Here is a 230,686-nt window from a genome sequence, read left to right on the forward strand (position 1 = left end):
CGTAATAACCGCTGCTGGTCACGATCCGCGTGGAGCAGATTCTACCGACGAGTTTGATCGTCAATTACAAAAAACTGTCAATGCAATTATTCAGCTCAATGCAGATGTTTTGGGGCTGGTTGAAGTGGAAAATGAATTTGATAACGTAAACGATGGCTCAACCGCTATTGAGGCCTTAGTCAATGCTATTAACTCACAAGTAGGTAAAACCACCTATGACTACGTTTACCCTGGTAAAACATTTGTTGGTGGTGATGCGATTGCAGTCGGCTTTATATATAAGCCCTCTGTGGTTGCACTGGCCACAAACTCAGAGGCTGCGATCCTAGATGATACCGTTGCTGCTACACTACCAATATTCAATGGCCGCGATTTCGAATCTAACCCACTGTTTAACGGCCCTGGTACAAACCGCTCGTCGCTTGCGGTAAGTTTTACGCACTTGGAAAGCAATGATACATTCACTATTGTTGCAAACCATTTTAAATCTAAAGGTTCATCCGACCTTGAAGACACGGCGAGTGATAACTACGACCAGGGCAACGGTGCCGGATTCTGGAACCAACGTCGGCTGGAAGCTGCTCAGGCTGTAACGGCTTGGGTCGATACCTATCCCACTGGAATTTCCGATGACGACATTATCATTCTTGGAGATCTCAATGCGTATGCTCAGGAAGAGCCGGTGCAATATCTATTAAGCCAGGGTTTCAATAATGTGGAGAATGAAAACACCTACTCCTATGTGTTCGATGGTCAGACCGGCACGCTCGATTACATCCTGTTAAGCGATAGCCTTTTTGATAAATTCAACGAGGCAAGTGTTTGGCATATTAACGCCGACGAGGCCGATGCCCTGGATTACAATCTGGATTATGGGCGTGATGCCAGTTACTTTTTAGCTGAAACTTCGACTCGAAATTCCGATCACGATCCTGTTTTGGTTGGGCTTTCGCTGGAGCTTAAGGTCAGCACGGCTATGGAGTTATTCCAATGGTTTAAGGCCAAGGTTAAAAATGGTGATATTGAAGGAAGTGCTCGATATCGATGGCATAAATGGAATCAAATCCGAATGATGGAGAACATTCTATATGCTGCCACGATTAACCGTGGTACCGATGGAAAATCTAAGCGCGATCACCGTTTTAAGAGCCACGCTGCTCGCAGAAGCTGTAGTCTGCTGTCAATGGCCAACAAATTTTCCGATGGAAAGTTACGACCAAGGGATTTGGTTCAAGGGACGTCTGTTGACGTATTCAACCATAAAATAGCGTTTGTTATGGCTGAACAACATTGCGCACAGCCTAACACTCACTAGCAACAGCGTCGTTAGGGTGCATAAAGCCCCCTAACGACGGCTTTTACACTAATCCCACTTCAATGCGCCGCCAGCCTGATACTCTGTAACACGCGTTTCAAAAAAGTTCTTTTCTTTGCGTAAATTGGCCTGCTCATCCAGCCAGGTTAAGGTGTTACCTGCACCTGGAAAGGGCTCTGCATGATTCAGCTGCTTCGCGCGACGATTGGCAATAAAACGGAACTGTTCTATATGTTCTTCGGCGCTATATCCTAATATTGGGTCGCGAAGAATGTAGTGTGCATATTCTGTTTCACAAGCTTCCGCTTCCAGCCACATATCCTTGATCGCTTTAGGATCCAGCTTCATATCATTTTCAAAAATAATTTGTTTTACTGTGCGAATACCAAAAGCACTGTGCATAACCTCATCTCGCATAATGTACTGCAACTGCTCCGAAGTGCCAGACATGAGCCCGCGACGCTGCAAGGAAAATATTGGACTGAAACCATTATAAAACCAGCAACCCTCGAATACGCCAGCAAAGAACATATAAGACATAACGAAATTTTCCAATTCATCCTTATCGTTTAAGTCTATATCGGGCCTTAACACGGAGTTAATTTTAGTGTTCGCCATTTGTATCTTATTGTTAATGGCTGGAACAACACGGTAGCGGTTATAAATCTCTCCCTGATCCAAGCCAATTGTTTCGATGCAGTGTTGGTAGGTCCAAGTATGAAGCGCCTCTTCATAGACCTGACGAGCCTGGTAAATCTGCAATTCTGGCGCGGTCATTTTCTCCATTACCGCTAAGCCCACGTTACGCATCGCCAAGATGTCTGACGTGGTTAGATAGGAGAGAACATTCTCATAAACATGTTTTTCTTCTTGTGTTAGCCGATGATGATAGTCATGTACGTCCTTAGACATATTGATATCTAACGGCGTCCAGTGGTTTTTATTGGCATTGAGGAAAAAATTCCATGCCCACGGATACTTAAAAGGTGCTAACTGATTAATGTCCGTTAAACCATTGATCACTCGTTTATCTTCAGCGGCGACTGGTTTCATAGTGTCTAACGAAGAGGTGGAATGCTGTGGTATTTCAGATTCCCCTACTTGTTCAATAGAGTCCAGAGCGTGTTCGTTTGTAATTGACGTTACAGTTTTTTCATTTGTAAACGTGTCTAATGGGTTATCCCAATTTAACATAGCTTTTCTCCCCTAGTTCTATTGGCAGGCTTCGCAATCTGGATCCAGAATCGAACAAGATTTTTCCGTGTTTTCGACGAAAGCATTATCGACTTGCGTGGTAGATTTTTCCATATGTGTGGCGCCAATGGAACGCAGGTAGTAGGTCGTTTTTAATCCACGCACCCAAGCAAGTTTGTATAGCTGATCTAACTTTTTACCGGAGGGTTCTGCCATGTACAAATTTAGACTCTGCGCCTGATCTATCCATTTTTGTCTGCGTGCTGCAGCTTCAATAAGCCAGCGCGTATCAAGTTCAAATGCCGATGAATAAAGCAATTTAATCGCTTCGGGTATACGGTCGATATGTGCCAATGATCCATCGTAGTATTTCAGATCATTTACCATGACCTCGTCCCACAAATCATGTTGCTTTAAGGTTTTTACCAGGTATGGGTTTACCACAACAAATTCGCCGGACAAGTTAGATTTCACATACATATTTTGGTATGTGGGTTCGATTGACTGGGTAACGCCGCAAACATTAGAAATAGTAGCCGTGGGGGCAATAGCTAAACAATTACTGTTGCGCATCCCCTGCTCTTGTATTGTCTTGCGTAGGCTTCCCCAGTCCAGAGTGCTGCTTTGGTCACATTGAATATAGCTGCCGCGCTGCTCGATAAGGCGTTGATTGGAATCTAATGGTAGAACACCCTGGCTCCATAAAGACCCTTGAAAACTTGAATAACTGCCGCGCTCTTTAGCTAGGTTCGACGAGGCCTGAATAGCGTAATAGCTAACCGCTTCCATGGATTGATCTGCAAACTCTACAGCTTCCAGCGCTCCGTATGGTAGATTAAGCATATACAGTGCATCCTGAAAGCCCATAATACCCAAGCCTACTGGGCGATGCTGTAGGTTGGAGTTCCGCGCTTGCGGCACGCTGTAGTAATTGTAATCAACTACATTGTCCAACATCCGAATTGCGGTGTTGATTGTGCGTTGTAGCTTTTCCCGATTTAAGCCGTTTTCATCAATATGAGCAGCCAGATTGACTGACCCCAAATTACAGACCGCAATTTCATTGTCATTGGTATGCAACGTTATTTCGGTACACAAATTCGAGCTGTGCACAGTACCCACATGCTGATTGGTATAGCGGATATTGCACGGGTCTTTGAAGGTAATCCAGGGGTGTCCTGTTTCAAACAACATACCGAGCATCTTGCGCCACAAGTCTAAGGCCTTCACCGTTTTGTACATGCGCAGTTCACCGCGCCCTGCTTTGGCCTCGTATTGGATATAAGCATCTTCAAACGCCTGCCCATAGAGTTCATGCAGATCGGGTGCTTCTTCGGGTGAAAGTAAAGTCCATTCACCCTCTTCTGCTACCCGTTTCATAAATAAATCTGGCACCCAATTCGCGGTGTTCATATCGTGGGTTCGACGACGCTCATCACCGGTATTTTTGCGTAGCTCTAAAAACTCTTCTATGTCGATATGCCAGGTTTCAAGGTAGGCACACATTGCCCCTTTTCGCTTGCCACCTTGGTTAACAGCAACGGCAGTATCATTGGCAACTTTTAAAAAGGGTACAACGCCCTGCGATTCCCCGTTAGTGCCTTTAATATGCGCACCAAGGCCACGTACACGTGTCCAGTCGTTACCTAAACCGCCAGCAAATTTCGATAACAGAGCGTTATCCTTAAGCGATGAATATATACCGTCCAGATCATCCGGCACTGTGGTCAGGTAACAGGACGACAATTGTGGTCGCAACGTACCGGAATTAAACAGCGTGGGTGTCGAACTCATAAAATCAAATGACGACAATAGCGTATAAAATTCAATGCAGCGCTGCTCTCGATTGATTTCATTTATCGCAAGCCCCATGGCTACGCGCATAAAAAAAGCCTGAGGTAATTCCAAGCGCTGTTGGTTGCTATGAATAAAGTACCGGTCGTAAAGTGTTTGCAGGCCTAAATAGGTGAATTGTAAATCTCGCTCTGGCAATAAAGCTGCCGATAATTTGTCTAGATCGAAACGTGCTAGCTCGGAGTCGAGTAACTCAAGATCAACTGCACGTTTAATGTAAGCCTTAAAGTAGTCGCCATATAAATTCGACATTTCTGACTGAGTCGCTTCATGTTTCCGATCAAAGACAAAACTCAAAGCCTCGCGACGACAGTTGTCCAACAGCAAGCGTGCCGATACCTGGGAGTAATTTGGCTCCTGATCGATCAGGCTACGAGCGCTCATAACCAGTGCCGCATACAGATCCTCTTCTTTCATACCATCGTAAACAGCATTCAAGGTGATCCGCATCACCTTGTGCGCGTCGATATCCTCTAGCCCGCTGACAGCCTCATCAATTACGTTCTGCAGGCGTGTCTGATTCAATGGTTGTCGACTGCCGTCATTCAATACAATGCTAATCGTGGCTGACGACGACGTATCGTCGGTTTGTTTCGACGCCCGCTGCTGAGCGTGCTGATCCCGGTATAGCACGTAGGCACGCGCGACTTTTTGTTCGCCATTGCGCATTAGCCCGAGTTCAACTTGGTCCTGAATGTCTTCAATATGTACCGTTCCGGCTTCAGGAAGGCGACGAAACAAGGCTTTGATCACTTGGTCAGTGATTTGGTCGACCTTTTCGTGTATTCGGCTAGATGCGGCCGCGGTGCTTCCCTCGACAGCGAGGAAAGCCTTGGTGACGGCCACCATAATCTTACTGCGGTCAAATACTGTGAGTTTGCCATTGCGGCGAATAACGCGATATTCGCTGTGCGTGGGTGCGTTATCTATGGCGGTGTGGGTGGAATGGCTGAGATGGTCTTCAGTGACGATTGGGTCGTTTTGCATGCTTTGTTCCTGGCCCGGATGCCAGGGAATGAAAGCGCAAAATACCGACGACTTTCAAACCCGGGCCTTTACGCGAGACGCTGGTTAATAAGAAAGGTAATCGGACTTAAGCGGTCTGTAATATTCAGCCTGCTATCACCGTTGCGCGACAGTTCCGGATTCTCACCGGATTCCCCTATACTCAACCCTTAGCCACTATATGTGGTGGCCATAAATTGATGTGGCACAAGTTATAGTAATTAAGGCTGTTTGGCAAGTAGCGTTTTTAAGTGAATTGTGGTGCGTATTTATTTTACGTCATCAAAATTTATAGAACGTTAAATACTTGCAAACGTTTTACCTTGTCTTGGTCGCTCCCCTTAAAAAGTCAGAAGTATTAAGGCGATTTGTGCACTCATAACGACCGACCTGAAGCTCAGGACTGATGCCGCGCCAGATCGCTCCCGAACCTTGGAATATTGGTTTTCGGCGTCGCCTGGAAAAGGTCATACCAAAGGGGAAAAGGTAGGTATTTCCGCTGAAAAATACTTCGACTCCCAAGCTTCGGAGGCACAAAACAATATTTTTGGAGTTTGATTCACTTTTCCGTATTTTAAACAACCTTGTTGAATCGGTCGGTTTCGCACATTCAAAATCAATATTGGTGAGCATGCGGTTTACATAAGAGATGCTCGGCTTCATAAAATTGGCCAGCTGAATTCTCGTATGTTTCTATTTCTATCGTCTATAGACCTATTTTAACCAAGAGGCGATTTGAGATTGAGTAGGCACTGAACCACTATGAATTACTATTCCATCAATTACCACGGCAGGAGTACTCATAACGCCGTAAGACATGATGACTTCAGGACTTGTTTCTTTGGATACGTTGACGTCGCAATTTTCTTCTGTCGCAATTTCTCTAATTAGCTCGGCGGTTTTTACGCACTTGGTGCACCCGCTGCCGAGAACTTTAATGTTCTTCATAGTTATTTCCTCAGAAAATAGGGCTAATAAAGTTAAACACCCAACCAACAACAGTAAAAGCTGTTAGCAGTATGGCGAATAAAATACATAGAAGTTTCCACTGCATGACTTGCTTGAGCAAAATAAACTCGGGAAAGCTGGCCGCCACCGTACTCATGCAAAATGCCAAAGTCGTCCCCACTGGCAAGCCATTAATGATAAGGCTTTCCATGACAGGAATAACGCCGGTAGCATTCGAATACAGCGGAATCCCGAGAAGTACTGCGGCAGGGACAGACCACCACTGGCCATCACCGAGGCGGTTTTCGATCCAGCTATCCGGTACAAACCCATGTAAGACGGCCCCGAGACCCACACCGACAATAACCCACTTCCAAACGCGGGAAAAAATTTCTAGCGTTTCGGACTTGGCGAATGCGTGACGCTCTTTAAATTTTATTGGGGACTTAGCAAAAGTGATTATATCTTGATTGTATTGCGTTTTTCTACCGCGCTCCAAGGCCTTTGCTGCAAACGATTGAAGCCATCTCTCGGCACGAATCACATCAAGGAAAATACCACCGACAATCCCGACGAATACACCGACTAAAACGTAAAGAAAAGTGAACTTCCATCCAAGTAAGCTCACCAATAGCAGCACCGCAACCTCGTTGACCAATGGGGAGGTCAACAGGAAAGCCATGGTAATCCCGACAGGGATACCCGCAGAAGTAAAGCCTAAAAAAACCGGAATACTGGAACAGGAACAAAACGGTGTAATGGCACCAAAACCGGACCCGAGAAAATACCCAACGCCCTTATGCTTACTCGCCAAAAAATCTCTGACTCTTTCCACATCTAAAGACACGCGTAGTAAGGCAATAGTGTAGATCATGACCACCAGCAGCACGTAAATTTTACTGACATCTTCTATAAAAAAGTGTGTGGCGTCGGCAAGTTTACTTTGCGGATCGAAACTCAGAGCACCGTAGGTTATCCAGTCAGCAAGCTTTGTGAAAATGGTAAACATCAATATTCCTTAAACCAATTATGCATATTGATTCAGACTGATAGATGGCGAATACCAGCAGTTTAAACTTAACATTCACAACAGGGGAAAGCATCGAGCGCAACGACCTACTTTGATACGCGGTATCACATATACGAATAGCTTGTAATCTTTAAAATAAAATCCCATACACGTATTAGAGGTCCGGCCGGCAAAAAGGTTGAATTTAGCCACTTCGTACCTAACCTGATGATTTATATGAAAATATTGGTCATCTTCTCATGGAAGAATTGTGCGAATTTCACGCATCAATTTCTTTGTTTTAAGGTATTATGGGGCTCCCTTGCTCTAGTGCTAATTGGTCGCCAACGTTAAGCTTTTTCTCTTCTAGTAACCGATTCATCATACCTGTCTTAAATGAGACTTCCGCTTCTAGCTTGCCTATAGACACTGATGCCTCTGCCTTCCAGGTCTGTAGTTCTTCATTCAGTATTTTAAGCTTGTCGAGTTCCGCTGATTGGCCTTTCAATTCAGATACTTGTGCTTTAAGTGAATCTGCTTCCTCCGCTTTAGATTCCAATCGCGCTATTAATCTGCGCTGTTCAGATTCTAGGATTGAAGTATCTTTTTGCGTAGCGCTGAGTTCAGCCGCAAAGCGTCCGTTATCCTTATTTAACTGTGTAATATCGGTTTGTTTAACTGAAAGAGTTTGATTGAGTGTCCGAATTTCAGCTTGAAGCTGCTGATTATGCTGCTCATGCTTCCGTTGATCCTGATCGCGCTGATCTTTTACCGACGTTCGATAATGCTCCATGGATTCTCGGTTATGACAATGTTTTTCTTCCAACGACTCGATCTGGGTCTGCCTTTCAGCTAGTAGCGCCTGAAGTTTTTCTTCCGTTTGACTGGCTTGGGTTACTTTTGCTTTTAAAGCTTCTTCGGCGACCTTGCTCGCGGCTAACTCAGCGAGCGCGTTTTGTAGGCGAGACTCCTTTTCTTCAAGCGTTTTTTTATCGGCGGCTAACGTGTCCTCAAGCTCTTTAGTGCGGGTCATGAGCGACTGCACTTGATTCTGATGCCTGACGTGGTTCTCGTCTATAACCGCTTGCGCTTCCTGTTTTAGTGTGGAAGCCAGGCGGCCAACAAGCTCTTTTATCGGCTGGCTGAGCAGCGCCTCGTCATCCGGTCGACCCGACGCCTCCTCTTCAATCTCGCGTAGATAGCGATGGATGGTTGACTTGGAGCCGGTGTTGCCCAGCTCCACGCGAATTGCATCAATGGACGGGTTTTCGCCTCGACTGATTAGGGTTTCGCGCGCTTTGGATACTAATGCTTTGTTAACGCCGCCTCTTGCCATAGTTTACCTCTCGATATTTCGTACTGTATTACATACCATGTATATACATACTATATTAAACGCTATCCATAAAAACAGGTATATTTGTCCAAAAACCAGTACGAAATAAGGGCTTACGGGTTGCTTAGTCACTTCGCGTCATTGATTGAACTACAGTCTTAATCAAGCTGCACCCATACTTTCCGAGTTAAAAGCACGACAAAAACCGATAGCCAATCGGTTTTTGTCGTGCTACCTTACCGTCCGTATAAATTCAGCGTAATTGATATTATGAACCTTGGCGAACTCGAAAAATTAGTGCTTCAGCACATCTGGGATACTGGCGAAGTGGATGCGAAGCAAGTATTCGCACATTTTGAGAAATCTCGCGGCGGTACGTTAAATACGATCCAAAGTACCCTAGATCGCCTGTTCAAAAAAGGTTTGTTAAGTCGAGAAAAGCATGGGCACGCTTACCTATACAAAGCCGCAATAAATCGCAACGCCTTTATAGGACAATTAATCAATGATATCGCCAGTGATTTTGGTTCGACAAAAGACAGTCCTTTGCTCGCCGCCTTCTCCTCTCTATCTTCAGATCTTGACAATGAACAACTGGATGAACTCGAGCGACTGATAGAAGAAAAGCGTGCGACTTCTCGGACTGGTGGCGCAAAATGATTTTGGGCTATTTGGGGCTGAGCCTGAATATATTGTCAATTGTTTTTGTCAGTCTCTGCGCGTCGCTGATCTTTATCAGCATGACCTTATTCTTCACCCCGAATTCACTAAACCGTTTTCAGGCTAATGCTAGGATCAGTATTTTATGGTGCATTGGCATTCTGCCCTGGATTATCAGTTTATTTAGTGTTGCGTTACTCGTGCTCCCTGAATTAACGTCGAGTAGCGACACATGGCTAGCCACTGTCCTACATTGGCACCACATTTACCAATTTGAAATTCTTAGCTGGCATGGCGCATCGTTATGTGTGTTTTGTGTTATTTTTTTTAGTGTGTGTTTAGCGAAGTTAGCCAAAGCCATGAAGGCCAACAAGCAACTAAATCAGCTCGATTTCTTTATACAAAACGTTAATTCTGAGCAGAGCCTGACGGTTATCGAATCAGAAGAATCTCGAGCGTTCACCTCGGGACTTTTTAGTCCTAGGTCATACATCACAAGTGGGCTTAGCGATCAGCTGACCACACTAGAAGCAACCGTTGTTGCAGAGCATGAGTTAGCACACGCGAGGGCGCACGATCCACTGAGGAAATATGGCTTTTCACTATTGGCGGCTTTTTTTCCGACGTTTATTGCACAACAACTGAATAGTGATTTTTCACTCGCCTTGGAGCAGGCCGCAGACGAATCTGTGTTGTCTACGGTTAACGATGAAACGGTAATAGCTAAAACCTTGCTCAAAGTTTCCAAGTTAAGCCATAAAAACATAGGCACAGCAATGCCGACGCCGAATTGCCATTTCTCTACTCATCCGCTGACTTTGCGCATTGAGTCTCTTCTTAACGATAACAAAGGTCAGTCATTTCCGGTCTTATTAGTTTTATCGTTTTCAGTAATGGCAACTCTAGTCAGCACCTTGTCTGTTGATCTATTTCATCATGCACTTGAACGGCTGTTTAGCCACTAAATTATCTATTTTAACTTTACGCTTTTAAAGGAGCGCTAATGCGATTGCCTATCCCCTTTAGCACAACTAAAAAACCGACCTGCAATCGGTTTTTTAGTTGTTTACTTAAGCTTGCCGGCCTCTCCGGAGCCGTAATTTATTTCGGTCTGTCAGCATCCCTTATGGCAGCTGAAACTCCTCGGAACGAATTGACGCTCCGGCAAACGGTAGAACTTAGTTTGCAAAGCCACCCAATACTTGCGTCTTATCAATACCGCGTAAAGAGTGCCAATGCGCAGGCCCAACAAGCCGCTATTGGTGAAAAGCCGGAAATCAATCTAACGCTTGAAGATGCGCTCGGTACCGGCGAACAAACGGGACTCGACAATGCGCAATCAACACTCAGCATCAGTTGGGTTTTACAGGGTGGCCTGCTTGATCAGCGCGTCAAGTCTGCCCAGTCCAAGGCTGACGTACTGGAAATTGAACGTGACATTCAACGCTACGATGTTGCAGCGCAAACGGCACATGCGTTTTTAACGGTGCTGGCCTATCAGGAAAGATTAGTTGTGGCTAAAAATGCACAGCAACACGCCATTCAAATACTCAGAGAAATACAAAAACGGGTGGATGCTGGGCGCTCTCCGTCTGCTGATAAGTTGCAAGCTGAGGTTAATTTGGAGCGACGTGAACTTGAGGTAGAAGATATTCAGCATGAATTAACGTCGGCTAAAAAGGTACTGGCATCGCAATGGGGAAGCGCTAGTGTCGATTTTCTTAGGGTTAACGGAGCGCTAACGCTAAACGAACAAGTCATCAACTATGACACCTTGGAGAGCGGGATAAATAATAACCCTCAAGTGCGATATTTTTTAACGCAACAACGGGTTATCGACACTGAAATCACCTTGGTGCGTGAAGAGGTAAAAAATCGTTGGCGATTTAATACCGGGGTCCGACGATACGAGGCGACAGAAGATTACGGTTTAATATTTGGCGTATCCCTGCCGCTGGGTAAATCCACACGCAACCGGCATCAAATTTCGGCACTTAGCGCAGAGCAAGCTCGTTACATCGCTGATGCTCGCGCTAAAGAGATTCAATTGTCTACCCAGCTGTATGTGCTTTACGAAGAGCTTCAGCACAGCTATCACCTCAACAACGCACTTACACAGAAAATATTGCCGCGCCTGGAGCGAGCGCTTGTTGAAACACAAAAAGCCTACTCGCTGGGAAAATACAGCTACAGAGAGTGGTATGCCCTACAAAACGAAGTCTTGGATACAAGAATGGAATTGATCGACGTACGCTTAAAAGCGCACAACAATTTGACGGAAATTGAGCGTTTAACTGGGCTGAATTTAATGGGGCTGAACTTAATGGGAACGTCATCTGCAAAAGAATTTGAAAACAACGGGGATAACCAATGATTAACTCTCTTCTACGCCCTTTTATGCCTCTGCGCTCCTTTATAATTGCGCTTATTACTTTAGCTTTTCTTGGGTATACCTCTTTCAGCTTGGCCGTTGAAACAGAAGTTAAAGAAGCCGAACCTGAAAAAGGCGAGCACCGTGGTCGTTTGTTAAAAGATGGAAACTTTGTACTGGAACTCGCTATTTTTGAAACAGGTGTGCCGCCGGAATTTCGTGTGTGGGTTATGAATGATGGGCAGCCCGTCAAGCCGGAAGATGTTTCGCTGGTGGTAACGCTCACTCGCTTAGGTAACGTGGTTGATACGATCAACTTCAAACCACAAGCCGATTTTTTGCGCGGCGATATGGAAATTTATGAACCGCACTCGTTTGTAGTAACAATTAAAGCAGACCACCAAAGCAAGAAGCATCAATGGCAATACGATAACTTTGAAGGTCGAACACGTATTGAGCCCGCTGTAGCTGAGGCGATGGAGATACAAACCGAAATAGCCGGTGAAGCCACGCTGGTTGAAACCATCGAATCGTTCGGCAAGCTAGTCCCGCAACCCGACGCCGAGCGAAAAATTAGCGCGCGCTTTGAGGGTGAAATAACAAAAGTACATGCGCGCTTAGGGCAAACGGTAAAGGCTGGAGATAAGCTCATCACCATCAACAGCAATGAGAGCTTAAAAAGTTTCACCATTAACTCGCCCATTAATGGCGTCATCACCAGCAAAGCAGCCAATCCTGGCGAACAAAGTAGCAGTCGCACCTTGATGTCAATTGTTGATACTTCAAAGCTCACGGCGGAGCTATCGGTATTCCCAACTGATCGAAAACGCGTTGCTGTAGGCGCCGAAGTCACCCTGCATGTTAATGGACAAGAGGCTGCATTGACCGGGCGTGTGAACGCAATTGATGCGCAACTAAAGGCAAATCAAGCCAGTACCGTACGTGTAGAAATCGACAATGAAAATAATACGCTATCAGCGGGTCAATTTATTACCGGTGATATTGAAGTCGCGCGCTTTAGCGTACCACTAGCCGTTAAACGGATTGGCTTACAGGCCTTCAGAGACTTTACTGTGGTATACGCAAAAGTGGGTGACGAATATGAAGTGCGCATGCTAGAGCTTGGGCGTGAAGTGGGGGAATGGGTGGAGGTATTGGGGGGATTAAACACCAGCACCGAATACGTGACGGAAAACAGTTTTATTATCAAAGCCGATATTGAAAAGTCCGGCGCTTCTCACGACCACTAAGGCTTACCTGCTTAAGGAAATATCATGCTTGAATATTTGATTCAATTTGCTATCCAGCGTCGGGCCTTAATTATGGTGGCCGTGCTGGCCATCAGTGGTTTGGGCATTTGGAATTTTACCAAATTACCCATTGATGCTGTTCCCGATATCACCAACGTGCAGGTGATGATCAACACAGAGGCTCCCGGCTATACACCACAAGAGATTGAGCAACGGGTGACGTTTCCCATTGAAACCGCAATGGCAGGCTTGCCCAACCTGCAATACACACGCTCGGTTTCTCGTTATGGGCTTTCACAAGTCACCATTATTTTTAGTGATGACACCGACATTTACTTTGCTCGGCAGTTGGTGAATGAGCGCCTATCCAGCGCACGATCCAATCTTCCTCGCTTGCTGGAACCGGAATTAGGCCCTATCGCCACTGGCTTGGGTGAAATCTTTATGTTTACGGTGGACGCCGAAACCGGTGCAGTCAATAAAGATGGTTCACTGGTAACGCCCACGGATTTGCGTTCTGTACACGACTGGATAATTCGACCTCAATTGCTACGCGTACCAGGTGTGGTCGAAGTGAATCCTATCGGCGGTTACAAGCGCGAAATTCTAGTGGCTTTTGAACCTGAAAAGCTACTGGCGTTCGAGTTGACCCAACAGGATGTCATTCAGGCGATTCAAAATAACAATCAAAATCGTGGTGTTGGCTTTGTTGAACACAACGGCGCGCAATGGTTGTTACGTGTTCCGGGGCAAAAAGAAACGCTCAACGACATCGGAAATATTGTGATTCGCAGCAATCAAGGTGTACCGCTGCGCATTAAAGACATTGCCAATATTGAAGAGGGGAAAGAATTACGCAGCGGCGCAGCCACGCAAAACGGTCGCGAAGTGGTGATGAGCACCGTATTTATGTTGGTCGGTGAAAACAGTCGCACAGTGGCCAAAGCCGTGGCAGAAAAACTGGATGAAATTAAACAGGGCTTGCCAGAAGGCGTTACTGCAACGGCCGTTTATGATCGCACCACGCTGGTCGATAAAACCTTAAAAACGGTTCAAACCAATTTACTTGAAGGCGCATTGCTCGTCATCGTCATATTATTCTTTTTACTGGGCAATGTGCGCGCTGCCTTATTGACTGCAGCAGTCATTCCGATCGCTATGTTAATGACAGTGACAGGTATGGTGCATGCCGGTGTCAGTGCCAATTTAATGAGTCTGGGCGCCCTGGATTTTGGTTTGCTCGTAGATGGGGCCATCATCATTGTAGAAAATTGTTTGCGACGCCTCAGTCATGCGTCTTCTCCCGGCAAAACCTTGGACACAAAAGAACGCTTTGACATTGTTTTTCATGCAACACGCGAAGTGATTCGTCCCGCGTTATTCGGGGTATTTATTATCACAGCCGTTTACTTGCCGATTTTTGCGCTGACGGGTGTGGAAGGAAAAATGTTCCACCCCATGGCCTTGACCGTCGTGATCGCATTACTTTGCTCGATTGTATTGTCGATTACTTTTGTTCCGGCCTGTGTCGCATTATTGTTCAAAAAACCTGTCACAGAAAAAGACAGTGGCATTATTAAAGTATCGCGTTCTGTTTATGAGCCATTACTGAACATAGCGTTAAAGGCGCGCTGGATGGTAGTGGCGACGGCACTTGTATTGGTGGTGGGTTCGGCTTGGCTGGCTACGCGCTTGGGCAGCGAGTTTGTGCCCAATTTGGATGAGGGCGATATTGCGATGCACGCGCTTCGCATTCCTGGCACTTCGCTCAGCCAATCCATAGCGCTGCAAAAAACCTTAGAAGCTAACATTACAGATCTGCCAGAAGTTGCGCATATTTTTTCAAAAATTGGTACGCCTGACATTGCCACCGATCCCATGCCTCCCAGCGTAGCTGATACATTTATTATGCTTAAACCACGCAGTGAATGGCCTGACCAGAATAAAACCAAAACTCAAGTTGTGGACGATTTAGCCGCATTGGTGGAACCTATTCCCGGCAACCGATACGAGTTTTTACAGCCCATTCAGATGCGATTTAATGAGTTGCTATCAGGTGTCCGTGCAGAGTTGGCCATCAAAATATTCGGGGATAATTTTGAGCAGTTAGACAAGTTGGGTAACGATATTCAAAAAGCTATTTCCAGTGTAGAAGGTATTGCCGATGTGCAAATGGAGAAAACTACCGGCTTACCGATTATGACCGTGCTGCCCAAAATCGATGTGTTGGCGCAGTACGGCTTAGCCGTGAGTGAATTGCAGGACCAGCTGGCCATTGCATTGGGTGGTGAAGTCGCAGGCCAATTTTATCAAGGCGACCGACGCACGGATATTGTAGTGCGTTTACCGGAAGCGCGTCGAACGGATATGGATCGCTTAAAGTACCTACCCATTCAGCTATCTAACGACAGCGCTGTTCCCTTACAGGAATTAGCAACAATGGAGCTTGTGGAAGGCTTTAATCAAATCAATCGTGAAAATGGCAAGCGCCGTGTCTTTGTTACTGCCAATGTGCGCGGGCGTGATTTGGGTTCTTTTGTGGCAGACATTCAAGCAAAGATTAAAGACTCCGTAGACATTCCAGTGGGCTATTGGGTGGAGTACGGTGGTACCTACCAAAAGCTGCAATCGGCTTCAAAGCGTTTAACATTGGTGGTGCCGATCACGCTAATCATGATTGTAGGCTTGTTATTTCTCGCTCTGGGATCATTCAAAGATGCCCTCATTATTTTTACCGGTGTGCCACTTGCACTCACCGGCGGCGTTCTGTTTTTGGTGATGCGTGATATCCCGTTTTCTATTTCCGCAGCGGTTGGCTTTATTGCTTTGTCGGGTATCGCTATTTTAAACGGCTTGGTGATGGTGTCGTTTATTCGTGAATTAATCCACGACGGTTTAAGTGTTGAAAAAGCCATTATTGAAGGTGCGTTGACGCGGCTACGCCCCGTATTAACAACTGCACTGGTGGCGTCCTTAGGCTTTGTTCCTATGGCGTTAAATACCGGTATAGGTTCAGAAGTACAGCGCCCTCTTGCTACGGTGGTTATTGGCGGAATTATTTCGTCAACGTTGCTAACGCTGTTTGTGTTACCGGTGCTTTATCGCTTAGTGCACAGAGATAAGCAACTACTCAACCACGCCTAGACGAGTAAGACATCTTTAAGTTTATATAACAAATTTTGAGGATATTATGATACGACTATTAACGATGGGTTTGCTGTGCTTCATCAGTTTCAATGCTATATCGCACGGCATGTCAGCTGAAGATCAGGCCAGAATATTAAATGCGGGATACTTGGAATATATGCACCTGGGCGCCACGCATATGTTGTCTGGCTACGACCACTTGTTGTTTTTATTTGGGGTGATGTTTTTCTTAACCCGCTTTCGCGATATTTTAAAGTTTATTACGGCGTTTACAGTCGGTCATTCGATTACTTTGGTATTTGCAACGTTTTGGGGAATAACCGCGAATTACTATTTGATTGATGCCGTTATTGCGTTGACCGTGTGTTACAAAGCGTTCGACAACTTGGACGGATTCAAAAAATACTTCCAAACGTCATCGCCCAATTTAACATGGATGGTGTTTATATTCGGTTTGATCCATGGTTTTGGTTTATCTACTCGATTGCAACAATTGCCTTTGGGTGATCACAGTCTGGTATTAAAAATCCTTTCATTTAATGTTGGTGTTGAAGTGGGGAAAATTATCGCCCTGTGTGTGATGCTGGTCATTTTAATTGCATGGCGAAAGACTGCGTCATTTCAACGCTTCAGCAAGGCTGCCAACATCGCGTTAATGCTGGCGGGCGGTTTATTATTGCTGATGCAATTACATGGCTATCAACACACGGCATACCCCGATGATTTTCCACTAAATCAGGATGACCACCACCACACTCACCAAGATATGCAGCGAGAATCCTCACCTTTATCAAACTACCCCAAGAAGTTTGACCTCAATCAGAACAGTTTCCCAGAGAGTGTTCCCGAACAGCAAAAAGAGCAGCCAGACGAGCATTCACATGATGGCGAACATTATCACTCCCATTAACACCGTCACCAAAAATTAGCGAAAGGAAAACCCTATGAAAATTCTATCTACCGCTTTAATGGTACTGACATTACTTACATCTCAATCATTGTTCGCGCATAGCGACCACGCCCATGGCCCTATTTCAGAATCCGCTGCACAGTCGCTAGCGCTTGATGTTGCCACCAATTTATCCTCCCGTGATGCAGGACTCGGCTTCGGTCAGCTTCCCAAAACTTGGACATCGGTACCGACCAAGAATGTTGCCATTACTAAAAAAGGCCCAGGTTATTACATTGTCTCGGTTCTGAATGAAAGCGAAAAGAAGACACTCTACATTCTGATGTCCGACGGCGGTGAAGTATTTGACGCAAACTTTACCGGGGAATTTGAAGGGGTTAAGTAGTGATCCGATTGCCCACTGGCGTGCTGTACGCAATCAGTGCGGCTTTTTTGTTTGGCGTCAGCACGCCATTTGCCAAGCTGTTATTGGAGCACATGTCCCCCGTAATGCTGGGTGGTGTGCTGTACTTAGGCAGCGGCATAGGTTTGCTTGTCATTCGGCTACACAGGGACAAACGTTGGGTCTCCCCAGGTTTGCCAAAGAGTGAATGGCCTTGGCTGATCGGTGCAATCGTGTTTGGTGGTTGTTTGGGGCCGGTATTGCTAATGCTAGGGCTTTCGCAAACCAGTGGTTCATCAGCCTCTCTTTTGTTGAATGTGGAGGCGGTTCTTACGGCCGTTATCGCCTGGATCATTTTTAAAGAAAACGCCGATCGCCGAATTGTCATCGGTATGATAGCGATTGTCCTCGGTGGCGTTATCGTATCGTGGTCTTCAGCAGCTATGGAGGGGACGAATGGCACATGGCAAGGGCCGATTTATATTGTCGGCGCATGCTTATGCTGGGCCATCGATAATAATCTTACGCGAAAGGTTTCTGCATCCGATGCACTGTTTGTTGCGGGCAGTAAAGGATTTGCCGCTGGTTTCGTCAACTGTAGCATCGCGTTATCACTGGGCTTTCAGATACCGGCATTCTCAACATTATTTACGGGAGCTTTACTCGGATTTTTGGGTTACGGTCTTAGTCTCGTACTGTTTGTGCTTTCATTGCGGCATCTGGGGACGGCAAGAACAGGCGCTTATTTTTCAACGGCGCCGTTTCTTGGTGCGGCGGTATCCATTGAGCTGCTCAACGAACCAACTTCGCTACTGTTTTGGTTGGCTGCAATCTGCATGGCCGTGGGAGTATGGTTACATTTAACGGAAAATCACGATCATACGCATACGCACGAACCGCTTGAACACAGCCACCCACATCGGCACGACGGTCATCACGAGCATGAACATGAGTTTGGTTGGGATGGAGCTGAACCGCACATACATAAGCACCAGCATGCTCCAGTGACCCATAAACACCCGCATTATCCCGATATCCATCATCGACATGAGCATTGAAATCCATTATGAAGCGAGACGGACGCTATGAACAAAATTGACCAGTATATTCATGCCGCTACGCGAGAAAATACGCGCAAAAGCTATCGTGCTGCGATTGAACATTTTGAGGTTTCGTGGGGTGGTTTTCTTCCAGCGACTGCGGATAGTGTTGTCTCCTACCTTGCCCACTATGCGCCAACGCTGGCTTAAAGCAACGACTCGCCGCAATCGCGGCCTGGCACAATGATCAGGGTTTTCCTGATCCCACTAAATATCCTCATGTTATAAAAGTACTTAAATGCATTGCAGAGCTTCACCCGCTAATTGAAAAACAAGCAAAGCCCCTACAAGTTGAACAACTTAAAATTCTCGTTAACAGAATCGAATGTGAGTGTGCTTCGGATGCTTGCACAGCGGCTAAACGCTTGAAGCTGACTCGTGACAAGGCACTCATTCTTGTGGGTTTTTGGCGGGCATTTCGCAGTGATGAATTGACGTGCATGACGATCGAAAATGTGCAAGCGTCTTACGCAAAGGGTCTTGATATCTTCCTGCTGAGAAGCAAAACAGATAGAACTTATCAAGGGCGGCATTACAAAGTCCCGGCCTTGAGTCCGTTGTGTCCAGTATCTGCTTTTTTCGAATGGATAAATTTGTCTGGGTTAACGTCAGGACCCGTGTTTCCAGGGATTAACCAGTGGGGCACGATTGCCCCCAAAGCCGTACACCCAACAAGCGTGATCACCATCATCAAAAACTACTGTATTGACGCAGACTTCGACAATGCACATGCATTTAGCAGCCATTCTCTTCGGCCGGGGGTTGCCATCTGGGCGAATGCAAATCAATGGGATACCAAAACATTAATGGCCTACGTGGGCTGGAAAGACGTCAAGTCTGCCATGCGTTATATCGATGCTGCAGGACCCGTTTATTGACGAACGGTTGACTCAAGAGACTCCTGTGGCGAACCTAAAAGCCAGTACCGACAATAATGCGACAGGTAAGTGATCATTTCCCATGGGAGCTATCTACCAAACAGCGTATCCACGTGTCAAAACAGATATATCTGCAGACGAGTTGGGAGAAGTCTACACACCAACAGACGAAGAGATAGCATTCTCAATTCGTAATACCAAACGATCGAGTGCTTCATTTCTCGGATTGCTGGTTCAACTGAAAATGACGCAACGACTCGGACAATTTGTTGCACTACGTGATATTCCACACGTTATCATCACGCATATCAGAACACATAGTCGCTCTAGAACGACCATTAAGGAGCTCCAGGCCTACTTTGTGTCCGGCGCGAAAGATCGCCATGTAAAGCTCATCCGCCAGCATTTGGGAATCACACTTTATGACATCACAAAAACCAATCTACTTGTAAAAGCCTGGGCCCTGGAAGCCGCCACCACCAAAGAAGCGCTACCAGATATCATCAATGTAACTCTTGAATATTTAGTCAAGGAACGTTTTGAGTTTCCGGGGTTTTCCGTAATTGAGCGAATCTGCGAAACGGCTAGAGTTGAAGCCAACACCGGTTATTATGAGCGACTGTGTGGCTACATTACAAAAGAAAATCAACACCATATTTCGGATTTACTCCAATCCAGCAGCGGCGTAAATGGCTTTGGATGGAGTACATTAAAAAATGAACCCAAGCGTCCAACGCCTCGCAACATTCATGCATATATCCACTATTTGGAATGGTTAACCTCGCTGCAAACTCTCTTACCAACAGATTTAGGCTTACCTCCTGTAAAGCATCAACAATTCATTAACGAAGCTAAGGCCTTAGACTACGCTGAACTCATGCAGCTTAAGGCCAATAAGCGCCTTGCCATGGTGATCGTTTTGATTCGCCACCAATACGCACACACTCTCTATAATGCAGCAGACATTTCGATAAAAATACTGCAAAATCTCGACCGAGCGGCGCAGAAGCTATTAGAACAATATCTCGCCGACCATCAAAAAAAAACAGACCATTTAGTTTCTGTTCTGACGGGTACCGTGAAAGTCTATTTGAATAATCCCGATTCCGTTGCAGCCTATGATCCGATTTTAGGAAAAAATAGCACTCAATTATTAGACCTGTGTGAGCAATATATGGCCTACGCGGGAAATAATTATTTGCCCTTTATCGTTCAACTTTACAAAAAACAGCGTGCAGCTCTATTCCGTACGATTGAAATACTCAACTTGGCGTCCGCCACGGCGGATAAAGATGTACTTAACGCTTTCCAGTTCATTTTAAAGCACAAAAAACGCCGAACCGATTTTTTGTCAATACAAACCGACCCCAACGACCCAGCATCTAAAAACGAGCTCAATATTCGTTGGATTCGCGATAAATGGTGGAAATTAGTTACGGGTAAAGCAACCAAGTCGGCACAGGTGACTGAGGTGAATAATATCTCTTTCGAGTTGTGCGTGTTTGAGCGTATTGCGGAAGAGTTGGGTACTGGCGATTTATTTATTCCCTACAGCGAAACTTTTGATGATTATCGAGAGCAGTTAATCAGTTGGGAGGAATATGAAACCCAATTGCCTACCTACTGTAACGAAGTGGGGTTGGTTGTCGGAGATGTTGAGTTTACACGCACCCTAAAAAAGAATATGGCAGCAGTGTGTTACAAAGCGGATAATCTTTTCCCTGGCGATGAATGGGTCCGGATTGAAAAAGGGAATTTAGTCATTGGAAAGCCAAGATCGGAAAAACCGTCACCAGAAATTGAAGCGATCGGCACGTTACTGCATGAAAGGCTCGAAAAAATCAATCTTCTCGACGTCATTATCTATGTTGAAAAATGGCTCAATCTCAACAAACATTTTGGCCCCTTGTCGGGCTTAGAATCTCGCATCAGCGACCCGGTTGACCGTATTTTGTTACGGAACCAACATCGGTCCAACCGAAACTGTACGCTCCGTTCAAGGCGTCACTCGGAAACAGGTGGCTTGACTAAACCTAAAAAGGACGACCGAAGCACGCTTGGACAAAGCCATAGCCAAGATCAATAACGAGTACAAAAAATACCGCTTAATCGAATGCTGGGGATCAGGTAACACCGTCTCGGCGGATGGTAAGCTTTGGGATCTTTACGAAGACAATTTACTGTCTGAATACCATATTCGTTACGGTAGTTATGGGGGGATCGCGTATTACCATGTCTCTGACACCTACATCGCCTTGTTCAGTCGTTTTATTCCTTGCGGAGTATATGAGGCCATCTATATTTTGGATGGATTGCTCAATGACGAATCCGACTTCAATCCAGATACGGTACATGGCGATACACAAGCGCAATCCACGCCGGTGTTTGGTTTGGCTCATTTACTCGGTATTAAGCTGATGCCGCGCATCCGCAACATCAAAATCTCAATTTTTACAAACCGGATCGTGCCATGACATTGAAGAACATCCATTCGCTCTTTAATGATCCCATTAAATGGGATCTCATCGAAAAACATTATGCCGACATGATGAGAACAGCGATGTCAGTTAAGGCGGGGGAAATTACAGCATCGACCATTTTACGGAGATTTGGAACGAAGAATCGGAAAAATAAACTCTACTTTGCGTTTAGAGAACTCGGGCGGGTAGTACGAACAATGTTTTTACTTGAATATATCACCGACATAGATCTGCGAAAGACAATTCAAGCGGCTACCTGTAAAAGTGAAGAGTTCAACGAGTTCGCTCGGTGGCTATTCTTTGCAAACGGAGGAAAAATAGGTGTCAATCTAAAACATGAACAAAGCAAAATTGTGAAATACAATCACCTGCTAGCCAATTTTGCCATTCTTTACAACGTAAACGCCATGACTGAAGTGTTTAACCAGCTGAAGGCGGAAGGGCATAACATCACCCGGCGCACATGGCCGCATTCTCACCGTATCATACCGAGCACCTGGGAAGATTGGGTAGTTTTGAGTTAGATTTGACTAAACCAGTCAAGCCAATGAGTTTTGAACTCTTTACCGAATAGTTACTTTGATTTCAAATGGCTACGATCGAAGTGGCTAAATTCAACCTTTTTACCGGCCGGACCTCTATTACCTCTTTGCATTAGAGCGAGTATCAACCTATTCATCAATAAGCGAATTCGCCCAAGCATCAAGAAAAATAACGGCCAGTGCGTGATTGTGCCACCATCGTTACTAGCAGCGGGGTTGATATTCGTATCCACTTAAGTAACAGAAAAAGTGCTTCCATTTAGCGGAAAGTTAGCTACTAGAGGCTCAGCTTGATTTTCAACGATGCTTACAGTTGAGCAATGTAAGTTGCGATCAACCTCAAGAGGGTTCTGACGCCACTAAAAATGGCATCGACAACAGGGTGCGATGGAGAGCAAGACATCAATTTCGTGGTTGCCCGGCGGCGGGGCAATAGCAAGAGAAAGGAGCCTACCAGCGCCCTACCGCTTAAACTTCACAAACTCTTTTCTTTTAGTTGGTGAATGGTATCTCGCAACTGTGCGGCCTTTTCAAATTCGAGATTCTTGGCCGCCTCGAACATTTCTTTTTCCAAATCCTGAACGTGGTGCCACAAGTCCTTGCCTTCCGGTACCTCCAGAGCATAACGCCCGCGTTTATCGGCGACTTTTTTACGGCTGCCCGGTTTTGATCCCGGTGCTCTTGCGCCTTCCATTATATCCGCAATCGATTTTACAATTCCCTTTGGAGTAATGCCGTGTTTTAGATTATGCGCCATTTGTTTTTCGCGACGGCGGGTGGTTTCATCTATCGCCCGCTGCATGGAGCCAGTAATTTTGTCCGCATAGAGAATTGCTTTACCTTTAACGTTTCTCGCTGCTCGACCAATGGTTTGAATAAGTGATCGGTCCGAGCGTAGGAAACCTTCTTTATCTGCATCGAAAATCGCAACCAGCGACACTTCCGGCATATCGAGCCCTTCACGTAACAGGTTGATCCCCACTAGCACATCGAATTCGCCGAGCCGTAAATCGCGAATGATCTCGACCCGCTCGACAGTTTCAATATCAGAATGTAAATAACGTATTCGAACGCCGTGTTCCATCATAAACTCAGTCAGGTCTTCGGCCATTCGTTTTGTTAGCACTGTAATTAAAATACGTTCGTTGTTTTTTACCCGCTGATGTATTTCCGATAAGCAATCATCTACCTGTGTGCTGGCGGGGCGGATTTCCAGCTCCGGATCCAGCAGGCCCGTGGGTCGCACGACCTGCTCTACCACCTGCCCCTGATGTTCCTTTTCGTAATTTCCCGGAGTAGCCGAGACAAAAACCATTTGCGGGGCGAGATTTTCCCATTCATCGAATCGCATCGGTCGATTATCTAAAGCTGAAGGTAAGCGAAATCCGTATTCAACAAGCGTTTCCTTGCGGGAACGGTCGCCTTTGTACATGCCCCCAATTTGGGGAACGGTTACGTGGGACTCATCAATCACCAGCAAGGCTTCCTTTGGCAGGTAATCGAATAGTGTAGGTGGTGGCAGGCCGGCTGCGCGACCGGATAGGTAGCGAGAATAGTTTTCAATGCCGGTGCAGTATCCCAGTTCGCGCATCATCTCCATATCGTATTTGGTGCGCTGTTCCAATCGTTGAGCCTCGACCAGTTTATCCATTTCTCGAAATTGGTCTAATCGCTCTTTCAGTTCTTCTTCAATATAATCGACCGCATTAAGCACGGTTTGTCTAGGTGTGACGTAGTGGCTTTTGGGGTAGATCGTTGCACGCGGAATTTTTGAAAGGATTTCACCCGTAAGGGGATCGAAAACGGAAAGCTGTTCAACTTCGTCGTCGAACAGCTCCACTCGAACGGCTTCCGCCTCGGAGTCGGCAGGAAAAATATCGATAACCTCGCCCCGAACTCGGTATGTCGCGCGCTGAAAGTCAATATCGTTCCGCGTGTATTGCAGCTCCGCCAAGCGGCGTAAAAGCTTTCGCTGGTCAATTTTATCGCCCTGCACTAAGTGCAGCATCATTTTCAGATAGGATTCAGGATCGCCCAAGCCGTAAATGGCGGAAACGGTGGCCACAATTATGGCGTCTTTACGTTCCATAAGCGCCTTGGTTGCGGAAAGGCGCATTTGCTCAATATGTTCGTTTACAGAGGCGTCTTTATCGATAAACGTATCTGAAGATGGTACATAGGCTTCTGGCTGATAATAGTCGTAGTAGGAAACGAAATACTCAACGGCGTTGTCTGGAAAAAACTCTTTAAATTCGCCGTAAAGCTGTGCAGCCAACGTTTTGTTGTGGGCCATAACCAATGTAGGCCTCTGCACTTTCTCTACCAGATTAGCGATCGTAAAAGTCTTGCCAGAACCCGTTACACCGAGCAGGGTTTGGTGTGCCAAGCCAGCTTCTATACCTTTATATAGGCTCGCAATTGCCTTCGGTTGATCACCGGCAGGTTTGTAGCGGCTATGCACTTTGAACGGCTTGGGCATATCAGGCTTCTATTTTCCAGCAGCAATGTATTTTTGCGTTGGCCGCAAAATCTGGGTCCAGTGTTTGCGTGGTAATATCGGTAACCTTGAATTGAGAAAGCAACTCATTATCCAGTTTAAAGCTGCGCAGATTCGTCGAAAAATACAGCGTTCCGGCGGGTTTCAATAAGTCCATGCATCGGTTTATCAAATTCACATGGTCTTTTTGGATATCCAGCACATCTTCCATACGTTTTGAATTGGAGAAACTTGGTGGGTCAAGCATAATCACATCAAAGCCCTGGCGGCACTGTTTCAACCAATCAAAGCAGTTGGCTCGTATCAACTGATGGCTGCTGGGATTGATAGTGTTTAGTGCAAAATTACGCTTAGCCCAATCTAGATATGTATTGGACATATCAACACTCACCGAGCTGACCGCACCAGCTTTTGCCGCATGAACCGTCGCGCTTGCCGTATAACAGAAGAGGTTTAAAAAACTTTTACCTTTTATTTGTTTTGCTATTTGCTTGCGCAACGGCCGATGATCCAAAAACACACCCGTATCCAAGTAATCCTTAAGATTGACTTCCAGTATACAATCGCCCTCTTGTATTCGGCTCGTTTCAGCACTGTTTTGTTTGTTTAACTTTTCATATTGCTCTTTACCACGATTACGCTTGCGTACTTTGACAATAATATTGTCTTCATCTAATTCAAAAACAACCGCACAAGCATGAACCAAATCGTCGAACCGTTCTTTTGCTTTCTTCTCATCAATAGTTTTCGGTGCAGCGTATTCCTGAACATGTAACTGAAGCGGGCCATTAACTAACTCGTACACATCTATTGCTGCAGAATATTCGGGCATATCCGCATCGTAGACGCGGTAGCAATGAATGCTCTCTTGCTTGATCCATTTATTCAGTTTTTTTCGGTTTTTACGCAGGCGATTCGCAAACATTTGCGCACCTGAACTTAGTGGTCTCTCTTTCAGAGGTAGGTGAACCGCCTGGTTTGCGGAAATATTTTTTGCGCCTGAGGACGATCCCACCCGAAATTTATCCTCTTCCCTTTCGACACTTCCGGTCGCCGTTAAGTCATACAGTAACAATTCACTGGCTATGGTGCCGTTATACAGCTGGTACTTTTTCTTTGGTCTCAATCGCATTTCTCGGGCGAGTTCTCTGTTACCGGTAAAAACGCCCAACTGCCACCCAGGGAATTCCCGTTTACACGTTTGCGCTAGCGTTAGATAGGTTTCCCGCAGAGCCTCGGTTTCGCCCAAGCGCTCACCGTATGGGGGGTTGCAGATAATTAGGCCATTGTTGATTTCACGGTGGGTGGGTATTTTAAATTCCCCAACGTCTTTCGTTGTTACCCGAATGAACTCGTCGAACCCCGCCACTACGATGTTTTTACGTGTTGAGCCGAGAACTCTGGGGTTAATATCGTAGCCGCGAATCTCTGGCAATGTTCGTTCACATGCTGTTTTATGTATGAGTTCAGCGTCGTCAATTAGCCCCTGCCATACGTCTTCGTTATGCTGTTTCCATTTTTCGAAGCCAAAGCCAATCACTCGTGGAGTAAACTCCTCATCAAAAGACGCGTAGGTTTGTTCTTTATGCAGACCCTTTGAAAAACGCGCCCGCAACAATCCGGGAGCCATTTTTGTGGCCATCATCGCAGCTTCCAACAAAAAGGTGCCAGAACCGCACATCGGATCGAGCAGAGCTCCGCCCTTTTCTGCAATCTCTTCCCAACCAGCTCGCTTAAGAATGGCTGCTGCTAGGTTTTCCTTAAGTGGTGCACCGCCCTGCCCGACGCGATAGCCACGTCTATGTAAGCTATCTCCACTTAAATCCAGGCTTAAATGCACGACATCTCTCGCAAGTCTGGCGTTTATACGGATGTCTGGAGACGTTTTATTAACATCAGGGCGCGTACCACTTAACTCTCGAATCCTGTCTACCACACCATCTTTGACGGTTTGCGCGCCAAATTGCGTATGTCGTATCGCGTCATTTGTACCGAGGAAATCAACGATTAAACTTCCATTTTCCGGAAGATGGTCTTCCCACGGAAGCCCCTTTACCAGCGCATGTAAATCATCTGCGGATGCAACTGGCCCTTTGGCCAAGGGCAATAGAACTTTATTAGCTAAGCGCGACCATAAACATACTTTATAGGCATGACGGATATCGCCACTAAAATAGACACCTGCAACAGTTTCTCTTAAATTACTTGAGCCTAGCTCTTCAAGCTCTTGTTTTAAAAGGTTTTCTAACCCTTTAGGGCAGCTGGAAAAATAATTTTCTTGCATTAAATTTTATGCTCTCAGGAGATATCAGGCGTTCTGCCTATGAATTTTAATTCGTTCACTTTTGTAGTGTCCTTTGGGACACTGTTAGTCCGCTTCGCCGTAAAGGGCGATATATAGGGCTCCAACGCGCCCAACAGTTAAATTGTAAATGGATTTACTCTAGTTAGTACGGAAATAACCGTTATTCATAGAAGAATCAGCATAACCAAAAAAACCAGTGAGGTACTTCCTGTATGAGACGTCAAAAACGAACCAACTCTGAGCGTGCTTTCTCTCGCGGCTACATGGCCGGAACTGCCGGCAGATCAAGGAGCCTATGTCCCCATGTCGCGGGTGAAGCCAGACAGGTATGGCTAACGGGTTGGCGTGAGGGACGGGAAGACCATTGGAATGGTTTCAACACTCTGGCGCAAGTCCAGAAGCTCCAAAATTACTAGCTGGCGACTGCACGAACGCTACCCAGCTTATAGAACCGCTGCCGCATTCTCCCAAATGCAACACCGCATTCATATACTTACAAGCGGCGGCACTAAAGGTACATTTGTTAAGAGGTAAACAAAAGTCTACAACGGACACCACACGCAAAACGTGTGACGCTTTACTGATGGATCAGCTCCTCCGCTCGGCTATGCCGATGCACCTAGGCTCCGTAAACAGGAGCTTTAAGAGGCCGTTAGCGCTGCTATGGCGCTTGCGGCTTCAGCTACGAGTTCTGGCCCCTGATAAATAAACCCTGTATATAATTGAACAAGGCTCGCACCAGCTTCTATTTTTTCCACAGCATCTTCGCTACTCATAATGCCACCAACTCCAATGATGGGTATGGCTCCTTGTAAATGATCTGCCAGTACTTTGATCGCGTGGGTAGATTTATCCTTGACGGGACGACCACTCAAACCGCCCGCTTCGTTCTTGTATTCGGAGCTTTCAAGACCGTCGCGCGAGATGGTGGTATTGGTAGCAACTACCGCTTCATAGTTGTTGGCAAGCAACTGATCAGCAACGGCTTTTAGCTCATCATCGGTCATATCCGGGGCGATTTTTACGGCAATAGGTGTTTTCTTACCCGTTTTTGCCATCAACTCTGCCTGCTTCGCTTTAATGCCCTTCAACAGCTTTTCGAGGTTTTCCCCAAATTGTAGGTTGCGCAACCCGGGAGTATTTGGAGATGAAATATTGATTGTGATGTAATCGGCACATTCGTATACCGCATCCATACACTTTTCATAATCGGATAGCGCGTTTTCCTCGGGCGTTAGTTTGTTTTTACCGATATTAATCCCCAGAACACCGTTGTAGCGCCTTTTTTTCACTTTGCTAACAAGGTTTTGCACACCTTTATTGTTGAAACCCATGCGGTTTATCACCGCCTCTTGCTCAACCAGGCGGAACAGTCTGGGTTTTGGATTGCCAGGCTGAGCCAACGGCGTAACCGTACCAACTTCAATAAAGCCAAAACCAAGGTGACCGAAGGCGTTGAAATACTCTCCATCCTTATCCATTCCAGCGGCCAGACCAACGGCATTGGGAAACCTGATGCCCATCACCTCCACTGGTGCGCTCACCATTTTTTTAACAAAAGGTTGTAATAAATGAAGGCGCTCTGCTGCACCAAGCCAGTCGAGAGATAACTCGTGAGCGACTTCCGGGTTGAGGGAGAACAGGAGTTTTTTAGCGATGGAGTACATGGCAGACCTTTGGTCAAAGTAACTAGCTGCAGCGGCATTAGGGTAGAAACGCCGCTCTTAAAAAAGGAACGGCGCAAGGATACAGAAATGGGGCTAAAAGGTCGACAAATGGGCTAGCGGCAGATCATAAACCCCTACATTATTCGACTTTTTCGATGCGGGTAAAACGGTTTTGCCCATCGAAATAGATCGCGAAATGACCATCGATCCCAGTGCGGGTTACAAAGGGCCGCAAAATATTGGCTGGGAAGCGAATCCTGCGCCCATCTAATGCACGGGCATAAACCGATTTGGCAACACCTGCATAGAGTTTTTGATACTCTTCCGCCGAAATACGCAGTGACAGATATACAGCAACTTCAGACATGCGCGCGCTACTGTACATGCCCGGCAGCATAGTGGTCCGTTGCAATGACCAGATCGAGCAACTCTCTTAGGGCGACAGCAAACATCGCGTAGTCTGTGCCGGGAGAACTTTGCACCTCGGTAATCATCTGCTTCCAGCGCAGGATTAAAGGTTCATTTGAACTACACCAGTTCTCGATAATCTGATCGATAGTGCACACATCTGTTCGCATATTAACCAGAGTAATTGTCAGTTGCCTCAATTGGGCTTCTAAATCGTCGAGGTAGGATTCTCGCGCAAGCGCTTGCCAGTAAGTTTCCACGTTTACGTCCGAAAGTTGCGATGCAAACCAGTTGAGATCAAGCTTGTCGAGCAACTCGAAAAAGACTTCTGTTACCAGTTCGGTATCGGCATTCGCCTGTCTTGCCGATTCAATCACGCCCAGGCCGGAAAACAGGTTATCGGCCATGGCCAATTTAAGCGACCAGTCTTCCGGTACATTCAGCTCTTCAAATAAGCGAGAGCGCGCCAGCCATTCTTCCCGAGCGGAACCCTCAACGGCATTGGCCGTTGCCTTATAGACAACACTTAGACCCTCTTTAAAGTAAGGCACATCCACTTTAGGATTGAGATTTAGCCGCCGATTGCGTAAGAACCAGCGCGTTCCCCTGCGCACCCGGCGGATCATATTGGCGAGCAGCTCCGCCTGTAACGGCGCGGCTACTTTGTGGTCCAGGCTTCGGATGTACTTCTGGAAGGCCTCAAATTCAAACACGTCCCGCGATACAATATAGGCCCGTGCGATCTCGGCACTCGTTGCACCTGTGGCTTCAAGTAATCGGTGACCAACGGTGATACCGAGGTTATTGATAAGGTCGTTGGCGACTTGGGTGCCAACAATTTCACGCCTTAACGGGTGCTTGTAGAGAGGCTTTTTAAATTGCTTCACTATATCCAGCGGAAAGGCGGTTTCTATAGCTAAGGCGATATAGGGGTCATCGGCAATGTTGGAATGAATCAGCTCATCTTTCATCATTACTTTTGCATAGGAGATCAGAACCGATAACTCTGGACGCGTAAGATTTTTCCCGTGTGCCTGACGCTCGACTAACTGTTCATCCGTTGGCAAAAACTCCAACGCCCTATTCAGCCTTCCTGTTGATTCTAAAAACGCCATAAAACGCCGGTATTCGTTGGCGCGCCCTGTTGCTTGGAACTGCGCAATGCTAATAGCCTGCGCCTGACGATAATTATTCTGCAATACCAGATCGGACACCTGCTCCGTCATTTTCACCAATAATTTATTGCGTTGTTTTTCGGTTAAATCTCCGTTAGCAACCTGCTCATCTAGCAGAATTTTGATATTCACCTCGTGGTCTGAGCAATCCACTCCCGCCGCATTGTCGATAAAATCAGTATTACAGGCGCCGCCCATCAGGCAATATTCAATGCGCCCGAGCTGGGTCATGCCCAGATTACCGCCTTCCCCAAACACCTTGCAGCGCAACTGCGAGCCATTGACCCGTAGACTGTCATTCGCTTTGTCGCCTACATCCGCGTGGGTTTCACTTTCGGATTTAACGTAAGTACCAATACCGCCATTCCAAATTAAGTCGACAGGGGTTTTAAGAAGCTGATGCATTAGCTCTGTTGGAGTAAGTTTTTGATCGACGATATCAAATGCTTGCTGAATTTCTGGGGTTAACGTTATATATTTCGCGGAACGTTCGAACACACCACCGCCCTTTGAAATTAGAGTTGTATCGTAGTCGGCCCAAGATGTACGGGGAGTATCAAATAATCGCTTGCGCTCTATAAAGCTTTTGTCCGCGTCTGGTGTTGGGTCAATAAAAATATGCTGGTGGTTAAAGGCCGCTTGAAGGCAAATGTGTTCCGATAGCAGCATACCATTACCAAACACATCGCCCGCCATATCACCAATACCAATAACATTGAAATTTTCTTTCTGAATATCGACACCGTTTTCACGAAAGTGTCGCTGTACCGACACCCAGGCGCCTTTGGCCGTAATACCCATACCCTTGTGATCGTATCCCTGGCTACCTCCGGAGGCAAAGGCATCGCCTAACCAATGCTTGTACTCAATGGATATTTCGTTAGCGATATCAGAAAAGGTCGCCGTACCTTTGTCGGCGGCAACCACCAAATACGGATCATCTTCGTCGTGGCGAACAACGCTTTCTGGCGGTACCACAGTACCGTCGACAAGATTATCGGTAATATCCAACAATCCGCGAATAAACGTTTTATAACATGCTATGCCTTCGGCAAAAATAGCATCTCTTCCACCACTCTGTGGTGGTTGCTTGGAAACAAAGCCACCTTTCGCGCCATTGGGAACAATAACCGCATTTTTCACCTGCTGCGCTTTTACTAGCCCCAAGACTTCGGTTCTATAATCCTGCAAACGGTCGGACCAACGCAAACCACCTCGAGCAACTTTCCCTCCTCGTAGGTGAACGCCTTCTACACGGGGAGAATAAACGTATATTTCGTACAAGGGACGGGGCTCGGGAATACCTGCAATATTTCGAGGGCTGAATTTAAATGCGATGTAGGGTTTTTCTTTGCCACCGACAGTTTGGTAATAGTTTGTCCGCAACGTACCTTCCATTAATTCTACGTAGCGACGCAGTACGCGATCTTCATTGAGGTTTGCGACATTATCCAAAGCCTCTAGGACCTTTTCTTTTAACCTATGGCAGCGATCGGTATTTTTTGAATCCCGATTTAAGCGAGGATCAAACATCGATTTAAAGATCGCGATAATATTACGGGTAATTTCAGTGTGGTTGGCGAGCGTTTCAGCGATAAAGGACTGGTCGGCATTAAAACCAATTTGTTTCATGTAGCCCGCGTAAGCACGTAACAAAGCCACTTCGCGCCAATTTAAGCGTGCCCCCAGCACGAGTCGGTTAAAAGCATCACTTTCCGTCTGGTTTCGCCAAACCGAAGCAAAGGCCTGCTCAAACAGTGTTTTTACGGAGTGGACATCCAGGGTGACCGGTATACCGAGGCTCAGCTGAAAATCGTGTAACCATACAGAACCGCCACTCTTGCGAAATATCTGGTAGGGATGTTCGCCCATAACTCTTAAACCAAGATTTTCCAAAATGGGAATAATATCTGATAGCACTAGTGGTTCATTAAGGTGTAGCACTCGAAAGCGCATACTCTTTTCGTCAACGCCGATGGGTTGATAAAAGTTCATTGCAATTGAATTTTCTTCGTTCAACTCCTGCAGTAGCTTTATATCCAGTACGGCGTAGCGAGCATCAAAGTGCTCTTGATAGCTTGGCGTAAAGCCGTTTTTATAATTGTTGTAAAAACTCGTGCCACTATTTTCTCCGAAGGACTCAATAAGGGATGTGCGCAAGTTGTCGGCCCAGTTTCGGGTAACATCAACAATCCGTTCTTCCAATGCCCTTGCGTCGAACCCTTTTTGGGTTGTTTCGCTTACACGGAAAATAAATTGAGCCCTGACCAGCGTTGATTCAGAAAAGAAAGTATTAAAATCAAAATCCTGAGAGCTAAAGGTTTCTGCGAGGATATCCTGAATTTTTTGTCGAACCATACTGCTGTACAGGTCACGTGGAACAAATACATTGCACGTTATAAAATTACCAAAAGGATCTTGTCGAGCAATCAATTTCACCAAATGACGTTCGTTGATAGCCACAATGGACATAATATTGTTGAACAGAGTATCCGTGTCCGTTAGTACCAATTCGGCGCGTGGGTAGCTCTCAATTGCCCGGTACAGACTTTTACCATCGTGACTACTGGGATCCAAACCGGAACGCCTGACGATTTCACTGGCTTTGTTCCTAAGGATAGGAATATCAAAAGGGCTAAGATTGAAGACTTCGTAGGTGAACAGGCCCAGAAAACGCACTTCGCCGGTGGTTTCACCCATTACATTGTATTTCTTAAACACAACGTAATCGGGATAGGTCGATCGGTGCACACTGCTGTGGGTTGAGGCTTTAGAGAAACAGATGGGGTCATCATTGTTGTAGAAGGCCCTCATCCCCTCACTAAAATCTTTTTTATCTACAATAGTGTTCTCGATCTTTACGCGGCTGAAGATACCTAGTCTAACATCAGCGTTTTCGCGTAACGCCGTACTCCCTTCGTGCTCTATTAGGTCGTAATCCCTAAAACCTAAAAACGCAAAATGTTTGTGTTTAAGCCATTCTGCAAATAATTGAATCTCGTGCTCTTCGGGTTTATGGGTTTTTAGGTTGTCGTATACGCTATCGAGATGCTGTAGAATTTTTTCATGGTCTTCAACGACGACCGATACATCCTGCAGAGCATTGAGCAAATCTTTCTTGAGCGACTTCAACTCCGAATCGCTCGGCTGAAGGCTTATCTCGATATACATAAGCGCTTCTCGGCTGCCATTCGTTGCTGAGGCTCCTCCACTGAGAGAGGTTTTGACGCCTCCGGCTTTCCTTTCTATGTTTAATACCGTGCTTTTAACAACATAGATGGGAACCTCCCGGCGATTAAGGGCAATACGAACGGAATCGACTAAAAAAGGCATATCCTTCTGTTGTATAAAAATTACACTGCGGCCGCACTGCCAGCCGTGCTCATCTAGAGAGGGATTAAATACACTGATATTTGGTGCACCGAGCGGTTCACGTTTTAAATAAAGGAACAAGCCAAAGCACAGACCGTATAGATCGCTAAAATGACGACCCACCCACTCATCTAGAGGGAAACGTTGCAGGTAAATTTCTACAAACTGAAAGAAGTCATCGCCGCCTTTAGCGGGTCTATTATCTCTTATCCATTTCTGGAATTGCTGAACAAATATTGTGCGGTTGTCCAAGCTAGACTGACTGATATCCACAAGTGTACCCTCAATGTTTTGAATCTATTCCAATGGTGATGGAACCTGGCGCGGTATTTCGCGGTCATATGCATCCTTGAGACCGCTAGCGGCATAAAAAGTGGGATCTTTTTGCAAGCACTTGAATCAGTAATATTTGCCCGCATACTTAACCCTCGTAACTATTAAGGTATAGTTTTAAAATCCTTTAATATCAATTGGTTCAGTAACTTTTCTAATAAATTGGTGTACCTGAAAATGAGCACGAAAGACGCTGTACAAGCCCTGCGCAAATGGCTGGATAGCCAGATTATTGGACAACCACACTTAAATGATCGTTTATTGATCGCGTTAATTGCCGATGGCCACCTTCTGGTGGAAGGTGCACCCGGCCTAGCCAAGACTAAAGCGATCAAAACCCTTGCTGAAGGTATTGAGGGCGACTTCCATCGGGTGCAGTTTACACCCGATCTATTGCCTTCTGATGTAACGGGAACCGATATTTATCGCCCAGAGCAAGGTACGTTTGAGTTCCAAGCCGGGCCGATTTTTCACAACCTGGTATTGGCAGATGAAATCAACCGAGCTCCAGCCAAGGTGCAATCTGCGCTGCTGGAGGCCATGGCTGAAAGACAGATCAGCGTGGGAAAATCCACCTATAAGCTGCCAGAACTCTTTTTGGTGATGGCGACTCAAAACCCCATTGAACAGGAAGGTACCTACCCCCTACCGGAAGCCCAGCTTGATCGTTTCCTGATGCACGTCGAGGTCGATTTCCCCGATGCTGTCGCGGAAAAAAGTATCCTTCATCTAAGCCGTGCTGAAGCCAGCCGATCAAAACCCAGAGCCACCATGACGGAGCCGGTTAGCCAGCAGAGCCTCTTTGCCGTGCGGGAAGAAGCATTAAGTATTCATATGGCCGATGCGGTTGAGGACTATATGATTCAGCTTACGGATGCCACACGCAACCCCGGCAACTATGGAGATGATCTTCAACGCTGGCTGGACTATGGCGTAAGCCCTCGCGCCACTATTAGCCTCGACCGCTGCGCACGCGCCCATGCTTGGTTGAATGATAAGGACTATGTCAGCCCGGAAGATGTTCGCGCTGTTCTACACGATGTCTTTCGACACCGATTAATTCTTAGCTTTGAAGCCGAGGCGAACGGCCAAACACCCGACAATATCATTGATGAATTAATCGCTCGCGTTCCCGTTGTATAGGCATGATCCAGATGTCCTTAAATAAGCTCGACAAGACCGAGGCTTCGGCTGGCGCCTATATCAGCGTTGAGCAACTGATAAAGCTACGCTATCTTGCGCGCGACTTAACACTCACCACGCGCAAGAAGAGTACGGCCATTATTGATGGCAAGAGCAAAACTAACTTTCGCGGTCGCGGAATGGAGTTTGCCGAAGTAAGGCCCTATCAAGCAGGCGATGATATTCGCAATATTGATTGGAGGGTCACAGCCAGAACCCTGCAGACCTATACAAAACTGTTTCAGGAAGAACGCGAGCGGCCGGTGTTTATCGTGGTAGACCAGCGCTCGCCTATGTTTTTCGGCAGTCGCACGGTGTTTAAATCTGTAGCTGCAGCTCAACTAGCCTCCGTTATTGGTTGGATTGCGCTGCAGAATAACGATCGTATAGGCGCCTTGATTTTTGGCGACAAGGAGCAATACGACCTCAGGGCAAAACGAGGTAAACACGCGGCTCTGGCGCTGGTTAATCAGCTCCAATATTTCAATCACCAGCTTAACAGCCCTGTTGCCCAGCCTGACGCAAGCTCTTCCATGGAGGAGATACTCAGCGACCTTAGGCGCGTAGCGAAACCGGGTAGCGCTGTGTTTGTACTCAGCGATTTTCACGATTTTAATGAGCGATGCGTGGAACCACTATCCATGCTCAGTCGACATACTGATGTCAGCCTGATGAAGCTGTTTGATCCACTTGAAAAGCAATTACCCTCCAGTCACGAACTTACCATGTCCAACAACCAGCAAAAGCTCACCATTCAGCCGGGAATGAACGGTTTTTTACTCGCGTTTCAGCAGTCTTTTCTCAAGACACAGCAACAAATACAGCAACATTGTATTACTGCGGGTGCGCAGCTATTAAATCTCGATATCGGTACCGATATGGCCAACCATGTACGTGATGTTTTTAGCAGTAACCACAAAAAGCGTGCGAGGAATCGCGCATGAATCTCAATCATTGGTTGGCTCAAACGCCCTTACCTCAACCCGTACAAAGCCCCGAAGTCACAGCTTTACTTGAACAGCTGCGCGGTCTTGCCCTGCCGAGTGAAATTGGCCTTTGGCCACCGGCCATTGGCTGGTGGCTGCTAGCGGGCGCGATCGTTGCCATTGTTGCCTCCACAGTTATAGGGCTTCTTCGTTGGCAGAGAAATAGGGTCTATCGGCTCGAAGCGCTAAAAGAACTTAAGCACATACAAAAGAATGAAGAACCACATCAACTGGCGATTCAAGCTGCCGCGCTGCTAAAACAAACATTTCTGACGGCCTATCCACAATTGCAGAAAGCTTGTGCGGGACTGTACGGTTCCCCGTGGTTAGCGCAATTGAAGGCCAACTGCGATATTACAAAATTACCCCTCGAGCAACAGCAAGCACTTACAGCGCTTAGTGGCGAAATAAAATATCAACCGCAATCGAAGCTGGATAAGAAAAATATTATCGCTGTTTGTAAATACTGGATTAAAAATCACCCGCATAAAGCCGTTAACGTTATGCCAACGGAGGCTGTCTAATATGTACCAGTTCTCCTGGCCTTGGGTGTTCGTTCTACTACCTCTGCCACTATTGGTTTATTTTATTTTCTCCCCCGTAAAACGGCAGCAATCCGCATTGCGTGTTCCCTTTTTTACCCGTGTAAATACACTTTATAGCGACACTGCCAGTAAATTAAAAAAACGCTCCAGACTACAGCAACTGCTTTTCGTCATTTGCTGGGTGTTGCTCGTTACCGCGACGGCGAGGCCCCAATGGATCGGTGACCCGGTCACGCTGCCAACCAGTGGTAGAGACTTATTGGTGGCTGTGGATATTTCCGGCAGTATGGAAACGGCGGATATGGTCGTAAACGACCAACAAATCCCCCGTATTGGCGTAGTAAAATATGTTGTTACTGATTTCATCGATCGCAGAGAGAGCGATCGCTTAGGACTAATTCTTTTTGGTACCCAAGCTTACCTGCAAGCTCCTCTGACCTTTGATCGTCCGACCGTGAGTAAATTACTCGATGAAGCTCAACTAGGTTTTGCGGGTGAAAAAACAGCGATTGGCGATGCGATAGGTCTCGCCATTAAGCGGCTAAAGGAAAGACCCGACTCACAGCGGATACTTGTACTTCTAACCGATGGCGCGAATACCGCCGGAGAAGTGTCGCCCAGGCAGGCAGCAGACCTGGCTAAACAAGCCGGCGTAAAAATCTATACCGTAGGTGTTGGTGCCAACCAAATGGTAAAGCGTATGGGGTTGTTCGGTGGGATGTCTAGAATCGTAAACCCTTCAAGCGAGCTAGATGAAGATACGCTTACTTATATTGCTGATACCACCGGAGGCAAATATTTTCGCGCCCACGATCCTCAGGAGTTACAACAAATATACTACCTACTGGATCAGCTGGAGCCTATCGAGCAGGAAGGTGAAACACTCCGCCCTACACGATCACTTTTTCATTGGCCTCTCGCCGTATCTTTACTGCTAAGCATGATGATTGCGTTCTTTCGCGTACTATCCATGTTAGGTTCTAAAACTAACTCAGGAGTGGAGTCCACATGAATGAGTTATTAAACAATTTTCATTTTTTGCGTCCAGAATGGCTGCTTCTAATATTGCCAGCTTTACTATTGGTTGTATTTTTAATGCGTGGTCATTCGCGATCAAGGCAATGGCAAACACTGGTATCTGCACATCTTCTACCCTACCTTATGGACGGAAAATCGGTTAAAGCCAGCCGTTATCCTCTTATTGCACTCCTATTATTGTGGAGCCTACTTGCATTCGCGCTCGCGGGGCCAACCTGGACAAAACTCCAACAGCCTCTGCACAGACAAACATCTGCATTGGTTATTGCGTGGGATCTATCGCCGTCGATGCTGGCGCAAGATGTCACGCCTTCTCGCCTAGTGCGCTCTCGCTTAAAACTCATCGATTTACTGCGACAGAGAAAAGAGGGATTAACGGCGTTAATTGTGTATAGCGGTGAAGCCCACGTTGTTACACCTCTTACAGACGATACAGACACCATTATTTCACTGCTCTCGGGCTTAGATCCGACCATTATGCCGTCGCAGGGCAGCAATATAGAAATGGCCTTTGAACAGGCCTACCAGTTATTTAAAGATGGTGGTATTGCCAAAGGTGATATTCTGATATTTACCGACGGTATAGCGCCTTCGGCGCAGACAACTCTGCAACAGCTACACGACGACAAACCTCATTCAATAGCCATTTGGGGAATTGGCACACAGGAAGGCGCACCAATACCACTCGCCAATGGTGGCTTTGCCTACAGCAGCAACGGCGATATGGTCATTGCCCACCTGAACGACAAAGACTTGAGTGATACGGCTGTGAAACTAGGCGGACTTTATATACCTTTCACACAAACAGAATTCGACCTACAAACCCTGGCAAACTTTGTTTTTTCACGTGATGAAGATACCCGTAAAAACGTTAACCGAATGTTCGATCAGTGGGAAGAACGCGGCCCTTATTTACTGCTAATTCTTTTGCCATTCGCTGCTCTAGCGTTTCGTCGAGGTTGGTTACTGAGCGGTTTTGGGGTGGTGTTATTTCTATCCCCTATTCCCAAGGCTGAAGCCTTTGAGTGGCAGGACCTGTGGCAAACGCTGGATCAGCAGGCAAAAAAACTCTTAGCCGAGACGCCAGAAGACGCAGCTAAGCGTTTTAATAACCCCGAATGGAAGGCCGTTGCCAATTACAATGCCGGTAATTATCAGGAAGCACTAGCCGGCTTTTCAGGCGAAAACAATCGCAACCTTTACAACAGTGCCAATGCCTTAACGCAATTGGGTGACTATGAGGAAGCTATTAAGCAATATAAGCAGGCACTGCAACAAACACCTGCCGATGAGAGTATTCAGCATAACCTCGCTATCGCAGAGAAGTTGAAAAAGCTTCAGGAACAATCAGAACAACAGTCTGATCAAAACAAGGACGAAAACTCGGAGAATAGCGGCGAGCAAAACCAGCAGCAAAACGCTGGCGATTCTAAGGAAAACCCGCAATCGCAGCAACAGGACAATCAACAGCAGAGCCAGAATCAGCAGAAAAATAGCGATTCAGACAAAAACCAAAACAACAGTCAGCAAACTAACGAAGAACAGAAAGGCAACGAGCAACAGCAGACTGAAAACCAGCAGCAAGAATTGTCCGAACAACAAAAACAGGCATTAGAGCAGACCTACGGCGATAAAGAACAGGAAAAGGATAACGCCAAGCAAGATAAAAGTAGTACTACTGAGCAGCAGAAAAAGCATCCATTGGAGCAACAGGAAAATAAAACAGAGGAGGATGGATCAGCAGATGATCAACCCCACAATAGCAGCATTATTCCGCCGACAGCAGAACAACAAGAAAAGCAAGAAGCCCAGCAATCATTGGAACAATGGTTAAGAAAAGTACCTGATGACCCCAGCGGCTTGTTGCGCAATAAATTTCGTTACGAATACGGGCAACGCAGGCGCTCTATTCGCGATAATCAATGGAAATTGCCGGAAGGCGAACAAAACGAAGAACGCTGGTAAAAAATCGAGATCAAATATGCAACACAGCAACTTTTACAAAATATTATCTTTGTTCATTATTAGCATATTGCTGTTTGGCAGTGGGAATATCTATGCACAAACACTAACCTCCAAAGTTGATCGAAACACGATTTCTGTTGATGAAACACTTACACTTACCGTTCGCTACAACGGCAATACCAATGGCCAACCCGATTTCAGCTTGCTGAGTAGCGCGTTTGAAATACTCAACCAAAGCCAAAGCAATCAGATCCGCAACATTAACGGTAACGTAGAGTCATTTACCGAGTGGACAATGGTTATTATTCCCAGAGAAGAAGGCCGCCTCATTATTCCTTCATTTAAATTCGACGGAAAATTTAGTGAAGCCATTGAGATTCATGTAACCCAGAGCACTCCCGTTCCAGCAGGCATGAAGGATGTCGTATTTATTGAAACGCTGGTCGACACCGAAAGCAGCTACGTCCAACAGCAAATAAAATTAACGTATCGGTTTTACTACTCAGTGAATGTCGACAACCTCGAACAAGCGCCCCTGAAATTGGATGACGCAATCATAGCGCCGCTTCAAAATTCCAGCTACACCAAAAACTTTAATAACGTTCTCTACCGTGTAGCGGAATATAATTATGCGCTCTTCCCTCAGGCCAGCGGCACTTTGCAGATCCCCTCGCTACGATGGACGGCTAAATTAAGCCAATCGCGCAATCGAAATATTTGGAATCAAGGCACTGGTCGCTACGAGCTTAAGCGCTTGAAAACCGATGCAAAGACAATCGAGGTAAAACCTGTTCCCGCCGCGTTTCCCGCAGGGGCGACATGGCTGCCCTCTTCCGGTATCACACTGACAGAACATTGGAATACCGACCCAGCTAATTTCAAAGTTGGTGAGCCTATGACCCGCAAGTTAGCGATTCAGGCTCAAGGGCTTACCTCGTCTCAACTACCAAGCATTATCAGCGAACCACAAAACAGCCATATTAAATTTTATGGAGACAAGCCAGAACTCCTCGATAGTGACAAGGCTGACGGAATAAAATCTGAACGTATCGAAACCGTTGCGGTTGTGGTTTCGCAAAGTGGTGAAGTCACCATTCCCTCTGTACGCATACCCTGGTGGGATACAGTATCTGACAATCTAAAATATGCGGAAATTCCAGAGCACACTTTCTACGCTGAAGGCAATGCCAGGGTGGAAGAAAATTTAAGTGTGAGGCAAGAAGCGTTGGGAACTCCAATACAAGCATCTGCCGAACTTCAGCAGGCATCATCCACCACAACCGAGAGCCCTTTCTGGCGATGGATTGCGATACTGGCAGGCTTTTCTACGTTAGTGTTTGCCGGACTTTGGCTAAGCACTCAAAGACGTATAGCCAAGCTTCAACAACAACTAAAGCCACAGGGAAAAGATTCAAATTTGCGCTCAAACCTGCAGGAAAAGCAGGCCTGGAATCAGTTTGAAAAAATGTGTGTAGATAATAATTTGGCCAATGTACGCAGCGCGGTAATTTCCTGGGCAAGAACCTATTGGCCCAATGCGGGTATTCATGCACTAGGTGATATTGCACGTAACACCGATGATTTAAATGTTAAGAGCCAATTATCTGCGTTGGATCATGCGCTATTTTCCAGCCAGGCCAATTCACAATGGAATTCAAATGTATTGTTGGCGGCGCTGAAAGAGTGGAAAAAACAACAAGCAGGTGATTTAAAGAAAGGGAATAGTAGTTTAAAGCCGTTATACAAAAGCAGTTAATTGATAGGTCGGATCAGTCCGACCTATCAATTAGTGGTAACAATAGATAGGTTTGGTTACGAACACCTACTTTCGAACACCTTCAATCGAAAGTAATAGCTCGACCTTTGCAGACGCAGGCCCCAGATTTTTTGCCATATCCAGTCCAAAATCCTTTGGTGTGATCGTCGCGCGCCCTTCAAAACCCTGTCGATAACCTCCCCAGGGATCTTTACCACCACCAATATGTTCGATGTCGATAGTGATTGCTTTGGTAACACCCAGTAACGTTAAATCGCCAGTAAGTATAGCCTTACCTTCTTCCGTCACTTTATACGAAGTACTTTTAAAGCTGGCGGAGCCGTATTGCTTGCTGTTTAAGAATTTGGGCGCTGCCAAATGGGTTTCACGCTCCGCATGGTTGGTATTCAGACTAGTCACATCGACGGTTACAGCAATTCGACTATTTTCGGGGGCTTTTTCGTCGTAGCTAAATTCCCCAGAGAATTTATCGAAGCGTCCATAGAGCCAGCTGTAGCCCAAGTGCTTTACCCGAAACTGGATAAACGCATGCGCACCTTTAGTATCGATGACGTAATCGTCAGCTACTGCTAATGGCGCAACAACGCCCAAGCTCAGACAAAGACATAAAAATGTTATTAATTGTTTCTTCATACGTAATCTCCTGGTTTTTCGTTTGTGTTTTATCGTCCTAATATTCGTACAAGAGTACGATCCTTATCGAAAATATGGTGTTTAAATGCAGCAAGTGCATGCAATCCGGCGATCCACATAATGGAGAATGCCGTTACTTCGTGTACTTCTTCAGCCAGATGCTCTAAACCTTCTATACCACTCACAATAGCCGGTATTGAAATAAAACCCAGAACATCGAGAGCTTGACCTTTTGCGGTAGTTATTAAGTAGCCGCTTACAAACATAATCAAGATGGCTAAATAGAAAAAAGCGTGGATCAGCTTGGACGACAATTTCTCCCAGTTTTTATGGCTTTCAAGTGTGCCGGGGACTCCACCATAACTGCGCCAAAACAATCGGAAAAGAGTAAGTATTACAAGTACGAAACCGATACTTTTATGAATAGCCGGCGCGGTTTGATACCATGAATCGTAATAATCCAATCGACTCATCCACAAGCCCATTAAAAATAGCCCAATTATAGTTATTGCGCTCAGCCAATGTATTGTCACGTGCAACCAGCCATAACGCTCTTTCGTGTTATTTAGAGACATCTTCGACTCCTTGGTTAAAGGCTTTTGGATACCACTTCAAATACATCCTTGGACAAGTTCGTTTCATTTTGAATTCGTTCAAGCGCTTTCTTCATTAAAGCTTGTCGCTGATCATCAAATTTTTTCCAGCGTGTAAGCGGCGTAAGTAAGCGAGAAGCGATTTGTGGATTCTTCGTATCTAATATTAGTATTTGTTCAGTAAGAAACTCATAGCCATCACCGGATCTATCATGAAAACCGATGATGTTACGACCACAAAAACCACCGACTAGTGCTCGGAGTTTATTGGGGTTACTAGCATCAAATACTTCATGTTCCAGCAGTTGCTTAACCCTGTTCAGGCTACCGGGATTGGGATCGCTAGCCTGAACCCCAAACCAACGATTGATTACCAGCGTTTCGCTCTCCCATTTCCGATAAAATTCATCCAAACAATCTGCCTGAATCGTTTTGGCTGCAGAGCTAGTGCTGTGCACGATTTCCGTCAGCGCTGCTAACTCATCAGTCATATTATCGGCAGTAACAAACTGCTTGTAACATAGATCTATGGCATCTTGTTTACCGCTGGAGACAAGGTAGCTCAACACAGTGTTTTTGAGCTTACGCTGCGCAATACTGGCCGCATCGACTTTAAATGGCTGAGGGCTTGCCAGCACCTTATAAATGTCAAGATAGTCCTGGTATAACAGGGTCGCAAGCTTGCGTTTTACTCGCACGCGGGCATGGTGTGTCGATTCAATATCTACAATACTCTGAGTCTCGGCAAGATACTCCTCGCTGGGTAGCGTCATGGCGTAAGCGAGCATTTGCAGATCCTGCTCCGAAGCTCCTTGGGCAGCATCCTTCGCTTGTAAAACCAATTGTCGTTGCGCCACCAGAAGGGCTTCGTTAACGCTAGGCGCGGGCTCATTGCCCAACGCAATCATAACGTCTTTTATTACACGGACAGCAATTTGCTGGCTGGCATCCCAACGACAGAAGCCATCGGAATCTTTGGCTACCAAGCGCTGCAAGTCCTCGAGGCTGTAATCAAATGTGACCTTTACCGGTGCAGAGAAATTTCTGAATAACGATGGAACCGGCGCCTCCATGACATCATTAAAAACAAACGACTGCTTTGCTTCGGTAATCTCCAATACGAAAGTATCGCCAACCGAGGGATTTTTGTCGTCGCTTAATAAGCAGTTGAGTGGCCCGTCTTTACCAACCAGGCCTATAGCCATTGGAATATGGAAAGGAAACTTCTGTTCAGATTCAGGCGTTGGTGGGCAACTTTGACTGATATCCAATCTATAGGTTTTTGCTTCCGCGTCGTAAAGGCCCTTTATTTTTAATCTCGGTGTTCCCGCTTGACTATACCAGCGTTTGAATTGCGTAAAGTCACGCCCCGACACATCAGCCATCGCCTGCACAAATTCATCGATGGTGACTGCGCAGCCATCGTGACGATCAAAATATAAATCACTACCTTTTCTGAATAACTCGGAGCCCAGCAGACTATGAATCATCCGTACAACTTCAGCGCCTTTTTCGTAAACTGTTAAGGTGTAAAAATTTGATATCTCGATAAACGATGAAGGCTGTACCGGGTGTGCCATGGGGCCTGCATCTTCTGCAAACTGATGGGTACGAAGCAAATTAACATCTTCGACACGTTTTACCGTTCTTGAACCCATATCTGCAGAAAACTCGGCATCCCGAAATACCGTAAACCCTTCCTTCAAGCTCAGCTGGAACCAGTCGCGGCAGGTTACACGATTCCCTGACCAGTTATGGAAATATTCGTGGGCAACAATGCCTTCAACCGATTGAAAACTTTCGTCGGTGGTTGTTTCAGGGCTGGCAAGTACACAGCTACTGTTAAAAATGTTCAGGCCTTTATTTTCCATTGCCCCCATATTGAAATCGTCTACCGCTACGATCATAAACAGTTCCAGGTCGTATTCTCGCCCGTAAACTTTCTCATCCCACTTCATGGCTTTTTTAAGGGATATCATGGCATGGTCGCATTTAGCTTTGTCTTTTTCCTCGACAAAAATTCTAAGTAGAACGTCCCTGCCTGACTGTGTGATAAATGTTTCATCTATATTGACCAAGTCGCCCGCGACAAGGGCAAATAAATAGCAGGGTTTTTTATGTGGATCGTGCCAGCTTACCCAATGGCGGCCTCCATCAATGGAGCCTTCAGAAATTTTATTGCCGTTTGAGAGCAAAACTGGATAGCGTACCTTATCGGCTTTCACCGTTGTCTGAAATTCGCTCATTACATCGGGACGGTCGAGGTAATAGGTGATTTTTCTAAACCCTTCTGCTTCACATTGCGTGCAAAACATTTTTTTAGACTTATACAAACCTTCGAGAGATGTATTATCCTGCGGCTTAATACGAGTCACGCATTCCAATACAAAAATGTTCGGTACATGTCTAATCGTAAGTTGTTCATCCGTTATCGAATAGTTACCTTCTACAACAGCCTTACCCTCAATTTTCAGTGAAAGTAACTCAAGATCCTGACCATCCAAAACCAAGGGAGCATCACTGCCTGCCGTTGCTTTTTCGATAGTTAACCGGGACGTGACATCGGCGTAGTCTTCGTATAGATCGAAGGTTAAATCTGTTTTTATGATGTTGTACGCGGGAGCGATGTAATCCTTCAAATAAATTGTATTCGGCTGTGCATCTTTCACCTTACATCTCCTCGCTTATTGCCATTTAAGGGTATTTGTTTCGTTATTCGATTTGGTGCTGTCACAGGACTTTTTTTTCGGTGGTACATAGCCTGTTCGCTCAATCTCTGCGACATACCGACCTTCATAAGTGATGATGGCCTGCATGCAGGTTTCTATTTGCTCCGTTGACAATTTTCGTCCATCTGGCCACTTGCCAACTTCTATTGCGCTGCGAAAACGCCGGTAAATTTCCGGCGTCATTGTTTTCAATATTTCTTCTGCTTTCATTTTTTATCTCGCCTAGCTTGGCTGTATTTTTTTGCGGTAAATAAACACCTCAATAGCGGCGACAACTATACCTAGAATTAATCCGCCCAGGTGAGCGCCATTCGCAACCTGACCGGAAATAAACTGATCGATAATCCCTAGAAAACCGAGAGCCAACCAACTCAACATAAAGATATATACACCCGAAGGCATTTTGACCAGAGGGCTTGAGTGAAACCACCCCCAAACCAGTAGATAGCCCAAAAAGGCGTAAACCACGCCCGAAAGCCCGCCAAAGAGGTTTCCAGAGGCCATGTAAAACTGCACATAATTCGCACCAACAGCCGTTACTAAAAAAATAGTTAAATAACTTCGTTTACCGGCAAAAACTTCTATGCGTCTACCCAACTCCCATATCCAAAGCCCGTTAAACAAAATATGTAGTAAATCAAAGTGCAAAAAAGTGGGTGACAGAATACGCCAAATTTCTCCTTTCGCTGCTGCAGTTTGCAGTGGCAGAAATAGCAGTTTTGATACAAGCGACGCGTTGTAAAACTGCGCGATTAACAAGTAACCAAAAAAACCTAGAGTGATAGTTGCCAGCGTAAGCGGAAAAAGCTTCAGGCTTTGTTTAACGTTTACCCCCCCTGAAGGCACCGCTGCTGCTGTTTTTTGCCCTTTTGGGGGCTCTTCTCCCCTTTCTACCAATTTAAAATAATCCGTTACAAACTGAGCCTGTGTGGAATCTGCCAACCAAAGAATCTGCTGTCCGGCTTGCTCGGTAATGCGGTGCTTAACCTGATGCGACAATAAAAACTGGTTCAGGTGTTGTAGCTGCGTGTTTGCTGGAAATTCAGCTATTTTGGTCCAATTCATAATGTGAATATACTGATGCGAGTGAATTGTGGATGCTTAGGGTGTATCGGTATTGCGTAAATCCTGAGTGACATTTATCCAGACAAATTTGGATTTATCCAATTGAGTTTCGCCATCGTAGCGATAACATGCCAAACGGCCATACTTGACGGCGCTGTAATCTAGGCAAGCGAGATTTTTCTTCACGGGTTCCGGTTCGCCCTGTAGCCAATAGTGCCCGACGAAAACGGGTTTTTCGGTTTCACTATAAGACAACAGTGAACGCTTTTGTTCAGTATTGAGGGGCAGAGAGCCAATATCGGCTGGTAGTGGATCCGGTTGAAAGGCGACATCTTGAAAGGTTTCTGGAGAATCTGCCCAGAATTTCGTACGAAACGCCTTGCGCTCCAAACCATCTCGTCCGGTAATGTGCCTGCCTTCCGGAAGAGTCAGATCTGTTCCCCTTGTTAGACGATCTAGAAATCTTTGAGGAAAGCTCCCCTTTATGGCTGATTCTTCTACGAACAGCCTTGATATGACGTTATTTTCTGGGTATTTACACCGAAACTCAGCGATAAACTCCCCGTCCCAACAGGCGTGAACGGCGCGAAAAGTATCGAACTCAATAAAGACTGGCAAGGTGTGAAACCAATCGAGGAACATACGCCACTCTTCTGGATAGCCTGCAAATTGATTTAGCGTTTCGGCTATCAACCAGTTGTGACGTTTATTGTGCTCGCGAACATAGGTTTTGCCACTGCCCTCCGGTGCCGGTGTGGTGTAAGCCAGGGCATTATATTCGTGATTGCCCAACAGACATTGGGCGGCGCCTGCATCCACCATCGCTTTTACAATATGCAGGGACTCTCGTATTCGCGGCCCCCTATCGACAATATCGCCGAGGAAAATTGCTTTGCGTGTTGCGTGCGCATAGACCGGCCAGTGACCCGTCGACGCCGTATCGATATAGCCCAGTTCCTGCAGCAATCGCTCGAGTGTAGACCCGCAGCCGTGAACGTCGCCAATAATATCAAAGCCTTGATGTACCATCGTAATTACCGAGAAACAGTTAGATCAGGGATTCCCCGTATGGCTAGCCCACCCCAATTTTGAGCGACAAGTTTCGTAAAAATTATGCCCCTCTGGGTGAATCAAGCTTAAGCTTTTTTCGGATTTAGTAATGATGACCTCATCACCCGGCTGCGACATAGTCTGGCTCTGGCCGTCGCAGGTTACTAACGGGTTCAGATTGTTATCTTCCGAGACTATCAACCGGACTATACTGCTCCCGCGAACGACAATCGGACGACTACTTAGCGTATGGGGGTATAGTGGAACCAGCGCCATGGCATCCAGGTTCGGGTGCATAATTGGGCCACCGCCACTGAGCGCATAGGCTGTTGAGCCTGTGGGCGAGGAAATAATCAGGCCGTCCGACCGCTGTCGGTATACGAACTCGTCGTCTATATACAGTTCGAACTCAATCATACGAATAAATTTGCCCGGGTGTATGACTACATCGTTCAAGGCAAGACCACTGGACAGCTCGGTATCGTCGCGCAACAGCCGACAATCAAGTAGAAACCGCTCTTCCTTTAAATACTTCCCATCAAGAACTTCGCCAACTTTATATTCGATCTCTTCAGGAGAGATATCCGTAAGAAATCCAAGCCTGCCACGATTGATTCCTAATATGTGAACGTTATGCCCGGCAAAAGCTCGGGCTGCCGAGAGCAAACTCCCATCGCCCCCGACAACAATAATAAGGTCACATCGTAGCGCCAACTCGTTTCGGCTTGCTATCTCATACCCGCCATCGGGCAATACTGACGAGGTTTCGTCATCTAACAATATTTCAACCTGCTGTTTGCTTAGAAAGGAAACAAGTCGGCTGATAGAATATTGCGTACTGGTACTGGCGAGACGGCCGATTAGGCCAATCGTTTTAAATGCAGTCATAATCATTAAGATCTGTTTAGGTAATGCGAATTCTATATGACCAATGTCAAAGTCTCCATCAATCCCTGTACTGAACTCGCAATTCCATTGAAATCGGGCGCTCACCCCTGGTTACAGCTTAAATCTTCTTATCTAAGGGATATTGCCTGGGTCATATTCAGTCCAAACCTGATAGGAACGACCCTTGGCGCTTATACTGACGCAGGAAAAACCCTTTGGGGATCAGCAGAAAGTCGGCTAGGTATTGCACAAACACTTAAAGAGCTGGATTCAGATCAGACCTACCATACCTATGAACCGCGTCCACGAATGCGATTGGGGCATTACTTTGAAAGCCTGTTACGCGACCTGCTAGTTTTGCCTGAGTTTCAAAAAGCAAGTCACACAAAATATCTAGCCAGCAATATACAGGTGGTAGAGGGTAAAACAACGGTCGGGGAAATTGATTTTTTGGTGGGCCACCCACCCCAACATACCTTACATATAGAAGCTGCGGTGAAATTTTACCTGCTTCCCCGAGATTGCCCCAACGCAGATAACCCTCTTAGCTGGGTCGGGCCGAACACAAGGGATAGATTAGGGCTAAAGCTCGCTCACCTAGAGCAAAAACAATTAGCCCTATTGGAAAAACAGCCTCGTGCACGTCAGTTGGCTTCAGTATATTCAGAGAGCGGTAGCGACAAGAAAATCGAATCCGCTTTCTATGTAAAAGGCATGCTGTTTATTCACTGGTCAAGCCCGGTTCAGCGCCCCAAAAGGGCCAATCGAAACCTGTTAATGGGGCACTGGCTACACCAGAAAGATTACATTACGCTTACTGAACATTTACGAAGAGAAGCGCAAAACCACTTTTTGATACCACTAAACAAAAACGATTGGATGTCCTCGTACTATTGGAACAGCGCAACGCTCAACGGCCAAGCAACAATAGCTGAACCCAGCCATAACACAGTCCCCAAAATGTTCAGCCATTTTTTTCAACAGCTTAATGGTGAATGGTGCGAAGGCAGAATACTGGTGGTACCCGATCACTGGCCAGAGAGCAATGCCCCATCGCGAATAATATAGGCGGGATCGGCAACCAAATTGTCTGCCAGTTTCTGTCCATTTACACCACCTTTTAAGGCCATAACATTGTATCCCTGCTTTCCTAACAGATAGGCGGCAGCACGGCTTCTTCTACCTGTATCACAATAAAATACGTAGGGTTTTTCGGGGTAAAGCAATCGTTTTTTTAAGCTCAGTAGATTAAGCGGAATATTACCCGAAAGCGCCATATGCCCAAAGGCGTACTCCTCGTCGGTGCGAACATCAATCAAGGTGGGCTGCTCTACCATATCTGCAAGTTCAGCTTCAGTAACTTCGTCGACAACGGCATCCTTCAGAAGCAACATAAAATCATTTTTTTCCAGTCGCATTAATACACCGTCAGTTTTCATTACAACGTTCGCATTGCGAACCTGCTCATAGACCAAGGCATCTTCACCGAAACAGCGACCGGTACAGATATCAGCAATTTTTACGATTGTTTTTTTTGCTTCGTCAAAATGAGTAACAACGGCATCCCCCTCCTTTATAAAATAGCAACAATCGCCGATTTCACCCTGCCGAACAATAACCTCATCAGCATCGACAACCATCGGAGTTAAGCGAGAAAAAATTTGTTCGACATTTACGGGGGGAACTTTAAAAAAGAGGTTAGAATTGAGAACGGTGTAGATCCACTCAGAGTCTTCATCGAGATCCCGCTGCAGCGAAATCTCAGACATTAAATACTGTGCTATCTGACACCAGCTTAGTGTCCTATCAAGTTGATCACTATCAATACGTAACAAAGTAGTATCGCACAACGCAGTGGCGCGACAGGAGCGAGGCTGTATTTGCGCTAACGAAAATTGCTGCTCACCAGCACGAACAATTTCAACATGACCCGATGGATACGTTAATTCAACCTCGCCATAAAGCATATATACATGCTGATTATCGATGGTGCCCTGCTCGAAAACCACATCACGGGCAAAAACTGTCTGCACCTCTGCCCGCTTAAACAAATCTTCGAGAAAACCCGGTTTCATTGACTTAAGAGGAGAAAGACTTTGCGCGATTTGAAGGAGATCCTGATTCGTACTTTTAGATGATTGCTTGGTTGCGCTCTGAACTATACCCATTATCAACTCACTATGTCCTTTTAAATCTAAACGCTAACGGTTTAGCTATTGATACCCCGTTTACCCTGCAATCCGCCCGTATGAATCGCAATAATCCTGGCACCCTCTGGCCATGCACCCTGATTGACCATCGACGTAATGCCATACAGCATCTTAGCAGTGTATACCGGATCCAATAAAACCTGTGTTTGCGCTTCAAAATATTGAACAAATGCCGCTAGACTTGCCGGATATTGCCCAAAACCACCACAGTGATATTCGCTATTGATTTGCCACTCAATTTTTCGTGGAGATGAGACTCCAAGAAAACGTTCCAACCCCTCATTGACATGATTCTCGAGCCAGCTCTGCGCACCTTTCAAAGCACTATACCCTAGAACTTTCGATACGGAGCTACCTTTAATCCCCTGTATTACACCAGTGATAGTCGAACCTGTACCACAAGCCAGCGCAATCGTATGGGCGTCACCCACCCTATTCTTAAGGGTATCCCCTATTGCAATACAGCCCTTAGTGCCCAATTCGCCACCACCACCTTCTGGCACCCAAAAAACCGGGCCAAGAATAGTGCCAAGCTGGTCCATCCACTCCTGCTCGTAACGACGCTTGTAATCTGCTCGAGAAACGAAGTGAAGCCGCATGCCCATAGCAGTCAAATCGTGTAATGTCGCGTTAACCACCGAGCTTGGCTCACCGCGGATCACCCCAATGGTTGGTATCCCAAGTTGCCGCCCGAGCGCCGCCAGCGCGTGAAGATGATTAGAATAAGCTCCGCCAAAGCTAGCAATAGATTTTCCCTCCCCAACCTCAGCGTACGCTTCTAAATGATAGTACAGCTTGAATAGCTTATTCCCGCTTAACACCGGATCAATCATATCCAGACGTAGCAGGCTCAACTGAGGCCCGCCAGCAAGCGTAGCGAAAGTCTCCAACTCCTGTAATGGCGCTGTGTTCGCGATAGCTTCCGGTGTGATTGTTAGGAATTGATCCAGATTTTTAGCCGCTGACAACCTTGAGACTTTTGGCACCTTTGATCTCTTTGTGCTCTTTGCAACGATCCTGATCGCCGCTGTGAAAATCGGCCGGATTACTGACCCGGGAAACATTCTCCCCGCAGATACCGCCATCGGAACCCAATGCCGTACAAACCGGCGCTTGATAGTGCTCCAACCAAGCTTTGTAGTGCGCTTCTTGCACTCCACATTGGCCGGCGGCATATGCTACTGGATTAGCCATGTAGTCTGCAATGTCGCTTAAAGGGATGGTGATATGGCCGGCGCCAGGCTGGTAGGTAACAAAGCTTACCCCTTGCGACACCATCTTACTCAACAACTCATCGTGAGAGCTACCCACCAAGCCCTGATTGTCCTTGCGTAAACGAGCCACTTCATCTCTCAGCTGGCTTTCCTGCTCGTTACGGTACATCAGTTCGACCTCCCGCATCTGCAGCATTTCCTTTAACTCTGTTGTTGCCGCCTCTAGTTTTGCATCTAACTCCGTAGCATAGTTTTCTCGCAGTGCCTGAGCATATTCAGACTCCTGCCCTTCTGCTTTTTCGAGCTTGTGCTCAAAATATTCACGTAAACCCTCTATTTTCTGCGCCTGGCCTTCAATTGTGTCTTTTAGCGCCCGGTTCCGCTCCTTTTCCTCTTCAATCGAACGGCTCTTATCTGCGATTAAACTTCGATACTCTTCTATTCTATTGCTGTGCTCTAACTTTAAAGCGGTGAGAGACCGTTCATTATCCTTCGATATCGTCGCCGACCTAAGGCGCTGATCCTTGAGAATCTGCGCCATCTGGTCCCGAAACTCCTTTGCATACTCATTTCGAAGTTCATGTGAAGTGTGCTTTTCCAGTCCACCTGCGCCACGATGTACAGGCTCAGGTGCTTCCTCTGGATTATCCCGAAATTGAATAGAGAGCTTATTGCGCTTGACCGCTTTAGTCAGCATCTGCAATTGATTGCGAGAGGAGCGCATATCAGGATCCCATAGTGCATCCTGAAAGTAGCGTATTGGGCACTGGCTGGCGCACACTAGCCGAATCGGCCCAGCCCCGAGATCTGGACCACGCAATGCGTTGGATACCAGTTGATCCAGTGGAATATTCCAGCTATCGACAACCTTTCCCTTTGGCGTAAATCCGATAGTAAAGAAGATCGTAGTGCGAATACGAAAGCGTGAATCAATCTCCAAAAAAACGGCTTTTGCCGTGCGCTCGGCCCATTCGACCGCAGGCACGTAGCCGTCGAGAATTGCCTCAAACTCGGAGTAGTGCATTTCCTTGCTTGGAAGGCCATCATTCTCAAAAAAGAATATTGCTTGAGCTAACTCATCATGGTCGAAGATCACGTTGACTGGCACCGTCAAATTGCTGATATCTACTTATTATTGACCAGCAAAAGCCATTGCGTTGTGAACTGCCCTTCAGAAATCAGATAGAGGCGCCAGAAATCGGACTCTCGGCCCTTTTCTATGGCGTATTTTCTATAAGAGGATTTAAATTGAATTGACTGCGTGCGAGGTATAAAACGGATAGTTGGGAAAAGAGGCGTTCTTAGAAGGTTTCACATTCGTCCAAATCGTCTTCTTCATGTATTTCCATATCCTGCCCATCGGCATCCCAATCTTCATATACCCCCTGCTCGTTGGAGCAAAGTAGATCTTCTAAATAATCGTTCATTACTATTCCTATCAATTTTTTGTTGTTTTCTGGTGTACAGAAATATAACACCGCCTATATGACAGGGATTTTACAGAAAGGTTTGATTTTAATTATTTTAGCGTGGGTTTTGTTGTTTTCGGCTAAAAAACCAGAAGGAAGCTGTGTGTACCCTGAAACAACAATCAACCAGATGCGTTTATAGCAAATACAAAAAAGCCCCACCCTTTTAAGAGCGGGGCTTTTTTGTATTTGGCGACCCGGAAGGGACTTGAACCCTCGACCTCCGGCGTGACAGGCCGGCATTCTAACCAACTGAACTACCGGGCCGCGGTATCTCAAACAGAATATGGTGGGTGGTACAGGGGTCGAACCTGTGACCTACGGCTTGTAAGGCCGTCGCTCTCCCAACTGAGCTAACCACCCGCTTTTGAGTGTAAAACTCAGACTACCCTGTTGCGAGAGGGGCGCATTCTACCGTTTTCCTTACGCTTGTCAAATAGTTACGGCCTTTTTTTCATTTCTCCGTCATAATCGTTTTTACAGTTAAAACCGGAACCCGGAGTGTTTCTCAAATACTCATGTTTAATCTTGAGTCAAATGACCTAATTATGTTTTTCTTGCGACGACCAAACAAACTTCCAACCGTTCTATCTACGCTATTTTTACCCCTAGCTCTCCCCGCCTGCGCGAACCCAACGGGCACATTATTGGGCAGTAATAACTCTGGTTTCTTAAGTCTAGCATTCATCGCCTTATGCGTAGCAATAGCCCTGCAGATTGTTCTAATATTTCGCATTCGCAACCAAACCAAGATCAACAACGGAACCCCGAGTAATGCAGAGCCGGAGAATGCCAAACATCAGTTATTCAGAGAGATCGTTCGCCACGAAGCAACGGAAGAATTGCTACGAGAAACCCAGGAATATATGAATTGCATGATTAACTCCATGCCTGCCGTACTAATTGGTATTACTCCTGACGGTTATATTACCCACTGGAATGACTCTGCCGCCAAGGTTGCCAAGCTTACGGCAGAGGAAGCTGTAGGCTCCCATATTGAGCAAGCATTTCCTGAACTGCCCGTATCAATGGAAGTCGTCGGTGAAACTATCCGCAGCGGCATCCCCTATAACAGCGACAATATTAAAGATGGCGTGGGCTCTCAGGCTACGTTCACCAGCCTGACCATTTACCCGTTAATGTCCACAGAAATGTCGGGCGCGGTAATATTGGCAGAAGACGTAACACCGCGCGTACGAATGGAGAATCTTCTGATCCAGAACGAGAAGATGATGAGCCTTGGCGAACTGGCCGCAGGTGTGGCTCATGAAATTAACAACCCCCTCGCTGGCATCTTGAGCAACACTCAGAATATACAACGCAGGATATCACTGGATCTTCCTGCGAACCGCGATCAGGCTCGGAAATTGGATTTAAACCTTGAGCAAACCTATGCTTACCTGGATAAACGAAGTATTCCGCAGTTCTTAGAAAATATACGTGAAGCCGGTGAAAGAGCGGCTAACATTGTGAAAAGCCTGCTGGAGTTCTCTCGCGGCAACGATATAAAACATCAGCACATTGAGCTGAAGACACTTATAAACCACACTTTGGACCTCGCTACTAATACTTTCGAGGTTCAGTTGCACTCTGGATCTGGACTTCCCAGCATAAAAACAGAGCTAATTGATGAGAGTGTAAAGGCATACTGTTCACCCACTGAAATTCAGCAAGTGCTTTTAAACCTGTTGAGGAACGCGGTCCAAGCATTACAGAGCAACCCAAAAGAACATGCCTGCCCACCCGAAATTTGTATTTCTCTTTCTCAAACCAAAAGTCACGCAGTAATAAGGGTTTCCGATAACGGCCCGGGAATTCCGGAGGAAATACAAATGCACATATTTGAGCCTTTCTACACGACCAAGGAGTTAGGGCAAGGAACCGGCCTAGGTTTAAGTGTGAGCTATTTTATTATTAAAGAGCACCATGAGGGCTCAATTGAAGTTGAAAGCGAACAGGGCAAAGGCACCAGTTTTATTATTAAGCTACCCCGCAGCGAGAGTTAACCTGTGCTATAGCATCCTGTAGGAACCATTTAGGTATGCGAGGGATTTCACCTCTCCCTCAGTCACACGTGTGCGCAAAACATCCCCGATAAAAATATTGTGTGTGCCGTAGGCATGGGTAGCTTGTTTGCGACAGAAAAATACAGCCTGAGCGTCCGCAAGAAAAGAAAGACCGGTCTCTTCATCCAGGGCCCAATCTCCTAATTCAAAGCGAGTGCAACCTTTTTCTGGCGTAGCGCAAATGGTTGATATTTGCTCATGTTTCGGCCCAAGCACATTCACGCAGAAGGCCCCACTTTCAATCATGGCCTGATCCAATCGCGCCTGGCGGTTAACACATACCAGTAGCGATGGTGGCTCAGCAGAGACGGAAGTTACGGATGACGCTGTCATTGCAGACCTTTCTCCGTCCCCATTGTTTGCAGTGATAACGCAAACCCCGGAAACCAAACGACGCATTCCATCGAGCATGCTTGATGATGTGGATGTGTGATTATGGGACATACAAGCAAAAGCCTCTTGGTTACAGGTATAATTCACGCTAAATGGTATGCTTTGCCACTGCTACCCATAGTATGAAGGGCAAAAGACTGCTGAGTTTACATTCCGGTTATTGAGGGAGCAATTGTTTCCATCGAAACTCCGTATAATCAGCTGCTAAAAATACAAACACTATCGCCACAAGAAAGTTATTTATGTCTAGAAAAGTAAGCCAGCTTTGGGATATTGACCTTATTCGCAAGCATGATCTGTCCGGCCCACGATACACCTCCTACCCCACCGCTCCACAGTTTAAAACTGGCTTTAATGAGCCTGACTGGGCAATGGCCGCAAAAAATAGCAACCTATCCCAGGCACCACTTTCACTGTATTTTCATATTCCGTTTTGCGACACCGTCTGCTATTACTGCGCCTGCAATAAAATCATCACCGCCAATCACAAACTTGCCGAACCCTACCTGCAAGCCCTGCTAAAAGAAATTCAGCTGCAGGCCGATCACATTGATCAAAGTAGATCCGTCGACCAACTTCACTGGGGCGGAGGCACTCCGACTTACCTGACCGATGAGCAAATGGGCACGCTGATGTCTGCTATTGCAGACAATTTTATGCTTCGCACCGACGATAGTGGCGAATACGCCATTGAGATCCACCCCAAAGGGGTGACCCCCCAGCGTTTGGCTCACATCCGCAAGCTTGGCTTTAACCGGCTCAGCATGGGAGTGCAGGACTTCGATCCCGATGTACAGAAAGCCGTAAACCGTTTTAATAGCTTTGAGGAAGTTGCTGCTCTTATGCTCACGGCGAAGCAATTGAAGTTTAAATCGACAAGCATCGATTTGATCTATGGCCTACCTTTGCAATCGGTCGAATCGTTTACGCAGTCGCTCAAAAAAGTAATTGATATCCACCCTGACCGTATCTCTATTTTCAACTATGCGCATATGCCCGAGCTGTTCAAAACCCAGAAGCGAATAGACGCAAGTCAGCTACCTGAACCACAGGAAAAACTACAAATTTTGCACAACAGCATCGAACAGCTTTTAAACGCGGGCTATATCTATGTTGGTATGGACCATTTTGCGCTTCCGGAAGATGAGCTGGCAAAAGCACAGCTGGAGAAAAAGCTGCATCGCAACTTCCAAGGCTACTCGACTCACGGAAACTGTGAGTTGTTCTCCTTTGGCGTATCCGCAATTGCAACCTTCGGCAGCACCTATATTCAGAATCACAAAACAATAGATACATACTATTCTGCGCTCGAAGAAAACAAACTCCCCATCCACAAAGGCATAGAGCTTTCTCTGGATGATAAAATCCGACAAACGGTTATTTCCGAGCTCATCTGCCATTTTGAGCTGTCTTTCATAGAAATCGAGCAACGCTATAACCTTTCTTTTAAAGAATACTTTGCTGATGAACTAAAAACCCTCATCCCACTTGCCAACGACGGCCTTATTGATGTTTACGACGACAGATTGCTCGTCAAGGATACCGGCCGACTACTGATACGTCGCGTCTGTATGACCTTCGATGCCTACCTCCAGGCGAAGCTAAAAACCGAAAACTCAGGGCCCAAGTACTCCCGCATCATATAAATTCCGAGTATTAACTGTTCTATAGAGCGGGCTATTTATGAGATTTTAAAATGCTGCAGGACAGCATAATATTGACGTAGATCAATATTTGAGCAGCAAATGCGAGTAAGGTGGAATAACGAAATACGGTTTAATTAATAAACCGTACGCATACAACGACATAGGAGGTTTTGTTACCGCGCAAATGGTTTTGCGTAATTCAGATTTACCAGCGTAGAGAAGTCGCCATGACGTTTTATAAGCATCTAGAACAGTACACCCAAGCATGCCGAGACATTAACAAACAGAACGCGATGAAAAGAAAGTGTCAAAGCTGTCGAACAGAGGGAGATTGCTGGCTTTTTTGTACAGAGTGCGTCAAAGATTCTCAAAAAAGCAAATACTGCAGTGTCACTCTTAAAGCAGCGAGTTAGCGGGCTTAAGAGAGTCTAAGCTGGGTTGCAAGGCGTCCCACTCTATATGGGCGCTCCGACAAATGCTCGAATGTTCATTCGGGCATCCAGTAGTTATCACACTTTGTAATACTTGCATGCCTAACAGCGTTTTATTAACTTTAGCGTGGAATTTGTTCGAGTGGTTACCGTATCGGCAAAAGAAAAAAAGAATGGGGTGACTGACGGGGTTCGAACCCGCGACCACTGGAATCACAATCCAGGGCTCTACCAACTGAGCTACAGTCACCATTTAAAGCATGCTTGAAACTGGCGCGCCCGGCAGGATTCGAACCTGCGACCGTCCGCTTAGAAGGCGGATGCTCTATCCAACTGAGCTACGGGCGCGTATCTATCTTGCCGTCAATAAAACTGACAGTGCTTGCAAACGGTACGATTATCTACCGGCTTAGAATATATTCAACAATATCAGTAAAAAACGCCAATTTGACATAGGCTCGATTTGGTCGGAGTGGAGGGATTCGAACCCCCGACATTCTGCTCCCAAAGCAGACGCGCTACCAGGCTGCGCTACACTCCGACTACAGAGGGCTATATAGCCGTGTTTCGAGAGGCGTGCATAATACAGAGGAGCATCATGTCCGTCAACGCCCAAGTTGATGGTTTTTAAAGATTTTTTCATGCTCCAATTTACAGAGTGCTTGGTGCTTAGCCCCAGCTATGGGAAAATGCCCGCCCACGGAGATAGCCTGTCGAGTTTCGACCTAGTAAAGCTCACTTCTGTTGAACCAAACCAAGGAAACACCCCATGCCCGCACTGCTCCTAGATGGCAAAGCACTTGCACAAAAAACAGAATCCGAATTAGCTGAGCGTGTTAAGGCTCTCAAGCAAACAACCAGCAGTGCGCCGATACTAGCGACCATTCTTGTCGGCGACGATCCGGCATCCGCTACATACGTGCGAATGAAAGGAAATGCGTGCAGCCGAGTCGGTATGGACTCGCTAAAAGTCGAACTGCCCTCCTCCACCACGACTGAGCAGCTGCTTGCCAAAATCGAAGAGCTTAATACCAATCCAGATGTTCACGGAATCTTGTTGCAGCATCCCGTTCCGGAGCAAATTGATGAGCGTGCGTGCTTTGATGCCATACAACTAAACAAGGACGTCGATGGCGTTACCTGCTTGGGGTTTGGCCGCATGGCAATGGGAGAGGATGCCTATGGCTGCGCAACGCCTAAAGGTATTATGCGCTTGCTGGAGGCCTATGAGATACCACTAGAAGGCCGTCATGCAGTTGTTGTAGGGCGCAGCCCCATTTTGGGTAAGCCCATGGCGTTGATGCTGCTAAACGCAAATGCCACGGTCACTATATGCCATTCGAGAACTCAGAACCTGCAGGACCATATTAAACAGGCCGATATTGTTGTTGGCGCAGTGGGTATTCCTGAATTTATCAAAGCAGAATGGATCAAAGATGGCGCCGTTGTCGTCGACGCGGGCTATCACCCTGGAGGTGTTGGCGATATCGAACTGGCACCGCTACAGGAGCGCGCTAGCGCCATTACGCCGGTACCCGGCGGCGTCGGCCCAATGACCATAAATACGCTTATCTATCAAACCGTAGACTCAGGCGAGAAATCCATGAGTTAATCGGCGTTACTATGCGCCTGGATAAATTTATTGCGACAAACTCCCAGTACAGCAGAGCAGATATCGCAAAGCTGGTTAAAGCTGGCAGGGTGAGCATCAATAACGTCCCTGCCAGCAAAACAGCTCAGGCAATACGAGTAGATATTGACCACATTATCGCTGACGGACACTTGATCAAGCCCTTGTCCGAACGCTATTTAATGGTTAACAAACCTGCGGGGTATGTTTGTGCCAATACCGATAACCTGCATCCAACGGTTATTGATTTAATACAGCAGCATTTTTTGAAAGAGACAGGGTATAACAAACTTGAGAAACTTCAAATTGTTGGTCGATTGGACATCGACACTACCGGACTTGTTTTGGTAACAACTGATGGAGATTGGAATCACCGCGTTACCGCCCCTAGCAAAAAGTGTTTTAAGCGCTACCTAGTTGAAACCGAAGCCCCTATAAGCGCTGAACTTGTCGATTTATTCAGCGTAGGGCTATCTCTGAAAAATGAGAGTAAAAAAACCAAGCCAGCCATTTTGAGTATTGTAGACAGCCATCAGGCATACCTCGATATCCAGGAAGGTAAATACCACCAAGTTAAACGCATGTTCGCGGCCTGTGGCAATCGCGTCACGCAATTACACAGGGTTTCCATTGGCAATGTTTTTCTGGATAAGAATTTGAAATTGGGCCGCTGTCGAGAGTTAACCTTAGACGAGATCCAACATTTTCAAGGCTAAGCAAATTTTGAAGAAATCAGACCCAGCGCAAATTTATTCCCTGATGCAGCAAGTTCGCCCAGCGGCCCCGGCGCGGGTATTGTGGATTGCAGACGAAAATATGCCGCTCGAGACGGTGCAGGCCCTCAGTGCATTTGAATCTCTCACGCTGATAACTAACCGGTATGATTTAGCTGAAATCGCCAAACAAGCGCTAACAGGAAAAGATGCATCCGTTCACTACTCGGATTTTGATTTTGCCGAACCGGAAATAGCCAACACCCGGTACCACACTATTTTCTATCGAATATCCAAAGAACGCCCTATTGTCCACTGGATTTTAAACCACAGTGTGCAATTGCTAGTGTCTGGGGGACAATTAATACTCGCGGGGCAAAAAAATGATGGGATTAAAGGCTATGTGAACAAGTGCAACAAAAATCTCGGGTTGTCGGGCAGCAGCAAGAAATATGGCAACAGCTACCTTTCCGAACTACTGTACTCATACCGATCAGGCGAAAATACTCCAGAGCTTCTCGATCACAAAAACTATGCCAGCACACGAAAAATTGGTGAAGTATTTGATATGGATTTGTACAGTAAGCCTGGCATCTATGGCTGGGAAAAAATCGACGAGGGAAGCCGGCTACTAACGGAGCAATTTTACGGCTGGACACAGCTCAATCAGGATAGGGATAAACTGCCACATTGCACAGCAATAGACCTAGGGTGTGGCTACGGCTATCTCTCTCTAGCTTTACATGCGTACGGCATAGCGAATATCACGGCGACAGATAACAACGCAGCAGCAATAGCGCTAACATACTATAACCTCAAACAAGCCGGCGCTGAAAATTTCAACGTAATAGCGGCCAATTGCGGTGATAGAATCGTTACAAAGGCCGATATTATTTTATGTAACCCACCGTTTCATCAAGGTTTTGGCGTAGACGAAAAGTTGACGCGAAGCTTTGTTCAGGCTGCTTTACGCCTACTTAAACCCTCTGGGACTGCATTTTTTGTGGTAAATGCCTTTATCCCGCTAGAAAAAATTGCAGGGCGTGTTTTTCAAACGTGCAACCAGCTAACCAATAATGGCAAATTTAAAGTACTGGAACTGTCAAATCGCAAAGGCTAGCGTTTGCGAAGATCTTCGTATCCACCCTCATTAACAACATTGCTGTAACCCATTTTATTCAAAATATCTTTAGCTACACCAGAACGCCTCCCGGTTCTACAATAGACACGAATATCAGCCGATTTTTCTTCTGTAATGGCTGCAATTTTCTCATGAATTATGTCATAGGGAATATTGATGGAATCCTTATAGAAGCCAGCTGTATACTCTTCTGCAGTACGCACATCAATCCAAATAGTGTTATCAGTTGTTTCAGCCATTACAGAACTCCACATTAAAAGTATTACTAAGAAAAAAGACCCTAATTTCATCACTTTCCCCCAATATAAGCTATCGAATTTCATGTATTTTAAAGTCCAGAATTCGATCACAATATTTCCCCGATAAAGCCCCTGAAACGTGTAGAGCAGACATTAATTGTCTTTTCAGTGGCCGTGGACACGCTTCAGAACGCATATAAACAGCGATGGCATTATGATAACCCGGACGTGTTAATGCAAATACACGGCTAAACAATTTTCGAATTTTGGCGTCTTTAGTTGCTACATTTTGCTTGAACGATGACAGTGATTCGTAATTCATTACTAACATACCGTTACTCTTCAGCAACGAGGCTAAGTGGCCCAACCACTCGGCGTCAGCAACAATCGCTCTTACCGGCTCGAAAGACTCTCCTTTTACATTGTCTCCCACAAACAAATCATCGACAATATAGTCGAACTGCATTTGCTTGCATCTTGCTTCACCTACCCAGGCCTTTGCGCACATTTTTTCGAGCCGGACGTTGGCTTGGTTAACCCCAAAATGGTGCTTAGCTATGGATAGATGTATCGGGTCGACATCAATCCCAACAATAGTTTCAGGTCGAAAGAAATGATTAAGCTGGTTTATAATAGTACCGCCTCCAACCCCCAGGACTGCACAATTTAAGTCTTTATGATGTTGGTTTCCAGGCATTAAAAACGCAGGTATCACCAGCAAGTCCCACAAGCTACCAGACAGTGGCGCATTCGGGTTCCACTGGCTGTGAAAAATCCCGTTCGTGTAAAGCCTGATACTTTCCCCTGCGTTACGCACTTGATAATCACGCGCTTTTAATTTTTTTCGCCAAACCAGCCCCATAACTATCTTGCCTTTTAGTGATTGCAAAAACGATATTGAAGATCATAACGGCCCGATAAAATACTCTTTCGGGTACTCTCCTCCAGCCAGTTAGAGACTAACTCGATACTACAAGCTCCCGACCGAATTACGCTGTGACTGGCTCTCGCATTAACGAGCACAACAGGATTTCCCTGTCGTTCCATATTCTGACTTAACGTATAGGCCCAGCTCGAGGGCGTTACAGGATCGTAGATGCCTGACACTATCATCGTGGGTACGCCCGCAACGTAATTCGGCTGAAAACTTGTTCCAGCGGTAAACCTATCGCCCTTACAAATATCGAATTGTTGCAATAAAGCGAGGTACTCACCCCACTGAGGAAATTGTTCGACAGCACGCTCATAAGCCTCATCCAATTCCCGTTCATTATCGGTACACTCAGTCGCGTAGAACACCAGACTGCTAAATGCAGGGTCAAAGTTCATATTAACAAAGGTTTCTATCAGCGATGAATAAGGTTGTTCGTGTAACTCTTTATCGCTATCTATTGCAACAAAAGCCTGTAAAGCCTCATAAAACCTTTCCAGAAGATTTTCATCGTACAAAGTAAAAAACATAATCGCCTGTAAACGATGTTTGTTCAGGTAAAACCCAATTTCCTGAAAATCAAAGACCGGGTTTGAGTTTAGTTCAGGGTAGTCAAAGTTTTTGCTGTGCCAGTTATCGACAACTGTATAAAGCTTTGATTCTTCAATATTAACCTGGTCAAATGCTTCACTCTGCTGGATCTTTTCTATCAACGCATTGGCGTTATACCAATAATCGATAAACGCCCCACTCTGATCGCTATTTAATCGCTGCCAATGCTGTTGGTGTAAAGCCAACGCATTATCCAACAAACTCGCCCACTCGCTCTGGCGCCCGCGATCCAAGGGGTAGGGAGAGTCGAGCAGTTGCGTCTGTATTTTATTTTTATAACGTTCTGATTTTGCGGCGGCTTCTGACGCGACTAAGGCAACGCGCGAACCGTAAGATACCCCCCAAAGATGCCACCGCTCATAACCCAAAGCCTCCAATAGTAAGAGTACATCGTCGGCCTGCCGCACCGTTCCAAATAACGCTAAGGCTGAGCCTTTAACCTTTAGTTTCGATTTTAGCCAATCATCAAACTGTCCTAGGCATTGATCCAACAGACTGTGCCCAAGCTTTAATTCTTCTTGGTAGCTTAAATTGAGGGCTAATAGCTTGATGGACTCCAACTCGTATTCATCGCAAAACCAGTAAGGCTTACTGCCCGGCACACCACGCGGTGTATAAACAATAAAGTCTGCCGTGATTCCACTTTCGCTATACCAGTCCAGCCAGTATCCAAGATTCGAGGACTCCGTTTGCATTCCATCACCGGGCCCTCCGGGTATATAAACCAAGACCTCTTCACTTTGATATTGAGTTTTCGAAAAAACGGCCACGGGGAGCTGGAATCCTGCGCGGTTATCCGTGTTAAACCAATAGCAGGCTACGTCTGGACCCGAGGCTTTTGCGGTCGAGGTTATGCCGCAATTTCGCTTGGCTAGAGGGTGCTGGGGAACGAGTTGACCTTCCTCTTTCTGGCAGCCGGTTAAAACGCCGAAAGAGCAGCTTAACAGTAGTAATACCCGCAAGCAGTTTTGCCCCAATTTCACGCTCAGAGAACCCTGGGCCAGGGCAGCAACGCAAGGGGATGGTGCTCCGCTAGCGTTGTATTAATGATAGCTTCAGTGAAGAATTGCCCTGTTTTTGGGGGGCAATAAAACGCGTAATGCTCACCACCCAAAACAAAAGAAATACCATAGGCATGGAGATAGCAACGATCAGAGTCCCCGCCGCGGTAGCGCTCATCGCCAAGAATGGGCGCCCCCAGAGACTTCATGGCAACGCGTATTTGGTGGGTTTTACCGGTATGAGGCTTTAACAGGAACAACCTTCTTCCATTGCCAAGACCATAACTAAAAAACTGGGTAACCGCGGGATTTTCTTTACTCTTACTTAGCTTCCAATCACCCCGCCTTGCGGGCTTCATATCGCCGCTTACCAACCCTTGCTTCTTTTTGGGCTTTTTATCTGTCAGGGCAATATAGTATTTTTCAATTTTTCTTCTCTCGAACAGCTGTGACAGCTCCGAATTGGCCTTCTCCCCCTTTGCTACCAACACAACACCAGAGGTAACCGTATCAAGACGATGGCACGGAAACAATGTAGTATCACCCCTCTGCTTTCGAAGCTCAGCGGTGAAGTTACACTGGTGGGAAGAGTTTGCGGCAGTAGCATGAATACTGTAGCCCTCAGGCTTGTAAGCAACAAGAAACCTCTCATGCTCACTTAATATCGTTAACTCGTCGGGACAATCATTCGTATCTTGATGGTTCAATAGAATCACACGCTATTCAAATGGGTTCGGTCGTCGATGCTGGCGGAGCTGTAGGTTCAATATTACCACTCCACTCATCCTCAATCAGTTCGCCAAGCTTTTCCATTTCCCCGGCGAAGTGTTCTACCATATCGGCCCACTTCTCGCTGATATCTTGGCTTTTATTCTCGATAATATCTTCCAGGGATTGATCCCTAAGTTGTTGATTTTCCAGCTCAAGAGCTAGGATTTGCTGCTCTAAAGCCTGTGCATGCACCTCCATTCTAACCAGCTCCTTGTGCAGATTTTCACTGGCACGCAGGCCCTCGCCGCGCTGCCAGTAGCTGAATCCCGCCGCTGCAACTGCGATACAGCAAATGAGTACCAACCCTTTGTTCATGCTCTTTGTTCCTTACTATCTGTAAAGTCTAACGATTAACGATGATCTCTCTCAGTGACGACTAGCATACAGCTAGTTATAATCTTCGGCCAAACACTACATAGAAGCTATCGCTCAATGAAACACCTGATCCCTCTACTCGTTCTGTTCCTATCCCTACCCGGCTACGCAGTAGACAGCGACATAGCTGACAAGGTTCTCGCCAATAGCCATTCAGGCCCAAAACTCCGGCCTCTCAACTGGTTAAACCAGAATTTTATGGATAAGCAGCGAAAATCTATCAATGCGTTAACCGCCACGCATTTCGGAAAACAACTACAAGGCGATAGTCGTGACATTTTACTGCTACAACGGCTCGTCAATGAACAGGTCATAGAAACCAAGGATACCTTGCTACTTCAAGCCTTGGGCGTTGTCCTAGGGGATGTTCTTGTAACAGAGCAAGAAAGCTTTCAATGGGTCGTATTCGAGGATGATATTGGAGCCACACAAGCCGTATGTGTGAATGATTCCACTCACTGTATTTTCCCCATAACCATGCTATCGCGCCGGATGGAAGTAGGATTAAAACCCGATGTACACAAAATTTTTAATTCGGCTATAGCGGAAATGTACCCGTACCTCCCCAAAGTGCCCTATTCAGCAAATTGATTGTACTACTGAAATATCAGGCGTTTTTACCCTTTAGCTGCGCGACGACGATATCTATGTGTAGTGGTAGCCGCCATCAATCACGAGCGTCTTAAACTGCTAATATTTTTGTATTGTTTTCGTCATAAAACGGGCCTAGAATCAACTTGAGAAGTGAGAGAAGCGCCCGGTTTTGGGTTTATTCAATTCGGTAATTTGGATTGTCTTTGCTGTAACCTACATCATAAGGAAGCGGCGTATTCGCTCTAATGTTAACCAATATTGATACTACATCCGCGCGCTATTTTCAGACACACCAGCTAAACAGACATCTCCTTTATAAGCATCACCCGCAAGTTTGTTGAGGCTTTTTAGGTTCGAGCCTGTGGTTAATTTGTAGCACAGAGAAAGGTTAAAGCAAAGACAATGTCAGACAAACTAAATGGAACCGTTAAGTGGTTCAACGAGAGTAAAGGTTATGGTTTTATCTCCCGCGAAGGAGGAGCCGATCTTTTCGTACACTTCAGTAATATTACGGGCGCCGGCTTTAAAACATTAAAAGAAGGTCAAACCGTTACCTTTATTGAAGGACAGGGCCAGAAAGGACCGCAAGCAGAAAGCGTCGAACCTGCTTAAAGTACAAGTTGACCTATACAGCTGCTACCTGTTTTTAAATAGACAAGTAATCGGCAAGCCCTTATTACTACCCCGGCGGTGCGATAAGCCACAGCATACTGCTGCATATATTTTTGTGCGCGGCAATTGCGTTTTACTGATAAAAACAACAGTGCTCAACGGCTTGCTAACGACTGCAGTGCGTTATGTTATTGTCCACCAGCGATTAATATTTTATCCATTAAGCCTGTTGGCATTACCACTCTTAAAACAGCCATAAGGTACGTTGGTAAGGTAACTCTATAGCGTTTTTTTGGGTTTTTAGACTCAAGAGCATGTATCAATTTTGAAAATACTGCATCCGGCCCCAGGGTAAACGGTACTGCCGCCCCGTCCCTGCGCAATCTCGCCTGCGCTGCCTCGTATTTTTCTGCATGTCGGCTTGCTTGGATATCGACATTATCCTCAAGCGCTTTTAACGCGTTCTGCCGAAAACGGGAAAGAATTGGTCCAGGCTCTATTATAGAAATTTTTACCGGGCTGCTCTTCAATTCTAATCGTAACGTATCGGTTAATCCCTCCAGTGCAAACTTACTGGCGTTATAGGCTCCACGAAAAGGCATGGCAACGAACCCCAAAACAGAACTGTTCTGGATTATTCGCGCGTCCTCCATTTTCAACATCGAAGGTAGAAGTCTTATCGTTAACTCATGTGTTCCAAACAAATTCACTTCAAACTGCTTTCGCAATGAATCTCTTGTTAAATCTTCTACCGCTCCAGGCTGGCCATAGGCCGCGTTATTAAATAACGCGTAAACCTGACCATCCGCAATTGTTAAAATTTTCTTTACCGCAAATTGAATCGATTCCGATTCAGCCAGATCCAACAAAACAACATGATCAACCCCCTCAAGCTGTAGCGGTTGAACATCAGCTTTGTTGCGAACCGTTGCAATTACTTTGTAGCCAAGAGTAACCAAGCGTTTCGCCGCATAGCGGCCAATACCAGAAGAGCACCCCGTCACCACAACCGTTTTTCGCACACCTCAATCCTTATGTTCTAACGTTAGAAAATAGCTGGCCCACTCACTGATACGCTCTACTGCCAATTGACTCCTCTGGAAACTGGTTTTTTGCGCATAAATTTGGTAGTCAGCCCCTGACAATTCATTAAAGTAATGATAAATGCTACTTGCGTATCCACTGTTCTCTGCGAGCCAACGACCATACGGAAACTCTTTTATTCCGGTAATCTGAGTAGTCTTTGGCAGAGTTTCAGCGCCACTCTGAACAAATAGCCCAGCCCCAGCATCCCAATAATTGTGTAGAGATTGCTTGCATTTCGATTTACCCTTGTCCATACATTGATTATTACCACCCCTATCATGATTACAGCTATCGTCAACGCTAGTAATAGTATGGAGTGGTTGATGTAAATCCGACAGTAAATGAACAGCAAAACTTAATAAAAGCGCCTGCTCTGAAGGTGTTTTGGAGTCGCGCATAGCATCCTCCAAAACTGGGAGTATTTTCAGTAACATTCCATCGTTTTGTCTCGCACAATTCGGGAAAAATTCTGCAGATTCCTGATGATAAAAAACATTGTGATAATGCCAGTTGGCCGTTATTTGATTTTCATATTGTTCAAAAGCGGCCGGTATTCTGCCACCAGATGATTGGAAAAGTTTATTTAGAGGTTCGCCTTTGACAGTATCGAACCAGTAACCCAGAAAACAAATCTCATGATGCCTAACACATTGATCCCCGCCGTTTCGAAGGTGGCCTTTTGTGCCGTAATGCTTATATAAAAGAGCTGCTCGCTTCTGATAGAGTTCTGCAGTATTTTTAGGTAACGATTCATATACTTTAAGCGCAATCACGGAATGCCCCTTTACATTCCAAGCATGTAAATTGGAAGCACCGAAAATCACAGCGAATGTCAAAATGAAATGCATCCAATATCGAAAGCGATATTTTGACATCAGGTTTTACGCGACGTCTTAATTAGATCGTAGGCAGTTTGAATTTCCTGGGTTCTCTCTGTAGCTACTTTAACCATATCTTCAGGAACGCCTCGCCCAGTCAGTTTGTCTGGATGATACTCGCTCATGAGCTTGCGGTAAGCGCGTTTTATTTCAGTATCCGAGGATTCTGCCCTTACGCCTAACGCTTCATACGCTCGTGCAATATCATCAGGCCTACTGCTCCCAACTTCAGAGTAGGACTGTTGCCCTCTCCCCTGACCTCCCTGATAAAAGTAACGTTGGGCTTTGACCATTCCGACTAAATGGTTAAACGCGAAGCGGGAGTAACCCAAATCACTGGCAACCTGAGCCAGTATGCGCTCCTCAGCCTCGTGGAAATGGCCGTCGGCAAAAGCCAGGGTAATAAGGTATACAAGAAGGATCTGCTTTAAATCGCCAGCATTACTGCACTGTCGATTAAACTCATCTATAGTGTCATCGACGGAAAAATCGTTATGGGTACCCTGCTTAAATAATTGTATGGCTTTATTGCGCGTATCAGCTGACAGGTTCATTTTAGTCATTAACTGTTCTGTACCCGCAATTTCGTCTTCGGAGACCCGACCATCAGCCTTAGCTATATAACCCAACAATGGAAATACCGCCTGAAAAAAAGCATGCTCGATTTCGGCTCTTCGTTGAGGATTATACTGACTCTGCAGCTTCAGGCGTCCACGATCGAAAATATGGCCAACGAAAACACCAATAATAGCGCCCCAGGGCCCTAGAGTCATGAGCCCGATCAGCCCTGCTAACACTTTACCTATCATCTGTTACCCTTCAGTCATAAGATTGAGACAGCATTATACCGACAAAAAGTGAGGCCAGAAGTAGAAAATGAGCCTCGACGAGGCAACGCTCAACGCCATAGGTCTACAATTGATTGAATCCCACCATATTGCCGCGAAGCAGGGTCTCAAGTTTATTTCCACACCCGGAGGCGACATCAATCAGAGCTATAGCGTTATTTCAAGCCAACAAAGCTATTTTTTAAAAATCAGCAGTAACGTTAAGCGAAATTTCTTTTCTTCGGAATTTGACGGACTTTCACTTCTGGCATCTATCGAACGTATTAGGTGCCCAAAGCCAATTGCCCTCGGTGAACTTAAAGACCGACAATATCTATTGCTTGAATGCATTCCAATTAACGCAAGTGGAAACCAATATAAACTTGGTAACGCCATTGCCGAGCTTCACCAACAAAGTACGACTAGGGCTGACTATGGTCTAGATTACAAAAATTATATTGGCAGTACACCACAGAAAAACACACATCACGGCGACTGGCTTGGGTTTTGGCTAAACTGTAGATTGGAGCCTCAGCTTAAGCTGGCATATCAAAATGGTTTCAGGGATGCTCTAATTAATAAAGAGAAACCGCTATATCAGTCGATTGAACGTCTCCTGCAAAACCACAACCCGCCACCCTGCCTTTTACATGGCGATCTTTGGCATGGCAATTCTGGCTTTGATACCGAAGGGAGGCCGGTAATATTCGACCCTGCCTGCTACTACGGCGACAGGGAAACAGACATTGCCATGACAGAGTTATTCGGCGGTTTTAATAGCGATTTTTACCGGGGGTACAACGAAACATACCCCCTCAACAAACATTACAGCAAAAGAAAAACGCTGTACAACCTGTACCACAGTTTTAACCATTTAAATCTATTTGGAGCGCATTACCTGAACGGCTGCTTGAATAAAATCAATCGTCTAGTGGCTTACAGTCCTTCAGAATGAAAAACGTAAAAACAGACCCTTTACCCAACTCACTAGAAACTGACACTTCGCCGCCATGCATCTTGATAAATTTATGGGTCAAATACAGACCCAGACCTGTTCCTCGCGCTGCGCCGAGAGGATCATCAAACGGCCTGATTTTTTCAAATAATTTTTTTTGATCATATTCGGAAATACCTATTCCGTTATCAGAAATTTCGAACTTTACACAATCTGGGCTGCGCTCATCCTCTATTACTCGTAAGCTAACGGAGCCATGAGACGTCAATTTGACGGAATTCGAGATAAAATTCGTCAACACTTGTATTATTTTATTCTTATCACAATGAAGAACCAAACTTTTGGGGTATGGATGAATGTAAAAATCAATTCTTTTTTCATCCGTAAACAAACGAACTTCAGAGCCAACCTCTTTGAAAATATCTTCAAGCGTACACCGACTAATATGCAGGCGTGCTGCACCGACCTCTATTGAAGCAATATCAAGAATATCATCGACCAACTCAAGCAAATAATTTCCATTGCTATTAATTCTGCTCAACGCTTCCAATAAAAATTCGTTCCCTCCTCTATCAATTTTTTTGAGCAATCTGTGGCTAAAACCAATAATGGAATTAAGTGGTGTTCTCAACTCGTGAGACATTTTTGCCAGAAACTCGGTTTTTGCCTGACTAGCTCTTTGCGCCTCATCACGAGCTGCTTCTAGCTGTTTGGAGCGCAAATTAAACCAGTAGGCCAAAAGCCCCAACTCATCATTTCTTTTATAGTTGAGTGAAAGTGCAGACTGATTTTGGCTTTCTGCGGCAGCCGTCAATTGATCAACCATCGAGTGTATTGGAGTTAACACGTTTAACCTCAGGCCGAAATAGGCAAGAACACCAAAAAACAAAGTAGCTATCGCAATATAGAATATCAATTCTTTGCTAATGGTATCCGCTAGCGCTGAATAGGCTGACGTTCTAAATACGGTAATGACCTTCCAGTTTGTCGCGGGCATTTGATAAACAATTACAGAAGCCCTTTCAGCGAGAATGCTATCCCGCTTAACATCAAGGCGCCCTACCTCTTCGGGATATCGCATTTCGGAGGGGTTAAATGTTAGTAAGTGAGCGGTAATCCTGCTCGCCTCTCTATGATTGATTTGATAGCTGCTCTGCTCAATCATGTTGACATTAAAGCTATAATCCGCTACATCTTCAGTCAATTTGTGCATCAGCTGCCGTTCAATATTTTCCAATTTTTCCGCGTATACAGAGAAGCTTGGTTGAATGTCGGCCAAATCATTCGCGTAGATAAAATCTGACGTAACTCTATCACCCACCATCCTTTTTGTTATCACTCTATCGGGATAGGGGTAAGCTATAAATTTATTATTCCTATCGACAACAAATGCATAGGCATCCACGCCATCTGCCAGCTGATCCAAAATTTGCGATACCCGATCAAGCTTGAGATCGATCGTTGCGACACCTACAAACACGCCCTTTTCAAACATCGGTGCAGTACAGGTAACCATAGCCTGAAGAGAGTATGGATCAGTATAGGATTTAGACCAATAAACCTCGCCAGGCTTGAGCAATCGCGCAGGCACGTACCATTCTTCACTGTGGTATCCCATACCATCAGGATCGTTATAGTTGTTGTAATACTTTAGCTGTCCTTCGGAATTTCGGGCCCAGAAAAAACTTCTGCGGTTCACTCCTTGTTTAAAAACATTCGGTTCAGGCCAAACACCTCCACCTGCAATAATGGAGTTTTCACCTACCTGGTTTAGTATGGCCGGAAGACTGGCATGGAAGATCGATTCATCCTTGGGCAGCGACACACCTGCAACAGCAAGGCTTTTAGCAATACCAGCAATCTGACTTAACTCCTGCTCCATTGCCAGCGTGATATTTTGACCAAGCTGTATCTGTGAACGCTGACCTAACCCTTCCAGTAATGGCTTTCCTTTAAACCATATAACGGAAGAACTGACGCACAGAATCAGCGAAATTAGCGCGACCAACCCAATGATTAGCTGGCCGGACAGGCGCAAACCAAAGGTTTTGCGTGGACTAGAAGTTTTCTTTAGATCACTGGGGGTTTGGCTACGCATTTTTCGTCGGTTTTTTCAGTAGGTCTATTTTCGGAGTTTTATCTACCGTTGAAAGTGGCCATTTCTACGCCTATACAGAGCATAGACCAGGATGGAGACAGGGGGTTGCTTATGTTGAGTTTTCGCGCGTCGAGCGAGCACGTTGTTGAACAACGATCAACGGTGCCGGCACGGTATTAGAACTGGGCTCAAGATGCTCATTTATTCGCTATAAACTCCGCTTTGCCGCCCATATTTGCCTAGCACTGACGGCCTCACTTAGTTTTTCGACAAGCTGCTGACCCGTGACATCAATATCATTATTTACAACTAATCCATGTACTGCTTTAAAAGCTGGTAGGCGGATTTTATGTCGATAAAGATATCTGCCTTACCCCCCCTATCGGGGTGATGGGTTTGCGCCAAGACTCTGTAGCGTGCCTGAATATCTTTCTTACTAGCCGTATTATCTAAACCCAGCAGTAAAAGAGCTTCTTCGAAGCCGTCGCGGGCACCATATTTTTTCCAGAATTGAGCAAGCTGGCTCGCCACAGTGTCTGGCGTCGCGTCGATAAAATTCTGCAGGTTAAGATAATAATCGGCCAGGGCCGACGAGCTATCCAGATCAGTGGACACGCTATCGCAGGAACGCCCCTCAGAGATGTATTGATAAACGGTCAAACCATTGGGCGTAATCGCAACAAGGGGGGCTTCGGCACAAGCTGCTCGATAACAGTAGGCGCTATGGCGAAAGATAAAATGCTGTTGAAATAGAGCGAGAACGGGATCGCTGGACCAAGCATAGAGGCTCGCCTTTTTTATAAGCTGAACACACTCATATTCACTAATACTGCATTGTCGTGAACCGCCATTCAACGCTTCTCGCTCTTTTTCCTGTACTTGGGTTATGACAACGTCTAACGCTCTATCCAACACCTCTTGCGACGGCAGCTCGCCCTTAGCAACCATTAAAGCTTTTCCTTCAAAAGTACTTTTAGCTCTGCCAGCTCATGTCGAATACTTATCAATTCTTCGTTGTCCCGGTTAAGGCCTTCCTCAACGATAGACTGATGCTCTTTTTCCATCACATTAACAACAATACCAATTACCATATTCAGAAAGGCAAACGCGGTAAAAAATATAAATGATAAAAAATAGATCCAGCTTAACGAATAAACCTCCATTGTCTCGTACATAACATCAGTCCAATCCTCAAATGTCATTACACGAAAGAGCGTAAGCATGCTAATGGAAACATCGCCCCATAACGTTGAATTAATCTCTTCAAAAAATGTACTGCCAATGGCTGCGTATATATAGTAAATAATAAACATTAACAGCATCACATACGCAAGTTGAGGTAAGGCTTTTAGCAGACTGGTGATCAGCATGCGCAACTCAGGCACAACAGACACCATACGAAGCACACGAAAGATACGAATAAGACGACCAATAATGGCCATATCTGAATTTTCGATTGGAATAACGCTGACAAGTACAATTATCGTATCGAAAATATTCCAACCGCTGTAAAAAAAGCGAGATTTATTTTCTTCCGCAAAAAAGCGTATGGTGAGCTCAACAATAAATATAAGCGTAACAAGCCAATCAAGTAGTATTACAACTTTTTCAGCAGTGGGAGGCACATCGTACGTTTTCGCGCCAACGATCAGCGCAGAAAACACAATAATCCCAATAATAAAAGTTTCGAATAAACGGTTGGATTTTATTCGCTGAAAACGCGCATTTAGTGTAGAAGCATGCATACAGGTAAAAAACTCACATCTCTGTTATTCGGTCAAACAGTCACGGGCAAACAGCTGGGCGTCTTTTTCCGTCCACTCTTTGTTCGGCTTAATCATCATCTCTTCGCACCACTCCTCGGTCATTTTTTTTTCAGCACAACCGCATAGCAGGAAAGTTGTAACCACGAAACCATATAGTAGCTTTTTGCTCATATTGTCACCTAGACTTTCCGCCACGTTGTTCCTTCGTGTGAATCTTCCAATAAAATGCCTTTTGCTTTCACCTCCTCACGAATTTCGTCGGCACGAGCATATTGCTTATCGATCTTAGCCTGCTGCCGATCAGTAATAGCCTTTTCAATCCAGTCGGTATCTTCATCGGCATTTCCACGAAACCACGTGTCTGCATCTTCCTGCAAAACTCCCATAAGATCTGCCAGGGCCAACATCATACCTTTCGCGTCTTGGGCATCCCGTGAGTTACCCTCGGCCTTGTTAATTTTCTTGGCCAGTTGGTGTAGCTCGCTAATCGCTAATGGTGTATTCAAATCATCCATCAATGCCGCAAAACCCGGATTTTGTTCGAGCGTGGATTGATCGAGCTGAGTTTCGCTATCGACTTTCAGCAGAGCTCCGTACAGCGAATCCAAGCTGGATTTTGATTGTTCCAACAACTCAAAAGAAAAATCCAACTCCGAGCGATACTGGGCAGAGAGTAGTGCGAAACGAATAACCTCACCGCTATACCTCTCCAATAACTCCCTAACGGTGCGGAAATTGCCCAAAGATTTAGACATTTTCTCACCGTCGATATTGATATAGCCATTGTGCATCCAGTACTTTACATACTGCTCTCCATCGTGAGCGCACTGGCTTTGGGCAAGTTCATTTTCATGGTGGGGAAATATAAGATCACGACCACCGCCATGAATATCAATGGTGTTCCCAAGATGCTTCTCAATCATAGCTGAACACTCCAGGTGCCAGCCTGGCCGCCCTCTCCCCCAGGGACTTTCCCAACCAGGCTCGCTGTCGACGCTTGGCTTCCACAACACAAAATCACCACCGTATTTTTTATACGGGGCGACTTCTACACGCGCACCATCCAACATATCATCCAGGGAGCGGTTAGAGAGTTTTCCGTAATCACTCATGGATCGAACATCAAATAACACATGCCCCTCGGCGGCATAGGCGTGACCTTTGTCGACCAGCGCCTGAATTAAGGCTTTCATTTGATCGAGATGTTCAGTTGCATAGGGAACGATTGTGGGGGGCAAGGCATTGAGTTGCGCCATATCACAATCATATTCTGCCGCATATCGGCTCGCCAACTGGCTAATAGGCTCACCATTTTCTGCGGCTGCTTTCATTATTTTGTCGTCAATGTCGGTAATGTTTCGCGCGTAAATGACATCATCGTACAAATAGCGCAAAACCCGAAAAAGCGTATCAAAAACCACAACCGGCCGTGCATTCCCAATGTGGACTAGGTTGTAAACAGTGGGCCCACACACATACATTTTCACCTGGTTAGCGACAATAGGCTCAAATACTTCTTTAGCTCGCTTGGCAGTGTTATAAATTCTTAAGCTCATTTTTTATTCGATCTTATCTTCGTTATTTATTTGTCAGCAATTTTTGCCCAGCTATCACGTAAACTGATAGTGCGGTTAAAAACAAGAGATTCCGATTTTGAATCACGACAGAAGTATCCCTCCCTCTCAAACTGGTAACCTTTGCCAACCCGTGCATCTAACAAGCCTTTCTCGCCTTTACAATTATCCAAAACGGTTAGGCTGTCTGGATTCAAACTATCAAGAAAATCTTTGTTGCCAGCGCCTGGAGCAGCGTCGGTAAATAAGCGGTCGTAAAGGTTTACGGTAAATTCTGTATGGTCGTGTACAGCAACCCACTGGATCACGCCTTTAGGTTTAATGCCATCTTCCGGATTCTGGCCAAGGGTATTTTCAATAATCCGCGCATGCACTTCGATAATATCGCCAGCATCATTTTTAATTGCTTTATCAGCTTCAATAACATAAGCGTTGCGTAAACGGACACGTTTGCCAATAACCAAACGCTTGTATTTTTTATTGCTTTCTTCGCGAAAATCTTCAACGTCAATGTAAACCTCATGCCCGAAAGGTAATGCACGTGAAGGTAAATCATCTCTGTTGGGATGGCCTGGGGCCGTCAGAGTTTCAGTTTTGCCTGCTTCATAGTTGGTTAACACCACTTTTAAAGGCCGCAATACGCACATCGCTCGCGGAGCATTTTTATCCAGATCATCACGAATTGCGTGCTCCAGCATGGCCACATCCACAACACCATCGGATTTGGTTACACCGATCATATCGCAAAACTTGCGAAGGGATGTTGCCGTGTAACCGCGGCGCCGGTAACCCGCTATCGTAGGCATACGGGGATCATCCCAGCCGTTCACATGATTTTCATCTACTAGACGCTTTAAAATGCGCTTGGACATCACCGTATAGCTCAAATTCAAACGACCGAATTCATACTGCCGTGGTTTTGCTGGTAGCGGCAGGTTTTCGATAAACCATTCATATAGCGGGCGGTGATCTGCAAATTCCAGCGTGCAAATAGAGTGCGTAACGCCTTCGATGGCATCTTCCTGGCCGTGGGCGAAATCGTACATGGGGTAAATGCACCACTTGTCGCCGGTCTGATGGTGCGTTTGTTTGCGAATTCGATAGAGGATGGGGTCGCGCATATTCATATTGCCGTGACTCATATCAATCTTTGCGCGCAACGCTTTGGTACCCTCATCGAACTCACCGTTCTTCATGCGTTCCAGTAAGTCCAGGCTTTCTTCAGCACTACGTTCACGGAATGGAGAATTTTTCCCAGCCTCGGTGAGGGTTCCCCGGTGCTTTCTCGCTTCATCCGGGGTCAAATCGCACACATAAGCCTTGCCCTCTTTGATTAGATGCTGAGCCCAGCCATAGAGGGTATCGAAATAACTTGAAGCGTAGCGAACATCACCCGCCCACTGGAAACCCAGCCAACGCACATCCTCCTTGATGGCTTCAACGTATTCCATCTCTTCTTTTTCGGGATTGGTGTCGTCGAAACGCAGGTTGCATTCACCACCAAAGGTCTCTGCCAGGCCAAAATTTAAGCATATGGATTTTGCGTGACCAATATGTAAATAACCATTAGGTTCTGGAGGGAAACGGGTGATCACTTTCTGGTGCACCCCGTCCGCCAAATCTTTCTTAATGATCTGTTCCAGAAAATTCAGGGGTTTTTCGTCAAGGCTCATAGATGGGCAACTCTTCTACAGTTAGAAAACAAACAGCCGGATGGCTATTTTTCAACACGGCAAAAGCGCGTATTATAGCCGCCTTCAAGCCCCCTGAGCAGGCTCATTTTGCAGCTTTTCAATTTTCTTCATGCCCCGCACGACCTAAGGACATACAAATGATTAGATTACACACAAATTACGGCGATATTGATTTGGAGCTAGATTTCGATAATGCCCCCAAAAGCGCTGCCAACTTCCAGCAATATGTGGAAGACGGCTTCTACGACGGCACCATTTTCCACCGAGTGATTAACGGTTTTATGGTACAAGGTGGTGGGTTTACACCCGATATGAGCCAGAAAGACACCCGTGCACAGATCGAAAATGAAGCAGATAACGGCTTGAAAAACGACAACGGCACCATTGCTATGGCGCGCACCTCGGATCCACATAGTGCCAGCTCGCAGTTCTTTATCAACATTAAGGATAACGACTTCCTCAACCATAAAAGCAAAGATATGCAAGGCTGGGGCTATTGCGTATTCGGTAAAATTGTCGCTGGTATGGAAGCGGTGGACAAAATCAAAGCTGTTGCAACCGGGTCGGCCCACGGCCACCAGGATGTTCCTGTAGAGCCTGTTATTCTCGAATCGGCCAAAGTTATCGAAGAATAGCCCCTATGACAGATTACTTTATCTCAGACCTACACCTAGAAGCTTCCCGCGCGCCTGTCGCGGAGGCTTTCTTTCGTTTTGTCGAGCAAACGGTAATACCCGAGGCGCCGTCCAACAAGCTGTATATTCTTGGAGACTTTTTTGATGCCTGGGTCGGTGATGACGACGATAATCCGCTCGCGCTTAACGTGCAGCAAAAACTACTGAGCTACACCCAAGCTGGCCTATCATTGTATTTTCAGCATGGTAATCGTGACTTCCTTGTTGGTGCGCAATTCGCCCAGGCTACAGGCGCACAACTATTGCCAGAGGAACACGTTATTCAGCTGGCGGATCGATCCGCCCTGTTAATGCATGGTGACAGTCTTTGTATCGACGACGAGGCTTACATGCAATTTCGTGCTCAGGTGCGAAACCCTGCGTGGCAACAACAGATATTACAACTTCCTCTTGAACAGCGAAGACTTATGGCACAGCAGCTCAGAGCACAAAGCCAATCGATGAACGCTATGAAAGCAGAAGATATTATGGACGTAAATGCTGAAGAAGTTACAGCAGCTCTGTTACGCCACGATGTCATTACACTTATCCACGGACACACCCATCGACCCGCCGTTCACGACATTGACGTGAACGGCAACAAAGCACAGCGTTTGGTTTTGGGCGATTGGGGTGAAAATGCTTGGTTTATTAAAGCAGATTCGGAAGGTTTGACGTTACATCACTTTGCCATTTAAACGCTGCGGGCCTGAGCCCGCAGCGTTATATTTCAGCTCCTATCAATGATACTTGCGCCAACAATAATGATTTAGGGGTCAACCCTTATGTTGCTTTATCCGGCTGCATTTTTAAGCTTTTAACTCCCCACAGCGCTAGTCGCTGCCTGAGTTACAACCTATCTTTTTTGAGCCACCCCTGCTCTTGCAGGTGAGCCCCAAGATTTGAGTGCCCGACATGCGCGTGACAACTGACACAGGTGAGTTCTTCTTGTTCGGCAAAGTACTTACGATGAGGAAGAAATGAGCTCCGGTTTTCATTAGAGCTTTGCTCTAAATATTTATGACAATTCAAGCAGCCAGAGTCATACACATAAGTTCCTCGATTTTCTCGTTTAGCATGCCAATCAATATCGTATGGGTCTTTAACTAAACCGATGGCGGGATCGACAATTCCATGGACACCTTTTACCCAAAGGTAGCTGAAGGAATTGTCATGGGATATATGGCAATCGCTACAGGTGGCACGCCAACCAACTCTATTGTTGCCACCGTGTAAATCTTCACGATAAGAGGTGCCAGCAGCTTTGTGGGAGTGACAACCGGTACAGAATTCGTAGTCTCCTGTAGCGTTAATGCCCGTATCGACAACCGCCCAACTCAATGTAATAAAAAAGCTAATCGCTGCCGTAGCAGCACCAATTTTAAAGAGGTTTGCTCGGGTAAACATATATCACCCTTAAATTGAATTATGATTATTATGAATAGAGGCGTGATGTGTAAAAGTAGAAGAATGAGGCTAGCACCAATTTATAGGCATTATCTAGACACAAATCAAATATGGCTTTTGCCTTAGGTGACCGCAAAGGACTTGTCGGGTTGAACGTTAATCCAGTTGAATTCCAGAGTATTCCAACTGGTCTACATTAGAAAATCTAGCGGGTACTCGTATGGTAAAACAGCTTCCCTTTCCATATTCACTTCGGACGGTGACCGCAGCCCCCAATAGGCGCGAGAGGCTAGCAACAATCGACAAACCTAGCCCCGTACCCTGACCAACCTCAAACCGCGTACTATCCTCAAACTGCTCAAAACGCCTAAACAATTTCTCCTGGTCTTCCGTCGTAATCCCTCTTCCCGTATCAGACACTTTTATGGCAAAATTCAAGTCGCCATAGCCGGGTTCCAGCTCCACTTTTACACTACCAGAATCGGTATACTTTATTGCATTGGATAGCAGATTTAGTAAAATTTGTTGCATTCTCACAGGATCTGTTTTCACATACGCATTAGCTACTGGATCAAATCCTATTTCAAGACCCTTTTCCTCCGCAGCAGTACTTATCTGCCCCACACACTCCCCACACAAATCACTTAAATTAACCGCGGAAACTTTTAACTCCAACTTGTTCGCCTCTATCTTACTCAAATCCAAGACATCGTTAATCATCGCCAACAAATGGCGACCATTTCGCTCTATAGCGTGGAGAGCCTGAATATGCCGTGGTGCCGATCCATCACTATGCTTTATTAACCGGACAGTAAAACCGATAATTGAATTCAGAGGTGTACGTAACTCATGGGACATATTCGCTAAAAATTCCGTTTTTATCGATAGCGCTTTCTCTGCCCTAATTTTTTGAATACTCAACTCTTCGTTTAGCATTTTTTGCTCGCGAACCATTCGCTCAGTTTCCACCAGCAGGCGGTTAGTTTGTTCGTTTTTGGATTTAAATACATCAGCAGACGACGCCAACATACCAATTTCGTCTCGTCTATGACGCTCAGGAATAAGACCAACCTTGTTACCTTCCGAAAGTTCAAAAAACACTTTCGTTATACGCTCTATTGGCGTAGTAATTCGCCAATAAAATAATACGGAGACTAAGCCAGCCATCAGTATCCCGAGCGCAGACAAAAAATTACTCCACGCATTTTGCCGGGCCATACTTTTACTTGTTTCAGAACGTCTAAGGTTCGAATCGGTCAAAAAGGCATCGTCCAGCGTTTTCGCATGAAACAGTATTTCATTGGCTGACCCTGTCATTACAACATTGATAAGGTACACATAGTGCCTCGAAATCGAGACCAACCTTAAAAAGTTCTTCTCGTATAGATTTAAGTCGCTGGAAAACCCACCCACGAACTCATGATTATTCACCAACTTATCCAGCCCATTCTGAGTCAATATAATACGTTTTTTATAGATATCTATATAAGCATGATCGTAAGATTCCAAGTAGGAAAGCGAAGCTGTATGGGCAAAAAGAAGGTCATTTTTCACCTTCAACAAGCTGTTGGCGTTGCGATTACTGAGAACATAATTTTCAATTTCAAAAAAAATCTGTGATTCAAGATGCTTATTTATCAACTCTGACCTCTGGTTGCGCAAACCCACAACAACATCAAAATTCTGTTTAAACTCAGACAGGTGACCCTGCATTCTAACAATCGTTTCCGATAAGTTCTCAGCCGTTGAAATCGTTTTCAGATTCTTTAACCTTCCGTCTACGGCGGCATAAAATCCATTGACTTTATTGACAGCATTTTTACTTGCCGTTTCTTTGAAAATAAATACATTCCGCTGCAGATCAACAACGTCACGCTCTACTTCGCTGAGCAAATCGGAAATAGCCTCTGCCTTTATGATCTCATCGAGAGCATTGTCGAACAGTTGATGTGACAGAGAAAAGAAATAGGTAAACCCAACGAGTGGCAAAACCAATAGGCTAAAGGCCACCAGTATTTGAGTTTTTATCGAGTGAAAGCTGAACTTTACCATGAGATCAGTGTTACCAATGGGCGCTTACATGCTAATAAATTCATACCATTTTTGAAGACTGTAATCATAAGTGGGCATTACCGTGTTCCAAACAGCAACGTTACTAAACCGCTTTAAGTAGGATCCTCCTGTCCTCGCTTGGCCAGAACGCACAGAAACATTACCATCGGTACCCTTTAGATTTTTTTCTGCATTTTTCCCCATGTACCAATAGTCCCACTCCTCCGCTGAAAGCAGAGGTCACGATCGTTCAGGATTGGAAATATAGTATCCCTGACGAGCAATAAAAGCCCCAGGCCAACCGGATAACCACCAGTTCATATAATCGTACGCGGCATCTTTTGTGCGTCCGCTTATAGCTGAAGATAGGCACATTACGCCGTGCCAACCCCGGTACCCTTCCCTAGGTGCCGCGTAGACAACAGGAACATTCAAACCGTTAAGCGCCGCAACAGCCGGTGAAAACATGCTTTCGATGACCACTCTTCCGCTTTTCATAAAAGCCACAGATTCCGGAACAGAGTTCCAAAAACCACTGAAATGACCTCGCTGCTTTTTCCGTTCTAATATTGCGAATAGCTGATCAATCTCATCGCGGGTCATGGAGCCAATATCCTTAAAGCTCATCAAACCTAAAGATTGAGCTGCCAGCGCCATATCAAAAATACCAATAGTGGGCGCATTTACGACGGCCACCTTACCCCTGTATTTGTCATCCAGCAGCCAGCCCCAACTTTCTGTTTCATAAGGAATACCGGGTGAAATGGCATCGGTGTTGTAACCAAATGAATCGACGTTGTGTACGTAAGGGAGAAAACTAATATGGCTACCAGGATCAGCGCCTAAACGGCCATCGGCCTGCACGTTGATAATTTTGTAAGGTGCATCTCCAGCACCTATTTTTGCGTCAACGGTTAATTTTCCTGTTTTGGTCAGAGGATTTACTTCATTCCAATGGACTATACGGGACTTATCAATAGCCTGAATGGAGCCGGACTGCCAAAGAATATTGATACTGTTTGACCACTGTTCGTAAAGATCAAACGATTGGGGAAACAGCGATGCCTTTTGCAGTACTGCGGCACTACCCTTGGCTTCGTACTCAATATTGATGCCCAAGTCAGCCATTGCCATACTGCGAAGCTCTTCCTGCAGGGTAACGTGGGTCCCTAATACACGCAGAGTGACATTCTTTTTTGCGTAGGCAAAAGGTGCTTTAACGCTAGTAGAAATCGCACCAACAGCTCCAAGTGACGCCTTGAAAAACTTTCTGCGCGTGACTTTATCGCGCCCCTTTTCGATCGTCACCGAATTCGCCAAAACAAACCACCCTTATTTGGAAGCGCTTTTGCCTCGTGCTATAGCAGCGTTAATAACTTGAGTCTAGCTGGGCTTGTGCTACCCGACCACTTTACCGGGACGCTATTTGACCGGGAACACCACTATGAAAACGAAAGCATTCATCTTCCGAGTTAACAAGCTCCCGATCCAATTCCAAAAAAACCTGTATACGACTTGATATATCCACACCGTTCGAAGCTTTTTGCGCCAACCCCAAATAGTCTTCAAAGTGACGAGCTTCTGATTTTAACAACGACAGGTAAAACCGTTGTAATTCCTCATCCAAATAAGGCGCGAGCTTTGCGAAACGTTCACAAGAACGCGCCTCAATAATACCGCCGACAATTAGAGTATCGATTAGCTTGGCGGGCTCATGGGTACGGATGGGCTTGCGTAACTCCGCCGCATAGCGCGACGCGGGCTCCTGCGTATAAACAATGCCGCGTTTCTCTATAATGGCGATAACTTGCTCAAAATGCCTTAATTCTTCCCTGGCGAGGCGAGACATCTTATGCAGAAGCTCAAAATTGTCGACGTACCGATAAATCAGATTCAGCGCTGTACTGGCTGCCTTTTTTTCACAGTTAGCATGATCGATTAAGAGCAGCTCAGGATGTTCAAGTGCCGCCACAATCCATTCATCGGGTGTTGGGCAAAGTAAAAAATCGGTAATTGCTTGCATCATAGGATTACAAAAGTAAGCACAGCTCTATTTGAGATAAGCATGTAATGAAGACTATTCTACTTGCCCAGACAAGGGCCTTTGCAGACGGTTTAATGCTAACGAACCAGCTCTACAACACCAAATACATTGGCATCGATCCAACCACGATTCCTATCGCCATTAACCGCTACGATATCTTCTGAACCAACAAAATGTTCTCGTGATTTCCCACCATCATTATCGCAGTAAGCGAGCATAAAACCGAGTTTTTTCCCGGCTTTTAGTCGCACCGGCTTAGCTGTTTTATCGCCATCAACAAAGGAATCATCAAAAACCTTTATCGCTACTTCCCACACTGTTTTGCCACCATAGCGTTTCCATTGGCTCTGTAAGTGATCGTTGTAAAGGTGCGGTGCCTTATCCGGCCCCGAATCCACCACCTGATTATCCAGCGCAATGTGGTAGGCAAACGCACTGTGGTTAAACTGATGGTCACCGCCAGAAGCATCCTCATCAATAAATATTTCCAGAGCTTCATCGTCCCAAAAATGTGTTAGGGGGTCAGCATAGACATCGGACATTACATCATCAACAATTTCAGCGAGCAGGTAAAGCCGGCTGTTATCCCAAACAATCTTCATGCGCCCGCTAAAGTCTTCCTCCGATAACGCGCCGCCAATAAGCACATGGTTCACATGTTTCCATTCAGCCTTTTGCCAAAAGCTTTCATCGGCGACACCGTCGATAACCGGTGCTTGAGCGGTAAACGGCGCCCTATAATAACTTTTGTTCTCGACGGTGTCGGCAGCATTCACCGAAACTACCATCGACAGGCTACACGTGATAAAAACCCAAAACACTACTTTTTTCATGGCTAAATCCTTATTATTAAACCGTGGAAGACGGCGCGGAAAATATAATCACTTACGAAAATAAATACCAGTCATAGAGACTATAACCCCGCGCTTATAGGGGCCATAAATTTTGCAACTACCGAAATTGGGTTAAATTGCGGTAGAATTCGCACCCCGGTATTTATGGGCCGTTTTTTGCCTATGACGCTATGTATCGCCTTAAAGGGTCATACCGTATAAAAAACGCGACAATGTGGCGCCGAACACTTTAAGAAATGCCACACCCCAAACCGTAATTCATCGATATTGGTTATCGATAGCCTCGTACACAGAGATCCTGTAGTACAGAGTAACTTACTATTAAAAAAGAGGACAATGACTGTGCTTGAAGCCTACCGTGAACATTTTGCCGAACGTGAAGCTCTTGGGATCCCCCCAAAACCGTTAAACGCAGAGCAGGTATCTGAATTGATACAACTGCTGAAAAACCCACCTACAGGCGAAGACGCTGTTCTGCTCGATCTGCTAAGTACTCGCGTTCCTCCCGGCGTGGATGAAGCCGCTTACGTTAAAGCCGGTTTCCTGTCTGCCGTTGCCATGGGTGAAGAAAGCTGCGGCCTTATCGACAAACCTGCGGCAATAAAGCTTCTGGGTAATATGCACGGTGGTTACAATATTGAAACCCTCGTGACCCTCCTTGATGACAATGTTCTCGGAGAGCTTGTTGCCACGGAACTCAAGCACACTCTACTGATGTTCGATGCTTTCCACGATGTGGAAGACAAGGCCAAGGCAGGGAACGCAAACGCCAAAGCCGTTATACAGAGCTGGGCAGACGCCGAATGGTTCACTAACCGCAATGCGGTTGCGGAATCTATTAAGGTAGCCGTATTTAAAGTTACCGGTGAAACCAACACTGACGACCTATCCCCAGCTCAGGACGCTTGGTCCCGCCCGGATATCCCTCTTCACGCTTTGGCCATGTACAAAATGGCTCGCGACGGTATAGAGCCCGCAGAGCCCGGCGCGAAAGGTCCGTTGGCGCAAATAGAGGAAGTAAAATCCAAAGGCGTTCAAGTTGCCTTTGTTGGTGATGTTGTAGGCACGGGTTCATCCCGTAAATCTGCCACCAACTCCGTACTTTGGTACTTTGGTGACGATATTTCAGGTGTACCCAACAAGCGCGGCGGCGGCATCTGTATTGGTAGCAAAGTTGCGCCCATCTTCTACAACACAATGGAAGATGCCGGGGCACTGGTATTTGAAGCTCCGGTCGATGACCTGGGTATGGGGGATATTATCGAGATCCGTCCTTACGACGGAAAAATCTTGAACGAAACTGGCGACGTCATTTCAGAGTTTGAATTGAAATCAGACGTATTACTCGATGAAGTACAAGCCGGTGGCCGTATCAACTTAATTATTGGTCGCGGGTTAACGACCAAAGCGCGCGAGTCCCTGGGCCTGCCAACCTCAGAGCTGTTCCGCATACCATCCTCCCCCGAAGATACGGGCAAAGGCTTCACGCTGGCGCAAAAAATGGTTGGTCGCGCCTGCGGTCTGGCCGAAGGTGAAGGCGTTCGTCCCGGCACCTACTGTGAACCACGTATGACAACCGTAGGCTCCCAGGATACCACTGGCCCCATGACACGCGACGAGCTAAAAGATCTCGCTTGCCTCGGTTTTTCTGCCGATCTTACTATGCAATCGTTCTGTCATACCGCTGCCTACCCCAAGCCCGTTGATATCGATACCCAGCATACCCTGCCCGATTTCATAGTGAACCGTGGTGGCGTCTCCCTGCGCCCCGGCGACGGTATCATCCACAGCTGGCTGAACCGTATGCTACTGCCCGACACCGTCGGCACCGGCGGCGACTCCCATACCCGCTTCCCGATGGGTATTTCCTTCCCCGCAGGCTCAGGGCTGGTGGCCTTCGCGGCTGCTACCGGCGTTATGCCGCTGGATATGCCCGAATCGATATTGGTTCGATTCAAAGGTGATATGCAGCCCGGTATCACCTTGCGTGACCTGGTTCATGCTATTCCCTACTATGCCATACAGCAGGGTTTGCTGACCGTAGAAAAGAAAGGTAAGAAAAACATTTTCTCTGGCCGAATTCTGGAGATTGAAGGTTTGAGCGACCTGACGGTTGAGCAGGCCTTCGAACTTTCCGATGCATCCGCAGAGCGCTCGGCTGCAGGCTGCACCATCAAACTGCCCGAAGACTCCATCGCGCAGTACCTGCGTTCCAATATCGTATTGCTGCGATGGATGATAAGCGAAGGCTACGGCGATAAGCGCACACTGGAGCGTCGCGCCAGTAAAATGGAAGAATGGGTAGCGAACCCCAGCTTAATGACCGCCGATGCCGATGCCGAATACGCCTCTGTAATTGAAATCGACTTGGCAGACATTAAAGAGCCCATCGTTTGCGCCCCTAACGATCCAGATGATGCGCGCCTGCTTTCAAGCGTGGCTGGCGATAATGTAGACGAAGTTTTCATCGGCTCCTGCATGACCAACATCGGCCACTTTCGCGCAGCAGGCAAACTGTTTGAGCAAACTCCTGGCGTATTGAAAACCCGCTTCTGGATGTCGCCCCCCACCAAAATGGATCAGCACGTACTGATGGAAGAAGGTTATTACAATATCTTCGGTGCTAAGGGCGTACGTATGGAAATGCCTGGCTGTTCACTGTGTATGGGTAACCAGGCTCGCGTAGCGGATAATGCCACGGTGCTGTCCACTTCTACTCGCAACTTCCCCAATCGCTTGGGTGCTGGTGCGAACGTTTACCTCACTTCAGCGGAGCTCGCAGCCGTTGGCGGCATTTTAGGTAAATTACCAACGCCGGAAGAGTATTTGGAATATGCCAGCAAAGTGGACTCGATGTCTGCCGATATCTATCGATATATGAACTTCGATCAGGTTTCAGCATTCGTTAAAGGTGCTGAAGACGGCAAACGTATCGCTGCAGTAGAGATTGAAGAAGTTAAAGTGTAGTTGGCGAAAAGGCGATTAAAACCCCGCTATAGCGGGGTTTTTTTTTACAAAAAAACGCCTTTCCAAACGTTTGCTGATGAAAATCAAAATGAATTCTCTATTTTGAGCTAAAAATAATAGATGATTCAGAGGAAACGAATATGAGTATGATCCCCGAAGACGACGTTGGCGTTTTAGAAGTTTTAATGAAGCGCCTCAACACGCAACGCTTGCCGCATGCGCTGGCATTAGAAAAGAAAGTAGACGAAGGGGAGGTTCTCAACGATTTCGATATAGAATTTCTACTAGAGGTCTTAAAGGATGTAAGGCGGGTCAAACCCATCTATGACCGCCACCCCGACTACCAACCCATTCTGACCAAGCTCATGAGCTTGTACACACACATCATCAACCGCGCTGCCGAGAACGAGTCTCAGCTTGCGCATAAAAACTAGAGGAATTCTTTTCTGTGTTGCACTTCTTACCAGAGCTACGATCATTAACGGCGAAGTGCACCTCAGTACAATAAATAATTTTAGACTCGCGCAGAACGCACATGGACTTAAACAGAGATTCCCTAGAAAAACATCTCCAGTGCAGCGAAACCCGCAATACCGGATAGTGGAGACGCTTCGGTTCCTTCGAACTCTTCACTGAACAAATTATCTACAGCCAGTTTGGCGATAAAGCTATCACCAAGTTGCAAACTGGTCGATACGCTTAAACGCTCTTCCTGGCTCTTTTCAAAACAAGCCGTTTCACATAGCGCATAAGCATTGCTCAACGCCCACTCCAGAGTCATCCCCTTTAAAGGAAGCGCATGTTCAACAGCAACCCTGTAATGGCTTTCAGCGTACGCAGTAAGTAACTGATCCAGGTCGGCAATATTACTTTTGGCGCGTTCAGTAACATAGCTAGCGTTAATTGAAACGTGCTTACCGACTGCTGCGGCGCCTTCTATAGAAAATGATTGGACTCGATAATCGCCCTCACTCTGTTTGTATCCAGCGCTCATCTCCGAATTTACAACAATCGCGCGATTCCCTTCTGTACTGAGCAAAGCAGCTTTAATGGCGGTGCGACCTTTGCTGTAGCTCAGCTCCGTACGGTAAACAGCCCGGTCATCGTGCTTTAACGAGCTAAACTCATCTCCACTCAGTCCGTTAAAATTCAGGGTAGCCATATCAATCAGATCAGGGCGGTAACGCCCTTTGTTGTAACTTGTGAGCCAGTTGATCTCTGCGCCCCGCAACTCACCTAAGAGCTTTTCAAGCTGAAAGTTATAGGTCAGCACGTCAAGTGCAAAATCATCGCCGCTAACACCAATATCTGCTAGGTACGCGATCCCAGCAACGAGATGGCCCTTAACGCCCATTTGCGTTGCAACGTCCAGAATTGAGTAGCTACTTTGGGTAACATCTTCAGATACTGTATAACGAACAGTCTCGGTATGCAGATACACCTCTGTTGAAGACAAGGATAGCTTACTAACCATCTCCAATCGCTCAGCTCTGGCATCAAAAATAGGAACATGAAGTGAGTTTCGAGCAGACGTTTGCTCGCGAACGACCACTGCAATCACCGGCGTATTGAACTCTTCGTAAATATTCTCCTGCCCATCATCGTACGCTGTCGCAACGGACGTTCCAGGAAGCCAGCTGGCAGCAAACGCTAACGTAGTTACGAACAAAGCGAGCACCGATTTTCGGTGGTATGCACTAAAACCTAACAGTGAAGTCATTCAGAAAGGGTCTAAACCTGGGATTAATTGGGTAATAGGAAGCTATATGAGAAACAATAGCGATAAAATCTCTGCACTTGGACAACTGATACATATGGTAACACCTTGAGTAACATCAAACAAAGCGTTATTTTTAGTAAGAATTTAAATGATATGTTTTAATTTCCGATAGCTATATAAAAATCAAATCGGTTGTTTTTTACTCGGAGGATGTATGGAAGATAAAGAGGAAGAAAACACTTCTACGGGGCGGCAAGCAGCCCTCCCCGTTAAGCGCACTAGGCTTTTAGCAGCAGTTGAAAAACTCTCTGCGTTGCCGCGTAGTATTGAAATTGGGTATGAAAATACTTATTTATTCGCTATGGACTCCGCTTATTTACCCGTAGTTACGGTGCGCTGAAGGCCTCGCTTACATTTTCAACAAGCCGCTACGCGACTTGGGAGATGGGCAGCTCCTGCTCTTGCGTCTCGGAGGTGACAACAAAGCGTGCAATAGAGAGCGGCAATGGACTGGACAGCATCTGCACGCAGACTTCCATGTGTTTGCTACGGTTTAAGCAATGCACCTGGCAAAAACTACCGATAAGTTTTTCCAAATGATCTCCAATATCCAGCTGTGTGTCGCTGGGAAAGTGGAAAACCAGCGCCTGACCACAGCCTATATCCACTGCAGCCAACTGTGTAAAACGATTCAATAACACTACTCGCCCTTCAATCATAATTTTATACTCCAACGAATCCATGTGCGGTTACCAACATTTGTGCCTCCGCAATCTGGTGCGCATTATAGATGACCCATTTCACAAGCTATGCCGGAAAAATCACAGCGTGGTTGTAGGATATTGTCCGGAAAATACGTGGGTTAAAAGCCGGTCATTCGGCCGCCGGTTCAGGGCTTTCCAACGTCCCAGCTCTGCCGGCCTCGAGAAACGCTGCCGCCACCACAAGTAAACACCCTACCCATTCGATAAGTGATAAGCGTTCACCAGCCAAAATTAGCGCGGATATAACCGCTACAACAAGCTCAACAATGATAATGATTGAAGACTTCCCCGACTCCATTCGCGTTACCGCCCACTGGGACCCCAGGTTGGCGAAAAGAAGCCAGCAGAAGGTATACAAGAAAATCCAGCCCCAGCTGGCCGGAGCTAGATCCGAAGGCAAGGCTTGAACGCCAAATAGTATCAGCATTGCCGAAAGGAAGGCGCAGCCGTAAAACATGGCCGTTAGCTTAGGGGCCAACGGAAGGCTCTGCACACCGCGAAACACCATGTTATTCGCAGCAAAGAACAAACCAGAAAGCAGTGCAAAAATATCATTCCACGAGGGTGGACGAGCAAAAATTTCGAATGCACCAAGAATCAGAACTGCACCTGTCAGGGCACAAAAAACGCCCAACCATCGCACAGCGTCGGGCTGCTCCCCCAAAAAGAATTTACCGCCAAGTACCCCCCATACGGGAAGGAGGTAAAACAGTACCATTACACGGATAACATCACCGTAAATGAGCGCGTAGGTAAAGAATAGAATCGCACTTCCGCCGAACAGCGCAATGGCGAGCAACGATGTAAAATATTCCTTTATATAGTGTTTTAATTTAGAAAAGGGAGAAAACACCAGCGCTAAGGCGCCTTGAGAGATCAGTAACAAAGGGATTCCGTCCACTCCCTGCTGATGAATGAACTTCAGCGGCAACCAGGACAGGCCCCATAGAACAGAGGCCAAAACCAAGACAATGACCGGCAGAAATAGGCGAAATGGCATAAAGCATCCTCTAGAACTCACCCATTTCTGCGAGAGTAGATCAACATTAGCGAGTCAGTAATTATTCAGTGTAAACGGGACTTTTGATCAGCGAAAGCTTCTTAAAGTATTGGCGATCGACGGCCACAACGGAGTCGTACCCCTGCCAGTGGAAGGATTTGACCGTTACGGCGCTCAGTTTATAAGAATCGTACCCCAAATAAAGGTAGCCACTATCCTTTGATACGGTATTAATGCTCAAGTTTTTTTACAATAATATTTTTTTAACGCCGTTAGACAATAGAATAGAAATCCGATTTAGCTAGTCTCCTGGCTCATTATCGGTGCGGCCATGACTTTCGCTAGCCTGGCGACGTAAGTCGATACGCTATTCGCTAAGGGCATCCTGTTTATCGCCACGCTCGAAAAAATCTTCTATCGCTTGCCGTTCCCACATTGCATCCTGGTAACCCAACTCCATCAACTCATTGCAATACTCATGAGAAAACAGGAGGTAACTCGCCGCTGCTGACCCCCCGCCCCTGGCAGTAGCTCCGGTAGTGCGAAGAAAAAAGCGAAGACTCGAGGGCATATTGCGAACGCGCCGCCCGGCAATTTTATCCAGCGCTTTGGAGGGAGAAATAATGAGCGTATCAACAGGCCTTAACTGATCAGTTTTATCGCAGCGTTTATCATCAAGTAGGGATAACAATTGGTTAACACGTTCCAGTTGCTCTATATCACCCTCCAGCGCATCGATAAACGCACTGTTAAACATCTGCCCAACAATTTGCGCCATTGAAGGAGAGTGTTTCGGGCGAGGCTTATATTTATGGCCGCCCTCTCCCCAATGAGCTGGATTCCGATTTCCGCTGACACCGATAACAAAAACCCGATCCGCGCCCAGATGTAAAGCTGGGCTAATGGGCGCTATCTGACGCATTGCTCCGTCGCCAAAATATTCACGATCTAAAGGAACCGTCGGGAAAACGGTGGGAATTGCGGAAGATGCTAATAAATGGTCAACCGTTATCTCGCGGGGAGTACCCACCCGCCGGTAACGTCGCCATCCGCCTAGTGCAGGGTTCCCCTGAAAAAAACTAACGGATTCACCTGTACTATATCCAAGCGCAGTAATGCATAAGGCCTCCAACCGACCTTTAGCAATATTATGAGCGATATTATCAAACGGGATAATATCAGTGAGAAAATCGCGCAGCGGTGAGTTATCCAACAAAGCCAGGGGCTGCTTTCGCCCAACACCTTCATTAAATAGGGAGCTTCCAATTTTTAACGCACTGAGGATCAGTGGCCACCAGCCGGATTTAAAAACATTCTCTATTTCAAGATATTTCCAAGTATTAGCAAGGTCATATGCCGATTGTCTAAACTCGCCCGGATGAGCCGCCAGCGCCGTGGCATTAATAGCGCCAGCAGAGGTGCCGCAGATAATGGGGAACGGGTTATGAAGATTGGGCAGAATGTCTGCCAATGCCGTTAAGACACCCACCTGATAGGATGCACGGGCTCCACCACCGGATAAAATAAGAGCATTGGTCGACATAAGCTAAGTTTTTCATACGGGCTTAACTATCAGTGTAGCTCCTTCATAACCCGTTATCTCAACCAAAGCCCCCATTTCCAGATCCTCGTCACAAGATACGGTCCACAAGGCGTCGTGAATCTGTACCTTACCTGTCCCCGCCTGAACAGCTCGCACCAAAGCCGTTTTACTTCCAACCAATCGCGCCATTTTATTATTTAACAATGGATCTTCCGATTGAGTATTGTTCGGACGAACAAATTTCCAGTAAACATAGGTAATAATTACAGCCAAGACGCCGAATACTACAAACTGGATCTGCCAGGTAAGAGTCACCAGAGCAGATATTGCCGCCGTGATCAGGGCTGCGATACCAACCGAAAGTAAAAACCCTCCCGCTCCAAGCAATTCCAAACCAAGTAACAACAGCCCTGCAGCCAACCAAAACCAAGGGCCGATATATTCATTAAATGAAACCATTTAGCAAGGCCCTATTATTTTTTTACGCTGTCGAGAAGTTCTTTGATACCACTGATCGAGCCAATAACACTGCTCGCTTCCAGGGGCATTAATACAATTTTACTGTTATCAGCCGAGGCGACCCGCCCCAGAGCATCAACATATTTTTGTGCAATAAAATAATTAATCGCCTGGGGATTGCCTTTTGAGATTGCCTCACTTACATCCTGCGTGGCCTTCGCTTCAGCTTTCGCTTCACGTTCACGCGCCTCGGCTTCTAAAAATGCCGCTTCCCGCTTACCTTCTGCACTTAATATCTGAGCGCGCTTATCACCCTCGGCAACTTTAATGGCGGATTCTCGCTCACCTTCTGCCCGTAGAATCTGGGCACGTTTTTCACGCTCGGCCTTCATCTGATTAGCCATTGCGTCAACCAAGTCGCGAGGTGGCGTAATATCTTTGATCTCAATACGGGTAACTTTAATCCCCCAGGGATTCGTGGCTTCATCCACCTTAATTAAGAGTGCGGTATTAATTGCGTCCCGATTGGACAACATGGCATCCAATTCCATAGAGCCAACCACAGCACGAATATTCGTCATAACCAGGTTTTGCATTGCGCGTTCAAGATTGTTAACCTCGTATGACGCCTTTATTGAATCGATAATCTGGAAGAAACAGACCGCATCGGTTGTAACCATAGCGTTATCAGCACTGATCACTTCCTGCGGTTCGACATCAAGAACCTGCTCCATCACAATTTGTTTCTTACCTACCGCATCGACAAATGGAACAATAAGATTAAAACCAGGTTTTAACACACGAGTAAATCGCCCCCACCGTTCAACGGTCCATTCTTCACCTTGCGGCACGCTCTTCCAGCCCTTATAAATAATAATAGCCACAACAGCGATAAAAATTACCGCAACCGAACTAACATCAACCATTTTTCACTCCCGCTAAATATTTTATAATTAAATTCTGGTGTCGCTAAAATTAATCTCTTAGCTCCTTGCGCAAAATTTTCCCCACATTTGATTTTGGTAGCGAATCACGAAACTCTATTATTTTAGGGATCTTATAACGCGTAAGATTTTTACGACAATAGTTGTAAACCATTTCCTCAGTAACATTATCATTCGATGCGACCACAAAAAGCTTTACCATCTCACCACATTTTGGATCGGGTAAACCAATAGCCGCTGCCTCTATAATGCCGGGCATTTGGCAAATGGTCTCTTCAATATCATTCGGGTACACATTAAAACCGGACACAAGAATCATATCTTTTTTTCGATCGACAATGCGTACCCAACCATCCGCGTTTATCTCGGCAATATCCCCTGTTTTCAGCCAGCCGTCAGAATCCAATACATTTTTCGTTTCCGCTTCATTTTGCCAGTAGCCCTGCATAACTTGAGGGCCGCGTATACACAGCTCACCGGCCTCATCGACGACAGTGTTACCCTCATCATCAATTAACTTCAGTTCCGTTTCCGCGAGCGCGACGCCAGTATACCCTGCTCGCATATCATCCAGTAAATTACTGCAAACTACCGGCGACGTTTCTGTTAAACCGTAACCCTCACACACCTTGCACGCTGTTATATTTTCCCAGGCCTTTGCGGCGTCCTCGGTTAAGGCCATGCCGCCGGAGGCCGTTGCTTTCAAACGAGAAAAATCAACCGACTTAAATGGCTCATAACGACACAAAGCCGTAAATAGTGTGTTAATACCAGCAAATACTGTTATTTGGAAAGGTTTTATAGCCTTCACCAAGGCTTCCATATCTCGCGGGTTGGGAATTAATAGATTATGCTCGCCAAAAGAAAAGGCCGCCAACGCATGAACATTAAGCGCATAGATATGGTAGAGCGGTAAGCAGGCTACAAAAATTTCGTCACCTTCATCAAACGCCTGGGGTATCTGTGTAACTAATTGCCATACATTGTCGGCCATATTTTTATGACTGAGCATGGCACCCTTTGACACTCCCGTTGTACCTCCGGTGTACTGAAGAATCATTAGCGTATCGGGGGTAATGTCTGGTTTGGGAAAAGGCTTTGCCTTCGATCTCAGCGTCGTACGCAACGAAATTTGATGATCAAACTTAAATGGAGCAACCATTTTCTTGACATATTTAACAACCGTGTTAATTAGCCAACGTTTGGGTGCTGGATGCAAATCAGCAATATTTGTTACGATTACCGTTTCAACATCGGTTTGACGAATAATACTCGCTGCATTGTGCGCAATATTTGACAGCACAACCAAAGCCTTCGCACCACTATCACGTAGCTGGTACCGTGTTTCCCGCGGTGTATATAAGGGATTGGTATTAACGACGACCAACCCAGCACGCATGGCGCCATATAAAACCACGGGAAACTGGAGGATATTGGGAAGTTGGATGGCAATTCTATCGCCTGCCTGAAGACCTAAATCATTGCGCAAATAGCTAGCGAACCGCTCACTTAGAGCATCAATCTCGCTATAGCTAAGAGTATGCCCCAAACAACTGTAGGCGGGTTTATCAGGGTAGCGTCTAAACGAATGTTCAAGAATTTCTAGTGTATTTTTATATCTTGGTGTCAAAACAGGCTCCGAAAGTCTTTTATTCTGGGTATTGTTGGGCAGTAAGCAACGGCCTGCCGTGGCCTAAAAATAACCAGAAAACATCAAATTGCCAAGAAAAAATTTATTCGTTGGCAAATTATTAAAACTCGTCCTCTTCAAGCGACATAAGGTTACCAGCGCCAGACTTGATTGTAACAACCAGCGTACGGGTCCTCGGCAGCAAGCGCTCAAAGTAAAATCGTGCGGTTTTTACTTTTGAATCATAAAAAGCCTGTTCTTCGCTACCTGTTATCGACAGTGCTTCCTCCGCTGCGCGAGCCCAAAAATATGCCAGTGTGATATAACCGGAATACATAAGGTAGTCCACCGCTGCAGCACCTACCTCTTCTGGATCGCTCATTGCCGCCATTCCCACATGCATTGTCAGTTCGCCCCACTCTTTATTTAACTCGGCAAGAGGCTGAACAAACTCAGCCATAACGTCATTATTTTCGTTTGCCTGACAGTATTTGTGAATAATCTTCGTAAAACGCTTAAGCAACTCGCCCTCGCTCATCAGCACTTTTCGGCCTAGTAAATCGAGCGCTTGAATCCCGGTAGTGCCTTCGTAAAGCATCGCAATACGCGCGTCTCGAACGTTTTGCTCGACGCCCCACTCACGGATATATCCGTGTCCACCAAAACACTGCATGGCGAGGTTAGCCGATTCAAATCCGGTTTCGGTAAGAAAGGCCTTCGCTATTGGCGTTAATAACGCCAGCAAGTCTTCAGCCTCCGACTTTTGATCGCCCTCGGTATGCTGTTCAATGTCTACCAACTGGGAGGCATAGTAAATAAGCATACGTCCACCCTCTGCAAAAGCTTTCTGCGTCAGCAGCATACGGCGAACATCGGGATGAACAATAATAGGGTCGGCCGGCCCATCGGGGTTTTTCGCACCTGAAAGCGCGCGCATCTGCAACCGTTCACGGGTATAGACTAGTGATTTCTGATACCCCAATTCTGCGTGGGCCAACCCCTGTGTTGCTGTTCCCAAACGAGCAGTGTTCATAAACGTAAACATGCAGTTAAGGCCTCGGTTGGGAGGTCCAACCAAAAAGCCTTTGGCAGAGTCGAAGTTGAGTACGCAGGTCGCATTGCCATGAATCCCCATCTTATGTTCCAAAGAACCACAGCTTACCTGGTTGCGCTCACCAATATTGCCCTCACTATCGGGCAGGTATTTCGGAACAACGAACAGGGAAATGCCTTTGGTTCCCGCAGGGGCATTGGGAAGTCGGGCTAAAACAATATGAATGATATTTTCGGCTAGATCATGCTCACCAGCGGAAATAAATATTTTGGAACCGGTAATTGAATAGCTTCCATCCGACAAAGATTCGGCCTTGGTCTTTAACAAACCGAGATCGGTACCGCAGTGAGCCTCTGTCAAACACATGGTTCCGGTCCAGACGCCCTCAACAAGCTTTGTAAGATAGGCTTGTTTTTGCTCCTCGGTTCCGTGTAGCTCAAGTGTTTTCATGGCCCCATGAGACAAGCCCTGATACATGGACCAAGACCAGTTTGCTGTGCCGGTGAGTTCGTTTAGGACAGTTCCCAACGATTCGGGCAGCCCCTGACCACCGTGCTCAACTGAATGGCACATGGAGGGCCACCCCGCTTCAACAAATTGGGTGTAGGCTGCTTTAAAACCTACCGGCGTAACCACTTCGCCGTCGACCCATTTACAGCCCTGCTCATCACCAATAGCGTTGAGAGGCGCAATCACCTTTTCACAAAATTTGGCGCCTTCCTCAAGTACTGCGTTTACCAATTCTGGAGAACTTTCCTCTCCACTAGGTAGTTTGGCGCAATGAGCCTCGTAACCCAACAACTCATACAAAACGAACTGAATATCTCGCAATGGGGCTTTGTAGTCAGACATTCCTATCTCCTCTTGTGGTCTCAATCCCTGATATACAGTTTAGCTGTATTGGCAAATAGGTACATCACCGTTTGTGCTAACAATCGACTTCTTATAGCTGGATACACGAACACAAACGATGCAATTGCGAAAACGATCTAATTCTCTATCAAATAGCTAACCCTTTACAGCCTGCGGGGGAAAACGTGCGAATAAATCTTTCAGTAAACGCGCCACGCGAGCTTTGCGCTCTTCCGGCGTTGGATTTTTCCGGATTTTGCCTTCAGTCGAGCCACGCCATATAACATCGTCAGTTTTAGCATCAAGAATATCGACAATAATACTGCCCTGCTGGAAATAGGTGTTCTTCACTTCCGGGGTTTCAAGACCGTAGTGATAGCCATAACCGCCACGGAACATACCAAATGTTGCATTAAAGGTATCAACCTTCATACGTTCTTCTACCACAAGGAAAAAGCGCACTAAAAAGTCGGCCTGCTCTTTTTCCGCCAAAGTGTAGCGCTTTGCTAATTCAGCCGTCATTAACTGTTCAACCCGTTCAATTTCCAACTCGGAAACCTTGGGGTTTTCATATACTGATGTGTCTACGTCTAGCATTGCATAACGACGTAAATTGGAAAAATCGTAACCTTCGCGATAATCAACAGAAGATGGCTGGTTGGCGCAGCCAGAAATAAGGACGATCAGTGATAATAAACCTGAGAACTTCTTCAATAACGACATTACAGGTTCCTCTTTATTGTTTTAATGATTGGGTTTAAATAACGCTTCTCTCTAATGAGACACTAGCTTCCTTGTAGAGTTTTGATCTAACCGGGCTCTATACGCACCAGGCGTTTGTCCTGTCCATTTTTTAAACGACCTAAAAAATGCACTGGGCTCATCGAAACCCAATTTGTCTGCGATATCAGAACTGGATAATTCCTGACACGAAAGATAATAAATTGCAGCCTCCATTCGACAATCATCTTTCAGTTTTTGATAAGACGCCCCCTCTTTTGCCAACTGCCTGCGCAGGGTGGTCACAGACATGTTCAATTGGCTTGCAAGGTGTTCCGCAGACGGTATCGCCCGGCTTACATCGCGCTTTAAAATATTACGCACACGTTGCGCAAAGTTAAGCATTGATGGATCTTCGGTCACCAGGTGATAAGGCGCCGTGCTCAAAAATGCCATAACCGAATCACTATCCTGAACGAGCGGATACTCCAAACACTCTACGGAAAACGCAAAGCCATTCCGACTACAGTTATGAACAATATTGGCCCCGTGTACATAAGCCAATGGTTTTTCTACGTGCTCTTGAGAAAACGAAAGCTGGATAGAATTCAGGCGAATGCTTTTACCGGTTAACCATTCTGCAAATTTATGCCAAACAATAATAGAGGTTAGAATGGAGGATGGGTCAGCATTATTGATTAGCGAGTCAAACTCTCCCTGGGAGGAAGAGTGAACAGGCGCCATATAAACAATCGCTTCATTATTAATTCTTTCCAGGCGGATGCGAGTTTTCATCCCCCGGCAAATTTCAGCAAATTCACCTGCCCGTATAACCACCTGCTGTAAATTCATACAACTGAGCAACGTCAGACACATCATGCGAAAAGATCCCAAAGGGACTTTTTCGCCAACAAACATACCAAACCACTCATTTTCCGTTACACGCATCACCGCCTGATAAAGCAGGCTATAACAGCGACCGGTAATTTCGTCGTTTTGAGTGAGATCACTCCAGGTACATTGAGCAATTTCCAGTATTTCGTTTTTATCACACCCCGAGGCTTCGGCCTGCTCAAGCAGACGTATCGCATATTCGCTGGGAACCATAGGGGTCAACGTGTTCATTGTTCGGGATCTTTTTCTCTTGGTTTAAAGTGATCGTCATCGTCTCGATTATTCCACCAGCGTAACAACAATGCCAGCGGTGCGGTAATCAGCATTATTACAACAATTCCGGCCAGGCTAAACCACAGCGCAGTCAGCACTTTTTCAACGGGGTAACCAAAGCGAACCACCATCATCCAAACCGCTGCAGCACCCGCAAACAGGGTCACTAACAGATTAAACCGCTTATTAACTTTAAATCGTACTTTCAATTTTTACCTACTCAATCACTCAGCGAGTGCAATTATAAAAATGTATTTTCCTGCATCCACTCACAACTGACCTGCTGTATTCCAGCGCCAGGCACGTGGCAATCGGATCTGCTCTCCCAGGTAAAGGTATGAACACCGGTAAGCTCGGTTTCAAGGTGAACAACTGCAGATACCCAATACATTCGGTTAAGCAAGGATTCAAATTTTTCCATCCACTGCGCCCACTCGTACTCAATCGCCTTGTAAGAGGCACCAAAGTGCATAACTTCGGTTTGATAGCGCTCGCTGGATTGCTCAACTCGAGGAATGGCAAACATTTCCTGGCAAAGATGAGGCCATTCGTCTGCCCTGGGCAATGAGAGCATAGCCGCGCGATTTACGCTGCGTCTTTCTGCATTCTCATTAAAATGAATAGCATCTTTAATGCAACCGTACACTATCGATTCCTGATCCATAACGTTTAACCTTATTGTTAGAACGGCCACCACCAGGAGGAATCCAGGCGATCCTCACATTTTGCCAATTGTGATTGGTAGCGTCTTGCGCGTGTATCAACTTTGTTGGCAACGGCCACCAGCCATTTTTTCGATTTGTATGTGCGACGACTATAGCCACCGTGACCTTCGTGATAGGCAAGGTACAGGTTTTTAGTGTCACTCGCCGCAACTCTAGATTTCTTAACACTGATACTGTTATACCAAGCGACAAAATCGATAGCGTCGTCAAACTCATCTCTATCAGCACCCCAGTGACCGGTTTTGTCTTTATACCAATCCCAGGTTTCATCCTTAGCCTGGGAATAGCCATAGGCGCTACTTTTACGCGGACCAGGAATAAAACCCAGTATTTTCTTTCTTGGCGGCTTTGCTTTAGGTACAAACCGGCTCTCTTGATGCATTATCGCCATATTGGTTGATATCGGAATCCCCCAACGTTTGGAGGCTTTTTTGGCATCTTTATACCAGCCATCTTTCTCATCAAATATATGGCAGATATTATCCTGATGTTTGGGCGGCGAGGACGCACAAGCAGAGAGAACGCCGATCATCAAGAACACAACAACTGTTTTCCCCGAACGTAACAACATACTACAAAGACTCCATAAAACTCAGAAATGTGGCTTCATCCATAATTTCAATATTTAATTTTTCGGCCTTTGCCCGCTTTGCACCCGCACCGGGGCCGGCAACGACACAATGCGTTTTAGCTGAAACACTACCTGCCACTTTGGCGCCCTTTGCCAACAGCAGCTCTTTTGCGTGATCTCGAGTCATCGTTTCTAGGCTGCCGGTAAGCACATAGGTTTTACCCGCAAGCGGCAGATCCTGTTGTTCAACCGGATCAATTTCCTGCCAATGAACACCCGCAGTTTTTAAAGCCTCAACCGCCTTTAAATTGTTGTCCTGTTGAAAAAAATCATGCACAAAATGCGCGACCACCGGGCCGACATCATCCACCTCCATCAATGCCTCTATTTCCGCTTGCACCAACTTCTCCAGCGAGCCGAAGTATTGGGCAAGGTTTCTTGCCGTCGCCTGCCCAACCTCGCGAATACCCAGTGAAAACAGAAAGCGTGACAAGGTAGTTTCACGGCTAACATCTAAGGCTCTAAGCAGGTTTTCCGCCGACTTAAGCCCCATACGCTCAAGTCCGGCAATTTGTTCACAACTTAAGGTAAACAAATCCGCGACTTGGTGGATCAAACCTTCATCCACCAGCTGCTCAACCAGCTTGTCGCCCAGCCCATCGATATCCATCGCCTGGCGACTGGCAAAGTGTTTAATAGCTTCTTTTCGCTGAGCCTCGCAAACCAGACCGCCACTGCACCGCGCAACGGCTTCCCCCTCCAGAGTCTCAACCAAAGAGCCACATACCGGACAGTGTTCCGGAAAGCTGATCTCACGCCGATTTTCGCCATTCTTACCCGGCACCACGGCCACAACTTTAGGAATAACATCGCCAGCTCTGCGAACAATCACCGAATCGCCAATTCTTACACCTAAACGCTGTATTTCATCGCGGTTGTGCAGCGTTGCATTCGAGACGGTTACTCCGCCGACAAACACCGGTTCCAGACGGGCAACTGGCGTAATAGCCCCCGTGCGCCCCACCTGAAACTCAACATCATTCAAGCGGGTAATTTCTTCCTGAGCGGGGAATTTGTGGGCGATAGCCCAGCGCGGCGCACGGGAAACAAAACCCAACCGCCGCTGCAGAGGGATGCTATTGACCTTAAAGACGATACCATCGATATCGTAGGCCAACCCTGCCCGCCTTTGCTCAAGCTGAGCATAGTAATTGAGACACCCCTGCACACCATCCACCACGCTCAGCTCTTCACTGACGACAAATCCCCAGCCCTGTAACTGCAGAAGTATCTGCGCATGGGCACCCTTAAGCTCACCTTCAACATAGCCAACGTTGTAGGCGCACATAACTAACGGTCGACGGGCAGTAACGGTAGAGTCCAGCTGGCGTAAACTACCGGCAGCGGCATTACGTGGGTTTACGAAGATTTTTTCCCCGCGCGCGATAGCCCGCTGGTTAAGCTGCTCAAAACCCCGCTTGGGCATAAATATTTCGCCGCGAACCTCAAGCACCGCAGGATAATCGTCGCCCTGTAAACGCAGAGGTATGGAACCGATAGTACGCACGTTCTGGGTAATATTTTCACCCGTTGTGCCATCACCACGGGTTGCCCCGCGCTCCAACACACCGTCGCGATAAAGCAGGCTAACGGCAATACCATCAAACTTCGGTTCACAGCTGTATTCGAGCTCATCTGCTTGCTTTAACCTTTCTTTTAAACGCTTATCGAACGCCTGCATATCCTCTGCGCTGAAGGCATTATCCAACGACAACATCGGCATTTCATGGAGAACCGTCTCGAATTCCGTTAAAGGCAAAGCGCCAACCCTTTGAGTCGGCGAGGATTCGGTTAATAGTGGGGGAAATGCCTGCTCCAGGCTTTTGAGTTCCTGAAAGAGCCTGTCGTATTCCGCATCGGGTATCTCCGGCTGATCTAGGAGGTAATACTGTTTGTTGTGATAATTGAGTTGATTTGTTAATTCGTGACAGCGTGCGACAACGTCGGCAGGTGGCTGCTGATCTTGGTTACTCATGAAAATCTCTCTGCCGAATAGATCAAGCTCTCGCTAACCGTTGCTTTCGCTCGTATTCCACTACGCGCTGACGGTCATATTCGATGGTTTGTTGGGTCATCACACTGCGATTTTTATCTTTAAGCTCACCGTTTAGCGCTAGCGCGAGAGCCTTCGCGGTAGCCGCCATATCGTCGTAAGCGCGAATACTCAGACCTTCCGGGAGCTCCCCATCTTCATCGGTAATCTCCAGCGGCAAACTTAAGAACAAGCTAACACCGGGAGTCTCGAACTCTTTCATTTTGGCGAGATTAAACGTACCGGGCACAACCATATTGGCAAGACTATAGAGCACGGGACCATCGCCATCATCATTAATATGCCGGTGAAAAATGTCCATCGCACCCAACCTCATGCCATCCTCCATTAGGGCAGACAATAATGCCTCACCCTCAAAGCGCATACCTGACCGAGCCATCACATTAATAATCAGCACTTCATCGGGCTGCTGGAAACTCGGCTCGTCCGGCGCAGTTTTGCGGGGTTCCTTCTTCGCTTCTTTTTTTACCTGCGCGGCTTTGCGGGTTTCGTTCTTCGGTTCTTCTCTTACCGGCACGGGTTCGGGATCTCGAACCTCTTGCGCGGGGACATCATCATCCAGAGACTCCAGATCGCCCAGTACCGGCTCGTTTACACGCTCCAGTTCCTCCTCCATTACAACACCCTCAGGCGCCTCTTCTGCGACAGAATCCATCAGCATGGGGACATGCTCGTCCAGATTTAGCGTTACCTGCTCGGGGATACGATTGGGCGCTCCCACGGTGATTTTTTTAGAAAGGTAGGTTTGCTTGAGGTTCTGATTAACCGATGTCGCGTGCTCGGGATCCCGATACTCGGCAACCCGCGCACCACCAGAGGGGAACTCGCTGGAACTGACAGCCGTTTCTACTCTGCTATCAGCCTTTTCGGCATTTTTTGACAGCTGCAGGCTCGCACGCCGCGATTGCCGCATTCTGCGAAAACCGTCCAACAGTATACCTACAATTAGCAAAACGATTATAACCGTTAACCAATCTCGCATGCCTTATCTCTTCCCCCTAAAAATCTTTATATAACAGTTTGTTACGGAACTTATCTCAAAAAAATTAAACTGCAGCCAGCTCCGCTGCTTGCTCTACATCTACGGTCACCATGCGCGATACCCCAGGTTCATGCATGGTGACACCCATTAGTTGATGCGCCATTTCCATAGCGATCTTGTTGTGGGTAATGTAAATAAACTGCACCTGCCCAGACATCTCCTCGACCATACGTGCGTAACGGCCAACATTGGCATCATCCAAGGGTGCATCCACCTCATCCAGCATACAGAAAGGAGCCGGGTTCAAACGGAAAATGGAGAACACCAGCGCAATTGCCGTTAATGCTTTTTCTCCACCCGACAACAGATGAATGGTACTGTTTTTCTTACCCGGCGGACGAGCCATAATGGCAATACCAGTGTCGAGCATATCCTCGCCCGTGAGCTCCAGGTAGGCGTGACCGCCACCAAACACTTTCGGAAAGAGTTCCTGCAAGCCTGTATTGATCTGATCGAAGGTCTCTTTAAAGCGCGTGCGCGTTTCCCTATCGATCTTCTTAATGGCATTTTCCAGTGTTTCCAGCGCTTCGTTCAGATCCTCGTTCTGAGCATCCAGGTAGTTCTTGCGCTCGGACTCGATCTTGTACTCGTCAATGGCCGCCAAGTTAATGGGGCCAAGGCGCGCAATCCGGTTGCCCATTTTAGTTAAGGCCTCTTCCAGCTCTGACTCAGAATCGTCTTCGTCCAACAGCGTCAGAACGGTTTCCAGGTCGAACTCGTGCTCAACAAGCTGCTGCTTCAAGCCTTCGGCCTGAACATCCAGCGTTTGAGCATCTAGACGCGCCGTTTCGAGACTGGTGCGAATACCCGATATGGTTGATTCGATTTGATGTCGCTGTTTTTCGACTTCACGCAAAGCCGCTTCCACTGTTTCTACAATACGGCGCGTTTCTGTCAGCTCTTGCTCAACCGAAACACGTTTTTCTAACAGAGCCTCCAGTTCGAGCTTCTGTTCTTCTACTGGTTCCCGGTTTTCTTCCAACGCGGTTCGCAGCGTTTCCCTACGCTCCTGCATGCGCCCCATTTGATCCTGCAGGCGCTGGATACCCTGCTTGATGGCATCAACCTGCGTCTTCAGTGACTGATGACGCATAGCAAGCTCATGGGAGCGATCTTTATCATGTCTAGCCTTCTGGCGTGCCTGATCGAGCTTACTGCGAATATCATCCCGACGATGAAGCAGCTGCTCACGCTCTGAGGTATCCGTCTCCATCGCGGTAATCGCTTTATGTAACAGCGTTCGGGCATCCACTAAATTCTGTGATTCCGCATCCATCTGGCTTTTAGCGTCGGCAATATCGCGGCTGGTACGTTCACGTCCTTCCGTCACCTTCTCAATTTTTGCCTTACCTGAGCCTAGCTGAGACCGTAAATCGCTATACTTGCGAGATAAGTCATCGGCCTCCCGGCGAACATTATCGCGCTCACGCTCGCTATCACTGTGACGCAGTTTGGTCTTTTCCAGATCTTCATTAAGCTGTTCGATGCGCTCCTCAAGCGATTCAAGTTGAATACCGAGGTTTTCCAGCTCCTGCTGGCGTGCAATTACGCCGGAGCTGGCATCATCGTCCTTTACAATCTTCAGCCAGTTGGCTCCCAACCAGAGTCCATCCTGCGTAACAATTGACTCCCCTGCTTTCAAGGATTCTCTCTGGCTAAGCGCTTCGGCAAGCGTGTCGGCAACCAGCACGCCTTGCAACAGTGAAGAGAGATCGATGGAGGATGATATCTTTCCCAGCAGAGATGCTGAGGGGCCAGCAGCGCCGGCACCCACCGTTTCAAACAGTGTAATTTCGCCGGTATCGAAAGCACCCAAAGCGTCGCTTAGCTGCTGCAGAGACTGCTCAACGCAGACAGCCTGCAAAGAATTCCCCAGCACGACTTCAGCCGCTTTTTCCCAGCCCGCCGCAACTTCCAGCTTTTCGGCCAAGCGAGGGTATTCGGACATGCCCTGTGTATCCAGCCATTCACTGACAGCGCCGGAGTTCTGTCCCAGTGCGGCTTGCTGCAGAGCTTCCAAAGACGCGTGTCGACCACGGGAAGATTGCAGTTCAGTGCGCAGTTGGTCGCGATCTTCAGTTAGGCGGTACTGCTGCTCACGGCTTTCGTTCACCACCTCTGTCAGCTGTTCAACCTGCTCTTTTTTCTCTTCAACCGTTAGCTCCAGGGTTGCCATCTCCTCCTGAAGCATTTCAATATCTTCTTGAGCATCGCCAACAACCAGGGCATCGCGTTCGCGCTCCAGCTTATCCATACGCTCCAACAGCCGGGTCTGAACCTGTTCCAGATATTTAATGCGCGATTGCTGCACCTCAGCCTGCTGTCTTGGCTCTGCCGCACGTTGGTTAAACTGATCCCAATCCTGTTGCCACAAATGCATGGCCTCTTCGATCTCCACCAGCACAGAACCCGATTCTTCTTCAGAGCCTTGAACCAGATCCAGCTCGGGCACAATTTCCAGCAGCTCGGCTTCCCAGCCTTCGGCCTTCGCTTTGTCCACAGCCAAATGTTCTTCCGCTTCACTGCAATCACGCTCGGTTTGCTCAATATCGATCCGCAGCTGTCGCTCACGTTCCTCTGCGTGCTGTATGGTCTGCTCTACGCGGCTGATATCCGAACCAATAGAATAATAGCGGCCCTGCACCTCATTAAAGGTATCGCTCTTTTCAGTGTACTCGGTGCGGTACTTTTCTATCTCGGAATCCTGGCGTACCTGCTCAGTTACCTGAGCTTCAACTTTCAGCTCTAACTCTCTGATTTCTTTATGTTTATGATCTGACTTTAAATGTAATACCTGATAGCGAAGCGCTTGAAGCTTTGCTTTAAGTTCACGCTCTTCCTTTTTGAATTCTGTATACTTTTCCGCAGCCTGGGACTGACGCTCCAGGCGTGATAGCTGCCGCTCCAACTCTTCGCGAATATCCGTCAATCGCTCGAGATTTTCCTGTGTTCTGCGCATGCGATTTTCAGTATCGCGACGACGTTCTTTGTATTTCGAAATGCCCGCAGCTTCTTCCACATAGACACGCAGCTCCTCCGGCTTGGCTTCGATTAAACGAGAAATCATGCCCTGCTCGATAATGGCGTAACTACGCGGTCCCAATCCGGTGCCGAGGAAAATATCGGTAATATCGCGGCGGCGACATTTGCTGCCGTTCAAATAGTAAAAGTTCTGGCTTTCTCGGGTGACTTTTCGCTTGATAGAAATCTCAGAGAAACCGGCATACTCGCCGACAACGGAACCATCACTGTTATCGAACACCAGTTCGATCGATGCCTGGCCAACGGGCTTTCGACCTCCAGAGCCGTTAAAAATAACGTCTGTCATGGATTCACCGCGAAGGTTTTTCGCTGACGACTCCCCCATCACCCAACGAACAGCATCGATAATGTTAGATTTACCGCAACCGTTTGGCCCAACAACCGCACAGAGGTTGCTGGGAAAGTTAACCGTGGTTGGATCGACAAAGGATTTAAATCCCGCCAGCTTGATACATTTCAACCGCATAAAAAGTGAACACCAATTTTGAGTGTTTGCGCCAAACTTAGCCCTAATTTGGGCGTTTACGCAAGATAGGAAAAACAGCCGATTCTACACAGATAGACCCGGCGAAGCATTAGCGTTGTTACGGAATTTGCTCGACAATCTTCAATGTAACAGTTTCTGATTGTTCGGCCACGATTACGGGCCCTTCCGACACTTGCCAATCACCCGATTGAGGAATAGCACTGCCAGAACCTGTAATACGAGCGACTAATTCCACCTGAGGAAAACTGCTTAAATTCATACCGTCGGTCATTGCGGAGCTATTATCCAATTCAATTCGAATGGGCAAATCCGACACTTTTAACTTGCGAATAGCAATGGGCATTTTGGGCCCCTGCCAGGCACGGGCATAGACAAACACATGGTCATCTGGGTTTGCGTTTACCACCGTTGCGTCGTAGCTCACCGACACCTTAATAGTCGAACCCTCTACCACATTTTTCTTTTTCTTCTTCGATGCTGCCGTACTGCCAGATTTTTCCAGTGCCGCTTGTGCACGAGCAATACCACCAGACAACGCGACAGAAGACGGCGATTTGGGATCGAGTTGAGAGACCGCGAGGCTCCAGTGCTCAATCGCAGTTTGGTAAGCCCCCGACTGGTAAGCCTCAATACCGGCCAAGCCCAGAGCAGTGGGCATACGCGGATTAAGCTGCAAAGCCATCTGGGTGTTTTCGCTCACCTCGGGCGTAATGGTATTTCCCGCCCGTAAAAATAATGCCTGAGCCAACTCTGCCATTACCTGAGCGGCATTGGGCTCAATCTCCAGAACTCTTCGATACGCACGTACAGCCTCATCGTGATCCCCCAACTCCGAAGCAACAGAAGCCAATAGGTGCCAATTGTGACTGTTGCCAGGCTTGCTTTGCAGACGATTCTGCAAACTCTCGATAAGCGTTTCACTCAACTGATTACGCTCTGCCATATCTACTGTTTGGGCGCGCTCTTTTGCGAGCTGATAAATATCCCAATCAGGCTTTGCGCCAACAGCGCCATAAATACCTAAAGCTACGAGCGGCAACAGCAATGCCAGCGCCATAACGGGCAAACGGCTTTTAAAATTGGAAACAATCGGCTTTTCAGAGCGCGCCGCACTACTATCGCTCTCTTCGATCATGGTTTTTTCAAGATCGCGCTTCAACAGATTCAGATCAACCGACTCAATTTCGCCACGCGAGTGGGTTTCTTCTAGTTCGCGCAGGTGATCGTGATAAACATCCTCACTGACCTGTCCCTGCGCATCGGTAAGCAGCTCTCGCTTCTTTTCCCTGCGAATAAATATAGTTGGCCAAACAACAAAACCCATGGCCAGCAGGCTTAAAGCCAGAAAACCTTGCCAAAATGCGATTTCCACTCAATATCCCCTAAAGTAAATTCCCGTCAGCTGGACGTATTATCTTTTTCATTTTCCAGCGTATCGCCTGCTGGCGCCTCAGCCTCTTCATTGTCATCTGTGTCGCAACCCGCCCTGCGGCGCCGAACCAAAATTGTTGCAAACACTAATACGCCGACGCCAAGCATAATGACCGGCGCCCACCATAATACCAGGGTGTTTTTTTGCACTGGGGGACGATAGAGAACAAAATCGCCGTAGCGATTGACCATATAGTCTTTTATTTCGGATTCAGTCTGACCCGCGCGAATCATGCGAGCCACTTCGTTGCGCAAATCAATGGCTATTGCAGAATTGGAATCGGAGAGGTTTTGGTTTTGGCATTTGGGACAACGCAACTCCTGCACCAGAACCTGATACCGCCCCCGTTGCGGCTCGGAATCGAATTCGTAAGCATCAATAGCAACTTGCGAGCTAACGGCAGCAAGACTCACCAAGCCAAACAGAAGCGCAGTTGAAATGCACGTCAAACGAGCAGCGGAGAATGATATTTTCGCCAAGGCATTCGCCCCCCTAATTATTAGCTCAGCATTATAGCAGCGAGGCTCCAAACAGATACAGGCGCGCTACGAAATTGTCTCGAATTGCTCACAACTCCATCAATCCTGTTGATAACTTCGAAGAGAAGGGTTAAACGCTCAACTTTCACACAAGTGATTGAAAAAAAACAACAATTAATCTGTAACAAAGGTATTGACCGCACATTAAGAATCATTACAATAGCCGCTCCTTTCGGGGGTGGTTAGCTCAGTTGGGAGAGCGACGGCCTTACAAGCCGTAGGTCACAGGTTCGACCCCTGTACCACCCACCACTTGACCAGTGGTATTAACGAAGGATTCGCGGCCCGGTAGTTCAGTTGGTTAGAATGCCGGCCTGTCACGCCGGAGGTCGAGGGTTCAAGTCCCTTCCGGGTCGCCAAATACAAAAAAGCCCTGCTCGTAAGAGTGGGGCTTTTTTGTATTTGCATTTCAAAGAAATTTTACTGAATCAAATGTGGACGGTCACCGACCGCCCAGAAAGAGTATGGGAACCGGAAGGCGCAGTCTCGCCCCTCCGGATTACTCATAGCAAGCCTTCTACCATCCACACTCCCTGCCTTTATTTTGCTCTTCCAGCCACTCTTGCACCGGAGCAAAATAATCCACAATTGCAGAAGCATCCAGTTCGCGTTGCCCAGTTAAAGCTTCCATCGCATCCTGCCAGGGACGGCTGCTTCCCATCTCCATCATCGCTTTGAGTTTTTCACCTGCGGCTTTGTTGCCATAAATCGAACAACGGTGCAGTGGGCCTTCGTAACCTGCTGTCTCGCAAAGCGCACGATGGAATTGGAACTGTTGGATAAACGCCAGGAAATAGCGAGTGTAGGGTGTGTTTCCTGGGATATGGTATTTCGCACCGGGGTCGAAGTTATCTTCTGTGCGCCCTTCTGGAGCAACAATACCCTGGTAGTCTTCGCGCAGCTTCCACCAGCCCTTATTGTAATCTTCCGGCGCTAGCTCACCGTTGAAGACCTGCCAGCGCCACTTATCCACGATCAAACCAAAGGGCAAAAACGCTATTTTATCGAGCGCCTGAGACACGAGGTAGCTCAGATCTTCACTCTCGGGCGGCTCTTTATCCAGCAGGCCGATATCAACGAGGTAGCTTGGCGTAATAGAAAGCGCAACCGTATCGCCAAGAGCCTCGTGGAATCCGTCGTTGGCACTGCCGCGAAACAGAAGCGGTTGCTCTTTATAGGCTCGCTGATAGTAATTGTGGCCCAGCTCGTGGTGAATGGTTTGAAAGTCTTCTGCATCTTTTTGAATACACATTTTAATACGCAGGTCGTCCTTGTCATCCAGATCCCAGGCGCTCGCGTGACACACCACCTCACGATCCTGAGGTTTCAAAAACAGAGATCGTTCCCAGAAGGTTTCCGGCAGAGGAGCAAAGCCAAGGGATGAAAAGAAGCTTTCACCTACTTTGACCATATCCAGCTCAGACATGCCGCTTTCTTCGATCAATTGAGTGAGATTGTAACTGGATTCACCGCCGTCGGGCTTCACCTTGTTATACACATTGCCCCAGGTTTGTGCCCACATATTGCCTAACAAATGCGCGGGGATTTTGCCCGTTTTAGGCGCAACATCGTCGCCATAGGCCTCGTTCAGCTCAGCGCGAACATGGCAGTGGAGAGCGTCATACAGCGGTTTGACCTTTTGCCATTGGCGGTCGACATCTACCGAAAATTCATCCGGAGACATATCATAGTTGGAACGCCACATAACCGAGAGATTATCAAAGCCGAGGTCCTGCGCACCTTGATTGGCGATCTCGACCTGACGCTGATACAGGCTGCGCATAGGTGGTGAGACCTTTCGCCAACCCAGCCACATTTCCTTCATTAACGCTGGGTCTTCGCCGGCAGAGAGAATTTTTCCCATATCCAACAAGTTAAAGCACTCGCCAGACTGACGGCAATACTTACCTTCGCCATACATCGCCTGCATTTTCGAACCGATCTCGGAAAGTTCGGTAGCCAGATCCTCATCATTTGGAGAGGGAAAAGACAAGCCCGCACGCAGTGCATCCAGCTTACGCCGGGTAACAGGATCGAGCTGGGCCGTATCCCAGTTCTTCACCTTCATCGCATATTGTACAGTTTGCAGCGTAAACTCCTTAAAGGCGCGCGCCTCCACGTACTGGCTATCACTATTAATATAGGTAGCGCCCAACCAAGCAGCGTGATTAGCGAACAAACTGGCATCGGCCATCGCCTTTTCGGCGTTATCCAAAAACGTCTCGGCACTCGCCTGATCGTAAACGATTTGCTCAGCCACAGGCTCGGATACTTTTTGCTCGCAAGCGGTAATAACGAATGGAAAAATAGCTGCCACGATTAGCGGTTTAAACAATATTCTCACAGGAGGACCTCATAGATGGGCTTAGCTTCTAAGTATACGAACTCTTAACACCTCTAGGAATTGCGAAAAGTGCCATCTCTTCTATTCTTTTGGAACAATTGGAAATATTTCTACCGCTTTACTCGTTTCGGTGCACAAAATAGATGTCTAGTATCTACAGACGAACCAATTCCTATAAAAAGTTTTCACTTGAGGTTGAATCAAGCCCCCGTAGGCATGTCCAAGAATAATCTGGCTTAAGAGGCTTATCATGAAACACTACTACATATGGTTGGCAGCGTGGCTGATGAGCTACTCGTCAATGGCTATGCCCGCCCCTCTCAACCAACAACTCAAGGCGTATACACAACCATCGGGAGAAAAAGTCTATTTGACCCGTGTTGGCAATAAAGAACTGAATTGGTTTGAAACGAGGAAGGGCAGCATAGTTGTACTCAATCCAACCTCGGGCGCTTATGAATACGCGACGCTTATAGAGGTAAACGGCACAAAAAAACTTAGCGCCTCACAAATTGCAGTCGGAAAAAAAATAAATAATAGCGACTTTAAGATCATGAACCGTAAAGATCTTCCCCCTATCATTAAGCTAAAACTAAAAACCAAAAAAACCAGCCAACAATGACCGGTTTTTTTGGTTACCTATTAGATCTAATTAGTAGCCCCCTTCTCTCCACGTGCCTATAGCAGGCACTCTAGAGAGCTTAACTTTACCCACCGTACCATCCCGGCTGTTAGCTATTACCCGTATATGTAAACCATAATGAGGAATCACTCGCCCTGCATCCGGAATCTCTGGAGACAGATAGCTTAAATGGTCGCTAAAAAAGGGCTTGGGCCTGTTGAAAAAATCAAACATCGATATCTCCCCCGCCTCTGGATCATCAAGTAGCAACCAAAGAAAGCTCGCAGGCTTAAGGCTGAAAGCAGCATCATGAATCTGATACCGCGTGGAGGCCACGTAGCCATCGCTCCAAACAAGAGTGCGCTGATCGGCATCTACAACACCGACATACCCATCACCAGGGTGAACACCAACCCAGTTATCACTAAAGTAATCATCGACATACCACAACAACAACCCTTCATTACTCGACATATACTGGTCTGCAACTGGGATATATTTTAATCCTTCATCAATGCCCTTGTGTGTACGCCACTCCATCAGATAATAATGCGTACTTAGAACATAGCCCATATCACGCGTGAAACCGCTTAAGCCAATATCAGAGAGGTCACTTTCCGCATCAGCAATTAACGTACTGCCGCCATCGGTAACAATGGAGATATCGTCCAGATACAACCCCGGATTACTCACATAGGCATCGGTTATATAATAAACTTCAAGGGATACAACCTCACCAACATACGCCGTAAGATCAAATACCGCATCAATCCAACCGTCACTTTTCCCCGTAATACCATTGCCAAAATTCTGTCCAAAGGGATCAAAGTCCGTTGTAATATTTCCCGGAATAGCGACGCCATTTACGGCAACATAGGCGTAATCCCAATCCTCTTCAATATCAATATTTGCCTTAAATTCCAGCGCTGCCGTTGTAGCTGTAGTTAAATCAACCTCTGTAACAAGGTAGTTATAAAGATCGTCGCCACTACCGCTAAAGTAAACCCATTCACCACTTGCAGGCTCAACGACAACCGTCTTTTTATCGGGCAGGTCTACGCGGACAACGTCGTTATTGGTTCCCTTGGTAGCGGCCTGATCAAGCAGCAAGCGCTCACCTCTAAAATTGAGGTCGTCTATATGCAGACGCGCACCGGTAAGCCAATTGCCACCCATGGTATCTTGAAGAAATTCTTTCGACCAGGCGCTAAATCCTGTCGGCTGAGTACCTGCAACTTTTCCCGTCCATGAGCCACTTGCCATCAAAGACCAATATGAGACAGGCTCACCCCTGCCGCTGTACATCGTATCGTATTCATCCGGCAGGCCAAGATCGTGGCCGTATTCATGACAAATAACCCCCGGTGCAGCATCGATGGGCTGAATGGTGTAATCGTAAGCAGCCATAACGCCGCCCCAATAGGTAATATCGGTTGCGGTATCATCCAAAGTTAAGATGTCATCGAGGTTCCAACGGTGCGACCAAATTGCATCTTCCAGCAACGCGCCGCCACCCGCCTCTTCTCCAATAGCAGAATGAATAATCTGTACGTGATCGACAAGTCCGTCCGGCTCCCAGTAATCGCCATCGCCATCAAGATCGTAGCGGTCCTCAATATCGAAATCAGCCAAATTCACATCAGGGTCTGCCTGCGCGGCCAAAAGCGCTTCAATAACCAGCTCCCTTGGAGCCATATCATTTTCGCTATAAGGATCATTTGCGCCGTAGTAAGCAGCATTTTTACTGGCCATATACCAACCGGCAACGGCCCCTGTTACACCGTAACTTCCACCGGACTGCGATTTATAGTAGCCCTGCATGGTAATTAAAGTTTCACCATTTGGTCCGCTAAAGCCATCCTCATTAAACAGCAACGATTCATAGTGAGCTTTAGTATAATTTTCGTAATACATATCCGTATCCTCAGGCAGAACGCTGTTATGAGGATAATCTGGAAATTCAATAAGAACCGTTAGTAATTTTGCTTGGTTAACACCACCTTCATAAATTTCGTCTTCAACGGAATCCGGCCGAGAAGAGCCACCCCGAAAATGTTTTTTAGCCTGGTAACCCTTACCAAAATTGGCGCTACCAAAATGCTTTTGAGGTACCGTAGAGTTAAACTGAGCGGATTCCGACAAATTCTGAACTGCATCCATTGCAGCTGTCTGGCGCTGCTTTAACATGGCATAGAGTGCCGTTTCGGCTTCACTCCTTGAAGCGTAAGAGGATATCTTTCCCGACTTTTTCAGCATCTCGATAAGACGCTCTTCATTGGCTATTGCCAAATCGAATGGTGCACCGGAAAGATGCGAGCTGCGAGCCCCCATTGCACTTAGCGGTAAAAGTAATAATGCTGACAACAGATAGTGTAAAAATCGGTCCATATCAAAAATCCCTTGAATTAAAAGCAACAAACCAGGGGAAATAGTAGACAGCATATTTCAATATGTCGATCACACAAAAGTAGGGAGATTGCTAAAACGTCATACCCAAAACGATCAACTTAACTGCCCTAAAACGCCATGATTGTTTATGCGTCAAAAATTGTCGTCTCATACACCATCCCATTTTCCAAAAATAATTTATGCGCACGTGTTTAAGTATATTTATACAAGAACGTTCGGAATTATTTTCGGCATGGCATGATCATTTGGTGGCGCACTGGAAAGGTGCTTTCGCTACCGACTAAAAAATAAAACAGGGAGTTAACTCTGCATTGTCAATGCTGTCGATCGACGAACCATATTACGATAGGCGCCAATTAGGTATTTAATATACCATCACAAACAGAAAACACGGCGCCTACAACCTTCGTAGGCACACCAATAGGAATCGAAAGTTAATTTTCCTCGCCTTTTAATATTGCTCATTGCCACGCTAGAGAATGGCAATACAGATGCGGGCGGGGTGAAACGACATATGAATTCTTACGAGAGCCGCGGGAACTAGTGATAAACACTTACCGGGCGTTTCTGGAAAATTTGAATTTGCACAAAACGGCGCGAACTTTCTATTTCACACTGAAATTTAAAAACTCACTACTCATTCACAGTATATTTTTGTTTTAGCTACGATTCTAAGTTAATTTACGGCCTTACAATAATAACGCTGGTGGTCGGCACCGCAATCCCTCAGATGGCGCAGTGAACATTAATGATCTCGAAAATACTTGAGTGGAAAGCACCCGTTCCCATCACCTCACTATGCTCGCCTTAACCCTATTTTTTCTAGGATTGGGCAGGCAATCGCCGTTTCTGCCAACGGAACAAAAACGCTGTAATGTCTGTAAATTGAGATGTCTGTTTTTTGTTGGACGTATGTTTGAGTCATAAGACTTAAGCACTTTCTCGACGTTCGGTTGTGGTTTTAATCGAGCCTCACATGTTAGCTAACGACTAACGAACACCTAACCATTTCTTAAGAGAGGCATTTTATGTTGATGATTAATAAGGCACTTCAGCGTGTTGCCACGCTGCTGTGTACGGGTTTCGTTGCGGTATTTACTTCCGTAGCATCCGCCGCACAGTGCGAATACTTAGTGACCAATGAATGGAATGGAGGCTTTACAGGCGCCGTTCGAATTACCAATAACGAATCTTCCGCATTAACAACGTGGGAACTTTCCTGGGAGTACGGCGACGGTTCCGCTATTACCAATAGCTGGAATGTCAGCCTTTCTGGCAACAACCCCTACACTGCAACACCCCTAGGCTGGAACGCTAACATTGCACCTGGCGGAATCGTGGAGTTCGGTTTCCAGGGGAGCAAAGGTGCTGATTCGGCTTCGACGCCAACTCTCCTTGGGGATATCTGTGGAGGCACCAGCAGCAGCTCTAGTTCAAGTTCAAGTTCAAGTTCAAGTTCAAGTTCAAGTTCAAGTTCAAGTTCAAGTTCAAGTTCAAGTTCAAATTCAAGTTCAAGTTCAAGTAGCAGCTCTAGCTTGAGTAGTTCCAGCAGCAGTTCAAGTAATGGAGGCGCCTGTGTTATTCAGTGTGACTGGTACGGTGAAACTCATCCTTTGTGTGAAAACCAAACTTCAGGCTGGGGTTGGGAAAACAACCAAAGCTGTATCGGCTCAACAACCTGTGAAAGCCAGTCGGGCAACGGTGGTATTGTCGAGACGTGTACGAATTCGTCCAGCTCAAGTTCCTCCAGTAGCAGCTCTTCCAGCAGCTCAAATTCTAGTTCATCGAGCAGCTCTTCAAGCTCCGCTGGAATCCCTGTCGGCTCGATCCTCGTCTACGCCGTAAACGCCGGAGGAGCTGCCTTGACGATTGGCGACGTTGCCTACAATGCAGACAACTTCTACTCTGGTGGAACAGCCAATCCCACGACTAATGCGATTGACGGAACAACGGCAGACGCCCTTTACCAAAGCGAGCGTTACGGCACGGTCACATACGAGATCCCAGTTACTAACGCCACCTACACCGTAGAATTACACTTTGCTGAACTGTATCAAACGGCCTCCGACAGCCGTTACTTCAGTGTATCGGTGGAAGGGCAACCGGTACTTACCGATAAAGACCTATACGCCGATGTCGGCCCCCAAACAGCTTTCGATGTTATTGTGCCAAGTGTGAATGTGGCTGACGAAAAGCTAACAATAGAACTTACGGCTAGTCTCGATAATGCAACAATCAGTGGCCTTGCCATTTACTCCAATGATGGTGGCGTATTTGTCCAGCCGTCCGAACCTGACGGTTGCGATCTACCTAGCAATTTGAGCTGGACCTCCACCGACGCAATCATCCAACCAAAAAACGGTGCTTCGAATGTGAAGGATCCGTCTATCGTTTACTACGATAACAAGTATCACGTATTCGCTACCGCTTACACATCTGGCTCCTATCGATCCATCTATCTCAATTTCTCTGATTTTAGCCAGGCATCTTCAGCAACTCACACGAGCTTTTCTCCTGGCGGCAGCTCAACTGTCGCACCTCAGGTATTCTTTTTCTCGCCGCAAAACAAGTGGTACATCGTTACCCAGTGGAATGCCAAGTACACAACAACAACCAACATTAATGACCCCAGTAGCTGGACAGCTCCCCAAGCATTTTGGCCTAGCACTAGCGGCGGCCATGCGGGTGCGCTTGATTATTGGGTCATATGTGATGATGCCAACTGTTACATGTACTTCTTTAAAGATGACGGCGTCATGTACTACGTTAAAACCTCGGTCGGCAACTTCCCGAACTTTGATATTAACCAAGTTCAAACAGCTAACATCTCGGGCAGTGGCGGACAAAGTATCGTCTTCGAGGCAGGAAATGTGTACAAGGTTAAAGGTACCGATAAATATCTTCTGATGGTTGAAGGCTGGGGTACCTCCGAAAGTCGACGCTTGTATCGAGCCTGGACCTCCACCAGTTTAGATGGGCCTTGGGAAGCCTATAAAACATCGGAAAGTGATCCATTTGCAGGTCTCAACAACGTCACCTTCCCGAATGGCCAATGGTCACAACAGATCAGCCATGGCGAACTGGTACGGGCCGGCTACGACGAGAAAATGGAGCTTGATGCCTGTAATATGAAATTTTTGTATCAGGGAGTGGATTTGAGTGGCCACAGCGGCTCATACGATGAAAGGCCCTATAAGCTTGGGCTACTGGAAGCTAATTAATTCCGGCTATACCTGTCTAGCCCATGAATACGTCCTCACCACCTAGCGGGGACTTATTCATGGGCAAGGCTAAAATTCAACCCCAGACCTATACAGCGGTAAAGTATTCCCTTGGCGCCCGTCCCCTTCCGGCCCATTCCAACTCCGGTCGGCAGCCTCAAACTTGCGCTAAATATGCGTGTGGATTCACCCATAATATGGCGCTATTGCCAAGTTATGGTAAAAAAAGTCCACTGCCAAATTATGGTAAAACGAGGCTTTATGCGTTAAAAAGCCCAGCAATATAGAGTTGCTGGGCTTTTTTATTGTCCAAACTATAGCCCCAGCATGCTCAGCTTAGCTTCATGTCTTCGATCATCTTGTGCGTAAATCGTCAATCACGCCCATATTGATTTATATCAGCGCGAGGGGAATAAAGACATGACTGGCAGCAAACGTCCATGCGAGACGCGTACTGTAACTCCGAATTTCTGGCAACGAACATTGATTAAATCCGAAATCATAGACCCCAAAACCGAGTTTTATTTACTGTTAAGCATCTTAAATATGTCGAGGGCTTTTGAACAAGTATGATACAAATAAGGCTCCAAGATACAAAACCTTTCAAGCATAGCCTCTAATCTCGTAATGGCGTCTTCACTGATTGGCAGATACGCCAATTCTGTGCACCATTGCCCTATATATTCTGCCCAACCATCTTTATCCTCAAAGGCTGCTCCCGCCACAACACCTATTGCCAGATAGTTTTCGGGCTCAGAATCCACATCAATATAGTCCCGATATAGTCGGCTTAAGATCGTCACCGATACAGCAAGCTTTTTACTTCTGGACATACAGGCAACCTGAGCCAGTCCGTTTAACACCTGGTAGACAGAATCCTTGTCGTTAACCGCTGCCAACTTGTGCTGTGCGCTTTCGAGTAGCGAAACTACACGCTCCAAATATTCGTCATCAATTTTCCAGAAGGGAGCTGAATTCATCAAAACCCGGTAGGACTCAAATGACGCTTCGCCGTTGATATGCTTAGCAAGCAAATTTGAGATTTCATCCGGCACAACCGCTGGTGCAGAGTTACCTTCCAATGGCCCAGGCAAGAACGAGTGCATATTCAATCGCGAACCAGGCGTAAGCTCCTTTTGAAGATATTCAACCGCCTCACACTTATCGGGCTCTTGACACGCGACATTTACCCGCCCATACAGTTCATTAATAAATTGCTCTGCGGTTAAGTAAGTCGGCAGCCACCTTGGCTCTTCTATTAAATCGATAAAGCTTTGGCAGAAAAAGTAAAGCCCCCTTTGCTGAGAAGCCCACTGCTCAACTTTGTCAAAAGCAACGCCCTCTTCCAGCGCCACTTTAACAATTAAGGCTGACTGGGCGAATGAAGCAAGGCGCCTGTAGAATGGTGGCATTCCTTTGAATATCTTCAATCGCGCCAGTTCGCCATCAACAAAAACTGCCATTGAGCAAAACAGGCGTAGGTTATTTAACGTTTTGGCAGAAGATATGCGTTCAAACAGCTTTTTAATAATCGCGGCTGATGAATCCTTGAATTTCAGTATGCCTACTTCGAGGCATGATATTAAAAGTATTGGGTGGCAGGTTTCGATTGCCCGGTTTGCTATTGACTGATACGAAGCCTCGTCAACAAGGCCATTGGAAACGACTGCTGATATAGACTTGTGAATGCACATCAAAAAATCGTTCTCAGTCACTCCACTTTCTATTCTGCTGTCAAAATACTGTTTTAGCTCGACCTTACAATACTCATCAATATTGTTACTCCCGCAATATTTCCCCACAAGCCTTTCGTAATAGCGAATATCACTTGAAACTAGCGTGGAAACTTTATTTGATGGGCCCTGAAACTCCTGCCTTAACAGAGCCTCAATGTGACTTGGCGAGCAATCCAAATCAAGCAACAAATCTGATACGTCATTATCACTGATTATTGATGCCGAAAGCACTGCCCCCAAACGTTCCAGCTCCTCTTTGGAAAGCGATCTACCCTTCGCTTCTGCCTCAAATAGGCTTAACCGCCTGTCCGCATCAGAACAAAGCGGCCAAAAACTATCATTAAGTATCTGCAAATCACCCTTGGTTAAGGAAAAGGCTGGACGTTCACCCGGATGATGGAGTAGAGACCAAGGATTGCCATTAATATCCTCCAGAAAAAATTCTTCCTCGATATTTTCAAAAGCACTGCGAATAGCCTTAAAGAGAGCACTTCTGGAAAAGGCTATATCTTTATCACCAAAACTGACTGTGGCATCTGTCGCAAGAGCCAGCTCTTCCAACAACTTAGAATCAGATAATAGTTCAGCCCTTACCAGGCTGGGGAATAAATTGATAACATGGGAGGCCATAAAAGCACGCATAGAATCAGAGTTAGCCATCCAACTCTTCCTCCAATGTCGAATGTTGAGAAATGCTTTTAACCTGCTGTTTCATCGAATCAACCACATTCTTAAAACTCCATGGATCGATATCCCTCAGCGGCCCCAGAACAAACTCATCTAACCATGCTTTGTAGCCATCCTTTTGCTCATCAGATAAAGACTCCGGTGCAATCAACATGGAATTCACCTTTAAAACCTCACCCAAATAGGCCATCCCTCCATCGCCCCTTATTTGGTGGGTCTGAGCCCACTCCCGATAGCCCATCAGCTCATAAAGCCAGCAAGATCTGACACGGCTTAGTTCGAGTGGAATATCTGCCGACCACTGAGCCCTTATGGCTTGTGCAATCGTTTTCGTTGTTTCGTGTAGCCACTGCGCATCTCGCGGGAGCTGAACTAGACCACTAATCCTGATCAAAAGCAGATTTTCTCTTATCAGTTTTAGCTGTTTAGTTGGCTTAAACTCACCATTTACCATAACCGAGTGATTTAGGTGATATTCAAGCTCTTCAGCAGAAATGCCAACAAACTCAAACCCAAACTCCCGAAGCGATGTTCTGGCATCAAGCTTCTGTTCTTGAGAAATAAGTCCTTTGTGGTGTAGCGTATCGATAAAGTCTAGTGATGTAAAAATTGGTACCGTTCTTCCATCAAATGTAATATTTCGATGCCTGTTCATAAATCGATCATCTATCAAAGCTGCATCGCATACTTTCAGCGTCTCAAAAAGTTCTTCTGTTGGCCTGGCATAATTATTCTTAGAGGCAACAGCCACTTGGTTTTTATTTAACGGCATTTCAGCAAGAATCACTTTCCCAGATGTAAGCCCATTAGAAAACAGCTTCCTTATATTTTCTATTTTCGAATCTGCCAGCTCGATGGTTGAATCGTAGTTTATCAGCGACCTATACCTATCCCGCTCCCCTTTAAAGACATACACTTCGAACCCGGCCTCGCTGAGCTTGTCGAGCATTTCAACGGTCATTAAATAGGTAATTGACAGTGAATCGAGAAATAATATTGCACCACTTGCTACTTCAAGATCGGTAGGCCACTCTTTCTCGTGTTGGCGCAGGTAATTTAAGGCTTTACCACACTGAGCTTCCGTTATTACTGCCAGACCTTCGAGTTTTTTAATTAATTGTGTGCATGAAATCACACTGTGGTTAAATGAAGAAAGGTCAACTTCCACCTCCCTGAAGGAGCCACCGACCTTATACACAGGGCAGGAACAGACTACCAATGCCTGCGATTCATTTGTAGGATTCGCGTGTGCCTCCTCAAGCATACAAGCAAGCTCATCACCTACATCCAGCGCCAGCCCAGGGTTGTTGATTGTTTTTGGATGAAAAACTGAAATTCTGCCGTCAGATACCAGCCGCTCAAAATATTTTGCCTTTTCGATCTGGCTCGGCTGGTGAAAAGCAACTTTTTGCTTTTCTTCAAACAACCAGCGCATGAACGAGTGAGGGATAACAATTCTCTTGAAGCAATCAAACAAATGATGTAGTTGCCCTATATCCTCCATAACCAGCGCACTGGAGGCATCGATGGCAATCGTCTCACTATCAGTAATCTGATCCGACCTAGCACCATGAAATATCGGGACTAAATTTTTCCGCCGTATATCTTTCGCGCTTTTGTTTTCCTGGGGCTGAACCAGATAAAAGTCAGACATCGTCCTGTTCAATAGCTCCGCCACTGTATAAACAGGCGCATCACCATCAATATAGGCTTTATAAACCTTCTCATTTTTCTCCCTGGCTTCAGACATCATCTCGTTTAAGTCTTCTAATGAAGCCCTATGCAATGGGCCATCGTCATTGGAGAGAACCATCGCTTTATTGAGCCACTCAGATGTTTTTTGATTGTCCTCCCAGCCCATCGTGGTCGCCGTAAAGTACGATGCCGCTAACACTTGAGGATCTTCAGTATATTTACCAGTACAAAACTCTACTATTTGCCTCGCTCGACCTGGGGAAACGGCCTTAGCTAACTGGGCGGCCTGTAAAAGATCATCGGCCTTCAACTCCTCCCGGCTATTCCAGCTATCCTCCACAAAAACGCTAAGGGATTCCCAGTCACCACCGAATATAGACAAATTGATTTCAAGCGTTTTAAGGTCAAGTAGTTGTGATTTAGATTGCCTCAACAGTGCAATCTGTTCATGGGCACCACTTAGGTCCCCCTTTCTAAATAGAGACCAAGCCCAGTGAGCCTGCAATCCCTCGCTTCTCTTAACGAGATCCTTCTTATCTGACAGAAATTGATGAAGCTCAGAAAATTTTCCAAGCGAAGAGGCGGCATTACAGACTCTGATAGCATCCGATTCCTGGCCAGTGCGATCAAATAGTTCCCGGCAATATGAGTAATATCTATCTCCAAGGTTTTCTCTTTCCAGTAAATTAACCAAATGAGAAAGGTCATTTGTAGCTTTACTTTGTTGATATTGGTTTATGGCTAATGCAACTGGATCTTTACCCTTAGCTGACTCAATGATATTTTTCAGACTCCTTACTTCAGCTTCAGGTGCCCCCGAACCCTCTATCTTTTGCAGGAGCTGTTCTGCATCATCCACCAGCCCAGACCGCGCCAATGCCTCTATTTCAAGCATGCCAACAGCAACGGGATTAACGGCTTTTTTCATTTGATGTCTGTGGCTGGCAATATATTCCACCACTGCCGGGAATGACTTTTTTGTGTGTGCCAATACAAACCTGGCTAAACCAAGAATTGGATCATTACCATGGCTTAGCGCTGTCCGCCTATCAACCTCATTTTCAATAGACTCATAATCAATATCAATTCCAAACGCAAATGCTAATGGTAGATACTCAAGCGTTTTTTGAGTGTAACTAATGAAGTAACTCTGAAGCTGTGCCTTTGCCTGTTCGTATGTTTCACTGTTTCTTAGCTCTAACCACAGCACATAGCTATCCGCTATATTCGCGACATCTTCAGCACCGAGATGCCTTGCAAGACCCGAACAGATTTTAAATAGCTCGACAGCGCGAGTTCTAAGCACTATAGATTCAGAATCATCTGCCAGTGGAAACCTATCTGCCGCGAAGGGAATATAAGTCAACACACTCTCACGGAGCTCAACGGCCTGAATTGCGTTTACCAAGAACGTAAATGCAGAAAGCTGAGCCAGCGCTGGAGACATAGACAAGGATTCATCGCCTACAGACTTTACAACATTTAAAGCCTTTTCCCATTGATGCTCTGAGAGTAACGCAGAAACTAAAACAACTTTTCCATCGTTATCTAAGTCCTGAACACTTAAACCTGCACCGTCAAGCCAGTCAAAAGCAGCTTCGTTTCCCTCCACTGTTTTTTTAACCATGAAGAAGGCGGCATAATTCGATGGGCCACTTGCCTTAAACAAACCAGACGCCGCCTCTACATCGTTCGATCCAATCGCATCAAAAAAGGCCTGTGCTATTACCGCCTCCTCCGTTTGGCACAGTTTTTTAGAGCTTGATAACCAGCTTTTCGCCTGCTCAACTCTTTCCCCCACGCACAAGTACCTTGCCAGTAGTGCCAGTGTCTTGGCTTTTGCTTGAGGGGTGCCGCCGGACAACTCTCCATCAATAACGCTTTCTGCTAAAGCGATCGCCTTTTCTTCCTTAGGAAACGAACCGAAAAATCGCAGTGAGGTAATTTCGTGAGCAAGCTTCTCTATTTTTTCGTCTTGAAGGTGTTGAGCTGTAAACCATGCGCTTCGAATTTTATCAACTACCAAATCTGCTGTTTGTTTTGGATGATCCTTGACGACATCCAGTAGCTTTTTTTCGCTGTCCTGGCGCATTGATTTAACTTGAAGCCAGACATCAATCAAATAAATCACAATACTTAAGCCGATTAGCACCCAGCCAGTTATGTACATTGGAGTAGATATTGACCCGCTATATTCTGGAAGAACCTTCTGATTACTCAAAAACCAATTTAGAATATCCAGCCACAAAGGAGGATTAAGGATACTTATTCCTGTCAATAACAGAGGCACACTTAATGCTTTCGCTAATGAAGGTCTAAATAGTGCAACCAAAAATTTTATGTTTTCCCGCACAACGTCCCAACCAGTGTTCATGGTGGTCTAATTCCTTCCTGAGGGTATTTTCTTATTCAATGGCTTAAGGCTGCAGTATCGTCATGACCCCACTCGGCCGCAAGCTCGAACAGCTTCGACGAAGCCATGGTCTTCAGCAATCACGAACGCTGCAGAAGCAAGGATTCAGTCTTGTTACAACTCCGCCATGGCGAATGGACATAAAGGCCCACCACTCTTAAGCGTATTCAACCAGCTTACCCAAGTTCTCACACTTTCAGAAGAAGAAAGGTGCAATTTGTGGCGCGCAACCAACTCTGTGCCAAGTATTATCGAGCAACACACCAACATTAAGCTAAGCAATAAAGAATTTGACAACTTAGCAAGCTATTTTGAAAAAGTTAAAGATATTGAAATACCTGATGACATTATCAAATATCGGGATGATAACAACTAGAATAATAAATTATTATACATCCAGTAGTGCCAGTTAAAAAGCAACGTTGTCATGAAAAAATCTCGACAACCTTGTACTCCAGTCTTCGTCTAAGCGACACAGCCTGAAAAAGTGACGGTCGATTCCCCTCTCGGCGACTAGATGATTCTGGGCTAAATATTTCGCTGTTTAACTCGGAGCCAATAATCGATTCGAGTCTATTATCGTGAGATTCCTCGGCAATAGGTATGTACTTATCATGTACTGTTCTATCAGGTATTATTAAGCCTTTGTACTTAAATAGATCGTTTACTTCTACCATCCTACGATCAAAAGAGACGTACATCGGAAAACAGAAAAATTCGGCTTCTGGATATATCCCTTCCGGGATAAACTCATAGTTTTTAGCTTTTTCTTTAGTCGCAGAGCCTCGTTCGACATTTCTGATTAGAATAAAATCCCATGCCATTCCATTAACAATAGAAGCAATTTTTGCAGGCTTTGCGTTTCTGTTAACCGGCTCAAAAAAACTGAGTGATTCCCCATAAAGCCAAAGAGTGCACACTATAAGTTCTCGATAAAATATACCAGAAAGGGTTCTATCACAAAATTTGACCAACCCTATCACTTTTTCTTCTTTGGAAATCTCGCTATATCGAAGCTGAATAGTTTTCAATATCAAACAAGCGATGAGCGTCTGGAGATATTCCCTTTCCTCAAGATCTTGTACGAAGGTATCATTTGAGAATAGAGACATTGATCCTTCAACTCTCTCCCTAAGCGTATCATTAGAGTACTCATACCTAACATCACCAGCTTCCTTAAAATATTCTTTATTCGCATCTGAAAACTTGTTCAATGCAAATAGTTGGTCTCTAATTGATTTTTCCTCACCAGCCAAAAAATTCCCGTAGTTTTCATAAATAAAGAACGTAAAATCAAGCATCACATCTGCATCGTACAGATCCGAAATCAGGTTTTTAAAGCTCTGACCAAGATCACTATTAATAAACTTCCTTTTCTCCGGTTTTTTTTGCTTTAAGTCGCTGATGTATCTGAGTGCGTATTTGGCAATTTGCGTGTCAAGATATGCGATGGGGACGGAGGGAATTACAGCTCGATCACTTGTGAATACTTCTCGCATAATTTTTTCGTTGAAATAATAAACATTTTTCTTAGAAAAAATGCTTCGCACATGATACTGCCCCTGTTCAATAGCTCCAGAAATCGGCTTAAGGGGCGATTGAGATCCGATATCATCAAAGCCATAGACAACCGTTGCGCCTTTTAAAATGGCTCTGTTTTTATGCCATGCAGTAAAAACACCATCGAAGTCTCTGGCTTGTTTAAATTCATTCACTAAAATTGCTACGTCTTCCTGCCTCATATTGAAATATCCATATAAAACAATTACTTATGACTGCCAAGTTATGGGTTTATTATCTGCTGTTTATGCCATTATATAGGTGAACTGGGTCAAACCCGCTATCCATTTCGAACACACTGGTCAATTTTTAGCCCAATCTTGCCAAAATATGGGTGAACGGGCCTGCCAAGAAATGGGTGAATCCACATGCGCTCTTCGAGCCAGTTTACCTATCACAGCAAGCTTCCGAAAATAACGTCCCTATGCCCCCTTATACCGATTAAACCCTGCGATTCCCCTCATTATAACGGCTGGGTCTTGCGTTGCCTTACGTGCCATCAGAATGGGTTTCTCCGCTATCAAAACTGAAAAATTCACTTGCCTGCGGGCATTTTTAGCATTAAAGTTTACTGAACGTTCGTTAAGTTAACTGGTGGGATGATAAATGGCGAAGCAATCAAGAACCAATATTAGGGACAGCATTCTGGAGGCCAGCACTGTACTTTTTTCAAAAAAAGGATACAGCGGTGTTTCGATGAGAGACGTTGCCCAACACTTGGGTTGTACACCGGCGGCCTTGTATTACCACTTTAAAGACAAGGACCAGCTGTACCTGGGCGTGATTCAGCATGTTTGCCACGGTGTTTCTGCTAGCTTGAAGCGTGCTAAAGATTCTCACGGTGAACCCTGGGATCAGCTATCTGCCGTTTTAACGGAACTCATCAGAACCCTTTCCGCCAACGAAAGTTTTTGGCGGCTACTACAGCAAATATTAATGGATGAGAATGAGGAAAGAATGCGTCAACTTGGCAACAGCGTATTCCATGATATTTTTTCCATATTTTACGATCTAGCCAGCAAGATAGGCCCGCATTTAGACCCTCATCAACTGACAATTTCCATGATGAGCTTATGCCTTTTCCCTTTTCAAAGTGCTAATGCTGCTAGCTTCCTGCCTGGATTTGATCCAACCAATCTTCAACCCGATAAGTTGAGTAGCCATGTGCTCAACTTTATATCTCTCGGCATTAACGATGATGCCACTAACACGTTAAGTCTGAAAAACAGGAAACCCAAATGACTAGATTTGTATTGTCTGCGGCTTTATTGGTTGCCCTAGCAGGTTGTGATCAACAACAGAACCAATATCTCACTGACGCTACAGAACAACAACTTGTGATGCTTGTAGAGGTAAAAACAGGAGTGCCGCTGGAGTATTCAACGGTTGGTACTGTGGTATCAGATCAACAGCTAGATATTACTTCCCGGCTTACGGGTTACATTAAGAAAATCTCTGTAAAGGAAGGGGATAAAGTCGAACAGGGACAAATTCTGGTGCGACTGGATAGCGCCGACATCGATGGTGCCATTCACCAGGCAAGCGCAGCAGCGAGCACCGCACAGGCTGCATTTAATGATGCTCAGCTCGATTTTGAAAAGTTTCAAAATTTACTGCAGCGAGGCAGTGCTTCCGACAATGAATTCCGCAAAATAAAATTGAAACGTGACGCGGCTAAGGAAATGCTGAACTCTACTAAAGCAGCACTTTCCGCGGCCAAGGCGCAATTGAATTACATCGATATTAAAGCACCGGTAAGTGGCTATGTTATTGCCAAAATAAAACACGAGGGCGATATGGCGTTGCCCGGTGTTCCAATCCTCGCCATCCAGTCACGGGGTGGCATGTTGTTTCAGACCTATATCACCGAAGATTTTATGGCTTCTGTTGCCCCCGGAATGCAGGTTCAGGTCAGGCTTGACCAAAACCCCCAAAGCCACACCGGAGCCGTTACCCATCTAGTACCTGCGGCAGATCCAGTGACGCACAGTTATCTGGCAAAAATCAGTTTGCCGAATGACGCCAAACTAATGTCAGGCATGTTTGGGCGCGCGACGTTTCGCATCAGCACAAAAAATGAACCTTATATTCCGGAGAATACTCTGGTCGAACGCGGCGGTCTTAAAGGCGTTTTTGTGGTCGACAGTGACAGCATTGTCCGCTTCCATTGGTTGCGTCTCGGCAGACGTTGGGATGACAACATTGAAGTAACCGCAGGCCTAAGCGGCGGCGAAATGATTGTGTCGGATACCGCATCGAGACTCCGGGATGGCGAAAAAGTAACGGTTACCGAAAGCGTAGAAAAAGTATTGGTTACTGAGGCTCCAAAATGAGCGACAGTAAACTTAATTTTGCAGGACGTTTGGCCCAAACCTTTGTCACCTCCAAACTAACGCTGCTGCTAATGCTGACATGCACTCTTTTGGGCGTTTTCGCCGTTTACACAACACCCAGAGAAGAAAACCCACAGATCTCAATGCCTGCAGCCATGGTGCAGGTGATGCTGCCCGGAGCTTCTCCTGCAGAAGTTGAAGCTCAGATAATCCGCCCACTGGAGAGCATTGTTAATCAAATCCCCGGCGTCGATCATACCTATGCCACGGCAATGAATTCGGTCGGCGTTCTGATGGTCCAGTTCAATGTCGGGGAAGACAAAGAAAAATCCCTTGTCAAACTTTATGACCGGGTATTGGGCGAGCGCAACAAATTACCGCCATCGGCGGGACAACCGCAGATCCACAGTGCCGATGCTGATGATGTGCCAGTGGTTACGGTTACCCTGGCGTCAGAAAAATATGACGACTATGCGATGAAACGCATCGCCGATAGGATGATAGAAGGATTGCTCAGCCTTGAATCCGTCTCCACAACGTACGTCCGTGGCGGCCGTGACCGCGAACTGAGAATTGAACTTGATCCCCAGCGTATGCAGGCCTATGGCGTAACATTTGATCAGATCCGGCTGCTGATCAGCGCAGATAATATCTCATCGCCGCTCGGGTCACTGGTGCAGTCGGGAAGTGTGCATAACGTGACGTTTGATGGCTTTATCTCTTCGGCGAATGAACTCAATCATCTCGTGGTGGGACACTATCAAAACCGACCGTTATATTTAGGTGATGTAGCCCAAATCGTTGATGGCCCAGACGAGCAGCGCAGCCAAGTCAGTCGTTTTGCCTATGGCCCCGCCAACGCAAAATTCGGCCACACAGAACAACCAGAAATACCCGCTATCACTCTCGCAATTGCCAAAAAACACGGTACGAATGCCGTATTTTTTGCACGAGATGTTATACAGCGAATAGAACGCATGAAGCACCAGCTTGTCCCTGAAGGCATCGATGTGGTGGTCACCCGCAATGATGGCAAAAAAGCTGATGATGCGGTAAATACTTTAATAGAACACCTTGGCATCGCAGTGCTGGCAGTATTTGTCGTGACCGCATTATTTCTTGGTTTTAAGGAAGCGCTGATCGTCGGAATCACCGTACCGATGATCTTGGCATTAACGCTGGCAGCGGTGAATTTTGCCGGGTTGACCATTAATAGAGTGACACTGTTTGGTTTAATTTTGTCACTGGGACTGTTAGTAGATGCGGCCATTGTCGTCATCGAAAATATCCACCGAAATTACACCAACCTCAACGGCCGCAGTAAGTCATGGGTGTCGGTAATCTCTGTCAATGAAATTGGCAACCCTACTAATCTGGCCACTCTAGCGGTAATGACTGTATTTTATTCGCTAATCCCCGCCCTCACGGGTATGCCAAAGCAATATTTCTACCCCATTGGATTTACCGTTCCGGTTGCCATGGCCGCCTCCCTGCTGGTCGCTTATAGCATAGTGCCGTGGGCAGCTAACCGCTGGGTAAAAGCGGGTGGGCATACCGCAGGCGACACCCCATCATCATCGCGACTGTCCCGTTTCTACTACGCTGCCGTTGCGCCGATTATCGACTGCAGAAAATTGCGTAACAAAGTCTTAATTGCGGTAGCACTGGCGATGGCCCTATCACTGCTGCAACCTCTTTGGCAATTCATTCGTCCTGCAGGAGTCTCGGGCCCACAATCTTGGCTCGGCGTTGAGATGAGCCTACTCCCGAAAGACAACAAGAACACCTTCAATATTACGATCGATATGCCCGAAAGCACCCCGCTGGAAGTCACCGACCGCCTCGTACGCAATGTCGGAGAAATCCTGCGCACGGTTCCGGAGGTATTGAATTATCAGAGCTGGCTGGGCGAAACAGGAGTGCCCGATTTCAACAGTATGCTACGGGGCAACAGTAATAAAACCGGCCCTCATGTAGCGGCCATACGAGTCAATATCACGGACAAAAAAAGCAGAAAAACATCGTCAATTGTACTTGCCAGGGAATTACGTAAGCAGCTAGCAGCGCTAAACACCAACTATCCGGGAGCAACCATCCAAGTAGTAGAAGACCCGCCAGGCCCACCGGTACGAGCAACAATACTGGCAGAGATTTACAGTCAAGATTTAGAACAACTGCGGACAGTGTCCAACAACGTTAGACAGCAGTTCAGAAACACCTATGACATGGTGGAAACCAACTCATCAGAAGTCAGCGATGTAAAGCAGTATCGATTAACACTAGACCGTGAAAAGGCGGCTTTGTCGGGCATCACTAGCGCCCAGGTAGCCGTAGCGTTACGGCGGCTGATAAACGGTGAACAACTGGGCGTTGCCCACATTGAAGGCGAGCGAAACCCGCTGCCGATTCAATTGCAAATACCCCAACGTTATCAGATCGATCCCGCACTATTGTCTGGCATAACGTTGATGAATCCCCAAGGATCGCGTATTCCATTATCAACCTTGGTTAAAGTCCATCAGGATATAGCCGATTACCCCATCCAGCATAAAGATGGTGTGCGTGTAAGCATCGTTGGCGGAGAGCTTGGCCACACAGCCCCGGCGTATGCCGTATTGGAGCTGAACCAACACCTTAACAATATGGACTTAGCGAATGGCGAACAGTTAACAACCGGAAATTTAGGTTTTGAAGAAACGGTTCCAGATCTAACCAAAGGAAAATTCCAGCTGTTATGGGGCGGTGAAATCAGAATGACCTTAAATGCTTACCGCGATTTGATTGCAGCACTAACAATGGCCTTATCGGCGATATTTCTGATCTTGGTTGCCTACTATCGTTCCTTTTTACTGCCTGTTATTGCCATGGCTGCGATCCCGCTGGGACTTGTGGGAATATTTCCAGGACACTGGTTACTGCATCAACAATTTTCGGCATCTTCGTTAGTGGGCATTGTAGCTCTGGCCGGAATCGTGGTGCGAAACTCACTGCTATTAATTGATTTTGTTATCGACTACCTGCAAAAAGGAATGCCATTACGGCAAGCCATCTTACAAGCCGGGGCGGTAAGGCTACGGCCAATCTTATTGACAGCGCTGGCCATCATCTTCGGCAGTATGGTCATGTTAACCGACCCTGTTTTCAGTGGCCTGGCGATATCACTGATCTTCGGCACCCTGTCCTCAACAGTGCTCACACTGGTCATTGTTCCCCTGCTTCTATATCTGTTTTACAGCCGCTACCCAATTGTCGAACAAGCAGATTCTAAACAGGAGGCAATGTCATGATATTCCGAAAAAAACCGCTGGCCTACCTTTTAACTGCCGCCCTGCTCTGCACCGCAAGCGCTAATGCCGAGAACTTGGCTCAAGCGTGGACTATAGCGCTGAGCAACAATCACACCATTAAAGCGACCCAGGCTGCCACTGAATCCGCACAAGCCAGCCTGGATGCCACCAAAGCAATGGCGCGGCCTTCCCTTTCGGTGGGAGCGAATTACATGGCATTCTCCCACGATCTAGCCTTGGAATTTGCTGGTGCAGAAGCCAATTTTGCCGAACGGCAAAGTTTCGGCTACCAGGCAGCCGTCACTATGCCGCTTTACACAGGAGGCCAGATCTCCTATGGAATCGATGCCGCTAAAGCAGCGGTAATTGCCGCCACTTTTGATCAACACAGCCAGACACAAAATTTAAAAATGAGTGTAGTTGTGGCTTACGTCGGGGTATCGCGGGCATCACACTGGGTTGACGTTGCCCAAAGCCATGTCGTTAGCCTGCAAGCTCATAAAGATGATGTCGAACGTTTGAATCAACAAGGCCTGGTCGTCAGAAATGATCTATTAAGCGTAACGGTAACGTTACAAGAAGCACGGCAGCGGCTTATCGCCGCACAAAACTCATTAGAAATTGCAAAAGCCAATTATAACCGCCTACTAGGTCGCCCATTAGATAACACCGTCGCGCTCGACAAACTGAAGGAAGTCAACGTTAACCGTAGTTTGGCCGAGTTAACGGAAACCGGCATCCAAAACAGTAGTGAATTGTCATCATTGGATAAAAAAATAGAAGCGTTGCAGCTACAGGCAAAATCCATCAAAGGGGCAAATTTGCCACAGCTGGCAATTACCGGCGGATATGGATATCAGCAAGACAAATACTTAACCAACGATTCACAGTGGATGGCTGGGCTGGTAGTAAAATGGAATTTATTTGATGGTGGCGCAACCTCGTCAAAATCCCGAGCGGTCATTAAGCAAGCATCTGCATTATCAGCGCAAAAGCGCGAGTTACTATCAATGATACAGCTACACGTTAAACAGTCTTGGTTGGCAGTGGATGAGGCTCGTAATCGCCGCAGCGTTGCATTGTCTGCTGTAGATCAGGCTCAGGAAAACTTGCAGGTGGTGCGTGACCGCTATATTAATGGTTTGATTTCCCACACAGAAGTGTTGGACGCTGAAACACTAAGGGCGAACAGTCAAATGAATCTCTACAACTCGCTCTACGATGAGATCATTGACTACTATTCATTGCAAAGGGCCACCAGTGCATTATAACTTTAGCCCGAGCCTGCAAAATTCAGTGTAACTATCCATGAGTTATACGCATACTCTTTCGAGCGGTCTTCGAACTCAAAAAAAGGGGAGCTTTCGTTCCCCTTTTTTACTGTCGATTAGTTCGACTTCTTGTCTTTCTTTTTATCCTTCGCTTTATCCTTCGCTTTATCCTTCACCTTATCTTTAGCTTTAGACTTTTCTTTTTTTGCTTTTTTCTTCACATCGCTAGCTTTAGCATTTTCTTTCTTAGCTTTGGCTTTCTCTTCCCCTGCTGCCAGCTTAGCTTTTGCATCTTTGGATTTTGTATTAGTGGCCTTCTCAGCCTTTTGCTTTTTCTCTTTGGCTACATTTTTCACATTTTCTTCTTTAGACTTCTTATCTTTCGACACCTTACCTGCTGCGGCTTTACCCTTCGACCGGCAATAGCTCTTTACTTTGTTACCGTCACTTTTCTTGTAACCCTCGACCCAGGTGCACGCACTATTTCCAACACAGCTAGATTCCGCCTGCCCTTTACACTCCGCCGCATAGCTGTTTAAAGCCGAAAGTGAAAATAGCACAAGCGCTGAAGTAATGATGTATTTAACCATATTGATATATCTCCCTTTATTTGTATTTAGTTCACAAGCAGCGGAAACTACCTGCCGAAGAGAAAAAAAACAAGAGGAAGCTACCTAAATTGTTAGCTGGCGCAACAAAACAGAAACGTCAGCCCCGCCTACAATCGCGACTACAACTATTCCAGCTGACAATCATTGTTCACACGCATTGAGGCAAGCTTCCTTTCGCCATAACTTCCGTGATTTTCACTATGATTCTCTGCGCCATTATCTCAGACATCGCCAGCAACTTCGTGACCGTATTCCCACGGAAGCCTCCGATTATGCCCAGATATTTCTGCGCGGCCTGCAGAGCAGGGTCTGAAGTATATTGCGCATAGCGCGTACGGATAACCATCCAGTATTAGCTAATCATCCGTCGGTTGCAGTACACGCCCTTGCATTCCATCTGTCCGCGCCATATTCAAAACATAGCAATACCAAACGTGTCAGCTCCCACACTGAAGCTTAAGAGCTAGTCACGGAAGCGGCCTACGTCTGAACCAATTTTTGTGCCGAAATCGCACACAAAGTAGCGCAGACACTTTTCGAAAAAACCACAACGATAAAATTTCGCCTTGCTCTTACCCCCCACCTTTCGTATTGAACGCTATACTGCGTCTAAAAAATATTCGTGGAAAACACTCAATGCTATACCATCGGCTCTGTACAACCGTGAGCATTGCCTCTTTCTTATGCTATACCTGTTACAAAAAGAGCCCATATTGATGCAAAATTCACCCAAGCCTTTAACCGCCCAAATGTAGAAACTAAAGAGCTTTGAGATAATATTATCGAAGAAAAATTAGCCCCCGCTGTTGCCCCATTTAATTTTAAACACTAAAACAGGGAAAAACTTCAGAAACATAACAAGTGATGATTGATTCTCGTCCACGCTTAGAATTTGAAGAAGAACTATAAGCCTCAAAAAAGGCTGCCACTCAACCTCACATGCCGCCCTCACAACAAGTAAAAACCACTGGTGCCACGTTGAACAACCAGCACCACCAATCAAGCACCCTGCCAAACCGAATACAAATTAATCGTATTTATAAATGGATTATTGAGCCGCCAATTTCGATTAAGTGAGTCGTTTCAGCGCGGTGTTCGCATAAATAACATCGCGATCAAGCTTCATTCAGCCACCATCGCTTCACTCAAAAATCGAAATCGAGGATAGATTATCAACCATAACGTCCAACACATTGACATATTAGATTGAGCGCCAAATAATACGTCCGCGTTTCGCCATCAATTAGAAGGCGAAACGTGGTGACGCATGCGGCCAATACTTCGATCCCAAAAATTATTTTTATAACTAAATTGGGATGACCATTTAGGAAACCTAACCCTAAGGACTCACATATGTATTCAGCACTCAAGCTACTATCATGCTTCCTTTTTTTGACCCTTTCTGCCTGCGGCGGTGGAGGAAATACAACAGAAGAACAATTTCCAGCGGATATCGCCACCGAAAATTCAGATCTCCTTCCAGATAATTTTAGTTTCTCAACAGTTTCCATGGCAGAGCCTGGCGAAACAGTAAATTCAGAGCTGAAGAGTATTTCCGGTATTAACTCTCAAGTTCCCATCAATATCATGAATGGAGAATATTCTATTAATGGCGGCGCTTATACAGCGCAAGCCGGCGTGATTGAAAATGGCCAAACTTTAACTGTTCGCGTCCAATCGAACACAACACTAGAAGGCAGCACTGTAACAACGATCACTATGGGTGGCACCGGCGACACGATATCGGTTGATTTTACGGTTAACACTCGCCCTGAAAACATTCTCCCACTTGCAGAAATTATCTACCCCTGGCCGTCGTCCATGATCACGGGCAGCTCCATTCTCGTTCGAGGCACGGCAAAAGATAATTCCGATATCGCCAGCGTAACGGTTGGCAACGTAGCCGCAACGCTAAGCAACCGCCGTGCACTTACAGAAGGTTTTGAAGTAGACTGGCAGCTAGAACTTAGCGACATTTCTCCGAGTTTCATCTACGACGTTATAGTTGTGGATACAAAAGGCAACGAAAATATAAGCGCCGACACTTTCACCCTAAAACGCGGCGCCAACGTACCGTACACCTTCGACCACCTAGACGAAAACGGCTTAATTCTCGGTATGAGCGGTTGGTCTCTTACCATGGTGGATCCTAGGCTTGGAAGCTCTACATCTGTTGTTTTAGATAGCTGGAGCAGCGCTGCCTGTTACCACCCGCCGAGCGATGAATATTTTTATTTTCATCTCGCCGAAAATGCGGCAACAAACAATAACTGGGCAAACGAAAGCGAAGCCGTTCTAGCCATTCACAGCTATAACCTCACCACAAAAACCACGCAAATCTGGGGCTCATTTAACGCCGCATTATCGGCTGGCTCTGAATCTGTTTCTACCCACTATACCGAACTCGAATGTAATACAGGCAACAACACAATATTCGCTGTCGCATCTTTAGACAGGTCTGATGGAAATATTTCCACCACCGTCGCCCGTCTAAACATTGATACTCTTAGCCTGGCACCAGTTATTACCACTGGCGACTCCGGCTATGAGAATTGGTATGTATCGGAATCCACATCAAGCGAGGGCTACCTCACCACACTGCAAAATGTTTCTGAAGGGAAAATTACTGTATTTAACTCAGAGACCGTTGCCGCAGTAAATACGCTGGAAGGCTATAACATTCCCTCTAACTCAAATTTAAATAGAGGTCTCGCCGCCGACATAGCAGGAGGACACATTTACTACTCAACCGATACTGACGTTTACAGTATTGCGCTTACAGACAGTGATGTCGCAGTAGTATCCGAAGCTGACGCCAACGATCCCCTCAGCTTTAGCCAAGTGAACGAGATGCTGTGGAGCGCCGATGGCTTACTTTCAATTTTCGATTATGGGTTAAACCAATATATTCAAATTAACCGCGAAAATGGAATGCGTTCGTTGTTTTTCAGCGACTTTATTGGCGAAGGCGATAAATTTTCCAGCGGTAATTCCATGGTTAAAAATTCTGACGAAAGCTTTATATATGTTCTGGATACAGGAACAAGTGGCCCGCCCAAAGTTATAGCCGTGAACCTCGCGAACGGTAACCGTACCGCTCTTGCAGTCATTCCCGATATTAGCGGCCTGGTATACCATGCCGATATCACTCTCGACAACATAACAGGTAAGCTCTATACCGGCCTAAATGATAAGATTTTTGAAATCGACACTTCTTTCGCTAAAGCGCCAGAATCCAACGCAGAGTTAATTGCCTCTATAAGAGTGGGGACCGGCCAAATACTGCAAGCCGTAGACGGTTTAGATGTGGACGAAGAAACGAAGACTTTATATATAGCCGATCCGCTATACCACGGAATAATAGCGCTAAACCTTGCTACGGGCGAAAGGACTGTGGTTTCTTCGAACGGCGTAAAGGGAACGGGCCAAGCGCTTACCAACACCAATGGCATAGTATTGACGAGTACCGCACTCTACGCAACAGTACCCGAAGACGGGCTCATTCTACGTATCAACCCTGTAACGGGCGATAGAGCCACTATCGACATAAACTCTTGTTTAAGTAGCGACGGCACCACCCGAGACCTAAGCGAGAGCCGAATGTACGGTATTCGGTACAACCCTAAAACGAACGCCTTACTGGTGCCGGGGAACAGCACGCGCAGTATTAACTTAGCCACAGATGAATGCATTTTTGAAACGGGCATTCCCTACCTCGATATGGTTGCGAGTAATAATGGCGGCTTGTTTACGCTAGGTTTTTCCGAGTTACGATATTTGCACACGGACTATAGCCAACCCGTCTTGATATCTAAGTAGACCCACCGTTAAGCAAGGCAAGAATTTACCTCAGTAGGTTTTTGCCTTGTTTTTTCCTATACCGTTTCTTTTCCGCTTCTGTTTCCAATTAAATAAAGGGTGCTGCTCCTCTTTTCGCATCACTGATCGACCATGGTCTGTGAGCTAGCGCTTTCTTATTGTTTTTTTATAGGAACATGTTTGCCCGCGTTCCAACCCATCACAAGCATCTACCGCTAAAGCGTCGGGCTCGTTAACGGAATTATTATAATGTTCTCGGCAATACGAAACCCACTTTTTGCATGATTAGAGATTTGCAGCAGAACAAATAGCGTTCATCGTTTTCAAGTGCTGTTAACGTGCCTGTTTTATTAACGCTTCTGCTACGTATTCTTGTTAGTCGCAAGGCCTTAAAGGATTCTCTTGTTTAGTCGTTAATATTAATCGTTGCCAACTCTCCGGCCGACCAAGGGGAGAGCTGGCAACACATCGATGAATATAAACGAGCCGCTATTGTGCGTTACAGGTACTGACGGAAATGCAACTCTGACTATTTTCCCAGCCCCATCCGCTTTGAGTGGTGTTACATAGCGGGTAACTCGTACCATACCAATTGCACAGGCCGCTATTCCCGCCACTGCTGCTTGATGAACTAGAACTACTTGATGAACTAGAACTGCCGACAACGCCGCCATCACCATACTGTGATTCGCAGGTGTCAATGCCCACACAGCTTAGATTACTTTCGTAGCCCCAGCCACTGCTAGTATCGGCGCAAAGAGGCGTTAGTGTTCCATACCAATTACACTGCATCGCTTCTCCGCCGGAAGAACTAGAAGATGAACTACTAGAAGATGAACTGCTTGAAGATGAACTGCTTGAAGATGAGCTACTGCTAATCGCTGCAACCGAAGAAACTCGCCACCAATTAAGGTTCCAGCCACCCGTGCTAGCATACACCCCAAAATCGTGAGAGCCCGCATCAACGGCAACCGTATGAGAAATAGTTGTCCAGCTTTGCAAGCCTCCGGTAGAAGGAACACTAAGCTGGCCTAATACCGTAGCACCGGCATTAAGATCCAGAGATAACCGCCCACCATTTTGGCTGGCCACACGATACTCTATAAGGTAGTCACCGCTAACCGGTATACTCATGTTGCTATAGGCCAACCAGTCACCATCCTCTATTTGACTAACATTTTGTCCTCCCCCGGTATCGGAGGTATTTTCCGTTGCTATGCCCGACATAGCACTGTAATTTTCGGCTTCAGTTATTACGCTAAAATCGATGGCATTGCTTCCACCGTCATCTTCACCTCCACTATTGTCGCCACTAGAGCTGTCTTCATACACACGCACATAGTCCACCATCATACGCGCGGGTAAGGCACCGTTGTTTATATCAAAGCCAGGCCATTCGCCACCGACTGCAAGATTGAGAAGAATAAAAAATTCCTCATGGAATTCGCTAGTTCCATTTACGCCTCCAGAAATATCGGCTTCGTGATATTGATTACCATCCAAATACCAGCGGATATACGAAGCATCCCATTCAATACTGTATACGTGAAAATTTTCAACATTCACATCGCTAGAGCCGCCATAGTTAGCGTACGCATCGTTATGGTCTTGCCAGTGAATAGTGCCGTGAATTTGAGACTCGGTATTTACGTGCTCCATAATGTCAATCTCGCCACACTGCGGCCAGCCCACAGACGAAATACTATTGCCCAATGTCCAAAAAGCTGGCCATAAACCGCTGCCGGAAGGGGCCGATAAGCGCGCTTCTATTTTCCCATACTTAAAACTTTTTCTACCCTGGGTTTTCATTCTGGCCGAGGTGTAGTCGTAACCGCCGTAGCTTTGTTGGCGTGCAGTAATAACCAGATAGCCATTTTCAACGCTGGCATTTTCCTGCCGGTAATACTGCAGCTCGTTATTACCCCACCCACCAGAACCATTACCAGTTTCGAATACCCAGTCTGAACCAATATTATCAGTAAACTCATCGGACCAAACCAGTTCCCAGTTTTGAGCATTTACACTTGTAGAGAAAAAAACCAATAACAATATAGGAAGTAATGTCGGAGGAAGACGAGAAAAGACATTGGACGACGATAGCAGGTAAGCTTTCTTATTCATTATTGACTATTCCTTTTTATTAGATAAAGCGGGATAACACGCCGCCTAGATAACCCGTGTTTTACGGTAACGTTTATTACGTGATATTTGCTATGTGACATTTCAAAACAGGATATTTGAAGAAATTACAGCAGCGAAATTATGCGCAAAACAGCCGACAAGGTCGCCACATTAGTTCCAATTACAGAGAGAGGGCCGCCACCGTTGGAGGAATTGTGACCGGCTGCAAACTTTTGCTATACCTCTATTTTTTGAATAGCCGACTATCTTCCTGTGGGCTACTTAGAAAAACCTACAGGGTTGGCACCCACAATATAAGGTAGAGCCCCCCGCTCTAGAACGGTTAAAAACAAAACCGCAGCAAACTTAAAGGATGACCTTATCTGAACCTGGGCAGTGTGAAAGATAAAAGGCAAACGAAAACTAGCCAGGCTATGGCTATTAACGAAAAAAAGGGGAGCTTTCGCTCCCCTTTTTTGTTCTCGGTCAATCCGTTTTCTTATCTTTCTTTTGGCCTTTCGCCTTATACCTCACCTTATCGTCCTCCCACCCTTTACACCCTGCCGTTTAAAGCCGAAAGTGAAAATAGCAAATCAGCCCCGCCCACGATCGCGACTACAGCTCTTCCAGCTGATAATCGCTGTTCACCGGCACGCGCATACTGTAACCCCGCGCACTTTGCAGGCCGTAGTTTCGCTCCAGTATTGATGAAACAAAACGCCAATGCGCCGTTGCCTGTTCGTGAGTGAATTCCAAGATCAGCAGTCCGCGATCACCGACATTGACATAGTGTAGATCCTCTACCAGTGAGACGATGCCCTGCTCCACAGCAGCATAGGCCGCAGGCTCAATAGCCAGGTATTGCTCTAAGCCGGGTGAGCTGATGGATGTTGTCGCAAACTCAACGCCAACGACATTATCGCTGCTGTCTCGAAGCCGGTTCGCCCAGGCATTGTGTGTGTCACCGGCGACAACCACCAAATTGGCATTGGCGGCTTTTGCAGCGGCATAAACCAACTCTCGCTCTGCGCCATAGCCATCCCAGGCATCCAGGTTATATGGAATAGCGGGAGCCTGAAGTAACGCGACAACGGTTGGCGTCAATCTCTGCTGATTCGCTTCCAGGTAGCTAAATTGCTCTGCGTTCAGCCCGCTATCGCGCGCCTGTGCACGCTGAGCCAGGATAGCCAATTGCCCAAGCTCTGCATATTCGGTCACACTCAGCTGTTGTGTCGCAATCGCAAACGGCAATAACATACTGCCCATCAGAACCTGTTGACCCAACAGTTGCCACGTTGCCGTCGATGTCAACATGGCATCGGAAAGCCACTCACGCTGTATCGAGCCCAGCATTTTGCGCTGCGGATTATTCACTGCAGTGGACAATCCGACAAAATCGAATGAACCAGTGCTGGCATCAAAAAAGTCTGTTATTGCCAGAGGGGCATCGCGCGACTCATGGCGGGTATCTAACATTAAGAGATTAACCAGATCGCCCCACTCGAACTGGCGATAAATGCTGGAGGGCGACGCCAGGTCCGAATCGACACCGGCAGTAACCGGCCGAATTGGCAGCCACTCAAAATAAGCCCGAATAGCCGCAAGCTTTCTATCGCTATAACTGCCCTGACTTTCACTATGATTTTCTGCGCCGTTTTCCCAGGCATCGTTAGCAACTTCGTGATCATCCCATACCAAAATAAATGGCGCGGCGGCATGCGCAGCCTGCAGATCCGGATCTGAACGATATTGTGCATAGCGCGTGCGATAGTCATCCAGTGTTAGCAGATCACCCGCCGGTTGAGGCACACGCCCCAGCATTTCTGCATTTTCGCTGGCGTACTTGCCAGCACCATATTCATAAATATAGTCGCCCAAGTGCAGCACCAAATCCAAACCTGCGGTATTGGCAACCTCACGATAAACATGAAAGTACCCTGCCGGGTAATTTGAGCAGGAAAGCACCGCAAGTTTGAGCGAGTTACTGCTGCTTTCTGGCAGGGTTCGTGTTTTACCCACCACAGAGTTTTCACTGTCGCTCTTAAAGCGATAGTAATACTGAGTGTCGGCATCTAGCGCCTGCACATCGACTTTTACGGTGAAATCGCTAGCCATGGATGCCGTGCCCGAACCGGACGCAACAAGCTCTTGAAAACCGGCATCACGAGCTATATCCCACGCCAGAGAAGCCTCGGCTTTACTGGAATCAGCTGGGGTCAAACGTGTCCAGAGAATAACGCTATGCGTTAAAGGATCGCCCGAGGCCACACCATAATCAAAGCTGCCCGCATCCAAAGAATTATCATCACTACCGCCACAACCGGGTAGTACAGTTGTAACATAAACTCCGCCCAGCCCCGCAAGGCTGGCGCGCACAAATTTACGTCGCGTTATTACCGGCATAATCACTCTCGCTCTCAGTAAAAAACGCCAGTATTCATGTCGTTAATTACATCTTCGTGACAGTCATTGAAGCGCCGCTTAACGCTTATACTTTTTACTGAGAGAAAATTTCGGCTTGCAGTAACTCCCCCTCCCCCCGCAAAACACATACGGAACAATGCGGTTTCTACCAGAAAAAGATCGGCAGCAACAAGCCCATTCGGCAAAGTACGCGCTACGTCTTCCTCTGCACATAAAGATGAACTTGTCCCTACAATGCACACCCCTCCACTTACCTAAGAGGTGTCAGATGGCACAAAGAAAGCGTTACAAAAAATCAGAGATCCTCTATGAAACTAATGTATATATTACCCATTTTGTTTTTGGCTGGTTGCGCATCAAATTCTGGGGGGTACCAATGGGAAAAGATACCTATATGGTTTCACGTCAAGCTGCTACAGGTTTTTCTGGTATGGGCACCCTAAAAGCTGGTGCAATGCGTGAGGCGTATTCTCAATTTCAGAAAACACGAAAAAGTGTCGAGGTCATAGAAACAGTTGATGCGAAGCCACTTTATATTTTTGGTAACTTCCCTAATTTTAAGTGCGTAGAATAAAGTTTATGCTCAGCAGGAAAAATGCTACAGGCGATCTACCCGAAACCAAAAGCGCCGTGGCTTTGTATCAACTTACAGGGACACACACTCCAATTTGTCAGTAATTATTAATACTGACGTAACGGTAGTAAAATGAGTAGCGAAACAGAAGCGGATATTCCCTATATCTCATTTTCCAGCGCGTCAAATGATTCGTTTAATAACTCTAAGATAGGGCGCTTGTTGCCCTCACGGCTTAAGGTATCAAACGCAAGACGCATTGCACCAACGGCCGCCATTGCAACCATCCTGAGACCAGTCTCCCTTCCTTCCTCCGGCCATTGTTTACGCAGAACCTCAAACAGAATTTTCTCTTGCTGTACATAAGTGGCTTGTTTTCGAGCCTGAACGGCGTCGCTGGAGCGCATTATGCAGTCAATAGCGATCATGTCAGCAGCGGGAAAAGGTGCACAGACCTTTATGATCGCACTACGCACTGCATCTAGAGGCCGTTTACCTTCCAGTTCGCCTTGTAGGGCTGCAACAAGAACCTCACCCATTTCGCTTTGCATGGACAGCAGAATGTCATCTTTGGATTTGAAGTAATAAAAAAACGTTCGCCGGGATATATCTGCTCCAGCGGCGATGTCATCTAGAGTCGTCGCCTCGTAACCCTTTTCGATGAAAAGGCGCATACCTACATCAGCAATACGTTGCGTGGTCTCTCGACGCTTTCGCTCCCTCAACCCCTCACTTGGCAAATCGATATTGGTGATTGTTGTCATGCTTCGCCCCCTTGCAAACTTGCACTGAGTGTAATATTATTTTTGCACTCAGTGTAATTTTAAGAAGGTGTAATTATGGCACAGTGGACAGCATCAGATATACCATCCCAACTTGGTCGTTCAGCTATTATTACGGGCACGGGGGGACTAGGATTTGAAGGTGCCTTGGCGCTCGCGAAGGCAGGTGGTGAGGTTATTATTGCCGGTCGCAATGCTGAGAAAGGCGCAGCGGCGATTGCGAGAATCCACTCCGAGGTGCCGTTTGCGGCAGTCCGATTTGAGCTGCTCGACCTTGCGAGCCTTGCATCGATAAAGAACTTTGGTGAACGACTACGGAGCCAAAGAGGCAGCCTTGACCTACTTATCAACAACGCCGGTGTGATGGTTCCGCCTAAGCGGCAGGAAACCGAAGACGGTTTCGAATTACAGCTTGGAACCAACTACCTTGGCCACTTCGTACTGACGGCAGAACTGATGCCGCTCTTGGTCAAGGGTAAGAGCCCGCGTGTCGTCACACTATCGAGTATTGCTGCGCGTAACGGTGCAATTAGCTTTGACGATCTGAATGCGCAAAAAAGCTATACCCCAATGCAGGTTTACAACCAGTCGAAACTTGCCTGCCTTATGTTTGCATTTGAGTTGCAGCGACATAGCGAGGCCAATGGATGGGGGGTAACCAGCATTGCCGCACATCCGGGCATTTCACGTACCGATCTTTTGCACAATGCTCCCGGCCGCCGGAGTGTCATTGGTATTACACGCTCCCTTTTGTGGTTTATGTTCCAACCTGCATCGCAAGGCACGCTGCCTACCCTTTTCGCAGCAACATCTCCTTTCGCAAAGGGTGGAGCCTACTATGGGCCAGACAAATTGGGCGAAATACGGGGGGCTCCTACTGAAGCGCAAATACCTCCGCAGGCATTGGATGTAGAGGTTTCTGTACGCTTGTGGGAGGTTTCAAAAAAACTAACGGGCGCATCGCTATGACAACTGACTTGTGACTCCACGAATCACACAAATTAACGGGACCTAATTATGCAAAACTACATCATTTACTCGGCCTTTGGCTGGCTAACACTGAGCGGAATATTGCATTTCGCTATAGACGTCGTTTCCCAATATTTACGTGGAACCCGTGCTAACAGCCTAGAGACAACGCTGTATTACGGACTGAATTCTGCGTTCTCTTTAGGACAAGTAGCTTTCGGAATGTTAGGTCTCTATATCGCCTGGCGAGCCATGTATCTCTTAAAGGCAGCACCTGTATTAGTTTTGTGTGCATTTGCGGGTCTTGGGTGGCTCGCACTCACTTTTCTTTTTATGGAATACTCGGAGCCCAAATTAGCAGTAAGTATCTTTTGCATGCTTATCCTTGCCGCTCTCATTGTCAATTGAGATTTTTATAACATGATTTACTCAGTTCTCGGAAGTTAGCTTTCTATTTGGCACAAAGATCTTGCCGTAGCGAGTGCTGTATAAATCGGTAATATTCCTGAGATTGATAAATCCTCGTTAGAGATATCTTGTTTCATCTGCGGATATTTAAGCCATGCAATATCTGATTGAATCCCTATAAATGTTATTCAAATAAGATTCTTCGGTTTTCAATAATTTGGGGGATTATCCCTCATATTTATATCTTTTTCCTGAATACCAGGGGCTTCCAGATATTCAGGCGCAGCCGCTCTAGCAGGTGAGCTGATTATTTTCGAAACCCTAATACCGCACTAGGGGATATCCATTACCTGGTAAACCCGGTAGGTGTTTGGCTACCAACATCGGGCTCGTTCCCACGCTCCCGCGTGGGAATGCATAACTCGCTACCAACATGTACAAACCTCCAACAAACCCGGCAAGCCTGCGTAATCTTTAGCACTGGAGTATCGCCAATGTACTGCCTTATCAACATAGCCACGCTTAATCGGATTTTGGTGAATATATTCAATTTTTTGCCTCATCATATCCTCGCCTTGAATTAACTCAGGGTGCACCCCTTCCTGCCAAAATTGGTAAGCACGATCGTGCTTATAGGCTTTTTTATAGAAAGCTAACTGATCCAGAATCTGCCTCACATTATTTTCAGTAAGATAATGAATCAGTTGTTTGGCCGTCCATGATTTTAATCGGGCAATGTCTTGGTCCAGCGCCTTGCTTTGCAATACAAAATGGCAGTGGTTTTCTAAAACGACCCAAGCATACACGTTGAGGCCTTCTTTGTTTAAAAAGCGCAACGAATCCAGCAGGATGTTGACGGTTTCTTTGCGTGTGAATACGGGTATCCAATGCAACACCGTCAGGGTGACGAAGTGAGGCAGTTGTGGCTCGGTAATTTTGTAGCGGCTTCTACCCATTAGTTATGGCTCCGTATGCGTTCCCACGCGGGAGCGTGGGAACGAGGGAAAACTCTAGAAAATACCTGGCTCGTTCCCATGCTCCTGCGTGGGAACGAGTGAGGCAGTTGTGGCTCGGTAATTTTGTAGCGGCTTCTACCCATTAGTTATGGCTCCGTATGCATTCCCACGCGGGAGCGTGGGAATGAGGGAAAACTCTAGAAAATACCTGGCTCGTTCCCATGCTCCTGCGTGGGAACGAGGGAGGCAGTTGTGGCTCGGTAATTTTGTAGCGGCTTCTACCCATTAGTTATGGCTCCGTATGCGTTCCCACGCGGGAGCGTGGGAACGAGCCCCAGTTACGCATTCCCACGCAAACGTTCTGCTTACCCTAGAGGCTTTAGCGCACGCTGCAAACGTTGGGTTAACCGTTTGGGGTTTGCATTAGTCAAAGAAACCGAATCACATTTTTGAAAAAGACTGAATATTGTAATGGCTTCTACAAACGCCATAAGAACTACATCTTCGTCAAAGCTGTGCGGTTCTAAATGCAGTGATTTGATTTCTAAATGGCTGCTTTTTCGATGAGCCTTACAATCTACCCGCCCAACAAACTCATCGCGGTAAAGTAATGGTAGGCAAAAATAGCCATAGCGGCGCTTGGCGGCGGGAACATAGCATTCTATCTGATAGTCATATTGAAACAGTGTTTTAAGGCGTTCGCGCTGAATAACGCTATTGTCGAATGGCGAAAGAATCAGCATGCGGCTGTTCACCCGGGGAAGACGGCGTTCGAGCGCACCGGTTTCCAATATAAAAACTTCGCCGCTGTCTACTTGCACCTGCTCTAAAGTACGCTGCGCCAACCTTTCGTTTACCAAAGCTTTCACCGTTTTGCGGAGATCAGTACTTCGGCGCAAATACGTCAGCCCTTTAAGCGAAACAATGCCGTGGCAGCGCAACTGCTGCTCTACAATATGCGCCGCAAATTCTTCCATACTGGGCATTTGCAAATTAACCTGAGATGGCAGTACCCGCTCGGTTAGATCATAGGTTTTTTGGAAACCCTCGCGGTCGCTAACCATTAGGTCGCCTTCCATATACATCTGTTCGAGTGCTTTTTTGGCGGGCTTCCAGTCCCACCAACCTGCCCGTTTTGAAGTGTTGGTTTCTACATCTCGGGATCGTATCGGGCCATCTGAACGGATGCGTGCCAATAATTCACCCATAAGCTTTTTATCACGGGTTTTATACCAATGTGTTTGGCCGCTTTTAATCGCATGCTTGTAGGGTAAAGAGAAACGAAAATCGGCGATGGGTAGAAAAGCAGCTGCGTGTGCCCAATACTCAAAAATGTCCCCATCGAGTAACATTTGATTGGTCATGGCTGGCTTGAACGCAGGCACTCTAGAATGAATAACATGATGGTGCGCTCGCTCCACCACCGATATAGTATCAATCTGTACATAACCCAATTGGTTTATCGCTTTTCGTGCTCCCGCCAAACCACGCCCGTAGGGCTGAGCCTGCAACAAGCCCTGTGCCGCCAGAGCAAGGCGGCGTAGACGCGCCAGATCTTGAGGACGTTTAATTTTAATCATCGTTATATAACCTATTCCCACGTTGGCAAAGGAGAACGAGTGGTAGCCACTTTCATTCTATCGGGCTCGTTCCCACGCTCCCGCGTGGGAATGCATAACTGGCTACCAACATGTACAAACCTCCAACAAACCCGGCAAGCCTGCGTAATCTTTAGCACTGGAGTATCGCCAATGTACTGTCTCATCAACATAACCACGCTTAATCGGATTTTGGTGAATATATTCAATTTTTTGCCTCATCATATCCTCGCCTTGAATTAACTCAGGGTGCACCCCTTCCTGCCAAAATTGGTAAGCACGATCGTGCTTATAGGCTTTTTTATAGAAAGCTAACTGATCCAGAATCTGCCTCACATTATTTTCAGTAAGATAATGAATCAGTTGTTTGGCCGTCCATGATTTTAATCGGGCAATGTCTTGGTCCAGCGCCTTGCTTTGCAATACAAAATGGCAGTGGTTTTCTAAAACGACCCAAGCATACACGTTGAGGCCTTCTTTGTTTAAAAAGCGCAACGAATCCAGCAGGATGTTGACGGTTTCTTTGCGTGTGAATACGGGTATCCAATGCAACACCGTCAGGGTGACGAAGTGAGGCAGTTGTGGCTCGGTAATTTTGTAGCGGCTTCTACCCATTAGTTATGGCTCCGTATGCGTTCCCACGCGGGAGCGTGGGAACGAGGGGAAAACTCTAGAAAATACCTGGCTCGTTCCCATGCTCCTGTGTGGGAACGAGTGAGGCAGTTGTGGCTCGGTAATTTTGTAGCGGCTTCTATCCATTAGTTATGGCTCCGTATGTGTTCCCACGCGGGAGCGTGGGAACGAGGGGAAAACTCTAGAAAATACCTGGCTCGTTCCCATGCTCCTGCGTGGGAACGAGGGAGGCAGTTGTGGCTCGGTAATTTTGTAGCGGCTTCTATCCATTAGTTATGGCTCCGTATGTGTTCCCACGCGGGAGCGTGGGAACGAGGGAAAACTCTAGAAAATACCTGGCTCGTTCCCATGCTCCTGCGTGGGAACGAGTGAGGCAGTTGTGGCTCGGTAATTTTGTAGCGGCTTCTATCCATTAGTTATGGCTCCGTATGTGTTCCCACGCGGGAGCGTGGGAACGAGGGGATTGCAGCTAAAAGCATCAACATCCGAGCTTGGAGGTGCCCTACTCAAGCTAAAAGCTTCAACACTCTAGCTAAAAGCTCCGCCATTGCAGCTAAAAGCTTCAACATCCGAGCTTGGAGGTACCCTACTCAAGCTAAAAGCTTCAAAACTCTAGCTATAAGCTCCGCAATTGCAGCTAAAAGCATCAACATCCGAGCTCTGAGGTGCCCTACTCAAGCTAAAAGCTTCAAAACTCTAGCTAAAAGCTCCGCCATTGCAGCTAAAAGCATCAACATCCGAGCTCTGAGGTGCCCTACTCAAGCTAAAAGCTTCAAAACTCTAGCTAAAAGCTCCGCCATTGCAGCTAAAAGCTTCAACATCCGAGCTTGGAGGTGCCCTACTCAAGCTAAAAGCTTCAACACTCTAGCTAAAAGCTCTGCCATTGCGACTAAAGGCTTCAATGTGCTGGCTTGAAGGAAGCTCCTTGGCCAAAAGGTTTGCTCTTAGGATGGCGTGCTTATGCTGGTTCGGCTTCGGTTTGGTTTGCCGCCGGGCTGCCTGCTTTGCCTCGGCGCTGAAAGCGTCTGGCTAGGTCGCCGTATATAGTGCCAGCATTGGCAATACTGTTTTTGGCCGCCAGTTGTACGCTTCGATAGTAAATCAGTGCCTTTTGGTAGGCTTCAGAGCCGCTCAGCATATGGCTGTCGCTGAGGTTGCTTAGCATGGGCTGGAGGCTGCGCAGGAGCTGGCTCAGTATATCTGTGACCTGCATATCCTTTGCGAAGGAGGCCTGGTCTATAAAGCTGGGCAAAAACTCCGGGTATTGGCTTGTGTATTCCAAGCTTTTGTTGACAAAGGAACGTGTGGTGTTGCCCATTTTGGGTAGCGACATGCGTTCTTCAGGAGTAAGGCTAATTAAATGAGGCGCGAGCTTTTCGGTAAGGGTGGTAACCGCGTTGATAATTTCGGCCAGATCTTCCTCGGAAATGTTTATATCTAATCGACTATTTTGCACCATAATGTGAAATTCCTTTCTATGGGTGTTGTTAATAATAACGTGGGCAATAATGGCTGCGATGGTCACTGCGTGGATAACGACTAGTGCTGTCATTATGGGTTTACGGGCAAGATACTCGCTCCATAAACCACTGTGCGGGGTACCCTAATAGCCACGCCTTACCGGGTCAACGCTTGTTTTTGTGTTCTTTGTGTGCGCTCAAATATTTCCGCTTTGTAGTAAGTAGCACAAATGGGATTCTGTGCTTAAAGCTGTATATACCAGAGATGGTTTCGTTGTATCAGAAGCTCTCTCAAAGATCACAGTTGAGGAGCTGCTGGGTGAGTATTACGACAACACACAGGACGCAACTCAACGGTGCCTCGTGGTTTCTTTGGTGGGATCAATGAGGAGGTAGCCATGCAGGGCGTCCTGGGTGTAACCCTTTTGGCTGCTCAGCAGTTCATGATTAAGCAGCTTCTCCATGGCAAGGTTGATGTCGACACACTGGAAACCATACCAAGCCTCGATGAGTTTTCAACGATCGGAGAGTATGTTGACCACCTGTACAGCTCGAACTTTCAGAAAGAAGTGGCCTAAGCTGTGACTAGGCACAGCCTATTGGTTCACACGGCCTATAGGTTGCCTTTTTTGGTGTTTAACACGGCTAAATTTGAAAATCCGGCTTTAACAATTCTGAATACAAGCCTACTCACAACGTTTAACACCCTTATTTGGAACCAGTTTGAAATAATTCCTTGAGTAACAGAGTGTTACAGTGATTACCTGATTCGGCATTTTCCGAATTTATTTCGGAACCGTATTCTGACATTTACAGAAAAACCTGTTGTAGAACCGGACAAAGCGGGAAACCTAAGCGAACCAAGATTGAGACGTTCGGTACATCGAGCTAAACAGTCGTCTCGACCCGCTAGGCTCTAGCAAACTTCAGCAGCGCCTATACGCGACCACTGTGAACTATGCAAGAGCGCGCTTTCCCAAAATACACCGCTTTACCTTCCCACTATCAATATATAATGGGAAGGCTTGATCACGCTTGGCTGTCTGCAAACGAGCCAAAGGGGAAGTTAGCTAAATGGATGCCCCCATCGTTATTTTTTATTTCAAGGATATTGAGACTCACTAAATGAAGAAAATATCTGCCTCTAGAAAAAGTCGTGCAGTGTTAATAGGGTTATTGCACAGGCAAAATCGTACGAAACAAGGGCGTAGAGCTGATAGGAAGTGTAAAGGTCAGGCGAAAAGCCAAGATCACGAAGAGGGTTGGCTTGACGGGTTGGTTGAAAAAGGCCTAAATGCGCAGATCGTACGTAGAAGAAGTGTTGATATCTATCTTCCGACAAAAATGAATTTCTCTGATAGGTATGACGAGACAATCTTGTACATTACGGCGATTCGTAAGCTTGCCAAAGCTTTTTCTAGCCCTCATACCCTATACAGGATCGGACACGTCCACTTTGATGACTTACAGCAAATATCAACCTCTGCGGCCTTAGTTTTAACTGCAGAGTTGTCGCTTTGGCAGGATCAGCTACCAGGCAATTTGACTCCAAGACTGGAAACATGGAACCCCGAAATACTCACTCGCTTTAGGGAGCTGGGGTTCTTCGACTTATTTGGTCATGGCAAACTTAATTTGCCGTGTAATGGAGAAGATGCTCAAATTAAAATTGTTAAATACGTAAAGGGTAGCTGTCAAAATAAAAGCCATGGCCTTAAGTCAAAGATGTTAGACATTGTTGGAAGAGAGAAAATCGAAAAGTGGCCGATGCTCAGTGGCGGTTTAGACGAGGCAATTACCAACGTAGGTCATCACGCCTATCCAGAAGGGCATCCGATCGCAGATCACGATAAAAATTGGTATTTAACTGGCGCCTTTGATACGGAAACAAATGAAATGAAAGTGGTTTTCTATGATCAGGGCGTTGGAATACCTGGTTCTTTGCCAGCATCAAAGTACTGGGAAAAAATCACAAAGCTCCTCTCAGAGTGGGATATACCATTGGCCCAGAGATTGCATCACTCTACTCTTATCAAGGGAGCGATGGAGCATTCTAGGACAAGAACTGACAATGAGAATAGGGGAAAGGGGCTCCAAGATTTACTGGAGTTTGTTAAGGAAAGGGGGGCTGGTTACCTCTCTATTCTAAGTGGACACGGACTGTGCAAGTATTCGATTGAAAATGGGAAAGAGAGAACGAAGACAGAGCATTTCTCATCCCCTGTGTTGGGGACTTTAATAATTTGGAAAGTAACCCTTGGAAGTAGGCCCAAAGTATGAAGGCGTTTAATATTGGAAAGCAGTTTAATTCTCATCCGATAGGCCGCTATTACAGTGATGGTGAGGGAAGCGGAGAGGAATTTAGGGAGGACTTTCTTCTTCCCAAGTTATCGGCATTGGGGGAAGGAGAAAAGCTTTGTGTCATAATCGATGACGATGTAGATGGCTACGGCTCGTCATTTTTGGTTGAGGCATTTGCTGGCTGTGTGATCTATGGCCACTATAAATCGCAAGAACTCCTTTCGAAACTGGACATTGTGTTCCATGACGAAGAGTTTGAGTTCTTTGCTAAACGGGTCTCCAAATATATAGCGGATGCGAAATACAACTCTGAAAAATACGTAAAAACTAAAAAGGCGTAGGATGGCGGATTTTGATCGTTTGATTGAGTCTCAAAATCACCTGCTCGAACAGTTGATTTTGGGTACGAAGATAGAGTGGTGGTATTCACTATTCTCTACAGCGGCGGGCGGAGTGATTGCCGCTTTAATGGGAGCTGCAGTTGCGTATATATTGACCGACAAACTGCACAGAAAAGATGATCACCGAAAGTGGCTTCAGGCGCAGAAAATATCTTTGGTCAAGCTGGTTGAAGAGTTCGAGTCACGTTCTATCGAGTATTGGAGCAGAAATCGTTGCGAGGAAAAGGATACGACTGACGAAATTAAAATGAAGGTATTACATAGTCAGATTCGTAGGAATTTCAAAATATTTACCAACAAAGACGTATCAAACAAAATAAGCGACCGAATACATGATTCGATTGCTCAACTCTATGATCACGCTTTAGGCGGTACATTTGAGAGTCAGGATAAAAAAGTGTCTACGAAAAACGTAAGAAAGACACAGAATTTTTGCGGATCGATAGTTACCAGTATTGCAAATTTATAGCAGTTTGGCATGAACAATATTGGCGTGTATAAAAATGCCGAAATTGAATCGAATTGCATTTCCTGGGTTTAATATCTAACGCCCCCTATCTGGCCGAAAGTCGCCTGTTAGATTAGGTCAAGTCGTTTCGGCCAAAACAGCCAGATCAAAAGTGAGCCACGGCTATGATTCAAATTGTTCACCAAGCTCTTTGGCGCCCAATCTTTGGTTAACGTGACGATCTAGTCATTTTCCATAGTTCGTTTGCAGTCTCTTCTATTTCAGGCAAGCTTTGACTAACTGAGTCTACAACGCAGTTGATTGCACTTGCTGTGAGAAACCCTTGCTGGTCGCTCTCTTCGGCTGTAGCTGCATTAATCGCCATTGGTTCAAGTCCAGAATGAGGAATTGAATTCTGCACTTTGATTGTGACTGGCGCTATATATCGCAGACCACCAGCCCCCTTCTCAATATAATCGAGGCTTTTGAAATTATCATACTTGGGGAATAACACATGGATGCAGAGCAATATGGCTCACTCACCTATAAACAAACCGCTAGCTACCATGAAAAGCTACGGGCGCAGGTGTTTCGTAATGCTGAGAAGGATTTTGGCGGTCTTGGAATCACTCTCTCTGAAATCTCTTTCAAAGATGCCAATGAAGCAAGCTCTTGGAAGAAACTGTGGCCTAAGCCTGAGAAAGCGGCGACTTGGGATTGGGTGCGACTGTACAATGAGCATCATGGTCGCGGCGGGGCTAGACGGTTCGACATGGCGATTAGACGGGGCGGAACGCTGCACGGGCTATGTTACGGTATGATGGAACGTAACAGGCTTGTGCTAAGACTTCACGCCCTTGAGCGCTCCCCAGTCAATAACGAGTTGGCAGGTAAGGTACTCGATATTACCCTCTACGCAGCAGACCTGTACGCCAGCATTAATGGTGCGCAGGAGATCTGGCTGTGTGATCCTGTTTCCCCTGCTCACACGCGGCTTTATCAAAGTAAGGGTTACAGCCCTGTTACCAACTGGCGGGATGATGTGACCCACTTGATGCTGAGGTTAAAATGATGAATGACGACGAGCTGGACAGCGAGATTCAGAAGAAAATTGACCAAGCCAAGAAAAATATGGCAGAGAAAGGCCGTAACTATGACGGGCTGGGGGATGCTATTGAGAAGGAAGGTCACGAAGGGCCATATTTTGGGCCACGCAATGATATTGAATACAGAAAATTAATTAAGGATATCCGCGAATCGGGGAAAGATGATGACGACGACGAACAACAAAAAGAATAGCGCTGACGCAGGTATTCAAAAGAAGCTCGATGCTATTAAAGGCAAATCAAAACATGATGCCAAGTTAATGGCAACGAAGCTCAACGCGCAGCGCAATAAAGCCAAAACGCCCTGACATTTCATAGCGTTATAAATGGCAAAGGTAATCCGCCTCTCTCAAAAACAGAACGCGCAACTAAGGGGTAAGCCCGATAAGGAATTAGCCCTAGCTGCTGCACGTAGATCTATGGAAGGTGTGCGTCGTAATCGTCATATTCAAGAGCCAGAACAGCTGGCTTCTGGCAAGTCAGACGAAAACGGAAATATGGTGATCGCGGAGGAAGTAATTTATCTTATTCACCATATTTCACACTCTCAAGTTGGCACATCCCGGTGTCCGCTGTTGGCCGTTACCGGATCTCAGGAATATTTCAAGGTTACCGTTGGCTGTGTTAGGTTGGGGTACGTAACAATCTAAGTTCATATCCGTTGAACTCTTAACCATAATGTCAAAGACTATGTTCAGTGCTACACTCTTTACCAAATTCGCGTTGTATGCATTGCCCTTTAAATAGGTGAGGGAGCACTTATGAGTGCCATATGGCATGTTTTTCAGATCAAATGGTCATTAACCCTAGTCGTTGCGGGGTTCTCCTGCTTCGCTTTCTCTGACTCTAGTAGTAATAGCCTCTTTAACATGTCGCTTGCTGATTTGTTAGATGTAACAATTTCTAGTACCTCCCATTTTGATGAGACAAAGATGAGTTCCGCGACAACCGTTGTGCACAGCTCTCCCATTCAATGGAAGCAACAAGGGGCAAGAACACTCGGTGAGGCACTGAGCCATATGCCATCTTCGATAGGCGTACAGGGCGCCGGAACAACTCAAATGTTTGCCGTGCGCGGGTATTTCGATTTTGCTGCGGATACGGGTATCGCCGTTCGTTTGGATGGTATCCCTATGAACAAAATAAGATCCGGTACGGGTTTGCTTTCGGCGAATGGTTATGATCTTGCCGCTTTGGAAAGTCTTGAATTAATAAGGGGGCCTGGCTCATCGTTGCACGGAACGGATGCCTTTCACGGTGTATTGTCCCTGCAAACCAAGTCGCACTCCAATGATAGTGAATATGGAAAAAGTACGAGTGTTTCCAGCGCTTTGGGGAGTCACGACTATTCTGCGCTTTCTGTGAGTAGCCACACTGCCGAGCAAGGTACTCATCAGGCTGGCACGACATTAAGTTATCGAAAGTTTGGCGATCAAGACTTGCGTTACCCTTATACAGAGCCGGCGAGTGGACTGCATAAATCTGGCGAAAGAAGTAATGAGCAGGAAATACTTAATGGTGTTTTCAGCTATATGTATACGCCTAACCAAACTACTGAATATATCGGAACGGCCTATTTGTTTAAGGTAGACGCTAATCAGTTACCCGGTGTAGGGAGAGAAATTTTGGGTGAATCATTGCAGGAGGACAAAGACTGGTCTGACTACAGCAGTTTGACTAGCGTTCTGAAAGTTGGGATTAACCACCGGCGTTCGGAGCGTTCTTCACTGTCTGCCTTTGCGTATTATTGGCGTAATGTTGATTTCTTCAGTACCGATTTAAGCAATACTTTTTTGGGATTTCGTCTTGATGAGGATCGCGAAGAAAGTCATTTTGGTTTTCAGGTTCTCAATCGGCATGAGTTTCGTGATTCGTCCGTGGCCTATGGTTACGACTTTCGGTCGGGATCTCTTGATGATTTTGCGGAGACGCTTATTGGTAAAGACGATAGTGTTACCAACAATCAGCGTGTAGAGACAGGTTTCAGTGATGATGTTCACAGCTTGTTTTTTGATGGCAGAACGTCAATAGCGTCGAGTAGTATCGATTTTGTGTATGGCTTGAGGCTAGATAAATATACGTCTTTTGATCTGCAAGCTAGCCCGAGGCTTAGTTTGATAGGGCCTGTTGGTGAGGGCTCTGTTTGGAAGCTTTCGTATGGACATGCTTTTCGTGCTCCGAACCTATTCCACCTTTACGGTGCCTCTACAACAAAGCCCAATTTTGATATACAGCCGGATCAGTTGGATAACATTGAAGTTGTCTTTCAGCGCCAAGTACAAGATTATTTTGTCAGCGTGACTGCCTTTAAAAACTGGTGGAGTGATGCGATTAGATCGGTGCTTTTAGATCAGCCCGAAGGTGATTTTGTACTGCAATACCAAAACACGGGGAAAAACGAGGCTTATGGAGCCGAGTTTGAGGCGAAATTTGAAAGAAATAGAAGCCGAGCGGATCTTTCGCTATCCTATATTAAAAGTAGGAATGTAGATTCGAATGACGATTATGCGGCTTTTCCAGACTGGATACTAAACCTAGGGCTTGGTTACCAGCTCTCCGATCGTTTGGATGTATATATGAACAATCGGTTTCATCATCGACAGGAAGCCTCTGAGTCGGGCGTTTCTCAAGGGAGTCGTCAGTTTTTTCGAGCGGATGTGATTTTTAACTGGGAGCAAACTGAAAGACTTACTGCGCAATTCGCAGTGAGGAATCTATTCGATAGGAACAATTATTTACCTTCTTATTTTGGGCATGAAGAAGGTGTTCCTGATACGGCTATCAATGCCTCTGTCTCCCTGAATTTTCGTTTCTAAAAGTGAGGGCGATCAATCTAATCTTACCTTTAATTGTTAAAAGTATAAGCTTTCCCGCAGGCTAATTGACTTCTCTCTTTGCTAATTATTTGATAATAATGAATGTACGTCGGGATCCTTTTTCGGCCTCAACCACTAGCTGGACAGTCATAGTAAGGCGTGGGTTAAGGTTGCGTAGGTTATCGGGTAAGGACGCATTCGCCTGAAAATGAAAGCTAGGTACTGCCTACGATAAGTACTTTTTAAAACCCTTCTGACCCATGAATAGTGGCGCCCGGGGCCGGGTGAATCCAAACAGGCTTAGGCCTGTTTGCCCCCCCTGCGGGGCTTCTCGTTGCAAAATGCCCTTCCGTCGCATTTAGCGAACCTCCGGTTCAAGTCCGGGCTTGGCTCTGTTACCGACTAAATTCGGTGATTGGGGTAAGGGAGTGCTGGAAGGTATGTGGTGCCCGGGGCCGGACTTGAACCGGCACAGCCAGAAGGCCGGGAGATTTTAAGTCTCCAAAGGATATCAGTATAATAAGGAGTTCAGACCTGTATGTGTAAGTATTTGTGTAGTTAAAGTGTGCAAAAACATTGCTTACACAGGGTTAAAATCGTGATAATTCAACCCCGCGTATAGGCTCGGTCAATCTGTAAATTTCACATCCAGTATTTACTGACGTCGTTCGTAGAACTTATCTCGGCTTCTGGGGCTATCTAATTCGTGGCAAGTCAAGCACAACGCCTCATATGCTTTCTTCTCAGTTACGGGTGAATTCGGATCATCTACAAACCCCTTCAGCTTAGTCTTATAGATGTACTCAAGCTCGTTGTAATTACCGTTTTGACCACATGACACCAAAGGTGGGTCACCGCTTCCTTGTGGGTAGTTGTCCTCATATTCAAACTGGTTGTTAATGTCGGTAATGCTTTCCACACTGCTGCACTTCAAAAAAGTTACTGGTTTCACTGACATATTAGGTGCCCCGTGGTGATTGATTGTGTCTTTTAGGGTAGTCGAGGGCTATGGGGTAATCAATTATCACATCGACCCAAAATGACGTTATTGGCGTCATCGCAAAATCAACCTGTGAAGCAATTCCTGTGATGTCCGTCACACTGATTTATAATTGGCTGGTTTTGAACATCACCATTCAGGGAAAACTACAACACGGGGCACCATTCGTTATGTCAGTTGAAAGCGTAATTGCAAAAGGCAACCAATGCTTAGAAGACCGAGAAAATATTCCATCTGCACCACTATGGCACATGGGCAAGGTTGCTGTATTTGAGTCAAAAGAAAGCTTTGACCTATTACAAAACACAATTGATTACCTCACCTGCAAAGGTAAGACGGGAAGACAGTTCACCAGCAATGAAAAGGAATTTATGAGAGAACTTTTCGAGGCTCTATGGTGGGGTGGCAAATATCACGGCTTTAAAGAAGCTGCTGACTTAGCGAACCATTATGTTAATGGCGATGGGAAAATATTAACAATCAATGCACAAGTGTATAAAGAATCCGTTATTGTCAAAGATACAATGACTGCGATGAAGTCCCACATTAAAGACATTGCCTCAAAGCGAAGTCCTTTGTCTAATATCAGCACAGGTGATAGAGCATTTCTCAACTCCTCATATGCAAAACCTTTGATGAGAGGCAAGAGGAACGTCAATACCCACGGCTACATTTTAAATAATGGCGCACTGCTTGTAGAACAGACCAATCAACGCTTAAAAAATGCTGACCACCGTTTTTATTTAAAGGTCAACACAACCAAAAATGGTGCTAACTTCTTATCGTCATGGAAAGTTGAAAGCATTTACGATTTTGAGCCATTCAGCAAAGGCTATATTACTGACATTCCGTTAGCTAAAGGCTTTGTATTAAAGCTTCCTGATGGACTTTCTCATCATCTTACAAAAATTGGTGTTGCTAAGGACTTTAAGTATCTATCCACATGGCAGGAACTCTGGAAATGATTTTGAAAAAGATATTCGTGCTTGTGATGCTGGGGTTTGCCATTTCGGCTTGTTCGAAAAAGCCAGATTGTATGGTAGCCGATTCCATTCAAGAAATCGGAAATGAATCACTAAACAACAAAGGGCTACACCTTTACTTACGAACATCTGGCTTTAGCGAGAAAGAACACTTCTATGAGTTGTTCAGGGGGGCGCCATCATTTGATGAATGTGGAATAACCACTACTGACACTCTGTCTCAGGCGCACGTTGATACTTCTATTGGAATACCAGAAAAACTCATTATTAAAAAAAATAAAATTGAGATTGAATACAAACCCGGAGAAATTGGAAATCAGTTAGGCAGCGTAATTGTTGTTTTGGATAATATTTAAGCTACTACAGCTTATTCTAACTCAAAGAACAGTTCTCCATATATCCTTGACTATTACTTTTACATCATCCTGAATAAAAGTCCACACGCCTTCGTTGTTGTTGTGGTTTTCTTCAGAGTCTTCTCGACGTTTAACTTCAAAATCAATGTTATATTTCTTTTTCAAAAATGCAGTAATCTCTGGAAATATTCCTGTATTTTCAACTTGGTATCCGTCAATGTTTACGGGAAAGCGGTTGTTCGAGCATTCTTCAATTACATCGACAGCTGCGAAGTTATCACGGATGACCTTTTCAATTCTAAACCGATATTCAATCATAGGGCTTTCAACTCAGTTAGCGGGTTAGAGTAAGTATTAGTTACCAAATTTTTGCATAAACTATTCTGATTGAATTGGCGAAACTTGCCATAGATTGGATTCAATACCCTGCATATTCTCTTCAATAAGAGTCACCGATTGACACTCAATTAAGTCGGTGACTCTTTCCAAAATAACGTCATCACTCAAGCCCAGCGCACGACGAGCAATCACTTGAACAGTTTTATTCGATCCTATTTTAGCATTGAATGAATGCTTGTCATGCTGAGTAGCATTGTCATTCCAAGAAGCTTGTTGAGTTTTGGTATTAATATGTTTTGATTGTGCAATATGGACGTGACGCCGCTGATTTTGTTCAGGTCGTGCAGGGTCAACACGGTACATCCAGTTTTTTACTCTCGAATCTCGCCACTGGCTTTCATCAAGAACAACCCAATCACCAAAAAGGTCGGTAGGTACTTCCAATATGAGATAATCAATTTCTTCCGCGTCCAAATACTCTAAAAAGCCCATATGTTTGACCATTAGCTAACCCTGTCCGATAAAATCAATCAATAGAAAAATATTAGTCACTTGCGGTGATATGGGCAAATATGCTCAAGCGCCATTTTGATATTTTATGCGTCATTCACTATCAATAACTGTTTCACCCACTCCCGGATAATCAAAGAGCACTTTTGGTTTTACTCCTAACGCTTGAGCAATTTTAAAAATGTTGGTCAGGCTAACATTACGCTTTCCGTTTTCAATCCCGGAAATATAAGTTCGGTCAAGCTGACAAATACCAGCCAAGTCTTCCTGGCTCAACTTCTTCCTCTTTCTTAATTCAAGAATGTGCTTTCCAAAGGGAATTAGCACGGGATTCGGCTCTAATCTTCTCGACTTTTGTTGACTCATAGGCAACACCCAAATGTTACCTATAATCAACACTTTTAAGCGTAACACTATGGACTATGAGTCACATGCATGTTAAAAAGGTAGGTTCGTAGACTATTAGTCACAATATCATGACGATATTGCCGCCAACACAAGAGGAACGATAACTAATGTTTGACAAGAAACTGTATTTGACACTTTTGTCTATTCCGCTGCTTCTCCTATGGGGATGCACTGATGGTTCTACCGCTTCAGCATCAAGCTTTGACCGTGAATACGGGGCATTGATTGCCCAAGGTATTCAGGAAACCGTAGATACTGAAAAAGATGGCATGTTTCTAAGCTGGGTAGCTTTAACCAAAGCCCAAACAGGCTTGGAATTAGGTGAATATGCTGTGCAATGCACCGCTGACCTGATGGCATACGCTGGTGGGGATGTCCCCGAAAGCGTCAAAGCCATGATGATTGAATATAAAAAGAGTTCTGAAGTTTTTAAAAACGCTGAACAAGTAGACCAGCTTGGCGCTATTCAAATTTCTGACTTGGTGGAAGGAAAAATACTGCATTGCCTTCGAGCGGGTAGCCTCGATTGCTGTAGCTCACAATCATAAATCACCACATTTTTAAGGACTTAATCATGAACCCAATTTTCATTTTAGTTGTTGCTGCCACCGCTGTTTGGATTTATCTCGATGCCACAAAAAACAAAATCGGTAAAACCGAAAAAGGTGGGGTGTTTAACCTGTCTGCTGGGGCATGGGCGGTATGTGCGTTGTTGTTATGGATCATCGCATTTCCTGCCTATCTGATTAAACGTAGTTCATTAAAAACCATTGCAGGAGAGCATCCTGTTGAGGTCAAAGGGCGCGGCATTAAGGCGTTTATCATTGGTTTTGTTGGCATTGTGTGGTTCATCCTTGCTGCCTATGCTCAATACCTCGAAAAGTTCCAGTAGGGGTAACAATGGCTTTTCTCGATAGAGTAAAACTCGAAAATTCAGAACTGTTATCGACTGATGCAGACTTGATGACCGTCTACACGCTGGTGCAAAAATATTGGTCTGACTACCCGTTCCCCAATCCTGAAACCGAGTTAGACAGAATCGAGCGTGAAGAAAGTGTGATTAAAGTTTGCGCTGATGGTGTTGAACGCGGTCGAAAGGTTGAGGTCTGGCTCAATGTCGCCAAAGTCGATGACGGTGTGGAAATATGGTCTGCCATTGAATATCCATCAAGCAAATTTTGGTGGACGGTCGGCATACCGTTTGGCTTTGGGCTTGGTTTACTTGGTGTGTTTTGGGTTCTTGATACGATGGCTGAAAAACCAAAAGAACCTTTGCAGCGATTCGAAAAGGTGGTTGAATTTGTTCGAACAAAACTGAACACCAAGTGATTTCAGGGGGCGATACAGCCCCTTTATTTTTACCTCAACATTCGATCTTTCACTATCTGGCGCTTTTCTTTTTGCACTGTTGAGTGTGGCATATAGCGGCTGCAATGTATCACTGTTTGGTTTAGAAACGCCTCATTTACTGCATGGTGCAACGATTCCATCACCTCTTCACCAATATTCGGATTATTGCGTTCACGCTGATCAATCCAGTTTTTCACGAACGGAAATAAAAGCGCCTCAAGCAGTTCAGCACGTGAACAACCTTCAATTTCAGATAGGGCAATAAAAAGGTTGTGCAATTCCGGGCGTAAATGTGTGACGGTCAGATTTTTATGCTTGGGTTCGGCGGCTTCCATTATTCGCCCCGCTGTTCTTTAGCGAAATCAGAAAATGACTTGTAGGGGTGTTTTGGTTTACCACTGGCTTCATGTTCGCTCACCGCTTCGTCAACGTAGTACTGATTCAACTCTTGTTCGGTGTTGATGGTGTGGGGCGCTACCGATGAACGGACATGGTATTCGATGATAGGTCTAATTTTTTCGAGTAGTGATTGCTTTGCACTTTCGATGAATTGTGTTTTTTTAGCTTCGATTGCTTCTTCTGGGAATGCTTCGTTTGACATGGTGTTCACCTTTTTTGATTATGGTTGTATCAATATTTATGTGAACATAATTTCCTGATTTTAAAAGCGTATAAATATATTTGTAACCACTTTCGTTTCGTCCCATTCGATGGTGGTTATCAGTGAGAGTTTCGGGCGGTCCCCGCCGTTCTTGGTTGGCTCACTGCTTGACCGGGTTTTGTGACATTTCCCGGTCGGTGAAGCCCCCGTGATGCCTGTCATCTATCACGGGGGCTTTTTTACAGCGCATGGCGGTTAAGATCGCGACTTCTTCCACAATTGAATGCCTCAAACCCTTCCTGTAGAGGATATTTGCGATTCTGGTCAACATCTAAACCAAACCCTAACCCTGATTCAATAGTTGCTAATTTCTGTTTATACCGAGTCCATGAAGCGCATGGGCTTTTGAAGAACACCATCACTTGAATGGTTCCGTCATCTTCACCGATAAGAAAAGACACTCTTCGATTTTTGTTATCAGAATATAGTGGGCTGAACGTTTTAATGAATTCATCCTTGCCGCACTGGTCTGCACCGAACTCGAAAATAGCAAAATTTGAGTAGAAAAATCTGTCACCTTGAATAATTGGGCTAACGGCTTGTGAAATCTTGTTCTTCAGCAATCCATTAATGAACTGCCTAACCTTCGATTTTTGTAATTTTTGAACGCCAAACTCATCAAACTGGCGATACGCCAACCAATCGGATTTGGTCGGTAAATCTGAAATGGTCAATTTTGGTGGGGACTCTATATTAATGCCCCCATGAAAACTGACCATTTCGCCATAAGCACCTGATTTACAAAGTGTTAAATCAATTCCACTTGCCACAAATGAAGACGTGTCACCAAGCGTAGCGCCGGTGGCACCTTTAACACCAGTCGCCAGTGTTTGCGCTTCGCTACTCGCTCCACCGGGCTGAAGCCCGTTGTCACTCGGTTCTAACACTGATTGTTCCAACTGATGAAGGAATCCATCTTTCCCACCACCAAAACGCTTTATTCGTGTTCTTAGTCGAGATTTGAAGCGGTTTGAATATTCAACATTCCTCAATATGGGAGCCACATTCACCGGTTGATATGAATCATCACCAACATGGCGAACATTGGCGACCTGACCAGCCTTATTGGCAAATCGAGTCATCACATAGTCACACGTGAACTTATCAGCAAAGTATAGATTCACCGCTTCACCAGCTCGATTGGTTCGCAAATTCGCCCGACTCACTACCTGATAGGCAACGTTGAAAATCCCATCCAACCTTATAGTGTCAAGGTCGATTCCTAACAGCTTCAAAATGGATTCAGCTTCACACCTTTCGTTTAATGCTGCATCGAACACAACGGTAGTTCGGTCGGAATACTCATTCACGCCAATATCTTTGCTGGTAATGACAGTGACATTCGGTTGCTTTGCGAACCTACGCTTTGACCGTGAAACATTGGTACACAGCAATACTTGTTCGTCACTACCAATAACACGTTTTAGACGTTTATCCAGCTCAATGCTGTTCCTTCCACGTTCATGTTCAAGCCAAAACAGCGAGTTCAATCCTGCTTTTTCATCGGGGTGAATCAGGTAATTAAATTTCGTTCGCTCTATCCATGAGTCTGGATGCTGCCCTCGGTTGTTCAATCTGCAATGTAAAAACTCATTGCGTTTGAATCCAAGACGATTACCAAGACAGTGTTTGAACATTGATAGCTCATAGTCACTACTGATAACGGTACAAGAACCCCACCCTTTAAGAGAGTGGTCATTAGTCATGACTACAAAGGTTGTTTCACCACGGTGTTCACGGTCATCACTATTGGTTTTGACCTCTCCGAGTCGTTGAAATGCCAATTCCTTTACATACACGTCATGGTTCTGACTCAGCACGGCAGAGAACAAGTCTTTTTGGCTATCAGTGATTATGTTGGAACTGAATTTTAGATATTTTTTCAATTCTTTCTTGTCGGTGGGCGAAACCTTTCTCAAGGAATCGGGTTGGTTGCGTTTACGCCGCCCATCATCGTCTATGAATTCCGTTGTGAATCTTTTAACTACGGAACCAAGCTTTAATTGTTCTTTGATAACTGATGCACATGTATGGAATTTATCTGCAATTACATTGCGGACTGGTGGAAGCTCATCGAAGAACACATCACACTCGTTTTTCATTGAGACTCTGCCAACGCTCATTATCGCGGCTTGTGTACAGAGTAGAACGCCTGTACCGATATAGGTGTTATGAGTATTGAACCACTGATCGACGTCTTTTACAGCACCATCACCGGCTATTAGGTCGCATGGAATATCTTTGGCTTGTAGCTTAGTTCTCCACTCTTCGAGTAGGTCCACTTTTTCACAAACGATAATCTGATTACGATAGCCTATAAATTTACGAATGTGCGAACACACCGCGCTGGATTTTCCACATGCGGTGGCACCATCGAGAAAACGAAAATCTGTTACGACAGGTTTTCTAAAATCGTCATCTTCTGGCGTGTCTAAATATTGTTGCTGGTACACGAAAGCTTTCCTTTTTTGTATCGGTTGCATTGAGCAACGCGGTTTTAATTTTTGTTTTGGCGAACATGATGTAAAAATCTTTCAGTTGTTTAATGTCTTTTTGTTGTTTAGTAGAGTGATAAAAAGCCCGGTGAGTACGGTTCAGCTCACCGGGCTTTTTTATGCGCTTTCTTTGCTGGGAAATTTGTACACGTGGCGAATATCGTCACCACTGAGAACAAGCGAATCACGAGGGCGCTCGAAAAACTCAGTCAACGCGCTGTCCACGATGCTGGACATAGAAAAGTTGGTTTGTTCGCTCAACTTGGTGAGCAATTCAAGGTTGCTTTGGCTAATGCAGTAATTTCGACGTTCTTTCATGGCTAAGGCTCCAATAAATTCGTATTGCCTTAGTATGTATACACGCCTGAAGGGCGTTTTTAGAACCTTATAGAATATATGTCGCTATTTTTATGTTTTCGGTGACAAATCCTGCTGAAAGTCATTACCGACGACTGATCAAACTATCACCAGATAAAGCCCGATGTCAAACGTATCATATTGATTAATAAGGAAATAAGTTGAATTGATTCAACTTTCAGTGAACCTGATGGTCACTGACATCTAGCTCGTTAATCATAATTAAAATCATATATGGTTTACAAGCAATCAAATATGGTTATTATTGTGGTATGAAAAATCTTGAGGGCACACCTATGACCGTATCAATCGAACTCACCAACGAGACCTACACGCGGCTTGAGAAATTCGCTGTGGGCTTCGATTCACCCGAATCCGTGATAATCCGTCTGATGGACTCTGCTGAAGGGAAGTCGGACAAAAAGCCTGAATTGGTATTCAGCCCAAGTGATGAAAATGAGTTTAAGCGGGAACTCATTAAGTCAAAGGTTGCGGAAGTGGTTATCTATAAGGCTGGTGATTCCCGCGAGGTGACCCATTGGAACGCAAACCGTTTCAATCAGGATTCAAACCTTCGCGGCAACCTGTGGTCTGGCATTCTGCGGGACTGGAAAACAAAAGGTATTACGAAAGTCGAACTAACCGTGTTGCCGAGAGGTTTGAACTCGCCCGACGATAACACCGAGGAAATTAAGGCTCTCGCCTTAGAGTTCCAGTTAACCTATGACGAAATGAGTCAGCTTGATTACGACATAGACACCAATGCCAGTGATGACGGGTTGATATACACCTATATCGTCCAATTTGTCGAAGGTTGTAACCCGGAAATATTGGATAAAATTGATGGACTTCATGAACACCTGTGGGTCAATGTTGACCGGTCAGTGTTGGACTTGGACACCGACTATTAGGGCTATTCAAATCATTCAACCTAATAATCATTTTACGGAAAGTGGTATGCCCTCAACACCCAAAAAACAAGTCGTTCAAGCCAGTTCTAAAAAAGCAAAGTTTACTGAAACGTGGAAAGTTCGTTCGCGTGTTGCCAATGATAGCGCCCGTGGTAGGTCTCACCTCACACCCAATGAAGTACAAACCATTTGCGCAACCATCAAAACCGGTAGCCGCTACAGTGACCGTGACGAACTGATGGTGCTAATGGCGTTTCATCATGGGTTGAGGGTTGCCGAACTCACTGGGCTTCAGTGGCAGCATGTGAACCTGAAGAACCGGCAATTAAAGGTCATACGCCTAAAGGACGGCATCGACACGATGCACCCCATTAGCAACAAACGTGAAATCATGTTGTTGAACCGGCTTCACAAGGCACAAGGTAAGCCCGTGAGTGGTTTTATCTTCAATACTGAGCGCAACACCCCTGTTAGTGTTAATGGCTTCCAGAAGCTTTTCAGCAAGTTCTCAATGGCGGCGCTAGGTGTCAAATGGAATGCACATGCTTTAAGGCATGGGTGCGGCACTCACTTGGTTGAGAAAGGTGTTCATCTAATGGTGATTAAGGATTATTTGGGACACAAGAACATACAGAACACTACGCGCTATTTGCACGAATCAGCGGCGCAGTTTAAGGATATACAGTGGTAGTGCCGCACTGTTGGCAATCGACTACATCATAAAAAGCCATTCAGATTATAAAATGTGCTCACCAATGCCAGACTAATACTAAACGGTGTGAGACTGGTGTAAATGGTCTCGCACTGGTACACCTTCCAGATAGTCCAGTTGAAAGCCTTCAATATAACGCCATTTTCATGCATTCATTCTAACCAATACCGCGTGAAAAATATTTCCGCAAAACCCCTCTAAAGGGTTCACTTTTTAAAGTGATGTGAATTATCGTCAGAATCCCAACCATCCAAAGTCTAATACCTCAGCTCACCACCAGAATTCACCACAAAAATCAGAAAGCCGCGTGAATTTTCGGTGTTTCATCGTCAAATATTAAATTGATTCAATTCAACACCATTGAAACAACACTATTCCAATCGTAGTCGCGTGAATTTCTAGACTAAAACATGCCAAAAACGAATAAATCAAATATTTGAAGGTTTCGCTGATTCGAAACGCCTCACCTAAAAAAGTGAGGACAAATTCAAGAATGACTAAATAAGGGTAATACAAAAAAAATGAGGTATTACCTATGCAACGCAATTTAAACGCACGTTTAGTTGAGAGATACAGCAAAAACATTCTTAATCAATTCAAAAACTCTTCGGTTAACTCAATGACCGTTACTGATGGTGGTAGTGGTTATTCGGTCGGCGACTCTGTTGTTATTAATGGTGATGGTGTTGGCGCAACCGCTGAAGTTGGTAGTGAAACAAGCGGTGTTATCGACATAATTACAATTACAGCCGCTGGTTCTGGCTATACAGTCGCTACAGTCGATTGTTCTGGGTCGGGTAATGGCGATGCGACTGCAACGGCGGCTGTAAGCCTTGACCTGTTGAATGATCTTACGTCATTCGATGAACATGCAGACCAACAAAATGAACGCCTCAATCAAGTATTGGTTAATGCGCTTATTTCTTTGGCTCTAAAGCCAGAACAAGCCGCTGTAGTTCAGTCTGTAATTGACGGGCTGTAATTATGACCTCCGCATATCTTGAGATGAGAGAAGCTGAGCGTAAACGGGTTGATAGTGCCGCCCGTTTATATCTCGAAGAACTTCTTTCTGATTATTCCCGCCAATGGATCATGGAAAAGCTTCGAGTGAAAAGCTACGGCACCTTTCGAAGTAATTTTGACAAGGGTGTAAACATTCGATGTATTCAGTTATTAAAGGACGGTTTCAATGTTTGACGATAAATCACAAGAACAGGCGCAACAACTTGCACTCGATATCATGACCGAGTACCACCCGCTAGACAGTCATGAGAAATGGCAAAGCGTCTTACGAACGGTATCACGCATGAGCACCAAGCCCGACATTAAGCCGATTGACCGTAGCCTTTTAAACACTGCCTACACGTTGATTAAGCAAAAATACCGCGAGTATGAGCGGATGAAAAGTATAGGTATGCCTAAAAGTTATGGGGGTAGAACCCAATGATCAAGCATCTTGAAGCCATTAAAGGCACCGAAGCTTATGAAAATGTAGTTCGAGAGTTGAACATTCTGGGGCGCAAAAAAGAGTTTTTCGGCGTCCGCTATCGCTGGTCTGAACTGGTTAGTTTCGCCATGTATTTGAATGATTTCTCCAATCAAATGGCGGGGGAATCGAGTGAATATATTGAAACAGTATTACGTCCATTCAATGAAGCTGAACTTGACTTTATATTCAGCATAAAACGAACATTAAAGCAGAATGACAAGCCAACGCTTGATAGTTTATTCCAGCAACATCATGTAAATGTGGCTCGAGTAAAGCGCATATGTGCACGGCATACCGATATAAAAACTAAAATAAAAACCAAATTAGGGGTATAAAAATGATTAAAGAATTATTAGAATTTAAAACACAATCGAAACCTGAATTCGATTTGATGTTCTCGACATTGAGTAAAGAACACGATTTTTCACAATACTTTACGCTCGTGACATGGGGTGACATTCTGAAGATTTATGAATTGATAAATCTCGACCCGTTGAGTCCTCGACTACAGGTATTAGCCGATACGAATACCATTACTCCATTCGAGGCTGAAATTTTGGAGACGTTGGTTCGAACCAATCGCCCCGAAATCATTGAGGCGCGTAAAGAGTTGCATCGCAAAGCGGTCGCTAGGACACTTCGCACAGTTGATCGATGGGAAAAGAATCGAGAGATTGATTTACAGATTGCCGAACTTGAGGCAAAGAAAAAAACTAAATTCGAGGAACCGGAAATCAGTGGATCAAAGACTCTCTATGATGAAGTTAAATCTATTTGGGGCTAATGTTTTGATAGATGTGACTGGGGCACTCACAATGTGCCCCATTTATTCATCATGCATTGAATAGTAATATGACAATGCATCATTATCCTTTGAAGTCATTCTTTCCTTGAATTCCGCACCGTTACTCTTACCGAGAGTGTTTAAGATGTTGTGAAGCCTTTCACCTAGCTCCATTAGTTCTGATGGCTCATAACTGCTTACTGGGCGTGAAGGCTTTTCATAAAACTGGTCATCTTCACTTTCCAGTAAATAAGCTTTCGCTTTTTCTCGCCGAGATTTTTTAGCGTGGTATTTTTTGAAGTCATCATAATCGGTTGGGGCGAGGTGCCTCGCATAGTTTTCGCGAATGACCTTGCTCGAATTACCACACCATTTACTGATTTCAAATTCATCCATTTTCTGTTCAAGCAACCTGTTTGATATGAACGAATGGCGCAATGATTCAAAGTCGCGCTTATGCCCATCATTGTCAAACCTCAAGTCATTGTCTTCCAGTAACTCACGAAACTTAGAATGGTGCTTTTGGTTAAATAGCAATTCCTTTGAATTATCAGCACAGCTACGGCGGCGCTTAATATTATTGTATACCTCCGTTGAACCCGATATACCCATGGCAACACGTGCCCCCATCTTAGCGCCTTCGACATGAGGCACCTTAATGACAAGGCGACTGCTGATGCGGCTTCCATTACGTTGACGATCAATGTTGACATCACAAAATCGCAATGCATTCAGTTCACCGGGTCTGACTGAGGTAAACAGCAACATGTGGCAGTAATCGCGTAAACTCTCGGCACTGTAAAGGTTAGATTTTCGAGTTTTACCTTCAATGTTGTCATCAAGTATTTTTAGTAACTGATCTTGTTCACGATGGTCAAACCATATGCGCCGAGTTTTGTTATTGGTTGTGCTGTAGTCGTTGCCAAGCTGGGGCACGGCTTTAATATAGTTTTTCATTCTTGCACCTTTCAGTGCGGCACGTATCGCCCCTTTGATCAAGCGTATGGTATCGGGGCGCAAATCGGGCTTACGCTTAAACAAGTCGCCTAAAAATTCGTTCCACGTGTTTTCATCGACGGCTTCAACGGGCTTATTACCAAGGTAAGGTTCAATCTGTCCTGAATAGTATTTCTCGATGTTTGCCCATGTGCTGGGTCTGGCGTTACCGTTGGCAATCTTTTGTGCGTAGTGTGATTTGATGCGCTCGAAACCATCATTCAGCGTTGGTTTACCACTCAGTGTGACTTGTTCGCCTTTGTTGGTCTCGCTCAACGCTTCAATATAGCGCCGTTCTGCAAACTCTAAGGCGGTTTGCCTGTCACTGGTGTTGGTGCTCTTGCGGGGGCTAATTGGCTTACCGCCGTTGTTCATTTTCTGCGAGATATAGAACCGGTACTGCCACGGGGCTTTGTCCGTGTCGGCTCGTTTGTAGAGGGTGATTGCGTCGAATCTGGGGTGCCGAAAGGCGCGGAATTCTGAAGCCATAATCTTACACACATATTTGAAAATCAGTCACTTCGAAGAGTAACACATATGTGTAAAACTGTGTAAGTCGTGTGTAAGGCTAAAAATTGACTGATTTTCGCCTTAATTAAAATCAACAAGCCTGTAAATTATTGATTTCAATGTAAATAATGGTGCCCGGGAGCGGACTTGAACCGCTACGACCGTGAAGTCGGGAGATTTTAAGTCTCCTGTGTCTACCAATTCCACCACCCGGGCTAAGGGGTTTTACTTACGTGAGGCTTGGTGAGCCTTGAGATCAGTCAGCCTATTAGGCTGAAATTGGAGGCGCGACCCGGAGTCGAACCGGGCTACGTGGATTTGCAATCCAGTGCATAACCGCTTTGCTATCGCGCCATATTCTTGCTTTGTAGTCAGTGCGTTCTTTCGGGATTGTTTGCAATCCAGTGCACTTTTACCTTTTTCGGGCTAGCGCCCTCGGCGCTTTGCTATCGCGCCATATTCTGCTTTGTGGTCAGTGCGTTCTTTCAGGATTGTTTGCAATCCAGTGCACTTTTACCTTTTTCGGGCTGTTGCCCTGGGTGCTTTGCTATTGCACCTTTCAAGGGCTGCGAATTGTATAGGATTCATTTATGAAATCCTAGTATCTCGATGATTTTGTTCGCAAATTTTGTGGTTTGAACACAATTCGCGCAACCGGTGCGCTAGAGCCCTATTCGTCACCCTTTAAGCTTGGCCAAGCGGCCTTGAGGTAGACGTACATGGACCATAGGGTGAGGATTGCGGCACTGTACATCGTTACGTATCCCAGCATATTGATTATGGGGTAGGCGTCGGGGCTTACGGCCAGTAGTAGGACGATGGCGACGATTTGCAGTGTTGTTTTAACTTTACCGATGATGGATACCGCTACTGTGGCGCGCTTACCTAATTCTGCCATCCATTCGCGTAGAGCCGATATAACGATTTCTCGGCAAATAATGACGGTCGCGGGCAGTGTAAACCAGATATCGGCATGGCTTTCTATTAATAGGGCTAGCGCAACGGCCACCATCAGTTTGTCTGCTACGGGGTCGAGAAAGGCTCCGAAGGGGGTGGTTAGGTTGTACTTCCGGGCGATGTATCCGTCGAGTGCATCGGTGATACCTGCAAGTCCAAATAAGACGGCTGAGAGCAGAAAGCGCCACTCAAACGGTGAGTAGTAGATCGCCACTAATAGTGGGATAAAGACAATACGAACGAGGGTTAGCTGATTGGCTATATTGAACATGAAAAATCTAGGCGCCTGGACTGAAGGTAAATCTATATCTGTAGGGTTGCTTTAAATCCAACCCGTTTACTTATCAAACAACCCTATCTTTTGGGCTTGTTTTCGGGGAGCACGTTACTCACTGTGAAGCGACGTGTAAACCTCTTCCGCCATTTTTTTACTAATACTCGGTACTTTTGCGAGATCGTCGGCACTGGCCCTCATTACCTCCTGTAAACCTCCAAAGAATTGGAGTAGCTCTTTCCTTCGTTTTGGGCCAATTCCGGGAATATTTTCCAGGGTTGAGGTGCGACGCTTTTGGTCTCGCCTTTGTTTGTGGCCTGTAATGGCGAATCTGTGGGCTTCGTCCCTCACCTGTTGTATTAGATGCAGCGCAGGACTGTCGCTGGCAAGAATCATCTCTGAGCCATCGGCTCTTATCAGGGTTTCGAATCCGGGCTTACGCGTTGTACCTTTGGCGACACCAATCAGTTCGACTTCCTGTATGCCCAGTTCGGCCATCACATGCCGGGCCTTGCTCAGCTGCCCTTTACCACCATCGATTAGTAATAACCCGGGGAGTTGTTTGCCCTCTTTCTGTAAGCGCGAATATCGCCTATTGAGTGCCTGTTCCATTGCTGCGTAATCATCGCCCGCGGTGATGTCAGTGATATTAAACCGGCGATAATCTGACTTTACGGGGCCGTTTTGATCGAAAACAACACAGGAGGCAACTGTACTTTCGCCGCTGCTGTGGCTGATATCGAAGCACTCTATGCGCCCCGGTGTTTCATCGGCGGCTAACGCTTCCTGCAGTGCTTCGTAACGCTGTTCCAGTGTATGGGCGCTATTGAGTCGCGCCTGTAAATTCAGTTTTGCCGCCTGCTCTGCCATTACCAGCCATTTGGCTCGATAGGTGCGCACATTGGCGGTCATTTGGATCTTTCGATGGCTGTGTAGTTCAATGGCTTCGGCCAGTGCTTGTGCGTCGGGAATTGGATGGCTGAGTACCACGTAGGGAGGCACATCCATACCCGAATCCCCCAGGTAGGAGTGACTGACAAAAGCACTTAAGATATCGGCTTCGCTATTGTCTAGTTTGTTTTTGGGGTAGTAGTTTTTACTGCCCACTACCCGCCCCTGCCGAACGTAAAGCCGGTGGACACAGCTCGCTCCCGGAGCGATAGCACAGGCAATAATATCCATATTGCGCTGCCCCGCTTCCATAACTTGCTGTGCCTGTACCTGACGCAACGCGGTAATTCGGTCTCGGTAAATGGCGGCCTGCTCGAAATGTAAATCGCTCGAAGCACGTTCCATAAGTGTCACTAACGATTGGTGTAAGTTATCGTTTTTTCCTTCCAGAAACAGCGCTGTTTGCTCTACATCTGCGGCGTAATCGTGATCGCTTATTTTATTAACGCAGGGGCCGGAACAACGTTCAATTTGATACAGTAAACACGGCCGCGTGCGATTGCGGTAGACGCTGTCCTCACACTGCCGAACGCCAAATACTTTCTGCAAAAAATTCAGGCTTTCCCTTACCGCACTGACATTGGGGAAAGGCCCAAAATAGCGCCCTCGTTTCTTTTTGCTGCCGCGATGCAACGATAAGCGCGGATGATCTTCTCCGTCGGACAAATAAATATAGGGGAAGGATTTATCGTCTCTTAATAAAATATTAAACGGTGGCTTTTGTGCTTTTATTAAGTTGTGCTCCAGCACAAGGGCTTCTGCCTCGCTGGGAGCAACGGTGATTTCGATATTGTGTATTCGGCTAACGAGTGCGACGGTTTTTGTTGTTAAGCCAGAGCCACGGAAATAGCTGGATACCCGCTTTTTAAGGTTTTTTGCTTTACCCACGTAAAGAATAGCCCCGTTTTTATCATACATTTGATAAACGCCGGGCTTGCTTGTGAGATTTTTCAGGAAGGTTTTATGATCAAACCCTAATATTTTTTTTGCATCAGGGTTTGATGTTGGGGGCTGGTCGTCAACCATTTAGGTGAGGCTATCTACATCCAGAATTTTATGTTTGACCGCAAGTAAGGCTAGCTCTACGTCACTGTTTATACTCAGCTTGTCGAAAATACGGTAGCGGTAGCTGTTAACGGTTTTGGGGCTAACACAAAAGGAATCAGCTATTTCCTGAACCTTTGAGCCATTTGCAATCATGATGGCCGTTTGTAGCTCTCGCTCCGACAGTTTCTCGAAGGGGGAAACATCGCCCTTGTTACCCGTAAAATTCCGTAATGCAAGCTGCTGAGCCACCTTGCTGCTCATGTACAGATCACCTGCCAAAACCGTATTAACGGCGTCAACGATTTCGTCGAACCCAGAACCCTTGGTGACATAACCAGATGCCCCGGCTTTCATCAGGCGCTCTGGAAACATATCGTCGGAAAGGGCTGTTACTGCTATCACTTTTGTGGAATCGCAGGCGATCAGTATTTTTCGAGTAGCTTCCATTCCACCGATCCCAGGCATTTTAACGTCCATCAAGACGATCTCCGGGCACAATTCCCGCGCAAGTGTAACTGCCTGCTCACCGGTTTTAGCTTCACCGACGACTTCAAAACCTTCGACATCTTCAAGCATGCGTACAAGTCCCATACGCACTAAATCGTGGTCGTCAGCGACCAATATACGTGTCACCCATTCACTCCCCGTATTTATGTCAGACCAATCTATCTAAGCACGCTGACTTATTATGGTTTTAAGGTAGTTGCTTTTTTTGGATCAGATAACTCCAGTCTGAGCCCTACTTTCGTTGGGTTTACCCTAAAGGGACAATGTACCATTCAGCTCGATGTATGCCTAGTCTAATAATGACCGATGCTCCCCTCAATGAGAGATATGATCAGCCAAGCATTAGTGGGTTTGCTTCAACTCAAAAACAGCAGCAGATTGGCGCGAATAACTACATAATACACGTTATACCTCTTTTTGTACCAGCACATTTCGGTAGGTGAGATTTATCCGCTCACCAACAGGTTTTCGAGTTTTTGGTAATGAATGTAACCAGTTACGCTGAAAGTTGCCGCTCATAATCAATGCATCTCCCGAACCCAAATAAAATTCGCATCGGTTACCGTCCACACCAGCTCTTGGTTTTATGAGGAATTTGCGAGTCTCTCCTAGGCTTACGGACGCGATTACCGGTGTTGAGCCCAGCTCTCTTTCGTTGTCGGCGTGCCAACCCACTGCATCTGCACCATCCCGGTACAAATTGGCTAACACGCTGTTATAGGGTGACTGGAATGTGTCTTGAAGGCGATTTTTAATTGTGCTCAGGCGCTTATCCCAGGGCAGTGGTTCAAAGGTTTGGGCTGAATAGCGCAGTGCCGCACCCTTATCGCCAAACCAACACTGCATGCGTGGAATGCGCGTTTTTTTACCCGCTACGGTAATGTAGGGTTGCTGCCAGGGAAGCTGCGATCGCAACTGCCCCATTAAGTGCTGAGCCTCATCTTGAGGTAGCCAGTTTTTAACGTAAACAAGCCTGCAGCTATCACCCAATTCAAAAACCTGGGGCTGCTCAGTTTGTGATGAAAACAGGTCTTCCTGCATGGGATTAGAGAGTGTTGTACCACTGTTCAAAACGCGCTTCGTCGAAGGGCCAACCGATCTCCCGGTTGGATTCGCGAGCTTTTACGACGGGAATGCGGGTACCGTACAATGCCAGTAGCTCTTCATCTTCTGCAATATCCACCCACTCGGGCTGGGCGCTGCAAGAGTTAGCGATAACATTCTTTGCCAAGTCGCACAGGTGGCAACCAAGCGTGCTATATAAAATCAGGCTTTGCATGGTGGTGTGTTCCTCGTGAAGCACCAAGTTTACACCACCACGGCTGGCGGGAGCAGTTTGCTTATGCGTGCAATCGCCCTAATGCACCGAACATTTGCCCCATGAACGGCTTGAATTGCGGGAAGTGTGGATGATCACCAAAACGGCCCCTGCCGGCAAACTCCGAAATTTCAGGTAGTTGATCTGGCTGAAAACCGACGCGGTTGGACGCTTCGCGCACGCTTTCCAATTGCTGAATAAAATCGCTCATTCGCGCCACTCGGTTATCAATCCCCTCGGGCGAGTAGTGCCGATTGCTGCTGCCAACGCGCAGCTGATCACTCTCAGCGTTGGCAACCGCACCGTAAGTGCTCTCGATTCGACTGTATTCCACCTGAGTCAGATCTAGGGAAAAGCGCGCAATTTCATCGCTGTCGTAACCAATTTCAAGTGCCTTTTCATAGGCTTCGTAGACGTCGCCGGTAAAGAAGGTGTCGGCAATATCGCTCAACTGACCGAGCAGATCGTTAATTGCGCTTAATTCTGCGGCATCCAAATCGCCATCAACAGATATACGGAAATCTTCCATACCAGCGCTATCTTTCTGGCTCGAGGTTCCCGATGCCGTGCCAACACTCTGCTCTCGCTGACCCTGGTCGGCGTAACTGTTTATAGTAACCAGATCACCATCGTTGGTTCTTAAACGTAGGCTGTACTGCCTACTCTCGGATTTCTCCTCGTCCATACGTGTGTAAAAATCTTGCGTTGGCTGTATCAGCGCCGACAGCGTTTCAGCTTCCTGATTGCCGGTGAGTTCATCCACCAGCGGCTGGAACGCTTCTAACGGGGTGCTCGGCACAGTTGGCGCTGCATCGGAAGCCGATGCCGTAGCCGGAGCTTCAATATTTTCTAGTTCGTACAGAGCTACATCTGCCGCAGGATTTTCAAGGCCGTATTTGTCTGCCATTTCAGCAAACCCGGCAGCGACCTGATTAAAGGTTTGCTCAACAGCGCGTTTAACGTCACCTTCGTACAGTCCCATATCCTGGAGCTGCTGAATGGCCTCGTTGTATCCCTGCCTGAAACCCTCGAAACCGGCCTGCAGCCGCGACTGCAGCTCTTCTTGCGGCAGGCCATCCGATACGTCTGTGGCAATACGCTGCTCGATAAAGGCGAGAATCGTTGCGGCACCGGGGCTTTTATCGCTACTTGTTGGCTCGGCAACATTCGACGTGGCCTGCACATCGCTACCGCCAAGGGTTGGGGAGCGGAGATCCGATGTGGTTACCGGTGCACCGTAGGTGACAGGCGGCCCAGGCGGCGTCGCAGGTGTGTAGCGCGTTTCTGTGTAGCTATAGGAAGTAGATAAGCGAGCACTAATAGTCGTGGTACGACCTTCACTCTGAGCCTCCACCGTGGTGCTTTGATCCGTTGTACTGGAAATCTGCGTTGTGGTATGGCCGCTTTGACTGGGCGGAGTGCCAGTATACTGAGTCGGAAGGTGGATCATTAGGTGGCTCCAAATACAATCCTTTAGTTATAACCCTCATTTCGGCCATCTGAGGGCTAACTTCAATAGTATTTGGTTCTTAAGCAGGCTGTGCTTTAACACTAATAACGAAGGTAAAACCAAACCGCGGCACATAATGCTACCGCGAGAAAGAGCCACATGCCAAACTTCCCACCCTTACCTTGTTCGGATATTGCGTTGCCATTGCCACCCGTATAAACAGGATGCTGTGGCGGTAGCTTTGCACGAACATGGGAGCGAGACTCACCAATACCGTGCGTGGCGGGTTTGTCAGCGACTCCTCCAGGGGTGTGACGCACCTTCATCTCGGCAACACGCAGAACAGGTCTGACGGTTGTAGATTCCAGATCTGGCTGGGGACCAGAAACCTGAAAAGACAGGGTATCGAATCGAACCTGATCGCCAGGCTTCAATACAGCCTTCTCAATGCGCTGACCATTCACGAAGGTTCCGTTTGCCGATTTCAGGTCCTCGACAAGCAGCCCTCTTTCGCTTTCTTTCAAACGTGCGTGCTTACGGGATAAATGCGCGATGCCGAGACTGATATCACATTCTTTGGCGCGCCCAAGAATCGCTACGCCGTGAATAACAAACTCCCTTCCGGCTAGAGCGGTACCAACAGGAGTTAATGTCCACTGCGAGCTTTCATCCGTACTATCTTGATTTTGTTGAACTTTTTGTATTCTAGAATCTACTATTGTGGCTTCCTTGAAACCCAAGTTAAGAATATCCCCGTGGTTAAGTACACGCGCCCGCTCTACTGGCACACCGTTGACTTTAATCAGGTGATCGCCGATCAGATTTGTGATCTTTGCCTGATTATCGACAACATTTATTTTGGCATGCTGAGGACGCAGATGACCGTCCGCAATGGTAAGGTCACAGGCAATCTCGGAGCCGATACTGTACTCGGGATCGACTAACCAGATGGGTTTAAGATTTTTATCTTTAAAACAAAGTTGCAGCATAGAGGTGAACGTAGGTTGTGGGCTGTTGAGTAAAGATGTGTAAAAGAACTTTCACAATTCTAATTGTATTATCTATTATCGAAGCATAAATAAAGATTCTTAACAGTTTAGATCTAATCGTTATTAGTGTCAGGAAATATTACAGTACTAATTACTCAACCGTTGGATATTAATCAAAACTATGATTGGAACTCCAAATACCAATAGTCACAAGAGTTAATTACCGCCCGACAAGAAAAATCACTGCAATAACGCGATTTTAAGTACGGATTCGAAGACACTCCTGCCATTTTGCTTTAATCTGGCGAAAAAACGTTGCATGCAGGTCAAACAAGCGAATACACAATGCCACTAACCCACTTTCACGCAGCCACGGATGTCGGCCTTCAACGTAGCAATAACGAAGACAGCTACTTGAGCATGCCATTTCTTGGGGCCTGGGTTGTTGCAGATGGCATGGGTGGCCACGCCGCTGGTGAGGTGGCCAGCGCAATTGTTTGTGAAACGATTCAAGAGCAGTTATCGAAAGGCGTTTGCCTTTCCGACGCCATTCAGCTCAGCCACAAGGCTGTGCTAGAAGCCGCTAATCGCGGTGTTGGTGGCTCGGGCATGGGCTCTACCGTCGTGGCCTTGCACTCAAGAGGCAGTGAATACGATATCGGCTGGGTCGGCGATAGCCGTGCCTACAGCTACTATCCCTCTCGCCCTAAATCGTTACGCCAGCTGACAAGAGATCACTCCTATGTGCAATATCTGGTCGACTCAGGCGTAATCACGCCGGAGGAAATGCACAATCACCCGGAAAAAAATATTATTACGCAGTGCCTTGGATCTACGGATCTTGAACAGGTCGATGTAGGGTTGGTAACGGCCAAGTGGCACAATCCACAATGGGTAATTTTATGCAGTGACGGCTTAACAGATGCCGTTACAGATACGGAAATAACCAGTATTCTCAACAAAACAACGTCTGTAAACGATACGACTGAAACCCTTATTCGGGCAGCGCTAAACAACGGCGGCCGCGATAATATTACCGTACAGGTCATTTCCAATCCTGGCGGACTGGCTCGACTTGTCCACAGTACGACGAGTACTCTGAGCAAAATTATCCCCTAAACGGTGCGCCAGGCACCCTATCTGTGGTATAAAGCGCCGCTATTTCAGCAACCGCTAGCTCAAGCAATTACAGCCAATTTAATGCCCACTAAAGCGTCCAATTTGCTAAAAATTCTCTTTGCCACCACGATGGTCGTCGGGCTGGGTATATGGGTGCACGTCTCCTACGGCTGGATTGAAACTTTATCGCGTTGGAACGGTGTCCCAGTCACCTTTGTTATTGGTGGAGCTCTTTTTGTGGTTTTCAGCCACATTGCCCGAGTCGGTCGAATCCACTATGCGTTCAACCGGCTACAGCCCAGCCCTTTTCGAAAAATACTGGCGGTAAGCCTAGTGCACAATACGGTGAGTTTTCTATTACCTATGCGTCTCGGCGAGCTGGCTTTGCCGGCTCTCAGTCGCCACCAGCTCAACATTGATATCAAATACTCTATGGCAACGCTCTTGCTGATTCGGCTGTTCGATGCCCATGTATTACTGTGCCTACTCGTTTTCTTTGCCGGTAACCTCTGGCTCGACGAATATGCGGTGATTGCCCCCATTGCCCTGGTAGTTTCTCTACCACTCGGGATGCATCTTTTACAGGCAGTGGGAAAACGAGTAGGAAAGATCGCCTTTGCCATGCCATTGATTGAAAACCAGCGCACATGGATAACCTTATATTGTTACAGCGTGGTTATCTGGAGCGTAAAACTGTTTGCCCTGGCCCTGCTAGCCTCGACCCTTGGTCATCTGCCCATTGACCATGCATGGATTGCGACTATCATTGCCGATGCCAGCGCACTTTCGCCCATTACAGGCTTTGCCAACGCAGGGACTTTTGAGCTTGCCTTTACCCTGCCGTTGTTACCGCTGGGATATGCATCAGAACCCTTGGTGAAAACCGCGGTCAATGTCCACCTGTTCATCTTTATTATCAATATTTGCGTGGGAATCGCAGGCTTTGTTCTGTTAGAGTCCAAACGCTCACCAACATCATCCACATAAGGTCTTCACGTTATTATGCATTTACCAAGCCTTACTGTTGTTATTCCGGTTTACAACGAAGAAGAAAATGTTCTACCACTGTTTGAAGCACTCAAGTCAGCGCTGGAACCCTACGCTGGAGACTGGCATGTCATTCTGGTAAACGACGGAAGCCGCGACAAAACAGCAGTTAACGTTAATGAGTGCGTTCAATCTTTTGGTGATCGTTTTAAGCATATCGAGCTACAGCGTAACTTCGGCCAGACAGCGGCTATGCAAGCAGGCATTGATGCAGCTGAAACAGAACTCATCGCGACGATGGATGGCGACCTGCAAAACGACCCAGCCGATATTCCACGCCTGGTTGAAGAGCTGCTGGAAAAAGATCTGGACCTGCTGCAAGGCTGGCGTAAAAACCGCAAGGACGCAGCCGTCTCCCGCAAGCTGCCCTCGCGCATTGCGAACAAGCTTATTCAGCGCGTAAGCGGCGTAAAGCTAGATGACTACGGTTGTAGCTTGAAGGTCTACCGCGCAGACGTGGTCAAACAAATTCGTCTCTACGGCGAAATGCACCGATTCATTCCCATTTGGATGGCAACTGTGTGCCCTCCTCATCGCATAGGCCAAACCGTTGTTAACCACCGAGCGCGTATGGCTGGAGAATCTAAATACGGCATTACACGGACTTTCCGCGTATTGATTGATTTGGTTACCGTATTTTTCTTCCTGAAATTCCGAGCACGTCCGGGCCACTTTTTTGGCTCTATTGGTTTGTGGGTTGGGGTCATTGGCGGTGGCATGATGGCACACCTAATGTTTGTTAAGTTTATTCTCGGTGAAAACATCGGTGAGCGACCGATGCTGTTGATTGCCAGCATTATGATTATTGCATCCCTGCAATTTTTAACCACCGGTGTACTATCGGAAATACTAAGCCGAATATTTTTCCAAACCACCAATGTGAGTAGCTATAAAGTAAGGCAGCCGTTGAATTTTGAGCTTGACGATAAAGTAACGGAAAAAGAACCTCCCCAATAGGTACTCCAACAAGTATTCAATGTTGGCGGCTATTAGCCGCCTTTTATCTATCTACAATATGGAAAAGCAATCAAACCGTGCACCATCTAAGCCAGCAACTACGACGTTTTTTGACCTCACCTCTCGCCCTGTACGCATGTATTGCACTGAGTTTTTTCCTGGGGCTAGGTTCCGTACCCCTATTCGATTTAGATGAAGGTGCATTTACAGAGGCGACGCGGGAAATGCTGGAAAGCGGTATTTTCTCCGCCACCTACCTTGATGGAGAGCCCCGATACGACAAGCCTATTTTCTTCTATTGGCTACAAGCGAGTAGTGTCAGCGTATTTGGTTTTAATGAATGGGCATTTCGATTGCCTTCGGCGCTTATGGCTTGTCTGTGGACGTTTGCCGTTTTCAGTTTTGTACGTGAATTTGTCGGCCGAACCCGTGGACTTATTGCAGCATTGTTTTTAGTCAATTCACTTTGGATTGCCTTAATTTCCCGCGCTGCCATAGCCGATGCCACACTCAACGTATTCTTATGTATGGCTATTTTTGATATTTGGCGCTACACCAAATATCAGAAAACCTCGCTCGTTCTCCGCATTTACTTATGGATGGCTCTGGCTACCTTAACCAAGGGGCCCGTAGGCGTTGTCGTTCCCCTGTTGACCTCGTTGATCTTTTTTATCACAAGTAGAGTAGATAAAAAGCTCTACCTCGCCTACCTAAACCCACTAGGCTGGTTAGTCTATATTGGCACGGTGGCGCCCTGGGTAATTGCTGTTTATATGGAACAAGGCAATGGCTTCTTCGAGGGCTTTATTGTTGAACACAATCTAAAGCGTTTTTCCGCAACACGCGAAAGCCACGGCGGAACAATATTTTATTACCTGCTGACCTTACCTCTTATCGTCCTACCCTATACCGGGTTGCTCGCAGGGGTATTCAAGCCGATCAAACAGCAGTTGTCTGACCCTTTAAGCCGTTATCTGCTTATTTGGTTTGCCGTGTTTTTCGTGATTTTTTCTCTTTCAAAAACACAGCTGCCACACTACATACTGAACGGTTGCGTCCCACTAATTATCCTTTTTGCGCGCCAGAAAAAATTGTTCCACAGAAGGCGCTGGTCCACGCTTTTCCCTATTGCATTTATGGCACTACTGGTAGTTCTTCCCCAACTTATTGCCATCGCAGCAGAAAGTTCGCGCGGTTATGACGGTGCGGCCTTATCTCGCCACAACGATATTTTTACCGTTTCCTATACAATCTTTGCCATCGTTGCGTTTGCATTGATGCTTGTTGCCAGCTTGCTGCCCAAGCTCCTGACTTGGCAAAGGCTTGTTATCGTCGGCGTTATCCTAAACAGCTTTACCTTCACCGTATTTGCTAAAGTCGCGTCCAATTTCCAACAAGCTCCGATTCACAGCGCAATACAATTTATTGAACAGCGCAAGCAGACGCTGGGTATAGAAGAAACTGTCGTCGCCTACAAAATGCATATGCCGAGCTTCAGTGTCTACCGCGAGAGGATCACGCCTCTGCGCGCCCCCCAAAACGGGGAGCTGGCGATCACAAGGGTTGACCGCGTAGACAGCCTTAACCGACACGTATCCAATCAACTAGAAAACAGTGAAGCAAAACCCATATGGCAAATGGGGGGGCTGATTATGTTCGAAATTTCCAGCACAAACGCTGGAAGAGAAGGCCTTTAACGATGACGGCGATTTACCAATACTTTAAAACGCTGAATAGTCGTCATATGGCGCTTTGCCAGGAGGCCCATGAGGCGACGTGGGATTCACATAGAGACAATCTAATTCAGTTGCTCTGTATTGCCAGCCTGCTTTTGCTTAGCGCTGCGGGTGGCTATGGTATAGCTGGCTATCATTTTGCGTTTGACAGTATTAACAGCCTCTCTGCATTAATACCCGAGGCACTGTTGCACAATATTACTGTGTTTGGCGATGGCTCTTTTTTGCTAGCGCTTGTTCTTTTATTCAGTGCCAAAAATATTCGTTTCCATTGGCTTGTTTTTTTGGCCGCCATTATTGGCGGTATTGCTTCGAACAGCCTCAAAGATATTTTTGACCTCCTGCGCCCCCCTGCCGTATTGGACGCCGGTAGCTTTAACCTATTTGGCAAAGGCTACAAGTACCACAGTTTTCCATCAGGACACACACTTACCGCATTTTTAATGGCAACAGTACTTTATTACTACAGCCAAAAACACTGGCAAAAAGTGGTCGTTTTATTGGCGGCATTTGCCGTGGGACTAAGCCGAATATGGCTGGGAATTCACTGGCCTATCGATACCTTAGTCGGTGGTGCGTTAGGTATTATCTGCGGCCTGGCGGCCATTACTTTAACCCAACGCTGGCACGCGGGCTTATCCAACAAAATGCACTGGTTTGTTTTGGCCTTGCTTATTATTGCCCCCATAATGCTTCTGGTAGAAAAAAACGACTACCGGTTAGCCCTGCCGCTGCTATACATCACCGGCTTGCTGGCATTATTTAAAACGCTAAAACACTATTTTATTCCGCCAACGCCCGAATCAAATGTAGCAATTGGCAGCGCACAGATAAAGCTTCCAGTTATTCCCGTTTGGGCAAGGGCTTCAACTACTTTCTGGGTGTTTCTTGTACTTATTACGGCCTATCGCATCGCCGTGCTTTTACAGCCACATTTCAGTCTGTTTTACGATGAAGCCTACTATTTTCACTGGTCCCTTAATCCCGATTTGGGTTACTACTCAAAGCCTCCCATGGTGGCGTGGGCAATACTGTTAAGTACCAGCCTGTTCGGAAACGGTGTTATAGCAGTAAAACTAATGGCAAGCATACTCTACGGAGCCACTGCGGTTGTTATTTACTCCACCATTAAACGCTATAGCTCTGCGGTAAATGCCCTGGTTGGCGGATTGGTTTTCCTTACCATTCCAATGATCGGTTTTAACAGTGAATTTATTACCACCGATGCTCCACTGATCTTTTTCTGGAGCCTCGCCCTTGCATACTCACTTAAGGCTATTAAGACAAAAAAGCTTACCGACTGGTTGCTACTCGGTGTATTTTCGGGCTTTGGAATGCTGAGCAAATACACCATGGGAGCCCTACCACTTGCGGTGTTTGGCTTTCTGCTGACATCAAAAAGCTATCGGCCTCTACTGTTAACCGCGGGCCCTTGGCTGGCTGCGGTAACTGCGGGGCTTATATTCAGTCTTAATATTTATTGGAACTTCAGCAATAACTGGGTCGCGTTACACCATACGCAGGAAATTTCACAAACCAGCGGTAAGCTGTTTAACTTTTCCTCTCTTGCGGAATTTACAGCAACCCAATTTCTTATTTTCGGCCCGATCTGTAGCTATCTGCTAATCAAAATTGTGTATTCACTTATCAAGCAAGCAAAACAGGCAGAAACAACCGAGACCGTAGACCGCGCTCAATTTCACCTATTACTCTGGGTTATGCTCGTGATTTTGGGGGCAATTTCCCTGCAAGCATTTTTGTCCAGAGCCTTTCCGAACTGGGCTGGCCCCTGGATGGTTGCAGCCACCATTATTCTGGCCATGGGCTGGCAATCTACTTACACTGCAAAACGCTTTTATCAGTATTTGAGCTATGGTCTTGCTCTAAACCTGTGTTTACTTTCCCTGTTCTACCACTGGCCAGCTGCATTGCGTTGGCTCGATATTGAAGCTACGGCGAAAAACGATCCCTTTCATCGTGTAACTGGCTGGCCAGAATTAGGCGAGGCCTTAATGCCTTATGTTGAGTCCCACCCGGATGCTCTACTCGCTAGCGATTCCAGAGACCTACTCGCCTATCTGGGCTACTATGGAATGCCTGGGAAATTTAAATTTGCCCGCTGGAATCCAGATGCGGATAAGATTCGCGACTACTATGATTTAAAAGTTAATTTACGTAACTGGGCAGGGCAGGAAAAACAAGGTTTTCTGTTTGTATCGAAAAACGCTCCGTCCGAACAGATAACGTCTCGCTTTGAGCAAGCTATCCCGCTGGGAACTCTGACAGCCCATCCCTATAAAAACGAAGAAAAAACCGTAACCATCTCCCTTATGAAAGGTTTCAAGGGGTACCCAGAATATGAATAAGCGCCCTTCTTTCAAAACGTTTTTACGTCTAGATGTTTCACTATTTTTACTGACAGTCATCTTTTTTTTGGTATGGCCAAATATCGACCTTGTTATTACAGGTAATTATTACGCTGATGGCCAGTTCATTTATGGAAACAATGCATTTGTACGTTTTATTTACCTCCTGTTCGCGAAAATCCATATTGCCTATATTCTACTTTTTATCGCTGGCATAGTTGTCTGCCATCAGAAAAAATGGTTTGCAGCCAAGAAGAGTTGGACTTTTTTACTGATCACGCTCATTGTCGGCCCTGGCATACTCGTTAACATGGTATTAAAAGAGAATACCGTTGGCCGCCCTCGCCCTCAGAACGTTGAACAGTTTGGAGGAGAAATGCCTTTTGCTTCAGTTTTTCACTACTCCGGTAACTGCGATAGCAACTGCTCTTTCGTCAGCGGGCACGCCGCTATCGGCTTTTACCTTATGGCCGTTGCTTGGGTAAGACAAAGACGAATTTGGTTTGTTTACGGAATTACATTGGGAGCGCTGGTTGGTTTTGTTCGAATTTTACAGGGTGGTCATTTCTTCAGTGATGTTGTTATGGCTGGCTGGTTCACTTACTTTACCTATTTGCTCATTGCCAAATTAATGCAGTTTGAATTTCCACCAAAGACACCGAAACGCCGCAAAGTGGAATCAAGCCTGTAGAGAAATAACACCGCCATCCGCCCCCGGCAGACACAGAATAGCCCCCTATGCTACGCACAGCGTTTGCATGTTTACGGCGCAGGTCTGGAAACAGAGGCAATAAAACCACACATCAATTCCGAGCCCCGTGCAATTCTAATGGTGTTACGCTGAATCAGATCCGGCGGAATACTGAATAGACGATTGTGTTTTACCGCTTCGATACTCGGCCACAATCTCCAGTGATATAACCATGGTGGCGCGTCGTCACCCGCACCACTCGCCACTATAACCTGCGGATTTTTAGTTAAAACCGATTCAACGCTAATCTTAGGCGCCAGTGCTACGGCGTCACCGAATATATTTGAGCCACCACACAGAGTAATCACATCGCTAATAAGATGAGCCCCATTCAGTGTTTGCATGGGTTTATCCCAAATTTGGTAAAGTACGCGCACGCGGGGTAATTCAGCATTCCGAATTTTTAGCGCAGCCATTTTTTCCTCAAATTGCGCAGCTACTTTTTCCGCTTTAGCCTGCGTGCCAGCCAGGATCCCAAATTGACGAATATCGCGCGCTATGTCACCGATTGAACGAGGGTCATTGGCATAGGCCGTTATACCCAGCGCATCGAGTTTTTTTAATACTTCCCCCCCTCTTCCAGAGCGCCAGACCACGACAAGGTCTGGCTTCATCGCGACAATAGTTTCCAAGCTATAAGCGCTAATAACGCCTACGCTAGGTAGCTTTTTTGCCTCTTCCGGATAATCGCTGTAATCCACAGCCCCGACCAACTTATTGCCTGCGCCCGCCGAATAAAGGTTTTCGACAATATGGGGCGCTAAGGCAATAATTCTTTGCGCGGGCTTATCGAGATAAACTTCTCGCCCTAGATCATCAACAACCGAAACACCAGCCAAAACTGGGTTGGCAACAGCTGTAAGACACAATAATAGGGAGCACACCATTTTTTTCATAACACGAAAGCAACCGGGGTTTGAAGGGCCAGAAAATTGTTGCCGAGCTGATAAGCGCTCGACCTAAAGTATCAATATTTTTTTAGAAAATGAGTGGTTGACCGGAAACAGGATGATTAATCACCTGAAGCTCGGTTCCAAATAATCTCTGGATCAAGCCTTCTGTTACCACCGTATGGCTATCGCCATTGGCAACAACCCTGCCCTGCTGCAATGCGACAACCTTGTGTGCATGTCGAGTGGCAAGGTTAATGTCGTGCAGCACCATCAATACGGCCACACCCTGTCGAGAAAAATCTCGGATGGCCTGCATAAGCTGCTGCTGATGACCAAGATCTAAAAATGCTGTTGGCTCATCCAGCAAAAGTAAACGATCCATATCATCACTGGGGTTCCATATTTGTGCCATTACCCTTGCTAGCTGTGTGCGTTGCTTTTCACCGCCCGACAAACGGGTATACAGACGATTGCGCAGATGGGTAATATCTAACGCTGCCATGGCGCTCTTAACAATGCTCTCATCTTCCTTGCGCCCGCTGCTGTGGGGGAATCGCCCCATCGCAACAACCTCTCTTACGGTGAAAGGAAAAGAGAGTGAACTGAACTGGGGTAATACCGCCATTCGCCTCGCTTTTTCATTACTGCTCCAGCGAGCCATATCTTTCCCGCAAAATTCAATACTGCCGGTTGCACCGGAACACTCACCTGAAATTGTACGTAAAACCGTGGATTTACCCGCACCATTAGGACCGACAACCGCAGTTATCTGTCCGGGTTCCACATCAAACGTAATTTGGTCGATTAAGTTATAACCATTAATCGTAAAACCAATTTCTTTTAGCGAAAGAATCGTCATAGTGATATTTTAGCTAAAGGAGTATTGCAGCCGATGCCGCAACAGAGAGAGGAAAACAGGCGCGCCCAGTAAGGCTGTTACCAGACCAACGGGAAGCTCGGTTGGAGAAATTAATGTTCGTGCAAAAATATCAGCAACAACCAGAAGTGTCGCACCTAATAAGGCCGACAGCGGAATCAGATAACGGTGATTAGGTCCAATAACAAGGCGTACCAGATGGGGCACCATTAAACCAATAAACGCGATGGTTCCACTCAAAGCCACGGCAATACCGACTCCCGCAGCAACCGAAATAATGATCGTGCGCTTTACCCGCTTAACGTCGATCCCCAAATGTCGAGCTTCCGACTCACCCAACAACATTACGTTTAAAGCTTTGTGCTGGCGAAAGAGTACGAGATAGGAGATAACGCTCACCGCAATTAAAATCATAACATCCTGATAGTTTGCGCCATCCAGGCTACCCATACGCCATAAGCTCAAGCGCCTAAGCATTTCATTATCAGACACAAATTCCAGCAAGCTGGTTATACTTCCGGCCAAAAAGGTAAAGGCAATACCGGCTAATAACATGGTGGAAACGCGTGTTCCCTGTTCATTGGTAGAAATTGAATAAACAAAACCCACCACCCCGATACTACCCACAAATGCGCCGACAGATACCAGGGAAAAACCCCAAATCCCCCACTCCCACTGGTGTAGTAATACAATCACTATGCTGGCCCCGGCTGCAGCACCGGCGCTCACACCAATAAGCGATGGATCGGCAAGCGGATTGCGGAAAAGCCCCTGTGTTGCGGCACCGCTAACCGCCAATATACTGCCCACTGCCATCGCCAACAATGCGCGAGGTAGGCGTAAGCGCTCTATAATAAGCCCTGCCTGGCTTGTATCGTTACCACCCACCCACGAGATAAATTGACTAACACTAAGGGGCACTGCCCCAAAGAGTAATGAGCACAGCAAACTAAAAAGCAGCAGCCCTAGCGAAAGGCTTGCTATCCACGGCCAAATCCTCGATAAATCTGCTGGCTTAATCAGCATTTAGCAACCCGCTTAATAGTCGACCCCTTTACGCGCCTGAATCCCAGCGCGAAAAGCGTGCTTTATTTCCTTAACTTCCGATACGGTATCAACAACTTCCCTGAGGGCACTGCCGCCACCCCGACCAGTAAGAACGACGCTTTGCTGATGAGGTCTGTTTTTGATCGCGTTGACCACCTCGTCTTCATCCAGGTATTGATAAGCCAACATGTAGGTAAGCTCGTCGAGCACAACCAGATCAAAACTTGCATCAGTCAGTAATTTTTTTGCGTATCCCCAGGTTTTTTTCGCCGCATCTATATCGGAGGATCTGTCCTGCGTGTCCCAAGTAAAACCCGTTGCCATCTGGTATAGAAATACATCTGGACATTTCTCCCGCAGATAAATTTCTTCGCCAGACAACTGCTCACCTTTAATAAACTGAACGACGCCCACTTTCTGTCCATAGCCGAGGGCGCGAATGACCATACCAAAAGCTGAACTGGATTTTCCCTTGCCGTTTCCAGTCAATAAAACCGAGACACCGCGTTCCTGATTGGCACTGGCAATCGTTTTATCCACCTGCGCTTTTTGTTTTTCCATGGCGCGTTTGTGTTTAGCATCTTTATCCATCAGTTTGACCTTATTAGAAAGTAAACTTAGCACCCAGATAAGCTTTACGCCCGCCGGTATTATAGTTGGTTACTTCTTCATAATTTTTATCTGTCAAATTTTCTACGCGCAAACTAAAGGTCCAGTCTTTCAGTGAGTAGTTCGCGCTTACATCCAGCACCTGGTAATCGTCTAAAGGTACGCGAACATTCTGATAGGTGTCATTATCATAGACTTCATCATCAGCATCCGTCGCCAAACGCAGATTCGCCAGCATATTCAAATTATTATCCATAAAAGCGAATTGTAGTCCCATGTTGCCCTGTAGTTGTGGGCGACGAAGACGGGGTAAATTATCGGACGTTTCACTTTCGTTATGGGTAACGTTACCGACAAATTTAATCGTGCTGCTAAAGGCGTAATCGGCAGCCAATTCAACGCCCTTAGATGAGGTTGTTCCCGAACGCTGTAAATAGCCAGAATAAGACGCCATGTCGTAATATATTTCGTCTTCTATTTTCTGGTTAAAGTAAGTAAGTTGCACTAACGCTTTACCGTCAATAAAATAATCCACGCCGATATCAAAGCCACGGCTTTGCTCTTCAGTTAAGACCGTTTCGGCTGCCGCGCCGAACGCATCAGGGCCAGCATTGTAAGCAATCTCATACAAACTGGGCGCTCTGAAGCCGGTGCCAAAGCTGGCTCTATATTTAAGCCCTTGGTCGACACCATCGCTATTTTTTTCACTTTGAACCCATGCCGTAGTCGCGCGATAGCTGAAGTGCTCTCCAAAATCATCGCTGTCATCATAACGCCCACCAAAGGTGTAGAACGCATTATCGGAAAATTGGCCCTGCCACTCGGCAAAAACCGCCGACTGATCCTGAGATAAATCGTCTCCACCCTCTATAACAACGGTTTCAGACTTATTATCTAACCCAAACACGAGAGTACTATTTGCCAAGATTTTAGCGCTTCCGAGATACTCGACTTTTTCTACATCACCCTTGTAGCCGTAAGAGAATACGCCATCGGCCAAATAATCCCTCTCCGTATTGGTTTTGGCTAGGGCCAACTGGTGGTTCATTTTTTCGCCACTATAGCTGGCGGACAAACGCCCTGCTTGCTGACTATAGTCCGACTTGCAGTCGTGCGTTGTCGGGTAGCCACAATTATCATATTCCGTGTTTCCCTCCACATCGCGAAGCACGAATTGAGCCCGCCAGTTCTCCGATAAGTTTAAACCGCCTTTAAAGTGCAGGGTTTGATTCTCGTAACCATCTTTGTCTGCTTCGCTATCGCTCACCAGCGAGTTATAACCATCGGTAGAGTTTTTTGCAGCCGACAAAAAAACATCGCCCCGAGCACTACCACTGGCAATATAGCCATTTACATCCTGTTGCTGGTAGCTTCCCCCCTGAACGCCAATTTGGCCTTGAATCCCTTCATCTACCGTCCGGGTAAAAATATTGACGACACCACCCGCATCCGCACCATATACAAAGCCCTGCGGCCCACGCAATATTTCTACTTTTTCGATTTCACCATTGGCATTGATATGTTCCATTGCGGTGCTTACCTGCGGGCCTGTTGGGTCCGACATTTCGATACCATCGATTAACACCAGGGTTCGATAACCTTCTTCTCCGCGAATACGCAAACTAGTGACTTTACCTGCACCGCCGCTATTACTAACGGATACGCCGGCCTCTGTACGCAATAGATCGGCAATCGCATTGTAACCACGTAGCTCGATTTCCTGCTCATCAATAACCGTAACGGAAGCGCCGATCTGACGAATAGGCGTTTCGTTTTTTGATGCCGTTACAACGGTTTCTTCAAGAAGTGGTTGCGCAAGGGAATAGGAAGAGAAAATCACAGCATTAATAGCGGTGAATAAAACAGATTTTTTCATGTTAGTCCTCATAAGCGTAAAAGCAAGCTAATGAGGGAGGCAGCCAGGGATGATGTAGACAAGTTTGATAAGACGGCTACAAATACTGGTTAGTATTGAATACGGCTATGCCGCAGGTAACGCTGTCCGCAAGTCGGGGATCACTCCAGGATGGTAGCCCTCCGCTCCATCAACGAAAATGAAACAGGCTGGTATCGGGCTATTACCTACTAAAAGTAGCTTTTACCGTTGCGGGGGCAGCGTTGGGTTTTCACCAAACTTCCCATTTATCTTGCGGCGTCGCGCAAGCACCTGTAACTGGCGGCGACTGTATAGAGGCGCCATTAGAATGTCAACTTGCCCATTAAATTCGATTAAATCCAACGAAGCGTTTACAAAAGTGGTCCAAACCGGATTGAACAAACTCACCCCTATTCCACTTCCTTTCCCCCGCTTTGAACCGACCTAAGCGGGAGGCAACAAAGGTTGCCGCCTTCAGCCTTCGACTGCCCATAAGAGGAGAATCGAGCAAAAGATGAACCGGCCGCAAGGTGTACTCTTTCCCTTCGAACAACGTTAAGCGCTTAATATCTTTAGCCCGAACATGGAAATACACCTGTCCCTCTACGCTATCACCTCCACGCACCGAATAAATCATGGGGTAGTGCTGATTCCTGACCTGAACACAGCGATACCCCTTTAGCTCTGCGTTCTGCTGGCCGTAACGCCCCTTTACAATTGATCGCCACACGCGAGGATACATAAGTGAACCGTACACAAACAAATGCATAATGCTGTCAACTCCCCCAAAAACCACTAACGATTAAAACTACCTACGCCAATTTTGTACTAAATATAGGTAAGACGAAAGCCAGTATTGGACCAAATTGACCCTCTATAACAACCGTGACATGATAGCCGTCTATTTATTCACCTGAATGAATTTCGCGCCACGACAAGTACGCGCTATAATTGTCCTTTTTGGGCCATCGCGGCCCATCAACTGACAATATAACGATAAAAATAAAACTAATGACCAAACGCCACACTTTATCGGCACGGATAACCCTCGCCTTTTTGGGGGTTGCCTGCAGTGCCTTCAGTTTTGCCCAGCCCCCATTGCAGGCAAAATTTTGGGCGACAGGATTAAGCACAACAAGGGCCACTTACGAATCTCTTCTTGCCGAGCACCTTCTGGATATTACCCAGCCCACACATGGTCCTTACGAATTTAGCGTTCATTACCTACAAGTAAACTACGATCGTGGAAGACGGGTAGTAGCAGAGGGAAAAGAGGTTAACTTCTTCACCAACCCCCTACCCGCCCGCAAGTTGGAGATGGATGGAGAGCTAAATGTTATTAGCGTTCCATTACTGCATGGGCTCCTAGGTTATCGTGTTTTAATTGCCCGCAAGCAAGATCTTCACATATTTGCCAGCATAGAAAACTACGCTGATTTGCAGAAGCTTAAAGCTGGACAGGTTAACTATTGGGCCGATGTCCCAGTGTATAAAGAAAATGGCCTACCGCTGGTGGTAGGCTCCTCGTTCGAATCGCTCTTTTTTATGCTGAGCCGAGGACGCTTCGACTATATACCTTTAAGTGCCGGTGAAGCCGTGCAATCGTTAAGTGAAGTGGGACCGGATTACGGCAATCTTGCGATTGTGCCGGGTATTGTTCTTTACTACCCTTTCCCGGTGTTTTTCCAGGTGAGTAAGCACCACCCAAAACTAACAGCGCGGCTGGAGCACGGATTGAAAATCGCTCACAAAGAGGGTTCTTTAGACACGCTTTTCTATCGATATTTTAAAGATGTTATAACTCAGATGAATCGAGAAAACACTCGCCTGTTTTACTTGAAAAACTCAAACATCCCAGCACCTTTTAGTCTGGAGCCCCCTAAACTTGTATCTACTCAGCGGGTTATTTCTGCTCCAGGGCTAATCGACGTTCGCTAAGCCCTCATGCTGCCAACGTTCTATAAGTGCCCGTTGGTTTTACTGAAGAATAAAGGCTCGTTAGCCTTTTGAAAGTGGTTTTCACGTTTTACATCGAAATGTTTTAGCATAAAGTCCTCAATTTTTGGCTTTACGTTTGCGCGAAAGCGACGACCACTGAAAACACCATAATGCCCCACACCCGTTTGAATATAATCGAGTTGACTCTCCTGCGGTATATTCACGCATAATGTATGCGCGGCCTGGGTTTGACCAATTCCGGATATATCATCATTTTCACCCTCTATCGTCATCAAGCCCACCTTTGTTATTTTTGAAGGTTGCACCAACTGACCTCGATGCATAAATTCACCTTTGGGCAAACGATGCTCCTGGAAAATATCACTGATGGTTTGCAGATAAAACTCTTCCGTTAAATCAAGTACAGCGAGATATTCGTTGTAGAAATCCCGATGCCTTTGCGCACTATCACAGTCACCCTCAACTAGGTGCTCAAAATATTTATTGTGGGCGGTTACGTGACGGTCCTGGTTCATGGTAATAAAACCACTGAGCTGTAAAAAGCCGGGGTAGACACGGCGCATAATGCCTTTGTTTGGCCAGGGAACCGTATAGATCATATTATCTTTAAACCAATCGAAACTGCGCTCCATGGCAATTTTGTTTGGCGTGGTTGGGGACAGGCGAGTATCAATTGGCGAGCCCATAAACGTCATTGTCGAAGGCAAACTTTCGTTATCCTGTTCTGACATCACCGCCACCGCCGCGAGAACTGGCGGGCCGGGCTGGCAGATACTGATAATATGAATATCCGGCCCCAATACCTCAATCATTTCAATGATGTAGTCAATATAATCATTGAGATCAAACCGTCCCTCGCTTAACGGGACTTCCCGAGCATCGGTCCATTCGGTGACATAGACTTCGTATTCCGACAGAAAAGCGTCAACTGTACCGCGCAGTAGTGTTGCATAGTGCCCGGATAGAGGTGCTACCAACAGCAGACGAGGGTGTGTCCAGCCGGCTTTACCATGTGCCTTCGCCAGCCCTTCCCTGCTGCGCTCGAAATGGAGTAATCGACAGAAGGGTTTCTCCCAGATCACCCTTTCCTGCACAGCAATCTCAATATCGCCAACAAGTGTTGAATTCAATCCCCATAAGGGCTTTGAGTAGCGCCGTGTCATAGATTCAAACAGGTCACAGGCAGCCGCAGCGGTGCGGCCAAACAAGGTGTAAGAGGCGGGGTTGTAGGGAGATTCGAGATAACGCTTATTGAATTCGACTGCCTCCCGCAAGGGCGCGAGCGCAGCATGGTTGAGCTCATATGCATGGTAGAGCATGGCAAACCCTCCAAGGCCGATTAGATCAATAATAGCACAACAATGCTGCACTGCACCAAATTAATTCGAGCCCCCGGAAGGCCCCTCAATCAATCGATCCAACGGCGGGTCAGGTTGAGGTAGGCATCCACCCTACGATCCCTTAAATAGGGCCAGATACGCCGGACAGATTCAGATCGTTTTAAATCGACTTCAGCGCAAAGCGCTCCCTCGGCCTCGATCTGGGGGGCAAGTAGGTATTCCCCCTGCGGCCCTACGATAAAGCTGGAACCCCAAAATTCTATGCCGTCCTGGTCCCCCACCGGAGAGCTTTCAAAACCGGTCCGATTCGCGACCAACACCGGAATTCCGTTGGCTATGCCATGGCCACGCTGAATGGTAATCCAAGCATCCCTCTGCCTCTGCTGCTCGTCAGTATCGTCATTTGGGTCCCAACCAATAGCGGTTGGATAAATTAGACAATCTGCGCCCGCAAGAGCCATCAAACGCGCGGCTTCGGGATACCACTGATCCCAACAAACCAACACACCCAACTTCCCTAAACGGGTTTCTATCGGCGCAAAGCCGTTATGTACCGCCCCCTCTGCATCACCGGGCGTAAAATAAAATTTCTCGTAAAACCCTGGGTCATCGGGAATATGCATTTTGCGGAAAAAACCAACCCTGCCCTTGTCGCCGTCGAAGACTTGCGCGGTATTGTGGTAAAGCCCCGGCGCGCGTTTTTCGAACCCGGACATCACTATCACCACATCCAGCTCGGCTGCGATTTCCGCGATAGAGGTTGAAGTAAAACCGTCCAGCGGCTCGGCCAAATCAAAAAGTTCAGTATCTTCCACCTGGCAAAAATACTTCGTTGCATGCAACTCCTGTAGCACGACAAGCTCTGCCCCCTGATCTACCGCTTCACGAATATACTGCTCCGTTACACACAGGTTTTCCTCTTTATCATTTCCGGGAATGGATTGCTGAATGACAGCAGCTATAAATTTTTGTTTCACGCGGTTTCTCCGGCAATTTGCATGGTGGCGCAGTGCAAGCTTCCGTGCTGCTCTAGCAACGCTTCGCAGCGAATAGGCACGATGGTTTTATCGGGCGCAGCGTTTTCTAAAATCGTTATGGCATCCAGGTCTTGGTCGACTCCGTAAACCGGCAAAAAAATATGCTGATGACAAAGCAGGAAGTTAGCGTAAGTCGCGGGAAGTATACGTTCATCTACCGCACTCCGAATAACCGGGACGGGCAGTTTAATTATATTCCAATGCCGTTCAGAACAGATTTTTTCCAACTGATCATTCAAGCGTTCTAGCGCAGGTGCATCGTGATGCAAACCGTTTCGACCACAACATACAACGGTATTGTTATCGAGAAATCTCGCCAGAGTATCAATGTGTCCGTCGGTATCATCGCCGGTCATTTGAACATCATGAACCCACTCAATATCGTCTGCACCCAACATCTGAAGTAGTTTGGCATACATGGTTGGCTCGTCTAAACCGGAGTTTCGATTGTTGTCCACAATACAATCGCGATTTACCAACAGAATGCCATCGTCATTAATTTCAACACCGCCACCTTCTAACACCAGATCCACTTTAGATTGGGGAGAAACGCCATAACGATATAGCTGCAGCGCAGCGGCATTATCGGCGTCGGCGGAGTATTTCCCCCCCCAACCGTCAAACTGAAAAGCACGGTAACTAATGGTGAAATTCGGTTCCAAATAGCTTAAAGGACCATAATCGCGCACCCAGGTATCGTCGTAATCGATGTCAGCAATGATATTTAAACGAGCCTGTTGGTGTGCGCTCAAATGCAGAGTCTTATACCAGCTACGCCAGTCACTACCGGGCTTTGCTAATAGTAAAATGCCTATTGTTTCATCAGCCTGTAAAAAAGCCGTAACCATGTCGCGGTAACAATTCAGCGCCGCGAGCAAGTTATCGTCCCAGTCGCTACCCTTATATGGCAGCGCAAGTAATATTGATTTTATGCAGGTGTATTCAGGCAGAAGACGCATGCAGAGCCCTCTTTAGGTAAGGTTATTGTTTTATTGGTTATAGATAGGTGCCAGTTTGGATCGCCACACACGCTCGTCCACAACCCCAACGTGTTTGTAACGAATAATGCCCTCGGCATCTACAATAAAGGTTTCCGGCGCTCCGTACACACCCAAGTCTAAACCCAGACGACCGTCGCTGTCGACAACATTGGCATGGTACGGATCAGCAAATGTCTCTAGCAACTGACGGGCGGGTTCATTTTCATCCTTGTAATTCAAGCCCACAATTTTGACGCCCTGCTCTGCCAGTTTTAATAGAAAAGGGTGCTCGACACGGCAGCTTGGGCACCAAGTGGCCCACACATTTAACAGGTAGGGTTCACCGATAAAATCCTCATTGGAAAGCTGCTGCTCCAAATCCTGTAAATTGGGTAATTTAAAATCAGGTACCGGCTTGTCAATTAAAGCAGAAGGCAAGTGTCCGGGATCGATAGACAGACCACGCCATAGAAAAGTCGCAAGCACAACAAATATCACTAACGGTATAAAGAGCTTAATACGGTTCACGTTTTGGCGGCCTCTTCGGTAACAACGGCAGTAACAACAGAACTTTGTTCAGCTTCCGACGGCTCTTCTACCGCCGCACCCTCTTTCTTTGCTATTTCCTTGTTATTTTTTTTACGTTCTTTATACCGTTTATCCGTTATTGCCAAACCGCCACCCAAAGCCATAAACAAAGCACCAATCCATATCCAGCGTACGAGCGGCTTAAAATGAATCCTTACCGCCCAGTCGGAGTTTTCCAACTCTTCACCCAGCGCTACGTATATATCCCGAAAAAAACCAACATCGATATCGGCTTCTGTCATAACGCTGCCGCCGGAAAAGTAACGGCGTTTTTGCGGGCGAAGACGGGTAATTTCTTTGCCATTTTTACGGACAATTACATCACCCACATCGGCAAAATAATTTGCCCCCCGTGTACGGGTTACATCTAACAGCTCATACTCATAGCCCGCCGCATGCACTGATTCGCCGATAGATAAGCGGACATCGCGCTGATCGCTGTAAACGGTATTTAAACTCACACCCAATAGCGATACAGCAAAACCAATATGGGCGAGTATCATCCCATAATAGCTGGGAGACAATTTCGATAACCCCTCACCAGCAGACGCCGATTTACTGATTTTTCTTCTGACGTCCCAAATTGAAGAAAGAATCACCCATGAACCAAGCGTAATTGCAACGGCTGCCGAAACAGAATATCGACCTTCAAACACTCCCGGCAAAAAAGAACCTATCCACAGGCTGGCTAAAAATGGCGTAACTTGCCAAGGTTTTATTTTTTGGTAATCCGTTTTTTTCCAATTAAGCATTGCCCCCATGCCCATCAATACTGCGACGACAGCCATAAGTTTAACAAAGAAAAAATTGAACCACGGTTCGCCAACCGAAATCTTACCCAGGTTTAATGCATCGGCAGCCAAGGGGTACAGGGTACCCAACAACACAAAATTGGCCGCGATTATAAAAATAATGCTATTAGCCAACAAAAAAGCTTCGCGAGAAAGCAGATTAAAACCCGATACACTTTTTACAACCGGTGCACGGAAAGCAAACAGGGTAAGTGAACCACCAACGACCACCGCGAGAAAGGCAAGAATAAAAACGCCACGTGTGGGATCGGACGCAAATGCGTGCACCGACGTCAGCACACCGGAGCGTACGAGAAAGGTTCCAAGCAAACTAAGGGAGAAACTAAAAATCGCCAGTAGCAAGGTCCAGTTTTTAAATACGCCCCGCTTTTCCGTCATTGCCAACGAGTGAATTAACGCTGTACCCACCAGCCAAGGCATAAACGATGCGTTTTCAACCGGATCCCAAAACCACCATCCGCCCCACCCGAGTTCGTAATAGGCCCACCAACTTCCGAGAGCAATACCCAGCGTTAAAAAACACCATGCCGCATTCGTCCAGGGACGGGACCAGCGCGCCCAGGCGGCATCTAAACGCCCGGAAAGTAACGCCGAAATGGCAAAGGCAAACACCACAGAGAAACCGACGTAGCCCATATACAGCATGGGTGGATGAAAAATCAGCCCCGGATCCTGAAGTAGCGGATTGAGATCGCCGCCGTCATAGGGGATATCGGGAAGTACGCGATCAAAGGGGTTGGAGGTGGCGATCATAAACAACAAAAAACCCACGGCTATCATGCCCATAATCGAGAGTACTCGAGCAAGAATATCGATGGGCAGGCGGCTGCTAAACAAACTAACTGCGAGAGTCCAGCCTGCCAGGATAAAAACCCAGAGCAGCAGAGAACCTTCATGCCCTCCCCATACGGCACTGATTTTATATTGGGTTGGCAACACCTGATTAGAGTGACGAGCCACGTAAGCGACAGAAAAATCGTCAACATAAAATGACCAGGCAAGAATGGCCAAAGCAATCGTTATAAAAACGAATAAACCTGCCGTTAGCGAACGTGCAGACGCCATCCACACCAGTCGCCCATTGAAGCTACCCACCAATGGAATGATCGACAAACACAACGCTAACAAGAAAGCGATAATAAGCGAAAGCTGGCCAAACTCAGGAATCATAATCGATACCTTTACAACTAGCGGTATGGCCATCACCGGTGGGTTTCATGCTATCGGCAACTTCTGGTGGCGTATAATTTTCATCGTGTTTCGCCAATACCTTACTGGCCATAAAGACACCTTTGCCATTTAACTTCCCGGTTAAGACGACCGCTTCCCCTTCGGCAAACAAATCGGGAAGAATACCCTCGTGCTGAACAGTCATTTCAGCCATACCATCGGTGATATTAAAATCAATCTTTAAACTATCTTGCGCACGCTTGAGACTGCCCGGGACCACACATCCACCGGCGCGAATTGTTTTATCTACCGGCGCTTCGCCGCGAACAATGACCGACGGAGGATAAAATAAATTTAAATTTTCGCGTAGAGCAAATACAGTAAGACCAATCGTTGCGCTGCTGAGCACAACAATAAAAATAACCAGAATGAGACGTTGTTTACGTTTAGGATGCATTACAAACTCATGCCGTTTAACGGCGTAAAATGGATCGTTGAATTTTCATAAATTTACGTTTCGCCAGAACAGGCACTATAGCCAAATAGGCTATACCCACCAGGGTAATCGAGTAACTCGCCCACACATAGGGCCCGTGCCCCCCCATGGTGAACAACTCCTGCAAGCTGTCATATTGAAAGATAAGTGCCATTTAACCAGCCCCCACCAAAGTCTGAACCCAACGGGTGCGTTTTTCCCGCTGTAATATTTCCAGCCGTGTATGCAAAATAATCAACCAGGCGTACGTAAAATAAAAGGCAATAATCATCCAAATTAAGGGGTACGCCATACTGGGATCTATGGATGACTTTTCGAGTAACTTTAATGTCGCCGGCTGGTGCAGCGTGTACCACCAATCAACAGATTTATAAATAATAGGAATATTGACCATACCCACTAGGGCAAGAATGGCACTGGTTTTATCGGCGCTATCTTGGTTTCTATATGCTTCTTGCAAAGCGATAATGCCCAGATAAAGGAAAAACAATACCAGCATAGAGGTAATGCGTGCATCCCACTCCCACCAGGTTCCCCAAGTTGGTTTGCCCCAAACGGCGCCCGTGACCAGCGAAATAAACGTGAGTACAGCTCCTACCGGTGCCGCACACTTCATTACCATAAACGACAGTTTCATGCGCCAAATCAGCCCAACCGCGCCGCTGACAGCCATTATGTAATACCCCGCCAACGCCAGAAACGAAGTGGGAACATGGATAAAAATAATACGGTAACTATTGCCCTGCTTAGCGTCCGGAGGCGCGTAACCCAAGCCCCATACGCAGCCGATAAGTAGCATTAGGATCGAAATAACGCCCAACCAGCGAACCCAAGCGCCCGTTTTTTCGTAAAACCATCGAGGGGAACCTAATCGGTGAAACCACTGCCAAACCACATTGTTACCTTTTCTAATGATCCAAACCAATCTTCAGGGCTCCAGCCGCAGCTAGTGGCGCTAAAAGTAGCGATCCAGCCAGAAAAGCCCCCAGAATGGCCAATTGCCCCCCAATTGGGAAGCCTTCTATTGCGTTGCGTACCGAGCCCGATCCAAATATTAGAACCGGCACATACAACGGCATGATGATCAGCGATAATAACAGCCCGCCACGCCTCAAGGCCACCGTAAGGGCCGCACCGATTGAGCCAATTAAACTCAGGCTACCCGTCCCTAGCAGTAGGGAAAGCATCAGAGGACCATAACCATCCTCAGGTAGCGCCATCATGACCCCAAGTATTGGAGCCAGTAAAGTGAGGGGAAGCCCCGTAATCAACCAATGCACCATAACCTTGGCAATTACAAGCCAATAGAGTGACTGCCCGCTTAATACCATCTGTTCTAGGCAGCCATCCTCGTAATCCCCCTGAAACAGGCGATCTAACGAAAGCAGCGTTGCCAACAGTGCGACGATCCAGATAATCCCCGGCGCAAGTCCAGCTAACACTTTCGGCTCCGGGCTTACACCCAACGGGACAAAGACAATCACACAGAGAAAAAATATCGCAGGATTAGCAATATCACCCCGATTGCGAAAGCCCAATAGCAGTTCACGCTTAAGACTGGAGATAAAGACAGATCCAAATTCAGGCGCCTGGATCATCTCGTCAGTCCCGTATCGACGGGAATGGGAAGGTAGTCACTAAGATCAAGGCGTTTCACTTTATCAAGCGCCATAGCCTGATGCGTTGTAAGCAGTATCAGCCCTCCCCTGCGCGCATGGAGACTTATCTGATCTTCCAAGGCCGCAACACCGCGCTTATCTATGGCGGTAAAAGGTTCGTCCAGAATCCATAGAGGAGCATGGCTCAGGTAGAGGCGCGCCAAAGCAACACGTCGCTGCTGCCCGGCAGACATCTGGTGACAAAGCACGTCTTCGTACCCTACGAGCCCTACCAAGCTTAGAGCTCTGCAGTAATCTTCACGCGAGGGTTGTGGCATATCGGTAAGAGACTTACGCCCATTCAGTCCGAAAAACCACTGTAGATTTTCCATTGCCGTTAAGGAGGCCTTTACAGCGGGGTGGTGGCCAATATACAACAACGACTCCCGAAGAGTTGCAGCATCGACGCCACCCTCCTGAGTCCAGGCGATATCACCACTGCTGACGGGTACAATGCCTACTAACATCTTTAGCAAGCTTGTCTTGCCTGCACCGTTTGGACCGGCGATTTGAATAATATCTCCGGAACCATATTGGGCAGAAACTCCCTCGAATAGCATTCGCTCATCGCGTTCACACGCCAGATTCGAGAGTGATAATTCAAAACGCAAGGATGAGCCCCGGTAAAAGTAAAAAAGACGACTATTATAACGATAAGCCCTAACTTTGGTATCAGTAATACGCCACAACTGCCGATAGACTAGGTGAGCCACCAATCAAATAAAGAAGAGCCTGTAAACGACCTATGGATCTCCCCCCGCTTCACACGCTACCTGCACAGAAACAAAATGCGCTGACGAGTAAAGCGACTCCCCAATTAACACAACTTTCTGAAACACTCGTCGACGTAAAACTTCAGGCCAGAGTTGAACAGGTTGTTCAGTTATCGGAGGCCCAGCGGCAAGCGCTTATTAAAGGCCTTTCACAATCCGAACTTAATTCAGCGACCAATGCCACGACACAACAGCCGGTTAAAAGTTTATCTACACTAGTAAACGCTCCCGCTTTACAACTCGTGCGAATTTCCACACAAATACGAAGTGAATTATTAAGTCGCAGCACAGAAACCCCACCCAATATTCCGCACAAATTACAACTTCTTACCGATATTAAAATACCTATCGGCAGCCAACTGGAAGTGTCTGTACGCAAAGATGGCAATCTACAACTCTTAAACATAGTCTCACAAGACAAAATCCAGACGACACAGACCACTTTGGTAAAAACGGAAGCTTATACGCCCACAGACAACACCGCGCGAACAAGAGTCCTGCAGGAAGCTCTGCGACGCCACCTTCCCTACGATCAACCACAGGCAAAAAATATTACCGCGATAAAAAACATAGCCGAAACCCTTTCAACATTGCCCACTAAAACTCAGAACTCACTACTAAGTACAAACACTGTCAAACTCATCCAAAAGGTTGTTCAGCCACTAACGGGTAATAAGATGCAGCTGAACCCCAATGTGATAAAACAACTGTTAAACAATAGCGGTTTGTTTTTGGAAAGCACAATAAAACCCGAGACTCCCCCGCCAACAGTGGCACAATCAAATTTACTCTCTGGACAAGAGCTATCAAAGCAACCGAACAACCTAGATACCAAAAAATTGCTTCTGGATCTATTCCATCAATCATCGGCGACAACAAAAGAAAATCATCTACCACTTACCGAACAAGCCAAGATGCAGGCGATAAAACCTGCCAACCTACAGCAAGCGTTGAGTGGCGCGGCAAGTAACCTTAGGGGGGTGGACTCTGTGTTAGCGGCGATAACGCACTTCAAAACACCCGCAAACCAAAACCTTACAAAATTAACAGAGATTCGCCAGCATCTGGCGCGAACACTTGCCTCGGCATCAGCACTGGGCATAGCCAACATTACGTCCAACCAATTACGCCAGCTACTCAGCAATGCCCCCGAAGGACAAGCGGGTAACAGCTACGCTTTTGATATTCCGCTTAGATTACAGGACCAGGTTCTACCACTGACCCTTCAACTTACACCCCACTATTATATCGAAGACGATGCAGGAGAAAACGCCAGTCAATCCAGCAGCAGAGAAGCAAAGAAACAAACTCGGTGGCAAATATTTATGGAGCTGGAGCTACCCGAGTTCGGCTGGCTGGCCACCGAAATATCCCTCACAGGAGACCATGTAAAAACACGCTTTTGGAGTGAAAGCGACAATATTAAAACACGAGCTAAAAACCGACTCGAATCATTGAAGAAAACACTGGAGAAAAACGGTCTTGAGGTTGATGACATCATCTTAGAGCCAGGGAATCCGCCGGCCAGAACCCAGCCAATCAGCCAGAGTCTTGTGGATATACGCACATGAATGAAACCGATAAGGCAACAAAAGCCGTCGCACTCTTCTACGACGGCCACCAAGCGCCAACGGTTACAGCGAGAGGTTACGGCGAACAAGGAGAAGAAATAATTCGCCTCGCTCAGGAGGCTGGTGTCCCTTTATGCGAAAACGCGCCACTGGTTGAACTGCTTGCGCAACTGGAACTCGGTGACACAATTCCTGAGCAGGTTTATATCGCCGTTGCCCATATTTTGGCCTTCGCCTACGAGTTACAATTTACACACCAGGATTAGCCTTTCCCCCAACAGAACCGCTATAATCCCGCGCCTTATTCTGGAGAAATGACTATGTTAGACGTAAACGAATACTTTGACGGCAACGTTAAATCTATTGCCTTTAAGACCGCAACCCTGCCCGCCACCGTGGGCGTAATGGCTGCAGGCGAATACACTTTTGGCACAGATTGCCGCGAGATTATGACGGTTGTCAGTGGCGAGCTTGTCGTAAAATTACCGGGACGGGACGACTGGCAAACCTATATTTCCGGCCAGACATTTGAAGTGGAAGCGAATCAAAGTTTCGATTTAAAAGTGACCGTTAACACAGCCTACCTGTGCCAGTACGACCGCTAGAAGCATTCAGTACTTTGAGCGATGGGCAGCACAACAGTAAACGTGCTGCCCATCCCGTAGGTACTTTGCACATCGATAGAACCCTCCAGCACCACGACCAGCTCATCGACCAAGGCGAGTCCCAAACCCGTCCCCTGTATTCCGCGATTCTGGCTTTCTCGTACCTGGCTGTATTCCTGAAATAAGCTACTAATCTGTTCTTCGGGTATTCCTACTCCTGTATCTGCGACACGCATAATGAAGGTATCGCCTTTACTACCAATAGACAGGCCAACTGTTACACTGCCCGTCTTGGTATATTTGATGGCGTTGGAAACGAGATTAACCAATATCTGTCTCACTTTTCGTTTGTCGCTGCGCACGCGCATCTCTTCTTCATAGCTCACGTTATACTCGAGGCGGTTAACCTCCGAGAGATAGCTCATTTGCTCGTGAATATCGTTAACAACAGAAGACATCTCAAAAGATTCGAGTTCAACCGTCATTTTCCCTGCCTCGATTTTTGAAATATCTAAAGTATCAGAAATCAATTCATTTAATTGAAGACCGGCAACTTTAATACCGCGTAACGCGCTCGTATCCGCCTCTTCCAAACTTTCTGCTGATCGACACAGAATTAAATCGGAGTAGCCGACAATTGCGTTTAAAGGTGTTCGAAGTTCATGCATCATTTTCGCGTAAAAATCCCGCCGCGCCTCTGCTCGAGTAATACGAGCATGCGCTTGTGCTTGTTTTTGCTCGGTGGCATTAAAGGCATACCCTATAGCAGTCGTTTCATCCATCTCCTCCAAAGGATGAAAATGCCAGCTAAACCAGCTGCTATGCGCTTCTATTTCAACATGGGTAATACTTTGCCCCTGAGTGCAACATCGCAAACAGATATTTGCTAGATCCGGTGGAAATATTTTTGCTCGCCCTTGCTCATCAAAGCCGTAACCCAACAGTAATTCCTGCATTGCCGGGTTTCCAAACAACATCTGCCCCTCCCTGTCAAACTCGGCTATGGCGGCGGGATTTTTGTCCACAAAGCATGCGAATTTTTCCAGCTCGGCGACATTGTGTTGCAGCTGTCTGTTTTCTGAGAAAGTGATGAGGTGATGGGTTAAACCATTTCCGAGAATAGGGATAATTCTATAATCGACGCTGATATATTCACCGGAACCATCCAACCAACAAGTAGAATTCATTGTATTAGACGATGCCTCATCGACAAGTATCAGCGGGCAATCACATGCCTCATGCTCGAACTCACGCACCGGTATACAGAGAACATCATGGACATTTTTGTACTCTACTGCAGATAAAGACCAGCCAATTATTTCGTTGGCTTTTTCCGATAGCCATATAACGTCTCCACTCTCTCCCAACGCGATCAGACCATCCGGCCACTGCAACAGCCATTGCCGCCATTCATCTTCTATAAGAAAAGCATTCTTTGCTGCACTAACTTTATTTTCGGTTTTTTTATTATCCATTACTCAAATACCGAAAACAGCTTTCGTTCGAAATCATCCTTCGGGTCACCAGGCTCAATTAATTCGGTAATTTTTCTCTTTGGGTCGTTCCCCTCACGCAAATCGATCACGAAAGGGTCAGCAAGTACTTTATTTTTGCTGTCGTAAAATACCCGAATAATCGGTTCCAAATGAGCATCGGCAAAAACCTGTTCAACAACCGCTTTCTCTCCGGTATCAAGCCTTACTGCACTGGTAACTGGGTAGATACCCAAAAGACTAATAAAAGCAGCCACAACTTCGGGGTCAAACTTACCCTGCTCCGCTTCTTTGTACAGTAAACGCAAGGCGTTTGTCGGAAGCATGCCGGGCTTATCCGTTAACTGATGAATACATTCATCATAGGAATCTACAACAGCAAGAATTTTTGCTGCAGGATGAAGTTGCCTGCCCTTAAGTCCGGCCGGATAGCCGCTGCCATCACAACGCTCATGATGTTCTCTAACAAGGCGTAAGACCCGTTCGGAAAGCGTAGTAGCGCCCAGCATTTTCAGGCCTATATCCAAATGCGAGCAAACGAGCCTCTGTTCCGTTGGCGTGTAGTGCGAACGCTTACCCATAAGGTTCAGCGGTAACTGTAGCCAGCCGCTATCGTGAAGTAATGCGGCCAGACCCAGTGCAGAACGATCCTCTTCGGGGAGCCCCTGAGTAACCGCTACATTAAGCGCAAGGCAAAAAACACTAAAGCTATGATCAACCAGCTTTTGTGATTTCCTGCTCAGGTGAACAAGATTCAACAGCGCCTGATTGTTTCGTTCAAGGCTTTCTACCGTGTCATCAATTAGCGGCTGAAGCTCTTCCAAAGAAACGGTTTGATTGCTATCCAGCCGAGCGTTCAATTGACTAACGGCGGTCTGTATTTGGCTACGGATCAGGCGAGCCTTGTGCATCTCCCGCTCTAAAGCTTGCACTGGGGTATCGATATTCGGCTTCGAAGTACTCTTTTGCTCAAACGAGGACGCACTTCGGATTTCATCCGCTTCTAGATTTGAAACCGGTGTTTTCTTACTAGGGCTTTCGGGATGAACCCCTTTCTCCAGGTCGACAACCAACATTTTAACGCCAGCCTTTTGCAGCATCGCGACTTCACTGGAATTTTTAATAATCCGCGTATGCTTTATAAACGGGCTGTCGATCCATGGGATATCAAGCTTTACCACGTACATGCCGGGCAAAAGTTGATCAATTGCAATAGCCCTGATACGACGACTTGAACTCATAATAATTACAACAAATAAGATGTAAGATCTAAGCAAGTATAGATTGTGCCTGATGGGTAGCTGGATAAAATTTCACCTACTTACAGAAAACTTAACTGACCCAAATTAGGATACCTTTGATAACTCGCTCGAGTGCTGCACCCGCTCGACTCCAACACTCAGCCCTCGGTTGGGAAAATCCATATGCATTTATGCAGCTCTTAGATACAATTTGACCGCCGTTACGACAGCATTTGGCAGCTAGACCCATTATCCAACAGGCAAATCAATGAGTAATTCCGCTGTACCCTTTCCCTCAAAAGTACAAATATTCTGGTTAGCCATACGCCCAAAGACCTTACCTGCATCGTTAAGCCCTGTTTTGCTGGGAACGGCCAGCGTACCTTTTGAACAACTAAACTGGCTGCTGGTTATCTGTGCTTTCGGCTGCGCCGTGTTTTTACAGATAACGGTGAATCTCGCAAACGATTTTTTTGACGCCAAAAATGGCGTAGATAGTGACCAACGCCTGGGCCCCGTCCGAGTAACACAATCACAACTGGCATCACCGATGCAAATGGCCTGTGGCATCGTTTTATTCGTGCTCCTCAGTATTCTTTGCGGCCTTGTATTGATCGTATACAGTGATTGGCTAATGCTCGGTGTCGGTGTTTTGTGTGTATTGGCTGCGCTAGGCTACAGCGGAGGCCCCTACCCCATTGCCTCTCATGGCCTGGGCGAGATAGCGGTGCTTATTTTCTTTGGCTGGGTTGCAGTTATGGGCAGCTTTTACATCCAGACCCAAAGCCTGAATGGGCAACTATTTACACTCGCCACGGCTCTAGGCTTGGTTCTCGCTGCAGTTATGCTTGTGAACAATATTCGCGACATACCCACAGACAGAAGCGCAGGCAAAACAACCCTCGCGGTACGTCTGGGCAATAAAAACAGTAAAGTGGTTTTTACTGGCTTATTTGTGGTCGCAGCGGTCTTGCACTGCCTCGCATTTACGGCCTTTACAAACGATTACCCCATTATTCTTACGACAGTACCTATTGTCTTGTGCTTCCCGTTTGCCCATAAAATCTGCTCCAAAATGTGGATTTCCGAAGGTGCGGCGCTAAACCCCCTACTCGCCAGTACAGCGCAGCTCAGTATGCTCTATAGTGTTAGCACAAGCCTTCTCCTCCTGATCTACTAAAAACTGTGTCCCCTATTTGAGCGCACCCGGGTAATATAAATGTCACTAAAAGGTCTTATTGTTCAACTATGGAAACCGATGCGATAGACCGACCCAAAAACAAAAAAAACAGCGGCAGCAGTTCCCAGACCAGTGAACTGGCTGCTCTTATGCACAGGCTTATCGAGTTGCGACACGATATGGTGGAGTTTGCACAGGAACGATTAGTCGACTACGTCGATTTTTATCCTAACCATTCATACACGCCAAGCGCATGGAATTTAGCCCAATACCTATCCTTAAGACGCCACGATCTGCGCACCCTGCAAACGCAGCTGACCTACAATGGCTTATCCTCACTCGGACACTCAGAAGCTCATATTCTGCAAACAATCAATAATCTGATCCGCATTCTCAGTCTAAGCCTCAATACCCAAAACCCAGAATTGCCGACAGACGTACCCTGCATCGATTACTACGCAGGCATGCTCAACCTAGTACAAAACACAGACGCCATTTTTGGTCCGCCCGCCATTAACCGCAGCGTAAGAATAATGGTGACCCTCCCCGGGCACTCCGCTACCGATTACGCCCTGATTTCCGATCTTGTACGTACAGGGATGAACTGCGCGCGAATCAATTGCGCTCACGATTCACCCGATGCCTGGCTCGCCATGATCGGGCACGTACGTCGAGCGGAAAGTGAATACAAACGCAGCTGCAAAGTCTTGATGGATCTCTCGGGGCATAAAATACGCACAGGCCCAATGGAGAGCGAAAGCACCCCAGAGGCGCGTACTCGAAAAACTAGAGCCAACGCAATCCGTGTAAGTTTCGGAGAAAAAATAACCCTTTCTCAAACGGCAAAACAGAGTAAGCCCGCAACAGAGAAGAAAAATGCCGTTTTGTCCTGCACCTGCCCCAACATATTCGACTTTATTTCACCCGGTGAAGCGGTGTGGATAGACGATGGAAAAATCGGCACGATTATCGAGTCAGTCAATGAGCAACAAGCCATCCTGAGAGTTACCCACGCGGGGCCAAAGGGCGGCCGTATCAAGCCCGATAAAGGCTTAAACTTCCCTGAAACAGCATTAAAACTACCGGCGCTGAGTGAAGCCGATATTCAAAATCTCGATTTTGTAGCTCTGCACGCCGATATGGTGGGCTTCTCCTTCGTGCAAAGTCTAAGCGATATGAACCAACTGATCGAAGAATTAAGCAAGCGCGACGCAGGTATGATGCCTATTATCGCAAAAATTGAAACGCGCAGAGCGGTACAGAAACTGCCCGAGATATTACTCGGCAGTATCGGGCGACACCCTATCGGAGTCATGATCGCTCGCGGCGACCTCGCCGTAGAGCTGGGAGCCGAGCGAATGGCTGAAGTGCAAGAAGAGCTATTGTGGATATGCGAAGCGGCCCACGTACCCGTTATTTGGGCAACACAGGTTCTTGAGAGTCTTGCGAAAAAAGGCATCGCATCGCGACCAGAATTAACCGACGCTGCAATGGGTGAGAGGGCCGAGTGCGTTATGCTAAATAAAGGGCCCTATATTCTCGACGCAGTTCACACACTTGCAGACATCCTCTCCAGAATGGAAGCTCATCAAATGAAAAAGCGCTCACAATTGCGAGCGCTTTCCTGGTGGAGAGGTTAAACCTGAGAGGACGAACTAGTGGCCTTTAGGCTTCTTGTGCTCCCATGCCCCTTTGGGGGTTAACTTAAGCATTAACACATCGTGGCGCTTAATCGTGGTTTTGATAAGGTCTTTCGTGTTGCCTTTATTATCTTTGTTCCACAAATCCTGCCAGGTATAAATTTCGGCATTAAAGTCGACTTCACGCTTAGTCAGATCATCAACGATTTTTTCATTTCTAAAACCAAACTTAAACGTCTGATCGTGATTATTGCGGTTTAACGCCGCCATAGCCCACTCACCGTTGGCGAGAGGCTTAAACCAAACATCAACGCCATCTTTCGATTTAAGTTTGAAGCCCTGAATGCCCAATTCGTCCTGATCCACAGCAATAACATCTTTATTGGTGACGATCGACAGCGTTTCTTTAGACATGTTACGCAGATCATTACCAGCGATTAAAGGCGCTGCCAACATTGCCCACATTGAGAAGTGTGCGCGATCTTCCTCGGCAGACATGCCATTACCCACTTCCATCATATCCGGGTCATTCCAGTGGCCTGGACCAGCGTATTTACGCAAGCCGTCCTGCATATCGAGAATTTGTAGTACTCCCCAAGAGGACCACGTTCCATGATCGTACTCACAGTCGAAGCAGGCATAGATATCGCCCGTTGTGCGCCACAATTGACCTAATGGAGACGCCCATTTCCAGGGATCGTTATCACCCCACTCACAAATGCTTAAAACCATTGGACGACCGGCAGCCTTCAAAGCGCGACTGATGGTCATGTAAGCACCCTCAGCTTTTAATCCATCCGTTTCACACCAATCATATTTCAGGTAATCGACACCCCATTCCGCATAGGTTTTCGCGTCCTGGAACTCATAGCCGCGGCTGCCAGGTTTCCCCGCACAGGTTCTCCATCCAGCATCGGAATAAATGCCTAATTTCAACCCACGCTTGTGCATATAATCGGCAAGCGCCTTCATACCCGAAGGAAAGCGCTCTTTATCCACCTGAATGCGTCCGTTAGCATCGCGGTCGCCATGCCAGCAGTCATCAATGTTCACATACTCATAACCGACATCTTTCATACCGGTTTTGACCATGGCATCGGCTGTAGCCTTGATCAATTTTTCATCGACATTGCAGCCAAAGTTATTCCAGCTATTCCAGCCCATAGGCGGTGTCATCGCCAAGTGCTCGTACTTGTCTGCAGCGACTTGGTTAGCGCTGAGCATGGCTAGCACAAGGCCAAGGGCAAATCCAGCCCCAAGTAAACGTTTACCCTTCATTCGAGTAGTCATTAAAGTAATCCTCGTAAGCTTTTGTTAAATAAAGATATTGTTTTATAGATGATAAGATAAAAAACCCTCCACCCAGGTTCCCAATAACCCGGACGGAGGTTTACTTTGGCAATCTCCTGGCGCCAATGTAACCGTTTTCATTGAGGCTGTGCATTCTACCTTTATCAGCACTTCGTGTGTAGTCTAATTAGCACTTTAGGATATCCATGGGGATGAAGCGAGTTTGTGCTATACCCTTAAAGTACTTAATTTTTAACCGGTAACCAGCATGAGAGACAACTATCAACGCCAATATTTTGTGTCGGCCGCGTCCGTTGCTGCAGAGCTCCACAAGGCGATGCTTGTTGCTCGAGACATCTCACTCACCGCCAGTAACGCCCGCGCACTCGCGTTACGTGCGGGCCACGGAGCAGCAGGATTTAGAGCGCTAACGGAATTTATTGACGAGCTGGCTAGAAAAACGGTCAGCGCGTCTAAAGAGATAAACGCCGAAGCGATTGAGATGAGCCGAACAGCATCGGATATTGCCCGTGCGCGCAATGCGCTGGACCGGTTTCAGCTCGCCTATAAAAAAGGCGAAGGCGCCCCCTACCTCCACACGATCGACCACGCCTACACAAGAACAAAGCAACGACATGGCAGACTTGAAGCGGCCTTTCGCGATCAAATATATCAACTGACCGACCGCCTAAATGAACTCGGAAGAGAGCTGCGCACAGCGACTGTACTCGCCGCAATGTCCCGCGTAGAAGCCTCCGCATCAGGTAAAGCATTCGAGGATTCCCTCAATGTAATAGCGGAGAACGTTGCTCAGGCGGCAGAAAAAATTCAATTACATGTTCGATATTCGCAACGCTTATTTGGCGATATCACTCTACACTAACAATAGATAATCGAGTAAAACACAATGCTGACCAAGGAAATCTACAGTGGCAATAGCCACCGGTGGTTTATGTTTGGCCGAGACCCGGACAAGGCCGATAACATTATCGACACCAACCAATATATGGTGTGCTCACAAAAAAACGCTTTGCTTATGGATCCTGGGGGAATCGAACTCTTTTCCGCCATGCTAGCCAATGTTGTTAAACAGGTTCCGGTTCAGCAGATTACGCATTTATTTGCCTCTCACCAGGATCCGGATATTATTTCTTCTCTTGGTCTTTGGGATCAGGCGCTGGAAAATGCAACACTACATGCACCATGGCTGTGGGAAGGTTTTATTCGTCATTTTGGTATGAATACGATCAAATTCAACGCGATTCCAGACGAAGGTGCCTCTATCGTGCTCGATAACGTACATATACAGTTTATCCCTGCACATTATTTACATTCATCCGGCAACTTCCACGCATACGACCCGGTCGCTAAAATTTTGATGAGCGGTGATGTAGGCGCCGCACTAGAAACCGTTAACGCGCCGTTATTTGTAGAAAATTTTGAAGAACATAAAAAATTAATGACGATGTTTCACCAACGTTGGATGCCGTCAAATAGAGCAAAAAACGACTGGATAAATCGTGTACGTAAATTAAGTATCAACATGATGTGTCCACAACATGGCCGAATTTTCAAAGGTGATGATGTTCAACGCTTTTTGGATTGGTTTGAAGACCTTGATGTTGGTACGGCCATTTAGGCATTATACGACCTTTAAAATAAGAGATACTGTTATGACCAAACTATTTCGTGCGCTGCTTACCTGCGCGCTGTTTATTTCCGTTCAAACTTTAGCCTTCGATACTTTTATTACTCGCGATCAGCACCGCTTAATGGATGGTAATAAAGAGTTTAGATTCGCCGGTATTCACGCACCAGAATTACACCGTATTGAAGATGACTCCAGAGGCCCATGTAAAGCAGACCCGCGAGGCTGGGGCCAATACTTTAAGTGGCCGACGGCACTGGAACAGGAGAACTGGATCAAAGCGCTGGTTAAAAGCGGCCATAAAGCCATGAGAGTGTATGTACTTTCGGTCGGCACAGAGTGGGATGCAGCCTGCGGAAGGGAAACCCATATTCTTGCGCCCACTGAAAAAAACGGGCTACCCCGCATCAATGAAACGGCAATGATCCATTACGACAGTATGATATCCCTAGCCGATAAACACGGTTTACGCTTAATTCTGCCGTTTATTGATCACTGGAAATGGTGGGGAGGCCGCGAGCAATTAGCAGCCTTCTATGGCGAAAAGGAAGATGACTTTTACAATGTGAAAAGCAAAACTTACGCAGCTTACCAGTATATTATTCAAGAAGTTATCAACCGCAAAAACACCATCTCTGGCCGTTTGTATAAAGACGAACCCGCCATTATGGCCTGGGAAACCGGGAATGAGCTGAAAGGATCAACCGAAGCTTTTGTTAAAAACACGGCGGCCCATATTAAATCTTTGGATACAAACCACTTAGTTCTCGATGGCACCTACCTGAAGGTTAATCCTTCTTCCCTTGACGACCCCAATGTCGATATCATCTCCAACCACTTTTACACCGTAAACCATAACAATAATCCCGCACAGATTCTGAAAGACCTGAAAGCCATCGACGCGAAAAAAGTGTATATCATTGGCGAGTACGGGTTAAAAGATGCCGCCGGTCTAAATGACATTATGCAAGCCGCCGTTAACACGACCTATAAAGGTGCAAGAGCGGCAGGCGCATTTATTTGGGGGTTCCGTGGCCATAGAGAAGTTGGTGGTTATTATTGGCACAAGGAATATACCGGCCACTATAGCTATCATATTCCGGGCTTTGCTGGAAATGATGGCAATGAAGAGCGAACCGTTGTTGATCTCGTACGCAAAGCGCAGGCACAAATGAATGGAATGAAAAACGCTCCAGCCCTACCGGTACCGGAAGCGCCTCTTTTACACGCCATAGGCAACCCTAAGGCCATAAACTGGATGGGAGCACCGCTTGGGCGTTACTACAAAGTAGAACGCTCCGCGTCCCGCCTGGGCCCATGGAAAGTGATTGCAGAAAAAATATCGGATGGTCGCAACGAATACGACCCCTCCAACGACTCGGTTTTTAGTGATACCGGAAAGCTAAGCCCTGGCGAATATTTTTACCGCGTATATGCACAAAACGAAAGTGGTATCTCACCCGCGTCCAATACAATGAGCGTTACCGTTTCACCGTAAACCACATATCGATAGAGGCGCCTATGATGGCGCTTCTTATCTATGCTACTCAGCAACAGGCTTACGTGACGTTTTCACTACCGAACGGTGAGCCTTATTTTGTAATCGTCTGCGAACAGATGCCCTACTCGGCTTCGTCGCGATCCGTCTGACTGGAGCATGTACATATCGCCCCAGGAAGTCTTTCAATCGCTCAATACCATCCTCCTTATTTTTTTCCTGCGTACGAAAACACTGAGCCTTGATAACAATTTCACCTGTTTTTGTAATACGCTTATCACCGCTAGCTAGCACACGATCAATCATTAGCTTTGGCAAATTTGAGCGGTATAAAGAAAAACGCAATTGTATTGCAGAAGAAACCTTATTCACATTCTGCCCTCCGGCTCCCTGAGCACGAATAGCAGAGAACTCTATGTGGTGTTCTTCAAGCAGAATTCTGTCAGTGAGGTACAGCGGAAACTCAATCATAACGGCAAAGGTAGTGAATATAACGTGCCATCTGCCAAAAAGGCTCCCTGCGCGAATATTCCAACTCTTTTTGAATTAAACCTTCCGGGTCACGGTTGCGCTGTTCCGGATCGAGTATGTAGTCGTGAAAAACACGAATACCACTTTTGCACAACAGGGAAAACCCCTCATCATTCAACTGTTCACAGATATGTTCTGGGTTCTGGGGGTGGGTTGGCGTGAGACTACCGCGAAAGGCGGTGAAATTATCAATATCAAACTTATGATAGTTCGTGCGAAGCAAATTTTTAAACGCCAAACCATTCATGTTGTAAAAGGTTAACGAAAGGTAGCCGCCAGGCTTTATTAAACCTGTTAATTTTTTAACCAGTGTATGCGGCTCTGCCATCCACTCGAGTAAAGCATGACACAGCACTAGATCGTATTTTTCCGGCAGCCCTTCATCAGCAAGTACCGAATCCAACTGTTGCATTGGACTCTGCACAATCGCAATTCGCTTGCGATACTCTTCACCATGAACATCCACCTCACGATCTATCGAGGCCCGCGCCAGATTGAGCATTTCGGTGGAGATATCATTAATCACTAGCTCACAGCCATGAGTCGCCAACCGGCTTGAAAACAGCGCTTCACCTGCCGCGACGTCCAACACGCACTTATTCCCGGAGTCAGAGAGATATTCAGGGATAAATTGCTGAAAGTCGCGCTCCAATACCTTTAAACGAACGCTCCCCTTAAGTGAGCCATAGACATTTCGGCGAAAACGCATCGCCAAATCGTCAAAATTTCGATCAACTTGCTGGGACATGGGGCAAATACCTGCTACGGTGAGCCGGCTTTCTTTTTAAGTTTTGCGGCACCTTCGCTAACCACCAAACGGCTGGAGGCAATACGTTCTGCAATATTAGCCCAATCAATATTCGCGGAGAGATCTCGATCTTGAATAGCGGTATTGGCGGCTGACCTGGAAGTAACGGATGAAGCAGCAGCAAAGCAGCGCTCTACATGCTTTTCGCGGTTAACTAAAAGCTTGTCCTTTACAAGCACCCATGGATCCATATCGAGCTTGTGGCAAAGAACGGTTAAGTAAATATAGATATCCGCGACATCTGCAGATATATCCTTCAGGCACGCGGCGTCATCATCAATAATTTCGGATTCAATCTCCGACATCCTCTGAAAATTTTCCAGCAGCTTAGCCGCTTCAACGACTATCGTCGTCGCCAGGCTTTTAGGGGAGTGCTTTAGCTCACACCCTCTTGCTTCCGCTACTCGACCAAATTCGCTAAGGATTAGCTCCTTATTCATGAACTTCTCCGCTCTGCTTACAGAGCTCTATTATAAAAAACGGTAATACTTCCGGGTCCAGAAGGTTGAATTCTACCAGTCTTAAGATTACATTCGTTAGCTTGTTTTCTGGTCGGCATCAAAAACTTTCCAAATAGCCGCTCTCCCCACTGAGGTTTTCATGATATCCAACACCCCTGCATTTACATTATTGAGACAACAAGTCGTCGAATCACTCAATCTGGAGGTGTTCGAATATGAACATATTGCCACCGGCGCCCAACATATTCACTTAAAAGCAGACTCGGAAGAGAACGTTTTTCTGGTCGCATTACGCACCGTTCCCAAGGATTCTAGTGGTGTAGCGCATATTCTGGAGCATACAGCGCTTTGCGGCAGCAAAAAGTTTCCTGTACGCGACCCATTCTTTATGATGACCCGGCGCTCACTCAACACATTTATGAACGCCTTTACCAGTTCCGACTGGACAGCCTACCCCTTTGCCAGCCTTAATCGCAAAGACTTCAACAATCTGCTCGACGTATACCTTGATGCCGTCTTCTTTTCCCGCCTCGACCCCTTAGATTTCGCTCAGGAAGGCCATCGGCTGGAGTTTGAAGAACCCAATAATAGCGATTCCCCACTGGTCTATAAAGGCATCGTCTACAATGAAATGAAAGGAGCGATGAGTTCTGTGCCATCACAGCTATGGCAAACACTCTCCAAACACCTGTTTCCCTCCAGCACCTACCACTACAACAGCGGTGGTGATCCCGACTCCATCCCCGATCTCACCTACGAACAACTGATTGGTTTTTACCGTACGCACTATCACCCCAGCAATGCCGTTTTTATGACTTTTGGCAACATCAGTGCGGAAGAACACCAGGCCAAGTTTGAAGAACAGGTATTGCAGCATTTTGAGCGTCTCAACTACACAGTTTCCGTAGATGACGAAAAGAGATACTACGCGCCAATCCGAGTACAGGAAGCTTACCCATACAACGAAGATGATGCCGAACATCGTAATCACGTCGTTATGGCCTGGCTACTAGGCAAGAGCACCGACCTGGACGATACGCTGAAAGCCCAACTGCTCTCCAGCGTACTATTGGACAATAGCGCCACCCCGCTGATGCACGCACTTGAATCCACGGATCTAGGCAACGGTCCCTCCCCGCTGTGCGGCCTGGATGACTCGCAGAAAGAGCTTTCTTTCCTTTGCGGCCTAGAAGGTTGTGAAAGTGGTAGCGCAGACGAGATAGAAGCCTTAATTATCGGCACACTAAAAGAAGTGGCTGAAAACGGCATACCGCAGGAAGATATCGAATCAGCACTGCACCAATTGGAACTGCATCAACGGGAAATTGGGGGCGACAGCTACCCCTATGGTCTACAGCTAATTCTCACAGCACTGAGCACAGCTACACACCGTGGAAACCCCGTTCAGCTGTTAAACATTGATGCCTCCCTAAACAAACTAAGAGAAGACATTAAAGATCCAGGATTTATACCAAAGCTAATCAACGAGCTCATTCTGAACAACCCCCACCGCGTGCGCCTTGCCATGCAACCAGACTCCCATATCAGTAGTCGCAAGGAACAGGCCGAGATCGCCCGGTTAGCTGCCATAAAATCCAGCCTGAGCGATGACCAGCGATTGGAAATTATTGAGCAATCCCAAGCACTTAAAGAGCGTCAAGATAAGCAGGATGATGCCGATATTTTGCCCAAAGTGACGCTGAAAGACGTTCCCAAATCTGAATCCCATATAGAACCCGAGATCAAAACAAACCGTAAACACCAGCTCACCTCATACAGTGCAGGCACCAATGGATTGGTGTATCAGCAGTTTGTGCATCAGTTGCCACAACTCAGTGAAGGCGACTTGCCGCTACTGCCGCTCTACACCAGTAGCCTCGCCGAACTGGGAGCAGGCACCAAGGACTATTTAGCCATGCAACGCTGGCAAGCCAGTGTGAGCGGTGGTATAAACGCATTCAGCTCCATTCGCGGCAGCATCCAGAATATTCACGATGTAAACGGTTATGTCACCTTTTCCGGTAAGGCGTTAAACCGAAACCACCGTGCGCTGTGTGACTTAATGCAAAGCGTTATGAGCGACGCACGCTTCGATGAAACCACCAGAATTCGTGAGTTGGTTGCGCAAATACGCGCACACCGCGAACAGGGTATTACCGGTAGCGGGCACGTCTTAGCTATGCTTGCCGCCACCGCGGGTATATCGGCAAATGCACACCTCAGTCATTCACTTACCGGTCTAGCCAGCATTAAGGCTATCAAAAAACTGGATGCCGACATAAAAGATTCGGATCATAAATTAGAAGAACTTTCTACCATACTAGGAAACGTTCACCAACAGATCATACAATCGCCCAAGCAGGTACTTCTGGTAGCAGAGCAGGCGAATTTGAATGAGTTTGGCAACAATATTGAAGAACTTATCTCCCTGCCGGTAAATGACCAGACAGAACCTTTTACTTTAACAAAGAGAACCGAACACATTCAGCAGATGTGGCTGACCAATTCACAAGTGAACTTCTGTGCTCGCGCCTATCCAACCGTTCCCCCCAGCCATGAAGACGCTGCATCACTAATCGTTCTGGGTGGTTTTTTGCGCAACGGGTTTTTACACAAGGTCGTTCGTGAACAAGGTGGCGCGTACGGCGGGGGCGCATCTCAAGACAGCAACAATGGCGCCTTTCGCTTTTACTCCTACCGCGACCCGCGAATGGTGGAAACACTGGAAGATTTTGACCGCTCCATCGATTGGTTATTAAGTGAAAAGCACAACCCACAACAGCTGGAAGAAGCTATTCTGGGAACAGTCAGCTCTATCGACAAATCCGAATCCCCTGCAGGAAAAGCCAAACGGTTATTCCATGCGGAACTTCACGGGCGGGATTTAACTTACCGACAACAGACGAGGGAAAGAATATTGGCAACCACAGTTGCCGATCTACAACGCGTTGGTGAAAAATATCTCGCACAACAGACGCCTAATACCGTTATCATTAGCGACTATTCACAACGGGAACAAGCACAAAGCCTGCAACTGGATGTTATAGATATTTAAGATACAAATGTGGCCCATGAAGTACGTGCACGGAACCGATTTCCCCACGTACGGGCTACACCAAGCGGTTGAGCAGGCATTTACATTAGGACCCTCGGGGACGCCGCCTTTACCCAAACACACCAAAAATGACATTCGACACTCTCCCTCGATATTCAACAAAAAATGCCTGGTTACATACACCCTTCATAATATATTCCTTTCCGTTTTCCCCTAAGACAGACTGCGCCTATTGGTATGCCCACGCTTACCGCAAAGATCATTTACACCTCACTATAATCATCACTCACTTGATTGGCCAATCCCAACACAAAAACCGCACTTGCCTCATGGTCTTAGTTTCGCTAGTATCTTCAAATAAAAATAACGACTAGATGGAAGGCCATGAAACAACTAATCGCATTAGTTATGATACTCTCGCTATCAGCGTTTAGTACGGCAGAACTTCAACTCGAAAAATTAATAAAAGACGACTGGATCGAAGTACGCAGTAAAAATTTCACTGTTATTACAGATGCAAACGAAAAAATTGCAAAACTTCTTGTAAAAGATCTCGAACACTTTCGTTACTTCATTACCCAAACGCTCGGCAAAGAACTTATCAGCGGTAAATCGCTAAAAATTATCGCCATTTCCTCCCGTAAAAACTTCAAACGCTTGGATCTACCTGAATTTTGGGCAGGCGTATTTCTAACCGGAATTGACGGAGATATTGCCGTGGCAAATATCTCCGGCTACTCGAAGTCAGCAAAGAATAAGAGCTGGGGAAACCAGGTTTTAATGCACGAATACGTGCATTTTGCTGCTCGAAGCCTCGAAAACTCAACATATTACCCGATGTGGTATAACGAAGGCGTTGCCGAATATCTTGCCTCCTTTCGACAAGAAGAAAATGGCAAATATGTAAGCATTGGTAACATGGATGTGATTGGCGACCGGCTGTACTCCATATTAAAGCGTAGCGGCAATGGAATTGAATCCGTCGATGTCGAAGACCTTTTCAAAACAACAAATATTAGGATGGGCTGGCGTCGGGATGAGTCAGGTAAAAAGAAAAGAAAAGATGAGCGAGCTGCGGGCAAGTTTTATGCGAGAGCGATGCTCACCTACCACTACCTAAAAAGTGACCAAACCCTAAGCGAAAATCTTACGACCTACTTACACTATATTAACCTTGGAAAATCTGTTGACGAAGCGTTCAAACGGAGCTTTAATTCAAGCTACAAGGAGATGGATAATGCCATCATCTCTTACGTGACCAAAAACGTAAAATATATTCGATTCAATACAGAAATAGCTGGAATAAACTTCCCAAAAATTAACCCAACATTAACAACGCTATCTCCCGCCCAAATATACGAAGAGTTAATTGCCGCGATTCTTCGTTTTAGTTCATACACTTATACAGAGCGCGACTCCGCACTGCTCTTATCGAACATTTACGCCCCAAACAGCTCTCGAGTTAAGCTCTCGGAAATTAGCTATTTGAGAAAACCGAATCAAAAATCAATAACTATCAGCGATAAAGAGCTCAAAAAGCTCAACAAAAAATCCAGGAAAAAACTTTCGGGGTTCAGGCGTTTACTAACACCTCTCACCGCGAATGAAGCCGAGAAACAATATAGTACCCTATTGGAAAAAAACCCCGACAATGCCGACATACTTGCATCACAAGCGCACAACCAACTTGACAACACCATCAGACAACTAAAAGTTGGGCACCCAGACGGCAAAAAGAATTTCGCGAAATTAAGAACTCTCGCTCGAAAATCCCTAAAAAACGATGGGAATAACGCTCTTGCTTATTATGTTTTGGGCGCAGCAACCGCTCGGATAGATGAAACCCAAGAAAGATTTCTGGCTGAAGCAGCCATGGCGTTATCCAACGCAAAATTCCTTTACGGGATTGACACTATGGACCACCGTTTATGGAATGAAATTGAAATAAATATGTTGCTGGGAGACTCGCCCAATGTTCTTACTCTTAGTCGTCAATACTTAACACGTCACAATGGCAACTGGATTAACAAAGGCTACGGACGATTTTTCATCGAGGCGCATGAAACCCGAGCCAACCCTTTTGCTAAAATCAGCTCTAGCAACCCAGATCAGATTATCTATGAAGATGGCACCGTTTACGTAGGCGAAACTAAAAACAAACTTCCTCACGGAAAAGGTACACTCACCACTTATTTCAGTTCAACAATGTCTGGGGCTTGGGTAAACGGGTTCATGGAGGGACGTGGAGAGCTTAAAACCAGCAACGGCTATCAATACATAGGCCAATTTAAAGAAGGTCAAGTAACAGGCCTCGGTAAAATAATCTACCCAGAAGGCAAAAAAATCATCTACTCTGAAGGCCAATTTTTAATGGGAATGGAGCACGGCGACCACCGTTTTGTCTACACAGACGGAAGAATATTTGACGGACCAAATTGGATTGGCTCTTCTCATGGAAAAATCACCGTATACAAAAATAGACAACAGCTATACAGCTTCGATGCCTATCGAGGCAGTATTCGATCTGTCATTGATGATAACTTAGTATTTGCTGGCAGAATCACCGAAAACTATGAAGCTACTGGATGGGGCACGTGCTACAGCAAGCAAGACAATCGAGTCTGGCAATGTCTATTCGATGAAGGAAAACTCGCAGACAACACCGTTACCATACATGGGGTCCCGGTGGACATCGTTAATTAGATCGCCCAAAGGTCATGTTAGGCATCGACGCGATGCAGCTCTGGCTTATCCAGTTAGGTTTACAGTTTACGGAACACATGGATTTAGCATCCAGCACCCTTTACCACAATACCACCGAAAGCAAATACATTTCCCAGACTCCAATGACCGTAGCCACCGTCTTTACACTCGCACCACCTTACCCACTATTGATTCCAGCGATCAAAAATACTTTCTACGGCCTTACCTAATTATCCTAAACTAACGAAAGCAAGGAGAATGGTCGAAAAATTTCTGCGAACATCTACGTTTAATGAGCAATGATCGTTTCAATTAAGCGATCATCTCCAATTACCACCTCAAATTCACCTGGCTCCAGAACAATCTTCATATCGACATCCAACAATTTGAAATGATCCTTACTGATATTCAGTTTCATTTTACGTTTCTCACCAGCTTTAAGGTGAACACGATCAAAAGCCACCAGCTTTCGAACAGGCGTTGTTACACTGCTCACCTTGTCATTAAGGTAAACCAGCACGACTTCGTCGCCAGCAACCACACCTGTATTTTTTAAGATTACAGACAATTCCATATCGGCTTCAGGGTCTACCGTTTTGCGCATCTGGAGGTCTGAATATTGAAATTGGGTATAAGACAAACCAAAACCAAACTCAAATAATGGTGAACGACTACTCTGGTAAAACCCGCCGCGATGGAACGCAGAGGGTTTGTGATTGTAATAGCTCTGAAGATGACCCACCGAACGCGGAACGGTAATCGGCAGCCGTCCACCAGGGTTATAAAGACCGAAGATGGCTTCAGCAATAGCTTGACCACCAAACATTCCTGGCTCCCAGGCTTCGATAATAGCGTCGGCATTTTCCACCAACCACTCGGAGGCTATCGGGCCTCCGTTGATAAGCACTACCACCAATGGCACACCCTGGGACTTAATTATTTTAAGCAAGGCCAATTGATCACCAACCAATTCAAGGCTTGGTCTATCCAAGTTCTCCCCACTGGTTTTATCTTTATCAAATCGCAGGGAATTTTCACCAACGACAACAACGGCCACATCGGACTTGGCGGCCATTTTAGCGGCCTTCTTTATGATGGAGTCATCAATTTCCCCGTAACCGTCAATGGGTAAAAAATCGACTTTTGTCTTATTCGATGCTACCGATTCAATACCTTCCAAAACAGTAACAACGTTATCTTCCGGCTGCAGTCGAGACCATTCGCCTAAAATCGTTTGGTTATTTGCCCCGGGCCCGGTAACCAGTATCCGAGATACGTTTGTTGCCAAGGGCAGGAAGGTATTATTATTTTTCAATAATACCAATGATTTTCTTGCCGATTCCAATGCAAGGTCTAGGTGTTCTTTTCTAAGAACCGTTTTTTCTAGCTGTACTTTATCTACGTATCGATTTTCAAAAAGACCTAACTGAAACTTCGCATACAGTATTTTGCTCACAGCATCATCTATTCGGTGCAGCGGGATTTTTTCCGCCAAAACAGCACTTTTTATATGGTCGAAAAATCCTGGACCATGCATATTCATATCCATGCCGGCAAGGACTGCTAGCTGACTTGCAGCTTCTTCCGTTTCGACCACTTTATGAACGGACTGCAGACGAGCAATATCTTTCCAGTCACTGATATAAAAACCTTTAAACCCCCACTGCTTACGAATCAGATCCGTGAGATAACGCGCGTGTGCATGACTGGGAATACCATTGATATCGTTATGGGCAGGCATAATGGTATAGACACCACTTTCAATCGCTCCCAGAAAAGGAGGAAAAAAGATCTCCTGCAACGTGCGCTCGGAAATATCGGCAGAGGCACCATTTACACCGTTGTAGGCAATTCCGCCACCGACAAAATGTTTGGCTGAAGCAATAACGTTCTCCTGCCCGTTAAAATTTTCACCCTGATAACCACGCACCATCGCATTACCCATTTGCGTTACCAGATACGGATCTTCGCCAAAGGTTTCACCAAAACGACCCCACCGAGGATCTCTAACGACCTCGATATTCGGAGAAAAAGCCCAATGATACCCTGTCGCTCGCATTTCAATTGCGGTAGACCTAGCCACAGCTTCCGCTAGACCGGTATCAAAACTGGAGGCGAGCCCAATCTCGGTGGCATACAGTGTCGCAGGATCACTGTACATACCGTGCCCATGCAAAGCATCTGTCGCAATTAACAAAGGTATTTTAAGCCGGGATTCGGCAGCAAGCTCCTGCAAAATATTAGCTTCGCGGTAGCTGGCCACCTTTAAAAAAGAACCCACTTTTCCATCGCGAATCAGGCCTGCTCTTTCTCCAAGACCCAGGGTGTAGTCCAACTTGGTATCCTGTGTTTCGATACTGCCTTCCGAAGCCTCTCCCACGTACTGACACATTTGCCCTATTTTCTCGTCTAGCTTCATTTCTTTTAAAAGAAGAGAAACCCGCTCTTCTGAGCTTAGGTTTGAGTCAAGGTAATCACTTTTTGCCTGCACGTTCTGTAAAAACCCCATAGTTACAATAACTAAAACAAAAATTTTATAACTTATTTTTTCATTTGGAAACAGCCCTAAACAACGCGTATCAATTTTTTGGCAATAATTATTTAACCGATTTGTTTTTATAGTACTTCTGCAACACATAGTATGCCTTTTTCTTTTCTCCCTTATCGGAGAGCAACCCCTTCCGGTTCCAGCCTTCCTGAATTACGGGGTGTGGTCGACGAGGGGAACGAAAATCCACCAATATCCACGGAGACATTCCACGCAGCTGATCAATTTCCTCCAGCATTTTCAGTGATTCTTGATATAGATCTTCCTGATACTCCTCAGACCATCGCGTTAACTTATCGCCGTGATAGCCCTTCTTTGCACCTGCGCCAAATTCTGAGATGACAACGGGCTTATTTTGAGTAATATGCCAGTCCACTCGCCCCAGTTTTTCGGGAAGGCCGTTATACCAGCCGATATATTCATTAAACGCCAGAACATCCACTATTTCAGCGAACGGATCGTCGATGGTTTGTACTAAGGGGTTATCCTGGTAATCCCGCTGCTCCAGTGCAGCACTAATTAAGCGCGTTGGATCTAATCTTCGCGCAGTCGCCGCCAGGCTAGTTAGAAATTTTAGCCGGGCTTCACTATTAGGCGTTTCATTCGCCATGGACCAGATAATGACAGAAGCTCGGTTTTTATCGCGCGCAATAACATTGCTTAACTGGCTCTCTGCATTTTTATACGTTTCAGCGTTATTCCACGAAATTGTCCAGTACACCGGATTCTCTTCCCAGACCAGAATGCCCATTTTATCCGCCAAACGAAGCATATGTTCGTTGTGTGGATAATGCGCTAAGCGTACGAAATTACAGCCCAGTTCCTTCGCCCAGTTTAGAAGCTGTTCCGCATCAGCCAACGAATGGGCCCGCCCACCTCTGAGTGGGTTTTCCTCGTGAATTGAAATACCTTTCAGAAAGACAGGCTCATCATTGACCAATATATTTGGCCCATCGGTACGCAGTGTTCGGAAACCAATATCGTCAACTACTTTATCCTGCCTAGTCTCAAGTACGACCCGATAGAGTTTGGGGTTTTCAGGGGACCAATAGGTAATGGATTCAATTTTTGTATCAAGTTCAACGTAACCGTTCGCGTCCGTACGTAGGTTCGATTTGAAGTCAATTTCTGGAATAGAAAGTGTAACGGCTCTATTTTTGATGTTTTTTCCGTTTAGACGAACAAAGCCTTTCAATCGGCTTTTATCAGTAGGCGCCAACTGCACCATGTAATCTTGGATAAAAGAGTTGGCCACTTCAACTAATTTTACACTGCGGGTGATACCTCCATAATTCCACCAATCCGTATTAAGCGTAGGAACAGCATCTTTTTTTCGGGTATTATCAACTTTCAACACAAGAAAGTTGTCTTTTTCTTTTAGCAAGCCGGTTACTTCATAGTTAAAGGGTGTAAAACCGCCAATATGTGTCCCCAGCTTTTCACCATTAAGATAGACGTCCGACTGATAGTTAACCGCCCCAAAATAAACAAAAACTCGGTTTGATGATAACGTCTTTTTGAAATCGAACGATTTTTTATACCAAACGGTTCCTTCGTAATAGAACAACTTTTCTTTTTGTGAATTCCAATCACCAGGAACGATCAAAGTGTCAGATTTATCGAAATCATATTCAACCAATTCAGACTTATCATCCTGTTTGGCATTAGAAAAATAGGCGTTTTTTCCTGAATCTTCCATTTGGTCAAAAGGCTGATAACGGTAATTAAAATATCCATTCTCATATGGGTCGACAATATAGTTCCAGGATCCGTCCAAACTGATCGACGAGCGGTTATAAGTGTTGATCATAAGAGATTCGGCGCAAACAATAGAAGTGAAGAGAGTTAACACAACAAAAAGAAGGTATCGCTTATTTTTCATCATAATTTAAGTTACGAATAGGTTTTTGGAATATTTTTATAGGGGCACTGGCCGGGTGACTTATACGAATAAAGGTAAGTTTTCACCGACAACAGCTTATTTTAATGCGTGACGGGTGAACAGAGGGTAGCTAACAAAAAAATAGACATTTACACTTGCTCTAACAATGTGTTGCGAAAGTTGTCCCCGTCAATATTACCATTCTGCCTATGGCGCGGGTTGTTTACTAGGCACTGTCTTCGCTTACACACCAGTTATCGACCAACGAGGGGTTAGCCATCCCAGCTCAACCACCAATGGCACCAATGGCACCAAGCACCACCATAGTCCACTCCGACGATAGTAAGCTCAACGGTTCGTAGACGCTACCTAATACAATTTGCGATAACTTTTCCATATTAGACTTCGCGTGAATAAAGGGCCGTGAAAAAAATAGCCCTTACCGTAAATCCCAGTGCCAGAGAAACCCTGCCTAAACGGTCTTTAATCGAGACTGTTTACCTTACCCTGAACAACGTCAGCCACACTAGGCTCGTTACGAAACAAACCGATAACCCGCGCCTTTAGCCTATCTCCGCCCAAATAACTTACCGGCACTAAAAAGAGTGTAATAACAGAGGAAAATGCCACTCCGAAGGAAAGCGAAAGCACCATAGGAATCAAAAACTGAGCCTGATTACTACGCTCGAATAATATCGGCAGCAAACCGACAAACGTTGTCAAAGACGTAAGTACAATTGGGCGAAAACGGTCAATACCAGCATTTAGTACAGCATCCAAAGCTGTTTCACCTCTAGCTCTAAGGGTATTGATGCGCTCCAACAGTACAAGGTTATCATTCACGACAACACCGGAGCAGGCGAGAAATCCAAAAAAAGAAAATATACTGATATCAACCCCAAAAAGCATATGCCCAATAACGGCGCCAACGAAACCAAAAGGCACCGCCAGCATAACCAAGAATGGTTGAAATAGAGAGCGAAAAGCAATAGCAAACAGCGATAACACTACGATAAATATTTTAAGAAAATTCGAAGCGAAATTATCACCAAATTGTGCGCGTGTACGCAGGCTTCCATCGGTAGACAAATTGAATCCCAGGTAGCTCTGCTTCCATTTCGCGCTATTGCTCTCAAGCATTTCCATTACTATCCTATTTGCATCCTGCCCTTCTTCCACCTCGGCAGTAATCGCTATATTACGCCTCCGATCGACGCGCCTAATGGTACTTGAACCACTAACTAAATTGACATCCGCCACTGCACTAATAGGGATTTCACGCCCATCAGTCGTACGAATACGAACATGATCCAACGTGTCTAGCGTCTGCCTCTCATCAGACCGATAGCGCAACATAACGCGTACATCTTCTTTTGCCCGAGGAATGCGCTGAATTTCATCGCCATAAAACCCCTGCCGAACTTGGCCCGCCACGTTCCCCAAAGAAATACCTAATGTTTCTGCGTAGGGCTTTAGCGAGATCTCAACTTCGGTACGCTCGGAATCAAGATTACTGCGAACGTTAAAAACACCGGGATAAGCCGCTAATACCGCTGTTATATCACTCACTGCAGCCTGCTGAACTTCCCGTCGGTTTTCCAGCATATTCATATTGAGTGTAATATCGGGCCCATCGCCACTCAGCGAGGCGTTTAACGAAAAACTCTGCGCTTCCGGCATTGGGCCAACCAGCTTGCGTAGCTTTTCTGCCACCTCATCGGTGCTTACGGCACGCTCTTCCAGGGGGACCAAACCAACAAATACCGTAAGAGATGTGCCGTTCAAGCTTCTATTAATTTCGCGAATAAATGGTTGCCCACCGTTTAGTTCCAACAATTCTTTGTCTTTGGCGACAACTGAGACCTTTTCAAGAATATACTCAGCTGCCTCCTGCGTTCTTGAAAATGGAGTACCGTCAGCAAAGCCCACATTCACGATAACAAACGGGCGTGGAACATTGGGAAAGAAACTGGAATTAATCCATCCCGCAGCCACAATTGAAACCGCAATAGCAAAGACAAAGAAAAACCCGAGAATGGTACTCGCCTTATGATGGAGGGCCATTCTCAATGCCGGCAGGTATTTTTGCTCCGCGAAGCGCTCCATTTTGTAGGAGAACCAGTGGCGAACGGATTCTATTTTTTGGAGAAAATAAAATCTACTGGGCTTCTCAGGCCCCATATGTGACAAATGCGAAGGTAAAACCAACAAAGACTCCACCAACGAAAATACCAGACATAAAAACACCACAAAGAAAATTGAGCGTGTATAAATCAACACTTCAGAGGGAACGTCAATCATCGGCAGGAAGAACATAATGGTACTAACTACAGCAAGGAAAACTGGTTTCAGTACCGAGAAAGTACCCGTGTAAGCTGAAAGTTTACCTTTTTCTCCCCGTTGCTGATGACGATAAATACTTTCTCCCACAATGATCGCATCATCAACAACAATACCCAGTACCATCAAAAATGCGAACATCGACAACATGTTAATGGATACATCAAAAAACGGAAGTAACCAGATCGCTCCGGCGAAAGTTGTCGCGATACCAGCAACAACCCAAAACGCCAAAATTGGCCTCAAAAATAGCATCAGAATAATAAAAACCAGAATCAAACCACTTAGGGCATTATCTTTAAGCAAGTTAAAACGGCTATCGAAGATTTCACGCGATTCAAAGTTGATTTGCAGCTTTATCCCTTCCTTCAGGCTTTTATTGAACTCCTCAATATAGGTCCGGGCATTGGCTGTGCCTTCAAATAATAGTGGATCGTCACTCATTTTTATTTCAAGGTTTAGACCTCGCTTGCCGCTCAAGGCGAAATCTACATTCTGCTCTGAAAATCCATCGTTGATTACAGCTATATCACCCAGACGGAGCTGACTGCCATCACGATGACTACGCACGACAATTTTGGCAAAATCATCGTAATCAAACGCCTGGGCACGGGTTTGAATTTGAATATCGCCATCTTTGGTTTTGATAGTCCCAGCCGGAACATTAACAGAGGTCTGGCGTATAGCCGATGCGACTTCAGAAAAACTGAGATTGTAACGACGAAGAGCACCTTCAGAGATTTCTATGCTAACCTCATCCGATTTAAGCCCTGTAATCTGCACTTCTGAAACACCTTCGAGAAGACTCATTTCATCACGAATCTGATAAGCGATATTTTTTAATTCACGTAATTCCGCATCACCATATAATGCAGCCCACATTAAAAATTGCCGCCGGACCTGCTGCCGGACAATCGGCCGTTCAGCAGAAGAAGGAAAAGTATTAATGGCATCCACCCGGCCTTTAATATCACCCAACAAGACACGCGCATCAAAATCCTCTGTCACCTCCACATTAACAAAGCCAAAACCCTCTCGCGAATCGGATGTTATTTGAAAAATGCCAGGCAAATCGGAAATAGCTTCTTCAATACGAACAACAATTTGCTGCTCCACCTCACTAGGCCCGGCACCAGGGTAAACCATGGATATCTGAATGCGATTACCGATGTAGGCGGGAAAGGTTTCTTTTTTAACTACACCTGAACCACTAATACCGCCAATCAACATAGCGATCATTAGCAGGTTTGCAGCGATAGGGTTATCAATAAACCATCGAATAAGCCCTTTCATATCACTATTCCTTTTTCTTATCTGTGGGCGTGATGGTAGCTACGGGTTGCTCAGCGCCATAATTCTCCAATAGCGGCTCTACGGTACTGCCCGCAGGAGTAAGGGATTGTTTTTCCACGGAGACTAAAGTGTCTTCCTCCAAATCGGTCTGCACCCAAACGGTTTTCTCTGACCGGCGAAGTACTCGGACATTTTGAACGGCAACTTTATTCTCGCTATCCAGGCTAATTAATTTATCCCGTTCAAACAAAGCCCCTCTCGGCAGAGCCAAAACATCGTCCAATTCTTTACCTTCGATTTCTGCCTCCACAAATAGACCAGGCAATAGCGGAACATTTATATCACTCCCTGTGGTTTGAACATCAAAAGGGTTAGTTATTTCGACAACGGCGTAATACATACGCGAATTTGAATCCACGAAGGCATCGGTTCTCACCAAAGAGCCCCTCCACTCGCGCTGCTCACCCGCCACACTGCCTCGCACAATAACGCTCGGATTGGTATATCCACTATCGCGTTTTTGTGGTTTTATAAAGGGCAAGTGAACCAGTGCCGCCTGACTTTCGGTGAGTGGCAAGCGGATTTCTACACCCGTAGAATCATAAACGGTTGCAATCGGACTCCCCATAGAAACGAACTGCCCCAAGTCGACAAAAGCCTCTTTAACCCTCCCCCTTAAAAGGCACCGTAATTTTAGTACGATCCAAGTTTAGTTTTGCTACTTCCAGCGCCCCGCCAGCGGATTCGAGGTTGGCTCTGGCTGCAGCCAGTTGTGGCTTGCGCATAAATAAATCGTTAGCGTTTGAGTTACCCAAATCGCGCCATTCACGCTTTGCTTGCCGACTTAGACCCAGCTCTTCTGCCAAACGATACTTGGCCTCCGCCACCCTCGCTTTCGCGCTAAGAAGTGCTGCTTGATATTCACTGTCATCAATATGTATTAATACCTGAGATGCATCGAAAAAACCGCCATTATCGAAAGCCTCTTCGACTTTTACAATTTGGCCGGTAACCTGAGCAATAAGATTGATCTCTCGAATTGGCGTGACAGTCCCCTGAGATGTTACAGAAAGCCGCATTCTCTGCTTTTTAACCGGTGTCACCGCGACTTTTACATAAACAGGCTTATCAT

197 protein-coding genes, 9 tRNA genes, 1 pseudogene and 2 riboswitches (2 of these 209 only partly in view) are annotated in these 230,686 nt (G+C 46.4%); of the genes and pseudogenes, 84 read left to right on the plus strand and 123 right to left on the minus strand.

Features of this window, described 5'->3' with window-relative positions; all coding sequences use genetic code 11:
• Window positions 1–1,315: the 3' portion of an ExeM/NucH family extracellular endonuclease gene (locus H5715_RS05770; protein WP_075187433.1), read on the plus strand. It extends 2,126 nt beyond the left edge of the window; 1,315 of the gene's 3,441 nt are visible here — the last part of the coding sequence; its start codon lies beyond the left edge, outside the window; it ends in the stop codon at window positions 1,313–1,315.
• Between the two features lie 48 nt (window positions 1,316–1,363).
• Here the strand turns inward: H5715_RS05770 and H5715_RS05775 are convergent, their stop codons facing one another.
• The 5 genes from H5715_RS05775 to H5715_RS05795 form a co-directional block, all read right to left on the minus strand.
• The gene (locus tag H5715_RS05775; RefSeq protein ID WP_075187432.1) at window positions 1,364–2,509 is read right to left on the minus strand and encodes a ribonucleotide-diphosphate reductase subunit beta; all 1,146 of its coding nucleotides are present in this window, start codon (window positions 2,507–2,509) and stop codon (window positions 1,364–1,366) included.
• Between the two features lie 18 nt (window positions 2,510–2,527).
• Window positions 2,528–5,350 carry a ribonucleoside-diphosphate reductase subunit alpha gene (locus H5715_RS05780; RefSeq protein WP_075187431.1) on the minus strand — a complete coding sequence of 941 codons (2,823 nt, stop codon included), beginning with the start codon at window positions 5,348–5,350 and terminating at the stop codon, window positions 2,528–2,530.
• 74 nt (window positions 5,351–5,424) lie between these two features.
• Window positions 5,425–5,556: riboswitch (cobalamin riboswitch) on the minus strand.
• 526 nt (window positions 5,557–6,082) lie between these two features.
• The gene (locus H5715_RS05785) at window positions 6,083–6,316 is read right to left on the minus strand and encodes a thioredoxin family protein (protein ID WP_075187430.1); all 234 of its coding nucleotides are present in this window, start codon (window positions 6,314–6,316) and stop codon (window positions 6,083–6,085) included.
• 10 nt (window positions 6,317–6,326) lie between these two features.
• The gene (locus H5715_RS05790; protein ID WP_075187429.1) at window positions 6,327–7,325 is read right to left on the minus strand and encodes a permease; all 999 of its coding nucleotides are present in this window, start codon (window positions 7,323–7,325) and stop codon (window positions 6,327–6,329) included.
• A gap of 301 nt (window positions 7,326–7,626) precedes the next feature.
• Window positions 7,627–8,661, minus strand: a complete 1,035-nt coding sequence (locus H5715_RS05795) for a DNA-binding protein (protein WP_075187428.1) — start codon at window positions 8,659–8,661, stop codon at window positions 7,627–7,629.
• Window positions 8,662–8,931: 270 nt separating this feature from the next.
• On the opposite strand from H5715_RS05795, the gene H5715_RS05800 reads away from it, so the two are divergent.
• The 12 genes and pseudogenes from H5715_RS05800 (at window position 8,932) to H5715_RS20190 (ending at window position 22,363) form a co-directional block, all read left to right on the plus strand.
• Window positions 8,932–9,321, plus strand: coding sequence for a BlaI/MecI/CopY family transcriptional regulator (locus tag H5715_RS05800; protein WP_075187427.1), 390 nt, complete (start codon window positions 8,932–8,934; stop codon window positions 9,319–9,321).
• Window positions 9,318–10,286 (plus strand): M56 family metallopeptidase, encoded by a 969-nt coding sequence (locus H5715_RS05805; protein ID WP_075187426.1) that lies wholly within the window; start codon window positions 9,318–9,320, stop codon window positions 10,284–10,286. Before H5715_RS05800 ends, H5715_RS05805 begins: the two co-directional genes overlap by 4 nt.
• A gap of 161 nt (window positions 10,287–10,447) precedes the next feature.
• Window positions 10,448–11,695, plus strand: a complete 1,248-nt coding sequence (locus H5715_RS05810) for a TolC family protein (protein WP_075187519.1) — start codon at window positions 10,448–10,450, stop codon at window positions 11,693–11,695.
• Entirely contained in the window at window positions 11,692–12,942 is a 1,251-nt protein-coding gene (locus tag H5715_RS05815; protein ID WP_246434705.1) for an efflux RND transporter periplasmic adaptor subunit, read from the plus strand. The genes H5715_RS05810 and H5715_RS05815 overlap by 4 nt, the downstream gene beginning before the upstream one ends.
• Window positions 12,943–12,966: 24 nt before the next feature.
• Complete coding sequence (locus tag H5715_RS05820) at window positions 12,967–16,086, plus strand: efflux RND transporter permease subunit (protein ID WP_075187425.1); 3,120 nt, start codon at window positions 12,967–12,969, stop codon at window positions 16,084–16,086.
• Window positions 16,087–16,132: 46 nt separating this feature from the next.
• Window positions 16,133–16,999 carry a HupE/UreJ family protein gene (locus tag H5715_RS05825; RefSeq protein WP_221892348.1) on the plus strand — a complete coding sequence of 289 codons (867 nt, stop codon included), beginning with the start codon at window positions 16,133–16,135 and terminating at the stop codon, window positions 16,997–16,999.
• A gap of 34 nt (window positions 17,000–17,033) precedes the next feature.
• Window positions 17,034–17,384 (plus strand): DUF6488 family protein, encoded by a 351-nt coding sequence (locus H5715_RS05830; protein ID WP_075187423.1) that lies wholly within the window; start codon window positions 17,034–17,036, stop codon window positions 17,382–17,384.
• Window positions 17,384–18,439 (plus strand): DMT family transporter, encoded by a 1,056-nt coding sequence (locus tag H5715_RS05835; RefSeq protein ID WP_221892349.1) that lies wholly within the window; start codon window positions 17,384–17,386, stop codon window positions 18,437–18,439. The genes H5715_RS05830 and H5715_RS05835 overlap by 1 nt, the downstream gene beginning before the upstream one ends.
• A 27-nt stretch (window positions 18,440–18,466) precedes the next feature.
• Window positions 18,467–18,631, plus strand: coding sequence for a hypothetical protein (locus tag H5715_RS20180; RefSeq protein ID WP_246434707.1), 165 nt, complete (start codon window positions 18,467–18,469; stop codon window positions 18,629–18,631).
• A 215-nt stretch (window positions 18,632–18,846) separates the two neighbouring features.
• Entirely contained in the window at window positions 18,847–19,359 is a 513-nt protein-coding gene (locus tag H5715_RS20185) for a tyrosine-type recombinase/integrase (RefSeq protein ID WP_083608200.1), read from the plus strand.
• An 82-nt stretch (window positions 19,360–19,441) separates the two neighbouring features.
• Window positions 19,442–21,445 carry a DUF4158 domain-containing protein gene (locus H5715_RS05845; RefSeq protein ID WP_246434709.1) on the plus strand — a complete coding sequence of 668 codons (2,004 nt, stop codon included), beginning with the start codon at window positions 19,442–19,444 and terminating at the stop codon, window positions 21,443–21,445.
• Window positions 21,417–22,363 (plus strand): annotated as a pseudogene (locus H5715_RS20190) (transposase). Before H5715_RS05845 ends, H5715_RS20190 begins: the two are co-directional and overlap by 29 nt.
• A gap of 493 nt (window positions 22,364–22,856) precedes the next feature.
• Here the strand turns inward: H5715_RS20190 and uvrB are convergent.
• Window positions 22,857–24,860 carry an excinuclease ABC subunit UvrB gene (gene uvrB / locus H5715_RS05850; protein WP_075187422.1) on the minus strand — a complete coding sequence of 668 codons (2,004 nt, stop codon included), beginning with the start codon at window positions 24,858–24,860 and terminating at the stop codon, window positions 22,857–22,859.
• Between the two features lies 1 nt (window position 24,861).
• Complete coding sequence (gene rlmKL / locus H5715_RS05855) at window positions 24,862–27,162, minus strand: bifunctional 23S rRNA (guanine(2069)-N(7))-methyltransferase RlmK/23S rRNA (guanine(2445)-N(2))-methyltransferase RlmL (RefSeq protein WP_075187421.1); 2,301 nt, start codon at window positions 27,160–27,162, stop codon at window positions 24,862–24,864.
• Between the two features lie 233 nt (window positions 27,163–27,395).
• Between rlmKL and rmf the strand changes: the two genes are divergently transcribed.
• Window positions 27,396–27,599 (plus strand): ribosome modulation factor, encoded by a 204-nt coding sequence (rmf, locus tag H5715_RS05860; RefSeq protein WP_075187420.1) that lies wholly within the window; start codon window positions 27,396–27,398, stop codon window positions 27,597–27,599.
• A 225-nt stretch (window positions 27,600–27,824) separates the two neighbouring features.
• Here rmf and H5715_RS05865 read toward each other — a convergent pair whose 3' ends face one another.
• The 3 genes from H5715_RS05865 to H5715_RS05875 form a co-directional block, all read right to left on the minus strand.
• Complete coding sequence (locus tag H5715_RS05865) at window positions 27,825–28,850, minus strand: quinone-dependent dihydroorotate dehydrogenase (RefSeq protein ID WP_075187419.1); 1,026 nt, start codon at window positions 28,848–28,850, stop codon at window positions 27,825–27,827.
• Between the two features lie 139 nt (window positions 28,851–28,989).
• A complete protein-coding gene (locus H5715_RS05870) occupies window positions 28,990–29,217 on the minus strand; it encodes a DUF2835 domain-containing protein (RefSeq protein ID WP_075187516.1) in 228 nt (75 codons plus the stop codon).
• A 7-nt stretch (window positions 29,218–29,224) separates the two neighbouring features.
• A complete protein-coding gene (locus tag H5715_RS05875; RefSeq protein WP_075187418.1) occupies window positions 29,225–34,078 on the minus strand; it encodes an NAD-glutamate dehydrogenase in 4,854 nt (1,617 codons plus the stop codon).
• A 237-nt stretch (window positions 34,079–34,315) separates the two neighbouring features.
• Here H5715_RS05875 and H5715_RS05880 point away from each other — a divergent pair, with 237 nt between their 5' ends.
• The 6 genes from H5715_RS05880 to H5715_RS05905 are packed head-to-tail and all read left to right on the plus strand — an operon-like array spanning window position 34,316 to window position 41,610.
• The gene (locus tag H5715_RS05880; protein ID WP_075187417.1) at window positions 34,316–35,281 is read left to right on the plus strand and encodes an AAA family ATPase; all 966 of its coding nucleotides are present in this window, start codon (window positions 34,316–34,318) and stop codon (window positions 35,279–35,281) included.
• A gap of 11 nt (window positions 35,282–35,292) precedes the next feature.
• Entirely contained in the window at window positions 35,293–36,264 is a 972-nt protein-coding gene (locus H5715_RS05885) for a DUF58 domain-containing protein (protein ID WP_075187416.1), read from the plus strand.
• Entirely contained in the window at window positions 36,261–36,830 is a 570-nt protein-coding gene (locus tag H5715_RS05890; protein WP_075187415.1) for a DUF4381 domain-containing protein, read from the plus strand. Before H5715_RS05885 ends, H5715_RS05890 begins: the two co-directional genes overlap by 4 nt.
• Before the next feature lies 1 nt (window position 36,831).
• A complete protein-coding gene (locus H5715_RS05895; protein WP_075187414.1) occupies window positions 36,832–37,863 on the plus strand; it encodes a vWA domain-containing protein in 1,032 nt (343 codons plus the stop codon).
• Window positions 37,860–39,854, plus strand: coding sequence for a vWA domain-containing protein (locus tag H5715_RS05900; RefSeq protein ID WP_075187413.1), 1,995 nt, complete (start codon window positions 37,860–37,862; stop codon window positions 39,852–39,854). The genes H5715_RS05895 and H5715_RS05900 overlap by 4 nt, the downstream gene beginning before the upstream one ends.
• Before the next feature lie 16 nt (window positions 39,855–39,870).
• The gene (locus H5715_RS05905; RefSeq protein WP_075187412.1) at window positions 39,871–41,610 is read left to right on the plus strand and encodes a BatD family protein; all 1,740 of its coding nucleotides are present in this window, start codon (window positions 39,871–39,873) and stop codon (window positions 41,608–41,610) included.
• Between the two features lie 66 nt (window positions 41,611–41,676).
• Here H5715_RS05905 and H5715_RS05910 read toward each other — a convergent pair whose 3' ends face one another.
• The 7 genes from H5715_RS05910 to H5715_RS05940 are packed head-to-tail and all read right to left on the minus strand — an operon-like array spanning window position 41,677 to window position 48,589.
• The gene (locus H5715_RS05910) at window positions 41,677–42,264 is read right to left on the minus strand and encodes a YceI family protein (protein WP_075187411.1); all 588 of its coding nucleotides are present in this window, start codon (window positions 42,262–42,264) and stop codon (window positions 41,677–41,679) included.
• A gap of 29 nt (window positions 42,265–42,293) precedes the next feature.
• The gene (locus H5715_RS05915) at window positions 42,294–42,839 is read right to left on the minus strand and encodes a cytochrome b (protein ID WP_075187410.1); all 546 of its coding nucleotides are present in this window, start codon (window positions 42,837–42,839) and stop codon (window positions 42,294–42,296) included.
• A 14-nt stretch (window positions 42,840–42,853) separates the two neighbouring features.
• Window positions 42,854–45,526, minus strand: a complete 2,673-nt coding sequence (gene pepN, locus H5715_RS05920) for an aminopeptidase N (protein ID WP_075187409.1) — start codon at window positions 45,524–45,526, stop codon at window positions 42,854–42,856.
• 15 nt (window positions 45,527–45,541) lie between these two features.
• The gene (locus H5715_RS05925; protein WP_075187408.1) at window positions 45,542–45,796 is read right to left on the minus strand and encodes a YeaC family protein; all 255 of its coding nucleotides are present in this window, start codon (window positions 45,794–45,796) and stop codon (window positions 45,542–45,544) included.
• A 12-nt stretch (window positions 45,797–45,808) separates the two neighbouring features.
• On the minus strand, window positions 45,809–46,651 hold the full coding sequence (locus H5715_RS05930) for a rhomboid family intramembrane serine protease (protein WP_075187407.1): 843 nt from the start codon (window positions 46,649–46,651) through the stop codon (window positions 45,809–45,811).
• 36 nt (window positions 46,652–46,687) lie between these two features.
• On the minus strand, window positions 46,688–47,680 hold the full coding sequence (locus H5715_RS05935; protein WP_075187406.1) for a metallophosphoesterase: 993 nt from the start codon (window positions 47,678–47,680) through the stop codon (window positions 46,688–46,690).
• A gap of 24 nt (window positions 47,681–47,704) precedes the next feature.
• On the minus strand, window positions 47,705–48,589 hold the full coding sequence (locus H5715_RS05940) for an NAD(+) kinase (protein ID WP_075187515.1): 885 nt from the start codon (window positions 48,587–48,589) through the stop codon (window positions 47,705–47,707).
• A gap of 36 nt (window positions 48,590–48,625) precedes the next feature.
• Here H5715_RS05940 and H5715_RS05945 point away from each other — a divergent pair, with 36 nt between their 5' ends.
• Entirely contained in the window at window positions 48,626–49,657 is a 1,032-nt protein-coding gene (locus H5715_RS05945) for a DUF1853 family protein (RefSeq protein WP_075187405.1), read from the plus strand.
• Here the strand turns inward: H5715_RS05945 and H5715_RS05950 are convergent.
• From H5715_RS05950 to H5715_RS05970, 6 genes are all read right to left on the minus strand, one after another.
• The gene (locus tag H5715_RS05950) at window positions 49,618–50,757 is read right to left on the minus strand and encodes a cyclic nucleotide-binding domain-containing protein (RefSeq protein ID WP_075187404.1); all 1,140 of its coding nucleotides are present in this window, start codon (window positions 50,755–50,757) and stop codon (window positions 49,618–49,620) included. The genes H5715_RS05945 and H5715_RS05950 overlap by 40 nt on opposite strands.
• Window positions 50,758–50,798: 41 nt before the next feature.
• On the minus strand, window positions 50,799–51,785 hold the full coding sequence (locus tag H5715_RS05955; protein WP_175574326.1) for a 1-aminocyclopropane-1-carboxylate deaminase/D-cysteine desulfhydrase: 987 nt from the start codon (window positions 51,783–51,785) through the stop codon (window positions 50,799–50,801).
• Complete coding sequence (locus H5715_RS05960) at window positions 51,754–53,109, minus strand: MICOS complex subunit MIC60 (protein WP_246434711.1); 1,356 nt, start codon at window positions 53,107–53,109, stop codon at window positions 51,754–51,756. Before H5715_RS05960 ends, H5715_RS05955 begins: the two co-directional genes overlap by 32 nt.
• Before the next feature lie 205 nt (window positions 53,110–53,314).
• Window positions 53,315–53,440 (minus strand): hypothetical protein, encoded by a 126-nt coding sequence (locus H5715_RS20390; RefSeq protein ID WP_281388193.1) that lies wholly within the window; start codon window positions 53,438–53,440, stop codon window positions 53,315–53,317.
• 232 nt (window positions 53,441–53,672) lie between these two features.
• Window positions 53,673–53,749, minus strand: a tRNA-Asp gene (locus H5715_RS05965).
• A 20-nt stretch (window positions 53,750–53,769) separates the two neighbouring features.
• Window positions 53,770–53,845, minus strand: a tRNA-Val gene (locus tag H5715_RS05970).
• A 284-nt stretch (window positions 53,846–54,129) separates the two neighbouring features.
• Here H5715_RS05970 and H5715_RS05975 point away from each other — a divergent pair.
• Window positions 54,130–55,488 carry a two-component system sensor histidine kinase NtrB gene (locus tag H5715_RS05975; RefSeq protein WP_175574325.1) on the plus strand — a complete coding sequence of 453 codons (1,359 nt, stop codon included), beginning with the start codon at window positions 54,130–54,132 and terminating at the stop codon, window positions 55,486–55,488.
• 6 nt (window positions 55,489–55,494) lie between these two features.
• On the opposite strand, the gene H5715_RS05980 is transcribed toward H5715_RS05975, so the two are convergent.
• Complete coding sequence (locus H5715_RS05980) at window positions 55,495–55,992, minus strand: flavin reductase family protein (protein WP_075187402.1); 498 nt, start codon at window positions 55,990–55,992, stop codon at window positions 55,495–55,497.
• Between the two features lie 191 nt (window positions 55,993–56,183).
• Between H5715_RS05980 and hemN the strand changes: the two genes are divergently transcribed.
• The gene (gene hemN, locus H5715_RS05985; protein WP_075187401.1) at window positions 56,184–57,587 is read left to right on the plus strand and encodes an oxygen-independent coproporphyrinogen III oxidase; all 1,404 of its coding nucleotides are present in this window, start codon (window positions 56,184–56,186) and stop codon (window positions 57,585–57,587) included.
• A gap of 605 nt (window positions 57,588–58,192) precedes the next feature.
• Here the strand turns inward: hemN and H5715_RS05990 are convergent.
• The 3 genes from H5715_RS05990 to H5715_RS06000 all read right to left on the minus strand — a co-directional run bounded on the left by H5715_RS05990 (window position 58,193) and on the right by H5715_RS06000 (window position 58,559).
• Window positions 58,193–58,268: transfer RNA gene (locus H5715_RS05990), tRNA-His, on the minus strand.
• Window positions 58,269–58,289: 21 nt separating this feature from the next.
• Window positions 58,290–58,366: transfer RNA gene (locus tag H5715_RS05995), tRNA-Arg, on the minus strand.
• 116 nt (window positions 58,367–58,482) lie between these two features.
• Window positions 58,483–58,559: transfer RNA gene (locus H5715_RS06000), tRNA-Pro, on the minus strand.
• A 228-nt stretch (window positions 58,560–58,787) separates the two neighbouring features.
• Here H5715_RS06000 and folD point away from each other — a divergent pair.
• The 3 genes from folD to H5715_RS06015 are packed head-to-tail and all read left to right on the plus strand — an operon-like array spanning window position 58,788 to window position 61,481.
• The gene (folD, locus tag H5715_RS06005) at window positions 58,788–59,630 is read left to right on the plus strand and encodes a bifunctional methylenetetrahydrofolate dehydrogenase/methenyltetrahydrofolate cyclohydrolase FolD (protein ID WP_075187400.1); all 843 of its coding nucleotides are present in this window, start codon (window positions 58,788–58,790) and stop codon (window positions 59,628–59,630) included.
• An 11-nt stretch (window positions 59,631–59,641) separates the two neighbouring features.
• On the plus strand, window positions 59,642–60,364 hold the full coding sequence (locus H5715_RS06010) for a pseudouridine synthase (RefSeq protein ID WP_075187399.1): 723 nt from the start codon (window positions 59,642–59,644) through the stop codon (window positions 60,362–60,364).
• A gap of 7 nt (window positions 60,365–60,371) precedes the next feature.
• The gene (locus H5715_RS06015) at window positions 60,372–61,481 is read left to right on the plus strand and encodes a class I SAM-dependent methyltransferase (RefSeq protein ID WP_139309896.1); all 1,110 of its coding nucleotides are present in this window, start codon (window positions 60,372–60,374) and stop codon (window positions 61,479–61,481) included.
• Here H5715_RS06015 and H5715_RS06020 read toward each other — a convergent pair.
• From H5715_RS06020 to H5715_RS06040, 5 genes are all read right to left on the minus strand, one after another.
• Window positions 61,478–61,741 carry a rhodanese-like domain-containing protein gene (locus tag H5715_RS06020; protein WP_075187397.1) on the minus strand — a complete coding sequence of 88 codons (264 nt, stop codon included), beginning with the start codon at window positions 61,739–61,741 and terminating at the stop codon, window positions 61,478–61,480. The genes H5715_RS06015 and H5715_RS06020 overlap by 4 nt on opposite strands.
• 70 nt (window positions 61,742–61,811) lie before the next feature.
• A complete protein-coding gene (locus H5715_RS06025) occupies window positions 61,812–62,603 on the minus strand; it encodes a methyltransferase domain-containing protein (RefSeq protein WP_075187396.1) in 792 nt (263 codons plus the stop codon).
• Between the two features lie 14 nt (window positions 62,604–62,617).
• Entirely contained in the window at window positions 62,618–64,267 is a 1,650-nt protein-coding gene (locus tag H5715_RS06030) for an alpha/beta hydrolase (protein WP_075187395.1), read from the minus strand.
• Window positions 64,268–64,269: 2 nt separating this feature from the next.
• A complete protein-coding gene (locus H5715_RS06035; protein ID WP_246434712.1) occupies window positions 64,270–64,992 on the minus strand; it encodes a TIGR01621 family pseudouridine synthase in 723 nt (240 codons plus the stop codon).
• Between the two features lie 16 nt (window positions 64,993–65,008).
• A complete protein-coding gene (locus tag H5715_RS06040) occupies window positions 65,009–65,371 on the minus strand; it encodes a hypothetical protein (RefSeq protein ID WP_075187394.1) in 363 nt (120 codons plus the stop codon).
• Window positions 65,372–65,488: 117 nt separating this feature from the next.
• Between H5715_RS06040 and H5715_RS06045 the strand changes: the two genes are divergently transcribed.
• Window positions 65,489–66,022, plus strand: a complete 534-nt coding sequence (locus tag H5715_RS06045; RefSeq protein WP_075187393.1) for a DUF3806 domain-containing protein — start codon at window positions 65,489–65,491, stop codon at window positions 66,020–66,022.
• 405 nt (window positions 66,023–66,427) lie between these two features.
• Window positions 66,428–66,637: a cold-shock protein gene (locus tag H5715_RS06050; RefSeq protein ID WP_075187392.1), complete on the plus strand. Its 210-nt coding sequence runs from the start codon at window positions 66,428–66,430 to the stop codon at window positions 66,635–66,637.
• Window positions 66,638–66,825: 188 nt separating this feature from the next.
• Here H5715_RS06050 and H5715_RS06055 read toward each other — a convergent pair whose 3' ends face one another.
• Genes H5715_RS06055 through djlA form a run of 3 tightly spaced genes read right to left on the minus strand, consistent with a single transcriptional unit; the run spans window position 66,826 to window position 69,410 of the window.
• Entirely contained in the window at window positions 66,826–67,659 is an 834-nt protein-coding gene (locus H5715_RS06055) for an SDR family NAD(P)-dependent oxidoreductase (protein WP_075187391.1), read from the minus strand.
• A 3-nt stretch (window positions 67,660–67,662) separates the two neighbouring features.
• Entirely contained in the window at window positions 67,663–68,598 is a 936-nt protein-coding gene (locus H5715_RS06060; RefSeq protein ID WP_075187390.1) for a S1/P1 nuclease, read from the minus strand.
• Window positions 68,598–69,410, minus strand: a complete 813-nt coding sequence (gene djlA, locus H5715_RS06065) for a co-chaperone DjlA (RefSeq protein WP_075187389.1) — start codon at window positions 69,408–69,410, stop codon at window positions 68,598–68,600. The genes H5715_RS06060 and djlA overlap by 1 nt, the downstream gene beginning before the upstream one ends.
• 67 nt (window positions 69,411–69,477) lie before the next feature.
• Between djlA and H5715_RS06070 the strand changes: the two genes are divergently transcribed.
• Window positions 69,478–70,383, plus strand: coding sequence for a fructosamine kinase family protein (locus H5715_RS06070; protein ID WP_075187388.1), 906 nt, complete (start codon window positions 69,478–69,480; stop codon window positions 70,381–70,383).
• Here the strand turns inward: H5715_RS06070 and H5715_RS06075 are convergent.
• The 6 genes from H5715_RS06075 to H5715_RS06100 all read right to left on the minus strand — a co-directional run bounded on the left by H5715_RS06075 (window position 70,349) and on the right by H5715_RS06100 (window position 77,494).
• Window positions 70,349–72,481, minus strand: coding sequence for a sensor histidine kinase (locus tag H5715_RS06075; RefSeq protein ID WP_075187387.1), 2,133 nt, complete (start codon window positions 72,479–72,481; stop codon window positions 70,349–70,351). The genes H5715_RS06070 and H5715_RS06075 overlap by 35 nt on opposite strands.
• 309 nt (window positions 72,482–72,790) lie before the next feature.
• A complete protein-coding gene (locus tag H5715_RS20195; RefSeq protein WP_075187386.1) occupies window positions 72,791–73,429 on the minus strand; it encodes a DNA-J related domain-containing protein in 639 nt (212 codons plus the stop codon).
• Window positions 73,429–74,226: an ion transporter gene (locus H5715_RS06085; protein WP_075187385.1), complete on the minus strand. Its 798-nt coding sequence runs from the start codon at window positions 74,224–74,226 to the stop codon at window positions 73,429–73,431. The genes H5715_RS20195 and H5715_RS06085 overlap by 1 nt, the downstream gene beginning before the upstream one ends.
• A 24-nt stretch (window positions 74,227–74,250) precedes the next feature.
• Window positions 74,251–74,418 (minus strand): DUF3012 domain-containing protein, encoded by a 168-nt coding sequence (locus H5715_RS06090; protein WP_083608198.1) that lies wholly within the window; start codon window positions 74,416–74,418, stop codon window positions 74,251–74,253.
• Window positions 74,419–74,426: 8 nt separating this feature from the next.
• Window positions 74,427–75,803 carry a cysteine--tRNA ligase gene (gene cysS / locus H5715_RS06095; protein ID WP_075187384.1) on the minus strand — a complete coding sequence of 459 codons (1,377 nt, stop codon included), beginning with the start codon at window positions 75,801–75,803 and terminating at the stop codon, window positions 74,427–74,429.
• Between the two features lie 26 nt (window positions 75,804–75,829).
• Window positions 75,830–77,494, minus strand: a complete 1,665-nt coding sequence (locus tag H5715_RS06100) for a glutamine--tRNA ligase/YqeY domain fusion protein (protein ID WP_185906605.1) — start codon at window positions 77,492–77,494, stop codon at window positions 75,830–75,832.
• Between the two features lie 158 nt (window positions 77,495–77,652).
• Between H5715_RS06100 and H5715_RS06105 the strand changes: the two genes are divergently transcribed.
• Both H5715_RS06105 and H5715_RS06110 read left to right on the plus strand, forming a co-directional pair.
• The gene (locus tag H5715_RS06105; protein WP_075187510.1) at window positions 77,653–78,150 is read left to right on the plus strand and encodes a peptidylprolyl isomerase; all 498 of its coding nucleotides are present in this window, start codon (window positions 77,653–77,655) and stop codon (window positions 78,148–78,150) included.
• Window positions 78,151–78,155: 5 nt separating this feature from the next.
• A complete protein-coding gene (locus H5715_RS06110; protein ID WP_185906606.1) occupies window positions 78,156–78,887 on the plus strand; it encodes a UDP-2,3-diacylglucosamine diphosphatase in 732 nt (243 codons plus the stop codon).
• 151 nt (window positions 78,888–79,038) lie between these two features.
• Here the strand turns inward: H5715_RS06110 and H5715_RS06115 are convergent, their stop codons facing one another.
• The 5 genes from H5715_RS06115 to H5715_RS06135 form a co-directional block, all read right to left on the minus strand.
• A complete protein-coding gene (locus H5715_RS06115; RefSeq protein WP_075187382.1) occupies window positions 79,039–79,596 on the minus strand; it encodes a cytochrome c3 family protein in 558 nt (185 codons plus the stop codon).
• Window positions 79,597–79,752: 156 nt separating this feature from the next.
• The gene (locus H5715_RS06120) at window positions 79,753–81,648 is read right to left on the minus strand and encodes a HAMP domain-containing histidine kinase (RefSeq protein WP_075187381.1); all 1,896 of its coding nucleotides are present in this window, start codon (window positions 81,646–81,648) and stop codon (window positions 79,753–79,755) included.
• A 240-nt stretch (window positions 81,649–81,888) separates the two neighbouring features.
• Entirely contained in the window at window positions 81,889–82,956 is a 1,068-nt protein-coding gene (locus H5715_RS06125; RefSeq protein WP_246434714.1) for an ABC transporter substrate-binding protein, read from the minus strand.
• Between the two features lie 103 nt (window positions 82,957–83,059).
• The gene (locus H5715_RS06130) at window positions 83,060–83,674 is read right to left on the minus strand and encodes a MiaE family protein (protein WP_075187380.1); all 615 of its coding nucleotides are present in this window, start codon (window positions 83,672–83,674) and stop codon (window positions 83,060–83,062) included.
• Window positions 83,675–83,769: 95 nt separating this feature from the next.
• A complete protein-coding gene (locus tag H5715_RS06135) occupies window positions 83,770–84,525 on the minus strand; it encodes a sugar-binding protein (RefSeq protein ID WP_075187379.1) in 756 nt (251 codons plus the stop codon).
• 363 nt (window positions 84,526–84,888) lie between these two features.
• Here H5715_RS06135 and acnB point away from each other — a divergent pair, with 363 nt between their 5' ends.
• Both acnB and H5715_RS06145 read left to right on the plus strand, forming a co-directional pair.
• Complete coding sequence (gene acnB / locus H5715_RS06140) at window positions 84,889–87,513, plus strand: bifunctional aconitate hydratase 2/2-methylisocitrate dehydratase (RefSeq protein ID WP_221892374.1); 2,625 nt, start codon at window positions 84,889–84,891, stop codon at window positions 87,511–87,513.
• A 140-nt stretch (window positions 87,514–87,653) separates the two neighbouring features.
• Window positions 87,654–87,947 (plus strand): hypothetical protein, encoded by a 294-nt coding sequence (locus H5715_RS06145; protein WP_075187377.1) that lies wholly within the window; start codon window positions 87,654–87,656, stop codon window positions 87,945–87,947.
• A 122-nt stretch (window positions 87,948–88,069) separates the two neighbouring features.
• On the opposite strand, the gene H5715_RS06150 is transcribed toward H5715_RS06145, so the two are convergent.
• On the minus strand, window positions 88,070–89,233 hold the full coding sequence (locus H5715_RS06150) for a hypothetical protein (RefSeq protein ID WP_075187376.1): 1,164 nt from the start codon (window positions 89,231–89,233) through the stop codon (window positions 88,070–88,072).
• Window positions 89,234–89,447: 214 nt separating this feature from the next.
• Here H5715_RS06150 and H5715_RS06155 point away from each other — a divergent pair, with 214 nt between their 5' ends.
• Window positions 89,448–89,633 (plus strand): hypothetical protein, encoded by a 186-nt coding sequence (locus H5715_RS06155; protein ID WP_075187375.1) that lies wholly within the window; start codon window positions 89,448–89,450, stop codon window positions 89,631–89,633.
• A 28-nt stretch (window positions 89,634–89,661) separates the two neighbouring features.
• Here the strand turns inward: H5715_RS06155 and H5715_RS06160 are convergent, their stop codons facing one another.
• The 18 genes from H5715_RS06160 to H5715_RS06245 all read right to left on the minus strand — a co-directional run bounded on the left by H5715_RS06160 (window position 89,662) and on the right by H5715_RS06245 (window position 109,257).
• Window positions 89,662–89,952, minus strand: coding sequence for a histidine kinase (locus H5715_RS06160; RefSeq protein ID WP_139309895.1), 291 nt, complete (start codon window positions 89,950–89,952; stop codon window positions 89,662–89,664).
• Window positions 89,953–90,106: 154 nt separating this feature from the next.
• A complete protein-coding gene (locus tag H5715_RS06165; RefSeq protein ID WP_075187374.1) occupies window positions 90,107–90,997 on the minus strand; it encodes a DMT family transporter in 891 nt (296 codons plus the stop codon).
• Between the two features lie 61 nt (window positions 90,998–91,058).
• On the minus strand, window positions 91,059–91,238 hold the full coding sequence (locus tag H5715_RS06170) for a hypothetical protein (RefSeq protein ID WP_175574323.1): 180 nt from the start codon (window positions 91,236–91,238) through the stop codon (window positions 91,059–91,061).
• A gap of 126 nt (window positions 91,239–91,364) precedes the next feature.
• A complete protein-coding gene (locus H5715_RS06175) occupies window positions 91,365–92,540 on the minus strand; it encodes a patatin-like phospholipase family protein (RefSeq protein ID WP_075187373.1) in 1,176 nt (391 codons plus the stop codon).
• Window positions 92,541–92,552: 12 nt separating this feature from the next.
• Window positions 92,553–92,999, minus strand: a complete 447-nt coding sequence (locus tag H5715_RS06180; protein ID WP_075187372.1) for an NfeD family protein — start codon at window positions 92,997–92,999, stop codon at window positions 92,553–92,555.
• Window positions 93,000–93,013: 14 nt separating this feature from the next.
• Window positions 93,014–93,925 carry an SPFH domain-containing protein gene (locus H5715_RS06185; RefSeq protein ID WP_075187371.1) on the minus strand — a complete coding sequence of 304 codons (912 nt, stop codon included), beginning with the start codon at window positions 93,923–93,925 and terminating at the stop codon, window positions 93,014–93,016.
• Window positions 93,926–93,974: 49 nt separating this feature from the next.
• Window positions 93,975–95,573, minus strand: coding sequence for an AMP-binding protein (locus tag H5715_RS06190; RefSeq protein ID WP_075187370.1), 1,599 nt, complete (start codon window positions 95,571–95,573; stop codon window positions 93,975–93,977).
• A 121-nt stretch (window positions 95,574–95,694) separates the two neighbouring features.
• The gene (locus H5715_RS06195; RefSeq protein WP_075187369.1) at window positions 95,695–97,479 is read right to left on the minus strand and encodes an acyl-CoA dehydrogenase C-terminal domain-containing protein; all 1,785 of its coding nucleotides are present in this window, start codon (window positions 97,477–97,479) and stop codon (window positions 95,695–95,697) included.
• A gap of 156 nt (window positions 97,480–97,635) precedes the next feature.
• Window positions 97,636–98,202, minus strand: coding sequence for a DUF4136 domain-containing protein (locus H5715_RS06200; RefSeq protein ID WP_083608196.1), 567 nt, complete (start codon window positions 98,200–98,202; stop codon window positions 97,636–97,638).
• A 51-nt stretch (window positions 98,203–98,253) separates the two neighbouring features.
• Window positions 98,254–99,324 carry an AraC family transcriptional regulator gene (locus tag H5715_RS06205; protein ID WP_083608195.1) on the minus strand — a complete coding sequence of 357 codons (1,071 nt, stop codon included), beginning with the start codon at window positions 99,322–99,324 and terminating at the stop codon, window positions 98,254–98,256.
• Window positions 99,321–99,575, minus strand: a complete 255-nt coding sequence (locus H5715_RS06210) for a hypothetical protein (protein WP_139309894.1) — start codon at window positions 99,573–99,575, stop codon at window positions 99,321–99,323. Before H5715_RS06210 ends, H5715_RS06205 begins: the two co-directional genes overlap by 4 nt.
• Before the next feature lie 32 nt (window positions 99,576–99,607).
• Window positions 99,608–100,030, minus strand: a complete 423-nt coding sequence (locus H5715_RS06215; protein ID WP_075187367.1) for a hypothetical protein — start codon at window positions 100,028–100,030, stop codon at window positions 99,608–99,610.
• 17 nt (window positions 100,031–100,047) lie between these two features.
• Complete coding sequence (locus tag H5715_RS06220) at window positions 100,048–100,662, minus strand: transglycosylase SLT domain-containing protein (protein ID WP_075187366.1); 615 nt, start codon at window positions 100,660–100,662, stop codon at window positions 100,048–100,050.
• A gap of 1 nt (window position 100,663) precedes the next feature.
• Window positions 100,664–102,697, minus strand: coding sequence for an NAD-dependent DNA ligase LigA (gene ligA / locus H5715_RS06225; protein WP_075187365.1), 2,034 nt, complete (start codon window positions 102,695–102,697; stop codon window positions 100,664–100,666).
• 22 nt (window positions 102,698–102,719) lie between these two features.
• Entirely contained in the window at window positions 102,720–103,757 is a 1,038-nt protein-coding gene (gene zipA / locus H5715_RS06230) for a cell division protein ZipA (protein WP_075187364.1), read from the minus strand.
• Window positions 103,758–103,821: 64 nt separating this feature from the next.
• Window positions 103,822–107,325, minus strand: a complete 3,504-nt coding sequence (gene smc, locus H5715_RS06235; protein WP_075187363.1) for a chromosome segregation protein SMC — start codon at window positions 107,323–107,325, stop codon at window positions 103,822–103,824.
• A gap of 118 nt (window positions 107,326–107,443) precedes the next feature.
• Complete coding sequence (gene ccmI, locus H5715_RS06240) at window positions 107,444–108,718, minus strand: c-type cytochrome biogenesis protein CcmI (RefSeq protein WP_075187362.1); 1,275 nt, start codon at window positions 108,716–108,718, stop codon at window positions 107,444–107,446.
• A gap of 26 nt (window positions 108,719–108,744) precedes the next feature.
• Window positions 108,745–109,257, minus strand: coding sequence for a cytochrome c-type biogenesis protein (locus tag H5715_RS06245; RefSeq protein ID WP_425507016.1), 513 nt, complete (start codon window positions 109,255–109,257; stop codon window positions 108,745–108,747).
• A gap of 236 nt (window positions 109,258–109,493) precedes the next feature.
• Between H5715_RS06245 and H5715_RS06250 the strand changes: the two genes are divergently transcribed.
• A tRNA-Val gene (locus tag H5715_RS06250) sits at window positions 109,494–109,569 on the plus strand.
• Window positions 109,570–109,599: 30 nt separating this feature from the next.
• Window positions 109,600–109,676 (plus strand) — tRNA-Asp (locus tag H5715_RS06255).
• Between the two features lie 158 nt (window positions 109,677–109,834).
• Here the strand turns inward: H5715_RS06255 and H5715_RS06260 are convergent.
• A complete protein-coding gene (locus H5715_RS06260) occupies window positions 109,835–111,610 on the minus strand; it encodes a M2 family metallopeptidase (protein ID WP_343044318.1) in 1,776 nt (591 codons plus the stop codon).
• A 301-nt stretch (window positions 111,611–111,911) separates the two neighbouring features.
• On the opposite strand from H5715_RS06260, the gene H5715_RS06265 reads away from it, so the two are divergent.
• Window positions 111,912–112,283, plus strand: a complete 372-nt coding sequence (locus H5715_RS06265) for a hypothetical protein (RefSeq protein WP_075187361.1) — start codon at window positions 111,912–111,914, stop codon at window positions 112,281–112,283.
• Window positions 112,284–112,313: 30 nt separating this feature from the next.
• Here the strand turns inward: H5715_RS06265 and H5715_RS06270 are convergent, their stop codons facing one another.
• Window positions 112,314–114,671 (minus strand): immune inhibitor A domain-containing protein, encoded by a 2,358-nt coding sequence (locus tag H5715_RS06270; protein WP_075187504.1) that lies wholly within the window; start codon window positions 114,669–114,671, stop codon window positions 112,314–112,316.
• Window positions 114,672–115,720: 1,049 nt separating this feature from the next.
• Between H5715_RS06270 and H5715_RS06275 the strand changes: the two genes are divergently transcribed.
• Window positions 115,721–117,913 carry a non-reducing end alpha-L-arabinofuranosidase family hydrolase gene (locus tag H5715_RS06275; RefSeq protein WP_185906607.1) on the plus strand — a complete coding sequence of 731 codons (2,193 nt, stop codon included), beginning with the start codon at window positions 115,721–115,723 and terminating at the stop codon, window positions 117,911–117,913.
• 521 nt (window positions 117,914–118,434) lie between these two features.
• On the opposite strand, the gene H5715_RS06280 is transcribed toward H5715_RS06275, so the two are convergent.
• Window positions 118,435–120,309, minus strand: coding sequence for a hypothetical protein (locus H5715_RS06280; RefSeq protein ID WP_075187360.1), 1,875 nt, complete (start codon window positions 120,307–120,309; stop codon window positions 118,435–118,437).
• Complete coding sequence (locus H5715_RS06285) at window positions 120,302–124,405, minus strand: HTH domain-containing protein (protein ID WP_075187359.1); 4,104 nt, start codon at window positions 124,403–124,405, stop codon at window positions 120,302–120,304. The genes H5715_RS06280 and H5715_RS06285 overlap by 8 nt, the downstream gene beginning before the upstream one ends.
• A 166-nt stretch (window positions 124,406–124,571) precedes the next feature.
• On the opposite strand from H5715_RS06285, the gene H5715_RS06290 reads away from it, so the two are divergent.
• Window positions 124,572–124,820, plus strand: a complete 249-nt coding sequence (locus H5715_RS06290) for a hypothetical protein (protein WP_075187358.1) — start codon at window positions 124,572–124,574, stop codon at window positions 124,818–124,820.
• A gap of 49 nt (window positions 124,821–124,869) precedes the next feature.
• Here the strand turns inward: H5715_RS06290 and H5715_RS06295 are convergent, their stop codons facing one another.
• The gene (locus H5715_RS06295) at window positions 124,870–126,186 is read right to left on the minus strand and encodes a hypothetical protein (protein WP_075187357.1); all 1,317 of its coding nucleotides are present in this window, start codon (window positions 126,184–126,186) and stop codon (window positions 124,870–124,872) included.
• 424 nt (window positions 126,187–126,610) lie between these two features.
• On the opposite strand from H5715_RS06295, the gene H5715_RS06300 reads away from it, so the two are divergent.
• Genes H5715_RS06300 through H5715_RS06315 form a run of 4 tightly spaced genes read left to right on the plus strand, consistent with a single transcriptional unit; the run spans window position 126,611 to window position 132,895 of the window.
• Window positions 126,611–127,246: a TetR/AcrR family transcriptional regulator gene (locus H5715_RS06300; RefSeq protein WP_075187356.1), complete on the plus strand. Its 636-nt coding sequence runs from the start codon at window positions 126,611–126,613 to the stop codon at window positions 127,244–127,246.
• Window positions 127,243–128,337 (plus strand): efflux RND transporter periplasmic adaptor subunit, encoded by a 1,095-nt coding sequence (locus H5715_RS06305; protein ID WP_075187355.1) that lies wholly within the window; start codon window positions 127,243–127,245, stop codon window positions 128,335–128,337. Before H5715_RS06300 ends, H5715_RS06305 begins: the two co-directional genes overlap by 4 nt.
• A complete protein-coding gene (locus tag H5715_RS06310) occupies window positions 128,334–131,624 on the plus strand; it encodes an efflux RND transporter permease subunit (protein ID WP_075187354.1) in 3,291 nt (1,096 codons plus the stop codon). The genes H5715_RS06305 and H5715_RS06310 overlap by 4 nt, the downstream gene beginning before the upstream one ends.
• Window positions 131,621–132,895 carry a TolC family protein gene (locus H5715_RS06315; RefSeq protein WP_075187353.1) on the plus strand — a complete coding sequence of 425 codons (1,275 nt, stop codon included), beginning with the start codon at window positions 131,621–131,623 and terminating at the stop codon, window positions 132,893–132,895. Before H5715_RS06310 ends, H5715_RS06315 begins: the two co-directional genes overlap by 4 nt.
• Window positions 132,896–133,011: 116 nt before the next feature.
• Here the strand turns inward: H5715_RS06315 and H5715_RS06320 are convergent, their stop codons facing one another.
• Window positions 133,012–133,485 carry a hypothetical protein gene (locus H5715_RS06320; RefSeq protein ID WP_075187352.1) on the minus strand — a complete coding sequence of 158 codons (474 nt, stop codon included), beginning with the start codon at window positions 133,483–133,485 and terminating at the stop codon, window positions 133,012–133,014.
• Window positions 133,486–134,859: 1,374 nt separating this feature from the next.
• Between H5715_RS06320 and H5715_RS06325 the strand changes: the two genes are divergently transcribed.
• The gene (locus tag H5715_RS06325) at window positions 134,860–137,325 is read left to right on the plus strand and encodes a hypothetical protein (protein ID WP_075187349.1); all 2,466 of its coding nucleotides are present in this window, start codon (window positions 134,860–134,862) and stop codon (window positions 137,323–137,325) included.
• Window positions 137,326–137,814: 489 nt separating this feature from the next.
• Here the strand turns inward: H5715_RS06325 and H5715_RS06330 are convergent, their stop codons facing one another.
• Both H5715_RS06330 and H5715_RS06335 read right to left on the minus strand, forming a co-directional pair.
• A complete protein-coding gene (locus H5715_RS06330; RefSeq protein WP_075187348.1) occupies window positions 137,815–139,446 on the minus strand; it encodes a carbohydrate-binding protein in 1,632 nt (543 codons plus the stop codon).
• Between the two features lie 615 nt (window positions 139,447–140,061).
• A complete protein-coding gene (locus tag H5715_RS06335; RefSeq protein ID WP_075187347.1) occupies window positions 140,062–141,849 on the minus strand; it encodes an alkaline phosphatase D family protein in 1,788 nt (595 codons plus the stop codon).
• A 289-nt stretch (window positions 141,850–142,138) separates the two neighbouring features.
• Here H5715_RS06335 and H5715_RS19960 point away from each other — a divergent pair, with 289 nt between their 5' ends.
• Complete coding sequence (locus tag H5715_RS19960) at window positions 142,139–142,444, plus strand: hypothetical protein (protein WP_221892351.1); 306 nt, start codon at window positions 142,139–142,141, stop codon at window positions 142,442–142,444.
• Window positions 142,445–142,605: 161 nt separating this feature from the next.
• On the opposite strand, the gene H5715_RS06345 is transcribed toward H5715_RS19960, so the two are convergent.
• Window positions 142,606–143,208, minus strand: coding sequence for a TetR/AcrR family transcriptional regulator (locus H5715_RS06345; protein WP_075187346.1), 603 nt, complete (start codon window positions 143,206–143,208; stop codon window positions 142,606–142,608).
• Between the two features lie 75 nt (window positions 143,209–143,283).
• Here H5715_RS06345 and H5715_RS06350 point away from each other — a divergent pair, with 75 nt between their 5' ends.
• The gene (locus H5715_RS06350; RefSeq protein ID WP_075187345.1) at window positions 143,284–144,195 is read left to right on the plus strand and encodes an SDR family oxidoreductase; all 912 of its coding nucleotides are present in this window, start codon (window positions 143,284–143,286) and stop codon (window positions 144,193–144,195) included.
• Window positions 144,196–145,028: 833 nt separating this feature from the next.
• Here the strand turns inward: H5715_RS06350 and H5715_RS06355 are convergent.
• The 4 genes from H5715_RS06355 to H5715_RS06370 all read right to left on the minus strand — a co-directional run bounded on the left by H5715_RS06355 (window position 145,029) and on the right by H5715_RS06370 (window position 149,342).
• A complete protein-coding gene (locus H5715_RS06355; RefSeq protein WP_185906608.1) occupies window positions 145,029–145,559 on the minus strand; it encodes an REP-associated tyrosine transposase in 531 nt (176 codons plus the stop codon).
• A gap of 365 nt (window positions 145,560–145,924) precedes the next feature.
• Window positions 145,925–147,139: a winged helix-turn-helix domain-containing protein gene (locus H5715_RS06360; RefSeq protein WP_075186670.1), complete on the minus strand. Its 1,215-nt coding sequence runs from the start codon at window positions 147,137–147,139 to the stop codon at window positions 145,925–145,927.
• Between the two features lie 102 nt (window positions 147,140–147,241).
• Window positions 147,242–147,772, minus strand: coding sequence for an REP-associated tyrosine transposase (locus H5715_RS06365; RefSeq protein ID WP_075184711.1), 531 nt, complete (start codon window positions 147,770–147,772; stop codon window positions 147,242–147,244).
• 976 nt (window positions 147,773–148,748) lie between these two features.
• Window positions 148,749–149,342 (minus strand): hypothetical protein, encoded by a 594-nt coding sequence (locus tag H5715_RS06370; RefSeq protein WP_083607934.1) that lies wholly within the window; start codon window positions 149,340–149,342, stop codon window positions 148,749–148,751.
• Window positions 149,343–149,648: 306 nt separating this feature from the next.
• On the opposite strand from H5715_RS06370, the gene H5715_RS06375 reads away from it, so the two are divergent.
• From H5715_RS06375 to H5715_RS06410, 8 genes are all read left to right on the plus strand, one after another.
• Window positions 149,649–149,828 carry a hypothetical protein gene (locus H5715_RS06375; protein ID WP_075184691.1) on the plus strand — a complete coding sequence of 60 codons (180 nt, stop codon included), beginning with the start codon at window positions 149,649–149,651 and terminating at the stop codon, window positions 149,826–149,828.
• 547 nt (window positions 149,829–150,375) lie between these two features.
• Complete coding sequence (locus H5715_RS06380; protein ID WP_075184690.1) at window positions 150,376–151,530, plus strand: hypothetical protein; 1,155 nt, start codon at window positions 150,376–150,378, stop codon at window positions 151,528–151,530.
• Window positions 151,527–151,892 (plus strand): STAS-like domain-containing protein, encoded by a 366-nt coding sequence (locus tag H5715_RS06385; protein ID WP_075184689.1) that lies wholly within the window; start codon window positions 151,527–151,529, stop codon window positions 151,890–151,892. The genes H5715_RS06380 and H5715_RS06385 overlap by 4 nt, the downstream gene beginning before the upstream one ends.
• A gap of 1 nt (window position 151,893) precedes the next feature.
• The gene (locus H5715_RS06390) at window positions 151,894–152,421 is read left to right on the plus strand and encodes a hypothetical protein (RefSeq protein WP_075184688.1); all 528 of its coding nucleotides are present in this window, start codon (window positions 151,894–151,896) and stop codon (window positions 152,419–152,421) included.
• A gap of 493 nt (window positions 152,422–152,914) precedes the next feature.
• Entirely contained in the window at window positions 152,915–153,472 is a 558-nt protein-coding gene (locus H5715_RS06395) for a hypothetical protein (RefSeq protein ID WP_075184686.1), read from the plus strand.
• The gene (locus tag H5715_RS06400; protein ID WP_075184685.1) at window positions 153,469–153,699 is read left to right on the plus strand and encodes a hypothetical protein; all 231 of its coding nucleotides are present in this window, start codon (window positions 153,469–153,471) and stop codon (window positions 153,697–153,699) included. Before H5715_RS06395 ends, H5715_RS06400 begins: the two co-directional genes overlap by 4 nt.
• Before the next feature lie 133 nt (window positions 153,700–153,832).
• Window positions 153,833–154,156, plus strand: coding sequence for a hypothetical protein (locus tag H5715_RS06405; RefSeq protein WP_075184684.1), 324 nt, complete (start codon window positions 153,833–153,835; stop codon window positions 154,154–154,156).
• Between the two features lie 111 nt (window positions 154,157–154,267).
• Window positions 154,268–156,322 (plus strand): TonB-dependent receptor plug domain-containing protein, encoded by a 2,055-nt coding sequence (locus H5715_RS06410; protein ID WP_083607933.1) that lies wholly within the window; start codon window positions 154,268–154,270, stop codon window positions 156,320–156,322.
• A gap of 655 nt (window positions 156,323–156,977) precedes the next feature.
• Here the strand turns inward: H5715_RS06410 and H5715_RS06415 are convergent.
• Window positions 156,978–157,280 (minus strand): hypothetical protein, encoded by a 303-nt coding sequence (locus H5715_RS06415; RefSeq protein WP_075184682.1) that lies wholly within the window; start codon window positions 157,278–157,280, stop codon window positions 156,978–156,980.
• A gap of 131 nt (window positions 157,281–157,411) precedes the next feature.
• Between H5715_RS06415 and H5715_RS06420 the strand changes: the two genes are divergently transcribed.
• Both H5715_RS06420 and H5715_RS06425 read left to right on the plus strand, forming a co-directional pair.
• The gene (locus H5715_RS06420) at window positions 157,412–158,287 is read left to right on the plus strand and encodes a hypothetical protein (RefSeq protein ID WP_075184681.1); all 876 of its coding nucleotides are present in this window, start codon (window positions 157,412–157,414) and stop codon (window positions 158,285–158,287) included.
• Window positions 158,266–158,661: a hypothetical protein gene (locus tag H5715_RS06425; protein WP_139309725.1), complete on the plus strand. Its 396-nt coding sequence runs from the start codon at window positions 158,266–158,268 to the stop codon at window positions 158,659–158,661. The genes H5715_RS06420 and H5715_RS06425 overlap by 22 nt, the downstream gene beginning before the upstream one ends.
• Before the next feature lie 21 nt (window positions 158,662–158,682).
• On the opposite strand, the gene H5715_RS06430 is transcribed toward H5715_RS06425, so the two are convergent.
• The 3 genes from H5715_RS06430 to H5715_RS06440 all read right to left on the minus strand — a co-directional run bounded on the left by H5715_RS06430 (window position 158,683) and on the right by H5715_RS06440 (window position 159,876).
• A complete protein-coding gene (locus H5715_RS06430; protein ID WP_075184679.1) occupies window positions 158,683–158,979 on the minus strand; it encodes a hypothetical protein in 297 nt (98 codons plus the stop codon).
• Between the two features lie 60 nt (window positions 158,980–159,039).
• Complete coding sequence (locus H5715_RS06435) at window positions 159,040–159,504, minus strand: DUF6367 family protein (protein ID WP_075184678.1); 465 nt, start codon at window positions 159,502–159,504, stop codon at window positions 159,040–159,042.
• A 99-nt stretch (window positions 159,505–159,603) separates the two neighbouring features.
• Window positions 159,604–159,876 (minus strand): helix-turn-helix domain-containing protein, encoded by a 273-nt coding sequence (locus H5715_RS06440; RefSeq protein ID WP_075184677.1) that lies wholly within the window; start codon window positions 159,874–159,876, stop codon window positions 159,604–159,606.
• A 149-nt stretch (window positions 159,877–160,025) separates the two neighbouring features.
• Here H5715_RS06440 and H5715_RS06445 point away from each other — a divergent pair, with 149 nt between their 5' ends.
• The 3 genes from H5715_RS06445 to H5715_RS06455 are packed head-to-tail and all read left to right on the plus strand — an operon-like array spanning window position 160,026 to window position 161,247.
• Window positions 160,026–160,466, plus strand: a complete 441-nt coding sequence (locus H5715_RS06445; RefSeq protein WP_075184676.1) for a hypothetical protein — start codon at window positions 160,026–160,028, stop codon at window positions 160,464–160,466.
• A gap of 26 nt (window positions 160,467–160,492) precedes the next feature.
• Window positions 160,493–160,810 carry a hypothetical protein gene (locus tag H5715_RS06450; RefSeq protein WP_075184675.1) on the plus strand — a complete coding sequence of 106 codons (318 nt, stop codon included), beginning with the start codon at window positions 160,493–160,495 and terminating at the stop codon, window positions 160,808–160,810.
• Window positions 160,811–160,818: 8 nt separating this feature from the next.
• Complete coding sequence (locus H5715_RS06455; protein ID WP_075184674.1) at window positions 160,819–161,247, plus strand: hypothetical protein; 429 nt, start codon at window positions 160,819–160,821, stop codon at window positions 161,245–161,247.
• 29 nt (window positions 161,248–161,276) lie between these two features.
• Here H5715_RS06455 and H5715_RS06460 read toward each other — a convergent pair whose 3' ends face one another.
• The 4 genes from H5715_RS06460 to H5715_RS06475 form a co-directional block, all read right to left on the minus strand.
• A complete protein-coding gene (locus H5715_RS06460; protein WP_075184673.1) occupies window positions 161,277–161,603 on the minus strand; it encodes a hypothetical protein in 327 nt (108 codons plus the stop codon).
• Window positions 161,603–161,869 carry a hypothetical protein gene (locus H5715_RS06465; RefSeq protein ID WP_075184672.1) on the minus strand — a complete coding sequence of 89 codons (267 nt, stop codon included), beginning with the start codon at window positions 161,867–161,869 and terminating at the stop codon, window positions 161,603–161,605. The genes H5715_RS06460 and H5715_RS06465 overlap by 1 nt, the downstream gene beginning before the upstream one ends.
• 239 nt (window positions 161,870–162,108) lie before the next feature.
• Window positions 162,109–164,382 (minus strand): hypothetical protein, encoded by a 2,274-nt coding sequence (locus tag H5715_RS06470; RefSeq protein WP_075184671.1) that lies wholly within the window; start codon window positions 164,380–164,382, stop codon window positions 162,109–162,111.
• A 159-nt stretch (window positions 164,383–164,541) separates the two neighbouring features.
• A complete protein-coding gene (locus H5715_RS06475; RefSeq protein ID WP_075184670.1) occupies window positions 164,542–164,742 on the minus strand; it encodes a hypothetical protein in 201 nt (66 codons plus the stop codon).
• A gap of 335 nt (window positions 164,743–165,077) precedes the next feature.
• On the opposite strand from H5715_RS06475, the gene H5715_RS06480 reads away from it, so the two are divergent.
• From H5715_RS06480 to H5715_RS06510, 7 genes are all read left to right on the plus strand, one after another.
• Window positions 165,078–165,692, plus strand: coding sequence for a hypothetical protein (locus H5715_RS06480; RefSeq protein WP_075184707.1), 615 nt, complete (start codon window positions 165,078–165,080; stop codon window positions 165,690–165,692).
• Window positions 165,693–165,738: 46 nt separating this feature from the next.
• Window positions 165,739–166,383, plus strand: a complete 645-nt coding sequence (locus H5715_RS06485; RefSeq protein WP_075184669.1) for a tyrosine-type recombinase/integrase — start codon at window positions 165,739–165,741, stop codon at window positions 166,381–166,383.
• A gap of 556 nt (window positions 166,384–166,939) precedes the next feature.
• Window positions 166,940–167,386, plus strand: a complete 447-nt coding sequence (locus H5715_RS06490; RefSeq protein WP_075184668.1) for a hypothetical protein — start codon at window positions 166,940–166,942, stop codon at window positions 167,384–167,386.
• 2 nt (window positions 167,387–167,388) lie between these two features.
• Complete coding sequence (locus H5715_RS06495) at window positions 167,389–167,601, plus strand: hypothetical protein (RefSeq protein ID WP_075184667.1); 213 nt, start codon at window positions 167,389–167,391, stop codon at window positions 167,599–167,601.
• Window positions 167,594–167,851, plus strand: a complete 258-nt coding sequence (locus tag H5715_RS06500) for a hypothetical protein (RefSeq protein WP_075184666.1) — start codon at window positions 167,594–167,596, stop codon at window positions 167,849–167,851. Before H5715_RS06495 ends, H5715_RS06500 begins: the two co-directional genes overlap by 8 nt.
• Window positions 167,848–168,228: a hypothetical protein gene (locus H5715_RS06505; protein ID WP_075184665.1), complete on the plus strand. Its 381-nt coding sequence runs from the start codon at window positions 167,848–167,850 to the stop codon at window positions 168,226–168,228. Before H5715_RS06500 ends, H5715_RS06505 begins: the two co-directional genes overlap by 4 nt.
• A gap of 2 nt (window positions 168,229–168,230) precedes the next feature.
• Window positions 168,231–168,677: a hypothetical protein gene (locus tag H5715_RS06510; protein WP_075184664.1), complete on the plus strand. Its 447-nt coding sequence runs from the start codon at window positions 168,231–168,233 to the stop codon at window positions 168,675–168,677.
• 42 nt (window positions 168,678–168,719) lie between these two features.
• Here H5715_RS06510 and H5715_RS06515 read toward each other — a convergent pair whose 3' ends face one another.
• From H5715_RS06515 to H5715_RS06560, 10 genes are all read right to left on the minus strand, one after another.
• Window positions 168,720–170,162 carry a site-specific integrase gene (locus tag H5715_RS06515; protein ID WP_075184663.1) on the minus strand — a complete coding sequence of 481 codons (1,443 nt, stop codon included), beginning with the start codon at window positions 170,160–170,162 and terminating at the stop codon, window positions 168,720–168,722.
• 150 nt (window positions 170,163–170,312) lie between these two features.
• Window positions 170,313–170,399 (minus strand) — tRNA-Leu (locus H5715_RS06520).
• A gap of 64 nt (window positions 170,400–170,463) precedes the next feature.
• Window positions 170,464–170,537, minus strand: a tRNA-Cys gene (locus H5715_RS06525).
• 316 nt (window positions 170,538–170,853) lie between these two features.
• Window positions 170,854–171,411, minus strand: coding sequence for a CDP-diacylglycerol--glycerol-3-phosphate 3-phosphatidyltransferase (pgsA, locus tag H5715_RS06530; RefSeq protein ID WP_075184662.1), 558 nt, complete (start codon window positions 171,409–171,411; stop codon window positions 170,854–170,856).
• 114 nt (window positions 171,412–171,525) lie between these two features.
• Window positions 171,526–173,391: an excinuclease ABC subunit UvrC gene (gene uvrC, locus H5715_RS06535; protein WP_075184661.1), complete on the minus strand. Its 1,866-nt coding sequence runs from the start codon at window positions 173,389–173,391 to the stop codon at window positions 171,526–171,528.
• Complete coding sequence (locus H5715_RS06540; RefSeq protein WP_075184660.1) at window positions 173,392–174,045, minus strand: response regulator; 654 nt, start codon at window positions 174,043–174,045, stop codon at window positions 173,392–173,394.
• A gap of 279 nt (window positions 174,046–174,324) precedes the next feature.
• The gene (locus H5715_RS06545; RefSeq protein WP_246434718.1) at window positions 174,325–174,990 is read right to left on the minus strand and encodes an alpha-ketoglutarate-dependent dioxygenase AlkB family protein; all 666 of its coding nucleotides are present in this window, start codon (window positions 174,988–174,990) and stop codon (window positions 174,325–174,327) included.
• Entirely contained in the window at window positions 174,965–175,198 is a 234-nt protein-coding gene (locus H5715_RS06550) for a glutaredoxin family protein (RefSeq protein WP_075184658.1), read from the minus strand. The genes H5715_RS06545 and H5715_RS06550 overlap by 26 nt, the downstream gene beginning before the upstream one ends.
• Window positions 175,199–175,259: 61 nt before the next feature.
• Window positions 175,260–176,687 (minus strand): DUF5610 domain-containing protein, encoded by a 1,428-nt coding sequence (locus H5715_RS06555; protein WP_075184657.1) that lies wholly within the window; start codon window positions 176,685–176,687, stop codon window positions 175,260–175,262.
• A gap of 101 nt (window positions 176,688–176,788) precedes the next feature.
• Window positions 176,789–177,676, minus strand: a complete 888-nt coding sequence (locus tag H5715_RS06560) for an FHA domain-containing protein (RefSeq protein ID WP_075184656.1) — start codon at window positions 177,674–177,676, stop codon at window positions 176,789–176,791.
• Between the two features lie 345 nt (window positions 177,677–178,021).
• Here H5715_RS06560 and H5715_RS06565 point away from each other — a divergent pair, with 345 nt between their 5' ends.
• The 6 genes from H5715_RS06565 (at window position 178,022) to H5715_RS06590 (ending at window position 185,592) form a co-directional block, all read left to right on the plus strand.
• Window positions 178,022–178,795, plus strand: coding sequence for a PP2C family protein-serine/threonine phosphatase (locus H5715_RS06565; protein ID WP_075184655.1), 774 nt, complete (start codon window positions 178,022–178,024; stop codon window positions 178,793–178,795).
• Window positions 178,796–178,897: 102 nt separating this feature from the next.
• Complete coding sequence (locus tag H5715_RS06570) at window positions 178,898–179,782, plus strand: lysylphosphatidylglycerol synthase transmembrane domain-containing protein (RefSeq protein WP_246434720.1); 885 nt, start codon at window positions 178,898–178,900, stop codon at window positions 179,780–179,782.
• Window positions 179,783–179,797: 15 nt separating this feature from the next.
• Complete coding sequence (locus H5715_RS06575) at window positions 179,798–180,799, plus strand: glycosyltransferase family 2 protein (protein ID WP_075184654.1); 1,002 nt, start codon at window positions 179,798–179,800, stop codon at window positions 180,797–180,799.
• A 77-nt stretch (window positions 180,800–180,876) separates the two neighbouring features.
• The gene (locus H5715_RS06580) at window positions 180,877–182,496 is read left to right on the plus strand and encodes an ArnT family glycosyltransferase (protein WP_075184653.1); all 1,620 of its coding nucleotides are present in this window, start codon (window positions 180,877–180,879) and stop codon (window positions 182,494–182,496) included.
• A gap of 2 nt (window positions 182,497–182,498) precedes the next feature.
• Window positions 182,499–184,901, plus strand: coding sequence for a glycosyltransferase family 39 protein (locus H5715_RS06585; protein WP_075184652.1), 2,403 nt, complete (start codon window positions 182,499–182,501; stop codon window positions 184,899–184,901).
• Window positions 184,894–185,592 (plus strand): phosphatase PAP2 family protein, encoded by a 699-nt coding sequence (locus H5715_RS06590; RefSeq protein WP_075184651.1) that lies wholly within the window; start codon window positions 184,894–184,896, stop codon window positions 185,590–185,592. Before H5715_RS06585 ends, H5715_RS06590 begins: the two co-directional genes overlap by 8 nt.
• Before the next feature lie 71 nt (window positions 185,593–185,663).
• Here the strand turns inward: H5715_RS06590 and H5715_RS06595 are convergent, their stop codons facing one another.
• The 6 genes from H5715_RS06595 to H5715_RS06620 all read right to left on the minus strand — a co-directional run bounded on the left by H5715_RS06595 (window position 185,664) and on the right by H5715_RS06620 (window position 191,723).
• Window positions 185,664–186,548: a cobalamin-binding protein gene (locus H5715_RS06595; protein WP_083607931.1), complete on the minus strand. Its 885-nt coding sequence runs from the start codon at window positions 186,546–186,548 to the stop codon at window positions 185,664–185,666.
• 82 nt (window positions 186,549–186,630) lie between these two features.
• Window positions 186,631–187,404 (minus strand): heme ABC transporter ATP-binding protein, encoded by a 774-nt coding sequence (locus tag H5715_RS06600; RefSeq protein ID WP_075184650.1) that lies wholly within the window; start codon window positions 187,402–187,404, stop codon window positions 186,631–186,633.
• 9 nt (window positions 187,405–187,413) lie between these two features.
• Complete coding sequence (locus H5715_RS06605) at window positions 187,414–188,448, minus strand: FecCD family ABC transporter permease (RefSeq protein ID WP_075184649.1); 1,035 nt, start codon at window positions 188,446–188,448, stop codon at window positions 187,414–187,416.
• A gap of 12 nt (window positions 188,449–188,460) precedes the next feature.
• Window positions 188,461–189,060, minus strand: a complete 600-nt coding sequence (cobO, locus tag H5715_RS06610; protein WP_075184648.1) for a cob(I)yrinic acid a,c-diamide adenosyltransferase — start codon at window positions 189,058–189,060, stop codon at window positions 188,461–188,463.
• 13 nt (window positions 189,061–189,073) lie between these two features.
• A complete protein-coding gene (locus H5715_RS06615) occupies window positions 189,074–190,954 on the minus strand; it encodes a TonB-dependent receptor plug domain-containing protein (protein WP_075184647.1) in 1,881 nt (626 codons plus the stop codon).
• Window positions 190,955–191,123: 169 nt separating this feature from the next.
• A riboswitch (cobalamin riboswitch) is annotated at window positions 191,124–191,264 on the minus strand.
• Window positions 191,265–191,297: 33 nt separating this feature from the next.
• The gene (locus H5715_RS06620) at window positions 191,298–191,723 is read right to left on the minus strand and encodes a gamma-glutamylcyclotransferase family protein (RefSeq protein ID WP_075184646.1); all 426 of its coding nucleotides are present in this window, start codon (window positions 191,721–191,723) and stop codon (window positions 191,298–191,300) included.
• A 242-nt stretch (window positions 191,724–191,965) separates the two neighbouring features.
• On the opposite strand from H5715_RS06620, the gene H5715_RS06625 reads away from it, so the two are divergent.
• On the plus strand, window positions 191,966–192,892 hold the full coding sequence (locus H5715_RS06625; protein WP_075184645.1) for a type 2 periplasmic-binding domain-containing protein: 927 nt from the start codon (window positions 191,966–191,968) through the stop codon (window positions 192,890–192,892).
• A 20-nt stretch (window positions 192,893–192,912) separates the two neighbouring features.
• Here H5715_RS06625 and H5715_RS06630 read toward each other — a convergent pair whose 3' ends face one another.
• The 10 genes from H5715_RS06630 to ccmA form a co-directional block, all read right to left on the minus strand.
• Complete coding sequence (locus tag H5715_RS06630) at window positions 192,913–194,232, minus strand: polyhydroxyalkanoate depolymerase (protein ID WP_075184644.1); 1,320 nt, start codon at window positions 194,230–194,232, stop codon at window positions 192,913–192,915.
• Window positions 194,233–194,321: 89 nt separating this feature from the next.
• The gene (locus H5715_RS06635; protein ID WP_075184643.1) at window positions 194,322–195,230 is read right to left on the minus strand and encodes a carbon-nitrogen hydrolase; all 909 of its coding nucleotides are present in this window, start codon (window positions 195,228–195,230) and stop codon (window positions 194,322–194,324) included.
• Window positions 195,227–196,249 (minus strand): agmatine deiminase family protein, encoded by a 1,023-nt coding sequence (locus tag H5715_RS06640; RefSeq protein ID WP_075184642.1) that lies wholly within the window; start codon window positions 196,247–196,249, stop codon window positions 195,227–195,229. The genes H5715_RS06635 and H5715_RS06640 overlap by 4 nt, the downstream gene beginning before the upstream one ends.
• Window positions 196,250–196,279: 30 nt before the next feature.
• Window positions 196,280–196,798 (minus strand): DsbE family thiol:disulfide interchange protein, encoded by a 519-nt coding sequence (locus H5715_RS06645; protein ID WP_075184641.1) that lies wholly within the window; start codon window positions 196,796–196,798, stop codon window positions 196,280–196,282.
• The gene (locus H5715_RS06650) at window positions 196,795–198,840 is read right to left on the minus strand and encodes a heme lyase CcmF/NrfE family subunit (protein ID WP_075184640.1); all 2,046 of its coding nucleotides are present in this window, start codon (window positions 198,838–198,840) and stop codon (window positions 196,795–196,797) included. Before H5715_RS06650 ends, H5715_RS06645 begins: the two co-directional genes overlap by 4 nt.
• On the minus strand, window positions 198,830–199,297 hold the full coding sequence (gene ccmE / locus H5715_RS06655) for a cytochrome c maturation protein CcmE (protein WP_075184639.1): 468 nt from the start codon (window positions 199,295–199,297) through the stop codon (window positions 198,830–198,832). The genes H5715_RS06650 and ccmE overlap by 11 nt, the downstream gene beginning before the upstream one ends.
• 16 nt (window positions 199,298–199,313) lie before the next feature.
• Window positions 199,314–199,490 carry a heme exporter protein CcmD gene (gene ccmD, locus H5715_RS06660; protein WP_075184638.1) on the minus strand — a complete coding sequence of 59 codons (177 nt, stop codon included), beginning with the start codon at window positions 199,488–199,490 and terminating at the stop codon, window positions 199,314–199,316.
• A complete protein-coding gene (locus H5715_RS06665) occupies window positions 199,491–200,231 on the minus strand; it encodes a heme ABC transporter permease (RefSeq protein ID WP_075184704.1) in 741 nt (246 codons plus the stop codon).
• Window positions 200,232–200,244: 13 nt separating this feature from the next.
• A complete protein-coding gene (gene ccmB, locus H5715_RS06670) occupies window positions 200,245–200,934 on the minus strand; it encodes a heme exporter protein CcmB (RefSeq protein ID WP_075184637.1) in 690 nt (229 codons plus the stop codon).
• The gene (ccmA, locus tag H5715_RS06675) at window positions 200,931–201,605 is read right to left on the minus strand and encodes a cytochrome c biogenesis heme-transporting ATPase CcmA (RefSeq protein ID WP_075184636.1); all 675 of its coding nucleotides are present in this window, start codon (window positions 201,603–201,605) and stop codon (window positions 200,931–200,933) included. The genes ccmB and ccmA overlap by 4 nt, the downstream gene beginning before the upstream one ends.
• 134 nt (window positions 201,606–201,739) lie before the next feature.
• Between ccmA and fliK the strand changes: the two genes are divergently transcribed.
• Genes fliK through ppnP form a run of 3 tightly spaced genes read left to right on the plus strand, consistent with a single transcriptional unit; the run spans window position 201,740 to window position 203,943 of the window.
• Complete coding sequence (gene fliK, locus H5715_RS06680) at window positions 201,740–203,338, plus strand: flagellar hook-length control protein FliK (RefSeq protein ID WP_075184635.1); 1,599 nt, start codon at window positions 201,740–201,742, stop codon at window positions 203,336–203,338.
• Window positions 203,335–203,604: an EscU/YscU/HrcU family type III secretion system export apparatus switch protein gene (locus tag H5715_RS06685; RefSeq protein ID WP_075184634.1), complete on the plus strand. Its 270-nt coding sequence runs from the start codon at window positions 203,335–203,337 to the stop codon at window positions 203,602–203,604. The genes fliK and H5715_RS06685 overlap by 4 nt, the downstream gene beginning before the upstream one ends.
• Window positions 203,605–203,658: 54 nt before the next feature.
• Window positions 203,659–203,943: a pyrimidine/purine nucleoside phosphorylase gene (gene ppnP / locus H5715_RS06690; protein WP_075184633.1), complete on the plus strand. Its 285-nt coding sequence runs from the start codon at window positions 203,659–203,661 to the stop codon at window positions 203,941–203,943.
• On the opposite strand, the gene H5715_RS06695 is transcribed toward ppnP, so the two are convergent.
• Both H5715_RS06695 and H5715_RS06700 read right to left on the minus strand, forming a co-directional pair.
• Complete coding sequence (locus H5715_RS06695) at window positions 203,940–205,418, minus strand: PAS domain-containing sensor histidine kinase (RefSeq protein ID WP_083607926.1); 1,479 nt, start codon at window positions 205,416–205,418, stop codon at window positions 203,940–203,942. The genes ppnP and H5715_RS06695 overlap by 4 nt on opposite strands.
• On the minus strand, window positions 205,418–206,677 hold the full coding sequence (locus tag H5715_RS06700) for a cyclic di-GMP phosphodiesterase (protein WP_075184632.1): 1,260 nt from the start codon (window positions 206,675–206,677) through the stop codon (window positions 205,418–205,420). The genes H5715_RS06695 and H5715_RS06700 overlap by 1 nt, the downstream gene beginning before the upstream one ends.
• Before the next feature lie 268 nt (window positions 206,678–206,945).
• Between H5715_RS06700 and H5715_RS06705 the strand changes: the two genes are divergently transcribed.
• Both H5715_RS06705 and H5715_RS06710 read left to right on the plus strand, forming a co-directional pair.
• On the plus strand, window positions 206,946–207,857 hold the full coding sequence (locus H5715_RS06705) for a 1,4-dihydroxy-2-naphthoate polyprenyltransferase (protein ID WP_075184631.1): 912 nt from the start codon (window positions 206,946–206,948) through the stop codon (window positions 207,855–207,857).
• Between the two features lie 68 nt (window positions 207,858–207,925).
• On the plus strand, window positions 207,926–209,497 hold the full coding sequence (locus H5715_RS06710; RefSeq protein WP_083607925.1) for a pyruvate kinase: 1,572 nt from the start codon (window positions 207,926–207,928) through the stop codon (window positions 209,495–209,497).
• A gap of 15 nt (window positions 209,498–209,512) precedes the next feature.
• On the opposite strand, the gene H5715_RS06715 is transcribed toward H5715_RS06710, so the two are convergent.
• The gene (locus tag H5715_RS06715; protein ID WP_246434721.1) at window positions 209,513–210,787 is read right to left on the minus strand and encodes a glycoside hydrolase family 27 protein; all 1,275 of its coding nucleotides are present in this window, start codon (window positions 210,785–210,787) and stop codon (window positions 209,513–209,515) included.
• A 268-nt stretch (window positions 210,788–211,055) separates the two neighbouring features.
• Here H5715_RS06715 and H5715_RS06720 point away from each other — a divergent pair, with 268 nt between their 5' ends.
• The 3 genes from H5715_RS06720 to H5715_RS06730 are packed head-to-tail and all read left to right on the plus strand — an operon-like array spanning window position 211,056 to window position 213,933.
• Window positions 211,056–211,670 (plus strand): chemotaxis protein, encoded by a 615-nt coding sequence (locus H5715_RS06720; RefSeq protein ID WP_075184630.1) that lies wholly within the window; start codon window positions 211,056–211,058, stop codon window positions 211,668–211,670.
• Window positions 211,671–211,694: 24 nt separating this feature from the next.
• Window positions 211,695–212,426, plus strand: a complete 732-nt coding sequence (locus tag H5715_RS06725; RefSeq protein ID WP_075184629.1) for an oxygen-binding di-iron domain-containing protein — start codon at window positions 211,695–211,697, stop codon at window positions 212,424–212,426.
• 34 nt (window positions 212,427–212,460) lie between these two features.
• Window positions 212,461–213,933, plus strand: coding sequence for a glycoside hydrolase 5 family protein (locus tag H5715_RS06730; protein WP_075184628.1), 1,473 nt, complete (start codon window positions 212,461–212,463; stop codon window positions 213,931–213,933).
• A 45-nt stretch (window positions 213,934–213,978) separates the two neighbouring features.
• Here H5715_RS06730 and arfB read toward each other — a convergent pair whose 3' ends face one another.
• From arfB to H5715_RS06745, 3 genes are read right to left on the minus strand one after another with little or no spacing between them, the layout of a single operon-like run.
• Window positions 213,979–214,404 carry an alternative ribosome rescue aminoacyl-tRNA hydrolase ArfB gene (arfB, locus tag H5715_RS06735; RefSeq protein ID WP_075184627.1) on the minus strand — a complete coding sequence of 142 codons (426 nt, stop codon included), beginning with the start codon at window positions 214,402–214,404 and terminating at the stop codon, window positions 213,979–213,981.
• On the minus strand, window positions 214,397–215,212 hold the full coding sequence (locus H5715_RS06740) for a methyltransferase domain-containing protein (protein WP_075184626.1): 816 nt from the start codon (window positions 215,210–215,212) through the stop codon (window positions 214,397–214,399). The genes arfB and H5715_RS06740 overlap by 8 nt, the downstream gene beginning before the upstream one ends.
• Before the next feature lie 14 nt (window positions 215,213–215,226).
• On the minus strand, window positions 215,227–215,712 hold the full coding sequence (locus H5715_RS06745; RefSeq protein ID WP_075184625.1) for a nucleoside triphosphate pyrophosphohydrolase family protein: 486 nt from the start codon (window positions 215,710–215,712) through the stop codon (window positions 215,227–215,229).
• A 160-nt stretch (window positions 215,713–215,872) separates the two neighbouring features.
• On the opposite strand from H5715_RS06745, the gene H5715_RS06750 reads away from it, so the two are divergent.
• The 3 genes from H5715_RS06750 to H5715_RS06760 all read left to right on the plus strand — a co-directional run bounded on the left by H5715_RS06750 (window position 215,873) and on the right by H5715_RS06760 (window position 221,721).
• Window positions 215,873–218,788 carry an insulinase family protein gene (locus H5715_RS06750; protein WP_075184624.1) on the plus strand — a complete coding sequence of 972 codons (2,916 nt, stop codon included), beginning with the start codon at window positions 215,873–215,875 and terminating at the stop codon, window positions 218,786–218,788.
• Between the two features lie 384 nt (window positions 218,789–219,172).
• Window positions 219,173–221,491 carry an MORN repeat-containing protein gene (locus H5715_RS06755; RefSeq protein ID WP_075184623.1) on the plus strand — a complete coding sequence of 773 codons (2,319 nt, stop codon included), beginning with the start codon at window positions 219,173–219,175 and terminating at the stop codon, window positions 221,489–221,491.
• A 14-nt stretch (window positions 221,492–221,505) separates the two neighbouring features.
• A complete protein-coding gene (locus H5715_RS06760; protein ID WP_139309721.1) occupies window positions 221,506–221,721 on the plus strand; it encodes a hypothetical protein in 216 nt (71 codons plus the stop codon).
• A gap of 59 nt (window positions 221,722–221,780) precedes the next feature.
• Here H5715_RS06760 and H5715_RS06765 read toward each other — a convergent pair whose 3' ends face one another.
• From H5715_RS06765 to H5715_RS06785, 5 genes are all read right to left on the minus strand, one after another.
• Entirely contained in the window at window positions 221,781–224,000 is a 2,220-nt protein-coding gene (locus H5715_RS06765; RefSeq protein ID WP_185906609.1) for a glycoside hydrolase family 3 N-terminal domain-containing protein, read from the minus strand.
• 88 nt (window positions 224,001–224,088) lie between these two features.
• Window positions 224,089–225,849: a glycoside hydrolase family 2 protein gene (locus tag H5715_RS06770; RefSeq protein WP_221892352.1), complete on the minus strand. Its 1,761-nt coding sequence runs from the start codon at window positions 225,847–225,849 to the stop codon at window positions 224,089–224,091.
• 555 nt (window positions 225,850–226,404) lie between these two features.
• Entirely contained in the window at window positions 226,405–229,554 is a 3,150-nt protein-coding gene (locus H5715_RS06775; RefSeq protein WP_075184620.1) for an efflux RND transporter permease subunit, read from the minus strand.
• A gap of 4 nt (window positions 229,555–229,558) precedes the next feature.
• Window positions 229,559–230,182: an efflux RND transporter periplasmic adaptor subunit gene (locus H5715_RS06780; protein WP_083607923.1), complete on the minus strand. Its 624-nt coding sequence runs from the start codon at window positions 230,180–230,182 to the stop codon at window positions 229,559–229,561.
• A 34-nt stretch (window positions 230,183–230,216) separates the two neighbouring features.
• Window positions 230,217–230,686, minus strand: partial view of an efflux RND transporter periplasmic adaptor subunit gene (locus H5715_RS06785; RefSeq protein WP_075184618.1) — the 3' portion only. The gene runs 103 nt beyond the window's last position; only the last 470 of its 573 coding nucleotides appear in the window; its start codon lies off the right edge, out of view; the stop codon is at window positions 230,217–230,219.

Origin of the sequence: Teredinibacter haidensis, from assembly GCF_014211975.1 — a bacterium.
GTDB lineage: Bacteria > Pseudomonadota > Gammaproteobacteria > Pseudomonadales > Cellvibrionaceae > Teredinibacter > Teredinibacter haidensis.

What these genes read in the sequence shown, in the direction of transcription:
- H5715_RS05775 (WP_075187432.1), bottom strand. Translation starts at nt 2,509, where the DNA reads ATGTTAAATTGGGATAACCCATTAGACACGTTTACAAATGAAAAAACT.
- H5715_RS05780 (WP_075187431.1), bottom strand. Translation starts at nt 5,350, where the DNA reads ATGCAAAACGACCCAATCGTCACTGAAGACCATCTCAGCCATTCCACC.
- H5715_RS05785 (WP_075187430.1), bottom strand. Translation starts at nt 6,316, where the DNA reads ATGAAGAACATTAAAGTTCTCGGCAGCGGGTGCACCAAGTGCGTAAAA.
- H5715_RS05790 (WP_075187429.1), bottom strand. Translation starts at nt 7,325, where the DNA reads ATGTTTACCATTTTCACAAAGCTTGCTGACTGGATAACCTACGGTGCT.
- H5715_RS05795 (WP_075187428.1), bottom strand. Translation starts at nt 8,661, where the DNA reads ATGGCAAGAGGCGGCGTTAACAAAGCATTAGTATCCAAAGCGCGCGAA.
- H5715_RS05800 (WP_075187427.1), top strand. Translation starts at nt 8,932, where the DNA reads ATGAACCTTGGCGAACTCGAAAAATTAGTGCTTCAGCACATCTGGGAT.
- H5715_RS05805 (WP_075187426.1), top strand. Translation starts at nt 9,318, where the DNA reads ATGATTTTGGGCTATTTGGGGCTGAGCCTGAATATATTGTCAATTGTT.
- H5715_RS05810 (WP_075187519.1), top strand. Translation starts at nt 10,448, where the DNA reads ATGGCAGCTGAAACTCCTCGGAACGAATTGACGCTCCGGCAAACGGTA.
- H5715_RS05815 (WP_246434705.1), top strand. Translation starts at nt 11,692, where the DNA reads ATGATTAACTCTCTTCTACGCCCTTTTATGCCTCTGCGCTCCTTTATA.
- H5715_RS05820 (WP_075187425.1), top strand. Translation starts at nt 12,967, where the DNA reads ATGCTTGAATATTTGATTCAATTTGCTATCCAGCGTCGGGCCTTAATT.
- H5715_RS05825 (WP_221892348.1), top strand. Translation starts at nt 16,133, where the DNA reads ATGATACGACTATTAACGATGGGTTTGCTGTGCTTCATCAGTTTCAAT.
- H5715_RS05830 (WP_075187423.1), top strand. Translation starts at nt 17,034, where the DNA reads ATGAAAATTCTATCTACCGCTTTAATGGTACTGACATTACTTACATCT.
- H5715_RS20180 (WP_246434707.1), top strand. Translation starts at nt 18,467, where the DNA reads ATGAACAAAATTGACCAGTATATTCATGCCGCTACGCGAGAAAATACG.
- H5715_RS05845 (WP_246434709.1), top strand. Translation starts at nt 19,442, where the DNA reads ATGGGAGCTATCTACCAAACAGCGTATCCACGTGTCAAAACAGATATA.
- uvrB (WP_075187422.1), bottom strand. Translation starts at nt 24,860, where the DNA reads ATGCCCAAGCCGTTCAAAGTGCATAGCCGCTACAAACCTGCCGGTGAT.
- rlmKL (WP_075187421.1), bottom strand. Translation starts at nt 27,162, where the DNA reads ATGCAAGAAAATTATTTTTCCAGCTGCCCTAAAGGGTTAGAAAACCTT.
- rmf (WP_075187420.1), top strand. Translation starts at nt 27,396, where the DNA reads ATGAGACGTCAAAAACGAACCAACTCTGAGCGTGCTTTCTCTCGCGGC.
- H5715_RS05865 (WP_075187419.1), bottom strand. Translation starts at nt 28,850, where the DNA reads ATGTACTCCATCGCTAAAAAACTCCTGTTCTCCCTCAACCCGGAAGTC.
- H5715_RS05870 (WP_075187516.1), bottom strand. Translation starts at nt 29,217, where the DNA reads ATGTCTGAAGTTGCTGTATATCTGTCACTGCGTATTTCGGCGGAAGAG.
- H5715_RS05880 (WP_075187417.1), top strand. Translation starts at nt 34,316, where the DNA reads ATGAGCACGAAAGACGCTGTACAAGCCCTGCGCAAATGGCTGGATAGC.
- H5715_RS05885 (WP_075187416.1), top strand. Translation starts at nt 35,293, where the DNA reads ATGTCCTTAAATAAGCTCGACAAGACCGAGGCTTCGGCTGGCGCCTAT.
- H5715_RS05890 (WP_075187415.1), top strand. Translation starts at nt 36,261, where the DNA reads ATGAATCTCAATCATTGGTTGGCTCAAACGCCCTTACCTCAACCCGTA.
- H5715_RS05895 (WP_075187414.1), top strand. Translation starts at nt 36,832, where the DNA reads ATGTACCAGTTCTCCTGGCCTTGGGTGTTCGTTCTACTACCTCTGCCA.
- H5715_RS05900 (WP_075187413.1), top strand. Translation starts at nt 37,860, where the DNA reads ATGAATGAGTTATTAAACAATTTTCATTTTTTGCGTCCAGAATGGCTG.
- H5715_RS05905 (WP_075187412.1), top strand. Translation starts at nt 39,871, where the DNA reads ATGCAACACAGCAACTTTTACAAAATATTATCTTTGTTCATTATTAGC.
- H5715_RS05910 (WP_075187411.1), bottom strand. Translation starts at nt 42,264, where the DNA reads ATGAAGAAACAATTAATAACATTTTTATGTCTTTGTCTGAGCTTGGGC.
- H5715_RS05915 (WP_075187410.1), bottom strand. Translation starts at nt 42,839, where the DNA reads ATGTCTCTAAATAACACGAAAGAGCGTTATGGCTGGTTGCACGTGACA.
- H5715_RS05925 (WP_075187408.1), bottom strand. Translation starts at nt 45,796, where the DNA reads ATGAAAGCAGAAGAAATATTGAAAACAATGACGCCGGAAATTTACCGG.
- H5715_RS05930 (WP_075187407.1), bottom strand. Translation starts at nt 46,651, where the DNA reads ATGAATTGGACCAAAATAGCTGAATTTCCAGCAAACACGCAGCTACAA.
- H5715_RS05935 (WP_075187406.1), bottom strand. Translation starts at nt 47,680, where the DNA reads ATGGTACATCAAGGCTTTGATATTATTGGCGACGTTCACGGCTGCGGG.
- H5715_RS05940 (WP_075187515.1), bottom strand. Translation starts at nt 48,589, where the DNA reads ATGACTGCATTTAAAACGATTGGCCTAATCGGCCGTCTCGCCAGTACC.
- H5715_RS05945 (WP_075187405.1), top strand. Translation starts at nt 48,626, where the DNA reads ATGACCAATGTCAAAGTCTCCATCAATCCCTGTACTGAACTCGCAATT.
- H5715_RS05950 (WP_075187404.1), bottom strand. Translation starts at nt 50,757, where the DNA reads ATGGGTATAGTTCAGAGCGCAACCAAGCAATCATCTAAAAGTACGAAT.
- H5715_RS20390 (WP_281388193.1), bottom strand. Translation starts at nt 53,440, where the DNA reads ATGAACGATTATTTAGAAGATCTACTTTGCTCCAACGAGCAGGGGGTA.
- H5715_RS05980 (WP_075187402.1), bottom strand. Translation starts at nt 55,992, where the DNA reads ATGTCCCATAATCACACATCCACATCATCAAGCATGCTCGATGGAATG.
- hemN (WP_075187401.1), top strand. Translation starts at nt 56,184, where the DNA reads ATGTCTAGAAAAGTAAGCCAGCTTTGGGATATTGACCTTATTCGCAAG.
- folD (WP_075187400.1), top strand. Translation starts at nt 58,788, where the DNA reads ATGCCCGCACTGCTCCTAGATGGCAAAGCACTTGCACAAAAAACAGAA.
- H5715_RS06010 (WP_075187399.1), top strand. Translation starts at nt 59,642, where the DNA reads ATGCGCCTGGATAAATTTATTGCGACAAACTCCCAGTACAGCAGAGCA.
- H5715_RS06020 (WP_075187397.1), bottom strand. Translation starts at nt 61,741, where the DNA reads ATGGCTGAAACAACTGATAACACTATTTGGATTGATGTGCGTACTGCA.
- H5715_RS06025 (WP_075187396.1), bottom strand. Translation starts at nt 62,603, where the DNA reads ATGGGGCTGGTTTGGCGAAAAAAATTAAAAGCGCGTGATTATCAAGTG.
- H5715_RS06040 (WP_075187394.1), bottom strand. Translation starts at nt 65,371, where the DNA reads ATGAACAAAGGGTTGGTACTCATTTGCTGTATCGCAGTTGCAGCGGCG.
- H5715_RS06045 (WP_075187393.1), top strand. Translation starts at nt 65,489, where the DNA reads ATGAAACACCTGATCCCTCTACTCGTTCTGTTCCTATCCCTACCCGGC.
- H5715_RS06050 (WP_075187392.1), top strand. Translation starts at nt 66,428, where the DNA reads ATGTCAGACAAACTAAATGGAACCGTTAAGTGGTTCAACGAGAGTAAA.
- H5715_RS06060 (WP_075187390.1), bottom strand. Translation starts at nt 68,598, where the DNA reads ATGTCAAAATATCGCTTTCGATATTGGATGCATTTCATTTTGACATTC.
- djlA (WP_075187389.1), bottom strand. Translation starts at nt 69,410, where the DNA reads ATGATAGGTAAAGTGTTAGCAGGGCTGATCGGGCTCATGACTCTAGGG.
- H5715_RS06070 (WP_075187388.1), top strand. Translation starts at nt 69,478, where the DNA reads ATGAGCCTCGACGAGGCAACGCTCAACGCCATAGGTCTACAATTGATT.
- H5715_RS06075 (WP_075187387.1), bottom strand. Translation starts at nt 72,481, where the DNA reads ATGCGTAGCCAAACCCCCAGTGATCTAAAGAAAACTTCTAGTCCACGC.
- H5715_RS20195 (WP_075187386.1), bottom strand. Translation starts at nt 73,429, where the DNA reads ATGGTTGCTAAGGGCGAGCTGCCGTCGCAAGAGGTGTTGGATAGAGCG.
- H5715_RS06085 (WP_075187385.1), bottom strand. Translation starts at nt 74,226, where the DNA reads ATGCATGCTTCTACACTAAATGCGCGTTTTCAGCGAATAAAATCCAAC.
- H5715_RS06090 (WP_083608198.1), bottom strand. Translation starts at nt 74,418, where the DNA reads ATGAGCAAAAAGCTACTATATGGTTTCGTGGTTACAACTTTCCTGCTA.
- cysS (WP_075187384.1), bottom strand. Translation starts at nt 75,803, where the DNA reads ATGAGCTTAAGAATTTATAACACTGCCAAGCGAGCTAAAGAAGTATTT.
- H5715_RS06100 (WP_185906605.1), bottom strand. Translation starts at nt 77,494, where the DNA reads ATGAGCCTTGACGAAAAACCCCTGAATTTTCTGGAACAGATCATTAAG.
- H5715_RS06105 (WP_075187510.1), top strand. Translation starts at nt 77,653, where the DNA reads ATGATTAGATTACACACAAATTACGGCGATATTGATTTGGAGCTAGAT.
- H5715_RS06110 (WP_185906606.1), top strand. Translation starts at nt 78,156, where the DNA reads ATGACAGATTACTTTATCTCAGACCTACACCTAGAAGCTTCCCGCGCG.
- H5715_RS06115 (WP_075187382.1), bottom strand. Translation starts at nt 79,596, where the DNA reads ATGTTTACCCGAGCAAACCTCTTTAAAATTGGTGCTGCTACGGCAGCG.
- H5715_RS06120 (WP_075187381.1), bottom strand. Translation starts at nt 81,648, where the DNA reads ATGGTAAAGTTCAGCTTTCACTCGATAAAAACTCAAATACTGGTGGCC.
- H5715_RS06130 (WP_075187380.1), bottom strand. Translation starts at nt 83,674, where the DNA reads ATGATGCAAGCAATTACCGATTTTTTACTTTGCCCAACACCCGATGAA.
- H5715_RS06135 (WP_075187379.1), bottom strand. Translation starts at nt 84,525, where the DNA reads ATGAAAAAAGTAGTGTTTTGGGTTTTTATCACGTGTAGCCTGTCGATG.
- H5715_RS06145 (WP_075187377.1), top strand. Translation starts at nt 87,654, where the DNA reads ATGAGTATGATCCCCGAAGACGACGTTGGCGTTTTAGAAGTTTTAATG.
- H5715_RS06150 (WP_075187376.1), bottom strand. Translation starts at nt 89,233, where the DNA reads ATGACTTCACTGTTAGGTTTTAGTGCATACCACCGAAAATCGGTGCTC.
- H5715_RS06155 (WP_075187375.1), top strand. Translation starts at nt 89,448, where the DNA reads ATGGAAGATAAAGAGGAAGAAAACACTTCTACGGGGCGGCAAGCAGCC.
- H5715_RS06160 (WP_139309895.1), bottom strand. Translation starts at nt 89,952, where the DNA reads ATGATTGAAGGGCGAGTAGTGTTATTGAATCGTTTTACACAGTTGGCT.
- H5715_RS06165 (WP_075187374.1), bottom strand. Translation starts at nt 90,997, where the DNA reads ATGCCATTTCGCCTATTTCTGCCGGTCATTGTCTTGGTTTTGGCCTCT.
- H5715_RS06175 (WP_075187373.1), bottom strand. Translation starts at nt 92,540, where the DNA reads ATGTCGACCAATGCTCTTATTTTATCCGGTGGTGGAGCCCGTGCATCC.
- H5715_RS06180 (WP_075187372.1), bottom strand. Translation starts at nt 92,999, where the DNA reads ATGGTTTCATTTAATGAATATATCGGCCCTTGGTTTTGGTTGGCTGCA.
- H5715_RS06185 (WP_075187371.1), bottom strand. Translation starts at nt 93,925, where the DNA reads ATGGTTGATGTTAGTTCGGTTGCGGTAATTTTTATCGCTGTTGTGGCT.
- H5715_RS06195 (WP_075187369.1), bottom strand. Translation starts at nt 97,479, where the DNA reads ATGTCTGACTACAAAGCCCCATTGCGAGATATTCAGTTCGTTTTGTAT.
- H5715_RS06200 (WP_083608196.1), bottom strand. Translation starts at nt 98,202, where the DNA reads ATGTCGTTATTGAAGAAGTTCTCAGGTTTATTATCACTGATCGTCCTT.
- H5715_RS06205 (WP_083608195.1), bottom strand. Translation starts at nt 99,324, where the DNA reads ATGAACACGTTGACCCCTATGGTTCCCAGCGAATATGCGATACGTCTG.
- H5715_RS06215 (WP_075187367.1), bottom strand. Translation starts at nt 100,030, where the DNA reads ATGGATCAGGAATCGATAGTGTACGGTTGCATTAAAGATGCTATTCAT.
- H5715_RS06220 (WP_075187366.1), bottom strand. Translation starts at nt 100,662, where the DNA reads ATGTTGTTACGTTCGGGGAAAACAGTTGTTGTGTTCTTGATGATCGGC.
- ligA (WP_075187365.1), bottom strand. Translation starts at nt 102,697, where the DNA reads ATGAGTAACCAAGATCAGCAGCCACCTGCCGACGTTGTCGCACGCTGT.
- zipA (WP_075187364.1), bottom strand. Translation starts at nt 103,757, where the DNA reads ATGCGAGATTGGTTAACGGTTATAATCGTTTTGCTAATTGTAGGTATA.
- smc (WP_075187363.1), bottom strand. Translation starts at nt 107,325, where the DNA reads ATGCGGTTGAAATGTATCAAGCTGGCGGGATTTAAATCCTTTGTCGAT.
- H5715_RS06265 (WP_075187361.1), top strand. Translation starts at nt 111,912, where the DNA reads ATGAAACACTACTACATATGGTTGGCAGCGTGGCTGATGAGCTACTCG.
- H5715_RS06270 (WP_075187504.1), bottom strand. Translation starts at nt 114,671, where the DNA reads ATGGACCGATTTTTACACTATCTGTTGTCAGCATTATTACTTTTACCG.
- H5715_RS06275 (WP_185906607.1), top strand. Translation starts at nt 115,721, where the DNA reads ATGTTGATGATTAATAAGGCACTTCAGCGTGTTGCCACGCTGCTGTGT.
- H5715_RS06280 (WP_075187360.1), bottom strand. Translation starts at nt 120,309, where the DNA reads ATGGCTAACTCTGATTCTATGCGTGCTTTTATGGCCTCCCATGTTATC.
- H5715_RS06285 (WP_075187359.1), bottom strand. Translation starts at nt 124,405, where the DNA reads ATGAACACTGGTTGGGACGTTGTGCGGGAAAACATAAAATTTTTGGTT.
- H5715_RS06290 (WP_075187358.1), top strand. Translation starts at nt 124,572, where the DNA reads ATGGCGAATGGACATAAAGGCCCACCACTCTTAAGCGTATTCAACCAG.
- H5715_RS06295 (WP_075187357.1), bottom strand. Translation starts at nt 126,186, where the DNA reads ATGAGGCAGGAAGACGTAGCAATTTTAGTGAATGAATTTAAACAAGCC.
- H5715_RS06300 (WP_075187356.1), top strand. Translation starts at nt 126,611, where the DNA reads ATGGCGAAGCAATCAAGAACCAATATTAGGGACAGCATTCTGGAGGCC.
- H5715_RS06305 (WP_075187355.1), top strand. Translation starts at nt 127,243, where the DNA reads ATGACTAGATTTGTATTGTCTGCGGCTTTATTGGTTGCCCTAGCAGGT.
- H5715_RS06310 (WP_075187354.1), top strand. Translation starts at nt 128,334, where the DNA reads ATGAGCGACAGTAAACTTAATTTTGCAGGACGTTTGGCCCAAACCTTT.
- H5715_RS06315 (WP_075187353.1), top strand. Translation starts at nt 131,621, where the DNA reads ATGATATTCCGAAAAAAACCGCTGGCCTACCTTTTAACTGCCGCCCTG.
- H5715_RS06320 (WP_075187352.1), bottom strand. Translation starts at nt 133,485, where the DNA reads ATGGTTAAATACATCATTACTTCAGCGCTTGTGCTATTTTCACTTTCG.
- H5715_RS06325 (WP_075187349.1), top strand. Translation starts at nt 134,860, where the DNA reads ATGTATTCAGCACTCAAGCTACTATCATGCTTCCTTTTTTTGACCCTT.
- H5715_RS06330 (WP_075187348.1), bottom strand. Translation starts at nt 139,446, where the DNA reads ATGAATAAGAAAGCTTACCTGCTATCGTCGTCCAATGTCTTTTCTCGT.
- H5715_RS06335 (WP_075187347.1), bottom strand. Translation starts at nt 141,849, where the DNA reads ATGCCGGTAATAACGCGACGTAAATTTGTGCGCGCCAGCCTTGCGGGG.
- H5715_RS19960 (WP_221892351.1), top strand. Translation starts at nt 142,139, where the DNA reads ATGGCACAAAGAAAGCGTTACAAAAAATCAGAGATCCTCTATGAAACT.
- H5715_RS06345 (WP_075187346.1), bottom strand. Translation starts at nt 143,208, where the DNA reads ATGACAACAATCACCAATATCGATTTGCCAAGTGAGGGGTTGAGGGAG.
- H5715_RS06350 (WP_075187345.1), top strand. Translation starts at nt 143,284, where the DNA reads ATGGCACAGTGGACAGCATCAGATATACCATCCCAACTTGGTCGTTCA.
- H5715_RS06355 (WP_185906608.1), bottom strand. Translation starts at nt 145,559, where the DNA reads ATGGGTAGAAGCCGCTACAAAATTACCGAGCCACAACTGCCTCACTTC.
- H5715_RS06360 (WP_075186670.1), bottom strand. Translation starts at nt 147,139, where the DNA reads ATGATTAAAATTAAACGTCCTCAAGATCTGGCGCGTCTACGCCGCCTT.
- H5715_RS06365 (WP_075184711.1), bottom strand. Translation starts at nt 147,772, where the DNA reads ATGGGTAGAAGCCGCTACAAAATTACCGAGCCACAACTGCCTCACTTC.
- H5715_RS06370 (WP_083607934.1), bottom strand. Translation starts at nt 149,342, where the DNA reads ATGACAGCACTAGTCGTTATCCACGCAGTGACCATCGCAGCCATTATT.
- H5715_RS06375 (WP_075184691.1), top strand. Translation starts at nt 149,649, where the DNA reads ATGCAGGGCGTCCTGGGTGTAACCCTTTTGGCTGCTCAGCAGTTCATG.
- H5715_RS06380 (WP_075184690.1), top strand. Translation starts at nt 150,376, where the DNA reads ATGAAGAAAATATCTGCCTCTAGAAAAAGTCGTGCAGTGTTAATAGGG.
- H5715_RS06385 (WP_075184689.1), top strand. Translation starts at nt 151,527, where the DNA reads ATGAAGGCGTTTAATATTGGAAAGCAGTTTAATTCTCATCCGATAGGC.
- H5715_RS06390 (WP_075184688.1), top strand. Translation starts at nt 151,894, where the DNA reads ATGGCGGATTTTGATCGTTTGATTGAGTCTCAAAATCACCTGCTCGAA.
- H5715_RS06395 (WP_075184686.1), top strand. Translation starts at nt 152,915, where the DNA reads ATGGATGCAGAGCAATATGGCTCACTCACCTATAAACAAACCGCTAGC.
- H5715_RS06400 (WP_075184685.1), top strand. Translation starts at nt 153,469, where the DNA reads ATGATGAATGACGACGAGCTGGACAGCGAGATTCAGAAGAAAATTGAC.
- H5715_RS06405 (WP_075184684.1), top strand. Translation starts at nt 153,833, where the DNA reads ATGGCAAAGGTAATCCGCCTCTCTCAAAAACAGAACGCGCAACTAAGG.
- H5715_RS06410 (WP_083607933.1), top strand. Translation starts at nt 154,268, where the DNA reads ATGAGTGCCATATGGCATGTTTTTCAGATCAAATGGTCATTAACCCTA.
- H5715_RS06415 (WP_075184682.1), bottom strand. Translation starts at nt 157,280, where the DNA reads ATGTCAGTGAAACCAGTAACTTTTTTGAAGTGCAGCAGTGTGGAAAGC.
- H5715_RS06420 (WP_075184681.1), top strand. Translation starts at nt 157,412, where the DNA reads ATGTCCGTCACACTGATTTATAATTGGCTGGTTTTGAACATCACCATT.
- H5715_RS06425 (WP_139309725.1), top strand. Translation starts at nt 158,266, where the DNA reads ATGGCAGGAACTCTGGAAATGATTTTGAAAAAGATATTCGTGCTTGTG.
- H5715_RS06430 (WP_075184679.1), bottom strand. Translation starts at nt 158,979, where the DNA reads ATGATTGAATATCGGTTTAGAATTGAAAAGGTCATCCGTGATAACTTC.
- H5715_RS06435 (WP_075184678.1), bottom strand. Translation starts at nt 159,504, where the DNA reads ATGGTCAAACATATGGGCTTTTTAGAGTATTTGGACGCGGAAGAAATT.
- H5715_RS06440 (WP_075184677.1), bottom strand. Translation starts at nt 159,876, where the DNA reads ATGAGTCAACAAAAGTCGAGAAGATTAGAGCCGAATCCCGTGCTAATT.
- H5715_RS06445 (WP_075184676.1), top strand. Translation starts at nt 160,026, where the DNA reads ATGTTTGACAAGAAACTGTATTTGACACTTTTGTCTATTCCGCTGCTT.
- H5715_RS06450 (WP_075184675.1), top strand. Translation starts at nt 160,493, where the DNA reads ATGAACCCAATTTTCATTTTAGTTGTTGCTGCCACCGCTGTTTGGATT.
- H5715_RS06455 (WP_075184674.1), top strand. Translation starts at nt 160,819, where the DNA reads ATGGCTTTTCTCGATAGAGTAAAACTCGAAAATTCAGAACTGTTATCG.
- H5715_RS06460 (WP_075184673.1), bottom strand. Translation starts at nt 161,603, where the DNA reads ATGGAAGCCGCCGAACCCAAGCATAAAAATCTGACCGTCACACATTTA.
- H5715_RS06465 (WP_075184672.1), bottom strand. Translation starts at nt 161,869, where the DNA reads ATGTCAAACGAAGCATTCCCAGAAGAAGCAATCGAAGCTAAAAAAACA.
- H5715_RS06475 (WP_075184670.1), bottom strand. Translation starts at nt 164,742, where the DNA reads ATGAAAGAACGTCGAAATTACTGCATTAGCCAAAGCAACCTTGAATTG.
- H5715_RS06480 (WP_075184707.1), top strand. Translation starts at nt 165,078, where the DNA reads ATGACCGTATCAATCGAACTCACCAACGAGACCTACACGCGGCTTGAG.
- H5715_RS06485 (WP_075184669.1), top strand. Translation starts at nt 165,739, where the DNA reads ATGCCCTCAACACCCAAAAAACAAGTCGTTCAAGCCAGTTCTAAAAAA.
- H5715_RS06490 (WP_075184668.1), top strand. Translation starts at nt 166,940, where the DNA reads ATGCAACGCAATTTAAACGCACGTTTAGTTGAGAGATACAGCAAAAAC.
- H5715_RS06495 (WP_075184667.1), top strand. Translation starts at nt 167,389, where the DNA reads ATGACCTCCGCATATCTTGAGATGAGAGAAGCTGAGCGTAAACGGGTT.
- H5715_RS06500 (WP_075184666.1), top strand. Translation starts at nt 167,594, where the DNA reads ATGTTTGACGATAAATCACAAGAACAGGCGCAACAACTTGCACTCGAT.
- H5715_RS06505 (WP_075184665.1), top strand. Translation starts at nt 167,848, where the DNA reads ATGATCAAGCATCTTGAAGCCATTAAAGGCACCGAAGCTTATGAAAAT.
- H5715_RS06510 (WP_075184664.1), top strand. Translation starts at nt 168,231, where the DNA reads ATGATTAAAGAATTATTAGAATTTAAAACACAATCGAAACCTGAATTC.
- H5715_RS06515 (WP_075184663.1), bottom strand. Translation starts at nt 170,162, where the DNA reads ATGGCTTCAGAATTCCGCGCCTTTCGGCACCCCAGATTCGACGCAATC.
- pgsA (WP_075184662.1), bottom strand. Translation starts at nt 171,411, where the DNA reads ATGTTCAATATAGCCAATCAGCTAACCCTCGTTCGTATTGTCTTTATC.
- uvrC (WP_075184661.1), bottom strand. Translation starts at nt 173,391, where the DNA reads ATGGTTGACGACCAGCCCCCAACATCAAACCCTGATGCAAAAAAAATA.
- H5715_RS06550 (WP_075184658.1), bottom strand. Translation starts at nt 175,198, where the DNA reads ATGCAAAGCCTGATTTTATATAGCACGCTTGGTTGCCACCTGTGCGAC.
- H5715_RS06555 (WP_075184657.1), bottom strand. Translation starts at nt 176,687, where the DNA reads ATGATCCACCTTCCGACTCAGTATACTGGCACTCCGCCCAGTCAAAGC.
- H5715_RS06560 (WP_075184656.1), bottom strand. Translation starts at nt 177,676, where the DNA reads ATGCTGCAACTTTGTTTTAAAGATAAAAATCTTAAACCCATCTGGTTA.
- H5715_RS06565 (WP_075184655.1), top strand. Translation starts at nt 178,022, where the DNA reads ATGCCACTAACCCACTTTCACGCAGCCACGGATGTCGGCCTTCAACGT.
- H5715_RS06575 (WP_075184654.1), top strand. Translation starts at nt 179,798, where the DNA reads ATGCATTTACCAAGCCTTACTGTTGTTATTCCGGTTTACAACGAAGAA.
- H5715_RS06585 (WP_075184652.1), top strand. Translation starts at nt 182,499, where the DNA reads ATGACGGCGATTTACCAATACTTTAAAACGCTGAATAGTCGTCATATG.
- H5715_RS06590 (WP_075184651.1), top strand. Translation starts at nt 184,894, where the DNA reads ATGAATAAGCGCCCTTCTTTCAAAACGTTTTTACGTCTAGATGTTTCA.
- H5715_RS06595 (WP_083607931.1), bottom strand. Translation starts at nt 186,548, where the DNA reads ATGAAAAAAATGGTGTGCTCCCTATTATTGTGTCTTACAGCTGTTGCC.
- H5715_RS06600 (WP_075184650.1), bottom strand. Translation starts at nt 187,404, where the DNA reads ATGACGATTCTTTCGCTAAAAGAAATTGGTTTTACGATTAATGGTTAT.
- H5715_RS06605 (WP_075184649.1), bottom strand. Translation starts at nt 188,448, where the DNA reads ATGCTGATTAAGCCAGCAGATTTATCGAGGATTTGGCCGTGGATAGCA.
- cobO (WP_075184648.1), bottom strand. Translation starts at nt 189,060, where the DNA reads ATGGATAAAGATGCTAAACACAAACGCGCCATGGAAAAACAAAAAGCG.
- H5715_RS06615 (WP_075184647.1), bottom strand. Translation starts at nt 190,954, where the DNA reads ATGAAAAAATCTGTTTTATTCACCGCTATTAATGCTGTGATTTTCTCT.
- H5715_RS06620 (WP_075184646.1), bottom strand. Translation starts at nt 191,723, where the DNA reads ATGCATTTGTTTGTGTACGGTTCACTTATGTATCCTCGCGTGTGGCGA.
- H5715_RS06625 (WP_075184645.1), top strand. Translation starts at nt 191,966, where the DNA reads ATGACCAAACGCCACACTTTATCGGCACGGATAACCCTCGCCTTTTTG.
- H5715_RS06630 (WP_075184644.1), bottom strand. Translation starts at nt 194,232, where the DNA reads ATGCTCTACCATGCATATGAGCTCAACCATGCTGCGCTCGCGCCCTTG.
- H5715_RS06640 (WP_075184642.1), bottom strand. Translation starts at nt 196,249, where the DNA reads ATGCGTCTTCTGCCTGAATACACCTGCATAAAATCAATATTACTTGCG.
- H5715_RS06650 (WP_075184640.1), bottom strand. Translation starts at nt 198,840, where the DNA reads ATGATTCCTGAGTTTGGCCAGCTTTCGCTTATTATCGCTTTCTTGTTA.
- ccmE (WP_075184639.1), bottom strand. Translation starts at nt 199,297, where the DNA reads ATGCATCCTAAACGTAAACAACGTCTCATTCTGGTTATTTTTATTGTT.
- ccmD (WP_075184638.1), bottom strand. Translation starts at nt 199,490, where the DNA reads ATGGCACTTATCTTTCAATATGACAGCTTGCAGGAGTTGTTCACCATG.
- ccmB (WP_075184637.1), bottom strand. Translation starts at nt 200,934, where the DNA reads ATGATCCAGGCGCCTGAATTTGGATCTGTCTTTATCTCCAGTCTTAAG.
- fliK (WP_075184635.1), top strand. Translation starts at nt 201,740, where the DNA reads ATGGATCTCCCCCCGCTTCACACGCTACCTGCACAGAAACAAAATGCG.
- H5715_RS06685 (WP_075184634.1), top strand. Translation starts at nt 203,335, where the DNA reads ATGAATGAAACCGATAAGGCAACAAAAGCCGTCGCACTCTTCTACGAC.
- ppnP (WP_075184633.1), top strand. Translation starts at nt 203,659, where the DNA reads ATGTTAGACGTAAACGAATACTTTGACGGCAACGTTAAATCTATTGCC.
- H5715_RS06695 (WP_083607926.1), bottom strand. Translation starts at nt 205,418, where the DNA reads ATGGATAATAAAAAAACCGAAAATAAAGTTAGTGCAGCAAAGAATGCT.
- H5715_RS06700 (WP_075184632.1), bottom strand. Translation starts at nt 206,677, where the DNA reads ATGAGTTCAAGTCGTCGTATCAGGGCTATTGCAATTGATCAACTTTTG.
- H5715_RS06705 (WP_075184631.1), top strand. Translation starts at nt 206,946, where the DNA reads ATGAGTAATTCCGCTGTACCCTTTCCCTCAAAAGTACAAATATTCTGG.
- H5715_RS06710 (WP_083607925.1), top strand. Translation starts at nt 207,926, where the DNA reads ATGGAAACCGATGCGATAGACCGACCCAAAAACAAAAAAAACAGCGGC.
- H5715_RS06715 (WP_246434721.1), bottom strand. Translation starts at nt 210,787, where the DNA reads ATGACTACTCGAATGAAGGGTAAACGTTTACTTGGGGCTGGATTTGCC.
- H5715_RS06720 (WP_075184630.1), top strand. Translation starts at nt 211,056, where the DNA reads ATGAGAGACAACTATCAACGCCAATATTTTGTGTCGGCCGCGTCCGTT.
- H5715_RS06725 (WP_075184629.1), top strand. Translation starts at nt 211,695, where the DNA reads ATGCTGACCAAGGAAATCTACAGTGGCAATAGCCACCGGTGGTTTATG.
- H5715_RS06730 (WP_075184628.1), top strand. Translation starts at nt 212,461, where the DNA reads ATGACCAAACTATTTCGTGCGCTGCTTACCTGCGCGCTGTTTATTTCC.
- arfB (WP_075184627.1), bottom strand. Translation starts at nt 214,404, where the DNA reads ATGATTGAGTTTCCGCTGTACCTCACTGACAGAATTCTGCTTGAAGAA.
- H5715_RS06740 (WP_075184626.1), bottom strand. Translation starts at nt 215,212, where the DNA reads ATGTCCCAGCAAGTTGATCGAAATTTTGACGATTTGGCGATGCGTTTT.
- H5715_RS06745 (WP_075184625.1), bottom strand. Translation starts at nt 215,712, where the DNA reads ATGAATAAGGAGCTAATCCTTAGCGAATTTGGTCGAGTAGCGGAAGCA.
- H5715_RS06750 (WP_075184624.1), top strand. Translation starts at nt 215,873, where the DNA reads ATGATATCCAACACCCCTGCATTTACATTATTGAGACAACAAGTCGTC.
- H5715_RS06755 (WP_075184623.1), top strand. Translation starts at nt 219,173, where the DNA reads ATGAAACAACTAATCGCATTAGTTATGATACTCTCGCTATCAGCGTTT.
- H5715_RS06760 (WP_139309721.1), top strand. Translation starts at nt 221,506, where the DNA reads ATGTTAGGCATCGACGCGATGCAGCTCTGGCTTATCCAGTTAGGTTTA.
- H5715_RS06765 (WP_185906609.1), bottom strand. Translation starts at nt 224,000, where the DNA reads ATGGGGTTTTTACAGAACGTGCAGGCAAAAAGTGATTACCTTGACTCA.
- H5715_RS06770 (WP_221892352.1), bottom strand. Translation starts at nt 225,849, where the DNA reads ATGATCAACACTTATAACCGCTCGTCGATCAGTTTGGACGGATCCTGG.
- H5715_RS06775 (WP_075184620.1), bottom strand. Translation starts at nt 229,554, where the DNA reads ATGAAAGGGCTTATTCGATGGTTTATTGATAACCCTATCGCTGCAAAC.
- H5715_RS06780 (WP_083607923.1), bottom strand. Translation starts at nt 230,182, where the DNA reads ATGGGGAGTCCGATTGCAACCGTTTATGATTCTACGGGTGTAGAAATC.